General features: G+C 69.7%; 200 protein-coding genes, 4 tRNA genes and 5 pseudogenes (1 of these 209 cut by a window edge). 103 read left to right on the top strand and 106 right to left on the bottom strand.

Annotation, left to right across the window (positions count from 1 at the left end; genetic code table 11):
* Positions 1–541: 541 nt before the first annotated feature.
* The gene (locus AQJ46_RS28550; RefSeq protein ID WP_059208372.1) at positions 542–1,441 is read right to left on the bottom strand and encodes a DMT family transporter; all 900 of its coding nucleotides are present in this window, start codon (positions 1,439–1,441) and stop codon (positions 542–544) included.
* A gap of 117 nt (positions 1,442–1,558) precedes the next feature.
* Here AQJ46_RS28550 and AQJ46_RS28545 point away from each other — a divergent pair, with 117 nt between their 5' ends.
* Positions 1,559–2,095, top strand: a complete 537-nt coding sequence (locus tag AQJ46_RS28545; protein WP_059208283.1) for a TetR/AcrR family transcriptional regulator — start codon at positions 1,559–1,561, stop codon at positions 2,093–2,095.
* Between the two features lie 94 nt (positions 2,096–2,189).
* Positions 2,190–2,966 (top strand): hypothetical protein, encoded by a 777-nt coding sequence (locus tag AQJ46_RS28540; protein ID WP_059208282.1) that lies wholly within the window; start codon positions 2,190–2,192, stop codon positions 2,964–2,966.
* A 4-nt stretch (positions 2,967–2,970) separates the two neighbouring features.
* Here AQJ46_RS28540 and AQJ46_RS58820 read toward each other — a convergent pair whose 3' ends face one another.
* A complete protein-coding gene (locus AQJ46_RS58820) occupies positions 2,971–4,146 on the bottom strand; it encodes a GAF domain-containing protein (protein ID WP_318656725.1) in 1,176 nt (391 codons plus the stop codon).
* Positions 4,147–4,794: 648 nt separating this feature from the next.
* Positions 4,795–6,141, bottom strand: a complete 1,347-nt coding sequence (locus tag AQJ46_RS28530; protein WP_059208281.1) for a helix-turn-helix domain-containing protein — start codon at positions 6,139–6,141, stop codon at positions 4,795–4,797.
* Between the two features lie 90 nt (positions 6,142–6,231).
* On the opposite strand from AQJ46_RS28530, the gene AQJ46_RS55540 reads away from it, so the two are divergent.
* Complete coding sequence (locus AQJ46_RS55540; protein ID WP_159064055.1) at positions 6,232–6,438, top strand: hypothetical protein; 207 nt, start codon at positions 6,232–6,234, stop codon at positions 6,436–6,438.
* A 21-nt stretch (positions 6,439–6,459) separates the two neighbouring features.
* Here the strand turns inward: AQJ46_RS55540 and AQJ46_RS28525 are convergent, their stop codons facing one another.
* Positions 6,460–7,020, bottom strand: coding sequence for a tellurite resistance TerB family protein (locus AQJ46_RS28525; RefSeq protein ID WP_057608959.1), 561 nt, complete (start codon positions 7,018–7,020; stop codon positions 6,460–6,462).
* 109 nt (positions 7,021–7,129) lie between these two features.
* A complete protein-coding gene (locus tag AQJ46_RS28520) occupies positions 7,130–10,843 on the bottom strand; it encodes an nSTAND1 domain-containing NTPase (protein ID WP_059208280.1) in 3,714 nt (1,237 codons plus the stop codon).
* A 273-nt stretch (positions 10,844–11,116) separates the two neighbouring features.
* On the opposite strand from AQJ46_RS28520, the gene AQJ46_RS28515 reads away from it, so the two are divergent.
* Both AQJ46_RS28515 and AQJ46_RS28510 read left to right on the top strand, forming a co-directional pair.
* Positions 11,117–11,893 (top strand): NPP1 family protein, encoded by a 777-nt coding sequence (locus tag AQJ46_RS28515; protein ID WP_059208279.1) that lies wholly within the window; start codon positions 11,117–11,119, stop codon positions 11,891–11,893.
* Between the two features lie 122 nt (positions 11,894–12,015).
* Positions 12,016–13,251, top strand: coding sequence for an amidohydrolase (locus tag AQJ46_RS28510; RefSeq protein WP_059208278.1), 1,236 nt, complete (start codon positions 12,016–12,018; stop codon positions 13,249–13,251).
* Here the strand turns inward: AQJ46_RS28510 and AQJ46_RS28505 are convergent.
* On the bottom strand, positions 13,248–14,441 hold the full coding sequence (locus AQJ46_RS28505; RefSeq protein WP_059208277.1) for a hypothetical protein: 1,194 nt from the start codon (positions 14,439–14,441) through the stop codon (positions 13,248–13,250). The two genes, AQJ46_RS28510 and AQJ46_RS28505, sit on opposite strands and share 4 nt — an antisense overlap.
* Before the next feature lie 209 nt (positions 14,442–14,650).
* Here AQJ46_RS28505 and AQJ46_RS28500 point away from each other — a divergent pair, with 209 nt between their 5' ends.
* Entirely contained in the window at positions 14,651–15,079 is a 429-nt protein-coding gene (locus AQJ46_RS28500; RefSeq protein ID WP_059208276.1) for a hypothetical protein, read from the top strand.
* A gap of 50 nt (positions 15,080–15,129) precedes the next feature.
* Here the strand turns inward: AQJ46_RS28500 and AQJ46_RS28495 are convergent, their stop codons facing one another.
* Positions 15,130–15,522 carry a hypothetical protein gene (locus AQJ46_RS28495; RefSeq protein WP_059208275.1) on the bottom strand — a complete coding sequence of 131 codons (393 nt, stop codon included), beginning with the start codon at positions 15,520–15,522 and terminating at the stop codon, positions 15,130–15,132.
* A gap of 140 nt (positions 15,523–15,662) precedes the next feature.
* Here AQJ46_RS28495 and AQJ46_RS28490 point away from each other — a divergent pair, with 140 nt between their 5' ends.
* Positions 15,663–16,493: a hypothetical protein gene (locus AQJ46_RS28490; RefSeq protein ID WP_059208274.1), complete on the top strand. Its 831-nt coding sequence runs from the start codon at positions 15,663–15,665 to the stop codon at positions 16,491–16,493.
* Here AQJ46_RS28490 and AQJ46_RS28485 read toward each other — a convergent pair.
* On the bottom strand, positions 16,402–17,730 hold the full coding sequence (locus AQJ46_RS28485; protein WP_059208370.1) for an aminotransferase-like domain-containing protein: 1,329 nt from the start codon (positions 17,728–17,730) through the stop codon (positions 16,402–16,404). The two genes, AQJ46_RS28490 and AQJ46_RS28485, sit on opposite strands and share 92 nt — an antisense overlap.
* A gap of 75 nt (positions 17,731–17,805) precedes the next feature.
* Between AQJ46_RS28485 and AQJ46_RS28480 the strand changes: the two genes are divergently transcribed.
* From AQJ46_RS28480 to AQJ46_RS28465, 4 genes are all read left to right on the top strand, one after another.
* Entirely contained in the window at positions 17,806–18,552 is a 747-nt protein-coding gene (locus AQJ46_RS28480; protein ID WP_059208273.1) for an alpha/beta fold hydrolase, read from the top strand.
* 10 nt (positions 18,553–18,562) lie between these two features.
* On the top strand, positions 18,563–19,513 hold the full coding sequence (locus AQJ46_RS28475) for an endonuclease/exonuclease/phosphatase family protein (RefSeq protein WP_059208272.1): 951 nt from the start codon (positions 18,563–18,565) through the stop codon (positions 19,511–19,513).
* Positions 19,514–19,535: 22 nt separating this feature from the next.
* Positions 19,536–21,461, top strand: coding sequence for an FUSC family protein (locus AQJ46_RS28470; RefSeq protein ID WP_059208271.1), 1,926 nt, complete (start codon positions 19,536–19,538; stop codon positions 21,459–21,461).
* A gap of 341 nt (positions 21,462–21,802) precedes the next feature.
* Entirely contained in the window at positions 21,803–22,375 is a 573-nt protein-coding gene (locus tag AQJ46_RS28465; RefSeq protein ID WP_059208270.1) for a dihydrofolate reductase family protein, read from the top strand.
* A gap of 78 nt (positions 22,376–22,453) precedes the next feature.
* Here AQJ46_RS28465 and AQJ46_RS52535 read toward each other — a convergent pair.
* Positions 22,454–23,113, bottom strand: a pseudogene (locus AQJ46_RS52535) (IS5 family transposase); the annotation flags it as partial.
* A 66-nt stretch (positions 23,114–23,179) separates the two neighbouring features.
* Positions 23,180–25,240: a PhoX family protein gene (locus AQJ46_RS28455; RefSeq protein WP_059208269.1), complete on the bottom strand. Its 2,061-nt coding sequence runs from the start codon at positions 25,238–25,240 to the stop codon at positions 23,180–23,182.
* Between the two features lie 272 nt (positions 25,241–25,512).
* Between AQJ46_RS28455 and AQJ46_RS28450 the strand changes: the two genes are divergently transcribed.
* The 3 genes from AQJ46_RS28450 to AQJ46_RS28440 all read left to right on the top strand — a co-directional run bounded on the left by AQJ46_RS28450 (position 25,513) and on the right by AQJ46_RS28440 (position 29,482).
* On the top strand, positions 25,513–27,069 hold the full coding sequence (locus tag AQJ46_RS28450) for a VWA domain-containing protein (protein WP_059208268.1): 1,557 nt from the start codon (positions 25,513–25,515) through the stop codon (positions 27,067–27,069).
* Positions 27,070–27,212: 143 nt separating this feature from the next.
* Positions 27,213–28,928: a methionine--tRNA ligase gene (metG, locus tag AQJ46_RS28445; protein ID WP_059208267.1), complete on the top strand. Its 1,716-nt coding sequence runs from the start codon at positions 27,213–27,215 to the stop codon at positions 28,926–28,928.
* 77 nt (positions 28,929–29,005) lie between these two features.
* Positions 29,006–29,482 carry a hypothetical protein gene (locus AQJ46_RS28440; RefSeq protein ID WP_059208266.1) on the top strand — a complete coding sequence of 159 codons (477 nt, stop codon included), beginning with the start codon at positions 29,006–29,008 and terminating at the stop codon, positions 29,480–29,482.
* Between the two features lies 1 nt (position 29,483).
* Here AQJ46_RS28440 and AQJ46_RS28435 read toward each other — a convergent pair whose 3' ends face one another.
* The gene (locus AQJ46_RS28435; RefSeq protein ID WP_059208265.1) at positions 29,484–30,836 is read right to left on the bottom strand and encodes a pectate lyase family protein; all 1,353 of its coding nucleotides are present in this window, start codon (positions 30,834–30,836) and stop codon (positions 29,484–29,486) included.
* A gap of 135 nt (positions 30,837–30,971) precedes the next feature.
* On the bottom strand, positions 30,972–31,565 hold the full coding sequence (locus AQJ46_RS28430) for a hypothetical protein (protein WP_059208264.1): 594 nt from the start codon (positions 31,563–31,565) through the stop codon (positions 30,972–30,974).
* Positions 31,566–31,739: 174 nt separating this feature from the next.
* On the opposite strand from AQJ46_RS28430, the gene AQJ46_RS28425 reads away from it, so the two are divergent.
* The gene (locus tag AQJ46_RS28425) at positions 31,740–34,949 is read left to right on the top strand and encodes an FG-GAP repeat domain-containing protein (protein ID WP_159064054.1); all 3,210 of its coding nucleotides are present in this window, start codon (positions 31,740–31,742) and stop codon (positions 34,947–34,949) included.
* Positions 34,950–35,035: 86 nt separating this feature from the next.
* Here AQJ46_RS28425 and AQJ46_RS28420 read toward each other — a convergent pair whose 3' ends face one another.
* The 4 genes from AQJ46_RS28420 to aspS all read right to left on the bottom strand — a co-directional run bounded on the left by AQJ46_RS28420 (position 35,036) and on the right by aspS (position 40,115).
* Entirely contained in the window at positions 35,036–35,950 is a 915-nt protein-coding gene (locus tag AQJ46_RS28420) for an intradiol ring-cleavage dioxygenase (RefSeq protein WP_059208262.1), read from the bottom strand.
* A gap of 30 nt (positions 35,951–35,980) precedes the next feature.
* On the bottom strand, positions 35,981–37,309 hold the full coding sequence (locus AQJ46_RS28415; RefSeq protein WP_059208261.1) for an MFS transporter: 1,329 nt from the start codon (positions 37,307–37,309) through the stop codon (positions 35,981–35,983).
* A 129-nt stretch (positions 37,310–37,438) separates the two neighbouring features.
* Positions 37,439–38,275: an intradiol ring-cleavage dioxygenase gene (locus AQJ46_RS28410; protein WP_225887411.1), complete on the bottom strand. Its 837-nt coding sequence runs from the start codon at positions 38,273–38,275 to the stop codon at positions 37,439–37,441.
* 76 nt (positions 38,276–38,351) lie between these two features.
* Complete coding sequence (aspS, locus tag AQJ46_RS28405; protein ID WP_059208259.1) at positions 38,352–40,115, bottom strand: aspartate--tRNA ligase; 1,764 nt, start codon at positions 40,113–40,115, stop codon at positions 38,352–38,354.
* Positions 40,116–40,257: 142 nt separating this feature from the next.
* Here aspS and AQJ46_RS28400 point away from each other — a divergent pair, with 142 nt between their 5' ends.
* Positions 40,258–42,384: a SpoIIE family protein phosphatase gene (locus AQJ46_RS28400; protein WP_059208258.1), complete on the top strand. Its 2,127-nt coding sequence runs from the start codon at positions 40,258–40,260 to the stop codon at positions 42,382–42,384.
* Here the strand turns inward: AQJ46_RS28400 and AQJ46_RS55535 are convergent.
* Positions 42,354–42,467: pseudogene (locus AQJ46_RS55535) on the bottom strand (AI-2E family transporter); the annotation flags it as partial. The gene AQJ46_RS28400 and the pseudogene AQJ46_RS55535 overlap by 31 nt on opposite strands.
* Positions 42,468–42,686: 219 nt before the next feature.
* On the opposite strand from AQJ46_RS55535, the gene AQJ46_RS28390 reads away from it, so the two are divergent.
* Positions 42,687–43,466, top strand: a complete 780-nt coding sequence (locus AQJ46_RS28390; protein WP_079072450.1) for a BRO-N domain-containing protein — start codon at positions 42,687–42,689, stop codon at positions 43,464–43,466.
* 90 nt (positions 43,467–43,556) lie between these two features.
* Here AQJ46_RS28390 and AQJ46_RS28385 read toward each other — a convergent pair whose 3' ends face one another.
* Together AQJ46_RS28385 and AQJ46_RS28380 are read right to left on the bottom strand one after the other, a co-directional pair.
* Positions 43,557–44,528, bottom strand: coding sequence for a pirin family protein (locus AQJ46_RS28385; RefSeq protein ID WP_059208255.1), 972 nt, complete (start codon positions 44,526–44,528; stop codon positions 43,557–43,559).
* Between the two features lie 120 nt (positions 44,529–44,648).
* Positions 44,649–46,142, bottom strand: coding sequence for an MFS transporter (locus tag AQJ46_RS28380; protein WP_059208254.1), 1,494 nt, complete (start codon positions 46,140–46,142; stop codon positions 44,649–44,651).
* A gap of 145 nt (positions 46,143–46,287) precedes the next feature.
* Here AQJ46_RS28380 and AQJ46_RS28375 point away from each other — a divergent pair, with 145 nt between their 5' ends.
* On the top strand, positions 46,288–47,025 hold the full coding sequence (locus AQJ46_RS28375) for a TetR/AcrR family transcriptional regulator C-terminal domain-containing protein (protein WP_059208253.1): 738 nt from the start codon (positions 46,288–46,290) through the stop codon (positions 47,023–47,025).
* 37 nt (positions 47,026–47,062) lie between these two features.
* Here the strand turns inward: AQJ46_RS28375 and AQJ46_RS28370 are convergent, their stop codons facing one another.
* Positions 47,063–47,539, bottom strand: a complete 477-nt coding sequence (locus AQJ46_RS28370; RefSeq protein WP_057608985.1) for an SseB family protein — start codon at positions 47,537–47,539, stop codon at positions 47,063–47,065.
* A gap of 119 nt (positions 47,540–47,658) precedes the next feature.
* On the opposite strand from AQJ46_RS28370, the gene AQJ46_RS28365 reads away from it, so the two are divergent.
* The 13 genes from AQJ46_RS28365 to AQJ46_RS56310 all read left to right on the top strand — a co-directional run bounded on the left by AQJ46_RS28365 (position 47,659) and on the right by AQJ46_RS56310 (position 60,878).
* Positions 47,659–48,516, top strand: coding sequence for an intradiol ring-cleavage dioxygenase (locus AQJ46_RS28365; RefSeq protein WP_059208252.1), 858 nt, complete (start codon positions 47,659–47,661; stop codon positions 48,514–48,516).
* Between the two features lie 132 nt (positions 48,517–48,648).
* On the top strand, positions 48,649–50,475 hold the full coding sequence (locus AQJ46_RS28360; RefSeq protein WP_059208251.1) for an acyl-CoA dehydrogenase: 1,827 nt from the start codon (positions 48,649–48,651) through the stop codon (positions 50,473–50,475).
* A 169-nt stretch (positions 50,476–50,644) separates the two neighbouring features.
* On the top strand, positions 50,645–51,151 hold the full coding sequence (locus AQJ46_RS28355; protein WP_059208250.1) for a SigE family RNA polymerase sigma factor: 507 nt from the start codon (positions 50,645–50,647) through the stop codon (positions 51,149–51,151).
* Positions 51,152–51,218: 67 nt separating this feature from the next.
* A complete protein-coding gene (locus AQJ46_RS28350) occupies positions 51,219–52,085 on the top strand; it encodes a hypothetical protein (protein WP_059208249.1) in 867 nt (288 codons plus the stop codon).
* Between the two features lie 413 nt (positions 52,086–52,498).
* Positions 52,499–52,912, top strand: a complete 414-nt coding sequence (locus tag AQJ46_RS28345; RefSeq protein WP_057608990.1) for a hypothetical protein — start codon at positions 52,499–52,501, stop codon at positions 52,910–52,912.
* Between the two features lie 230 nt (positions 52,913–53,142).
* Positions 53,143–53,976 (top strand): hypothetical protein, encoded by an 834-nt coding sequence (locus tag AQJ46_RS28340; RefSeq protein ID WP_059208248.1) that lies wholly within the window; start codon positions 53,143–53,145, stop codon positions 53,974–53,976.
* Between the two features lie 3 nt (positions 53,977–53,979).
* Positions 53,980–55,491, top strand: coding sequence for an efflux RND transporter periplasmic adaptor subunit (locus tag AQJ46_RS28335; protein ID WP_063803851.1), 1,512 nt, complete (start codon positions 53,980–53,982; stop codon positions 55,489–55,491).
* Positions 55,488–56,270 (top strand): ABC transporter ATP-binding protein, encoded by a 783-nt coding sequence (locus tag AQJ46_RS28330; RefSeq protein ID WP_079072449.1) that lies wholly within the window; start codon positions 55,488–55,490, stop codon positions 56,268–56,270. Before AQJ46_RS28335 ends, AQJ46_RS28330 begins: the two co-directional genes overlap by 4 nt.
* Positions 56,271–56,296: 26 nt before the next feature.
* The gene (locus tag AQJ46_RS28325) at positions 56,297–57,541 is read left to right on the top strand and encodes an ABC transporter permease (protein WP_057609448.1); all 1,245 of its coding nucleotides are present in this window, start codon (positions 56,297–56,299) and stop codon (positions 57,539–57,541) included.
* A 209-nt stretch (positions 57,542–57,750) separates the two neighbouring features.
* Positions 57,751–59,070, top strand: a complete 1,320-nt coding sequence (locus tag AQJ46_RS28320; protein ID WP_057608992.1) for a M18 family aminopeptidase — start codon at positions 57,751–57,753, stop codon at positions 59,068–59,070.
* 66 nt (positions 59,071–59,136) lie between these two features.
* Positions 59,137–59,388 carry a DUF6458 family protein gene (locus tag AQJ46_RS28315; RefSeq protein ID WP_057608993.1) on the top strand — a complete coding sequence of 84 codons (252 nt, stop codon included), beginning with the start codon at positions 59,137–59,139 and terminating at the stop codon, positions 59,386–59,388.
* A gap of 262 nt (positions 59,389–59,650) precedes the next feature.
* Complete coding sequence (locus AQJ46_RS28310; protein WP_059208247.1) at positions 59,651–60,691, top strand: glycosyltransferase; 1,041 nt, start codon at positions 59,651–59,653, stop codon at positions 60,689–60,691.
* A 28-nt stretch (positions 60,692–60,719) separates the two neighbouring features.
* Positions 60,720–60,878 (top strand): hypothetical protein, encoded by a 159-nt coding sequence (locus AQJ46_RS56310; protein ID WP_167368232.1) that lies wholly within the window; start codon positions 60,720–60,722, stop codon positions 60,876–60,878.
* Positions 60,879–60,951: 73 nt separating this feature from the next.
* On the opposite strand, the gene AQJ46_RS28305 is transcribed toward AQJ46_RS56310, so the two are convergent.
* Complete coding sequence (locus tag AQJ46_RS28305; RefSeq protein WP_059208367.1) at positions 60,952–61,785, bottom strand: PIG-L family deacetylase; 834 nt, start codon at positions 61,783–61,785, stop codon at positions 60,952–60,954.
* Positions 61,786–61,946: 161 nt separating this feature from the next.
* Here AQJ46_RS28305 and AQJ46_RS28300 point away from each other — a divergent pair, with 161 nt between their 5' ends.
* From AQJ46_RS28300 to AQJ46_RS28295, 3 genes and pseudogenes are all read left to right on the top strand, one after another.
* Complete coding sequence (locus AQJ46_RS28300; RefSeq protein ID WP_059208246.1) at positions 61,947–62,297, top strand: hypothetical protein; 351 nt, start codon at positions 61,947–61,949, stop codon at positions 62,295–62,297.
* A pseudogene (locus tag AQJ46_RS57350) lies at positions 62,258–62,540 on the top strand (AraC family transcriptional regulator); the annotation flags it as partial. The gene AQJ46_RS28300 and the pseudogene AQJ46_RS57350, both read left to right, overlap by 40 nt.
* Positions 62,537–63,034: an LURP-one-related/scramblase family protein gene (locus AQJ46_RS28295; RefSeq protein ID WP_059208245.1), complete on the top strand. Its 498-nt coding sequence runs from the start codon at positions 62,537–62,539 to the stop codon at positions 63,032–63,034. The pseudogene AQJ46_RS57350 and the gene AQJ46_RS28295, both read left to right, overlap by 4 nt.
* Positions 63,035–63,046: 12 nt before the next feature.
* On the opposite strand, the gene AQJ46_RS28290 is transcribed toward AQJ46_RS28295, so the two are convergent.
* Positions 63,047–63,820 (bottom strand): carbon-nitrogen family hydrolase, encoded by a 774-nt coding sequence (locus AQJ46_RS28290; RefSeq protein WP_059208244.1) that lies wholly within the window; start codon positions 63,818–63,820, stop codon positions 63,047–63,049.
* Positions 63,821–64,002: 182 nt separating this feature from the next.
* Between AQJ46_RS28290 and AQJ46_RS28285 the strand changes: the two genes are divergently transcribed.
* Positions 64,003–64,827 (top strand): maleylpyruvate isomerase family mycothiol-dependent enzyme, encoded by an 825-nt coding sequence (locus AQJ46_RS28285; protein WP_057608998.1) that lies wholly within the window; start codon positions 64,003–64,005, stop codon positions 64,825–64,827.
* A gap of 90 nt (positions 64,828–64,917) precedes the next feature.
* Here the strand turns inward: AQJ46_RS28285 and AQJ46_RS28280 are convergent, their stop codons facing one another.
* Positions 64,918–66,165, bottom strand: coding sequence for an MFS transporter (locus AQJ46_RS28280; RefSeq protein WP_059208243.1), 1,248 nt, complete (start codon positions 66,163–66,165; stop codon positions 64,918–64,920).
* Positions 66,166–66,227: 62 nt separating this feature from the next.
* Positions 66,228–66,878: a GntR family transcriptional regulator gene (locus AQJ46_RS28275; RefSeq protein WP_059208242.1), complete on the bottom strand. Its 651-nt coding sequence runs from the start codon at positions 66,876–66,878 to the stop codon at positions 66,228–66,230.
* Between the two features lie 209 nt (positions 66,879–67,087).
* Here AQJ46_RS28275 and AQJ46_RS28270 point away from each other — a divergent pair, with 209 nt between their 5' ends.
* Positions 67,088–67,987: a D-alanyl-D-alanine carboxypeptidase family protein gene (locus tag AQJ46_RS28270; RefSeq protein ID WP_225887409.1), complete on the top strand. Its 900-nt coding sequence runs from the start codon at positions 67,088–67,090 to the stop codon at positions 67,985–67,987.
* Between the two features lie 76 nt (positions 67,988–68,063).
* Here the strand turns inward: AQJ46_RS28270 and AQJ46_RS28265 are convergent, their stop codons facing one another.
* From AQJ46_RS28265 to pdhA (AQJ46_RS28255), 3 genes are read right to left on the bottom strand one after another with little or no spacing between them, the layout of a single operon-like run.
* Positions 68,064–69,497 carry a dihydrolipoamide acetyltransferase family protein gene (locus tag AQJ46_RS28265; protein ID WP_059208241.1) on the bottom strand — a complete coding sequence of 478 codons (1,434 nt, stop codon included), beginning with the start codon at positions 69,495–69,497 and terminating at the stop codon, positions 68,064–68,066.
* A gap of 10 nt (positions 69,498–69,507) precedes the next feature.
* Complete coding sequence (locus AQJ46_RS28260; RefSeq protein WP_059208240.1) at positions 69,508–70,503, bottom strand: alpha-ketoacid dehydrogenase subunit beta; 996 nt, start codon at positions 70,501–70,503, stop codon at positions 69,508–69,510.
* Positions 70,504–70,505: 2 nt separating this feature from the next.
* Complete coding sequence (pdhA, locus tag AQJ46_RS28255; RefSeq protein ID WP_057609002.1) at positions 70,506–71,654, bottom strand: pyruvate dehydrogenase (acetyl-transferring) E1 component subunit alpha; 1,149 nt, start codon at positions 71,652–71,654, stop codon at positions 70,506–70,508.
* Between the two features lie 495 nt (positions 71,655–72,149).
* Here pdhA (AQJ46_RS28255) and AQJ46_RS28250 point away from each other — a divergent pair, with 495 nt between their 5' ends.
* Complete coding sequence (locus tag AQJ46_RS28250; protein ID WP_208616995.1) at positions 72,150–73,433, top strand: phosphotransferase; 1,284 nt, start codon at positions 72,150–72,152, stop codon at positions 73,431–73,433.
* Positions 73,434–73,509: 76 nt separating this feature from the next.
* Here the strand turns inward: AQJ46_RS28250 and AQJ46_RS28245 are convergent, their stop codons facing one another.
* Both AQJ46_RS28245 and AQJ46_RS28240 read right to left on the bottom strand, forming a co-directional pair.
* The gene (locus AQJ46_RS28245) at positions 73,510–75,078 is read right to left on the bottom strand and encodes a protein kinase domain-containing protein (RefSeq protein WP_059208238.1); all 1,569 of its coding nucleotides are present in this window, start codon (positions 75,076–75,078) and stop codon (positions 73,510–73,512) included.
* A 415-nt stretch (positions 75,079–75,493) separates the two neighbouring features.
* Complete coding sequence (locus AQJ46_RS28240) at positions 75,494–76,036, bottom strand: bacterial proteasome activator family protein (RefSeq protein ID WP_059208237.1); 543 nt, start codon at positions 76,034–76,036, stop codon at positions 75,494–75,496.
* Positions 76,037–76,172: 136 nt separating this feature from the next.
* Between AQJ46_RS28240 and AQJ46_RS28235 the strand changes: the two genes are divergently transcribed.
* Positions 76,173–76,880: a hypothetical protein gene (locus tag AQJ46_RS28235; protein ID WP_059208236.1), complete on the top strand. Its 708-nt coding sequence runs from the start codon at positions 76,173–76,175 to the stop codon at positions 76,878–76,880.
* Positions 76,881–76,894: 14 nt separating this feature from the next.
* Here AQJ46_RS28235 and AQJ46_RS28230 read toward each other — a convergent pair whose 3' ends face one another.
* Positions 76,895–77,875 (bottom strand): NAD(P)H-quinone oxidoreductase, encoded by a 981-nt coding sequence (locus AQJ46_RS28230; RefSeq protein WP_059208235.1) that lies wholly within the window; start codon positions 77,873–77,875, stop codon positions 76,895–76,897.
* Positions 77,876–78,058: 183 nt separating this feature from the next.
* Between AQJ46_RS28230 and AQJ46_RS28225 the strand changes: the two genes are divergently transcribed.
* Together AQJ46_RS28225 and AQJ46_RS28220 are read left to right on the top strand one after the other, a co-directional pair.
* Complete coding sequence (locus AQJ46_RS28225; RefSeq protein ID WP_057609008.1) at positions 78,059–79,072, top strand: ATP-binding cassette domain-containing protein; 1,014 nt, start codon at positions 78,059–78,061, stop codon at positions 79,070–79,072.
* Positions 79,069–79,917: an ABC transporter permease gene (locus tag AQJ46_RS28220; RefSeq protein ID WP_059208234.1), complete on the top strand. Its 849-nt coding sequence runs from the start codon at positions 79,069–79,071 to the stop codon at positions 79,915–79,917. The genes AQJ46_RS28225 and AQJ46_RS28220 overlap by 4 nt, the downstream gene beginning before the upstream one ends.
* Here AQJ46_RS28220 and AQJ46_RS28215 read toward each other — a convergent pair whose 3' ends face one another.
* From AQJ46_RS28215 to pdhA (AQJ46_RS28190), 6 genes are all read right to left on the bottom strand, one after another.
* Entirely contained in the window at positions 79,918–81,033 is a 1,116-nt protein-coding gene (locus AQJ46_RS28215) for a potassium channel family protein (RefSeq protein ID WP_079072448.1), read from the bottom strand. It lies immediately after the preceding gene.
* Entirely contained in the window at positions 81,021–82,385 is a 1,365-nt protein-coding gene (locus AQJ46_RS28210) for a molybdopterin molybdotransferase MoeA (RefSeq protein ID WP_059208232.1), read from the bottom strand. The genes AQJ46_RS28215 and AQJ46_RS28210 overlap by 13 nt, the downstream gene beginning before the upstream one ends.
* Positions 82,382–83,299: an NTP transferase domain-containing protein gene (locus tag AQJ46_RS28205; RefSeq protein WP_059208231.1), complete on the bottom strand. Its 918-nt coding sequence runs from the start codon at positions 83,297–83,299 to the stop codon at positions 82,382–82,384. Before AQJ46_RS28205 ends, AQJ46_RS28210 begins: the two co-directional genes overlap by 4 nt.
* Before the next feature lie 103 nt (positions 83,300–83,402).
* Positions 83,403–84,764 (bottom strand): dihydrolipoamide acetyltransferase family protein, encoded by a 1,362-nt coding sequence (locus AQJ46_RS28200; protein ID WP_059208230.1) that lies wholly within the window; start codon positions 84,762–84,764, stop codon positions 83,403–83,405.
* Positions 84,764–85,768, bottom strand: a complete 1,005-nt coding sequence (locus AQJ46_RS28195) for an alpha-ketoacid dehydrogenase subunit beta (protein ID WP_059208229.1) — start codon at positions 85,766–85,768, stop codon at positions 84,764–84,766. Before AQJ46_RS28195 ends, AQJ46_RS28200 begins: the two co-directional genes overlap by 1 nt.
* On the bottom strand, positions 85,765–86,910 hold the full coding sequence (gene pdhA / locus AQJ46_RS28190) for a pyruvate dehydrogenase (acetyl-transferring) E1 component subunit alpha (RefSeq protein WP_059208228.1): 1,146 nt from the start codon (positions 86,908–86,910) through the stop codon (positions 85,765–85,767). Before pdhA (AQJ46_RS28190) ends, AQJ46_RS28195 begins: the two co-directional genes overlap by 4 nt.
* A gap of 191 nt (positions 86,911–87,101) precedes the next feature.
* On the opposite strand from pdhA (AQJ46_RS28190), the gene AQJ46_RS28185 reads away from it, so the two are divergent.
* Positions 87,102–87,587 carry an Lrp/AsnC family transcriptional regulator gene (locus AQJ46_RS28185; RefSeq protein WP_059208227.1) on the top strand — a complete coding sequence of 162 codons (486 nt, stop codon included), beginning with the start codon at positions 87,102–87,104 and terminating at the stop codon, positions 87,585–87,587.
* Between the two features lie 2 nt (positions 87,588–87,589).
* Here the strand turns inward: AQJ46_RS28185 and AQJ46_RS28180 are convergent, their stop codons facing one another.
* Complete coding sequence (locus AQJ46_RS28180) at positions 87,590–88,180, bottom strand: TetR/AcrR family transcriptional regulator (RefSeq protein WP_059208226.1); 591 nt, start codon at positions 88,178–88,180, stop codon at positions 87,590–87,592.
* The gene (locus AQJ46_RS28175) at positions 88,177–89,694 is read right to left on the bottom strand and encodes a 3-hydroxyacyl-CoA dehydrogenase (RefSeq protein ID WP_059208225.1); all 1,518 of its coding nucleotides are present in this window, start codon (positions 89,692–89,694) and stop codon (positions 88,177–88,179) included. The genes AQJ46_RS28180 and AQJ46_RS28175 overlap by 4 nt, the downstream gene beginning before the upstream one ends.
* A gap of 160 nt (positions 89,695–89,854) precedes the next feature.
* On the opposite strand from AQJ46_RS28175, the gene paaN reads away from it, so the two are divergent.
* Positions 89,855–91,546: a phenylacetic acid degradation protein PaaN gene (gene paaN, locus AQJ46_RS28170; protein ID WP_059208224.1), complete on the top strand. Its 1,692-nt coding sequence runs from the start codon at positions 89,855–89,857 to the stop codon at positions 91,544–91,546.
* On the opposite strand, the gene AQJ46_RS28165 is transcribed toward paaN, so the two are convergent.
* Genes AQJ46_RS28165 through AQJ46_RS28155 form a run of 3 tightly spaced genes read right to left on the bottom strand, consistent with a single transcriptional unit; the run spans position 91,543 to position 94,501 of the window.
* Positions 91,543–92,289 carry a TrmH family RNA methyltransferase gene (locus AQJ46_RS28165; protein WP_059208223.1) on the bottom strand — a complete coding sequence of 249 codons (747 nt, stop codon included), beginning with the start codon at positions 92,287–92,289 and terminating at the stop codon, positions 91,543–91,545. The genes paaN and AQJ46_RS28165 overlap by 4 nt on opposite strands.
* Positions 92,286–93,620: an HTTM domain-containing protein gene (locus AQJ46_RS28160; protein ID WP_059208222.1), complete on the bottom strand. Its 1,335-nt coding sequence runs from the start codon at positions 93,618–93,620 to the stop codon at positions 92,286–92,288. Before AQJ46_RS28160 ends, AQJ46_RS28165 begins: the two co-directional genes overlap by 4 nt.
* Entirely contained in the window at positions 93,617–94,501 is an 885-nt protein-coding gene (locus tag AQJ46_RS28155; protein WP_059208221.1) for a DUF5819 family protein, read from the bottom strand. Before AQJ46_RS28155 ends, AQJ46_RS28160 begins: the two co-directional genes overlap by 4 nt.
* Positions 94,502–94,812: 311 nt before the next feature.
* On the opposite strand from AQJ46_RS28155, the gene paaA reads away from it, so the two are divergent.
* From paaA to AQJ46_RS28120, 7 genes are all read left to right on the top strand, one after another.
* Complete coding sequence (gene paaA, locus AQJ46_RS28150; protein ID WP_059208220.1) at positions 94,813–95,820, top strand: 1,2-phenylacetyl-CoA epoxidase subunit PaaA; 1,008 nt, start codon at positions 94,813–94,815, stop codon at positions 95,818–95,820.
* Positions 95,817–96,104: a 1,2-phenylacetyl-CoA epoxidase subunit PaaB gene (paaB, locus tag AQJ46_RS28145; RefSeq protein WP_059208219.1), complete on the top strand. Its 288-nt coding sequence runs from the start codon at positions 95,817–95,819 to the stop codon at positions 96,102–96,104. The genes paaA and paaB overlap by 4 nt, the downstream gene beginning before the upstream one ends.
* Complete coding sequence (gene paaC / locus AQJ46_RS28140; protein WP_059208218.1) at positions 96,101–96,850, top strand: 1,2-phenylacetyl-CoA epoxidase subunit PaaC; 750 nt, start codon at positions 96,101–96,103, stop codon at positions 96,848–96,850. Before paaB ends, paaC begins: the two co-directional genes overlap by 4 nt.
* On the top strand, positions 96,844–97,371 hold the full coding sequence (gene paaD, locus AQJ46_RS28135) for a 1,2-phenylacetyl-CoA epoxidase subunit PaaD (protein ID WP_059208217.1): 528 nt from the start codon (positions 96,844–96,846) through the stop codon (positions 97,369–97,371). Before paaC ends, paaD begins: the two co-directional genes overlap by 7 nt.
* The gene (locus tag AQJ46_RS28130; protein ID WP_059208216.1) at positions 97,371–98,429 is read left to right on the top strand and encodes a 2Fe-2S iron-sulfur cluster-binding protein; all 1,059 of its coding nucleotides are present in this window, start codon (positions 97,371–97,373) and stop codon (positions 98,427–98,429) included. Before paaD ends, AQJ46_RS28130 begins: the two co-directional genes overlap by 1 nt.
* 100 nt (positions 98,430–98,529) lie before the next feature.
* Entirely contained in the window at positions 98,530–99,672 is a 1,143-nt protein-coding gene (locus AQJ46_RS28125; RefSeq protein WP_059208215.1) for an acyl-CoA dehydrogenase family protein, read from the top strand.
* Positions 99,673–99,742: 70 nt separating this feature from the next.
* The gene (locus AQJ46_RS28120) at positions 99,743–99,925 is read left to right on the top strand and encodes a hypothetical protein (protein WP_059208214.1); all 183 of its coding nucleotides are present in this window, start codon (positions 99,743–99,745) and stop codon (positions 99,923–99,925) included.
* Positions 99,926–99,953: 28 nt separating this feature from the next.
* On the opposite strand, the gene AQJ46_RS28115 is transcribed toward AQJ46_RS28120, so the two are convergent.
* From AQJ46_RS28115 to AQJ46_RS28095, 5 genes are all read right to left on the bottom strand, one after another.
* Positions 99,954–100,283 carry a rhodanese-like domain-containing protein gene (locus AQJ46_RS28115; RefSeq protein ID WP_059208213.1) on the bottom strand — a complete coding sequence of 110 codons (330 nt, stop codon included), beginning with the start codon at positions 100,281–100,283 and terminating at the stop codon, positions 99,954–99,956.
* A 56-nt stretch (positions 100,284–100,339) separates the two neighbouring features.
* On the bottom strand, positions 100,340–101,155 hold the full coding sequence (locus AQJ46_RS28110) for a J domain-containing protein (protein ID WP_059208212.1): 816 nt from the start codon (positions 101,153–101,155) through the stop codon (positions 100,340–100,342).
* A 160-nt stretch (positions 101,156–101,315) separates the two neighbouring features.
* Positions 101,316–102,785 (bottom strand): DUF2252 domain-containing protein, encoded by a 1,470-nt coding sequence (locus AQJ46_RS28105; protein ID WP_225887408.1) that lies wholly within the window; start codon positions 102,783–102,785, stop codon positions 101,316–101,318.
* Positions 102,786–102,974: 189 nt separating this feature from the next.
* Positions 102,975–103,589 carry a LuxR C-terminal-related transcriptional regulator gene (locus tag AQJ46_RS28100; RefSeq protein WP_263972880.1) on the bottom strand — a complete coding sequence of 205 codons (615 nt, stop codon included), beginning with the start codon at positions 103,587–103,589 and terminating at the stop codon, positions 102,975–102,977.
* A gap of 17 nt (positions 103,590–103,606) precedes the next feature.
* Positions 103,607–104,914 (bottom strand): sensor histidine kinase, encoded by a 1,308-nt coding sequence (locus AQJ46_RS28095; RefSeq protein WP_225887407.1) that lies wholly within the window; start codon positions 104,912–104,914, stop codon positions 103,607–103,609.
* Between the two features lie 373 nt (positions 104,915–105,287).
* On the opposite strand from AQJ46_RS28095, the gene AQJ46_RS28090 reads away from it, so the two are divergent.
* From AQJ46_RS28090 to AQJ46_RS28075, 4 genes are all read left to right on the top strand, one after another.
* On the top strand, positions 105,288–106,391 hold the full coding sequence (locus tag AQJ46_RS28090; protein ID WP_059208209.1) for an NB-ARC domain-containing protein: 1,104 nt from the start codon (positions 105,288–105,290) through the stop codon (positions 106,389–106,391).
* On the top strand, positions 106,388–106,795 hold the full coding sequence (locus tag AQJ46_RS28085; RefSeq protein ID WP_059208208.1) for a DedA family protein: 408 nt from the start codon (positions 106,388–106,390) through the stop codon (positions 106,793–106,795). Before AQJ46_RS28090 ends, AQJ46_RS28085 begins: the two co-directional genes overlap by 4 nt.
* Before the next feature lie 179 nt (positions 106,796–106,974).
* Positions 106,975–107,712, top strand: a complete 738-nt coding sequence (locus tag AQJ46_RS28080) for an ABC transporter ATP-binding protein (protein WP_059208207.1) — start codon at positions 106,975–106,977, stop codon at positions 107,710–107,712.
* On the top strand, positions 107,706–110,147 hold the full coding sequence (locus tag AQJ46_RS28075) for an FtsX-like permease family protein (protein ID WP_059208206.1): 2,442 nt from the start codon (positions 107,706–107,708) through the stop codon (positions 110,145–110,147). Before AQJ46_RS28080 ends, AQJ46_RS28075 begins: the two co-directional genes overlap by 7 nt.
* 1,126 nt (positions 110,148–111,273) lie before the next feature.
* Here AQJ46_RS28075 and AQJ46_RS56585 read toward each other — a convergent pair.
* Positions 111,274–111,483 (bottom strand): hypothetical protein, encoded by a 210-nt coding sequence (locus AQJ46_RS56585; RefSeq protein WP_208616994.1) that lies wholly within the window; start codon positions 111,481–111,483, stop codon positions 111,274–111,276.
* A 267-nt stretch (positions 111,484–111,750) separates the two neighbouring features.
* Positions 111,751–111,837, bottom strand: a tRNA-Leu gene (locus tag AQJ46_RS28070).
* 468 nt (positions 111,838–112,305) lie between these two features.
* Here AQJ46_RS28070 and AQJ46_RS28065 point away from each other — a divergent pair.
* The 7 genes from AQJ46_RS28065 to AQJ46_RS57345 all read left to right on the top strand — a co-directional run bounded on the left by AQJ46_RS28065 (position 112,306) and on the right by AQJ46_RS57345 (position 120,915).
* Positions 112,306–113,190 (top strand): FhaA domain-containing protein, encoded by an 885-nt coding sequence (locus AQJ46_RS28065; protein ID WP_057609042.1) that lies wholly within the window; start codon positions 112,306–112,308, stop codon positions 113,188–113,190.
* 10 nt (positions 113,191–113,200) lie between these two features.
* Positions 113,201–113,713: an FHA domain-containing protein FhaB/FipA gene (locus tag AQJ46_RS28060; protein ID WP_037707129.1), complete on the top strand. Its 513-nt coding sequence runs from the start codon at positions 113,201–113,203 to the stop codon at positions 113,711–113,713.
* Between the two features lie 98 nt (positions 113,714–113,811).
* Positions 113,812–115,374 carry a Stp1/IreP family PP2C-type Ser/Thr phosphatase gene (locus tag AQJ46_RS28055; protein ID WP_208616999.1) on the top strand — a complete coding sequence of 521 codons (1,563 nt, stop codon included), beginning with the start codon at positions 113,812–113,814 and terminating at the stop codon, positions 115,372–115,374.
* Between the two features lie 27 nt (positions 115,375–115,401).
* Positions 115,402–116,856 carry an FtsW/RodA/SpoVE family cell cycle protein gene (locus tag AQJ46_RS28050; protein WP_057609046.1) on the top strand — a complete coding sequence of 485 codons (1,455 nt, stop codon included), beginning with the start codon at positions 115,402–115,404 and terminating at the stop codon, positions 116,854–116,856.
* Positions 116,853–118,325: a peptidoglycan D,D-transpeptidase FtsI family protein gene (locus tag AQJ46_RS28045; RefSeq protein WP_059208204.1), complete on the top strand. Its 1,473-nt coding sequence runs from the start codon at positions 116,853–116,855 to the stop codon at positions 118,323–118,325. The genes AQJ46_RS28050 and AQJ46_RS28045 overlap by 4 nt, the downstream gene beginning before the upstream one ends.
* 169 nt (positions 118,326–118,494) lie before the next feature.
* Positions 118,495–120,489, top strand: a complete 1,995-nt coding sequence (gene pknB / locus AQJ46_RS28040; RefSeq protein ID WP_059208203.1) for a Stk1 family PASTA domain-containing Ser/Thr kinase — start codon at positions 118,495–118,497, stop codon at positions 120,487–120,489.
* Between the two features lie 102 nt (positions 120,490–120,591).
* Positions 120,592–120,915: a hypothetical protein gene (locus AQJ46_RS57345; protein WP_059208202.1), complete on the top strand. Its 324-nt coding sequence runs from the start codon at positions 120,592–120,594 to the stop codon at positions 120,913–120,915.
* A gap of 65 nt (positions 120,916–120,980) precedes the next feature.
* Here AQJ46_RS57345 and AQJ46_RS28030 read toward each other — a convergent pair whose 3' ends face one another.
* From AQJ46_RS28030 to AQJ46_RS28010, 6 genes are read right to left on the bottom strand one after another with little or no spacing between them, the layout of a single operon-like run.
* Positions 120,981–121,718 (bottom strand): class E sortase, encoded by a 738-nt coding sequence (locus AQJ46_RS28030; RefSeq protein WP_059208201.1) that lies wholly within the window; start codon positions 121,716–121,718, stop codon positions 120,981–120,983.
* Between the two features lie 13 nt (positions 121,719–121,731).
* Positions 121,732–122,865 carry a class E sortase gene (locus tag AQJ46_RS28025; RefSeq protein ID WP_059208200.1) on the bottom strand — a complete coding sequence of 378 codons (1,134 nt, stop codon included), beginning with the start codon at positions 122,863–122,865 and terminating at the stop codon, positions 121,732–121,734.
* Positions 122,862–123,500: an aminodeoxychorismate/anthranilate synthase component II gene (locus tag AQJ46_RS28020; RefSeq protein ID WP_057609056.1), complete on the bottom strand. Its 639-nt coding sequence runs from the start codon at positions 123,498–123,500 to the stop codon at positions 122,862–122,864. The genes AQJ46_RS28025 and AQJ46_RS28020 overlap by 4 nt, the downstream gene beginning before the upstream one ends.
* Positions 123,497–123,694: a hypothetical protein gene (locus AQJ46_RS52520; protein WP_199873683.1), complete on the bottom strand. Its 198-nt coding sequence runs from the start codon at positions 123,692–123,694 to the stop codon at positions 123,497–123,499. The genes AQJ46_RS28020 and AQJ46_RS52520 overlap by 4 nt, the downstream gene beginning before the upstream one ends.
* Positions 123,695–123,710: 16 nt before the next feature.
* Entirely contained in the window at positions 123,711–124,400 is a 690-nt protein-coding gene (locus tag AQJ46_RS28015) for a class E sortase (RefSeq protein ID WP_059208199.1), read from the bottom strand.
* Positions 124,401–124,427: 27 nt separating this feature from the next.
* Positions 124,428–125,207 carry a DUF881 domain-containing protein gene (locus AQJ46_RS28010; protein WP_079072445.1) on the bottom strand — a complete coding sequence of 260 codons (780 nt, stop codon included), beginning with the start codon at positions 125,205–125,207 and terminating at the stop codon, positions 124,428–124,430.
* A gap of 140 nt (positions 125,208–125,347) precedes the next feature.
* Here AQJ46_RS28010 and crgA point away from each other — a divergent pair, with 140 nt between their 5' ends.
* Positions 125,348–125,602, top strand: a complete 255-nt coding sequence (crgA, locus tag AQJ46_RS28005) for a cell division protein CrgA (protein WP_057609061.1) — start codon at positions 125,348–125,350, stop codon at positions 125,600–125,602.
* Positions 125,603–125,845: 243 nt separating this feature from the next.
* Here the strand turns inward: crgA and AQJ46_RS28000 are convergent, their stop codons facing one another.
* Positions 125,846–126,730 carry a rhomboid family intramembrane serine protease gene (locus AQJ46_RS28000; RefSeq protein WP_059208198.1) on the bottom strand — a complete coding sequence of 295 codons (885 nt, stop codon included), beginning with the start codon at positions 126,728–126,730 and terminating at the stop codon, positions 125,846–125,848.
* 104 nt (positions 126,731–126,834) lie between these two features.
* Positions 126,835–127,368, bottom strand: a complete 534-nt coding sequence (locus tag AQJ46_RS27995; protein WP_059208197.1) for a peptidylprolyl isomerase — start codon at positions 127,366–127,368, stop codon at positions 126,835–126,837.
* A gap of 242 nt (positions 127,369–127,610) precedes the next feature.
* Between AQJ46_RS27995 and AQJ46_RS27990 the strand changes: the two genes are divergently transcribed.
* Positions 127,611–128,312 carry a DUF5324 family protein gene (locus tag AQJ46_RS27990; RefSeq protein WP_059208196.1) on the top strand — a complete coding sequence of 234 codons (702 nt, stop codon included), beginning with the start codon at positions 127,611–127,613 and terminating at the stop codon, positions 128,310–128,312.
* A gap of 160 nt (positions 128,313–128,472) precedes the next feature.
* Positions 128,473–129,423, top strand: coding sequence for a glycoside hydrolase family 26 protein (locus AQJ46_RS27985; protein ID WP_059208195.1), 951 nt, complete (start codon positions 128,473–128,475; stop codon positions 129,421–129,423).
* A 77-nt stretch (positions 129,424–129,500) separates the two neighbouring features.
* Here the strand turns inward: AQJ46_RS27985 and AQJ46_RS27980 are convergent.
* Positions 129,501–129,573: transfer RNA gene (locus AQJ46_RS27980), tRNA-Ala, on the bottom strand.
* Between the two features lie 184 nt (positions 129,574–129,757).
* Between AQJ46_RS27980 and AQJ46_RS27975 the strand changes: the two genes are divergently transcribed.
* Together AQJ46_RS27975 and AQJ46_RS57340 are read left to right on the top strand one after the other, a co-directional pair.
* Positions 129,758–130,306, top strand: a complete 549-nt coding sequence (locus AQJ46_RS27975) for a helix-turn-helix domain-containing protein (protein WP_059208194.1) — start codon at positions 129,758–129,760, stop codon at positions 130,304–130,306.
* Between the two features lie 240 nt (positions 130,307–130,546).
* Positions 130,547–131,446: pseudogene (locus AQJ46_RS57340) on the top strand (serine/threonine-protein kinase); the annotation flags it as partial.
* 1,842 nt (positions 131,447–133,288) lie between these two features.
* On the opposite strand, the gene AQJ46_RS27965 reads toward AQJ46_RS57340, so the two are convergent.
* Both AQJ46_RS27965 and AQJ46_RS56300 read right to left on the bottom strand, forming a co-directional pair.
* Positions 133,289–134,671 (bottom strand): hypothetical protein, encoded by a 1,383-nt coding sequence (locus AQJ46_RS27965; RefSeq protein ID WP_059208192.1) that lies wholly within the window; start codon positions 134,669–134,671, stop codon positions 133,289–133,291.
* A gap of 219 nt (positions 134,672–134,890) precedes the next feature.
* Complete coding sequence (locus AQJ46_RS56300) at positions 134,891–135,019, bottom strand: DLW-39 family protein (RefSeq protein WP_003999697.1); 129 nt, start codon at positions 135,017–135,019, stop codon at positions 134,891–134,893.
* A 340-nt stretch (positions 135,020–135,359) separates the two neighbouring features.
* Between AQJ46_RS56300 and AQJ46_RS27960 the strand changes: the two genes are divergently transcribed.
* On the top strand, positions 135,360–135,686 hold the full coding sequence (locus AQJ46_RS27960) for a DUF6344 domain-containing protein (protein WP_059208191.1): 327 nt from the start codon (positions 135,360–135,362) through the stop codon (positions 135,684–135,686).
* Positions 135,687–135,891: 205 nt separating this feature from the next.
* On the opposite strand, the gene AQJ46_RS27955 is transcribed toward AQJ46_RS27960, so the two are convergent.
* From AQJ46_RS27955 to dnaA, 10 genes are all read right to left on the bottom strand, one after another.
* Positions 135,892–136,245: a VOC family protein gene (locus AQJ46_RS27955; RefSeq protein WP_059208190.1), complete on the bottom strand. Its 354-nt coding sequence runs from the start codon at positions 136,243–136,245 to the stop codon at positions 135,892–135,894.
* A 96-nt stretch (positions 136,246–136,341) separates the two neighbouring features.
* Positions 136,342–136,418, bottom strand: a tRNA-Ile gene (locus AQJ46_RS27950).
* 111 nt (positions 136,419–136,529) lie between these two features.
* The gene (locus AQJ46_RS27945; protein WP_063803850.1) at positions 136,530–137,333 is read right to left on the bottom strand and encodes a DUF3566 domain-containing protein; all 804 of its coding nucleotides are present in this window, start codon (positions 137,331–137,333) and stop codon (positions 136,530–136,532) included.
* A gap of 18 nt (positions 137,334–137,351) precedes the next feature.
* Entirely contained in the window at positions 137,352–139,949 is a 2,598-nt protein-coding gene (gene gyrA, locus AQJ46_RS27940) for a DNA gyrase subunit A (RefSeq protein ID WP_059208188.1), read from the bottom strand.
* Positions 139,950–139,991: 42 nt separating this feature from the next.
* Complete coding sequence (gene gyrB / locus AQJ46_RS27935) at positions 139,992–142,064, bottom strand: DNA topoisomerase (ATP-hydrolyzing) subunit B (RefSeq protein ID WP_059208187.1); 2,073 nt, start codon at positions 142,062–142,064, stop codon at positions 139,992–139,994.
* A 372-nt stretch (positions 142,065–142,436) separates the two neighbouring features.
* Positions 142,437–142,979 carry a DUF721 domain-containing protein gene (locus tag AQJ46_RS27930; protein ID WP_059208186.1) on the bottom strand — a complete coding sequence of 181 codons (543 nt, stop codon included), beginning with the start codon at positions 142,977–142,979 and terminating at the stop codon, positions 142,437–142,439.
* Positions 142,976–144,097, bottom strand: coding sequence for a DNA replication/repair protein RecF (recF, locus tag AQJ46_RS27925; RefSeq protein ID WP_059208185.1), 1,122 nt, complete (start codon positions 144,095–144,097; stop codon positions 142,976–142,978). Before recF ends, AQJ46_RS27930 begins: the two co-directional genes overlap by 4 nt.
* A gap of 65 nt (positions 144,098–144,162) precedes the next feature.
* Entirely contained in the window at positions 144,163–145,038 is an 876-nt protein-coding gene (gene gnd, locus AQJ46_RS27920) for a phosphogluconate dehydrogenase (NAD(+)-dependent, decarboxylating) (RefSeq protein WP_059208184.1), read from the bottom strand.
* 126 nt (positions 145,039–145,164) lie between these two features.
* The gene (gene dnaN, locus AQJ46_RS27915) at positions 145,165–146,295 is read right to left on the bottom strand and encodes a DNA polymerase III subunit beta (protein WP_020119489.1); all 1,131 of its coding nucleotides are present in this window, start codon (positions 146,293–146,295) and stop codon (positions 145,165–145,167) included.
* Between the two features lie 869 nt (positions 146,296–147,164).
* The gene (gene dnaA, locus AQJ46_RS27910) at positions 147,165–149,117 is read right to left on the bottom strand and encodes a chromosomal replication initiator protein DnaA (protein WP_079072443.1); all 1,953 of its coding nucleotides are present in this window, start codon (positions 149,115–149,117) and stop codon (positions 147,165–147,167) included.
* Between the two features lie 383 nt (positions 149,118–149,500).
* Between dnaA and rpmH the strand changes: the two genes are divergently transcribed.
* From rpmH to AQJ46_RS27865, 9 genes are all read left to right on the top strand, one after another.
* Positions 149,501–149,638 carry a 50S ribosomal protein L34 gene (rpmH, locus tag AQJ46_RS27905; RefSeq protein WP_005482975.1) on the top strand — a complete coding sequence of 46 codons (138 nt, stop codon included), beginning with the start codon at positions 149,501–149,503 and terminating at the stop codon, positions 149,636–149,638.
* Between the two features lie 21 nt (positions 149,639–149,659).
* Positions 149,660–150,031 carry a ribonuclease P protein component gene (gene rnpA, locus AQJ46_RS27900; protein WP_059208182.1) on the top strand — a complete coding sequence of 124 codons (372 nt, stop codon included), beginning with the start codon at positions 149,660–149,662 and terminating at the stop codon, positions 150,029–150,031.
* Positions 150,028–150,378: a membrane protein insertion efficiency factor YidD gene (gene yidD, locus AQJ46_RS27895; RefSeq protein WP_057609092.1), complete on the top strand. Its 351-nt coding sequence runs from the start codon at positions 150,028–150,030 to the stop codon at positions 150,376–150,378. Before rnpA ends, yidD begins: the two co-directional genes overlap by 4 nt.
* A 3-nt stretch (positions 150,379–150,381) precedes the next feature.
* Positions 150,382–151,671: a membrane protein insertase YidC gene (yidC, locus tag AQJ46_RS27890; RefSeq protein ID WP_057609094.1), complete on the top strand. Its 1,290-nt coding sequence runs from the start codon at positions 150,382–150,384 to the stop codon at positions 151,669–151,671.
* Between the two features lie 15 nt (positions 151,672–151,686).
* Complete coding sequence (locus tag AQJ46_RS27885) at positions 151,687–152,199, top strand: Jag family protein (RefSeq protein WP_057609096.1); 513 nt, start codon at positions 151,687–151,689, stop codon at positions 152,197–152,199.
* A gap of 121 nt (positions 152,200–152,320) precedes the next feature.
* Positions 152,321–153,037, top strand: coding sequence for a 16S rRNA (guanine(527)-N(7))-methyltransferase RsmG (rsmG, locus tag AQJ46_RS27880; RefSeq protein ID WP_059208181.1), 717 nt, complete (start codon positions 152,321–152,323; stop codon positions 153,035–153,037).
* Positions 153,038–153,302: 265 nt separating this feature from the next.
* The gene (locus AQJ46_RS27875) at positions 153,303–154,376 is read left to right on the top strand and encodes a ParA family protein (RefSeq protein WP_078935937.1); all 1,074 of its coding nucleotides are present in this window, start codon (positions 153,303–153,305) and stop codon (positions 154,374–154,376) included.
* The gene (locus AQJ46_RS27870) at positions 154,373–155,473 is read left to right on the top strand and encodes a ParB/RepB/Spo0J family partition protein (protein ID WP_059208180.1); all 1,101 of its coding nucleotides are present in this window, start codon (positions 154,373–154,375) and stop codon (positions 155,471–155,473) included. The genes AQJ46_RS27875 and AQJ46_RS27870 overlap by 4 nt, the downstream gene beginning before the upstream one ends.
* Before the next feature lie 320 nt (positions 155,474–155,793).
* A complete protein-coding gene (locus AQJ46_RS27865) occupies positions 155,794–156,411 on the top strand; it encodes a GNAT family N-acetyltransferase (protein WP_059208179.1) in 618 nt (205 codons plus the stop codon).
* 52 nt (positions 156,412–156,463) lie between these two features.
* Here the strand turns inward: AQJ46_RS27865 and trxA are convergent, their stop codons facing one another.
* The 7 genes from trxA to AQJ46_RS27830 all read right to left on the bottom strand — a co-directional run bounded on the left by trxA (position 156,464) and on the right by AQJ46_RS27830 (position 166,115).
* Positions 156,464–156,796: a thioredoxin gene (trxA, locus tag AQJ46_RS27860; RefSeq protein WP_007383275.1), complete on the bottom strand. Its 333-nt coding sequence runs from the start codon at positions 156,794–156,796 to the stop codon at positions 156,464–156,466.
* A gap of 44 nt (positions 156,797–156,840) precedes the next feature.
* The gene (gene trxB / locus AQJ46_RS27855) at positions 156,841–157,809 is read right to left on the bottom strand and encodes a thioredoxin-disulfide reductase (RefSeq protein WP_059208178.1); all 969 of its coding nucleotides are present in this window, start codon (positions 157,807–157,809) and stop codon (positions 156,841–156,843) included.
* 167 nt (positions 157,810–157,976) lie between these two features.
* Positions 157,977–158,873: an anti-sigma factor gene (locus tag AQJ46_RS27850; RefSeq protein WP_059208177.1), complete on the bottom strand. Its 897-nt coding sequence runs from the start codon at positions 158,871–158,873 to the stop codon at positions 157,977–157,979.
* On the bottom strand, positions 158,870–159,595 hold the full coding sequence (gene sigM / locus AQJ46_RS27845) for an RNA polymerase sigma factor SigM (protein WP_059208176.1): 726 nt from the start codon (positions 159,593–159,595) through the stop codon (positions 158,870–158,872). Before sigM ends, AQJ46_RS27850 begins: the two co-directional genes overlap by 4 nt.
* 21 nt (positions 159,596–159,616) lie before the next feature.
* Positions 159,617–161,305, bottom strand: a complete 1,689-nt coding sequence (locus AQJ46_RS27840) for a protein kinase family protein (protein WP_059208175.1) — start codon at positions 161,303–161,305, stop codon at positions 159,617–159,619.
* Between the two features lie 119 nt (positions 161,306–161,424).
* Positions 161,425–163,701: a murein biosynthesis integral membrane protein MurJ gene (gene murJ, locus AQJ46_RS27835; protein WP_059208174.1), complete on the bottom strand. Its 2,277-nt coding sequence runs from the start codon at positions 163,699–163,701 to the stop codon at positions 161,425–161,427.
* Between the two features lie 44 nt (positions 163,702–163,745).
* A complete protein-coding gene (locus AQJ46_RS27830) occupies positions 163,746–166,115 on the bottom strand; it encodes a DUF6049 family protein (protein ID WP_059208173.1) in 2,370 nt (789 codons plus the stop codon).
* Positions 166,116–166,372: 257 nt separating this feature from the next.
* On the opposite strand from AQJ46_RS27830, the gene AQJ46_RS27825 reads away from it, so the two are divergent.
* Positions 166,373–167,815 (top strand): CCA tRNA nucleotidyltransferase, encoded by a 1,443-nt coding sequence (locus AQJ46_RS27825; RefSeq protein ID WP_059208172.1) that lies wholly within the window; start codon positions 166,373–166,375, stop codon positions 167,813–167,815.
* 82 nt (positions 167,816–167,897) lie between these two features.
* Here AQJ46_RS27825 and AQJ46_RS27820 read toward each other — a convergent pair whose 3' ends face one another.
* The 3 genes from AQJ46_RS27820 to AQJ46_RS27810 form a co-directional block, all read right to left on the bottom strand.
* A complete protein-coding gene (locus AQJ46_RS27820) occupies positions 167,898–169,172 on the bottom strand; it encodes an MFS transporter (protein WP_059208171.1) in 1,275 nt (424 codons plus the stop codon).
* An 88-nt stretch (positions 169,173–169,260) separates the two neighbouring features.
* Entirely contained in the window at positions 169,261–170,343 is a 1,083-nt protein-coding gene (locus AQJ46_RS27815; protein WP_059208170.1) for an inositol-3-phosphate synthase, read from the bottom strand.
* 44 nt (positions 170,344–170,387) lie between these two features.
* Positions 170,388–171,068 (bottom strand): PadR family transcriptional regulator, encoded by a 681-nt coding sequence (locus tag AQJ46_RS27810; protein ID WP_037707233.1) that lies wholly within the window; start codon positions 171,066–171,068, stop codon positions 170,388–170,390.
* A 351-nt stretch (positions 171,069–171,419) separates the two neighbouring features.
* Between AQJ46_RS27810 and AQJ46_RS27805 the strand changes: the two genes are divergently transcribed.
* Entirely contained in the window at positions 171,420–174,107 is a 2,688-nt protein-coding gene (locus tag AQJ46_RS27805; protein WP_079072442.1) for a transglycosylase domain-containing protein, read from the top strand.
* A gap of 108 nt (positions 174,108–174,215) precedes the next feature.
* A complete protein-coding gene (locus tag AQJ46_RS27800) occupies positions 174,216–175,715 on the top strand; it encodes a glycosyltransferase family 87 protein (protein WP_059208169.1) in 1,500 nt (499 codons plus the stop codon).
* Positions 175,716–175,859: 144 nt separating this feature from the next.
* Here AQJ46_RS27800 and AQJ46_RS27795 read toward each other — a convergent pair whose 3' ends face one another.
* The 3 genes from AQJ46_RS27795 to AQJ46_RS27785 form a co-directional block, all read right to left on the bottom strand.
* Entirely contained in the window at positions 175,860–176,891 is a 1,032-nt protein-coding gene (locus AQJ46_RS27795; protein WP_059208168.1) for an alanine racemase, read from the bottom strand.
* A 74-nt stretch (positions 176,892–176,965) separates the two neighbouring features.
* Complete coding sequence (gene femX / locus AQJ46_RS27790; protein WP_057609122.1) at positions 176,966–178,084, bottom strand: peptidoglycan bridge formation glycyltransferase FemX; 1,119 nt, start codon at positions 178,082–178,084, stop codon at positions 176,966–176,968.
* A 184-nt stretch (positions 178,085–178,268) separates the two neighbouring features.
* Positions 178,269–178,580 carry a hypothetical protein gene (locus AQJ46_RS27785; RefSeq protein ID WP_057609124.1) on the bottom strand — a complete coding sequence of 104 codons (312 nt, stop codon included), beginning with the start codon at positions 178,578–178,580 and terminating at the stop codon, positions 178,269–178,271.
* Positions 178,581–178,843: 263 nt separating this feature from the next.
* Here AQJ46_RS27785 and rpsF point away from each other — a divergent pair, with 263 nt between their 5' ends.
* From rpsF to rplI, 4 genes are all read left to right on the top strand, one after another.
* A complete protein-coding gene (gene rpsF / locus AQJ46_RS27780; protein WP_007383258.1) occupies positions 178,844–179,134 on the top strand; it encodes a 30S ribosomal protein S6 in 291 nt (96 codons plus the stop codon).
* 79 nt (positions 179,135–179,213) lie between these two features.
* On the top strand, positions 179,214–179,816 hold the full coding sequence (locus tag AQJ46_RS27775) for a single-stranded DNA-binding protein (protein WP_057609126.1): 603 nt from the start codon (positions 179,214–179,216) through the stop codon (positions 179,814–179,816).
* 58 nt (positions 179,817–179,874) lie between these two features.
* Positions 179,875–180,111: a 30S ribosomal protein S18 gene (gene rpsR, locus AQJ46_RS27770; RefSeq protein ID WP_003949403.1), complete on the top strand. Its 237-nt coding sequence runs from the start codon at positions 179,875–179,877 to the stop codon at positions 180,109–180,111.
* A gap of 18 nt (positions 180,112–180,129) precedes the next feature.
* Positions 180,130–180,576, top strand: coding sequence for a 50S ribosomal protein L9 (gene rplI / locus AQJ46_RS27765; RefSeq protein ID WP_057609128.1), 447 nt, complete (start codon positions 180,130–180,132; stop codon positions 180,574–180,576).
* 154 nt (positions 180,577–180,730) lie between these two features.
* On the opposite strand, the gene AQJ46_RS27760 is transcribed toward rplI, so the two are convergent.
* Positions 180,731–182,068: an MATE family efflux transporter gene (locus tag AQJ46_RS27760; protein ID WP_059208167.1), complete on the bottom strand. Its 1,338-nt coding sequence runs from the start codon at positions 182,066–182,068 to the stop codon at positions 180,731–180,733.
* 459 nt (positions 182,069–182,527) lie between these two features.
* Here AQJ46_RS27760 and dnaB point away from each other — a divergent pair, with 459 nt between their 5' ends.
* On the top strand, positions 182,528–184,006 hold the full coding sequence (gene dnaB, locus AQJ46_RS27755) for a replicative DNA helicase (protein WP_037707244.1): 1,479 nt from the start codon (positions 182,528–182,530) through the stop codon (positions 184,004–184,006).
* A gap of 155 nt (positions 184,007–184,161) precedes the next feature.
* Entirely contained in the window at positions 184,162–185,547 is a 1,386-nt protein-coding gene (locus tag AQJ46_RS27750; RefSeq protein WP_059208166.1) for a serine hydrolase domain-containing protein, read from the top strand.
* Between the two features lie 93 nt (positions 185,548–185,640).
* On the opposite strand, the gene AQJ46_RS27745 is transcribed toward AQJ46_RS27750, so the two are convergent.
* Positions 185,641–186,093, bottom strand: coding sequence for a GNAT family N-acetyltransferase (locus AQJ46_RS27745; RefSeq protein WP_059208165.1), 453 nt, complete (start codon positions 186,091–186,093; stop codon positions 185,641–185,643).
* Between the two features lie 189 nt (positions 186,094–186,282).
* Between AQJ46_RS27745 and AQJ46_RS27740 the strand changes: the two genes are divergently transcribed.
* Positions 186,283–187,491, top strand: coding sequence for an MFS transporter (locus AQJ46_RS27740; RefSeq protein WP_059208164.1), 1,209 nt, complete (start codon positions 186,283–186,285; stop codon positions 187,489–187,491).
* Between the two features lie 85 nt (positions 187,492–187,576).
* Here the strand turns inward: AQJ46_RS27740 and AQJ46_RS27735 are convergent, their stop codons facing one another.
* Positions 187,577–188,443 (bottom strand): GNAT family N-acetyltransferase, encoded by an 867-nt coding sequence (locus AQJ46_RS27735; RefSeq protein WP_059208163.1) that lies wholly within the window; start codon positions 188,441–188,443, stop codon positions 187,577–187,579.
* A 209-nt stretch (positions 188,444–188,652) separates the two neighbouring features.
* Here AQJ46_RS27735 and AQJ46_RS27730 point away from each other — a divergent pair, with 209 nt between their 5' ends.
* The gene (locus tag AQJ46_RS27730) at positions 188,653–189,285 is read left to right on the top strand and encodes an HAD family hydrolase (RefSeq protein WP_059208162.1); all 633 of its coding nucleotides are present in this window, start codon (positions 188,653–188,655) and stop codon (positions 189,283–189,285) included.
* Between the two features lie 403 nt (positions 189,286–189,688).
* Positions 189,689–191,332, top strand: coding sequence for a globin domain-containing protein (locus AQJ46_RS27725; protein ID WP_079072441.1), 1,644 nt, complete (start codon positions 189,689–189,691; stop codon positions 191,330–191,332).
* A 12-nt stretch (positions 191,333–191,344) separates the two neighbouring features.
* Here AQJ46_RS27725 and AQJ46_RS27720 read toward each other — a convergent pair whose 3' ends face one another.
* From AQJ46_RS27720 to AQJ46_RS27700, 5 genes are all read right to left on the bottom strand, one after another.
* Positions 191,345–191,827 carry an NUDIX domain-containing protein gene (locus tag AQJ46_RS27720; protein WP_057609139.1) on the bottom strand — a complete coding sequence of 161 codons (483 nt, stop codon included), beginning with the start codon at positions 191,825–191,827 and terminating at the stop codon, positions 191,345–191,347.
* An 88-nt stretch (positions 191,828–191,915) separates the two neighbouring features.
* On the bottom strand, positions 191,916–192,836 hold the full coding sequence (locus AQJ46_RS27715) for a LysR family transcriptional regulator (RefSeq protein WP_059208161.1): 921 nt from the start codon (positions 192,834–192,836) through the stop codon (positions 191,916–191,918).
* Between the two features lie 225 nt (positions 192,837–193,061).
* Positions 193,062–194,201 (bottom strand): cystathionine gamma-lyase, encoded by a 1,140-nt coding sequence (locus tag AQJ46_RS27710; RefSeq protein WP_059208160.1) that lies wholly within the window; start codon positions 194,199–194,201, stop codon positions 193,062–193,064.
* Positions 194,198–194,689, bottom strand: a complete 492-nt coding sequence (locus AQJ46_RS27705) for a low molecular weight protein-tyrosine-phosphatase (RefSeq protein ID WP_059208159.1) — start codon at positions 194,687–194,689, stop codon at positions 194,198–194,200. The genes AQJ46_RS27710 and AQJ46_RS27705 overlap by 4 nt, the downstream gene beginning before the upstream one ends.
* Before the next feature lie 6 nt (positions 194,690–194,695).
* A complete protein-coding gene (locus tag AQJ46_RS27700) occupies positions 194,696–195,073 on the bottom strand; it encodes a phage holin family protein (protein ID WP_057609145.1) in 378 nt (125 codons plus the stop codon).
* Between the two features lie 58 nt (positions 195,074–195,131).
* On the opposite strand from AQJ46_RS27700, the gene AQJ46_RS27695 reads away from it, so the two are divergent.
* The 4 genes from AQJ46_RS27695 (at position 195,132) to AQJ46_RS27680 (ending at position 197,587) form a co-directional block, all read left to right on the top strand.
* Positions 195,132–195,449 (top strand): cupin domain-containing protein, encoded by a 318-nt coding sequence (locus tag AQJ46_RS27695; protein WP_057609147.1) that lies wholly within the window; start codon positions 195,132–195,134, stop codon positions 195,447–195,449.
* A gap of 159 nt (positions 195,450–195,608) precedes the next feature.
* On the top strand, positions 195,609–195,821 hold the full coding sequence (locus AQJ46_RS27690; protein ID WP_037711649.1) for a DUF5326 family protein: 213 nt from the start codon (positions 195,609–195,611) through the stop codon (positions 195,819–195,821).
* 495 nt (positions 195,822–196,316) lie between these two features.
* A complete protein-coding gene (locus AQJ46_RS27685; RefSeq protein ID WP_225887414.1) occupies positions 196,317–197,051 on the top strand; it encodes an IclR family transcriptional regulator in 735 nt (244 codons plus the stop codon).
* Positions 197,052–197,149: 98 nt separating this feature from the next.
* Positions 197,150–197,587 carry an SsgA family sporulation/cell division regulator gene (locus AQJ46_RS27680; RefSeq protein WP_057609148.1) on the top strand — a complete coding sequence of 146 codons (438 nt, stop codon included), beginning with the start codon at positions 197,150–197,152 and terminating at the stop codon, positions 197,585–197,587.
* 235 nt (positions 197,588–197,822) lie between these two features.
* Here AQJ46_RS27680 and AQJ46_RS27675 read toward each other — a convergent pair whose 3' ends face one another.
* The gene (locus AQJ46_RS27675) at positions 197,823–199,505 is read right to left on the bottom strand and encodes a YibE/F family protein (protein ID WP_059208157.1); all 1,683 of its coding nucleotides are present in this window, start codon (positions 199,503–199,505) and stop codon (positions 197,823–197,825) included.
* A gap of 253 nt (positions 199,506–199,758) precedes the next feature.
* On the opposite strand from AQJ46_RS27675, the gene thiC reads away from it, so the two are divergent.
* Both thiC and AQJ46_RS27660 read left to right on the top strand, forming a co-directional pair.
* On the top strand, positions 199,759–201,555 hold the full coding sequence (gene thiC / locus AQJ46_RS27670; RefSeq protein WP_059208156.1) for a phosphomethylpyrimidine synthase ThiC: 1,797 nt from the start codon (positions 199,759–199,761) through the stop codon (positions 201,553–201,555).
* A gap of 805 nt (positions 201,556–202,360) precedes the next feature.
* Positions 202,361–202,507 (top strand): annotated as a pseudogene (locus AQJ46_RS27660) (thiamine biosynthesis protein ThiC); the annotation flags it as partial.
* A gap of 108 nt (positions 202,508–202,615) precedes the next feature.
* On the opposite strand, the gene AQJ46_RS27655 reads toward AQJ46_RS27660, so the two are convergent.
* From AQJ46_RS27655 to AQJ46_RS27645, 3 genes are all read right to left on the bottom strand, one after another.
* Entirely contained in the window at positions 202,616–203,479 is an 864-nt protein-coding gene (locus AQJ46_RS27655) for a hypothetical protein (RefSeq protein WP_059208153.1), read from the bottom strand.
* Between the two features lie 193 nt (positions 203,480–203,672).
* Positions 203,673–204,737, bottom strand: coding sequence for a metallophosphoesterase (locus AQJ46_RS27650; RefSeq protein WP_059208152.1), 1,065 nt, complete (start codon positions 204,735–204,737; stop codon positions 203,673–203,675).
* Positions 204,738–204,937: 200 nt separating this feature from the next.
* Positions 204,938–206,050 (bottom strand): LacI family DNA-binding transcriptional regulator, encoded by a 1,113-nt coding sequence (locus tag AQJ46_RS27645; RefSeq protein WP_079072440.1) that lies wholly within the window; start codon positions 206,048–206,050, stop codon positions 204,938–204,940.
* 424 nt (positions 206,051–206,474) lie between these two features.
* Between AQJ46_RS27645 and hisC the strand changes: the two genes are divergently transcribed.
* The 4 genes from hisC (at position 206,475) to cydD (ending at position 213,786) form a co-directional block, all read left to right on the top strand.
* Positions 206,475–207,554: a histidinol-phosphate transaminase gene (gene hisC / locus AQJ46_RS27640; RefSeq protein WP_059208150.1), complete on the top strand. Its 1,080-nt coding sequence runs from the start codon at positions 206,475–206,477 to the stop codon at positions 207,552–207,554.
* 184 nt (positions 207,555–207,738) lie between these two features.
* The gene (locus AQJ46_RS27635) at positions 207,739–209,247 is read left to right on the top strand and encodes a cytochrome ubiquinol oxidase subunit I (protein ID WP_059208149.1); all 1,509 of its coding nucleotides are present in this window, start codon (positions 207,739–207,741) and stop codon (positions 209,245–209,247) included.
* Positions 209,248–209,265: 18 nt separating this feature from the next.
* Complete coding sequence (gene cydB, locus AQJ46_RS27630; RefSeq protein ID WP_059208148.1) at positions 209,266–210,270, top strand: cytochrome d ubiquinol oxidase subunit II; 1,005 nt, start codon at positions 209,266–209,268, stop codon at positions 210,268–210,270.
* Positions 210,271–210,282: 12 nt separating this feature from the next.
* Positions 210,283–213,786, top strand: a complete 3,504-nt coding sequence (cydD, locus tag AQJ46_RS27625; protein WP_059208147.1) for a thiol reductant ABC exporter subunit CydD — start codon at positions 210,283–210,285, stop codon at positions 213,784–213,786.
* A 14-nt stretch (positions 213,787–213,800) separates the two neighbouring features.
* Here cydD and AQJ46_RS27620 read toward each other — a convergent pair whose 3' ends face one another.
* From AQJ46_RS27620 to AQJ46_RS27585, 8 genes are all read right to left on the bottom strand, one after another.
* The gene (locus AQJ46_RS27620) at positions 213,801–214,685 is read right to left on the bottom strand and encodes a Cof-type HAD-IIB family hydrolase (protein WP_208616993.1); all 885 of its coding nucleotides are present in this window, start codon (positions 214,683–214,685) and stop codon (positions 213,801–213,803) included.
* 85 nt (positions 214,686–214,770) lie between these two features.
* Complete coding sequence (locus AQJ46_RS27615) at positions 214,771–215,673, bottom strand: LLM class flavin-dependent oxidoreductase (RefSeq protein WP_059208145.1); 903 nt, start codon at positions 215,671–215,673, stop codon at positions 214,771–214,773.
* 51 nt (positions 215,674–215,724) lie between these two features.
* Complete coding sequence (locus AQJ46_RS27610) at positions 215,725–216,168, bottom strand: hypothetical protein (RefSeq protein ID WP_059208363.1); 444 nt, start codon at positions 216,166–216,168, stop codon at positions 215,725–215,727.
* A gap of 49 nt (positions 216,169–216,217) precedes the next feature.
* On the bottom strand, positions 216,218–216,790 hold the full coding sequence (locus AQJ46_RS27605; RefSeq protein ID WP_059208144.1) for an RNA 2'-phosphotransferase: 573 nt from the start codon (positions 216,788–216,790) through the stop codon (positions 216,218–216,220).
* 122 nt (positions 216,791–216,912) lie between these two features.
* Positions 216,913–217,851 carry a MerR family transcriptional regulator gene (locus tag AQJ46_RS27600; RefSeq protein ID WP_059208143.1) on the bottom strand — a complete coding sequence of 313 codons (939 nt, stop codon included), beginning with the start codon at positions 217,849–217,851 and terminating at the stop codon, positions 216,913–216,915.
* Positions 217,848–218,717, bottom strand: coding sequence for a metal-dependent hydrolase (locus AQJ46_RS27595; protein WP_059208142.1), 870 nt, complete (start codon positions 218,715–218,717; stop codon positions 217,848–217,850). The genes AQJ46_RS27600 and AQJ46_RS27595 overlap by 4 nt, the downstream gene beginning before the upstream one ends.
* Complete coding sequence (locus tag AQJ46_RS27590; protein ID WP_059208141.1) at positions 218,714–220,471, bottom strand: SDR family oxidoreductase; 1,758 nt, start codon at positions 220,469–220,471, stop codon at positions 218,714–218,716. Before AQJ46_RS27590 ends, AQJ46_RS27595 begins: the two co-directional genes overlap by 4 nt.
* A complete protein-coding gene (locus AQJ46_RS27585; RefSeq protein ID WP_059208140.1) occupies positions 220,468–221,310 on the bottom strand; it encodes a M24 family metallopeptidase in 843 nt (280 codons plus the stop codon). Before AQJ46_RS27585 ends, AQJ46_RS27590 begins: the two co-directional genes overlap by 4 nt.
* Positions 221,311–221,558: 248 nt before the next feature.
* On the opposite strand from AQJ46_RS27585, the gene AQJ46_RS27580 reads away from it, so the two are divergent.
* From AQJ46_RS27580 to AQJ46_RS27555, 6 genes are all read left to right on the top strand, one after another.
* Positions 221,559–222,524 (top strand): ABC transporter ATP-binding protein, encoded by a 966-nt coding sequence (locus AQJ46_RS27580; protein ID WP_059208362.1) that lies wholly within the window; start codon positions 221,559–221,561, stop codon positions 222,522–222,524.
* A complete protein-coding gene (locus AQJ46_RS27575; protein ID WP_059208139.1) occupies positions 222,514–223,422 on the top strand; it encodes a hypothetical protein in 909 nt (302 codons plus the stop codon). The genes AQJ46_RS27580 and AQJ46_RS27575 overlap by 11 nt, the downstream gene beginning before the upstream one ends.
* Positions 223,419–224,330, top strand: coding sequence for an ABC transporter ATP-binding protein (locus tag AQJ46_RS27570; protein ID WP_059208138.1), 912 nt, complete (start codon positions 223,419–223,421; stop codon positions 224,328–224,330). Before AQJ46_RS27575 ends, AQJ46_RS27570 begins: the two co-directional genes overlap by 4 nt.
* A 10-nt stretch (positions 224,331–224,340) precedes the next feature.
* A complete protein-coding gene (locus tag AQJ46_RS27565) occupies positions 224,341–225,060 on the top strand; it encodes an ABC transporter permease (protein WP_020119557.1) in 720 nt (239 codons plus the stop codon).
* A gap of 49 nt (positions 225,061–225,109) precedes the next feature.
* Positions 225,110–225,364, top strand: coding sequence for an SGM_3592 family protein (locus AQJ46_RS27560; protein WP_444876091.1), 255 nt, complete (start codon positions 225,110–225,112; stop codon positions 225,362–225,364).
* Positions 225,365–225,632: 268 nt separating this feature from the next.
* Positions 225,633–225,720, top strand: a tRNA-Ser gene (locus AQJ46_RS27555).
* Between the two features lie 295 nt (positions 225,721–226,015).
* On the opposite strand, the gene AQJ46_RS27550 is transcribed toward AQJ46_RS27555, so the two are convergent.
* The 4 genes from AQJ46_RS27550 to efeB form a co-directional block, all read right to left on the bottom strand.
* Complete coding sequence (locus AQJ46_RS27550; protein WP_057609187.1) at positions 226,016–226,819, bottom strand: HAD family hydrolase; 804 nt, start codon at positions 226,817–226,819, stop codon at positions 226,016–226,018.
* Positions 226,816–228,093 carry a serine--tRNA ligase gene (gene serS, locus AQJ46_RS27545; RefSeq protein ID WP_057609188.1) on the bottom strand — a complete coding sequence of 426 codons (1,278 nt, stop codon included), beginning with the start codon at positions 228,091–228,093 and terminating at the stop codon, positions 226,816–226,818. Before serS ends, AQJ46_RS27550 begins: the two co-directional genes overlap by 4 nt.
* A 530-nt stretch (positions 228,094–228,623) precedes the next feature.
* Entirely contained in the window at positions 228,624–229,556 is a 933-nt protein-coding gene (gene pheA / locus AQJ46_RS27540) for a prephenate dehydratase (protein WP_057609190.1), read from the bottom strand.
* Positions 229,557–229,689: 133 nt separating this feature from the next.
* Positions 229,690–230,686, bottom strand: partial view of an iron uptake transporter deferrochelatase/peroxidase subunit gene (efeB, locus tag AQJ46_RS27535; RefSeq protein ID WP_059208137.1) — the 3' portion only. Its footprint extends 281 nt past the window's final position; only the last 997 of its 1,278 coding nucleotides appear in the window; its start codon lies beyond the right edge, outside the window; its stop codon occupies positions 229,690–229,692.

The following is a 230,686-nucleotide window of genomic DNA, read 5'->3' as shown; positions in this document are numbered from 1 at the left end:
TCGGCCGCAGCCAACCGTCGCCCCCCAGGACCCCGGTGAACGCCCCCGCACACACCTCACGGCCCCACCACCACAGTGGGAAAGCATGTTGGAGGTGCAACTCGTCAGGGGACGATCGGCGGCAGCTTCCGGCGCCTTTGGCCGACGCGACCGTTCCGGAGCGTGTTCCGACCACACGCCACCAGGACGGAACCGACCACACTGACTACTGCAAAGCTGGTGGCCAAGATGACGCCGAGCGGCTGACGGTCTCCGGTCAAAGATCCTGCGGTGCGTATCAACAGCCCTATTCCGAGAGCCAGTCCACCCCAGCCCGCCAGGGTGCTGGCGTGCCTGCGGCGTTGCCGCCAGACGCACCACATGCCAACAGACAGCAAGATGGCACCACCAGCGCCGAAAGCCACTGCATCGAACATTCGCGCCTCCGGACGGAAGCGTACCGATGCAGGAGGTGGGGACAGCTCTTCGGTCTTGCGGCGTCGCCAACGACGGCGCCTGCCAAGGTCAGTTCCCGCCGAGCGGCGGTGTTCTCCACGGGCCGTCAGCGGGTCCGGGCGGCCTCCGCCTCCCCCGTCCGGGCGCTCGCCCCCCGCACCACCGCCACCGCCGTCAAGGCGACCGCCAGGCCCAGCGCGGTCTGGGTGGTGAAGGGCTCACCGAACATCAGGGCGCCCCAGACCGCGGTGACGGGGGCCATGAGGAACATGAGGGTGTTGACCTCGGTGACTCCGGAGCGCTGGAGGACGAGCCAGTACAGGCCGTAGCCGCCGAAGGTGGAGAGGGTCACGAGCCAGAGCGTGGCCAGCCAGAAGGAGCCCGTGGTGGGCGGGGTCGCGGTGCCGGTCGTGAGGGCTGCGGTCGTGAAGACGAGGGCGCTGGTGGCGCAGTGGACGGTCAGCGACACGGTAGGGGTCACCGGGGTGCGGGAGCGCCGGTCGAGGAAGGTGGCGGCGACCAGCGAGAGCATCCCGGCGAACGGGACGAGGTAGGTCCACCAGGCCACGCCCGTGGTCGCCGCCGCGTCGGCCGTGGTGACCAGGGCGACTCCGGCCAGGCCCAGGCACAGTCCGAGCCACTGCCGGGCCGAGACGTACTCGCGCAGCAGCGGGCCGGCGAGTGCTCCCGCGACCAGTGGCTGGGTGCCGTCGATCAGGGCCGTCGTACCGCTGGAGACGCCGAGCTGGATGGCGTAGTAGACGGTGAGCAGGTAGCCGCTCTGGGAGAGCAGTCCGATCAGGGCCTGGCGGGCGAGGTCGCGGGGCGCCAGGGTGCGCCATGAGGCCCGGCGCCGGTGGACGGCGAACGCGGTCAGGACGGCCGCCAGCGGCAGGAAGCGCCACATCAGGAGTGTCATCGCACCGGCGTCCTGCGTGCCCAGCTTGGCGCCGACGAATCCCGAGCTCCAGCACACGACGAAGGCGGCGGAGAGCAGGACGTTCATGGGAGTCACCACCCGTGACTAGACAGATCTGTATACCTCCTTGCGCCTGCCACTATACAGATCGGTATAGTCGGGAGGGTGGGAGACAACAGTGCACGGCAGGTACGGCGGATCAGCATGACCCCGGGTGCGCGGCGCGCCCTCGCGGCGGCGTCCCGGCTGTTCTACGAGCGAGGCATCCACGCGGTCGGCGTGGACCTGATCGCCGCCGAGGCCGGGGTGACGAAGAAGACGCTCTACGACCGGTTCGGCTCCAAGGAGCAGATCGTCGTGGAGTACCTCGCCGACCGGGACGAACGCTGGCGGACGTATGTCATGGAGCGGCTGGAGGCTGCGGGGCCGGGCGCAGGCGACCGGGTCCGCGCGGTCTTCGACGCCTCCCGGGAGTGGATGGACGACAACAGCCCCAAGGGGTGCGCCATGGTCAACGCCCACGCCGAGATCAGCGACCCCGCCCATCCGGCGTACGCGATCATCACCGGTCAGAAGCAGTGGATGCTCAGGCTCTTCACCGATCTGGCCCCCGAGCAGGCCCGCACGCTCATGCTGCTGCACGAGGGCGCGCTGGTCGCCCACGGGCTGCGGGTCCTTCCCGACCCGGTCGGCTACGCCCGCGACCGGGCGGCCGAACTCGTGGGCGCGAAGGGTGCATAGACGCGGCTCGGGGCCGGGTACGGCGTCACCCATGGCGTAACCCATACGGCCCGGACCGCTGGTGGCCTCCGCGAACCCGGTGATCACTGGAGGCATGACCCCGCCACGCGCCGCCGCCTGCGCTCTCGCCCTCTCTGGGCTCCTCGCCGCCACCGCCTGTTCCGCTCTGTCCACCCCGCCCACCGCTCCCAGGCCGCCGATCACGCGGCCCACGAGTGCGCCGCCACCGTCCCCGAAAACGTCCGCTGCCCCCTCCTCCGCCCTCACCGAGGCCATGGCGCAGGCCGCGCTCGTCACCGACGCGGACCTCGGTGAGCCCTGGACGCCGACCCAGGGCGTGGCCACCTGGCACGACGGGGTGCTGAAGGCGAAGGCCGACCGGCGGGGGTGTCAGCGGCTGCTCGACGCGCTGTACGCGGACGAGTGGTTCGGGGCCGATGCCCAGCCCCGTGCGGTCGTCGGCATGGACGACGAGTGGAACAAGGCGCAGATGCGGTATCAGGTGCTCGCGCGTCCGCCGGCGGAGATCGACAAGACCTTGGCCTGGCTGAAGGGCCTTCCGCGGGCGTGCGCACAGTTCGGGGCCACCACGGCCACGGGGGCCGTCTTCGGGGTACAGGTCACCGAGGCACCGTTGCCGGAGGCGGGGAACGCCCGGCAGGGGCTGCGGGTGTGGCTGACCGGACAGTCCCCGGACGGTGAACCGATGACGCTCACGCTGGACGTCGCCGCCGTCCGTGTGGGGGAGGACGCGATCAGTGTGACGAACGGCGGCTTCGGCGACGTGCAGACGCAGGCCACGCAGACCGCCGTACAGCTGGGCGCCGAGCGGCTGACGGAGATCAGGAAGCAGGGCCGGGTGGAGATCTGAGCGGTCAGTCCGATTCGAACCGTTTCAGGTGCCAGACCACGTCGTGCGCCACCTCGAGCGCGGTGCGGCTGTCCGCGAAGGCGTCCGCGCGCAGCCGGGCCAGCGCCTCGTCCGAGTCGACGCCCAGCTGCACCATGATCATGCCGACGGCCTGGTACACCTCGTCGTGGGCTTTGGCCAGGCCGCTGAGCCAGAGGTCGTCGCCCTCGGGGCCGTTCTCCTGCTCCCGGGGCAGTGCCGTCAGGGCCAGGGTCATGACGCTGGCCACGAGCTCGGCGATGCGCAGCTCCTGCCGGGTGAGTTCGCCGGGGACGTCCCGGTAGAGGTCGAGGGTGCCCACGCACACGGTGTCGTTGCCGAGCGGCATCGAGTACACCGCCCGTATCCCGGCGGCGGTGGCCTGCTGGGCGAAGACCGGCCAGCGGTCGGCGTCCCGGCCGGACGTCAGATCGGCGGCGAGTACGGTGGCCCCGGTCTTCGCGGCGGACGTGCAGGGCCCGTCCCCCAGGGTGGCCTGGAGTTCCGACAGACGCTCGGCCCGGGGGCCGCTGGCGCTGAGCTGGATGGGCATGCCGTCGCTGCGCAGCGACACGCTCGCGCCGGCCACGGCCAGCAGCCTGACGGCGGCCACGCACAGCTTGCCGGGAATCTCGGCGGGGTCGGCACCCCGCACACCCTCCGCGATGACATCGGAGATCCGCACGTGATCCGGCTCTCCCGCATGGCCGGCTTCGCGGTCGGGGTGGGCCTCGCGGGGTTGGCGGGTCTCGCGGGGGCGGCCGGCTCCACGACCGCGTCCGACTTCACGGTCCCTCTCCATCCCGCGCTCGTGGCCGACGTTCCGTTCCCGCTCGCGTCCGGCTTCGCGGTCGGGGTGGGCCTCGCGGGGTTGGCGGGTCTCGCGGGGGCGGCCGGCTTCACGACCGCGTCCGACCTCGCGCTCGCGCCCGACTTCCCGCTCGTAGCCGGCCTCGCGGTCCCGTTCCCGGTCCCGCTCGTCCTGACGTTTGCGACCACCCCGGCCTTCGCGTTCCGCCGCCCGCCGCGGTTCGTCCTCCGGCGTCCCGAACGAGCCCGAAGAGCTGTCCGGTCCGGTGAACGCTCCGGCTTCGCCGCCCGAACCGGGGAACGGACCCGGCTCGTCGCCATGGGCGTTGCCGCGGTCGTCCGTGGGCCGCACGACCACCGCCTCCTTCGGTCAGCGCGGGCCTTTCCGTCAACGGCCCCCAAGCGGGCTCACCGGGGGCAGGGGGCGCCGCTCGTGGCGCACCCACCCAGGGGCACCGCCCGGCTACCCCTCGTCCACCGGGCGAAACGCCCAGGACGGGCACGGCGGATCGGCACTCCCCGCTGTCCCTACGGCGTACGGAAAGCCCCCGGACAGGCCCTGTTTCGGGCGGAGAGGTCGCAGCGAGGCGTACCCGCGTCGGGCAGACGTCCCCTTCGGCGGTCCGGACCTCTGAGACCCTCATGCGCGCTTCACAGACCGCGCACCCATTCATTACGGTCTTCGGTGACGGTCAGGGAGCGGCCGCACAGCGTCGAACTGTGCCGGAGCCGCCCATGTCCCTGTCCCGCCCTCTCGCGCCGCCCTGAGTGACGCCGTACTTCCGTCCCTGTCCCGCGACACCGACCGGGGCGCCTCCCGCCGTCCCGAGCGGGCCGGGGACCTCCCCGGAGGACCGTGGGAGAAGCCGCGCGTCCTCACCGGGGCGGCCGCCGCCATCCGGACGGCGGCGACCGCCCCGACACCCGTCCAACCTTGTCGTACGGACCGCCGGGCGCCCTCGACGCCGGGCCCAGGGACGTGTGCGCAGGCCCGGAATCCTCACAGAGGGGGCTGTGCCGGTGCCGGGCCGAGGGTGGTGGTGCCGGGGGCCGTACGGTGTCCGAGGCCCGTCCGGTACGCGTCCAGTGCCGCCTCGACTCGTCCCGTACGGCGCAGCAGATCGCCCAGCAGCCGGCACAGGTCGGCCAGGTCACCGGCGGCGCCGGCCCGCTCCAGGAGGCTCAGGGCGCGGACGTAGTGCTCCTCGGCGGCCTCGGTGTCCCGGGCGTCCTCGGCGATGATCCCCAGCAGGCGGTGGGCGGCGGCGGAGTGCAGGGCGCCGCGCTCGGAGCTGAGGTCGCTGAGCACGTCGTGGAGCAGGGCGGCGGCCTCGTCGGACTTGCCGCGCCGGTGCAGCACATCGGCGAGCTCGACGGCGGCCTGACTGGAGTAGAGGGCGGCCCGCTTGGCGGAGAGCATGTCGAGGGCCTGCCTCAACTCGTCCTCGGCGCGCTCCAGTTCGCCGTTCTGTGCGTAGACGTATCCGCGCATCCAGTGGCAGTTGGCGAGCTCGGTACGGATCTGGAGCCGGCGGTAGAGCTCGGCGGCCTTGGCGAGGGAGGCGTCGGCCTCCGCGAGGCGGCCCTCGGCGAGCAGGGTGCGGGCGACGGACCGGTGCATCCGGGCGACGAGGGCGGGGTCGCCGGCCTGCGGGGCGAGCGCCAGGGCGAGTTCGGCGGCCTGGGCGGCGCGGGCGTGGGCGCCCATGTCCATGTAGGGGCCGATGACGCTCGCGTAGAGGAGGAGCAGGGCGTCGGGGTCGTGGAGGCCACCGCGGTTGAGCTCGTCGATGGTGGATTCCAACAGGTAGACGGAGTAGCGGAGTTCACCGGTGAGGTAGTGGGCGAGGGCGCGTCCGCGCAGGGCGGGAACGCGGGCGGGCAGCGGTACGTCGTCGCCGAGGGCTTTTTCGGCCTGCTCGAAGTACTGGCGTGCGGCGCGCAGTTCGCCCGTCTCCACAGCGCACTCCCCGAGCCCGAGCAGGGCGGCGGCCCGCACCTCGGCGAGGTCGAGCGCGTCGGCCTCGGCGAGCAGGCGGCCGTACTGAGCGGCGGACTCCTCGGCCTCCCCGGTGGCGAGGGTGCGCTGGGCCTCGGTGAGGCGCAGGCGCAGATCGGTGACGAGACGGGCCGGACGGCCGGTCGCCAGTTCTTCGAACCCGACGCCGAGGCGGTCGGCGAGATGCCGGAGCGCGTCGTCGGAGGGGCGCACCCGCCCGGACTCCAGAGTGGAGATGTAGGCCGGTGTGTACGCCGGTTCGGCGAGCTGTTTCTGCGTCAGCCCGCGTTCGATCCGCAGCTGCTGCACCCGTCGCCCGATGACGCCCGGGTCGTCCCGCTCCGACATGGCCAACTCCCCAAGCCCCTCTTGCCGTTCGGCTCTCGCAGCCCCTAGGTTAAACGGCGTATTAACCCTGCTTAATACGCCGCCACCGCCATGGGTACTCACCGCCACCGCTGCGAGGTCGCCGTGCTCGAACGCACCAGTACCACCGCGCGCTACGCCAGGGGTTTCGTCGCCGCGGTCGTGGCCGTGGCCACACTGGTCCTGGCTGCCAACGCGGGGCCGGCGAAGGCGTCGGGGGAGCGGCCGGCCGAGCAGGCGGATCAGGTCCAGCAGGTCACCCGGCACTCGTCGGAATGAGACCGGCTGAGGAAGCGGTCCTCAGAGCTGGAACTCCGCGGGCTGCAGGTTCAGGGTCGCGCAGGCCTCCCGCAGGATCGACTGCTCCGCCTGGGAGAAGTGTCCGTCGGCACCGGCGATGACGATGCCGGTCTGGATCACCGCGCGCGCCTCGGTGGGCTTCTTGGCGGCCTTGGCGATCTCCTGGAGCGCCTCCGCCTTGCCCTGCGGGAAGTTGCGGGTGAGCTGGTCCACATGCTTGTGGAAGCGGGTGCGCAGCTGCTCCGGCGGGAAGTTCTGCAGCACGTCGTTACCGAGGATCAGCGACTCCATCTGCTGGATCTCGGCCGCGTCCACGTGGCCGTCCGCCGCCGCGACCAGGGCGCACATCGCCATGCTGGCGTCCCGGTAGGCGCCGCTCTTCAGCTCGGTCTTGAGGGAGCCGAGCTGCGTCTTCAGCACACCGACGAGCTGGGCGCGCGAACCGCCGCGAGCGCCGTGCGAACCGCCGTGCCCGGCCCCACCGGTCGTCGTGCCGCGCCCGCCCTGCGCCTGCTGCTGCAGGTTCTTGGCCTGGTCCTTGAGCCGGTCGAACAGTGCCATTGACGTCACCTCGGTACTCGTCTGAGTGATCTCACCCCGGCAACGGCCGAGCCCGGGTAAAGGTTCCCCCAAGCCGACCGAACCGAACGAGTCGACCGAGCCGAACGGGTCAGCCGCACACGCGCCGGTACGGCACTTCCGGAACGTACGTCCGCCACTGCGCCCGGCTCAGCCCCGCGCCGCCCGCCCGCGCGCACACCTTCTCCAGCACCCGCGCCGGATCGACGGGGTACTTCTGGAGCGGCACGTGCGCGCTTCCCGCGTACAGGGTCGATCCGTCGGCGCCGAAGGCGAGCGTGTCGATCTCCTCGCCCGGCGTGGTCAGCGGGCTTCCCAGCGGCTGCTGGGTGGCGACATCCCACAGCTGGAGGCTGCCCGCGGTGCCCGCGACGGCCAGCGTGCCGCCGTCCGGGCTGAAGGCGAGCGCGCTCACCCCCTCGGGGTCGGCGACGAGCGGGGCGGGGAAGACGTTGCGCAGGACGCCCTCGCGGCGGGTGAGGTGCTGCGCCCACAGGGCGACCCGCCCGGTGCCGTCGCCCGCCGCCAGCAGCGAACCGTCGGCGGTGAAGGCGAGCGCGCCGATCTGGTCGCCTTGGACCAGGTCGAGCCGGGTGACGCGGCCCGCGGGCAGGTCGGCGGTGCGGCCGTCGGCGACCAGGAGTCCGCCGTCGGGGCGGACGGCCAGGTGGGCGGCGGTCACGGCGGTGACCAGCTTCGTACGGTGTCGGCGGGCGACGTCCCACACCTCGTCGGCGACCGTGCCGAGGCCGGTGAAACGGGCGGCGACCAGGGTGCGGCCGCCCGGGCCGAGGGCGAGGCCGATCACCGCCCCGCCCGGCAGGTCCAGCGTGGCCACCGCCCGCCCGTTCCGTACGTCCCGGACGGCGATCGGCTGGGTCACCGCCTCCCTGCCGGGTGCCGAGACGCCGTAGGCGAACCGGGTGCCGTCGGTGCTGAAGGCCGTCACGGGCAGGGTGTCGGCGGGAACGGTGGGCAGGGCCGGGTCGGCGGAGGCGGGGACCCGCACCGGCGGGAAGGTGTGCAGGACGCGCCCGTCGGAGGTCGCGTGGAGCCGGAAGACGTAGTGATCGCCGGTGCGGGTCGCGGTGGCGTAGCCGCGGCCGTCCGGGCTCAGCCGGACCTCGCCCACCGGGCCGCTCCGCCAGCGGTGGGTGACGGACGCGCCGAGGTCGAGGGTGTGGACGGTGCCGCCCTCGACGTAGCGCAGGGTGCGGCCGTCGCGGTCCCAGCGCAGGCCGCCGTAGAGGTGCTGGTTGCTGAGGGTGTGCCGGAGGACGGGCGTGCCAGGGTCGGTGAGCCGCCACACGCGCACCTCCTCGTGGTCGGCGGTGGCCATGAAGGCGCCGTCGGGACTGACGGACATGTACTGCACGCCGGTGTCCTCGAGCTCGGCGATCCGGCGGCCCGTGCCGGTGTCCCAGACGCGCACTCCGCTGCCGGTGACGGCGGCCAGCCGACCGGTGCCGAGGGCCAGGAGGGAGGTGTCCTCGCCGCAGACGTGGTCCTTCTGCCAGGCGCCGGGCAGGGGGCGGCCTGTGAAGGTGTCCCACAGCTGCGGGGTCCCATCCGAGGAGCAGACGGCCATGCGCCCGCCGTCGGCGCTCACCTCGGGTTCCGCGGTCTCCGGGGCCCGGGTCTCGAACAGCACCCGGCCGTCGGTGACCGAGCGCAGCCGCACCGAGGAGCCCTCGGTGGTGAGGACGGCGCGGCCGTCGGCGGTGAAGTCGACGTCGTAGGTGTCCCGCAGCGCGGCGGAGCCGCCGGTCCGGCGCCCGGTGGCGGTGTCCCACAGGCGTACCGCGTCGTCGCTTCCGGTGACGGCGAGCACCCGCGCGTCCGGGCCCGCCTCGGTCACCGTGCCCCGCGGCACCCTTCCGGAGCCGGTGCGCCGGTGGGTGGTCACGTCCCAGGTGCGCCAGTCGCCGCCGTCGGCACTGAACAGGACACGGCCGTCGGCGCTGAGCATGCGCCGGACTCCGTCGCCGGGCGTGGGGTCGGTGAAGGTGTCCGTCTCCGCCTGGGCGAGGGAGCCGAGCAGGGCGCGGCGGGTCTCGGGGAGTTCGGCCACCCGCCAGGCGGCGGCGCCAAGCAGCAGCGCGGTGCGCGGGTCGGTGGTGCGCAGCGCGTCGGCGACATCGGCGACCCGGCGGGCCGCGTTCTGGGTGCGCCCGCGCCGGTTGTCGTCGTACTCGCGGTAGACCGCGAAGGCCGTCAGCAGGGCGACCGCGAGGACGGCGGACAGGGAGACGGTCAGGGCGCGGTGTCTGCGGCTGATCCGGGCGGCGGCCCGGCGCTCGCTCTCGCGGGCCCGGACGGCGGCGGCGAGGAAGGTCCGCTCGGTCACGGTCAGGGCGGGGTCGGCCCCGTGGTCCGGGAAGAGCTCCTCGACGCGGGCCAGCCGGGTGCCCCGGTACAGGTCGCCGGGGTCGTGATCGTGCTCCAGCCAGGTGCGGGCCGCGTCCGCGAGCATCCGGTGGTGGCGCAGGCGTGCGCGGTCCTCCTCCAGCCAGCCATGCAGCCGGGGCCAGCAGGTGATGAGCGCCTCGTGGGCGAGCTGGACACCGTCCTCGTCGGCGGTCAGCAGCCGGGCCGCGGTCAGTCGCTCCACCACCGCCGGCACGTCCGGGTCCGCCCACTCGGCCAGTTCGGCCCGGGTGAGGGGGCGGCGGGTGTCGGGAGTGCCCTGGCCGGGGACAACCATGCGCAGCAGCAGATGGCGGGCGGCGCGGGCCTGGGCCGGGGTCAGGGCGCCGTACGTCTCCTCGGCGGTCGCCGCGATCGCGCCGCGCACCCCGCCGGCGGACTCGTATCCGGCGAGGGTGAGCATGCGGCCCTTGCGGCGGCGCCAGGTCTCCAGGAGGGCGTGCGCGAGCATCGGCAGGCCGCCGGGCTCGCCCTGGAGCTCCTCCACCAGGCGGGCGGTCAGCGTCCGTTCGACCAGAAACCCGGCCGCCCGGGCCGGTCCGACCACCGCCTCGCGCAGTTCCTCGGCGGTCATCGGGCCGAGCAGCAGCCCGGCGCCGCGCAGGGCGTCCGCGAGGTCGCGGTGCTCGGCGCAGCGGGCGTAGAAGTCGGCTCGTACGGCGACCAGGACGCGCAGCCGGCTCTCCGGGTCGCGGGCGGCGAGCAGCAGGTCGATGAAGCGGCTGCGCTCCCTGGGGTCGTGGCAGAGGCTGAAGACCTCCTCGAACTGGTCCACGACCACCCAGCTCTCCGGCTCCCCCCGGGCCGGGGCGAGGAGGTGTCCGTAGCTGGTGGCGGGCGTCGGGCCCGGGGTGAGGATCCGCAGCACCGCCGGATGGTCGCGGTCCGCGATCTCCTGCTGGAGGCGGGGGATCAGGCCGGCCCGCAGCAGGGACGACTTTCCGCTGCCGGAGGGGCCGAACAGCACCGCGAACCGCTGGTCGCGGACCAGTGCGCCGACCTCGGCGACCATCCGGTCCCGGCCGAAGAAGAGGTGCCGGTGGTCCGGTTCGAACCGGGCGAGGCCGCGGTACGGCGCGGGTCCCTCCGGTTCCTCCTCGGGCGGCGACCCAGCGAGTTCCGCCTCCGCCTCCTTCCAGCGCGGCGCCCACTCCCCGGGATCGCCCCCGCAGGCCCGCACATACCCCTCGACGACGGCGAGGGAGGGCAGCCGTTCGCCCGCGGCGGCCTGGGACAGGGTCGTCGCCGAGAAACCCGCGGCCTCGGCCATCGCCCGGTACGACGGACCGCCGGCCGCCCTCCTGAGCTCGCGCAGTTCACACGCGAGCCGCTGGACGGGCCCGGACCCCGCGTCCAGCGGTCTTTCGGGACGCCCCATGGGCTCGCACCTCCGTACACCCGACGAAAGCGACATCAGGCGCGATGACCATACGGGTCACCAGGAAACGGAAAGGTTGCCCATCGGTGGCCGGCGGGTGTCGCCGAATCGGCGGATCGTCTTGCCGCTCACGTTTCCCCAGGTCGGAGACGCCCGATTGATTGACCTGACAAAACAGGGTGCCGATCAACTCCCCGCCGACCACGCTCAGTGCCGCACCGCCCTCACCTCGCCGGATCCCCCGGCAGAGCACGTGACTGGAGAGCACCCCGCATGTTCAAGGCACTCAAGAGCGGCAGAAAGTCCCGCCTCGGCCAGGCCGCCCTCGTCGCCGGCAGCGTCGCCGCCCTCACCGTCGGCCTGGCGGGCAGCGCGAACGCCGGCGTCCTGAACCCGCTGCCGTGGACCGGCAGCACGTTCCAGAACAAGTACATGCCGTACTTCGACTACGACTCGGACAGCTGCTTCCCGGCGGCGGCGGTCGACGCGAACGGCAACGTCAACGGCGGCCTCAACCCGTCCGGCTCGCTCACCGGCAAGTGCCGCTCCGGTCACCTCGGCAAGGCGAACACCTACGCGCAGTCGCTGTGCAAGAACGGCTGGTGCGCGTACGCGTACACGCTGTACTTCGAGAAGGACCAGTGCGACCCCACCGGCATCAGCGAGTGCGGGCACCGCCACGACTGGGAGTCCGTCGTGGTGTTCCAGAAGCAGGGCGAGGAGAAGCCGCGGTACCTGGCCGCCTCGCGGCACGGCGGCTACAGCACCCACCCGATCAACGAGGTGCCGATGAACGGCAACCACGTCGAGATCGTCTACCACAAGGACGGCCCGAGCACCCACGCCTTCCGCTTCGCCAAGTGGGGCGAGCAGCCGGTGGCCTGGGGCAACGGCAACTGGGACACACCCGCCCTGGTCAACTTCTCCGGGCTGAACAGCACCCTCCAGGGCAAGCTGAACGGCGACTGGGGCAACGCCAACTTCCAGATCGGCAAGAACTTCCTCAGCAACGTGAACAAGGCCCGCCCCTCCGCGGTCCCCGCGTTCTGACGCACGGGCCCCTTCGACCGCGGCCGCCGACGCACACTCCCCCCTCGCGTCGGCGGCCGCTTTCCGTCACCCGGGACACCCGGGACATGGTGAGACCTCCACGCGAGTGACACCCTGATCGCATGACCTCTGCCTCGGCCCGCACCGCCCTGGAACTCACCGCGGACCTCCCGGTCGCCGATCTCGAGGACTTCTACCGGGACCTGCACCGCCACCCCGAGCTGTCATTGGAGGAGCACCGCACGGCGGCCCGGCTCGCCGAGCGGCTGAAGGCGGCCGGTTTCGAGACCGCCGAGGGCATCGGCGGCACCGGCGTCGTGGGCCTGTTGCGCAACGGCGACGGGCCCACCGTCCTGCTGCGCGCCGACATGGACGCGCTGCCGGTGGAGGAGCGGACCGGGCTGCCGTACGCCTCGAAGACGCCCGGGGTGATGCACGCCTGCGGGCACGACCTGCACGTGACCTGGCTGGCGGGGGCGGCGAAGGCGCTCGCGGACGGCCGGGACGCCTGGTCCGGGACGCTGCTCCTGGTGGGCCAGCCCGCCGAGGAGGCCGGCGGCGGGGCGGCCGCGATGGTCGCCGACGGGCTCTACGACCGTGTGCCGCGCCCGGACGTCCTGCTCGGCCAGCACGCGGTACCGGGCCCGGCGGGCCTGTACGCGCACGTGCCGGGCCTGATCATGTCGGCGACGACGGACGTGGAGATCGTGGTGCACGGCCGGGGCGGCCACGGCTCGCGCCCCGAGACGACGGTCGACCCGGTCGTCACGGCCGCCTACATCGTCACGCGGCTCCAGACGGTCGTCAGCCGGGAGATCAAGCCGCGCGAGTCGGCCGTGCTGACCGTCGGCCGGATCGAGGCGGGCACGGCCCCGAACATCATCCCCGCCACCGCCCGTATCTCCCTGAACCTGCGCACCCAGTCCGAGGCGGTACGGGACCGGATGATCGCCGCGATCCGCCGCATCGCGGAGGGCGAATGCCATGCGGCGGGCTGCCCGCGCGAACCCGAGGTGACCCTGGGCGGCTCGTTCCCGGCCACGGTCAACGACCCGGAGACCGACCGACGGATCGCCGCCGTGCACCGCGAGGTCTTCGGTACCGACACCGTCTTCGACCCCGGCCCGGCGATGGCCAGCGAGGACTTCTCGAAGCTCGCGCTCGGCGAACTCCCGTACTCCTACTGGTTCGTGACCTGCACGCCGGCCGCCACCTGGGAGGCGGCGCCGGGCGCGGACCTGATGGAGAAGTTCGACGCCGTCCCCAGCAACCACAGCCCGCACTTCGCCCCGGACCTGTCGACGGTGGCGCCGGGGGTGCGGACGCTGGTGTCGGGGGCGCTGGCCTGTCTCGTCTAGAACGGTGTGGCCTGGAGCTCCCGCAACTGCTTCTGTACGTTCTCCAGGGCGCCCGGGCGACGGCCGGGGACGCGGGCGCGCAACTGCGCGAGCAGGGCGCCGAGTTCCTGGGCCTGAGTCTTGTCGCGGACCTGCCCCCACTGGTGGTGGGCGCGGTCCACGGCCTTCTCCACGGTCGGCGCGTCCGGGCTCTGCCCGGCGGTCAGCCGCGTCTCCGCCACGGTCAGCCAGATCCGGCAGCTGCGCGCCGAGTCCCGCGCGAACATCGCCAGGTCCGCCCGCACCTCCGACCAGTGCAGGGCCTGCTCGGACGCCACCCCGTGCGCCCGCGCGGCGGCCTGCTCGTGCGCCAGGGCGAGCGCGTCGGCGTCCTGGTGCCGGCCGGCCTGGACGGCGGCGGTGATCTGTACGTGGGGGTCCTGCGGCTGGGACGGAACGACGGCCGGCGCTTGAGGAGCCTGTCCCGCACCCGCCGGCCCCCCGTCCGGCGTTTGCGGACGAGGAGGCCGTTCAGGCCGATAGGCGGGTCTGGGGGCCAAGCCACCGGGGACGGCCACCGGAGCAGGCGGCACCGTCAACACGACGTCCCCGTAAGCGTCAGGGCCCAGCCGCCCGAACGCCTGCTGATGCAACTGCTCGACCGGCGGACGCCACCCGCTGCGCAGGATCGTCGCGATCGTCTTCATGTACGCCGGCACGGCCACCGTGCGCCTGGAGGGCGGCGGCGCGATCCGTCCGAACACCGCGTTGTTGCGCCCGGAGTCGAGTGCGTGCGTCCGCAGCCATCCCCACGCCTCCGCGTCGGCGTGCAGGTCGACCAGGAGCGTCGTCGAGCCCGGGGAACGCAGCCGGAACTCCTCACGGATCCACTGCCAGGGCAGCGCCGTGTAGCGCACGGTGGCCGGGGTGGTGCGGGCCAGCGCGAGGTGGGGGAGGTGCTGGCGGCGGTCCAGGGCGAGCTGGCCCGCGATGAAGACGGTGAGCGGGCCCGGCGTGGCCGCGACGGCGCGCAGCCGGGTCAGGACGGCCTGCGGTTCCAGGGGGTCGGCGAGCTCCACGACATTGGCCGTGTCGGTGCCGGAGAGCACGGCGGGCGGCACGGCCGCGAGGACGGGAAGCACGGACGCCGCGTCCACCAGACGGCTCTTGCCCACCGGTGAGGCGGCGAGCAGCAGCACGGTTCCGGGCATCGGTCCCTCCCCATCCCCCGTCGATCACTTACGGCAGCACGGTAACCGCTGCGGCTGCGAAGGGGAGTTCCCAGGGCGGCAAACGTCCCTTTCCTGCCCGCTCGTCGGCCCCGCGGATCGCGAACACGGCATTCGACTTGCCAGGGCCCGTTCCCAGGTGTGCTCTGGAAGGCGGGGGTGTATCGGGGGGTGGAGAGAGGAGTGCTCTCATGGCTCATGCGGCACCCGCGGGCGGGTTCGCCCGGACACCCGATGTCTTCGACGCCAAGGTGCACACGGCCGCCAGGTACGGCATCCCGGTCGTGCTCGGGCTGGTCTACGGCTACTGGGCCGCGGCGAACCGCCGTGACGGCGGGCCGATCACCGGCTGGAACCTGCTGTTCGGCTTTGTCACGGCCATCGCGTTCATCGTGCTGTGCATCGCCGTGGCGACGTTCGCCCCCCTGCTGAAGCGGGAGCTCCACTCGGCCGTCAAGTCCGGTTTCGCCGGGGCGGCCGTCGGGTTCCTGTACAGCCAGACGGGAGAGAGCGTGCTGCGCTCGACGGCGCTGGGGATGGCGGTCGCGGCGGGGATCTTCGTCGTGTTCTTCTACCGCTACTACACGCGCGAGGACGGCGCGGGGAACCGGATCCGGTAGCGGACGCGCGTGGACCCCGGCCAGGCAAGGGCCGGGGTCCACGACTTCCCTCATCCCACGTTCTTCCACTGCGGGCACGGATCGGCACAGGCCGGCACGGAACGCCGACCGGTGTCGACGAACGCGGCGCTGACCCAGCCCCGGGCGCCGGTGAGCCAGTACCAGTTCGGGTTGCCGTTGACGCTCTGTCCGCGGACCTTGCACGTCACCCGGTCCCGGCTGCCCGGCGAGAGAAGGTCGACGACGGCGGAGTGCGTGGTGGGCGCGGCCCGCACGTCGATCGGGGTGCGGGAGACGACGGTGCCCCGGATCGGACCGCCGCGATGGCCTTCGGCGTACGTGGGCGGGGCTGCCGTCGCGAAGGTGCCCGCCGCCGTGGCGGAGAGTGTTGCGCCGGTGAGCAGGGCAACGGCCAGGGTCCGCAGGCCCGTCGTGGTGCGCATGGATCGGCCTCCTTCTCCCCTGATCTCCCCGGGTCTCCCCTGATCCAATGAGACACCCGTTCGGGTGAACCCTCCACCGGAGGGCGGAATCCCCAGCTCCACGGCTCGCGCGGCGGCCCGTGGTCGTTTTGGCTTGAAGGGTGACCTCTCGTGTCCGCGGCGCCCTGTCGGCCGCCCTGATCGCCCTGGCCTGTCTGCTCGTGCCCTTCGGCGCGGTGGCGGCCTGGGCGGCGTACGGCCTCGCCGACACGGGCCGGTACGTCACGACGATGGCACCGCTCGCCGCCGACCCCGCCGTGCGGGACAGCGTCGCGGACGCGGTGGAGGACGAAGTCGGCGAACCGGTAAGGCCCTTGGTGCGCTCCTTCACCCGGACCCCGGCCTTCGGCACCGCCTGGGACGAGGGCAACAGAGCGGTCCACCAGGCCGTGTTGAGGGCCGTCCGGGACGGCGGCCACCACGAGGTGACCGTCGACATCGCCCCGATCGCCGCCCGGGTGGAGCACCGGGTCGCCCTGCCCCGCACCGAGATCGCCGTGCTCCCGGCGTCCCAACTCGACCGTCTTCGGAAGGGCTACGACGTGCTCGAAGTCGCCGGTTTCTGGCTGCCCGTCTCGGCCGCCGTCCTCGCCGCCGCCGGGATCGCGGTGGCCGCCTGCCGCCGCCGCGCCCTCACCGCGACCGCCCTCGGCACCGCACTCGGCGGCGCGCTGCTCAGTCTCGCCGTCGCCGTGGGCCGCCGACTCACCCTCACCGATCTGCCCGACCCGGTGCACCGCCCGGCCGTGGGCGCCGTCTACGACGCCCTGACCGCCACCTTGCGCACGGTCTCCTGGCTGCTCGTGGCCGTCGGCCTGGCGGTGGCCCTGACCTGCTGGCTCACCGGTCGGTACGGCCGGCCGCCAGCCCGGCGAGGGCCCGCAGGGCCCGTTCCAGATCCGGCACAGCAGCCGACGCGAGCCCAAGCCTGACCGCGTCCGGGGTGCGGTTCGGGTCGACGGCGAAGGAGGGCCCGGGCGCGAGGGCGATACCGAGCGCCGCGGCGGCGGCCGTGAAGGTGTCCGCCCGCCAGGGGGCCGGGAGGTGCCACCAGGCGTAGTACGCGCGCGGATCGGACCGTACGGCGAACCCGTCCAGGCACTCGGCCAGCACCCGCTGCCTGTGCGCCGCGTCGGCCCGCTTCGCCTCGACCAACCGCGCCACGGTCCCGTCCGCCGTCCACCGCACCCCCGCCTCCAGCGCGAACCGCCCCGCACTCCAGCCACCGGAACGGACGGCGTCCGCCACCGCGTCCACCCGCTTCTCCGGTACGACGAGAAAGCCGACGGTGAGCCCGGGCGCGACCCGCTTGGAGAGTCCGTCGACGACGTGGGTGAGGGCGGGGGCGAGGGCGGCGAGCGGGTCGTCGTTCTCCGCGAGGAACGACCAGATGCGGTCCTCCACGACGGGAAGGTCCAAGTCGCTCACTGCCAGGGCGAGTTGACGCCTGCGCTCGCAACTGGTCGTCACGGAGGTCGGATTGTGCAGGGTCGGCTGCACATAGAGGGCCGACAGTGGTGCCGTGCGATGGGCGGCGGCCACCGACTCGGGGCGCAGGCCCTCCTCGTCCGTGGCCAGGGGTACCAGCGTGATGCCGAGCCGGGCCGCGATCTCCTTGACCACGGGATACGTCAGCTCCTCGACCCCGACCCGGCCGCCCGGCCGCACCAGGGAGGCGAGGGCGGCGGCGACGGACTGGCGGGCGTTGCCCGTGAAGAGGATCCGGGACGGGTCGGGGCGCCAGCCCGGGGTGGTGAGGAGGGCGGCGACGGCCTCGCGGGCGGCCGGTGTGCCGGTGGCGGCGGCCGGGCGGAGGGCCTCGGTCAGCACGTCGGGGCGCAGCAGGGGCGCGAGAGCGTCGGCGAGGAGCTCGGACTGGCCTTCGGCGGACGGGTAGTTGAGCTCCAGGTTGACGGGCGGGCCCGCGTCCTCGATGAGTCCCCGGCCGGGCCGCAGCGGCGCGGTGGCCTTCACGAAGGTGCCCCGGCCCACCTCTCCGACGACCAGTCCGCGCCGTACGAGTTCGCCGTACGCCCGCTCCGCCGTCGACGCGGCGATCCCGTGCCGGCGCGCGAACTTCCGCTGCGGGGGCAGGCGTTCGCCCGGCTGGAGCCGTCCGGTGGTGATGTCGGCGGCTATGCGGTCGGCGATACGGCGGTAGTCGTGCACCAAGGCCCCCTGTGATTGCACCGAGGGCAAAGATTTTATTGCACCGAGAAGTGGCGCCGACCTAGGGTCGGCGTCATGACGGCGATCCCCCTGGTACTGGTCCACGGCCACCCCTTCGACCACACGATGTGGCGCCCGCAGATCGAGGCGTTCTCCGCCTCCCGCCGCGTCATCGCCCCGGACCTGCGCGGCTACGGCGCCGCGGTGCCGCCCGCGCCGGTCGAGCGCTTCGACCGGTTCGCCGAGGACATCGAGGCGCTGCTGGACGAACTGGACGTGACGGCGTGCGTGCTGGCGGGCCTGTCCATGGGCGGCCAGATCGCCATGGGCTGCTACCGGCTCTTCCCCGAGCGGATCCGGGGTCTGGTCCTCGCCGACACCTTCCCGGCGGCGGACACCCCCGAGGGCGCGCGGGTTCGGCACGCGACGGCGGACCGGCTGCTGCGCGAGGGCATGCGCGGGTACGCCGACGAGGTGCTGGAGAAGATGGTCGCGCCGTACGCCTCCCCCGAGGTCAAGGCGCATGTCCACGGCATGATGACGGCCACCCGGCCGGAGTCCGCGGCGGCCGCCCTGCGCGCCCGCGCCGCCCGCCCCGACTACCGCGAGCTGCTGACCCGCGTCACCGTCCCGGCGCTGGTGGCCGTGGGCGCCGACGACACCTACACACCGGTCGCCGACGCGCGGGCCCTGCACGCGGCGCTCCCGGAGTCGGAACTGCACGTCTTCGAGGGGGCGGCGCACCTGCCCAACCTGGAACGGGCAGAGGAGTTCAACGCCGTGCTCGGGGAGTTCCTGGCGAAGGTCGACGCCCGATCGTAGGCTCGGGACGGTGACCCGCCGAAGGCTCGGTATCTGGAGCGCCGCCCTGCTCTTCGCCGCCGTGAGCGTGATCATGGGATGCCGGCTCGCCGACACGGACGGCGTCACTCCCGTCCCCCAGCTCCTCGCCTTCCTCCCCTGGCTGCTCGCGCCCGCCGGAGCGGGCCTGGCCCTCACCCTGCTCACCCGGTGGTGGCCCGGGACGATCTGGGCGGGCGTGCTCCTCGGGCTGCTGGCGTGGTTCATCGCCCCGTACGGGCAGGGCGGCGAGCCGGACGGCCGGGTGCTCGCCTCCTTCCGCGTCCTGACCTCGAACGTCGAGTTCGGACAGGCCACCGACGCCCTCGTCGCCGCCGTCCGCGAGGAGGGACCGGACATCGTGTTCGTGGAGGAGTGCGACTACGGCTGCTCGGCGGCACTGCGGCGGTCCCTGTCCGAGGGCTATCCGTACCGGCAGTCTGTGGAGGGCGCCGGCTCGACGGGGTCCGTCGTCCTCAGCCGCTTCCCCCTGAAGCCCGCCGCCGGGATCCCCGGGAGCACCATGGGCATGCCCGGGGCCGTCGCCGACGTGCGCGGTCACGCCGTACGGCTGCAACTCGCGCACCCGATGCCCCCGCTGCCCGGCCAACTGGACGTGTGGCGGCGGGAGTTGAACAGATTGCGCGACTTCGCCGCCTCCCCGGGCCGCACCCCGACCGTCCTGGCCGGCGACTTCAACGCCTCCCAGGACCATGCGGCCTTCCGCGCGATCCTCGACACCGGGCTGCGCGACGCGGCCCGCCTCGCCGGCTCCGGCCGCACGCCCACCTGGCCGGCCCGCACCGCCCCGGCCATCGGCGCGCAGATCGACCACGTGCTGGTGTCGGACGACTTCTCGGCGAGCGACGCCCACTTCCTGGACCTGGCGGACACCGACCACCGTGCCCTGCTGGTGGACATCGCGCTCCACAGGCCCGGTTGACCTGGGTGTTCATAATGGCCGCATGTCCCGCATCGGCCTCACCCCACCCGACTGGCTGATCCGGAACCTCCAACCGCAACAGGCACCCGTCAACTGGGCCGCCGTGGCCCGCGCGTCGATCGCGATGTCCCTCCCCCTGGCGATCGGCCTCTCGGTCGATCAGCCGGAGTACGGCGCCCTCGCCTCCATGGGCGCCCTGTCCGGGGTCATCGGCGACACCGCCGACGCGTACCGCATGCGGATCCTCAACATCGCGATTCCCCAGCTGTTCGGCGCGGTCGGCATCACGCTCGGTTCGCTGGTGTACGGCCACGGGTGGACCGCGGTCGTCGCGGTCACCTGCGTCGCCCTCGTCTCCGGGATGATCTCGACGATCGGCGCGGTCGCCTCGGTCTCGGGACTGCTGCTCCTGCTGAACTCCGTGGTGGGCGCGGGCCTGCCGATGCCGGGCGACTGGTGGCTGGCCCCGCTGCTGATGACCGGCGGCGGGCTCCTCGTCCTGCTGCTGGCCCTGCTCGCCTGGCCGCTCAGATCCGGGGTCCCGGAACGGACGGCGGTCGCGGCCACGTACCGGACGGTGGCCGACCTGATGGCCGCCTGCGGGCGCGCGGAGTACGACGAGGCACGGCACGCCGTCACCCAGTCCCTGAACCAGTCGTACGACCTCGTCCTGGCCCGGCGCGCCCGCCATCACGGCCGCAGTCCCGAACTGACCCGCCTGCTGGCCCAGTTGAACGCGATCACCCCGGTGGTGGAGGCGGCCCCTGCCGCCCACCTGTCCGGTGAGCCGCTGGCACCGGAGATCCCGGAGACGGTCCGCCATCTCGCCCGGGCGGTGGAGACCGGCTACACGGGCCCGATAGGCCTCGGCCTGCCCGTGCCGCTGTCGGAGACCGCCCGGGCCGTCGACCACGCCCTGCGCCACGCGGCCGAGGTCGTCGCCGTACCGGATGTGGACCCGCGCGGCATCGACGACCGCCTGGGCCGCCCGGCCGCGCTCGGCGTCCGGGCGGCCCGCGCCGCGCGGAACGTCGCCCTGTCGGCGGCGTCATGGCGTTACGGGCTGAGGCTGGCGTTGTGCATCGGGTCGGCCCAGGCGCTGGTCTCGATCGTCCCCGTCCCCCGCTCCTACTGGGTGGCCCTGACGATCACCTTCGTGCTGAAGCCGGACTTCGGCTCGGTGTTCTCGCGGGCGCTGCTGCGGGCGCTGGGCACGGTGGCGGGGCTCGTGGTCGCGGCGGCGGTGCTCTCGCAGGTGCCGCGCGGCGGGTGGGACGTCCTGGTGATGCTCCTGCTGGCCCCGCTGATCCCGGCGCTCACCCCTCGCGGCTACGGCTACCAGACGGCGGCGATCACCCCCGTGATCCTCCTGCTGTCGGACGTCCTCAACCACCAGGGCACGGCCCTGCTGATGCCCCGCCTGCTGGACTCCCTGATGGGCTGCGGAATCGCCCTGGTCGCGGGTTACCTGCTGTGGCCGGAGAGCTGGCACACACGGGTCGGCGACCGGCTCGCCGACGCGGTCGCCGACACGGCCCGCTATGTGGAGTCGGCGTTCGGGTCCGCCCCCGACCCCGCCGCCCGCGCCCGCATGCGCCGCCGCCTCTACCGCGACCTCTCGGTGATCCGCACGGAGTTCCAGCGCGCGCTGACCGAGCCGCCGCCCACCGGACGCCGGGCGGCGGCCTGGTGGCCGCTGGTCGTCGCGGTCGAGCGGATCGTGGACGCGACGACGGCGGCGAGGGTGCGGGTACGGCATGGGGCGGCCCGGCCGTCCGCCGCCGAGGTGGAGCAAGTGGTGCTCCAACTCCGCGAACTGGCGGACGGCTTGCGGAAGGTGGACGTGCTGTACGCGGTCAGGACGGACCTGACCGGACCGGCGGGCAGCGTGTTGGAGCCACTACGGCAGGAGGTGGCGGCAGCCAGGGCCGTCACCCAACCGTCCTAGCCGCGCCCACCCCCGGGCCCACAGCGGCACCGGTACCCCTGGGCAGTTTCGTTTGGATCACCGAGCCCGACTACATCGGGATGCCGTGCCACCGGTTCAGGCGGGTCATGCACCGCCCGTCGCTGTTGCGCTGCTGGTAGGTCCCGCAGTCGGGCACGTGTGTGGCTCCCCGAGGTGATCCGGATGGCCGAGGCCGCCAGGAAGGACGGGCGACGGCCGATGAGGTTTTCCGTGATCCGCAGTCAGAGCTCATGGCTGGTGCGCTGCAGCCGCGAGTGGGGGCGAAGCGTGCACCGACCGAATCTGCTGAGAACCGGACACGAGAAAATGAGGAGCCTTGGATGCGCACCCTGATCAGCACCGCTTTCATCTCGCTCGACGGCGTCGTGGAGGCCCCGGGCCGCGAGCCCGGTTACCGGAACTCCGGGTGGACCGCCAAGGACATCGAGTTCCTCCCCGAGGCATTCGACATCAAGGGCCGGGAGCAGAAGGAGGCCTCCGCGATGCTGATGGGCCGGACCAGCTACGAGGTGTTCAGCCCGGTGTGGCCCGACATGGAGGACTTCCCCGACTACAAGGTGATGCCGAAGTACGTCGTCTCCACCACCCTCACCGAGGACAACCTGGTGTCGAACTGGGGCGAAACGACGATCCTGCGCTCGCTCGACGACGTTGCCGCGCTGAAGGAGACCGAGGGCGGCCCGATCATCGTCCACGGCAGCGCCTCCCTGAACCAGGCCCTTTCGGACGCCGGCCTGATCGACCGTTACCACCTGCTCGTCTTCCCGCTCCTGCTCGGGGCGGGCAAGCGGCTCTTCAGCGCCACGGACAAGGACACCCAGAAGCTCAAGCTCGTCGAGCACGAGGTCTACGCCAACGGCCTGCAGAAGAACGTCTTCGACGTCTTCCGCTGAAAGGGCTCCCGCATTCGCCCTGCCGTCGCGTGCCCGGACGTGGCACTCGTCGGACCGACCTGCCCGGCGGACGTCGGATCAGCGGGCGGACCGGAGGAAGATGCCTGCGACGTGGAGTGCGGTGAGGTGGATGGTCGCGGTCTTTTCGTAGCGGGTGGCGATGCCGCGCCACTGCTTGAGGCGGTTGATGCACCGCTCGACCGTGTTGCGCTGTTTGTGGGCCGCGGTCGAAAGGCGGCGGCCTGCCACCCCGGCCACCCCGTCGCAGCCGGTGGCCACGCTGATCCGCCGGGACCGGGATCACCGCCTGGATGCCGCGCTCGCGCAGGTGGTCGCGGATCGCGCGGGATGAGTAGGCCTTGTCCGCCAGGACCACGTCCGGCCTGGTGCGCGGACGACCACGTCGTCGGGGAGCGCGCAGGCGGGCCATGACGTCGGTGAAGGCGGGCGCATCGCCGGCCTGTCCGGCGGTGAGAACGAACGCCAGGGGCCGGCAGAGGGCATCGGCTGCGAGGTGGATCTTGGTGGTCAGCCCGCCGGGGGACCGGCCGATGGCGTGGTCGGCCGGTTCGCCGGCCGGGGCCCTTCTTGCGGGCCCCGGCCGCGTGCTGGTGAGCTCGCACGAACGTGGAGCCCACCGACACGGCCCACGTCAGGTCCTCATCGGCGTCTGCCTGGGCCATCAAGTGTGGTGAAGACCCGTTCCCAGGTCCCGTCGACAGCCCACATCAGCAACCGGTTGTAGACGCCTCGCCAGTTGCCGTACCTCTCCGCTGGATTGACCCGCTGTGTCAACAAAAATGCCTAAACCCCGATGTCGTCCCCGTCCTTGCGCCACACCGCCACGACCGCCGGCCGCACGATCTTCCCCGGCCCGTCGGGCCACGTGCTCGCCGGCTTCTCCACCGTCGCGCCGCTGATCTCCCCCGGGTGCTGCACCGCCACCAGCACTCGCCGGTCCTGCACCAGCGGGCCGCAGGTCTCGGCTCCCGTCGGCACGGTCAGGAACTGCTTGAGCTCACCCCGCCGCTCCCCCTTCGTGGCGACCCCGAACAGTCCGTCGTGGGACCCCAGCTGGTTCCCGTCCGTGGAGATCCACAGGTTCCCGTGGGGATCGAAGGCCACGTTGTCCGGGCAGGAGATGGGGCTCACGGCGTCCTTCGGGAAGCCCGCGAAGTAGGTGGCGGGGTCCTCCGGGTCCCCGGCGACGAGGAACAGCGTCCAGGCGAACTTCGTGCTGTCGGCCCGGTTCCACCGCTCGGTGAGCTCGAGGATGTGCCCGTGCTTGTTGGCGTTGCGGGGGTTCGCCTCGTCGGCGGGGGCGTTCGTGCCGACACCGCGGTTGGTGTTGTTGGTGAGCGCGACGTACACCTTGCCCGAGTGCGGGTTCGGCTCGATGTCCTCGGGCCGGTCCATCTTGGTCGCCCCGACCTTGTCGCCGGCGAGCCGGGTGAAGACGCACACCTCGTCGGCGGTCATCCCCTCGACGTGTGACACGGCACCCTTCGCCGTGGCGGTGACCAGCGGGATCCACTCCCCGCCGCCGTCGAACTCCCCGTCGGCGGGAAGCTTCCCGGTCCCGTCGATCTCGAGGGCGGGGGAGTCACCGGTGAGGCGGGCGACGTACAGCGTCCCCTCGTCGAGCAGCGAGAGATTGTGCTCCCGCACGGCCCGACCACTACCGTGCTTCATCCGCTTGCTGCCGACGAACTTGTAGAAGTAGTCGAACCGCTCGTCGTCGCCGGAGTACACGACCGGCCGCCCGTCGTGCGTGAGCCGCACGGTCGCGCCCTCGTGCTTGAACCGGCCGAGCGCGGTGTGCTTGCGGGGCGCGGAGGAGGGGTCGTAGGGGTCGAGCTCGACGACGTACCCGAAGCGGTGCACCTCGTTGGGCTCCTGGGCGACGTCGAACCGCCTGTCGAACCGCTCCCACTTGCGCTCGCTGGCGCCCGTCCCGATCCCGTACCGCTTGTCCGTGGCCCGGCCGGCGTTGGCGAAGTACTGGTTGAAGTTCTCCTCGCCGTGGAGGGTGGTGCCCCAGGGGGTCGTGCCGCCGGAGCAGTTGTTGAGCGTGCCGAGAACCTTCCGGCCCGTGGGGTCGGCGGAGGTCCTGAGCAGGTCGGACCCGGCGGCGGGCCCGGTCAGCCGGAACTCGGTGGTGGCGGTGACGCGCCGGTTGAGGTGGTGCCGGGGTACGACGGTGAGCGCGCCGTTCTTCTTGTTCTCCTCCACGACGACGGCGGACAGCCCGTGCGCGGCCCAGGCGACCTCGACCTGCTCACGGGTGGGGGCGGCGGCGTCGTAGCCCCGGAACATCAGCACTTCGTCGGTGTACTCGTGGTTGGCGACGAGTATCTGCCGGCCGCGCTCGCCCGGGAGGGGCAGCAGCGCGAGGAAGTCGTTGTTGTACCCGAACTGGCCGGCCTGGGCGGTGGCCGTCTGCCGGTCCGGGTCGAAGGCGGGGGCGCCGCGCAGGATGGGCTCGCCCCAGCGGACGACGACGTTCTGGGAGTAGCCGGCCGGGACGGTCACGGTGTCGGCGGTGTTGGGCGCGACGGGGGTGAACCGGAGTCCACGGGCGGCCTTGCCCTTCGGCTTGGGCTTGGCCGTGGTCTGCTGGGCGGCGGCTTCGGCCGACGGGGCCGTGACGACGGTGCCCGCGGTGCCGGCGGCAGCGGCGACCGTCACGACGGCGGCGGCGCGCAGCATCGAGCGGCGGCTGAGCGCGGTGGCGATGACGTCGCCGACGTACGGGTTGGAAGAGGTGTTGGGCGCCGGGTGGAAACAGGCGTCACCACACCGGAAACGACAGGTCAGGGCGGACCGTCCATGGACGGTGTTGATCAACGGCAGCTGTACGCGCACTTTTGCTCTCCCCTTGCTTCCCCTTGAAGCTCGCTTGACGGACGGTAGGTGTGCGTCCGTGCGAGAACGGGGCGGGGCGGTGAACGGTGCATGAACCGGGGGTGGACGTAGCGGAGTTGACGCCGCGCGCGGGTGAAGTCCGGAAGTAGGTCTTGACGCCCGGAGCCCTGTGCACCCGCCCCTGCCGAAGATCGCCTTCCGGGGCCGCTAACCTTACGTGTCCGTCCTGGCCAGGGATTGACGGGCTACAACTCATGCGAAGGGTTGCGCACATGGGCATTCTCACTCTCCTGCGGAACGCGTTCGGCGGCCGATCACGCAAGGGGGCTGCCACCGAGGCAGAGGGTGCGGAGACGACTCCTTCGCAGGAGACGGCACCGAAGGTCCCCTCTCCGGCACCCGAGCCGACGCCCGCGAAGGCGGCTACGGTCCCCGAACCTCGTACCTCCACCCTCTCCACGTCCTCCGAGCACGAACTGGTCGCAGCGGCCTTCGACAAGGCGGCGGCCTCCAAGCCGACGCCTTCGGCGGAGACGCCGGCGACCCCGAAGAACGCGGAGATCCCGACCCAGCCGGTCGGGGACGATGCGGCGCCTGAGACGCCGGTGGCCGAGGAATCGACGCCGGAGGAGCCGGTGGCGAAGGACGTGACCGTCCCGGAGACCGCCGCCGAGGAGCCTGCTACCGAGGAACCCGCCGCTGAAGAGCCGGTGGCGACGGACGCGGCCGTACAAGAGCCGGCCCCTGCCGCGGTGGCGGAAGAGAAGCCGCTGGTGGCGGAGGTCGCACCGGAGCCGGAGCCGGTCGTCAAGCTTGAGCCGGAAGCCACCCCGGAACCCGAGACGAAGCCCGAACCGGCGGCAGAGGTCACTCCCGACTCCGCCGTCGAGCCCGAGGCAGAGCCGGTCGCCGAGGCGGAGCCGGATTCCGTCCAGGAGCCCGAGCCCGAGCCCGTCGCCGTCGAAGCGGCGCAGCCGGTCGCCGAGGTCACGCCCGAGCCCGAGCCGGCTTCCGACCCGGAGCCCGAGACCGTCGTAGAACCGGAGCCGCAGCCGGCCGCCGAGGTCACCCCGGAGCCGGAACCGGAACCGGCCGTCGCCCCCGAAACCCCGGCCCCCGCGGCAGCGGACGACGCACTCGCGGCCGCCGAGGGCGAGGACAAGGCCGTCACGGATGGTGCCGGTGGGAACGACCCCGCCGTACCCCCCACCCTCCGCACCGCCTACACCGCCGCCGCCACGGCCCTCACCACCCACGAGCTCACCGGCACCACCGCCACGACCTACCTCGTGCTCGACCGCTCGGCGAGCATGCGCCCGTACTACAAGGACGGCTCCGCCCAGGCGCTCGGCGAGCAGACCCTCGCCCTCGCCGCCCACCTGGACCCCGAGTCCAAGGTCCACGTGGTCTTCTTCTCCACCGAACTCGACGGCACCGGCGAGCTCACCCTCACCGACCACGAGAACAAGATCGACGACCTCCACGCGGGCCTCGGCCGCATGGGCCGTACCAGCTACCACGCGGCCGTCGAGGAAGTCCTCGCGCACCACACCAAGAACTCCCCCGACACCCCCGCCCTGGTCGTCTTCCAGACCGACGGCGCCCCGGACGCGAAGACCCCCGCCACCCAGGCCCTCACGGAGGCGGCGAAGACCCACCCCACGGTCTTCTTCTCCTTCGTCGCCTTCGGTGACCCGGAGAACAAGGCCTTCGACTACCTCCGCAAGCTCAAGCTCCCCAACACGTCCCACTTCCTCGCGGGCGAGACCCCGAAGGAACTCACGGACGCGGAGATCTACGAGGGCATCCTGGCGAACTGGCGCCCGTAACCCCCGAAGATCACCACAGCTCACCACCGGGCCGCCCCCTTCCCCTCGCGTAAAACGGGAAGCGGGCGGCCCACCCATGTCGGATACGATTTCAAGACTCGCGAAACGACTCACCCGCACGACCAACCTGGGAGCAGCCCCCGATGGCTCGACACCTCATCACCAGCGCCCTTCCGTACATCAACGGGATCAAGCACCTGGGCAACATGGTGGGGTCCATGCTCCCGGCGGACGTCTACTCCCGTTACCTGCGCCAGCGCGGCCACGACGTCCTCTACATCTGCGCGACGGACGAGCACGGCACCCCGGCCGAGCTGGCCGCGAAGGAGCAGGGCCTGCCGGTCGACGAGTTCTGCGCGCAGGCGCACGACGCCCAGAAGGCGGTCTATGACGGCTTCGCGCTGGCCTTCGACTACTTCGGCCGCAGCTCCAGCGAGCAGAACGTCGAGATCACCCAGCACTTCGCCCGCCGCCTGAACGAGAACGGCTTCATCGAAGAACGCGCGATCCGTCAGGTCTACTCGCCCACCGACGGCCGTTTCCTCCCGGACCGCTATGTCGAGGGCACCTGCCCGCACTGCGGCTACGACAAGGCCCGCGGCGACCAGTGCGAGAACTGCACGCGCGTCCTGGACCCGACCGACCTGATCAACCCGCGCTCGGCGATCTCCGGCTCCACCGACCTCGAGGTCCGGGAGACCAAGCACCTCTTCCTGCTCCAGTCGAAGCTGCAGCACGAGGTCGAGGAGTGGGTGGCCGCGCACGAGGAGGAGTGGCCGCAGCTCGCCGCCTCCATCGCCCGCAAGTGGCTCAACGAAGGCCTGCACGACCGCGCGATCACCCGTGACCTGGACTGGGGCGTCCCCGTCCCGTCCGACACGTGGCCGGAGCTGGCCGCGGAGGGCAAGGTCTTCTACGTCTGGTTCGACGCCCCGATCGAGTACATCGGCGCGACGAAGGAGTGGGCGGACCTGGACCCGGAGAACCGGGACTGGAAGTCGTGGTGGTACGACGTCGACACCGACGTCCGTTACACGCAGTTCATGGCGAAGGACAACGTCCCCTTCCACACGGTGATGTTCCCGGCGACCGAGCTCGGTGTACGCGAGCCGTGGAAGAAGGTCGACTACGTCAAGGCCTTCAACTGGCTGACGTACTACGGCGGGAAGTTCTCCACCTCCCAGAAGCGGGGTGTCTTCACCGACCAGGCCCTGGACATCCTGCCGGCCGACTACTGGCGGTACTTCCTGATCGCCAACGCCCCGGAGTCGGACGACTCGTCCTTCACCTGGGAGCACTTCACGGCGACGGTGAACAAGGACCTGGCCGACACCCTCGGCAACTTCGTCAACCGCGTCCTGTCCTTCTCGAAGAAGCGCTTCGGCGAGGAGGTCCCGGCGGGCGGCGAGCCGGGCGAGGCCGAGGCGAAGCTGGGCGAGGAGATCGCCCGCCTCCTCGCGGAGTACGAGTCCCAGATGGAGGCGCTCCAGTTCCGCAAGGCCGCGGCGGCGCTGCGCGCCCTGTGGTCGGCGGGCAACTCCTACCTGGAGGAGAAGGCCCCCTGGCTGGAGATCAAGACGGACAAGGACGGCGCGGCACTGACCCTGCGCACGGCGATGAACCTGATCCACCTGTACGCGGTGGTCTCGGAACCGTTCATCCCCGCGACCTCGGCCGCCATGCGCCAGGCCTTCGCCCTCAAGGACGACACGGCCACCTGGATCACCGCCGACGAGGCCCGCACCCTGACCGCCCTCACCCCCGGCATCCCCTTCACGGTCCCCCCGGTCCTCTTCGCCAAGCTGACCGACGAGGACCTGGAGACGTACAAGGAGCGCTTCGGCGGCTCCCCGGAGTAGCCCCGGAGCAGTCCCCGAGCAGTCCGGATACCGACCCGGGCATCGCCGTGTCCGCGCCAAGCCGTATGGTTTGCGCCATGGCAGTGCCCGGGGTCATTCCTGTCGCGTACGAGCCGAAGCACCGCACCGAGACGATCGGGCGGTATGCGGAGGGTCAGTTCCTGGCGTCGATCACATATGCCTTCCCCGAGGGGTTCCACCTCGAGGAGGGCTGGGAAGAGCAGAAGCGCCTCTACGCGGTCCTGCACACCTTCGACACCGAGGGCAATTACCGCGACTCGGACATCTGGTGCGCCGGCACCTGGGCCGAACAACAACGCGACCCGAGCGGTGACGCCTCCCCGCTGACCCGCGCCCAGGTCCACCGGGGAACCCTGCTGCGCAGCCTCCCCCGCCGCTCCTACACGGACATCGCGATCCGTCCCTTCAGCATCACCCATGAGGGCGTCCGCTTCGGTCTGGTGATCCGCGAGGACGAGGGCGAGCAGTGGGCAGAGCTCTACCCGGACCGCCTCGCCTTCGCGGAACCGTGGGACGGGACCTACGACACCTGAGCTAGGAGAGCACCCCGGCGCCCGTCGTCGTGGCCAGCGACATCGGCAGGTTCTTCACCAGGGATGCCGACGACTCCAGGCCGGTCGTCAGGGTCGGGGTCCAGTTCACGCTCGTCTTCAGATCCTTCGAGGACGCGGCGTTGTAGGCCGCGACCAGGTCCGTCGCCGTGCCGTTGACCAGGTTGCCGGAGCCCGCGATCGCGCCCGTGCCGTCGCCGCTGAGGAGCTTCGACACCTTCACCGTGGAGGGGACCTTCCAGTAGTTGTCCGCGGCGACGACCTGGGCCTTGGCGCGGGAGTTGATGCTGTACTGCAGCGCGTAGCCGTTCAGGGTCGTGACGTCGTAGTAGTTGTTGTAGATGTGGATCTGGCCGACACGGGCCAGCGGGGCGCGCTGGACGATGCCCTTCCAGACGTTGTGGTGGATGGAGACGCGCAGCTTGCCCGCGGGCTCGCTGTCGCTGCTGCCGATCAGCATCGTCTTGTCGTGGTTGGTGAACTGGTTGCGGGAGACGGTCACCAGGTCCGAGCTCTTGGTGATGTCCAGCGCCCCGTCGTGGATCTGGTACTCGCGGCCGTAGTGCTTCGGGTTGGCGGAGTCCAGGTGCGGCGCGTCCGTGAACGTGTTGTGGTCCGCCCACACATGGGTCGCACCGCGCAGTGTCACCGAGTCGTAGTTCGAGTTCCAGTTGCCGGAGTCGCCGTCCGTCGGGTCCCACTGCGGGAAGCAGTCCTCGGTGGCGGAGAAGGTGAGGTTGCGGACGATGACGTTGTCCACGTTCTGGATCTGGAGCATGCCGCCGGAGATTCCGGCCTTGGTGCCCGGCTCCCCCACGATCGTGGTGTTCGCGGGCACCTTGAAGACGATGTTCGCGGCCTGCTTCTTCTGCGCGGCCACGCGCGCGGTCTCCTGCGTGCCCGACGGCAGCTTGGAGCGGCCGTAGGTGGCGGGGTCGTACGCCTTCAGGTACGACGTCAGCGCATAACCCGTGCCGGACGCGTAGTCGGCGCAGGTCAGCTTCTTGCCGGCGGCGTCCGTGTTGGCGTCGATCGTGCCCTTGACCTTGATGATCCGCGGGGTGGTCTCGGACGCCGACCCCAGCGCCTTCACCAGCTGTGCCCGGGTGGAGACGGTGAAGGTGTGCGCGGAGTCGGCCTTCGTGCCGCCGGTGGTGCCCGCGCCGGAGGACGCCCAGCCGTCCTTCGCGGCGAGCGTCTGGTGGTACAGGTCCACGGCCTGGGCGTTCGCGTTCATCACGACGGCACCGGCACCGACGCCCGCGGCCACCACGGCGGCGGAGACGACCAGGGTGCGGCGGGTGCGGAGAGAGCGGCGGTGGGAGGCAGAGGGCACGGGGATTCCTTACATGCGGGGGTGGGACATGTGCGTTTCGTGAAGCACCCGTGAAGGGCGCTTCCGTCCTCAAGTAGCCGCCGGAATCAGGGAGGTTGCCGCCACGGAAAGTTTTTCCCGTGCAAGGAGGACGGTTCAGAAAATCCCGTCGCCGCCCGCGCCCGCCGCGTCGGCCACCAGCGCCGTCTTCCACCACGGCCGGCTGTACCAGCCGCCCGGGACACGTCGGCCGCCGACGACACCGCCCGGGTAGTAGTAGGGCGTCGCCCCGCCGGGGCGGTCGGAGACGGCGTACGTGCGGTCGTCGACCGTGACCCGGCCGTCCCGGGCCGTGACGGTGGCCGCACCGAGGTCCGGCAGGGTGGGACCGGGGTCGAGGCCGAGCGCGGTGCGCGCGCCGCGGACGTAGTAGAGACCCTCGACGGCGGTCTGCCTCACCATCGCGTACTGCGCGGGCGAGCCGGCGGCGGCGAGTTGCCCGCGCGCGGCCCGGTACCGCTCGTTCGCGTCGGCCAGCGCCTGCCCCGCGGCCTTGTCGCCGCCGGCGTCCGGCGTGGACAGACTCCCGCCGAGCCGCTCGACCCACCGCTCGGCCTCGGCCCGTGCGTCGAAGTCCGTCGCCGGCACCAGCGGCACCACCCCGGCCCCGCCGGCCGCACGCCGCTGCACGGCCACCGCGGCGGCCGCCCCGGCAATCAGCACCAGTGCGAGCAGCACCATGAAAACCATCGGTTCCTCCAGCGTGTCAGCAGGTCGACGCGACCTCCTGCCCCCTATGACACGCCTCCGCGCTATGCGGAGACACCGAGGAACCTGTGCGCCCCCCATGGGATGTCCATGGCGGTGGCGGAGCGCTTTTTACCTTCCTATAAGGTTTGCCGACTTCCTAGGAGAGGACCAGCGTTGGGCAGACACGCCCCGAGACGAGCGGCACGTACGACCCTCGTCTCCGCCCTGGCCGTAACGGTGGCGGCCGGCTCGATCACCCTGTTCTCCAGCACCGAGGACACCGGCGCGCAGGCTGCCACGACCGCCACGGCCGCCACCACCGAGATCGTCCTGGACGATCCCCGCAGCACCACCCCCCGCGCCGAACGGCTGCTCGCCGCGGGCGCGACCGGCTATCTGCACCGCCAGTCGGGGGTCGCCGGCCTCCTGTGGACGGACTACGAGGACGGCGTCACCGTCCCCGTCGAGGGCCCGTCCGGGGTCTACCAGCCGACCACCGCCACCTGCTACGACATCTCCACGCGCTGCGTCTCGGGCGTGTTCGGCCAAGCCGCGGACACCGTGGCACTGCCCGACCGGACCTACGGCGACCCGGTGTCGCTGTGGAGCCCGGGCGGCGGCGCCCTCAGGACCCTCGACCTGCGCCAGTCGGCCACCCGCGTCGGCACCTACGGCGACACCACCGTCACTGTCGAGTGGAACGGCGTCGTCGACGGCGAGCAGCTGGCCGGCTACCGGCTGCACCTCGTCGACCTCGTCGACGGCAAGCAGCGCGACCGCCTGGTCACCGGCTTCCCGGCCGACGCGTACTGGGAGGTGAACTTCGCGCGCACCGGCGACGAGAACGGCTCCCTGCTGACCTACCCGGACCGCGACGAGAACGGCGACCTCACGTCGTACACCGTCGGCTACCTCGACTTCGCCACCGCCGAGCTGACCCCGGTCTTCACCGGTCTGTCCCGGGAGACGGTGCCGGAAGTCGTGCTCAGCGACGACCGCGTCGGCTGGTACACGGAGGCCTCCGGCCTGCACCTCAAGCCCCGCACCGACCTGACCGCGGCCGAGACGACCCCGGTGGCCGGCGAGGACCTGGCCGGCACCCCGGTCCCCGTCCTGGTCGGCGACTGGCTGGTCCTCGCCACCAACAACGGCGCCGTCCGGGCCGTCTCGCTGACCGACGGCACCAAGAAGACCCTGCTGACCTGGTCGTACGGCACCCCCGTGGCCGCCCCCGACGGCACCGCGCTGGTCACCGGCGGCGCGGATGCCGCCAACTGGTGGATCCAGCGGATCGTCCCGGGCGCGGACGGCACCCCGCAGCTGAAGCAGCTCTCCAAGGTGCCCCCGCTGGAGAACGCCAAGACGGGCCTGGCCCTGAGCCGGGGCAGCCTGCGGGTGGCCGAGGACAGTTCCACGAGTTCCATGGACACGACCTCGGTCCGCACCCTCAGCACCGACGGCAGCACCGAGCTGACCGCCTCCGCGGCCACGGACGGCGACTCGATCTCCGCGAAGTGCCCCTATCCGGGCACCAGCTGCTCCGCCCTGTGGGGCAACAGCGTCGCGGAGCCCGAGGACGTCTTCCTCAACACCTTCGCCGACGTCAACGAGGGCGGCAGCGGCCTGGAGAACGCCGACCAGCTGGTCGCCATCCACGACGGCTGGTCCAACCACACGCTGACGTACGGCACCCAGGGCGGCGCGATCGTCGACGTGTCCGACAACTACGCCGTCTACAACTCGGGCGGTGCGACACCGACGCAGTACGTCGGCGAGTTCGGCTACGGCGACCCGCTCAAGCGCTCGGTCCGCGCCGCCGCCCTCAACGGCTCCACGCTCTGGAGCGCGACCACGACCCCCGGCAGGCTGACCTCGTACAGCCTGACCACGAGGAAGACCCTCTCCACGGTCGACGTCCCGGGCCTCGGCTGTGTGCCGAGCGAGCTCCAGGCGGCGGGCCGCTGGGTGTACTGGTCCTGCGGCGGCACCTCGGCGGGCGTCTACGACAGCAAGGCCGCCAAGTCCGTCGCCGTCACCCCCGGTGACGTCCTGCTCGGCGACGGCTTCACGGTCCGCCACGACCACGAGGGCGACCAGCTGGTCCTGACGGACACGACGACGGGCACCACCCGCGTGGTCGCCTCCGGCCTGCCCGACTCGGGTCTCGCCGTGGACCGCCGCTTCCGGTGGACGGTCGACGAGTACACGGGTCTGGTCGCCTGGTTCGACACGTTCGAGCAGACGCATGTGGCCACCACCGGTGTCACCCCGTCCGCGGTGACGGCGTTCCGCACGGAGGCCGAAGGCTATGTGGAGCCCGGCTCCACGACCGCCTGGACCGGCCGGTGGGAGCTGTCCCGTCCGGTCACCTCCTGGTCCCTGACCTTCACCTCGGTGCAGAGCGGCGCGACCGGCAGGGCCACTCGCACGATCACCGGCGGCGCGGCCTCGGCGGACGTGACGGCGAACTGGAACGGCAAGACGTCGAACGGGATCCCCTTCCCTCACGGCGAGTTCACCTGGACGCTGAAGGCGACCGGCCTGGGCACGGCCGCCCCGGTCACGGTGACGAGCGGCGAGGGCTACCTGTTGCACGGCTCGGCGGTCCGCCACGACTTCGTCAGCCCCGACGGCCCGGACGGGCGCGGCGACCTGCTCACCCTCAACTCCTCCGGCGGCCTGACCTTCCACAGCGGCAGCGGCACGGGCAGGTTCAGCGAGAAGGTCAGCGCCGGCGGCTGGCCCACCACCATCAAGGCGATCCCCTTCGGCGACCTGAGCGGTGACCGCTGCAACGACGTCCTGGTCCGGCTGAGCAGCGGCGCCCTGCGCCTGTACAAGCCCGGTTGCGGAGCGGCGGTCAAGCCGTCGACGTCGTACACCTCACTCGGCACCAGCGGCTGGAACCAGTACGACGTCCTGACCTCGCCCGGTGACCTCAGCGGCGACGGCCGCCCCGACCTGATCGCGCGAGGGGCGTCCACCGGCACGGTCTACCTCTACAAGGGCACCAGCACCGGCAAGCTCTCCGCGCGCGTGAAGCTCTACGACAACTGGAAGGGCTACAAGAAGATCGTCGGCGCCGGCGACCTGAACGGCGACGGCATCGGCGACCTGCTGGCCCAGGACACGTCCAACACCCTGTACCGCTACTACGGCACCGGCCAGGGCACCTTCAAGACCCGCGCGAAGCTGTTCACCAATTGGGGCGGCTCCTACAACGCCATCGTCGGCGTCGGGGACATCACCGACGACGGCAGGGCGGACCTGATCTCCCGCGACACCGGCGGCACCGTGTGGCGCAACAGCGGTGACGGCAAGGGGTCGTTCGGAGCGAGGGTGAAGATCGCGACCGGTTTCAGCAGCTACAAGTTCCTTTCGTAGAGGGGGATTTCACCGGCGGTGAATCAGCCGAAGGCGCCCGGGACCGTGCGGTCCCGGGCGCCTTCGTGCGTGGTCGCGGAGTTACGTCAATTGTTGTCGTTCGTCGCCTCCGGGTCGACGCCCATCGTGAGGGAGCCGATGACGCCCTTGGCGATGTTCTTCTTGTTGTACTTCAGCTTGAGCAGGCCGCCGGTGGTGCCGCTCTGGTCGTAGATCGTGTCCTCGGTGAGCGTGGTGCGCTCGGTGGTGCTGGTGGAGTACGGCTCGACCTCGGCGGAGGCCAGCACGGACTCCTCGTCGAAGAAGAACTGGCCGGTGTGGCAGGTGTTGCCGCCCTCGTAACCGGCGTCCGTCCACTCGCCGTTGACGTGCACCTTGGTGTGGATGTGCACACAACGGCCCCGGTACCAGCCAGGGAAGACCGTCCTGAAGGTGACCTGGCCGTGCTTGTCCGTCTTCCAGGTGCCGCGCAGATAGCGCTCGTCGTCGGTGGGCTCCTGGTGGACGCCGCCACCGGTGCCACCGGTCGGCGCGCCCGACGGCGGCTCACCCGTCGGGGTACCGCTCGGCGTGCCCGAGGGCGCGTCGGTCGGGGCGGTTCCGCCGCCGGTCGACGAGGACTCGTAGCCCGAGTAGATGCCGAGGGCGTCGCAGTGCCAGATGTCGACGGCGGCGTCGGCGATCGGCTTGCAGGTCTCGGAGTCGATCACCTTGAGCCTGAGGGTGAGGGGGATGCCCTCCTTGTCCTCGGTGATGTCCTGGCGGAGCTTGTCGGCGTCGATGTAGTACGGCCCCTCGGTGGTCTCCGAGGTGAGCTGGTAACAGGCCTCCGACGCGGTGGAACTGCTGCTCGCGGCGGCGCTCGTGCTCGTCTCGCCCGCGAACGCACCCGACGCGGCGAGGGTGCCGCCCGCACCCATCGCCACGGCCGCGCCCGCTCCGGCGACGACGACCTTGCGCCGCGTCAGGTCCTTCTTGTGTTTCGGCTGGTTTCCCGTCATGAAGGGCGAAGTTAGGTAAGAAGGCTGTCCTCAGCGTGGGAGCGGACTGTGGCTTGCTGTGGGCTCGCGCAGGTCTGCGCCGGCCCGGGCGCCCCGCAGGTACTTCGCCGCGATCACCGCGAGCAGCGAGGCCGCCGTCAGGGTGTAGAGGCCGCCGTTGGTGCTGCCGGTCGTGTCCTTGAGATAGCCGAAGAGGAACGGGGAGACGAAACCGCCCAGGTTGCCGATGGAGTTGACGAGGGCCAGGCCCGGTGCGGCGATCCTCAGGTCGAGCCCGGACTGGGCCATCGGCCAGAAGAGGGTGGCCGCGCACTTCGAGCCGACGCCGGCGAGGGTGATCGCCGCGAGGCCGAACCAGGGGCTGCCGAGGGTGGCGAGATAGGTGCCGACCGCGGACAGGACCAGGGTGACGGCGAGGTAGGGGCGGCGATCCGGGGCGCGGTCGGTGAAACGGCTCATGGAGTACATGGCGATCATGGAGCAGACCGCGGGGATCGCCGACAGGACGCCGACCTCGAAGGAGGACAGTCCGCCGATCTCCTCGACCAGGCTGGGCAGCCAGAAGGTGATCGCGTAGCCGGTGAGGGTCATGGCGAAGAAGGCACCGGTCAGCAGCAGGACCTGCGGGTGGACCAGCAGCTTGAGCCGGGACACCTTCGGCGCGCGGCTGCGGGCCTGCTGGTCCTGGGTGACCGCGGCCCGCAGCGCCGCCTTCTCATCGGCGTCGAGCCAGCGCGCGTCCTCGATCCGGGAGACCAGGAAGAAGCCGGCGACGATGCCGACGAGCACCGAGAAGGTGCCTTCCAGGCCGAACATCCAGCGCCATCCGGCGATCCCGCCGGCCCCGTGCAGTTCCAGCAGGGCGCCGGTGATCGGGCCGGTCACGATGCCGGCGGCGGCCGAACCCCCCAGGAAGACCGCGGTGGCCCGGCCGCGGCTGGAGTCGGGCAGCCACTGGGTGATGTAGAGCATCGCGCCGGGGAAGAAGCCTGCCTCCGCGACACCGAGCAGGAAGCGCAGGGCGTAGAACATCGTGACGTTGTGGATGAAGCACATGGCCACGATCACCAGACCCCAGGTGATCATGATGCGGGTCAGCCAGACCCGGGCGCCGAATCGTTCCAGCAGCATGTTGCTGGGCACCTCGAACAAGGCGTACCCGATGAAGAACAGCCCCGCCCCGAAGCCGTACGCCGTGGCGCTGACCCCGACGTCCGCCTGGAGGTCCTCCTGGATGAAGCCCACGTTGGTGCGGTCGAGGTTGTTGACCAGCAGCATCAGGACCAGCAGCGGCATCATGCGGCGCAGGAACTTGGCCACGGCACGACTCTCCGCCTCGGGGACGAGCGGTTCTGACATCGTTGTCTCCCTTCTGTTCATATACATGCCCACGCGTCACGTACCTGAGCCCGGAGGACGATACGGAGGACGATCGTCCGGGTCAACGGGCTGACGCGTGGCCATATATGTGAACTTGGTGAAGGAGATCTACACCCCGTCGTTCGTCTCCTCCGGGTCCACGCCGACCGTGATCGACGCGCGGACGCCCTTCCCGATGCCGTCCTTGCGGTACTTCAGCCGGAGCAGACCGCCCGTGACGGCGCCGCCGTCGTAGATCATGTCTTCGTCGAGCGTGGTGCGCTCGGCGGTGTTGGAGGCGTACGGCTCCAGTTCGGCCGAGGCCAGGACCGACTCCTCGTCGAAGAAGAACTGGCCCGTGTGGCAGGTGTTGCCGCCCTCGTCACCGGCGTCCGTCCACTCGCCGTTGACGTGCACCTTGGTGTGGATGTGCACACAACGGCCCCGGTACCAGCCAGGGAAGACCGTCCTGAAGGTGACCTGGCCGTGCTTGTCCGTCTTCCAGGTGCCGCGCAGATAGCGCTCGTCGTCGGTGGGCTCCTGATGGCCGCCGCCCGGGGGAGGGCCGGTGGGAATGCCGGTGGGCGTGCTGGTCGGGGTCCCCATGGCAGCGTCGGTGGGCGCTCCGGTGGGAGCCGGGCCGCCCCCGCCGCCGTTGCCCACCTCCTCGTACCCGGAGTACACGCCCACCGCGTCGCAGTGCCAGATGTCCACGGCAGCGTTCCGGATCGGTCTGCACGTCTCGGAGTCGATCACCCTGATGCCGAGGAGGAGCGGGATCCCCTCCTTGTCCTCGGTGACATCCCGGCGGATCTTGTCGGCGTCGATGTCATAGGGACCCTCGACGGTCTCCGAGGTGATCCTGTAGCAGGCCTCGGCCTCGCTCTCCGCGCCCTTGTGCTCCGCGAAGGCGTTCACCGCACCCGCGGCTCCCAGGACCACCACCCCGACCGTGCCGGCGCCCACCGCGACGACCTTGCGGCGTGAAAAGCGAAGTGGCTCGGAACCGGCGTCGGTTCCGAGCCACTTACGCTGCAAAGCCCTACTTCGGCTGCGGCTTGCGCACCGACAGGTGCAGCTCCCGCAGCCGGGCCTCCTCCAGCTCCGTCGGCGCGCCCATCATCAGGTCCTGGGCGTTGCCGTTGAGCGGGAAGGAGATGGTCTCGCGGATGTTCGGCTCGTCCGCGAGGAGCATCACGATGCGGTCGACACCCGGGGCGATACCGCCGTGCGGCGGGGCGCCGAAGCGGAACGCGCGCAGCATGCCGGCGAACTTCTCCTCGACGGTCTCACGGTCGTAGCCCGCGATCTCGAACGCCTTCAGCATGATCTCGGGCTCGTGGTTCCGGATCGCGCCGGAGGACAGCTCCACGCCGTTGCAGACGATGTCGTACTGCCAGCCCAGGATGTCCAGCGGGTCCTGGGTCTCCAGGGCCTCAAGACCGCCCTGCGGCATGGAGAACGGGTTGTGCGAGAAGTCGATCGCGCCGGTCTCCTCGTCCTTCTCGTACATCGGGAAGTCGACGATCCAGCAGAACCGGAACACGCCCTCCTCGAAGTGCCCGGCGCGCTTGGCGGCCTCGACCCGCACCGCGCCCATGATCTTCGAGACCTCGTCGAACTCGCCCGCACCGAAGAACACCGCGTGACCGGCGGCCAGCGACAGGCGCTTGGTCAGCTCGGCGACGTTCTCCTCGGTGAGGAACTTCGCGATCGGGCCGGTCAGCGAGCCGTCCTCGGTGACGCGGACCCAAGCCAGGCCCCTGGCGCCCTGGGAGACGGCGTAGTCACCGAGCTGGTCGAAGAACTTCCGCGGCTGCGCGGAGACGTCCGGCACCGCCAGCGCCCGCACGTGCTTGCCGGCGAACGCCTTGAACTCCGAGCCCTCGAAGACGTCGGTGATGTCGACAAGCTCCAGTTGGGCCCGCAGGTCCGGCTTGTCGGAGCCGTACTTCAGCATCGCCTCGCGGAACGGGATCCGCGGGAAGGGAGACGTGACGTGACGTCCGTTGCCGAACTCCTCGAACAGCTCGGTCATGAGCTTCTCGATCGGCTGGAAGACGTCCTCCTGCTCGACGAAGCTCATCTCGACGTCGAGCTGGTAGAACTCGCCCGGCGAACGGTCCGCGCGCGCGTCCTCGTCACGGAAACAGGGCGCGATCTGGAAGTAGCGGTCGAAGCCCGAGATCATCAGCAGCTGCTTGAACTGCTGCGGCGCCTGGGGGAGCGCGTAGAACTTGCCCGGGTTCAGCCGGGAGGGGACCACGAAGTCGCGGGCGCCCTCGGGGGAGGTCGCCGACAGGATCGGGGTCGCCATCTCGTTGAAGCCCAGCGCCGTCATCTTGTGACGGATCGCGGAGATCACCGCCGTACGCAGCATGATGTTCTTGTGCATGCGCTCACGGCGCAGGTCGAGGAAGCGGTACTCCAGGCGCCGCTCCTCGTTGACCCCGTCCTCGGTGTTGATCGTGAACGGCAGCGGGGCGGCCGCGCCGAGCAGCTCCACCTCGCCGACCTCGACCTCGATCTCACCCGTGGGCAGATCCGCGTTGACGTTCTCGGTACCGCGGGAGACGACCTTGCCGTCGACGCGGACCGTGGACTCCTTGGTCAGCTTGTCGAGGGCCTCGTACGCGGGGGTGCCCGGCCGGGCGACCAGCTGCGTGATGCCGTAGTGATCGCGCAGATCGATGAAGAGGATGCCGCCCAGGTCGCGCCGATTGTGCAGCCAGCCACTCAGTCGGACGTCGGTGCCGACGTCAGAGGAGCGGAGCTCGCCGCAGGTGTGGGACCTGTACCGATGCATCGTCGTTCATCCAGCCTTCGCGGATCGGGGTTTGTTTCACGTGAAACTCCCCCAAGCCTACCGGGGCCCCCGGGACCGCTTCCCACTATTACAACTCGGCCAACAGTGGCACTCCGGGAACTCCTGTTCTTAAAGTGGGGCAATGCGCACTGGTGAGCCCCTGCCCGCCGTGGGGGACGTCCTCACCGCCCTCGCGACCGGCCTGTGGCACTGGGATACCGCCACCGAGCTGGTCACGGTCGACGCCGAGGCAGCTCGGCTGCTCGGGCTGCCCGCCCAACGGACCACCCTCACCGAGGCCCAGGCCCGGGCCCGTCTCCACCCGGTCGACTGGAACGAGATCACCAGCGTCGTCGGGCTCGCCGTCGCCGAGGACACGCTCGCCGAGGTCCGGATCAGGATCATGGACGAGCGGGGCCGGGTGATCCGTACCGTACGCAGCCGCTCCAAGCCGTCCTACGACACGGAGAAGAAGTCGTTCCAGCTGATCGGCACGCTCCAGGAGGTCACCGAGCCGGTGCCCGGCACCCCCGCCGGACGCACCGCGGTCACCGGCGACTGGCGGCGCTCCCGCGAGGCCTTTCTGCTGGACGCCGGCCGCGCCCTGGCCGAGGCCCGCTCCACCGCCGAGGTGCTGCGGGTCGCCGCGGGCCTGTCCATGCCGGGCTTCAGCCCCGACGGCCTGGCCGTCTTCGGCGTCGAGGGCGACCGCCTGACGATCATCGGCCACCACGGACAGCAGCCCGGAGACGAGAGCCCCTTCTCCCACATGTCCCTGGAGACGGACTACCCGGCCGCCGAGGTCGTGCGCACCGGCCGTGCCGTCTATCTCTCCAGCCCCGAGGCCTACCGCACCCGCTATCCGGTCACCTGGCCGCTCGCCCAGCGCTTCGAGCGCCAGTCCTGGGCGTTCCTCCCGCTGACGGTGGCCGGCCGCACGATGGGCGCGTGGATGGCGGGCTTCGCCTACCCGGTCGCGTTCACACCGGACGAGCGCTCGGTCCTCACCACGGTGGCACGGATGCTGGCCCAGGCCCTGTCCCGCGCGGGCCTCGCCGAGTCGGAGCGCGAGCTGACCGACGGCCTCCAGCGCTCGATGCTCCCCACCCTCGGCCCCGAGATACCGGGCATGACCGTCGCCGCCCGCTATGTCCCCACCGGCGGCGGCCTCCAGGTCGGCGGCGACTGGTACGACATGATCCCGCTTCCCAACGGCAGGTTCGCCCTGGCCATCGGGGACGTCCAGGGCCATGACGTGCGGGCGGCGGGCCTCATGGGCCAGCTCCGGATCGCCCTGCGCGCCTACGCCGCCGAGGGCCACCGCCCCGACGCGGTCCTCTCCCGCGCCTCACGCTTCCTGAACGGCATGACGTACGGCGTCGACGCCCCCTCCGACACGCGCTTCGCGACCTGCCTGTACGTCGAGTGCGATCCGGTGACCGGCGTCCTGGAGGTGGCCCGGGCAGGCCATCCGGACCCGGCGACCCGCAAGGCCGACGGCACGGTCCTGGCCCGCAGCACGGCCGGCGGTCTCCCCCTCGGCATCGACCCGGACGCCGACTACCCCACGACCCGGATCGTCCTGGAGCCCGGCGAGACGCTCATGCTCTGCACCGACGGGCTGATCGAGACCGGCGGCCACGACTTCGAGACCGGCTGGAAGCGCATCCGCACCATCCTGGAGAGCCACGACGGCGGCCTCGAGGAACTCGCCGACGCCCTGGTCCAGGCCGTCCACGGCCCCTCCTCCCACCACACCACCGGCCCCTTCGCCGACCGCCGCGAGGACGACATCGCGGTCCTGCTGCTGTGCCGGCAGTCAGAGGGCTGCGGCTGCGGGGACACGGCCGTCGCGGCGCCGCCGGTCCGCCGCACGATGCTCTCGGTCGCCCAGGCGGAACCGGAACGGGTCGGCGTGGCCCGCCGGCAACTGCGCGAACTGCTGCACGACTGGCCCTCCGCCGACCAGGTCGACTCGGCGGTCCTGCTGCTGTCCGAGATGCTGACCAACGTCCTGGTCCACACCGACGCGGACGCACTGCTGCTCGCCGAGGTCCGCGGTGAGGCGGGCGACCGGCGGATGCGCATCGAGGTCACCGACACCAGCGACGACCTCCCGCACAAACGCCGCCCCGGCGAACTGGCCTCCTCGGGCCGCGGCCTGATGCTGATCGAACTCCTCGCGGACCTGTGGGGGGTGGACCCCCAGGGAGAGGGCAAGAGCATCTGGTTCGAGCTCTACGAGTCCTCGGGGGAGGCCGGCGAGTAGCGCTCCCGCAACTCGTCCACGACACCGGAGGCGGCGGCGGTCAGCGGTACGGCGAGCAGCGTCCCGAGAATCGCGGTTCGGCTGGAGCCGCGGCTCCACGACAGCGACTGAATCGATACTTCTTTCGCCATATCGGGTGAACGACCTTCCTTCGGACATCAGTTGCAAGCGCCGGTGCCTAGTTTCCGGAGCGGAGGTGATGCTCGACGGACGAGCAGAACAAGACGGAACAGCGCCAGGACGCGATCGACATCAACGACTTCGTGTTCGCGGCGACGGGGGCGCGGGTGCGGAGATTGACGATGCCGGACGGGACACACTGGTTCCCGGCGGTGGACGTGTGCAAAGAGCTGGGGTACATCACTACCCGAAAGGCACTGCTGGACCACGTTCCCGAAGAACACCGAGACTTTCTCGAGAGTGTGACTGGAAGGCACACTCTCAGCATTCCCGCAGGTCGGGAGTGGCGACGAGACATGAACCTGGTGGATCTCCAGGGTCTGATCCGGTTGGTCAACGGCTGCACAAAGCCCGCCTCCCGGCACTTCAAGGAGTGGGTCTCGGAGGTCATCGCCACCATCCAGCGCGACGGCTCCTACTCCCTGGAACCGGCCACCGTGCAGCCCGGCCCCACCGGTTGCACGGCCTACGTCATGCCGCAGCAGATCACCGATGCCCTCGTCGCACTCGAACAGCGGAGCATCCGGACGGACGAGCTACTGCGGCAGATCAACAACAGCCAGACCGCGATGGTCGAGGTGCTGCGGGACATCGCCCAGACCCTCCGACGGCCCACCGACCGCGCCCGGCCCGTCCAGGCACCGGAGTTGACGCCCGAGCAACTCCTGATCAACTGGAAGACCAGGAACCTCGTGATCACCGAGGACATCCACAAGGTGGCTGCCCACTTGGCCCCGGCCCTGCTGCACGGCGGAGCCGACTACAGCATGGAGGAGATCGCCGTCTGCACAGGGCTGACACCCGACCGCGTCCGCGATTGCCTGGAGTTGCTGTCCGAGCATGGGTGCGTGCGGCAGGTGGGCCGGGCTCCTGACGGCGCACCGTTCTACGTGCTGCCGTAGCCCCTGAGCGCCCACACAGAACAGGTCCGAAGCCGCAATCCAAGCTTGCGGCTTCGGGCCTTGTCCGTACCGTACTCGTCCTCGCAGCCCTTACAGGCCGCCCTCCGACATTCCATGCACCGCGGGGATCGTCCCCAGCCGTCCCTTCTGGAAGTCGTCGAACGCCTGCTGCAGCTCATCACGGGTGTTCATGACGAACGGACCGTAGTGCACCATCGGTTCGCGGATCGGCTGCCCGCCCAGGAGTACGACCTCCAGGTCCGGCGTGTGGGAGTCCTGCTTCTCGTCCGCGCGGACCGTCAGGGAGCCGCCGGCTCCGAAGACCGCCGTCTGGCCCAGGTGGATCGGTCGGCGCTCCGCACCCACCGAACCGCGGCCCGCCAGCACGTACGCCAGTCCGTTGAAGTCCTCACGCCACGGAAGTGTGAGTTCGGCGCCGGGTGCCACCGTCGCATGGATCATCGTGATCGGGGTGTGGGTGATACCGGGGCCCTGGTGACCGTCCAGCTCACCCGCGATGACACGGAGCAGTGCGCCACCGTCGGGGGTCGACAGGAGTTGCACGTGGCCACCCCGGATGTCCTGGTACCGCGGCGCCATCATCTTGTCCTTGGCCGGCAGGTTCACCCACAGCTGGAGGCCGTGGAAGAGACCGCCGGACATGACGAGCGCCTCCGGCGGAGCCTCGATGTGGAGGAGACCCGAGCCGGCCGTCATCCACTGGGTGTCGCCGTTGGTGATGGTGCCGCCACCACCGTTGGAGTCCTGGTGGTCGAAGATCCCGTCGATGATGTAGGTGACGGTCTCGAAGCCACGGTGCGGGTGCCAGGGGGTCCCCTTCGGCTCGCCGGGCGCATAATCCACCTCGCCCATCTGATCCATCATGATGAACGGGTCGAGGTTCCGGTAATGGATCCCGGCGAACGCCCGTCGCACCGGGAAGCCCTCGCCCTCGAAGCCACTCGGCGCCGTCGTCACGCCGAGGACGGGACGGGCCACCGCGTCCGCCGTCGCGGCCACGCGAGGCAGGGTCAGCGGGTTGTCGACAGTCACTGCAGGCATGTCGGTACCTCCTTGTGGTTCGAGTTTAGTTGAGCGTTGAACTTTCTGCCACCTCTAACGGCAAAAGCCCGGAGGACATTCCCTCCAGGCTTCTCCGAGACCCCGCATCACCTGAAGAGGTCAGGCGGCGAGCTCCGGTTCCCGATCAGCCGTCTTCTCCGGTGTCCGCCGGTCGTCCCGCATCACGAGCGTCGCCAGCAGTGCCGCCGCCAGGACACCGATCGCGCTGACCGTGAAGGTCATGGACATGGAGGCGGTGAAGGCCTCGCGGGCCGACGCCACCAGCCCCGGATCCTTCAGGGCCACCGCCGCTGCTATCGAGTGCCTCGCCTGCTCCGGCGTTCCCTCGGGCATCCGGGCCGCGAAGCCGCTCGACAGGAGCGAACCCAGGATCGCGATGCCCAGTGCGGTACCGGCCTGCTGGACGGTGTCGTTCAGAGCCGAGCCGACGCCCGCTTTGTCCTCGGGGATCGTACCCATCAGGGCCGCCACCGCGGCCGGCATCGCCAGACCCGCACCGAGCCCGAGCAGCCCGAGCGCGACTGCCGGGACGGTGAAGCCGGAGTCCGCCGTGACCGTGGTCAGCAGGGCGAAGCAGGCCACCATCACCAGCATGCCCGCGAGGATCACCCATCGGTTGCCGTACTTCGCGGCGAGCTTCACACCCACGCCGTTGCCCAGCAGGGCCGTGACCGCCAGGGGCAGGAAGGCCAGGCCCGCCTTGACCGGTGAGTAGCCGAGCACGAACTGGAGGTACTGGGTGAGCACGAGCAGCAGGCCGCCGTTGCCTGTCTGGACCAGGGCCAGCGAGAGCGAACCGCCGCTGAAGTCGCGGTGCTTGAAGAGGACCAGCGGGACCATGGGGGACTTCGTGACGTTCTCCCAGATCACGAAGCCGGCCAGGGACACCACGGCGACGGGCAGGGCGGCCGTCCACACCCCGTGCTGCGGGAGTTCGATGATCCACCAGACGAGGGCGGTCATCCCGGCCGCCGACAGCACGGCGCCCAGCGGGTCGGCCTTCTGCCAGGGCGCTTTCGACTCCGGCATCAGCGTCAGACCGGCGACGATCGCCAGGGCCACGACCGGCACGTTCAGGTAGAAGATGGACTGCCAGGAGAAGTGGTCGATCAGAACGCCGCCGAGCACCGGGCTGCCGACGAGACCGAGCATCGCCACCGAGCTCCAGGCCGCCATCGCCTTGCCGCGTTCGTCCTCGTCGAAGACGGTGATGAGGATCGAGAGCGTGGACGGCATGATCAGGGCGCCGCCGATGCCCATCGCGACGCGTACGGCTATCACTTCGCCGGGGGTGGTGCACCAGGTCGCGGCCAGTGAGGCCGCCCCGAAGAGCAGGAGCCCGATCAGCATCACCTTCCGGCGGCCGAATCGGTCGCCCAGACTGCCGGAGGTGAGCAGGAGGCCGGCGAAGACCAGGATGTAGGAGTCCAGGATCCATTGGGTGTCCTGGGTGCTCGCCCCGATCTCCTCGGTCATGACCGGCACCGCCACGGTCAGCGCCATGCTGTCGACGACCAGTACCAGGCTGCTGAGGCAGAGCACGACCAGGATCCACCAGCGGCGTGGGTTGCGGGCTTTCAAGGCGTCGTCCATGACAGTTCCCCTCCGACTTCGTGAACACCGTTCCCTCGTTGCGAACACTGTACGCACACCGGAACGTCGTACGCAAGTATCCACTGCTGTACGCTCAACGCGAACGACGTACGCATCAGGTCGGGCCGCGGAAGAAGGAGTACCGATGACGACGAAGCCGAGCCCCATCCCCTCCGTCTGGGCCCGCCCCCAGCGCGAGTCCGACCAGCCGGCGCTCAGCCGTGCCGCGATCGTGCGCGAGGCGATCGTCATGCTGGACGCGGAGGGCGTCGAGGCGCTGAGCATGCGCAAGCTCGCCACTCGGTTGAACGCCGGTGCGGCCTCCCTCTACCGGCACGTGGCCACGAAGGACGAGCTGATGGAGCTGGCGGTGGACGAGGTCGCCGCGGAGATCCACGTCCCGCCGGCGGACGGTCCCGAGTGGCGCGCGGCCGTCACGGAGGCGGCCCGGTCCTTCCGTACGACGGCTCTGCGGCACCCGTGGCTGCCCCCGGTGCTGGGCCAGGCGGGCCTCGCCTATCTCGGCCCCAACCTCATGTCCTACTCGGAGCGGCTCGCGGCGCTGTTCACGGCCGCCGGATTCCCCGATCCCGGTACGGCGATCGACGCGGTGCTGTCGTACGTGATCGGCATGAGCACCACGGAGGCCGCCTGGCTCACCACGGTCTCCCGCTCGGGTGACTCCGAGTCGGGCCTGATCGCCCGTCTCCTGCCCGCGGTGCAACAGGCGACGGCCCCGCACAGCCATCTGTCCCAGGGCTACGCCGAGACGGAGGAGGCGGCGACCACGGACCCGGCGGCGCTGAGGGACGCGAAATTCGAGGCCGCCCTGGACATCGTCCTGGACGGCCTGTCACTGCGCCTTGACACTCCGGGCTCCTGAACTTCCGGGCACCTGAACCCGCGGGGCGGTGAGCGCGCTACCCGTACATCCTCCGCATGGCGAACTCGACCATCTGCTCCACCGCCTTCGCGTCGAAGACGATCCGGTGCTCACCCTCCATGTCGAGGACGAACCCGTACCCGGTCGGCAGCAGGTCGAGGACCTCGGCGCCGGTGATCACGAAGTACTTGGACTCCTTGCCCGCGTACCGCCGCAGCTCCTTGAGGGTGGTGAACATGGGGATCACCGGCTGCTGGGTGTTGTGCAGAGCGAGGAATCCGGGGTTGTCGCCGCGCGGGCAGTAGACCTTGGAGGTGGCGAAGACCTGCTGGAAGTCCTCGGCCGACATCTGCCCGGTGGTGAAGGCGCGCACCGCGTCCGCGAGGGAGGGCGGGGACGGCTCGGGGTACAGCGGCGGCTGCTGGCCGTACCCGCCCACACCGCCGGCCATGGGCTGCTGTGGCGGGACGCCGTACTGCTGCTGGGCACCAGCGCTCTGGTCGTAGCCGTACATGGGCGTAAGAGTACCGAGGGGGTGGGCGCGGCGGGCGGCTACCGGCGGCCGGAAACCGACAGCGACCCGACAGCCGCCGGCCCTGGGCTTCCGGCGACCCGCGCTCGTAGCGTCGATCCATGCGCCGACATCACGACGACGAGGTCCCTGAGGACGAGATCCACGAGCACGACAGAGGGCTCTCCTACGACCTTCCCGTGCTCGCCCGCCGACGGATGATCCGCCTCATGGCGGGGGTGGGGGCGGGTCTGGTGCCGTTGGTGGGCTGCACCGCCGACGACACCTCTTCTCCTGCGGCCGCCGACTCGCCCTCTTCGCCCTCGGCGAGTTCTGCGGGTTCCGCCGAGTGCGTCACCGTCCCCGAGGAGACCGCCGGGCCCTATCCCGGTGACGGTTCGAACGGCGTGAACGTGCTGAAGGAGAGCGGGGTCGTCCGCGGCGACATCACCAGGAGTTTCGGCGACTCCGCGGGCGGGACCGCCGAGGGAGTCCCCCTGACCTTCACGCTCACGGTCGTGGACGCCGCCTCCGGCTGCGGGACCCCGAAGCGGGGCGCGGCCGTCTATGTGTGGCACTGCGACCGCGAGGGCGGTTATTCGCTGTACACCGAGGGTGTCGCCGACGAGAACTACCTGCGTGGTGTCCAGGAGACCGACGACCGGGGAGAGGTCACCTTCACCAGCGTCTTCCCGGGCTGCTACCCCGGCCGTTGGCCGCACATCCACTTCGAGGTCTACGGCAGCCTCCAGGACGCGACGAGCGCCACCGCGATCACGAGCACCTCGCAGCTCGCGCTCCCGAAGGACGTCTGCGACACGGTGTACGCCACCGAGGGCTACGAGAGCAGCGTGGACAACCTCGGCCGGCTCTCGCTGGAGTCGGACAGCGTCTTCAGGGACGGCCACGACCAACAGCTCGCGGCGGTGAAGGGGAGCGTGGCGGAGGGGTACACCGCCACCCTGACCATCGCGGTGTGAACCGTCACAGATGGCCGGATCGGGGTTGCGACTTATTACCGACGGGTAGCATCATCATCGTAGCTACTTGTTGGTATGTGAACTAGCGCGAGGAACGACGTGCCTCGCCGAACTCTTAACGGAGCCGTCGCCATGGGGCACTACAAGTCGAATCTGCGCGACATCGAGTTCAACCTCTTCGAAGTACTCGGGCGGGACAAGCTGTACGGCACCGGCCCGTTCGCGGAGATGGACGTCGAGACCGCGAAGAGCATCCTGGAGGAGCTGACCCGACTCTCCGAGAACGAGCTGGCGGAGTCCTTCGCGGACGCCGACCGCAACCCGCCGGTCTTCGACCCGGAGACGAACACCGCCCCGGTCCCGGCGTCCTTCAAGAAGAGCTACAAGGCCTTCATGGACTCCGAGTACTGGCGGCTCGGCCTTCCCGAGGAGATCGGCGGCACGACGGCTCCGCCGTCCCTGATCTGGTCGTACGCGGAGCTGATCCTCGGCGCGAACCCGGCCGTGTGGATGTACTCCTCCGGCCCGGCGTTCGCCGGGATCCTCTTCGACGAGGGCAACGAGGTCCAGAAGAAGATCGCCCGGATCGCCGTGGAGCGGACCTGGGGCTCGACCATGGTGCTGACCGAGCCCGACGCGGGCTCCGACGTCGGCGCCGGGCGTACCAAGGCGGTCCAGCAGGAGGACGGCTCCTGGCACATCGAGGGCGTCAAGCGTTTCATCACGTCCGGTGAGCACGACATGGAGGAGAACATCCTTCACTACGTGCTCGCGCGGCCGGAAGGTGCCGGCCCCGGCACCAAGGGGCTGTCCCTCTTCCTCGTCCCGAAGTACCTGTTCGACTTCGAGACCGGCGAGCTGGGCGAGCGCAACGGCGTGTACGCGACGAACGTCGAGCACAAGATGGGCCTCAAGGCGTCCAACACCTGCGAGATGACCTTCGGCGACCGGCACCCCGCCAAGGGCTGGCTGATCGGCGACAAGCACGACGGCATCCGCCAGATGTTCCGGATCATCGAGTTCGCGCGGATGATGGTCGGCACGAAGGCCATCTCCACGCTGTCGACGGGTTACCTGAACGCCCTGGAGTACGCCAAGGAGCGCGCGCAGGGCCCGGACCTCGCGAACTTCATGGACAAGACCGCGCCCAAGGTCACCATCACCCACCACCCCGATGTGCGCCGCTCGCTGATCACGCAGAAGGCGTACGCGGAGGGCATGCGCGCGCTCGTCCTCTACACCGCCTCGATCCAGGACGCGATCGCCGTCAAGGAGGCCACGGGCGAGGACACGAAGACCGAGCACGCGCTGAACGACCTGCTCCTGCCGATCGTCAAGGGCTACGGCTCCGAGAAGGGGTACGAGCAGCTCGCCCAGTCGCTGCAGACCTTCGGCGGCTCCGGGTTCCTCCAGGAGTACCCGATCGAGCAGTACATCCGCGACGCCAAGATCGACACCCTGTACGAGGGCACCACCGCGATCCAGGGCCAGGACTTCTTCTTCCGGAAGATCGTCCGCAACCAGGGCGCGGCCCTCAACTCCCTCGCCGAGGACATCAAGAAGTTCCTGGCGCTGGGCACGGGCGGCGAGGACCTCGCGGGTGCCCGTGAGCACCTGGCCAAGGCGGCCGTCGAGCTGGAGGCGATCGTCGGCCTGATGCTGACCGACCTCGCGGCCACCGAGCAGGACGTCAAGAACATCTACAAGGTGGGCCTCAACACCAGCCGCCTGCTGCTGGCCTCGGGTGACGTCGTGGTCGGCTATCTGCTCCTCAAGGGCGCCGCGATCGCCGCCGAGAAGCTGGAGACCGCCTCCGCCAAGGACAAGGCGTTCTACACCGGCAAGATCGCGGCGGCGAAGTTCTTCGCGGCCAACGTCCTGCCCGGCGTGACGCTGGCCCGCAAGATCGCCGAGGGCGTGGAGCTGGACCTGATGGAGCTGGACGAGGCCGCGTTCTGATCCGACCGGTCTCCGGCCCGCCGTGGCGGCGGCCCGCTCCCCTCGTGGGGAGCGGGCCGCCGCCGTTTTCGTACCCGGAAAAAATCTCCGGGCCGGGTGTGACACAGGCGGTGGGCCGACGCGTCTACCGGGTGTGGAGGAGCTGACGGCGAGGAGAGGGCGGAACCGAGTGTCGACTGCCAACACTCTGGACGAGTTCCAGGGGTTCGCCCGCGCCCTCACACCGCGCCTCTTCCGCACCGCCCTGCTGATGAGCGGCGACTGGCACCTGGCCGAGGACCTGGTGCAGACGGCACTCGGAAAGATCTTCTCGTCCTGGTCCCGGGTACGGCGCGCGGACAGCCCGGAGGCGTACGCCCACACGGTGCTCATGCGCACCTACATCTCGCACCGGCGGCTGCGGCGCTCCTCGGAGCATCCCGTGGCGGCACTGCCCGAGCACGCCTCCTCCGGCCCGGACAGCGCCCTGCGCGTCACCTTGCTCGCCGCACTGGCAGAACTGCCGCCACGCGATCGAGCGGTCGTCGTCCTGCGCTACTGGGAGGACCGCAGTGTGGAGGAGACCGCGTCCGTGCTGGGCATGACCAAGGGTTCGGTGCGCAACCGCAGCAGCAGAGCCCTGGCCAGACTGCGCCGGACGATAGGGGACGGACAGGACTCGATCGCCGTGCACTGACCCCGATTCCGGCCCCGGCGGCCGGACCCGCCCTGGACCCCACGACACCGGAAAGGACGGTGCACCCATGCGGCACGACGAGTCCCCACCCCTCGACGACGACCTGCGGTACGGCCGCGAGTTCTCCCGCGTCCTGGACACCGCGCTGAACGACCTCCCCCTGCGCACCGAGTTCATGGTGGCGGGCGGGGTGGCCCGGGGCACCCGCACCCGGCGCCGCAGGCGGCTGGCGCTGTGGAGCACGTCCGTGTCGGCGGCGGCGGCACTGACGGCCGCGGCGCTGCTCCTCGCCCTGCCCGGACAGCGGGGGGACACGATGCAGACCGTCGCTCTGCCCGACTTCTCCGTCGGCAGCGACTCCGCCCCGCCGGGCAAGGAACCCGTGACCGGTGCCGCCACGGTCGCCCTGCTGACCGAGCTGCTGCCGGGCGGGCCCTCGGTGACGAAGACCGAGTCGCGGGACAGCGACCCGGCGTACACCGCCGTACAGACGTACGGCAAGGTCGCGTTGGCGGACGGGGGCACGGTGGCCGTGTGGCTGCAGGGGGCGTTCGTCCAGGAGCCGAAGAAGAGCGGCCAGGACGGTGGCGCCTGGCCCGGAAGCCGCCAGTCGAGCAAGCCCGAGGTGGTGGGTCCGACCCACATGCCCTCGTCCGACGGCCTGGGCCGGCACTACGCCTGCCGGTCGGGGGACGACGGCTGCCGGATCGCCAAGCTGGGGGACGGGTCGGTACTGCTCTTCCACGAACGCGGCAGCGGCTCCGCCGCCGAACTCACCGCCGACGTACTGCGCCCGGACGGTACGCGCGTGGTCGTGACCGCGACCGGGACCGCGTACCGGGCGGCCCAGGTGCAGGCCCTCGCGACGAGCAAGCGGTGGCAGCAGTGGGTCGAGCCGCGGGTGAACGACGCCGCTGAGGAGGCCGGCGGATGACACACCCGTCCGTCCTCTTCCGCTTCGGCGGTCACAGCGGGCACAAGATTCCCGCCAGAGTCATCCATTCCACATACATGGAATTTCGTATTCCATCAGGGGGTATTTCATGGTCAACCACGACATACCGGGCGGTGGTTTACGTCGCCGCCACCCTCGTAAACACGGATGGTTGATCGCTTTTCGGACGTCCCCAAAAGAAATGGAACGGCCGCCGAGCGAAACGCGACCTAGTCTGGGGAACGCGAATTCGAGGCAGCAGTCCGCGCAGTGGGCAGATCCTCTCGGCCGTTCTCAGCAAGAGTCTCGTCCCGTTCCACCTGTTCCGAATTCGCAGCGGCAGCACAGCGAGAGGCTGCCCTTTCTTGTGAGCGTATCCGGAGTAATCCGAACCGCAACAGAAAGGGATCGGCATGCGAATCAGGAAACTCATCGCGGCGACCGCGGTGGCGGGCGGCGCACTGAGCGCCGGCCTGGTGACGGCGGCACCGGCGTCGGCCGCGATCAACTACGACTGCGCGACGGGCGAGGTCTGCCTGTACTTCAACTCGAGCAGCTATGGCTACGGCGCGGTCTACGTGCAGTACGACAAGGTCCCGGACTACCAGGGCCGCTACTTCAGCAGCGGGAGAAACGGCAGCGCCGGAGCCGGCGTCGAGGTCAAGAACCACGCCGCCGCGGTGGACAGCTGGATCAGCTCGAACTTCCGGGTCTACTACAACAGCGGCTACAGCTGCTCCGTCGCCTGTCAGACCATCCCGTCCTACGCGACCGTCAACCTCAACTCGTCTCTGAAGAACAACAACGCATCGGGCCAGAACATCTGAGTCCCGTCCGAAGGACGCGGGGGTGCGGGCTTCTGCTCGTACCCCCGGCACGGGAATCGAGCCCGGAATCGGAACCCCACTCAGAAGAATCGGAAGAAGCCACCATCGTGTCTCGTGCAATGCGCCGCTTTTCTGCTCTCCTGGTCTGTGTGCCGTTTCTCCTGGCCGGCTGTTCGGACGGCGACAGCTCTTCGGCGGAATCGAAGGGGAATCCCAAGGCACCTCCCGCCGTGGCCGAAACCCCGAAGATCACCAACGCCAATGACAAGTCGATGCCCTTGGACACCTATCTGCTGAACCCGGAGCAGAGCGAGACCATCAACAACGCCTACGCGGGCATCCTGACCGACTGCATGAAGCGCTTCGGATTCGACTACACGCCCCCGGCGGCCGCGACCGCCGCGTCCTCGGGTGACGCCCCGACCACGCGGACCGACGGTCGCTTCGGACGGCAGAACGCCGAGGACGCGGAGAAGTGGGGCTACCACGCCGCGGGCGGTGTGGAGGACGACAGCCCCTGGGGGAACAAGGGCCAGAAGATGACGGCCGCGATGCAGACGGCCGAGCGCGGATCGGACGACCCCAAGCAGAAGTTCGGGCCCGGCGGACAGGTCGTCAACGGCCAGAAGGTACCGGACCACGGGTGTGTCGGAGAGGGGCGCAAGAAGCTCACCGGCTCGGTCAACGGGAACACGGGCGACGCGAAGCTGGCCAACGACCTCAAGTTCGACACGCTCACCAAGGCCCAGCAGGACAAGCGCACCCGCGCGGTGTTCGCCACGTGGTCGACCTGCATGAAGGACAAGGGCTTCGACTACACCGACCCGCTGGCGGCCCTCGGCGACGAGGAATGGGCGAAGACGCCGCAGCCGACCCGGCACGAGATCCAGGTCGCCACGGCCGACCAGGAGTGCCGTGCGAAGCACAACGTGGTGGGCGTCTGGTTCGCGGTCGACTACGCCTACCAGGAGCAGGCCGTGGAGCAGAACGCCGAGGCGCTCGCCGATGTCAGGAAGAACATCGACACCATGCTCAAGGCCGCCGCTGCCGCGCAGGCCGGGTGAGCGATGGATCATCAGACGCGATCCGAGCCGGAGCAGGCGCGCCCGGACCAGCTGCGGCCGGCGCCGGACACCGAGCCGACCGCGAGGGCCCGGATGACCCGCCGCCGGTGGGTGGCCGCCGTCTCCGTGGGGTCGACCCTGCTGGCGGCGGCCGGCTTCGCCGCCTCACAGGTCATCAAGTCACCGGCCCAGGCCGCCGCCGACACGAAGCCACCGGCCGCGGACGTGCTGACCGCGCCGGTGGAGCGGCGGGTGCTGAAGGAGACCGTGGTGCTGCGCGGCACCGTGGCGGCCGGACAGTCCGTGACCGTGGCGCCCGTCGCGTCGGGCGGTGAGGGCGCCGCCGAACCCGTGGTGACGAAGCTCCCGGTCGACGCCGGGGACACGATCCGGGCCGGTCAGCTGCTGCTGGAGGTGTCCGGCCGCCCGGTGTTCGTCCTGAAGGGCGAGCTCCCCGTGTACCGGGACCTCAAGCCCGGGGCCAAGGGCGACGACGTCGCCCAGCTGCAGAACGCGCTGCGGAACCTCGGGCACGGCACCGGGAACGACCCGTCCGGCACCTTCCGGGCCGGTACGAAATCGGCGCTCCAGGCCTTCTACGCCGGGCTCGGCTACGACCCCAGGCCCGCGGTCGACGACGACGGCGAGGCGGTCGAGGCGGCGGAGGAGGGCGTACGGTCCGCCGAACGCGCGCTGGAGCAGGCGCAGTCGGCCGCAGACACGGCCGCGCCGTCTCCCTCGGGAACACCGGCCGACGGCGAGGACGGCACGAACACCGGTGGCGGTGGCGACGCCGAGGCCCGGCGTGCCGTCGAGTGGGCGCGGGAGGACCTGCAGACGGCTCGTCAGAACCTGGCCGATGCCCAGGCCGCCGCCGGTCCCATGCTGCCCGCCGGCGAGGTCGTGTTCCTGCCCGGTTTCCCGGCCCGGGTGGACTCGGTGTCCGGGGCGGTCGGCGCGCGGGTGACCGCCGGCGTGATGACGGTGTCCGCGGGCAGGCTCGTCGTCCGGGGATATCTGCAGGAACGTCAGAAGGGCCTGGTCAGGGCCGGACAGCGGGTCGAGATCCTCGCCGAGCGCTCCGGGACCACCGTCCCGGGGAAGGTGCGGTCCGTGTCGGAGACCCTGGACGAGGGCCAGGAGCAGGACGGCACCTCCGAGGACGGGTCGGACGGCGAACGCGCCCCGGCCGCGAGCCAGGGCTACCCGGTCGTGGTGGAGCCCGACAAGCCCCTGGACCGCGCGCTGGCGCGTCAGGAGGTGCGGCTGACCGTCGAGGCCGGTTCCACGGACGGCAAGGCACTGGTGGTGCCGGTCACCGCCGTGTCCGTGGGCTCGGACGGCAAGAGCGCGGTCACCGTCGTGGCGGCGGACGGCACACAGCGTCGGGTGCAGGTCCGGGCCGGCACCCAGGGCGACGGATACGTGGCCGTGGTTCCCCTGGGCACAGGCCGTCTGGACCCGGGCGCCCTTGTCGTCACCGGTATACGGCAGGCCCCGGGAGGCGGTGCATGAGGCTGCGCGCCCACACCCGCCGCGGCTCGCCGCAGGCGCCCGTGCCCGGGCCGGGGCCCGAGGTCCCGGTCATGGAGTTCCGCGGGGTCGGGCTGACCTACCCCGGCCCGCCGCCCGTCACCGCGCTGCGTCCGTGCGACCTGATCGTGCGGCGGGGCGAGTTCGTCACCGTGATCGGGCCCTCCGGGTCGGGCAAGTCCACGTTTCTCAACGTGGCGGGGCTGCTCGACGCCCCGACCGAAGGCTCGTACCTCCTGGACGGGATCGATGTCGCCGGCGCGGGCGAGGCGGCCCGCGCCGCGCTGCGCGGGCGGCACATCGGGTTCGTGTTCCAGTCGTTCCACCTCATGCCGCACCGCAGCGCGCTCGAGAACGTCACCCTCGCCATGGTCTACAACCGCTCCGGCCGCGCCGACCGCACGGCACGCGCACGTGCCGCCCTGACCCGGGTCGGGCTCGGCCACCGGATCGACGCGGTTCCGACGCGGCTGTCCGGGGGTGAACGGCAACGGGTGGCGATCGCGCGCGCTCTGGTGGCCAGGCCCTCACTGCTGCTGTGCGACGAACCGACGGGCAACCTGGACACGGCGACGGCCGAGAGCGTCCTGGCGCTGCTCGACGAGCTGCACGCCGAGGGCATGACCGTACTCGTCATCACCCACGACCCGGCCGTCGCCGCCCACGGGGAACGCACCGTCGCCATCCGGGACGGCGTCCTCGCGGAGCAGCCCGGCCGAGGCCCCCGGCGGGCCCTGTTGCCGCAGGGAGTCGCCGAGTGACCGACAGGCGAAGACGACTGCCCCGGCTGCGAAGCCGTCGGCACTCCCACGAGCCCTCGCTGTCCGCGTTCTCCTCCTTCTCCCCCCGCGACCTGTTCGGCGAGTCCCTCGCCGGGATGCTGCAACGGCCCGCGCGCTCCGCGCTCACCGGACTGGGCACCGTCCTGGGTGTCGGCACCTTCGTCGCCGTACTCGGTCTGACGGCCACCACCTCCTCGCAGATCGACTCGCGCTTCGACCTGCTCAGCGCGACCGAGGTGACCGTCGAGGACGTGGGCCGTCAGCAGAACGAGTTCGCCGGTTACGCCTTTCCCGACGACGCCGACGACCGGATCGAGGCGTTGAACGGCGTCCAGCACGCGGGTGTCTACTGGCAGGTGCGGCTCACCGGGACCGACACGGTCCGCGCGTCCCCGCTCGGTGACGCCACCGGCGAGCGGGCCCAGATCCTGGCCGCCTCGCCCGGAACGCTCCAGGCCGCGCTGCCCACGCTCGCGCAGGGGCGGCTGTACGACGACTTCCAGCAGGACACCTCGGCCCGGGTGGCACTCCTCGGCTCCGGAACGGCCGCCCGGCTGGGCATCACCACACTGGAGACACGGCCGGCCGTCTTCATCGACGGTGAGCCGTTCGCGGTGATCGGCGTCATCGACGACGTGCAGCGCAAGGCCGACCTCCTCATGAGTGTGGTCGTACCGAGCAGCACGGCGGAGCGGCTGTGGGGTGTGCCCGAGGAGGGTGGCGCCAAGATGCTCGTGGCCACCAGTACGGGGGCGGCCGCCCAGGTGGCCCGCGAGGCACCGACCGCGCTGCGGCCGGACCACCCCGAGTACCTCAAGGCCACCCCGCCGCCCGACCCGAGGTCCCTGCGCTCGTCGGTCACCTCCGACCTGGGCCAGCTCTTCCTGCTGCTGGCCGCGATCTGCCTGGTCATCGGCGCCGTGGGCATCGCCAACACGACTCTGGTGGCCGTGCTGGAGCGCACGGGAGAGATCGGTCTGCGCCGTGCGCTGGGCGCGCGCAGCCGCCACATCACGCTCCAGTTCCTCACGGAGTCGGGCACGCTGGGCGCGCTGGGCGGCCTGGTCGGCACCAGCGTCGGTGTGATCACGGTGGTCGCGGTGGCGGTGGTACGGGACTGGACCCCGGTCGTCCACCCGGTCACCCTCGCCGCCGCCCCGGCCGTCGGCCTGGCCACGGGACTCCTGGCAGGCCTCTACCCGGCCTGGCGCGCCGCCCGCATCCAGCCGGCGGAGGCACTGCGCCGCTGACGCCGCTTCGCCGCCGCGGCCCCGGGACCACCGCGGAAGGTCTCGGGGCGGTGCCGGGTGCCCGGCCGCGCCCGGTCGGGCGGTCCCGTCCGCGAAAACGGCATACACCTCCCGGCCGCCGCTTCCCGATCAAGTCCACCTCCGCGGCACCGCGTTCCTTCACGGAACCGCGGCTCGACAGGGCTGCACGGCACCTTAGGGTGGCTGCCATGAGCGCACCCCACCGCCTCGACCGCGGCCACACCGACGACCTCATGACCTTCCTGGCGGCGAGCCCCACGCCGTACCACGCGGTGGCGAACGCCGCCGAGCGGCTGGAGAAGGCCGGCTTCCGCCAGGTGTCGGAGACGGACGCCTGGGACGCGGAGACCGCGGGGGCCTCCGCCTCGGGGAGCGGCGGCAAGTACGTGCTGCGCGGCGGCGCGATCATCGCCTGGTACGTCCCCGAGGGCGCGGCGCCCCACACGCCGTACCGCATCGTCGGCGCGCACACCGACTCCCCGAACCTGCGGGTCAAGCCGCTTCCCGACACCGGGGCGCACGGCTGGCGCCAGGTCGCCGTGGAGATCTACGGCGGGCCGCTGATGAACTCCTGGCTGGACCGCGACCTGGGGCTGGCCGGCCGGCTGACCCTGCGGGACGGTTCGACGCGGCTGGTGAACGTGGACCGGCCGCTGCTCCGAGTGCCGCAGCTGGCGATCCACCTGGACCGCGCGGTGTCGGCGGAGGGACTCAAGCTCGACAAGCAGCGGCATCTGCAGCCCATCTGGGGCCTCGGCAACGACGTGCGCGACGGTGACCTGATCGCCTTCCTGGAGGAGGAGTCGGGGCTCGGCGCGGGTCAGGTGACCGGCTGGGACCTGATGACGCACTCCGTGGAGGCGCCCGCCTATCTGGGCCGGGACAAGGAGCTGGTGGCGGGCCCGCGCATGGACAACCTGCTGTCCGTGCACGCCGGGGTGGCCGCCCTGACCGCGGTGGCCGGCGGCTCGGAGCTGCCGTACATCCCCGTCCTCGCCGCCTTCGACCACGAGGAGAACGGTTCGCAGTCGGACACGGGCGCCGACGGGCCGCTGCTCGGCGGGATCCTGGAGCGCTCGGTGTTCGCGCGCGGCGGGTCGTACGAGGACCGGGCGCGGGCGTTCGCGGGGACGATCTGTCTGTCCTCCGACACCGGGCACGCCGTGCACCCCAACTACGCGGAGCGGCACGACCCGACGCACCACCCGCGTGTCAACGGCGGCCCGATCCTCAAGGTCAACGTCAACAACCGCTACGCCACGGACGGTTCGGGCCGGGCCGTGTGGGCCGCCGCCTGTGAGAAGGCCGGCGTGCCCTTCCAGTCCTTCGTCTCCAACAACTCCATGCCCTGCGGCACGACCATCGGCCCGATCACCGCGGCCCGGCACGGCATCAAGACCGTGGACATCGGCGTGGCGATCCTGTCGATGCACAGCGTCCGGGAGTTGTGCGGCGCGGACGACCCGCATCTGCTGGCGAACGCTCTGGTGGCGTTCCTGGAGGGGTAGTTCGCGGGAAGTGGGGGTACCCGCAGGTTCGGGCCGGAACGACCGGACCGGACAGGGAGGCGACTCATGGGCCTCGGCGGGTGCATCATTCTCATCGCCGTGGGAGCAATCCTCACGTTCGCCACCGACTGGCACATGCAGGGGGTCAACCTCGACCTGGTCGGTGTGATCCTGATGATCGTGGGACTGATCGGCGTGACGACGTTCAGCAGCATCGCCCGGCGGCGGCGTGTGGTGGTACCGCCCACCGCGCCGACGGTCGTCGAGGAGGAGCGGCATGTACGACGGGACGGATACTCCGACGGATACGGCGTTTAAGTCGGATTCATAGGACAACCTTGAGCAATCTGTGATCTGGGTTGACTTGTGCGTTTGTGTGAAAGTCGTGAAGACTCGGGATCCTTGAGAGCCCGGGGGGTCAGCAGTGCCGGGCGTGAACCACCAGCACACCCGGGGGCTCCCCGTGCTCCACCCCACGACGACAGTCGGGGCGCCTGATCCGAGATCTCCGCGCCCCCACCGGCATGCCGCTCGCCGCGCGCACGCCGCACCCGACGAATTCGACGGCCCGCAGCGCCTGGTGGCGCTGATACCGGCCCACAACGAGCAGGACCGCATCGCCGACGCGATCCAGGGCCTGTGGCGGCAGACCCGGCGTCCCGACCTGATCGTCGTGGTCGCCGACAACTGCACCGACGCCACCGCCGAGATCGCCGTCGCGCACGGCGCCCAGGTCTTCGCCACCCACGGCAACACGCACAAGAAGGCCGGCGCCCTCAACCAGGCCATCGCCTGGGTGCTGCCCCATCTCGAGGACCGCGACCTGCTGTTGGTTCAGGACGCCGACACCGTCCTCGACCCGTCGTTCAGCGAGACCGCCATCGGCACCTTCAACCGCAAGGTCGGTGCCGTCGGCGGGGTCTTCTACGGCGAGGGCGGCGGCGGTCTGCTCGGCCTCCTCCAGCGTATGGAGTTCCACCGCTACGCCTGGGAACTGGAACGCTCCGGCGGCAAGGCCCAGGTGCTCACCGGCACCGGCACCATGTTCCGCGCCCGCGTTCTGCGCGAGGTGCGCGTCGCCCGCCGCGACGGAGTGCTCGGCGGCGGCCACGCCTACTACAGCCTCGCCTCGCTCACCGAGGACGATGAGATGACCAAGGCGGTCAAGACCCTCGGTTACCGGACCATGTCCCCGGCCGGCTGCGCGGTCACCACCGAGGTCATGCCCACCCTGGGCAAGCTGTGGCACCAACGGCTGCGGTGGCAGCGCGGGGCTCTGGAGAACCTGCGCGACTACGGCTGGACACGTGTCACTGCCCGCTACTTCCTGCAGCAGTTCCTCATGGGGTTCGGCGCGCTGTCCTTCCTGGTCTATCTGACCTACATGGTCACGTACAGCGCGCTGTACGGCTGGCCCGGCTTCTCGCCCTTCTGGACCGCGATCGGGCTCGTCTTCGTGGTCGAGAAGACGGTCTCCGTGCGCCGGGCCGGGCCGCGTGCCGTGCTGGTGGCGGCGCTGATGATCCCCGAGATGCTCTACGACCTTTTTCAGCACGCCGTCTACTTCTCCTCGCTGTGGGGCCTGTTGCGCCGCAGCGAGGAGAAGTGGGTGGCCACGTGACCCTCACGCCCCTCGAAGGAGAAACATCATGTACGGAAGAGTGATCGGCGCGGGAACGACCGGGGCCGGCGGTGCCACGCTCGCGGCGACCGGGCTGTGGCTGAACAGCATGGCGATGGTGGTGACCGCCACGACGCTGGTGGCGGCGGGGGTCGCGCTGTTCAAGCTGGTTCCGCGGAGGCGGTGACCGCACGCCTGAAGGCGGAGCGGGAAGGGCGGGCCCGGGAAGCGGGCCCGCCCTTCCTTACGGACGGGGCGGATCAGCGCAGGCCGGCGAAGAGGTCGTTCTCGGGTAGGGCCGCTCCGGTGGCGTCCTGGACACGGACGAAGGTCTCCGTGCCCATCAACTCGCCGAACCTCTCCTTGCCCATCCTGAGGAAGAAGATGTTCTCGCCCTGGCTGGCGTGCGCGGCCAGCGAGTCGAACTTCTGACCGCTGAACGCGGTGGTGTCCACCCACGTGGTGATCTCGTCGTCGGGGAGGCCGATCTCGGCCAGCGCGGCGGTCTCGGCAGGGTCCGGCTCCGGCATGTCCTCCTGGAACTCGCGCATGATCTCGCCGAACCGCTGCATCATCGAGCGGGGCATCGTGGTCCAGTACACCTTCGGCGTCAACGCGGTCATCTCCAGCGCCGCCATCGTGATGCGGTGGGCCTGGATGTGGTCGGGGTGGCCGTAGAAGCCGTTCTCGTCGTAGGTGACGACCACATCAGGTCGGTAGTGCCGCATGAGTTCCGCGAGTCGGGCCGCGCCTTCCTGCACGGGGGTCTGCCAGAAGGATCCGGGGGCGTCGTTGCTGGGCCAGCCCATCATCCCGGAGTCGGCATAGTCCAGCATCTCCAGATCGCTGATCTTCAGGACGTCACAGCTCGCCTCGAGTTCCTGGCGGCGCAGCAGGGCGACCGCCGCCGGATCGTGCCCGGGATCACCTGGCTTGACACCCCCCGGCCCGTCACCGCAACCGCCGTCGGTACAGGTCACGAGCACCGTGCGGATGCCTTCCGCCGCATATCGCGCGAGGACCCCTCCGGTTCCGGTGGCCTCGTCGTCGGGGTGGGCGTGTACTGCCATGAGCGTCAAGGGCCGGTCGGTCATGAAGAAGTCCTCCTGCGGAATCACGTCTTGGTCCGAGTGCGCGGCGGGCGTACCGCGACGGTGGGGACCGGATGCCGCCGGTCCCTCGTCGATGCAACCGCGCCGGCCGGACCGACTGTTCCCGGCGCGGGCCGCTCGCCGGGTACGGGTCGAGGATCGTCGTGCAGATCAGCTCGCGGGACGTGGTGTCCACGGAGGACGTCGAGGACGTGGCCCCGCAGGATCCCGGGGCCCCTCCGCGGGTCATCCCGTCGACCGGGGTTGCGGACACGGTGTCCCGCGGGCTCGTCCTCGCCGCCCACCGCGGAGACGGGCGGTCGGCTGCGGCTCCGGTTCTACGACGGGCTGGGGCTCCGGTTCTACGACGGCTCGGGCGTGACCTCGGCGACCGGCTGGGCCGCCTCGACGGCGACGGGCTCGGGCTCCTGGACGGAACCCGGCGCTGCCTCGGCAGCAGCCGTGCGTGGAGTGACCCGTACCCGACGTACGGGACGAGTCGCTGGGCCCGCTGACCGCGTGGGCTCGGGAACGACCGGGGGAGCCGCTGACCGTCGCCGGCCTCGCGGGCGCGCGGCCGTGGCGCCCGCCCGGATCCTCGAGCGCGCGGACGAGCGCGGCTGGACGTGAGGGCCGCGAGGAGCGGCCCGGGGACGGCCGCGAACCTCCACGCGCGCGTGCCGCGCGCGACGGGACTCAGCCCGTCGGCCTACCGGCGGCGTTGCGGAGCGGGCGCCGGGGAAGCGGTAACGACATGAGATTCCTCGTACGCGACCGGCTCCTCGGCTTCGGTGACGACTACTGGATCGAGGACGACCACGGCAACAAGGTGTTCCTCGTCGACGGCAAGGCGATGCGCCTCAGGGACACCTTCGAGCTGAAGGACACCCACGGGCGGGTTTTGATCGACATCCGCCAGAAGATGTTCGCCCTGCGCGACACCATGCTGATCGAACGGGACGGCGAGCCGCTGGCGACGATCAAGCGGAAACGCCTGTCGCTGCTGCGCAACCACTACCGGGTGGCCCTCGCCGACGGCAGTACCGAACTCGACGTCAGCGGCAAGATCCTCGACCGGGAGTTCGCCGTCGAGTACGACGGTGAGCTGCTCGCGGTGGTCTCACGCAGGTGGCTGCACGTGCGGGAGACCTACGGCGTCGACATCGTGCGGGACGACGCGGACCCGGCGCTGCTCATCGCGGTGGCGGTGTGCGTGATCCACCTCGCCGAGAAGGAGCGGGAGGACGACTGACCCGCTGAGGTCTCAGAGCACCCGGTCCTTCAGGGCCGGGAACTGCTCCCGGGTCACGGACACCTTTCCCGGGTCGAACTCCACCGTGAGGATCTCCTCGTCGGCGCCCGCCTCCGCGAGGACCTCGCCCCACGGATCCACCACGATCGAGTGACCTGCCTGTGGAACTCGCGCGTGCGTCCCGGCCGTTCCACAAGCGAGCACGAACGCCTGGTTCTCGACCGCCCGCGCCCGGGCCAGCAGCGTCCAGTGCGCCCGGCGGCGCTCCGGCCAGCCCGCCGGGATCACCAGGGTCTCGGCGCCCGCGTCGACGAGACCGCGGAAGAGTTCGGGGAAACGGAGGTCGTAACAGGTGGCGACGCCGACGGTCGTCTCCGGCAGACGGACCGTCACCAGGTCCTCGCCCCGGCCCATCAGCACGGCTTCGCCCTTGTCGAAACCGAAGCGGTGGATCTTGCGGTAGGAGGCGGCCAGTTCACCGGAGGGCGAGAAGAGGAGGGAGGTGTTGTAGAGGGTGCCGTCAGGGGCCCGCTCGGGGACCGAGCCCGCGTGCAGCCACACGCCCGCGTCGCTCGCGGCCTTCGCCATGACCTCGTGGGTCGGCCCTTCCAGCGGCTCGGCCTCGCTCCCGAACTCCTCGAAGGCGAACGCCCCGGTGGTCCACAGCTCCGGCAGCACGACGAGGTCGGCACCGGCCTGATCCCGTACCAGCGATGCCACGCGACGCCGACGCGATTCGACCGATTCGTCCTCATCCACGGCGATCTGGATCAGAGAGGCGCGCACACTACCACCGTCCTGGCATTCGAGCCGTCCATTACGGGCCTACGATCGTCACACGAAAGCACTGCCGGGGTGCCTCACAGCAGCGTAACTTAGCGTTCCAAGACACCCGCCGACAGCCACCACCTCCATTGGCAACGCCGCCATCACCAGCCCGTGCTCCGACCGCCGAGGGGTCCCGTTCCGTGAGTCTGCATCCCACCCTCCAGCCCTACGCCGACGCCTGGACCCACTCCATCGATGCGATATCCGAGCTGGTGACGCCCCTCGTGGAGGGAGAGTGGAACCGCCGTACCCCTTGCCCGGGCTGGTCGGTCCGGGACGTGGTGTCCCATGTCATCGGTCTGGACTGCGAGATGCTGGGCGACCCGCGCCCCATCCACACCCTCCCCCGCGACCTGTTCCACGTCACCAACGACCACCAGCGGTACATGGAGATGCAGGTCGACGTCCGCCGCCACCACACGGCACCGGAGATGACCTCCGAGCTGGAGTACGTCGTCATCCGCCGCAACCGCCAGCTGCGGAACGACTCCCGCGACCCCGGCACGAAGGTGCGCGGTCCGCTGGGCACCGAAGTGACGCTCGCGGACTCCATGCGCCAGCACGCCTTCAACGTCTGGGTGCACGAACAGGACCTGCGCACCGCCCTCGGCCGGCCCGGCAACCTCGACTCCCCCGGCGCGCACATCGCCCGGGACGTCCTGCTCGAAGCGCTCCCCGACATAGTGGCCGTCAAGGCCGACGCCCCCCGCAGCTCGGCGATCGTCTTCGACGTCCACGGTCCCATCGAGTTCCTGCGCACCATACGCGTCGACATCCAGGGCCGCGGCACCCTGGAGACCGCCCCCGCCCTCGGCCCCGCCGCCACCCTCACCCTCGACTGGGAGACCTACGTCCGCCTCGCCTGCGGCCGCGTGACCCTGGAGTCGGTGGCGGACCGTGTGAAGGCGGAGGGCGACCCGGAACTGACGTCGGCGATCCTCCGGAACTTCACGGTGACGCCGTAGCGGGTACGGAGTCCGTCCCGGCGGGTGCGGCGGTGGCGAGCCCGATGCGCTGACGTCCGGTCAGCCGGCGTCCGGTCAGGCGGCGTCCGGTCAGGCGGGCACGTGGACCGTCTCCACCCGGCTCGCCACCAGCCGCTCCCGCTCCCGTCGGGCCGCCCGCCCGCGCAGCCGCAGGATCTGACTGACGCCGAGCGCCTGGAGTACGAAGACGGAGGAGAAGGCGACGGTGTAGTTGTCGTCGGTGGCATCCAGGAGCACACCGACGGCGAACAAGGTGGTCATCGACGCGACGAACCCGCCCATGTTGGTGATGCCGGACGCGGTCCCCTGCCGCTCCGGCGGGTTCGCCGGACGCGCGAAGTCGAAACCGAGCATCGAGGCCGGTCCGCACGAGCCGAGCACCACGCACAGGACGATCAGCAGCCACATCGGCGCGCGCTCGCCGGGGTAGGTCAGCGTGGCCGCCCACAGCAGGGCGGTCGCCCCCACGGTGCCGAGCGCGAGCGGCAGCCGCGCCTCGTGGTGCCGGGCGACGACCTGGCCGTAGACCAGACCGACGACCATGTTGGACAGCACGACGAGAGTGAGCAGTTCGCCCGCCGTCGCCCGGGACAGCCCCTGCGCCTCGACGAGGAACGGCAGGCCCCACAGCAGCAGGAACACCATCGCCGGGAACTGGGTCGTGAAGTGCACCCACAGCCCGAGCCGGGTGCCGGGCTCCCGCCAGGACGCGGCGATCTGCCGCCGTACATAGGCCGCCCCCTGGTGCGGGAACGGCTCCGGCTCCTGCCCCTCGGGGTGGTCCTTGAGGAAGAGGAGCAGCAGGACCAGCACCACCACACCCGCGAGCGAGCTGCCCGCGAACGCCGGGGTCCAGCCGATGCCGTGCAGGAGCCGGGCCAGGACCAGTGTGGAGACCAGGTTGCCCGCCATGCCGGCGAGCCCGGCGAGCTGCGCGACCAGCGGTCCGCGCCGGGCCGGGAACCAGCGGGTGCCCAGGCGCAGCACGCTGATGAAGGTCATCGCGTCGCCGCAGCCCAGCAGGGCGCGCGAGGCGAGGGCCGTTCCGTACGACGGGGAGAACGCGAAGCCGAGCTGCCCCGCGGTGAAGAGCACCACGCCGAACGTCAGCACCTTCTTGGTGCCGAGCCGGTCCACGAGCAGGCCGACGGGTATCTGCATGCCCGCGTAGACGAGGAGTTGGAGGATCGAGAAGGTCGACAGGGCGGAGGCGTTCACCTGGAAGCGGTCGGCAGCGTCGAGGCCGGCGACTCCGAGGGACGTACGGAAGATGACCGCGACGAAGTAGACGGAGACGCCGATGCCCCACACGGCCATAGCGCGTCGGCCGCCTGGGGGTGCCCCTTCTGCAGCAGAGCCACCTGGAAGAGTGGACTTGCTCACCGGAGCTCACCCCGGGCGAGGTGGGAGAACCACTCGACGTGCCCGTGAATCAGGCCTACGACCGCCTCCGCGTCACCGGAGCGCAGGGCCTGGAGGATCTGCTCGTGCTCGGTGAGGGTCTTGGTGATGCGGTCCGGGTGGGCGTGCATCACGGCGACGCCCATCCTGAGCTGGCGGTCGCGGAGTTGGTCGTAGAGCCGGTTCAGGATCTCGTTGCCGCCACTGCGGACGATCTCGGCGTGGAAGCAGCGGTCGGTGACGGCGGCGCCGGCCAGATCCCCGGCGGCGGCCTGCTCCTTCTGCCGCGCGAGCAGTTCCTCGAGGCGCGTGAGGAGCTGTGGGGACGCCGGTACGGCCTTGCGGGCGGCGTGTCCCTCGACGAGCTGCCGGGTCTCGACGACGTCGGCGATCTCCTGGGCGGAGACCGGCAGGACCAGCGCCCCCTTTTTCGGGTAAAGCTTGATCAGGCCCTCGACCTCGAGACGCAGCAGCGCCTCTCGTACGGGTGTACGGGAGACCCCGACGGCTTCGCCGAGTTCGCCCTCGGTAAGGAGGGTCCCTCCCTCGTAACGGCGGTCCAGGACGCCCTGCTTGACGTGGGCGTAGACGCGGTCGGCGGCGGGCGGCTGTTTCACGGCCATGCTCATGCCCACATCATAGATACAACACGTACGCATGATGAGTCCCGTTCCAGCATGCGGACCTCGACAGGAACTCCTGTCCGTGAAGGCCACACCCGCCCCAGCCGGGGCACAACCTTGTGTGCTAGTTACGAGTCACACACGTGCGGCATCACTTTCTTCCCCTCCAACTCGGCCGCACTCAGGGGCATTCGACCGTATTCGGGGTATTTCACTTGATTACCGCTACCAAGGGCCTCCGCGTCCGCAGAGCCGCAGCCGTCGCCATCACGACCGGCGCAGTGCTCGCCACCGGAGCTCTCACCGCGGCACCCGCGCAGGCGCTCACGACGCCGACCATCACCGCCAAGGGCGGATTCCTGATGAACAGCGCGACCGGCACGACCCTCTTCAGCAAGTCGGGAAACACGAAGCGGCTCACCGCTTCCACCACGAAGATCATGACCGCCAAGGTCGTGCTCTCGCAGTCGAACCTGAACCTGGACGCCAAGGTCACCATCAAGAAGGCGTACAGCGACTACATCGTCTCCAAGGGCGCTTCGTCCGCTCACCTGATCGTCGGCGACAAGGTCACCGTCCGTCAGCTGCTCTACGGGATGATGCTGCCGTCCGGCTGTGACGCCGCGATGGCCCTCGCCGACAAGTTCGGCTCGGGCTCGACGGTCTCCGCGCGCACCAAGTCCTTCATCGCGAAGATGAACACGACGGCCCGGAGCCTCGGCATGGCGAACACGAAGTTCGACTCGTTCGACGGAATAAGCAATGGTTCGAACGCCTCGACGCCGAAGGACCTCACGCTGCTCGCCCGCAACGTGATGAAGAGCTCGACCTTCAAGTCCGTCGTGAAGACCAAGAAGTACACGGCGAAGACGATCACCAAGACCGGCAGCACCCGCACCATGGGTGCCTGGACGAACACCAACACCCTGCTCGGCTGGAACGGCACGCTCGGCATCAAGACAGGCTCGGGCACCGACTCCAAGTACTGCCTCGTCTTCGCCGCCACGAAGAACGGCGAGTCCGTCATCGGCGCGGTCATGACCGCCTCCTCGGCGGCCAACCGCACGACCGACGTGAAGAAGCTCATCAACTACGGCTACGCGAAGATCAGCTGACGCCGACCGCGAAGGGGCCCGTCGCCGGAAGCGACGGGCCCCTTCAGCGTGGGACGCCGTGTCCACCGCGGGCAGATCACGCCCAGGTGATCAGCTTCTTCGGCTGTTCCAGGACGGCGGCCACGTCGGCCAGGACCTTGGAGCCCAACTCGCCGTCCACCAGACGGTGGTCGAAGCTCAGCGCGAGGGTGGTGACCTGGCGGGGCTTCACCTTGCCCTTGTGGACCCAGGGCTGGAGCTTGATCGCGCCGACGGCGAGGATCGCGGCCTCTCCCGGCGGGAGGATGGGGGTGCCGGTGTCGACGCCGAAGACGCCGACGTTGGTGATGGTGACGGTGCCGCCCTGCATCGCGGCCGGCGAGGTACGGCCCTCCTTGGCCGTCGCCACCAGCTCGCCCAGGGACTCGGCCAGTTGCGGCAGGGTCTTGGTGTGGGCGTCCTTGATGTTCGGGACGATCAGGCCACGGGGGGTGGCCGCGGCGATACCCAGGTTGACGTAGTGCTTGAGGACGATCTCCTGGTTCGCCTCGTCCCACGAGGCGTTGATGTCGGGGTTGCGCTTGATCGCGACCAGCAGGGCCTTGGCGATCAGCAGGAGCGGGTTCACCCGCAGGCCCTGCAGATCCTTGTCCTGCTTGAGCTCCTCGACCAGTTTCAGGGTGCGGGTCACGTCCACCGTCACGAACTCCGTGACGTGCGGGGCCGTGAACGCCGAACCGACCATGGCCGCGGCCGTCGCCTTGCGGACGCCCTTGACCGGGATGCGGGTCTCGCGGGCCGCGTCGTACGACGCGGTGGGTGCCACCGGGGCAGTGACCGGGGCCTGCGCCACCAAAGGCGCGGGCGCCGCGGCCGGGGTCGCCGCCGCGTGGACGTCCTCGCGGGTGATGATGCCGTCCGGGCCGGACGGGGTCACCGTGGTGAGGTCGACGCCGAGGTCCTTGGCCAGCTTGCGGACCGGGGGCTTGGCCAGCGGGCGGGGCTGCACGGTGGCGGCCGGGCTTGTGGCGGCCGGGCTCGTCGAGGCCGGGCCGTGGCCGTTCAGTTCGGTCTGGATCGCGACCGACGCCTGCTGGACCGGGACCTCCGGGCCCTTGCGGGGCCGGCGCTTGGTCGAGGAGGCCGCCACGCCGTAGCCGACCAGGACCGGCTGACGGCCCTCCGGCTTCTTCTCGGGAGCCTCCGAGGCATCGGGAGCCGCGGAGGCTTCCGGCGCCTCGGCCGGCGTCTCCGGGGCCGCGGGGGCACCGCCCGCCACGTCCACCGCGATGATCGCCGTGCCCACGTCCACCGTGGTGCCCTCGGGGAAGCGCAGCTCGCGCACCACCCCGTCGTAGGGGATGGGCAGTTCGACGGCCGCCTTGGCCGTCTCCACTTCGCACACCACCTGGCCGTCGGTGACCGTGTCCCCTGCCTTGACGTACCACTTGAGGATCTCGGCCTCAGTGAGCCCCTCGCCCACGTCGGGCATCTTGAACTCGCGCACGGACGCTTCCGTCATCGTCGTCACGACCCTCTCCTCAGTACGCCAGCGAGCGGTCGACGGCATCCAGTACCCGGTCCAGGCCCGGCAGGTACTCCTCCTCCAGGCGGGCCGGCGGGTACGGGGCGTGGTAGCCGCCGACCCTGAGTACCGGGGCCTCCAGGTGGTAGAAACAGCGCTCCGTGATCCGCGCGGCGATCTCCGCGCCCGAACCGAAGAACACCGGCGCCTCGTGCACCACGACCAGACGGCGGGTCTTCTCCACCGAGGCCTGGATCGAGTCGAAGTCCAGGGGCGAGACCGAGCGCAGGTCCAGGATCTCCAGCGACTTGCCCTCCTCGGCGGCCGCGTCGGCGACCTCCTTGCAGAGCTTCACCATCGGGCCGTACGCGACGAGGGTCAGGTCGGTGCCCTCACGGACCACCTTGGCCTTGTGTAGCGGGTCGGGGATCGCCTCGGTGTTGACCTCGCCCTTGTCCCAGTACCGGCGCTTGGGCTCGAAGAAGATCACCGGGTCGTCGCTCTGGATGGCCTGCTGCATCATCCAGTACGCGTCGGAGGGGTTGGAGGGGCTGACCACCTTCAGGCCCGCCACGTGCGCGAAGAGCGCCTCGGGGGACTCCGAGTGGTGCTCCACGGCGCCGATGCCGCCGCCGTAGGGGATGCGGACGACGACGGGCATCTTGACCTTGCCCAGCGAGCGCGCGTGCATCTTCGCGAGCTGGGTGACGATCTGGTCGTAGGCCGGGAAGACGAAGCCGTCGAACTGGATCTCCACCACCGGGCGGTAGCCGCGCAGGGCGAGGCCGATCGCGGTGCCGACGATCCCGGACTCGGCGAGCGGGGTGTCGATGACCCGGTCCTCGCCGAAGTCCTTCTGGAGGCCGTCGGTGACGCGGAAGACGCCGCCGAGCTTGCCGACGTCCTCGCCCATGACGAGGACCTTGGGGTCGGTGTCCAGGGCGCGCCGGAGCGACTCGTTGATCGCCTTGGCCAGTGCCATGTTCGTGGATGTCACGTGTTCCGCTGCCATGATCAGGCCCCTTCCCCATCCGTGAACGACGCCTGGTAGGCGGCGAACTCGGCCCGCTCCTCGTCGACGAGCGCGTGTCCGTCCGCGTACGCGTGCTCGAAGAGGGCGAAACGATCCGGGTCCGGCATGGCACGGACCGCCTCACGCACTCGCCTGCCCAACGCCTCGGACTCGGTCTCCAGTTCCGCGAAAAATCCCTCGTCCGCGTGGTTTGAGGCCTCCAGGTACCGGCGAAGGCGCAGGATCGGGTCCTTCGCCTCCCAGGCCTCGCGCTCCTCGTCGGCCCGGTACTTGCTCGGGTCGTCGGAGGTGGTGTGGGCGCCCATGCGGTACGTGTAGGCCTCGACGAGCGTCGGTCCCTCGCCGCTGCGAGCCCGCTCCAGGGCCCACTTGGTGACGGCCAGCGACGCGAGCACGTCATTGCCGTCGACCCGTACGCCGGGGAAGCCGAAGCCCTGCGCGCGCTGGTAGAGCGGGACGCGGGTCTGCCGCTCGGTCGGCTCGGAGATGGCCCACTGGTTGTTCTGGCAGAAGAAAACGACCGGGGCGTTGTAGACCGCGGAGAAGGTGAACGATTCGGCCACGTCGCCCTGACTGGAGGCGCCGTCGCCGAAGTAGGCGATGACCGCGGAGTCGGCGCCGTCCTTGGCGACGCCCATCGCGTAGCCCGTGGCGTGCAGCGTCTGGGAGCCGATGACGATCGTATAGAGGTGGAAGTTGTTCCCGTTGGGGTCCCAGCCGCCGTTGTTCACCCCGCGGAACATGCCGAGCAGGTTGGTCGGATCGACCCCGCGGCACCAGGCCACGCCGTGCTCGCGGTAGGTGGGGAAGACGTAGTCGTCGTCGCGCAGCGCCCGTCCCGATCCGATCTGGGCGGCCTCCTGGCCGAGCAGCGAAGCCCACAGGCCCAGCTCGCCCTGGCGCTGCAGGGAGGTGGCCTCGGCGTCGAAGCGGCGGGTGAGCACCATGTCGCGGTAGAGGCCGCGGAGCTCTTCGGGGGTGATGTCGGCGACGTACTTGTCGTACTCGGCGTTCTTGACGCGCTTGCCCTCGGGCGTCAGCAGCTGAACCAGTTCGGGCTTGGTGCTCGGGGACTTCCTCGTCCCGGCGCTGCGTCGCGGCTTGCGCGCGGCAGTGCTCTCCACGGTCACGTGTGCTCCTCCGTCGGTCCGGCCCTCGGGGTTGCCGGGAGCTGGGGGTCCCCCAGCTCGTTCAGAGCCTGGGGAAGCGGCTCACCTGTTTCCGACACCCGGGCACGGGGTGGGTGTCACTTGGCCGGAACAGGCGTGACAGGTGCCCCGGCGAGCGCCCTGCAAGAATCACGTTACCCAGTGCTCCACATTTCTGTGAAACCCCCTTTGACCTGCGATTTTGCTTGGATTTCCAAGTAAATCGGAAAAGGCTGGAAGGGGCGCTGGTCACAGCCTTGCAGGAGGCCGGAGCAACGGCACGTTATCCCGTCGACCCACGTCACCGGAAGAGCATCCGCGTCCGACTTGCCGAGTGTGCGAAGAAGTCCCGTGACCGAAGGAGACCGGTAGCGACTCACTGTGTCGATCTGTGACTGTACGCGACAACGCCCAGCTCACAGTGCTGATTCGTGCCCTAGCATCTGCCGCGTGCCGCGCTCTCTCGTACCACCCCTCATGCCTCACGCGCCCCCGCTGGGTGCCCTCCTCCGCCAGTACGCCGCCGGATCCGCCCTCGCCTGCGAACCCGTCGACCAAGGGCTTCTCAACCGCGGCTACCGGCTCCGCACCACCCGCGGCCGTTACTTCCTCAAGCACCACTTCGACCCCGAGACGGCCGCCCCCGAGGCGATCGCCCGCCAGCACGGCGCCACCCAGCGCCTGGCCGCCCTCGGCGTGCCGGTCGCCCCGCCCCTCCCGGCCCACGACGGGCGCACGGTCGCGGTCGTCGGCGGGCACGCCTACGCCCTCCACCCCTGGATCGAGGGCCGCCATCGCCACGGCGCCCAGCTCACCGCCGAACAGTGCGGCCGGCTAGGGGCGCTGCTGGGGGTGGTGCACGCGAGTCTGGAGCGGGTGATGCCGGTGGAGGGGTGCGAGCAGGGGGAGAAGAGTGCGTCGGCACGCGGAGGCGCACGTACCGCCGAAGGCGCCCCGGACAGCGAGCCGGGCACGCCGTCGGGCGCGGGGACACGGGGTGGCGGGTGCCTCGCATCGCCGGGCGAAGGGGTGCCGGACGACCGGCACCGCGCGCGGGCGGGCCGGAGCGCGCCGGGTGCAGAACGCGCCGCGTCCCTGTGCCCTGCCACCACGGGTGCCGACGGCGCCCGCGCCGACAAGCGGCACGCCGGTCACCCGCACGTCCAGAACGCCGAGACCACGACCCCCGTCGACGCCGGCGCCGACCCCGCCGCGACCTTCGCGCTGATCGACGATCTCCTCGCGCGCGTGGGCCGACACCGGCCGGCCGACTCCTTCGACGAGCTGGCCAGGCACCGGCTCCTGGAGCGGCGGTCACTGCTCGAACAGCACGTGGGACGGCGGCCTCCGCACGGCGGGCCGGTGGGCTGGGTGCACGGGGACTTCCACCCCTTCAACGTGCTGTACCGGGGCGAGGCACCCGCCGCGATCGTCGACTGGGACCGGCTCGGCGTGAAGCCCCGCGCGGAGGAGGCCGTACGCGCCGCCGCGATCTTCTTCGTACTCCCCGTGGGGACGCTCGACCTGCCGAAGGTGCGGGCGTACGCGCGCGCGTACCGGCGTTCGGCGGGAGCCACGCCCTCGGAGCTCGCGGCGGCCGTGCATCGCGTGTGGTGGGAGCGCCTCAACGACTTCTGGATGCTGCGCTGGCACTACGAGCGGGGTGACACCCGCGCGGATTCCCAGTTCCCGGCGGCGTCGGCCCTGGTGGTGTGGTGGACGCGGGAGTACGAGGCGGTGTGCGACGCGTTCGTCGGATGACACTGCGGCCTCGGAAACGGCACGCGCGCGTGGCGCCCGTTCCCGGGGCCACGCGCGCGTGAAGAGTTGCGGGCGGTCAGGAGTCGCCGCCGTCGCCGCCTTGCGTGCCCCCGACCAGGCCGCCGGTCGGGTCTGCCGATTCCGTCGGCTCCGGCGCCGTATCGGTCGGCTCCGCCGTATCCGTCGGCTCCGTCGCCGTCTCGGACGGCTGGGTCGCCGTGGGCGAAGGCGTGTACGAGGGCGTGTACGACGGCGTATAGGACGGCGTGTAGCCGGAGCCTCCGGAGTCGCCGCTGTTGTCCGTGGACGTGTCGGTCTCCTCCTCGGTCGGCTCGTCGCTCGGCGTCTCGCTGGCCGTCTGGTCGTCGGTGGACTGCGAGGTGGACGGCGTCACGGAGCTGCCGGCGCCGCCACCGCCCCCGCCACCGCCGCCGCCGTTGAGCGCCAGGGCGACGCCCGCCGCGACGGCGATCACCGCGAGGACGGCGAGGATCCACAGCTTGCCGCGGCCGCTGCCCCGGTTGCCGTGTCCCTCGAAGCCGCCGTCGTCCCCGCCGCTGTAGCCCGAGGGCAGGATCGGCTGCGGAATCTGGGTGGTGCCGGAGGAGTCGCCGGAGTGCGGCAGCACGCTGGTGCTCGCGAAGCCCGCGGAGGGCGTGCCGCGGCCGTCGTGCGCCGTCACCGGGCCGGTGTTCCAGGTGCCGGTGTGGCCGCCCTGGTCGTACAGCATCTGCAGGCCGTACTGGACGAGCCCGCGCATCTCCTCGGCCGTCTGGAAACGGTCGTCCGGCTCCTTGGCGAGCGAGCGCATGACCAGGCCGTCGAGCTCCGGCGGGACGGCGTCGGAGACCTGCGACGGAGGCGTCGGGATGTCCTGGACGTGCTGGTAGACGACGGAGAGCGGGGTCTCGCCGGTGAACGGCGGCCGCAGCGCGAGGAGTTCGTACAGCAGACAACCCGTGGCGTACAGGTCGGAGCGGTGGTCGACCGCCTTGCCGAGGGCCTGCTCCGGGGAGAGGTACTGCGGGGTGCCCATGACCATGCCGGTCTGCGTCATCGTCGTGGACGCGCCGTGCAGGGCGCGGGCGATGCCGAAGTCCATGACCTTGACGGCGCCGTTGTGCGTGATGATCACGTTCGCCGGCTTGATGTCGCGGTGCACGATGCCGTGCTGGTGGGAGTAGGCGAGCGCCTCCAGGACCCCGGAGACGATGATCAGGGCCTGCTCGGGACCGGGCGCCTCGGCGTTGAGCAGCAGATCCCGGATCGTCCGCCCCTCGACGATCTCCATGACGATGTACGGCACCGACTGGCCGCCGACGAAGTCCTCGCCGGAGTCGTACACGGCGACGATCGCGTGGTGGTTGAGGCCGGCCACGGACTGGGCCTCGCGCGTGAAGCGGGCCTTGGAGGTCGGGTCCTCGGCGAGGTCGGCGCGCAGCAGCTTGACGGCCACGGTGCGGCCGAGCCGTACGTCCTCGGCCGCGAACACCTCGGCCATACCGCCCCGGCCGAGTCTGCGGGTCAGCCGATATCGGCCGTCCCCCACCAGTCCGCCGTTACCCCACAGCTCCGGCGCATCTGACATTCCGCCGCCAGTCGCCTCGGGGTCGGACGGGCCCTGAGCGCGCTGCTGCTGTGCCATCGGTCCTCGCCGTCGTTTCTGCCCGCGGTGCGCGCGGTGTTGTCACGGTCTCCGTCGGCCACGCTACAGCCTTCGCGCAAGCCACCGGTCCGGGATGAGCCCGGGGACCGGCCCGAGACGGACCGGCCATCAAACCTGTACTTCGTCTCGGCGTGCAAATCCTGTGTACCGGCGGTAGGGCACCTGTAACGCCCGCGCGACCTTTCTTTCGCGTACGGTCACGGAACGGGCACCTCGCTTCCGCAGGGGCGGGCGGCCCGGAACGGGACTCCGTGGCCAAGGTCACGTCCGCCGGTCCCCGGCACGCCGACCGGGCCCGGACGTCCCCCGGAAGAAGAACCCGAACGAGCGCTTCCCACCGACGACATGAAGGGCCCAGCAGCGTCGGCTGCCGGGCCCTTCTCAGGTCGGGGGGCTACAGGTACGGTCCGCCCGAGCGGCCGCCGGCGCGCGGGTCGACACCATCCTCATGGCCGCCGACGCCCGGGGGCAGCGCGCGCCGCATCGACTCCAGCTGGGCCCGCGCGGCCATCTGCTGGGCGAACAGCGTGGTCTGGATCCCGTGGAAGAGACCCTCGAGCCAGCCCACCAGCTGGGCCTGGGCGATGCGCAGTTCCGCATCACTGGGGGTCACGTCGTCGTTGAAGGGGAGGGAGAGCCGCTCCAGCTCCTCCACGAGCTCGGGGGCCAGACCGTCCTCCAGCTCCTTCACCGAGCTGGAGTGGATCTCCTTGAGCCGCGCCCGGCTGGCCTCGTCGAGAGGAGCCGCGCGCACCTCTTCGAGCAGCTGCTTGATCATGCTGCCGATCCGCATGACCTTGGCGGGCTGCTCGACCATCTCCGTGACCGGAACCTCGCGGGAATCGTCGTCACCCCCGCCGCCCAGCGCCATCCCGTCCTGGCCCACGACCAGGATCTGGGGACTTTCCGGCGAACCTTCGTTCCTCGGCATCTCCATGCCGCCATTCTCTCGCACCCGTACACCTCACCAGTGAGGTGCCCCCGCTACACGCTGATCCACCGTCCGCGAAGCGGATCGCTCCCCTGGCGTCGCCCGGAATGCCGGTCTCATACCTGGATGCCAGTCTTGTCCCGTGACTCCCTGGCTACGTGCGACGGTACTGGCGATCGTGGTGGGCTCGAGCACCCTCGTCCTGCCGCAGGGCGGCCTGCTGTACGGGACACCTCAGGCCTACGGCGCCGAGTTGCACCCCCTCACCTCAGGCGGCACCGCGAGCGCGTCGCCCTCCTTCACGGACTCGCGGTCGCCGCTACGGAGGACCGACTGGTCCCTCGTCACCGGGACCCCGCCGCGCGCCGCCGGGAGCTCGTCGTCCTCTCCTTCCGACATCCCGTCGAGCGCGGTCGCGGGCCACGGACCGCGGCACCCCGCCACGAGCCCCGCGCCCTCCCGGGCCGCCGACCCCTCGGATTCCCCGCGGGGCCATGGCCCGGAGCGCGCCTCCCCCTCGGCCTCCCTGGCTCCCTCTCCCTCTGCCGCCACACCGTCCCGCGCCGGAAGCCGTGCGGGTGAGGGGCGGGAGCGGCCGGGGCGGCGGGAGGAGCCGGTGGAGGAGGACGCGGACGCCGACGGCACGGACTCCGGGGAGACCGAGGCCGGGGACGGCGACCTCACCGTCGGGTCGGAGCCGCCCCCGCGGACCGCCGTGGCACCGTCACGACCCGCGCAGCGGCCCGCGGCCGCGCCCAAGGTGTTCATCCTGCCGCTGGGCACCGGGCTGGTGCTGGTCGGCCTGGGGCTCGGGCTCGGCCTGTTCGCGCTGCGGATACGGCGCGGGTAGGGCCGCGGGAACGCCTATGGCGTGACCAGCAGGACCTTGCCGATGTGGCCGCTCTCCTCGACGACCCGGTGCGCGGCGGCCGCGTCGCTCATCGGCAGCTCGCGGTCGACGACGGGGCGGATGTGCCCGGCGTCCAGCAGTGGCCACACATGCTCGCGTACGGCCGCCACGATCGCCGTCTTCTCCTCCAGCGGGCGTGCCCTCAGCGAGGTCGCGCTGATAGCGGCGCGCTTGTTCAGCAGCGTGGCGATGTTCAGCTCGCCCTTGATGCCGCCCTGCATGCCGATGATCGCGAGCCGTCCGTTGACGGCGAGTGCGTTGACGTTGCGGTCGAGGTACTTCGCGCCCATGTTGTCCAGGATGACGTCGGCGCCCGCCCCGTCGGTGGCCTTCTTCACCTCGTCGACGAAGTCCTGTTCCCGGTAGTTGATCAGGATGTCCGCGCCGAGCTCGGCACAGCGGTCCAGCTTCTCCGGTGTGCCCGCGGTCACCGCGACCTTGGCGCCCACGGCCTTGGCGAGCTGGATCGCCATCGTGCCGATGCCGCTGGAGCCGCCGTGCACCAGCAGTGTCTCGCCGGGGCGCAGGTGGGCGACCATGAAGACGTTCGACCAGACCGTGCAGACCACCTCGGGCAGCGCGGCCGCCCGCCGCACGTCGAGGCCCTTGGGCACGGGCAGCAGCTGTCCGGCCGGTACGGCGACCTTCTCTGCGTAGCCGCCGCCCGCGAGCAGCGCGCACACCTCGTCGCCGACGGCCCAGCCGGAGACACCGGGGCCGACCTCGGCGATCCGTCCGGAGCATTCCAGGCCGGGGTAGGGGGAGGCGCCGGGCGGGGGGTTGTAGAAGCCCTGCCGTTGCAGGATGTCGGCGCGGTTGACGGCGCCGGCCACCACCTCGACCAGCACCTCGCCCTCGCCGGCCACGGCATCCGGCACCTCGCTCCAGACCAGCGCCTCGGGCCCACCGGGTTCGGGAATCGTGATCGCATGCATGCGCCCGACGCTACTCCTCGGGCTCCGCGCTTCCTCGGCACCCGCCGGTGCTCGGTCCGCGGTCCCATGCGGTCTCCACCCTTGGACCGGTCTCCCCGAAATTCCCTGTGCACCACCGATGAGTTTGCGCGACGGTAAAGGTCTCCCCATGCGTACCCCAAGAGCGCGGAAGGACATCCCACCATGAGCCAGCACACGTCAGCCCTGGCCATCGAAACCGCGGGCCTGGTGAAGACGTTCGGCGAGACCAGGGCCGTCGACGGAGTCGACCTCGCCGTGCCGGCCGGCACGGTGTACGGCGTCCTCGGCCCGAACGGCGCCGGAAAGACCACCACCGTGAAGATGCTCGCCACCCTGCTCAGGCCCGACGGCGGCGAGGCCCACGTCTTCGGCCACGACGTGGTCCGCGAGGCCGACGAGGTCCGCGGCCGGGTCAGCCTCACCGGCCAGTACGCCTCCGTCGACGAGGACCTCACCGGCACCGAGAACCTGGTCCTGCTGGGACGCCTCCTCGGCCACCACAAGAAGGCCGCACGCGAGCGTGCCGGGCAGCTCCTGGAAGCCTTCGGTCTTTCGGACGCGGCCGGGAAGCAGGTCAAGCACTACTCCGGCGGCATGCGGCGCCGTATCGACATCGCCGCGTCCATCCTCAACACACCCGAACTGCTCTTCCTCGACGAGCCGACCACCGGCCTCGATCCGCGCAGCCGCAACCAGGTCTGGGACATCGTGCGCGCGGTCGTCGCCCAGGGCACCACCGTGCTGCTGACCACGCAGTATCTGGACGAGGCCGACCAGCTGGCCTCCCGGATCGCCGTCATCGACCACGGCCGGGTGATCGCCGAGGGCACGAAGGGCGAGCTGAAGGCCTCGGTGGGCGCCGGGACCGTACATCTGCGGCTCAGGGACGGCGGACGGCGGCCCGAGGCGGCGGAGATCCTACGACGGGCCCTGGACGCCCAGGTGCAGCTGGAACCGGACTCGGTCGCACTGACGGCCCGGCTCGGCTCGGCGACCGGTGACACCGCCGCCGAACAGGCCTCGCGCGCCCTCGCCGAACTGGCCCGCACCGGGATCACCGTCGACAACTTCTCGCTGGGCCAGCCCAGCCTGGACGAGGTCTTCCTCGCCCTCACCGGACACGACACGCACGAGGCCCGAGACGCCCGCGACGACAAGGACGAGGTGGCGGCATGAGCACCGCGACACAGACCGAGGCCCAGGACCTGGCCCCCGTCAGCGCGGAGTCGCTGGCCGCGCTGCTGGTCACCGGGGAACGTCCGCCGCGCCCGAGCGCCCTGTCGGCCTCGCTGACCTTCGGCTGGCGGGCGATCCTCAAGATCAAGCATGTGCCGGAGCAGCTCTTCGACGTCACCGCGTTCCCGATCATGATGGTGCTGATGTACACGTACCTGTTCGGGGGCGCCCTGGCCGGGTCCCCGAAGGAGTACATCCAGTTCCTGCTGCCGGGCATCCTGGTGATGTCGGTCGTGATGATCACCATGTACACCGGTGTCTCGGTGAACACCGACATCGAAAAGGGCGTCTTCGACCGGTTCCGCACGCTGCCGATCTGGCGGCCGTCGGTGATGGTCGGCTACCTGCTCGGCGATGCCCTGCGCTACACGATCGCGTCCGTCGTGATGCTCACCGTCGGGGTGATCCTCGGCTACCGCCCGGACGGCGGTGTGGGTGGTGTGCTCGCCGGGATCGCCCTGCTCGTCGTGTTCTCGTTCGCCTTCTCGTGGATCTGGACGATGTTCGGGCTGCTGCTGCGCACCGAGAAGTCGGTGATGGGCGTCAGCATGATGGTGATCTTCCCGCTGACCTTCCTGTCCAACGTCTTCGTCGACCCTCGCACGATGCCGGGCTGGCTCCAGGCCTTCGTCAACAACAGCCCGATCACCCATCTGTCCTCGGCCGTGCGCGGGTTGATGGCGGGCGACTGGCCCGCCGACGAGATCGCCTGGTCGCTGGGGTGGGCGGGCCTGTTCATCGCGGTCTTCGGCCCTGTCACCATGCGGCTCTACAACCGCAAGTGATCACTGCGAGGGCATGGGAGGCAGCGGGCGCGCGTCGGGTGCCACCTGTGTGCCCGGCGTCGCGCGCACGATCGTGATCAGCCGGTCCGTCAGCTCCAGGGTCCCGATGGCCGGATCGTCGTAGCCGAGCACCCGGTGCCCGCGCAGAACGCTCACCACCAGGTCTTCCGTCTCCCTCGGCTTCCTTCCCACCTCGGCCTTTATGACCGGCCGTTCGACGAGGTCGAGCCCGCTGCCCTGCTGGATGAGGTCCTCCATCACCATGCCGGCGGCGGGGCTGAGCACCGAAAGACCGAGGAGCCGGCCGGCCGCACTGGCGCTGGTGATGACCGCGTCGGCGCCGGACTGCTTGAGCAGCGGCGCGTTCTCCTCCTCGCGCACGGCGGCCACGATCTTGGCGCCCTTGTTGAGCTGCCGGGCGGTCAGGGTCACGAGGACGGCCGTGTCGTCGCGCTGGGTGGCGATGATGATCTTCCGTGCCCTGTGCACCTCGGCTCGCATGAGCACTTCACTGCGTGTGGCGTCCCCGACGATCCCCGCGTATCCGTCGGCGGTCGCGGCGTCGATCGCCTTGCCGCTGGGGTCGACCACCACGACCTGCTCCTTCTTCAGACCCGTCGCGCAGACGGTCTGGATCGCCGACCGGCCCTTGGTGCCGAAGCCGACGACGACGGTGTGGTCGCGCAAGGTGGACCTCCAGCGGTTGAGCCGCCACTCCTCCCGGGTGCGTTCGGTGAGGACTTCGAGCGTCGTGCCGACCAGGATGATCAGGAACAGCACACGCAGGGGCGTGATGACGAAGATGTTGGTGAGCCGGGCGGCATCGCTGACCGGGGTGATGTCGCCGTATCCGGTGGTGGAGAGGGTGACGGTCGCGTAGTACCAGGCGTCGAGGAAGTCGACGGACTGGTCGGAGTTGTCGTTGTAGCCGTCACGGTCGGCGTAGACGATCAGGGCGGTCGCCGCCAGGACCAGCAGGGCCATCAGCACCCGCTTGGCGACCTGGCGGAACGGGTGCTCCACCACCTTGCGCGGCAACTTCACCTTGTGGGTCACGAGATGCTCGTCCGCCTGGCGGGCGATCGCGTCATGGCCCGGAAGTTTCACGTGAAACACACCCCGATTCCGGCGGATGCCCAGGGCAGATCAAGCAGTTCGGCCTCCTGCCCCGGCCGGGCACCCCCGGGCGGTACGACGGCCAGGGCATCGGCGGCCGCGATGCCCCGCAGCATGGCCGGGCCGTTGTAGTGCAGCGGAACCGCACTGTCACCACGCAGGACGACCGGGACGAGCCGGGTGTCGTACGGATGACCGTGGGCCTCGTCCCGCAAGGGCAGCGTGTACGGCTCCGGAGCCGGACGGGCAGCCAAGGTGCGCAGCAGCGGCTCGGCGAGCGTGAGCAGGCCGGAGACCGCCGCCAGGGGATTGCCGGGCAGGCCGACGAGGTGCTGGTTCTCCTTGGTGCGGGCCAGCAGCATGGGGTGGCCGGGGCGCACCTTGACGCCGTCGACCAGGAGTTCGGCACCGATACGGCCAAGGACGGGGTGGACGTGGTCGACGGGTCCGGCCGCGGTGCCGCCGGTCGTGACGATCACGTCGGCGTCGGAGCCGGTGACCGCCTTGCGCAGGGCCGCGGCGGAGTCACCGAGCCGGCGTACGGCGGTGACCTCGGCGCCGAGCGCGCGCAGCCAGGGCGGGAGCATCGGCCCGAGCGCGTCCCGGATCAGGCCGTCGCGCGGAGCACCCTCGGTGAGCAACTCGTCGCCGAGGACGAGGACTTCGACGCGGGGGCGGGGGACAGCGGTGAGAGTGTCGTATCCGGCGGCCGCGGCAAGACCGAGGACGGCCGGGGTGACGAGGGCGCCGGGCGGCAGGAGCTGGTCGCCGCTACGGCACTCCTGTCCGCGCGGGCGGATGTCCTGACCGTGGACGACCTCGCGGGTGGCGTGCAGCCTGCCCTTCTCGTCGGTCTGTCCGTGCTCGCTGCGCAGGACGGCGGTGGTGTCCGGGGGGATGCGCGCGCCGGTGGCGATCCGGGCCGCCTCGCCGTCGGTGAGGGGCGCGGGCTCGGCGTGTCCGGCCAGTACGCCCTCGTCCCGTACGGCCCAGGGGCCGGGTCCCGCGACCGCCCAGCCGTCCATGGCCGAGGTGTTGAAGGAGGGGAGGTCGGTGAGGGCGTCGAGGGGAGCGGCCAGGGTGAGGCCGAGGGCGTCCTCGAGCCGCACCGAGACGGGGGCGCGGCGGGCGCCGCGGGTCACGGCACGGGCGGCCCGGGCGGCCGTGGCGCGGGCCTCGGCCCAGGGCGTCGCCTTGTGGTGGGCGTGCGGTTCGGGCGCGCGGCCTGAGGCCTGGGGCGGGGGGGCCGGGGCGCGGTGGGCGGCGCCGTTGTCTTCCTTCACCAGCGCCAGCGCCTCCTCGACGTCGAACTCGTCGGCCTCCTCGCCGCTGCGCAGGGACCGGGCGGTCATCCGGCGTCCGGGCGGGTATCGGGGCCCCCGTCGGGCGTAGCGCTGTCGCCGTCGGTCTCGTCGGCCCAGCGCAGGGCCAGGGCCGCGGCCTTGCGGGAGGCCTCGGCGACCGCCTCGGAACCACCGCCTGCCTGCGCGGCGGCGTAGCCGACGAGGAAGGTGGTCAGCGGCGCCGCGGGCCTGGCCACGCCGTGCGCGGCGTCACGGGCGAGGTCGAGCAGCACGCCGGTGTCGACGTCGAGGTCGATGCCCAGTTCGTCCTTGACTGCGGAAATCCATTCATCCAACACGTGCCCATGCTCCCTGATCCGTGCCCTGGCGGTGGCGATGTCGTCCCAGGTGTCGCAGTCGAAGGACGCGACGGGGTCGGGGACGCGGGTGAGGTCGAGCGCGGCGGTCAGCCGGCGCAGCGGAAGGCCGGTGAGAGCGCCGTGCTCCTTGGTGAGCCCGGCGAGTTCGTGGCGCAAGGAGGTCGCGCGGTACGCGGCCACCAGCGGCTGGTCGCGGCCGTCGGCGTCGGTGAGCAGCACGCCGTCGGCGCCGCCCGTGCGCAGGACGGTCAGCAGCAGACGTGCGGTGCCCTCCTGGAGGAAGGGCAGGTCGGCGGAGAGCACCAGGACGTACCGCGCCGTGGTGTGCCGCAGGCCGGCGTCCAGGGCGGCCAGCGGGCCGCCGCCGGGCGGGTCCTCACGGGCCCAGGTCACCGGCCGGGCGGTGGGGCGGGGGTCGGCGACGACGACGGTGGTGCCGGCGTCGGCGCAGGCGGCGAGGACGCGGTCGAGCAGGGCGCGTCCGCCCACCCGCACACCGGGCTTGTCCGCGCCGCCGAGTCGCCGGGCGGCACCCCCGGCGAGCACGACCACGTCGTACACGGGACCGGCGCCCGGGTCGCGCGAGGGCTCGTACGAAATCACCCTCCGAGTATGCGTGCCGCCACGATCACAGGGAACGCGCGGCAGCGCCGCGATCGCGCGGTGCGGGTGCCGGGGCCGCGACCGGGGTGGGCCGGCGCCGCGGTCACAGGGTGCGCAGCAGGACCGCCGGCTGTTCCACGCAGTCCGCCACATACCGCAGGAAACCGCCCGCGGTGCCGCCGTCGCACACCCGGTGGTCGAAGGTGAGCGAGAGCTGGACGACCTGGCGCACCGCCAGCTCGCCCTCGTGCACCCACGGCTTGGGGACGATACGGCCGACGCCGAGCATGGCCGCCTCGGGGTGGTTGATGATCGGCGTGGAGCCGTCGACGCCGAACACGCCGTAGTTGTTCAGCGTGAAGGTGCCGCCCGTGAGTTCCGCGGGGGTGAGGGTGCCGGTGCGGGCCGCCTCGGTCAGCCGGGCGAACTCCTCGGACAGGGCCTCGGTGTCCCGCGCGTGTGCGTCCTTCACGACCGGCACGACCAGTCCCCGCTCGGTCTGCGCGGCGAACCCCAGATGCACGGCGTCCAGCCGGACGATCTCTCTGGCCGCCATGTCCACGGTGGAGTTGAGCTCGGGGAAGCGGGCGAGGGCGGCGGTGCAGATCCGGGCGAGCAGCGCGAGCAGGGAGATCTTCGGAGCGCCGGTCGCGTTCATCGCGGCACGCGCGCGCATGAGTTCCGTCGCGTCGGCGTCCACCCAGCAGGTGGCGTCGGGGATCTCGGTCCGACTCCGCGAGAGCTTGTCGGCCACGGCGCCCCGGATGCCCTTGAGGGGGACGCGGGTCCCTCCGGGGGTCGTCGCGGGGGCGGTCGCCGGGGTGGCGGACGGTACGGGTGCCGTCCGCGTCTGTACGGCGGCGGCCCGCAGGGCGTACTCGACGTCCGCCCGCAGGATCAGTCCGTCGGGGCCCGAGCCGGTGAGCTCCTTGAGGTCGAGGCCGTTCTCACGCGCGAGCCGGCGCACCAGGGGCGAGATCACCGGAACGGGCCCGTCCACCACGGCGGGGGCACCGGCCTCCGGCTCCTCGACCGGCTCGGCGGGGATGCTCCTGCCGTTCGCGGCCGCGGGTACGGCGGGTGTCGGGCGTACCCTCCGCCGCCGCGCGGGTGCCTCCGAGGTGCCGTACCCGACAAGTACGTTTCCCGAGCCCCCCGCCGCACCGCCGGAGGCCTCCGTCGAACCGCTGGGAGCCTCCGTCGAACCATCGGGGGCCGACGCTCCGACCGCCACCGTGATCAGGGGTGCCCCCACCGGGAGTTCGCTGCCCTCCTCGCCGAAACGGGCCGTGACGACGCCGGCGTAGGGGCACGGGACGTCGACCATCGCCTTGGCCGTCTCGACCTCGACGACCGGCTGGTCGACCGCGACGACGTCGCCGACCTCCACCAGCCAGCGGACGATCTCCGCCCCGGTCAGGCCCTCGCCGAGATCCGGCAGCCTGAACTCCAGCACCTGCGCCATCAGCTCTCCGCCTCCCACTGCAGACGCCCCACGGCGTCCAGGATCCGGTCCACGCCGGGCAGGTGATGACGCTCCAGCATCGGCGGCGGATAGGGGATGTCGAACCCGGCCACGCGCAGCACCGGCGCCTCCAGATGGTGGAAGCAGCGCTCCGTGACCCGGGCCGCGATCTCCCCGCCCGGTCCGCCGAACCCGCCCGACTCGTGCACGACGACCGCCCGCCCGGTCCGCCGTACCGAGGCCGAGACCGTGTCGTCGTCGAACGGCACCAGTGAGCGCAGGTCGACGACTTCGAGGTCCCACCCCTCCTCCCGCGCGGCCTCGGCGGCTTCGAGGCACACGGGGACGGACGGGCCGTACGTGATGAGTGTGGCGCTCCGGCCCGAGCGCCGCACCACCGCGCGGCCTATCGGTTCAACGGTTCGGGGATCGTCCGGGTTCCAGGAGTCCTTCGACCAGTACAGCCGCTTGGGCTCCAGGACGACGACCGGGTCGTCGGAGGCGATGGCGGCGCGCAGCAGGCCGTAGGCGTCGGCGACGGTCGCGGGCGTGACGACGTGGAGCCCCGGCGTCGCCATGTAGTACGCCTCGGAGGAGTCGCTGTGGTGCTCGACCCCACCGATGCCCCCGCCGTAGGGGACCCGGATGGTGATCGGCAGCGGCATCGCCCCGCGCGTGCGGTTGCGCATCTTCGCCACATGGCTGATCAACTGCTCGAACGCCGGGTACGCGAAGGCGTCGAACTGCATCTCCACGACCGGCCGCAGCCCGTACATCGCCATGCCGACGGCCGTGCCGAGGATGCCCGCCTCGGCGAGCGGGGTGTCCGTGCAGCGGTCCTCGCCGAACTCCTTGGCGAGCCCGTCGGTGACCCGGAAGACACCGCCGAGGGTGCCGACGTCCTCGCCCATGACGTGCACGGTGGGGTCGGCCGCCATCGCGTCGCGCAGCGCGCGCGTGAGGGCCTGCGCCATGGTGGCCGGCTTGAGGGCGACGGTGGTCATCGGCGCGTACCCCCGTGAGAGTCGTGCTCGGCTTCGAGCTCGGCACGCAACTGGGCCTGCTGCTCGCGCAGTTGCGGGGTGGGCTCGGCATAGACATGGGCGAACAGGTCCATGGGGTCGAGGACCGGGTCCTGGTTCATGCGCTCGCGCAGCCCGGCGGCGAACTCCTCGGCGTCCTGGCGCACGGCCTCGATGCCGCCCTCGTCGATCAGGCCGCGCTCGGTCAGCTCGTGCTCCAGGAGGGCGATCGGGTCGTGTCCGCGCCAGGTCTCGACCTCGGCGTCGCCGCGGTAGCGGGTCGCGTCGTCGGCGTTGGTGTGGGCGTCCACGCGGTAGGTGATCGCCTCCACCAGGGTGGGCCCGCCGCCCGCGCGCGCGTGGCGTACGGCGGCGCTGAGGACCTCGTGCACGGCGGCCGCGTCGTTGCCGTCGACCAGGCGCCCGGGCATGCCGTAGCCGACGGCCTTGTGGGCCAGCGACGGGGCCGCGGTCTGCTTGGCGAGCGGGACGGAGATGGCGAAGCCGTTGTTCTGGACCAGGAAGACGACCGGGGCCTGCCAGACGGCGGCGAAGTTCAGCGCCTCGTGGAAGTCGCCCTCGCTGGTGCCGCCGTCGCCGACCATGGCGAGCGCGACCACGTCGTCGCCCTTGAGGCGGGCGGCGTGCGCGAGGCCGACGGCGTGCGGGAGCTGGGTGGCGAGCGGGGTGCACAGGGGGGCCACGCGGTGTTCGCGCGGGTCGTAGCCGGTGTGCCAGTCGCCGCGCAGGAGGGTCAGCGCCTGCACGGGGTCCAGGCCGCGGGCGACGGCGGCGAGGGTGTCGCGGTAGCTGGGGAAGAGCCAGTCACGGTCCTGAAGGGCCAGCGCGGCGGCGACCTCGCAGGCCTCCTGTCCGGTGCTGGACGGGTAGACGGCGAGGCGGCCCTGCTTGGTGAGAGCGGTGGCCTGCGTGTTGTAGCGGCGGCCGCGCACCAGCTCGGAGTACAGGCGGCGCAGCAGGGCCGGGTCGGCCTGAGCGGCCGCGTCGGTGCCCAGGACGCGTCGTGGCTCCGCGTCGGGCAGCAGGGGCGCGGGGTCCGTGCGGGGCTGCCATGCGGGCGGCGGCGATGGCCGGTACGCGCCCCGCTGCTCCATGACCGTCATGACGGCACCTCCTCGTGGGAGCGGCTGGTGGCGCACCACGGGTGTGTGAGGCGCCTCACCTACCGATTGTTCGGTCGTCGGCACATTTTGGCTACCGGCCCCCTCAGGCTGTGGACAAACGGTTCTCCACAGCCTCCAATGAACGCAGTACGTCCATGACAGGGAGGCGGGGGGACATGGCATCTGAACAAATGGCCGAAGGCCCGGAGAGCGGCGCCCCCCTCCCGCCCCCGCGTCCGCTCGACGCCATCGATCAGGACATTCTCCAGATGCTCCAGGCGGACGGCCGCGCGTCGATAAGGTCGGTCGCCGAACGGGTCCATGTCTCGCGCGCCAACGCCTACGCGCGGATCAACCGGCTCGTCGAGGACGGCGTCATCCGCGGCTTCGGAGCCCGCGTCAACCACGAGCGCGCGGGCCAGGGCACCTCGGCGTACATCACCCTGAAGATCGTCCAGAACTCCTGGCGAACGGTCCGAGAACAGCTCAGACAACTGCCCGGTGCCTCCCACATCGCCCTGGTCGGCGGGGACTTCGACGTGCTGCTCCTCGTGCACACGCCCGACAACAGATCCCTGCGCGAGCTGGTCCTGACCCGCCTCCAGGCGATCCCGGAGGTCCTCAGCACTCGCACCCTCCTGGTCTTCGAGGAGGAGGACCTGGAACCGCAGGGCTGACGTCAGGACTGTTCGCGCAGCCCGGAGAACACCAACTGCACGACCGCGTCGGCGACTTCGCGCTCGTTCATCCCGCGTCCGTCGGGGCGGTACCACTCCACTATGGAGTTGATCATGCCGAAGACCAGGCGGGTAGCGAGGCGTACCTCCACGTCGCCGCGTACGTCGCCTTCCGCGGCCGCCGCCTTCAGGAGCTCGGCGACCCGGTGGTCGAAATCACGGCGGCGCTCCAGGGCCCAGCGCTCGGTGCCGGTGTTGCCCCGCACGCGCAGCAGCAGGGTGACGTACGGGAGTTCGGCGATCAGCACCTCGACCATGCGCCGCACGACGTACTCCAGGCGGCCGGAGGCACGGCCCACGCGCGCGTGCTCCTCGTCGAGGATCCCGAAGAGGCCGTCCAGGGCCCGGGTGACGGCCCGGCGCAGGAGCTCCTCCTTGCCGGACACATGGTGGTAGATCGACGACTTGGAGATACCGGCCGCCTTGGAGAGGTGCTCCATGGAGGTTCCGTCGTAGCCGCGCTCGATGAAGACCTGGACGGCGACGGACAGCAACGTCTCCGGGGTGTACGTGTCCCGCTTGGCGGTCGTCATGAGGTGCTGCCCTCCCGCTTGTCGGAGGCGTACGCGTGGCGGTACAGCGCGAGCGAGGGCGCGTACCGCCCGGAGGGGTCGCGCAGGTGCAGGTCGTCGAGGAGGGAGTACGCCCAGTTGCGGCCCAGCCTGCGGCTCCACTCGAACGGGCCGAGGGGATAGTTCACCCCGAGCCGCATCGCGGTGTCGATGTCCTCCTTGGTGGCCACGCCCTTGGCGACGGCGTCGTGCGCGAGGTCGACGATGCGGGCGACCGTACGGGCGACGATCATGCCGGGCACGTCACCGATGACGCTGACGTCCTTGCCGAGCGCCTGGAAGAGCCCTACGGCCTCGGCGAGGGTCTGCTGCGAGGTGTCCTGGGAGGCGGACAGCGCGATGCGCGTGGCCCTGCGGTAGTCGAGGGCGAGGTCGAAGTAGACGACGTCCCGGAACTCCACCGAGGTCTGCCCGTCGGCGAGGGCCAGCTGTCCGCCGCTCGGCATGACCAGCCGGGTGCCGTGGTCCTCCTCGTCCTCACGGACCGGAATGCCCGCCTCGCGGATGAGGGCGAGCAGTTCGGACGCGGGCCCCAGGTCGCCCTCGGCGACGACGTACGCGGGCGCCTGGGCCGGCTCCGCGGTGTGCGGCTCGTCGCGCTCGGCACCGTCCGTGTAGTCGTACCAGCCCTGTCCGCTCTTGCGGCCGAGCCGGCCCGACTCGACCAGGCGCTGCTGGGCCAGCGAGGGCGTGAAGCGCACGTCCTGGAAGAAGGCCCGCCACACGGAGTGCGTCACGGACTCGTTGACGTCCTGCCCGATCAGGTCGGTCAGTTCGAACGGGCCCATCTTGAAGCCGCCGCACTCACGCAGGACCGCGTCGATGGTGGCGGGCTCGGCGCCCTGGGCCTCGTAGACCGCGAACGCCTCGGCGTAGAAGGGCCGCGCGATGCGGTTGACGATGAAGCCCGGGGTGTCGGCGCAGGCGACCGGCGTCTTGCCCCACGCGCGTGCCGTCTCGTACGCGCGCGTGGCCGAGGAGACGTCGGTGGCGAACCCGGAGACGACCTCGACCAGCGGCAGCAGCGGGGCGGGGTTGAAGAAGTGCAGGCCCACGAAGCGGCCCGGGTGGCGCAGGGCGCCGGCGATGGCCGTCACCGACAGGGAGGAGGTGTTGGTGGCGAGCAGACAGTCCTCGACGACGATGTCCTCCAGCTCCCGGAAGAGCTGCTGTTTGACGTCCAGCCGCTCCAGGACGGCCTCGATGACCAGGGTGCAGTCCGCGAGGTCGGTGAGGTGCTCCGCGGCTGCGAGACGGGCGCGCGCGGCATCCCGGTCGGCGGCGGTGAGCCGGTCCTTCTCGACGAGCCGGTCAAGGCGGGCACCGATCGCGTCGGCCGCCTCCCGGGCACGGCCGGGGGCTGCGTCGTACAACCGCACGCGATGCCCGGCGACCAGCGCGACCTGGGCGATGCCCTGGCCCATGGTGCCGGTGCCGACAACGGCCACGGGGCTGCTGAGGTCGAGTCCTGTCATGTGCGCGATCCTCCCGCACGGGGTTTTCCACAGATGCGGCGGACCCCCTTGTCCCGACCGATCGTTCGGTTACTCTAACTCTGTCTGGCTGTTCCTGCCCATGTTTCTGCCCAGGTCATGAGCTCGACGAAGAGTTCGAAAGACGAGGAGTTGGTCCCGCATGGCCGCCGAACTGACCGTCCACCAGCTGATCGCCACGCACCGGCCCACCCTCGACCAGGCGCTCGAAGCGATCCGCACCCGCGCGTACTGGTCCCCGCACCCGGAGCATCCCAAGGCCTACGGCGAGCACGGCAGCCTCGACATGGCGGCGGGCAAGGCCGCCTTCGACGCCCTCCTGGGCACCCGACTCGACCTCGGCCAGCCCGGCACGGACGGCTTCGTGGGCGGCGAGGTCTCGCCGTACGGCATCGAGCTGGGCGTCGAGTACCCGCACGCGGACGTGGACGCGCTGCTGCCCGCGATGAAGGCCGGCCAGAAGGCGTGGCGGGACGCGGGCGCGGAGATCCGCGCGGTGGTGTGCCTGGAGATCCTCAAGCGGATCAGCGACCGGACCCACGAGTTCGCGCACGCGGTCATGCACACCAGCGGCCAGGCGTTCATGATGGCGTTCCAGGCCGGCGGCCCGCACGCGCAGGACCGCGGCCTGGAGGCGGTTGCGTACGCGTACGTGGAGCAGGTCCGCACACCCGACACCGCGGAGTGGACCAAGCCGCAGGGCAAGCGCGACCCGCTCGCGCTCACCAAGCAGTTCACCCCGGTCCCGCGCGGGATCGCCCTGGTCATCGGCTGCAACACCTTCCCGACGTGGAACGGCTATCCGGGCCTGTTCGCCTCCCTGGCCACCGGCAACGCGGTCCTGGTGAAGCCCCACCCGCGCGCGGTGCTGCCGCTCGCGCTCACGGTCCAGGTCGCGCGGGACGTCCTGAGCGAGGCCGGCTTCGACCCGAACCTGGTGGCGCTCACCGCCGAGCGCCCCGGCGAGGGCATCGCGAAGACCCTGGCCACGCGCCCGGAGATCCGGATCATCGACTACACCGGCTCGACGGAGTTCGGTGACTGGCTGGAGGCCAACGCCCGTCAGGCGCAGGTCTACACGGAGAAGGCCGGCGTCAACTCGGTGCTCGTGGAGTCGGCCGGCGACTACAAGGGGATGCTCGCCAACCTGGCCTTCTCGTTGTCGCTGTACAGCGGCCAGATGTGCACGACCCCGCAGAACCTGCTGATCCCCCGGGACGGCATCCGCACCGACGAGGGCCCCAAGACCTTCGACGAGGTGGTCGCCGACCTGGCCCGCTCCGTCGACGGCCTCCTCGGCGACGACGCGCGCGCGAACGCCCTGCTGGGCGCGATCGTCAACCCGGACGTGACGGCGCGCCTGGAGACCGCGGCGGGGCTTGGAGAAGTCGCCCTGGCGTCGCGGGAGATCGCCAACCCGGAGTTCCCGGGCGCGGTCGTGCGCACCCCGGTCGTCGTCAAGCTGGACGGAGCCAAGCCGGACGACGAGGCCGCCTACATGAGCGAGTGCTTCGGGCCGGTGTCCTTCGCCGTGGCGGTGGACTCGGCTTCCGACGCGGTCGAGTTGCTGCGCCGGACGATTCGCGAGAAGGGCGCCATGACGGTCGGCGCGTACACCACCGACGAGGAGGTCGAACAGGCCGTCCAGGAGGTCTGCCTGGAGGAGGCGGCCCAGTTGTCGCTGAACCTCGTGGGCGGGGTCTACGTCAACCAGACGGCCGCGTTCTCCGACTTCCACGGATCGGGGGGCAACCCCGCGGCGAACGCCGCGCTGTGCGACGGGGCGTTCGTCGCGAACCGCTTCCGGGTGGTCGAGGTGCGCCGGGAGGCCTAGGACCCGCCGAGGCTCCAGTGGTAGAGCGTCATCGCCACGCTCGTCGCCAGGTTGTAGCTGGAGACCTGGGGGCGCATAGGCAGCGCCACCAGGCGACCGGCACGCGCGCGCAGTTCGGGCGACAGCCCGCTGCGCTCCGAGCCGAACGCGAGGACGGCGTCGTCCGGGAGCTTCACGCCCCGGATGTCGTCGCCCTCCGGGTCCAGGGCGAACACCGGGCCGGCCGGCAGCTCGGCGACGGTCAGGCGCTCCACGGCGGTCGCGAAGTGCAGGCCCGCGCCGGCACGTACGACGGTCGGGTGCCACGGGTCGAGCGTGCCCGTGGTGACCACGCCGGTCGCCCCGAAGCCCGCGGCCAGCCGGATCACGGCCCCGGCGTTGCCGAGGTTGCGTGGATGGTCGAGGACCACGACGGGGGCGGTACGCGGCGTGTGCGCCAGCCTCTCGAGATGGGCGACCCGGGACGGTCGTACGGCCAGAGCCGCCACCGCCGTGGGGTGCGGACGCGGCACGAGGGACGCGTACACCGACTCGGGCACCTGTGTCAGCAGCGCGTCCAGGGTGTCCCGTACGTCCGGCGCCAGCTCCTCGGCCAGGGCGAGCGCGGCGCCCCGGTCGACGGCGACCGCCACCGGGACGTCGGCCCCGAAGCGCACGGCGTGTTTGAGGGCGTGGAAGCCGTCGAGCAGCACGGAGGCGTCGGCGAGCCTGCGCCACAGGCTCACGGGATCGGGACCGGTCATGCGGGGAAGCCTACGTGCGTGTGATCGGGGTTCTCTGGGTCGCCGGGGCCGCCGGTGGGCCCCGGGGTTCGCGCGGACCCCGGCTCCTTCGGTGCGCCCGGCTGCTGGGGACCCGGTTGCCCCTGAAGACCCACTTGCCCCTTCGGACCGGGCTGCCCGGGCAGCCCCGGGCCCGGGCCGCCCCCACCCGCGAAACGCGCCCACAGACGGCCACGCGCGTGTGCGGCCCCGTCGCCGAGTCGGCGCAGGAAGGACGTCGGCAGGAAGACCGAGTCGGCGGCGATCATCGCCAGCGAGAAGAACGGCAGGCCGAGGACGACCGCGATCACGGCGTGCTCGGTGATCATCGCGGCCAGCAGGATGTTCTTCACCCGCCGGTTGAACAGCGTGAAGGGGAACGCGACCTGCACGGCGACCGTGCCGTAGGTCACCAGCATCACCATGACGCCGTGCGCCGACAGCAGGTCGGCGAGGGCGGGCCACGGCGAGAAGGAGTCCAGATGGAGGGGGTAGTAGACGGCGGTGCCGTCCTGCCAACGGGAGCCCTGGATCTTGTACCAGCCCGCCGTCGCGTAGATCAGACAGGCCTCGGCCATGATCACGAGCAGGGCGCCGTTGTGGACGATGTTGGCGACGACGTCGAGCATGATCCGCGGCTGGCCGGACCGGGCGAACCGTCCCACCACCCACCACAGGGCCTGTGCCGACCACAGGACCCACAGAAGCGCCGGGACGAACCAGTCGCCGTTCAGCTTGCCCAGGAAGGCCGCCGACACCAGCACGAGCCCGAGGGCACCCCACAGGGCCGGACCGGCCCGGTCCACGACATGCTCCCCACGCGCGCGTGCCTCCCGCGAGCGCCGGGCCCGCCGCTCGTCCAGCGACCAGACCTGGCCGCAGCGTGTGAAGACGAGATAGATGCACATCAGATGCAGGACGTTGTCGCCGCCGTCGCCCATGAAGATGCTGCGGTTCTGCAGCGAGAGCACGCCGACCATGAAGAGCACGGACATCGCGCGGGTGCGCCAGCCGAGCAGCAGCAGAAGGCTCGACAGGACGGCCATCACGTAGACGGTCTCGAACCAGAACCGGCCGTCCGACCACATCAGGGCCGTGAACGCGCCGTTGATCGAGATCAGCTGCTCGGCGAGGTTCCAGTTCCAGGGACCGTCCGGGCCGTACAGCTCCTGGCGGTGCGGGAACTCGCGCAGCAGGAACAGCAGCCAGGTCGCGCTGAAGCCGATGCGGATCATCGCGGTCTGGTAGGGGCCGAGAGCGGTCTCGGTGACGCGCGCGATGCCGGTCGACACCGCCAGGGCGAAGCGGTTCACCGGACGCTCCCCTCGGTGTCGTCCGCCGTCACGGCCCACCAGGGCAGCTCGCGGTAGACCGGCTGCACAGAGACCTTCTCCTCGCTCCACTTCGGCGGAGGCACGTTCGTGGTCCTGGAGCGGACCTGGACGCTCACGAGGACGTCGCCCGGCGCGGTCGCGTCGTCGCGCTCCAGGCGCAGCACGACGATGCGGCGCAGATAGGTCTCGGAGAGGGTGCCGCGCAGGCCGACCGGGCGGTTGTCGGCGTCGTGCGTGGCGACGAAGAGGTCCCAGGAGCGCCGCAGCTCGTTCTGCTGGGTGTGGCTGGGCAGCAGGTTGCCGTCTATGGCCCGGCCGTCCTGGGCGGACAGGTCGTACCACCCGGTCGTACGGCTGCCGCCGTCGGCGCTGCGTATCCGGGCCCGGACCTGCACCGCGATGTTCACCTGGAGCGGGTTCGGCGCGAAGAGCTTCCAGTTCTGCTCGAACTCGGGGTAGACCCAGTCGTCGACCGCCCTGCCGTGCTGCTTGGTCACCGTGTTCTGCGGCGCGACGTGCAAGAACACCATCCCTATGTGCACACAGACGGCGACGGCCACGACGGCGAGCGCCAGGGCGACGCCGATCTGATAGCGCAGGGAGAGAGCGGCCACGCCGGTAGGGAGGTGGGGGTCGCCGTAGGGGGCGGGGGGTGCTGCAGGCCGGCGTATCTCAGCGGGGTCGGCGGGCTGACGATCCGGTGCGGGGAACTCCTCCTGCGGCTGGGAGAGCGCGGCCGGCTCACCTGGCGCCTGCGTCGTCTCCGGCCCGTCCGGCCCCTCCGGCTCAGGGGCATCGCCCGGCTCGCTCGGGGCGCCCGGTTGTCGCCGGGCGTTCGAGCCTCCGTCGTACGCGTCCATTCCGCCCCGTTCCCGATTCCGGTCCGTTCACCGCCGCCTGGCCGCGGGGGACCGCAGCGGCCGGTGGCCGACGCGCGCACCCGCCGCGCCGCGGCTCGCACCGGCACGGTACTCAGGCCCGACCGCCCCGCACAGCCCCTTCCGACCGGCCCCGCCGTGGCCGTTCTCACTCCCGCCCCGGTTTTCCACAGGGAGCCCGTGGGTTTTCCACAGCGGTTGACACCTTACGGCGCCCGGCACACCATGGAATCGCACGAACCGAACGATCGGTCGGGAGCAGGTTCCGGCGGAGCCCAGGTCGAGGGGGCCTCATGGCGACAGCAGCCGCGCACCAGACGGTGAGCACACAGACGTACGGCGCTCAGGGCGCCGCCGGCGACACAGCCGCGTACGAGAGCGCCTTCGACGCAGCCGTGGCCGCCGACGAGCGCATCGAGCCGCGCGACTGGATGCCCGACGCCTACCGCGCGACCCTCGTCCGTCAGATCGCTCAGCACGCCCACTCCGAGATCATCGGCATGCAGCCGGAGGCGAACTGGATCACCCGCGCGCCCTCCCTGCGCCGCAAGGCCATCCTGATGGCCAAGGTCCAGGACGAGGCGGGGCACGGCCTCTACCTCTACAGCGCGGCGGAAACCCTGGGCACCGGCCGCGACGAGCTCTTGGACAAGCTCCACTCCGGCCGCCAGAAGTACTCCTCGATCTTCAACTACCCGACCCTGACGTGGGCGGACGTCGGCGCGATCGGCTGGCTGGTGGACGGCGCCGCGATCACCAACCAGGTCCCGCTGTGCCGCTGCTCCTACGGCCCCTACGCGCGAGCGATGGTCCGCATCTGCAAGGAGGAGTCCTTCCACCAGCGCCAGGGGTACGAACTGCTGCTGGCCCTGAGCAAGGGCACTGCGGAGCAGCACGCGATGGCCCAGGACGCGGTGGACCGCTGGTGGTGGCCGTCCCTGATGATGTTCGGCCCGCCCGACGACGAGTCCGCGCACTCCGCGCAGTCGATGGCCTGGAAGATCAAGCGCCATTCCAACGACGAGCTGCGCCAGCGCTTCGTCGACATCTGCGTCCCCCAGGCCGAGTCCCTGGGGCTCACGCTCCCCGACCCGGACCTGCGGTGGGACGAGGAGCGCGGGCACCACGACTTCGGCCCGATCGACTGGACGGAGTTCCGGGAGGTCCTGAAGGGCAACGGACCGTGCAACGAACAGCGGATCACCCAGCGCTGGCGGGCGCACGAAGAGGGCGCCTGGGTGCGGGAGGCGGCCGCGGCCTACGCGGCGAAGCACACCGAGACAGGAGCGACGCGCGCATGACGAACACCGACTGGCCCCTGTGGGAGGTTTTCGTGCGCTCACGCCGCGGCCTCTCCCACACCCATGCCGGCAGCCTGCACGCCCCGGACGCGGAGCTCGCCCTGCGCAACGCACGCGATCTGTACACCCGCCGCGGCGAGGGCGTCTCGATCTGGGTGGTCCCCTCGTCCGCGGTCACGGCCTCCTCGCCCGACGAGAAGGACCCGTTCTTCGAGCCGTCCGCCGACAAGCCGTACCGCCACCCGACGTTCTACGAGATCCCGGAAGGGGTGAAGCACCTGTGACCGCACCTGAGACGACGGCTGCTCCCACGCCCTCCCCGGCTCCCACCGCGGCCGCCCTGGCCCTCGGCGACGACGCACTGGTGCTCTCGCACCGCCTGGGCGAGTGGGCGGGCCACGCCCCCGTCCTGGAGGAGGAGGTCGCCCTCGCCAACATCGCCCTGGACCTGCTCGGCCAGGCCCGGCTGCTGCTGTCCATGGCCGGTGACGAGGACGACCTGGCGTATCTGCGCGAGGAGCGCGCCTTCCGCAACCTCCAGCTGGTGGAGCAGGAAAACGGCGACTTCGCCCACACCATCGTCCGCCAGCTCTACTTCTCCACCTATCAGCACCTGCTCTACGCCGAACTGGCCGCGGGCGCCGGCCCCTTCGCCCCGCTCGCCGCGAAGGCCGTCAAGGAGGTCGCCTACCACCGCGACCACGCCGAGCAGTGGGCCCTGCGGCTCGGCGACGGCACCGCGGAGAGTCACGAGCGGACCCGGCGGGCGTCCGAGGCGCTGTGGCGGTTCACCGGTGAGATGTTCCAGCCGGTGGAGGGAGTGGACGTCGACTGGAAGGGCATGGAGGCCGCCTGGCTCGCCTCCGTGGGCGAGGTCCTGCGCAGGGCCACCCTGACCGTCCCCGAAGGGCCGCGCACGGGCGCGTGGGCCGCCGGGGCCGGACGACAGGGCCTGCACACCGAGTCCTTCGGCCGGATGCTCGCCGAGATGCAGCACCTGCACCGCAGCCACCCGGGGGCGTCATGGTGACGCTCACCCCGCTGGAGACCGAGCTGTTCGCGCTCGCCGGTTCGGTGCCCGACCCCGAACTGCCCGTGCTCACCCTGCACGAGCTGGGTGTGCTGCGCGCGGTGCACGTCCGGGACGCGGACTCGGTCGAGGTCGAGCTGACCCCGACGTACACCGGCTGCCCGGCGATCGAGGCGATGTCCCTGGACATAGAGCGGGTGCTGCAGGAACACGGCGTGCGGGAGGTCACCGTCCGCACGGTGCTCGCGCCCGCCTGGTCGACCGACGACATCACGGCCGAAGGGCGCCGCAAGCTGCGGGAGTTCGGCATAGCGCCGCCCCGTCTCGCGGCGGCGGCCGGACCGGTCGCGGTGCGGCTCGGGCCGACGCGGACGCTCGACCCGGCGGCCGAGGCCGTCCTGTGCCCGCACTGCGGTTCCGCCGACACCGAACTGCTCAGCCGGTTCTCCTCCACCGCGTGCAAGGCGCTGCGGCGGTGCCTCGACTGCCGTGAACCGTTCGACCACTTCAAGGAGTTGTGATGGCCCGCTTCCACCCGCTCCCGGTGGCCGCGGTCGACCGGCTCACCGACGACTCCGTGGCCCTGACGCTCACCGTGCCGCCCGAGCTGCGCGAGGAGTACCGGCACGCCGCCGGCCAGCATCTCGCCCTGCGCCGCATGGCCGACGGCCAGGAGATACGGCGCACCTACTCGATCTGCTCCCCGGCACCCGACGCGGAGGGACCTCGCGCACTGCGGGTCGGCGTGCGGCTGGTGGAGGGCGGGGCCTTCTCCACGTACGCGCTCAAGGAGATCAACGTCGGTGACGAGCTGGAGGTGATGACCCCGGCGGGCCGTTTCACCCTCGCCCCGGCGCCCGGTCTGTACGCGGCGATCGTCGGCGGCAGTGGCATCACCCCGGTGCTGTCGATCGCGGCGACGCTGCTGGCGCGCGAGCCCGGGGCCCGGTTCTGCCTGATCCGCAGCGACCGCACCTCGGCGTCCACGATGTTCCTGGAGGAGGTCGCCGACCTGAAGGACCGCCACCCCGAGCGCTTCCAGCTGGTCACGGTGCTCTCCCGGGAGGAGCAGCAGGCAGGGCTGCCGTCCGGGCGGCTCGACCGGGAGCGGCTGACCGGGCTGCTGCCGGCGCTGCTGCCGGTGGACCGGGTGGCGGGGTGGTTCCTGTGCGGACCGTTCGGACTGGTGCAGGGCGCGGAGAAGGCGCTGCGGGAGCTCGGGGTTGCCCGTACCCGTATCCATGAGGAGATCTTCCATGTGGATGCCGGGGCTGCCCCTGCGCAGACGGCCCCCGCGCCCGCGCACAGCACGGTGACCGCCCGGCTCGACGGACGTGGCGGCAGCTGGCCCGTCCAGGACGGTGAGTCGCTTCTGGAGACGGTGCTGCGCAACCGGTCCGACGCGCCCTACGCCTGCAAGGGCGGGGTGTGCGGGACCTGCCGGGCCTTCCTGGTCTCCGGCGAGGTGCGCATGGACCGCAACTTCGCGCTGGAGCCGGAGGAGACACAGGCGGGCTATGTACTGGCGTGCCAGTCGCATCCGGTGACGGAGAAGGTGGAGCTGGACTTCGACAGGTAGGTCGAGGGGAGCCCGTTCCCTTCTTCTAGAACCTGTTCTATCTTGACGGACCGTCAGATCAGCTGACCCGATCTGCCGACCCGTCGGAAGGACAGGGACCGTGGACTTCACCTTCAGCGAGGAGCAGCAGGCGGCGGCCGAGGCGGCGCGGGGGGTGTTCGCCGATGTCGCGCCGGACGCGGTGCCGTCTCCGGCGCTGACCACGGGTGCCGTGGCCGACGAGTTCGACCGCGCGCTGTGGGCCAGGCTCGCCGACGCGGACCTGCTGAGCCTGCTGTCGGCCGAGGAGTACGGCGGGGCGGGCCTGGACGCGGTCGCGCTGTGCCTGGTGCTGCGCGAGTCGGCGAAGGTGCTTGCGCGGGTGCCGCTGTTGGAGAGCAGTGCGGCCATGGCGGCCGTACAGGCGTACGGCGGCCATGAGTTGAGGGCGGAGCTGCTGGAGCGGGCCGGGCGCGGGGAGGTCGTGCTGACCGTCGCCTCGAGCGGCCGCACCGGCCACGACCCGGCCGAACTCGCCGTCACCGCACGGCAGGAGGAGGGGGAGGGAGCCGACTGGATCCTGGACGGCGTGCAGACGGCGGTGCCGTGGGCGTACGACGCGGACTACGTCGTCGTCCCCGCGCACACGGCCGCGGACCGGACGGTCCTCGCGCTGCTGCCCCGGGGCCATGACGGCGTGGCGCTCGGCGAGCAGTTCTCCACCAGCGGGGAGCGGCTGGGCGAGCTGCGGCTGGAGTCGGCGCGGATCGCCGCGCGGGACGTGATCGACGTCGAGGGCGCGTGGGAGTGGCTGCGGGATCTGCTGACCACGGGGACGTGTGCGCTGGCGCTCGGTCTGGGCGAGCGGGTGCTGCGGATGAGCAGTGAATACACCAGCAAGCGGGAGCAGTTCGGGTTCCCGGTCGCCACCTTCCAGGCGGTCGCCGTGCAGGCCGCCGACCGTTACATCGACCTGCGCGCGATGGAGGTCACGCTGTGGCAGGCCGCTTGGCGGATCGCTTCGGGAGCGCGGTGCACGCTGCCGGTCGCGGGGGACGTCGCCGTGGCGAAGATCTGGGCATCCGAGGGGGTACGCCGGGTGGTACAGACGGCACAGCATCTGCACGGCGGGTTCGGCGCCGACGTCGACTACCCGCTGCACCGGTACCACGCCTGGGCCAAGCACCTGGAGCTGTCGCTGGGCCCGGCGGCGGCGCACGAGGAGGCGCTGGGCGACCTGCTGGCGGCCCATTCTCTGGGATAGGCGAAACCGCGAGGCCCTTGATCGGCGACTGAGAGGATGACGGAACCGCACCGACGGAAGGAGGCCGAGCATGATGGTGCTCGTCCTGTCCTGCATCCTCGCACTCACCATCGGGGGGTGCGTCTGCGTCTGGTGGGCGGCCCGGGGCGGACCGCGCTGGACGCGCGCGGTGTCCGCCGCGACCCTCGCGGCGGGCGAGCTGGCCCGCCGCGCGAGCCGTTACGACCGCAACCCGAGCGGCCAAGACGACTGAGGCCCCCGCCGCCCGGGACCGCCGGAGGCTAGAGCACGAAGCCCGGTCGGCCGTCGTCGGTCACCACGGGGCGGCCCGTCTCGGCCCACAGCTGCATGCCGCCGTCGACGTTCGCTGCGTCGATGCCCTGCTGGGCCAGATACATCGTGACCTGGGCCGAGCGGCCGCCGGACCGGCAGATCACGTGGACACGGCCGTCCTGCGGGGCGGCCTCGGTCAGCTCGCCGTAGCGGGCCACGAACTCACTGATGGGGATGTGCAGAGCCCCTTCGGCGTGACCCGCCTGCCATTCGTCGTCCTCGCGGACGTCCAGCAGGAAATCGCCGTCCTTGAGGTCCGTCACCTGGACCGTGGGCACACCAGCACCGAAATTCATGGGGCCGACGCTACCCGACGCCCTCAGGACGCGGCCGGTCACTCCTGTGCGAGCAGCTCCGCGAGCTCCGCCTCGCGTGTGGAGACGTCGGCCAGGAGCTTCTCGGCGATCTCCTCCAGGAGGCGGTCCGGGTCGTCCGGTGCCATCCGGAGCATCGAACCGATCGCGCTCTCCTCCAGCTCACGCGCGACCACGGAGAGCAGTTCCTTGCGCTGGGCGAGCCATTCGAGGCGGGCGTAGAGCTCCTCGCTGGGGGTGGGTCCCTGCTCCGGGGGCTTCGGCCCGGCGGCCCACTCCTCGGACAGTTCCCGCAGGAGTGGCTCGTCCCCACGGGAGTAGGCCGCGTTGACCCGGGTGATGAACTCCTCACGCCGCGCCCGTTCGGTTTCGTCCTGGGCGAGGTCCGGGTGGGCCTTACGGGCGAGCTCGCGGTAGAGCTTGCGGGCCTCGTCGCTGGGGCGCACCCGCTGCGGGGGCCGCACCGGCTGGTCCGTGAGCATCGCCTCGGCCTCGGGGAACAGGCCCTCCCCGTCCATCCAGCCGTGGAACAGCTCTTCGACGCCGGGCATCGGCATCACCCGGGCACGGGCCTCGTCCGCCTTGCGCAGGTCCTCGGGATCACCGGTGCGGGCGGCCCGGACCTCCGCGATCTGTGCTTCCAGCTCGTCGAGGCGGGTGTACATGGGGCCGAGCTTCTGGTGGTGCAGGCGGGAGAAGTTCTCCACCTCGATGCGGAAGGTGTCCACCGCGATCTCGTACTCGATGAGCGCCTGCTCGGCGGCCCGTACGGCACGCTCCAGCCGCGCGGTGCCTGCGGCGGCTGCGCCGTGAGGGTCGGCTTCCGGGGACGTCATCCGAACAGCCTAGCTGCGCCGACGGCGCCGGGCGCCATCGGAGGTACCCGAGCGGGTTGTCGGGCGGGTGCGGGCGAGTGGGGAGTGTGTGGGGGCTTCTCGCGCCGTTCCCCGCGCCCCCGAGTGGGGGACAGCCACGCCCGCCGGTGCGCCCGCCTCCTCACACCCCCGTCTCCGCCGCCACCTTCCCCGACCGGATCCCCGCCACCAGGTCCGAGTGGTCCGCCTCCGTGCGGTCGGCGTAGGTGACGGCGAAGGTGGCGATCGCCTCGTCGAGTTCGTCGTTCTTGCCGCAGTAGCCGGAGATGAGGCGCGGGTCGGCACTGTGGGAGTGGGCGCGGGCCAAGAGGGCGCCGGTCATGCGGCCGTAGTCGTCCACCTGGTCGGCGGAGAGGGCGGCCGGGTCCACGCTGCCCTTGCGGTTGCGGAACTGGCGGACCTGGAAGGGGCGGTCCTCGACGGTCGTCCAGCCCAGCAGGTTGTCGCTGACGACCTGCATCCGCTTCTGGCCCAGGACCACCCGGCGGCCCTCGTGGTCGACCGACGGGGCCTCGAAGCCCGCGGTGACCAGGTGGGGCACGAGCGCCGAGGGCCTGGCCTCCTTGACCTGGAGGACCAGCGGTTCACCGCGGTGGTCCAGCAGCAGGACGACGTAGGAACGCGTGCCCACGCTGCCCGTGCCGACCACCCGGAACGCCACGTCGTGCACCGCGTGGCGGGCCAGCAGGGGGAGGCGGTCCTCGGAGAGGGTCGTCAGGTAGTGCTCCAGGGACGCGGCCACCGCCGCGGCCTCCGCGTCGGGTACCCGACGCAGCACCGGCAGGGCCTCCACGAACCGCCGGCCGCCGTCCTCGGTCGGCTCCGTCGACTTCGCCGCGAAGCGCCCGCTGGTGTTGGCCCGCGCCTTCTCCGAGACCCGCTCCAGCGTGCCCACGAGGTCATGGGCGTCGGTGTGGGAGACGAGCTCCTCGTCCGCGATCGCGTTCCACGCGTCCAGCACCGGCAGCTTGGCGAGCAGCCGCATGGTGCGCCGGTAGGCACCCACCGCGCCGTGCGCCGCCGCGCGGCAGGTGTCCTCGTCGGCGCCGGTCTCCCGGCCCGCGAGGACCAGGGAGGCGGCGAGCCGCTTGAGGTCCCACTCCCAGGGCCCGAACACCGTCTCGTCGAAGTCGTTCAGGTCGATGACCAGGTCGCCGCGGGCGTCGCCGTACAGGCCGAAGTTCGCCGCGTGGGCGTCGCCGCAGATCTGGGCGCGGATCCTGGTCATCGGGGTGCGGGCGAGGTCGTGCGCCATGAGGCCCGCGGAGCCGCGCAGGAAGGCGAACGGTGTGGCCGCCATCCGCCCCACCCGCAGCGGGGTCAGCTCGGGGATGCGGCCCCGGCTCGACTCGTCGACCGCCTCCACCGCGCCGGGACGGGAGATGTCGAGGTCCAGCGCGGCATGGGCGGCACGCGGGACGCTCTCCCGCAGTGCCTTGCCCTCCTTCTTGGGCGAGCCCTCCACGGGCCACTGCGCGAGGCCACGCACCAGGGGCCGCCGGGCCCCGGCCGCAGCGCCGGCCGTCTCACCGGTCCGCGCCCCGGCCGTCGTCTCCACACCGGCCTCGGTCACCGCGACCGCCTCCCCCATGACTCGCAGGAACATCAACTCGTGCCGACCGTACAACCACCAGCCGAAACGCGTCAGACCCTGTGGACAACTCCGCCGCTGTGGAAGAACTCCGTGGAAGCCCCATGCCGCACGCATGCCGCAGCTGTGGAAGGAGGTCCCACCCACCGGCGTCGACCAGGCGCAAGACCAGAGCGCTGCGCGCGGGCGTCACGCCCGCAAATAGGCGAGCACCGCCAGCACCCGTCGATGCGTCTCGTCCGTCGGCGGCAGATCCAGCTTCGTCAGGATTCCCCCGATGTGCTTGCCCACCGCCGCTTCCGACACCACCAGCTCCCGCGCGATGGCCCCGTTGGACTTGCCCTCCGCTATCAGCGCCAGGACCTCCCGCTCGCGCGGGGTGAGCCGCTCCAGCGGATCACGGCGCCGGCGCAGCAACTGCCGTACGACCTCGGGGTCCACGACCGTGCCACCGTCCGCGACCTCGGACAGCGCGTCGACGAACTCCTCGACCTGGCCGACACGGTCCTTGAGCAGATAGCCGACGCCCGTGCCGTCGCCGGAGTCGAGGAGTTCGGAGGCGTACGTCCGCTGCACGTACTGGCTGAGCACCAGCACCGGCAGGGCGGGGCGGCTCTCCCGGAGGCGGACCGCCGCGTGCAGGCCCTCGTCCTGGAAGCCGGGCGGCATGCGGACGTCGGTGACCACGATGTCCGGGCCGTGCTCCTCGACCGCCGCGATCAGCGCCTGCGCGTCGCCGACGGCCGCGACGACTTCGTGACCGCAGCGGCCCAGCAGGCCTATGAGTCCCTCGCGCAGCAGCACACTGTCCTCGGCCAGGACTACGCGAAGCGATCGGCCGCCTCGCTCAACTCGCTCACCTCGCAAGGGAACTCCACACGCAGCAGGGTCGGTCCGCCCGGCGGGCTGGACAGGGAGAGTCTGCCATCCAGCACCGACACCCGGTCCGCGAGTCCGGTCAGTCCACTGCCCGCCGAGGCGTCGGCGCCGCCGCGGCCGTCGTCACGCACCTCGAGGACCAGCCGCCCGCCCGTGTACCCGCCACTCACCTGGGCGCGGCCGGCCCTGCTGTGCCTGGCGATGTTGGCGAGGGCCTCGCAGACCACGAAGTACGCGGCCGCCTCCACCGCCTGCTCGAACCGTCCCGGCAGCGGGAGGTCCACGTCGACGGGGACCACGGACCGGTCGGCGGCGTCGGCCACGGCGGCCCCGAGGCCGTAGTCCGCCAGGACCTTCGGGTGGATGCCGTGGATGAGTTCACGCAGTTCGGCGAGGGCCCTGCCCGCCTCGTCGTGGGCCTTGGCGAGCTGGTCTGAGAGCGGTCCGGGCGGGGCGTCGAGGCGGGCCAGGCCCAGGGTCATCGTCAGCGCGACCAGGCGCTGTTGGGCACCGTCGTGCAGATCGCGTTCAATGCGTCGGCGCTCCGCCTCGAAGGCGTCCACCAGCCGTACCCGCGACCGGTTCAGTTCGACGACCCTGGCGCCCAGGTCGCCGTCCCGATCGGCGATCAGCAGCCGGGTCAGCTCGGCGCGGGCGCCGGCCGCGACGCCCAGGACGTAGGCGCCGAGAGCCAGCAGCAGGACACCGAGCACGGCGACCCCGAACGCCGTCGGCCAGGTGGTGACCGTCCACTGCTTGAGCACCTTCGTCTCGCTGCCCTCGCCGATGGTGGCCATGAGTACCGGGGTGGCGGCCATGGAGACAGGGAAGAGCAGCGCGACCGTGAACACCAGTGCGTCCAGCGGCCACAGCAGGACCGCGAACAGCACGGTGTACGCGAGTTCGCGCCAGGTGACCTGTTCCTTCAACCGTGTCGTCAGCCAGGACATCAGTCCCTCGGCGGCCGGTGCCTGGTGCGGGTCCGGTGCCGGGTCCAGGTCGACCAGGCCGAGCCTGCGCCGCTCCACCCAGGCCACCGGAAGACCGGCGAGGGCCAGCACGACCAGCAGCGGCAGCCCGACGAGCACGATGGCGAGCGCCCCGCCGACGGCCGCCAGCATCACCAGCCCCACCAGGGCGAGGACTCCGGTGACCGCGCCGGTCAGCAGGTAACCGACCGAGCGCCAGGGCCACGCCGACAGCAGGAAGCCCGGCCGGGACAAGGCCTGCCACACGTTCCGAGGGTGCATGGGAATCACCGTAGAAGGGCGGCCGGGCGCCCGGCCATGGGTCCAGGGGGCGGGCCGGGGGTAGGGCCAGCCATACGCCCGGCCATGGGTCCAGGGGGCGGGCCGGGGGTAGGGCCAGCCATACCCCCGGCAGCGGGAGCGACGGGATCCGGCCAGGTCAGCGCCGGGGCGCGAGTCTGCCGTACGGCCGGCCGGGCAGTCGTACGGCGGCCCCGGCCGCCCCGCGACGGGTCACGGCCGTCCGCTCGCAGGCTCTTGCCCCGGCAGGCTGCTGCCAGATTGAAGGCGTCATTCCGCCAACGTGCGGTGCGGACAATGGCCAAGGGACGACGCTTCGGCGTTCCGCGCCGGCCGGGTCGTTCCGTGGGCCAGGGTGGCGCCGGCCGGCCGTACCGCGGGTTTCCGGACGCGGCGCCTGCTGATCACCGGGATGGCCGGGGTCGGCAAGACCGCCCTCGCCCTTCAGGTGGCGCACGCCGTAGCCGGGGAGTTTCCCGACGGGCTGCTGCACGCCCGGCTGCGGAACGAGGACGGCACGGTCAAGGACTCGGCCGAGGTGCTCGTACGGCTGCTGCGGGCGCTCGGTGGGCGGAGCGAGGACATGGCGGCGCCGGACGCCCCGGACCGGCTGGACGACCTGATCCACCGCTATCGCACCCGTGCGGCGGGGCGCCGGCCGCTGATCCTGCTGGACGACGCGGCGGGCGAGCTCCAGCTGGACGCGCTGCTGCCGCCCACGACGGACGCGGCGGTGCTGGTGACCAGCCGCAACCGGCTCACCGCCCTGCCCGGTTCACGCACCGTCGTCCTGGAGCCGATGGGTGCCTCGGAGTCCCTCGCGCTGCTCGCGACGATCGCCGGGAAGAGCCTGATCGTGGTCGAGCCGGAGGCGGCCGACGTGATCGTGCGGGCCTGTGCCGGGCTGCCGCTCGCGCTGCGGGCCGCCGCGATCCGGCTCGCCGCCCGTCCGCACCGGCCTGCGGCGCGGCTGGTCCGGCGGCACCGACCCCGCGCTGCGGCCCGGCTCGGCGAGCTGCGCACCGGCGACCTGGACGTGGGCCGCGTCCTCGGCTCGGCCCTGCGGGCGCGGCCGCACGGCGAACGGCACCTCGCGGGTGTGCCGGCGTCGGCCGCCGGCGGCACGTTCACCGCGGCCGAGGCCGCAGGGGAGGCGGGGCTGTCCGAGGACACGGCCGAGGAACTGCTGGAACGGCTGGTCGAGGGCGCGCTGCGCGAGATGGCGGGCATCCGACGCGGAGGGCGGCCCGCGCTACCGCTTCCACGAACTGGTGCGCCTGGCGACGCTGACCGAGACGGCCGGCAGGACCGCCGACAGGCGGCTCACGGCGGCGGGTTGAGCGCCGGCGGGGGTATGCCCAGCCCTACCCCAAGTCTCGTCCCTGCCGCACTGCGCCGGAGTGTCCTCACGCGGTTTCGTGGAGTCACCGACAGGACGAGAAAGGCGGCACCCGGATGACGGCTTGGCCGGCGGAGCAGTTGGCGGCGCACGACGGCGTCGGCATTCTCGCCGTGGTGCTGCTGCCTGCGGTGGAGGCGGCCCTGGTCGGTGCCGTCCTCGGCAACCTGGCCGGATACGCGGTCGGGCGGCGCTGGAAGCGCCGGGTGCCGGCACCGCTCCAGGCAGGGGCGGGCCGGCGCCGGTACACCGAGCGGGCCCTCGGGCATACCCAACGCCGGGGCGTCGCCGCGGTGTTCGTCGGCACCTTCACCGCCGTCCTGCGCACCCTGCTGCCGACCCTGTGCGGGGCGACCCGGATGCCCTTGCGGCGCCATCTGCTGTGGTCCGTGGTCAGCAGCACGGTGTGGGCCCCGGCGTTCGTGCTGATCGGCCATGGCATCGGGCCCGCAGGACCGGGGTGACACCGCCCTGGCGGCGGCCCACGCAGCCTCCTGCCACGGCAGTCACCTGCCACGCGCTACGTCGGACCCGGCACCCCGGCCCCGCCCACCATGGCCGTGCCGGTGCCGGCTCTCCAAGCCCCGAACCCTCCGTCCCGCCCAGGTGTGCGGGAGGACCGACACGGAACGAGTTGGGACAGATGAACAACGACGCCATCCACATGCGCTCCGTCAGCAGGAGTTACAGGTCGGGCGACAGCGCCGTGACGGCCCTCGACCAGGTCTCCCTCGCCTTCCCGCGCGGCACCTTCACCGCCGTCATGGGCCCCTCCGGCTCCGGCAAGTCGACCCTGCTCCAGTGCGCCGCGGGGCTGGACCGTCCCACCTCGGGTTCGGTCTCGGTGGGCGGCACCGAGCTGACCAAGCTCAGTGAGACCAAGCTGACGCTGCTGCGACGCGAGCGCATCGGGTTCGTCTTCCAGGCGTTCAACCTGCTGCCGGCGCTGACCACCGAGCAGAACGTCGCCCTGCCGCTGCGGCTGGCCGGCCGGCGAGTGCCGAAATCCCGCGTCCGGGAGGTGCTCCAGCAGGTCGGGCTCGGCGACCGCGCCCGGCACCGGCCCACCGAGATGTCAGGCGGCCAGCAGCAGCGCGTCGCGCTGGCCCGCGCGCTGATCACCCGCCCCGAGGTCCTCTTCGGCGACGAGCCGACCGGCGCCCTGGACTCGCAGACCAGCCGTGAGGTGCTGGCACTGCTGCGCTCCATGGTCGACCGCGAGGGACAGACGATCATCATGGTCACCCACGACCCGGTGGCCGCCTCCTACGCCGACCGCGTGGTCTTCCTCGTCGACGGCCGCGTCAACGGTGAGCTGATCGGCGCGAACGCGGACGACATCGCGGCCCGTATGACCAAGCTGGAGGCCGTTTCGTGCTGAGCGTCGCCCTGCGCACCCTGCGCACCCGCTGGGTCACCTTCGTCGGCAGCTTCGTGGCGCTCTCGCTGGGTGTCGCCCTGCTCGCCGTGATGGGCCTGGCGCTCGCCTCCTCCCTGGACGCGCCCGAGCGACAGCCGGAGCGGTTCGCCGCGGCACCGGTCGTCGTCCAGGGGCAGAACACCCTGTCCGTGCCGACCCCGATCGGCGACCGCACCCAGAAGCTCGCCCACCCGCGCCCGGTGCCCGAGGAGACCGTGGCGAAGCTGCGGCGGCTCGGCACGGTCGTCGCGGACCGGTCCTTCGCCGTGCGGGCCGCGAAGGGCCCCGGCGACCTGGTCGGCCACCCGTGGTCCACGGCCGCCTTCGCGCCGTACGAGATCGGCGCGGGCCGTGCTCCCCGCGCGGCCGACGAGGTCGTCGTCAGCGGCGACTGGGCGCGGCCCGGTGAGCACGTCACGACCGACCGCGGCACCGTGGCGGTCGTCGGCACCGTCGCCTCCCGCGGATTCGAGGACGCCGTCTTGTACACCGACGCCCGTGCCGCCGAACTGTCGCCTGAGAGCACTCAGTTGGTGGTCGGGGCGGACGCGGCGGCGGTGCGCGAGGCCGTCGGAGACCAGGATCTCCAGGTCCTCACCGGCACCGACCGCCGTCTCGCCGACGCCGATCCGGACCGCGACAGCGAGGCGCTCACCGCGATGAACGCCATGTTCGGCACCGCCGGCGGGGTCACCGCGTTCGTGTCGGTGTTCGTGGTGGCGTCCACGTTCGCCTTCGCGGTCGCCCAGCGGCGCCGGGAGTTCGGCCTGCTGCGCACCGCGGGGGCCACGCCCGGCCAGATCCGGCGGATGGTGTTCGCGGAGGCCTTGGTGGTCGGCGTGCTCGCGTCGGCGGCCGGCTGTGTGCTGGGCGCGTACGGTGCCCCGAAGCTCGCCGCGTGGGTGGTCGACGGCGGTCTCGCGCCCAGCTGGTTCACCATCGGCGACTTCACCTGGCCGTACCACATGGCCTTCTGGACCGGTCTGCTCGTCGCGCTGCTCGGGGTGATCGCAGCGTCCTGGCGGGCCGGCCGCACCGGGCCCACCCAGGCGCTGCGCGAGGCGTCCGTGGACACCAAGGCGATGACCTGGGGCCGCTGGCTGTTCGGGGCGGGACTGCTGCTGGCCGCGGCGGTGACGCTGGGGCTCGCCCTGGTCACCGACCCGGGCGAGCTGCTGCACCGCAAGACCTATGTGAGCCGTCCGATGCTGCTGATCACCGCGATCGCGCTGCTCGCGCCGATCCTGGTGCGTCCGCTCACCCGGGTGATCGCCTGGCTGCCGGCCCAACTGCCCGGTGCGGGCGGGATGCTGGTGCGGGAGAACGCGGCCGCCGGCATCCGCCGGACGGCGGCGATCGCGGCGCCCGTCCTGGTCACCGTCGCCCTCGCGGGTTCCCTGCTGGGCGCCACGGCCACCCTGAACGAGGCGAAGGCCACCGAGACCCGCGAGCAGACGGCCGCCTCGTTCGTCGCCACCCCGGCCGGGGACGCCGGGTTCGACGCGGCGACCGTGAAGAAGCTCAAAGCGGTCAAGGGTGCCGTGGTCTCGACGACCTCGTCGAGTGCCGTGTACGTCCTGGAGGAGGGTGTCGCGCTCATCAAGTCCGAGGCCCGCGCGGCCGAGGCGGGCCCCCTCGCGAAGACCGTGCATCTGCCGCTGACCGCCGGGAAGGTGAGCGATCTCGACGACGACTCGATCATCGTCAACGAGGAGTGGGAGAAGCACACCGTCGGGCAGAGCGTGGACGTGTGGCTCGGGGACGGCACGAAGAAGTCGCTGCGGATCGCCGCGGTGATGACGACCGGCACCGGCAACAACGGCGCCTACGTGACCCCCGCCAACGCCCCCGGCGCGAGCGTCGACCGGGTGGACGTGGCCCTCGCCGACGGTGCCGACCCGGCCGCGGTGACCGCCGCGCTCACCAAGGCGGGCGGACATGTCCTGACCAAGGACCAGTGGGTGCGGGCCAGTTACCCCGAGACCAACCGGACCACCCGGTACGGCTTCATGCTGGTCCTCGGTATCGCCCTCCTCTACACCGGGATCTCGCTGGCCAACACGATGGTCATGGCGACCTCCGACCGGGTGCGCGACCTGGCCGTCCTGCGGCTGGCCGGGGCCACTCAGTGGCAGGTGCTGCGGCTGGTCGCCGGTGAGGCACTGATGGTCGTCGCGGTCGGCGGAGTGCTCGGAATCCTGGTCGCCGGGCTCAACCTGGCGGGCATGTGGAGCGCGCTCGGTCTGCTGTCGGTGTGGAGCCCGGTGGAGATGCCGTGGGCGGAACTCGGGGCGACCGTGGGTGCCTGTGCCGTGCTCACGGTGGTGTTCTCCGTCGCCCCCGCCTGGCTGGCCATGCGGCGCCGGGCGGTGGAACTGGCCGGTATGCGGGAGTGACCCCCTCACCGGCGCCGATCGGTACCTCCCCCGTCCCGGCCGTCGTACAGCTACTACGGCACATGTTTCACGTGAAACAACGGGCACCGCGATCTTGCGTGGACCGGTGAACGGCTCACGGCCGTGGGCGGTCTTGTCGGGGATACGGCCGCCGGCGCCGTAGTGGGTGTTGGCGGGAAGGTCCTCGTCGTCGAGGCGAGACCGGCGTTGGTGGCGAGTAGCAGCCCCCGCCGGTCGGCGGGCACCGCATCGGCCCAGGCCCCGCCGGCGACCGCGGCCGCGCTTGGGCGAGCACGGACTGGGCGGCGGGAAGGTACTCGTACCCCGCGCCCGTGGGCCGCCGCGACCCCGGGCTCATCGCCCCAGGCAGGAACGACTCCCACCACGGTGACAGCGATCTCACCTATCGGAACCCCCCACGGACGGCAAACCGTCGGCCGCCGCCAACACCACCGACGCGTTGTTCCCGCCGAACCCGTACGCGTTCACCAGCACCCGCCGCGCCCCACACCGCAACGCGGGCGTGACCCCGTGCCGCCCCGTCCGCACCGAGACCCCGAGCTTGCGCGCCACGACCTCGTCCGTGAGCCCTTCCCGAGCAGCCGCAGCACCGCCTGCTCCTGCGAGGTCAGCTCCCTGTCCCCGCGTTCCCGGTGCTGCGGCCGCCCCCGGGTGAAGGGCAGCGCGTTCTCCCACACCCGCTCGAACAGCTCGCCCAGCGCGACCAGCACCAGCGCCCCCAGCCACCCCGCGTCCCGCGAGGTCCTCGCAGAGCGTCCGGCTCGTCTGCGGGCTCTCCGCGGTCTGGGGTCCTCCAGCCGCGAACGTCGACAGCTCGGCCTCGCATTTCTGCGTGATCCTGGTGCGCGGCGTTGTGGTCGTCGATGAATCGCGCGAATTCCGTCCGCGCCTCGGCCAATTCCTTCTGCCTTTCCAGGAGTTCGCTTTCCCGACGCGCCACCAGGGCCTGGAGCGCCACCTCCGGACTCACCGCACGCAGGTTTTCCGGCGCGCCCCAGGAAGTCCTCCACGGACCCCCGCTGTCTGAGTAGCGACCGGTAGATCTCGGACACATGGGACGGCAGCCAGAGCGGCTCCGGCAACTGTGCCCTTCCTCCCCCAGTGATCACAGAGTGCCGCCGATCTGCGGGCCGGCTCTTCCCCAGAGGGGGTCCTCGTCCGGGCTGTCCGTCGACACCCCGGCCACCTGGGCGGAACAGGAGGCGGCGGCAGAAACGCTCGCGCCTCGGAAATCAAGAATCAAAATTTCTTTGCGATTCCGTCGACCGGATTTCCCCGACTCGCCGACAACCGAATCTTCACCGAGGAACTCCACACACCCCAGAGAAAAGCAATGCAGGGAGCTGCGCCGGAAAGGTGCTGACAGCGGAATACACCCCGTCGGTTTCCGCCCCCGAAAATCCCGCTCCGCGGCCGGAGCCGACTGACCTGTCGCTACGGCCGCCACCACCCCCGGACCCCGGCCCGGGGTGCAGATTGATGCCAGTGAGAGAGACCTCACAGCGTGAGCCCCGCCACCACCCGGCCCCCCGCACCGGAACAACAAGAAGCCCCTCAGGTCCAGGACCTGAGGGGCTTCCAGTGGTGCGCGAGGGGGGAGTTGAACCCCCACGCCCTTTCGGGCACTGGAACCTGAATCCAGCGCGTCTGCCTATTCCGCCACCCGCGCATTGGGTGTGTCCTCGGGCTCCCCGCCTTGCGGTGCGGCGCCCTCCGACACGCAGAACATTAGCACGCGGGAGGGGGTGGGTTCACATCCCATATCCCGGGGCAGCCGCCCACCAGCGGGTTCGGATGCGGTCCACCGAACCCGGGTGCCGTCGGCCACGTATCAACCTGTGCTTGTTCACGTATCAACCTCGTACCGGTAGCGCCCGTCTGCCCAGGAGCCGGTCGGGCTCCACAGTCAGGTGCGGGACACTGGTCTCCGGCCGCCTCTACGATCCTTGACAGAGGAGTTCGACCGCGGAGTTCGAAGTGGAGCTCCAGAGGGAACTTCGGAGGCGTCGACACCCGTCGACAGTGCCGACAGGGGGAACCAGCCGATTCACCGGCGCGTGGATACGATCAGTAAGCAGTACCAGGTAAGCAGCACACAGCGCAGTACCCAGGACGGCAAGGACGGAGGAGGTGCCTCATGGGAGTCCTGAAGAAGTTCGAGCAGCGTCTCGAAGGTCTGGTCAACGGCACCTTCGCCAAGGTGTTCAAGTCCGAGGTGCAGCCCGTGGAGATCGCGGGCGCGCTCCAGCGGGAGTGCGACAACAACGCCACCATCTGGAACCGCGACCGCACGGTCGTGCCCAATGACTTCATCGTGGAGCTGAGCACGCCGGACTTCGAGCGGCTCAGCCCCTACTCGGGCCAGCTCGGCGACGAGCTCGCCGGCATGGTGCGCGACTACGCCAAGCAGCAGCGCTACACCTTCATGGGCCCGATCAAGGTCAACCTGGAGAAGGCGGACGACCTCGACACCGGTCTGTACCGGGTGCGCAGCCGTACGCTCGCCGGCTCCACCGACCAGCAGGCCCCCGGCACCGCGGCCCCGGCCGCCCGGCCCGCCGCGCCGGGCGCGGGAGCTGGCGGCTACGGCTACCCGCCGGCCGCTCCGGCAGGCGCTCCGCCCATGCCGTCCGCCCCGCCTCCCGGCCGTGGCGCCCCCGGCGGCTACGGCTATCCGCAGCCCGCCCAGGCCCAGCGCCCCGGCGCCGGCGGCCCGGTCGGCGCGCCCGCGCCCGGCTCCCGTACCCGCCACTGGATCGAGATCAACGGCACCCGCCATCAGATCTCCCGCGCAACGCTGGTGCTGGGTCGCAGCACCGAAGCCGACGTGCGGATCGACGACCCCGGCGTCTCGCGCCGGCACTGTGAGATCCGGACCGGAACGCCCTCGACGATCCAGGATCTCGGGTCCACCAACGGCATCGTGGTGGACGGGCAGCACACCACCCGCGCTACGCTCCGCGACGGCTCGCGGATCGTCGTGGGCAGTACCACCATCATTTACCGGCAAGCCGAAGGGTGAAGCGGGGGCAATGTCAGAGCTGACCCTCACGGTCATGCGGCTGGGTTTCCTGGCCGTACTGTGGCTGTTCGTGATCGTGGCCGTGCAGGTCATCCGCAGCGACCTGTTCGGTACGCGTGTCACCCAGCGCGGCTCGCGCCGGGAAGCCGGCCGGGCCCAGCAGGCCCAGCGGCAGGCGCCTCCGCAGCAGCGCCAGCAGCCGGCGGCCGGCGGCCGCCAGCGCCGTAACGCCCCCACCAAGCTCGTCGTGTCCGAGGGCACCCTCACCGGCACCACGGTCGCCCTTCAGGGCCAGACCATCACGCTGGGCCGGGCGCACGACAGCACCATCGTGCTGGACGACGACTACGCCTCCAGCCGCCATGCCAGGATCTACCCGGACCGCGACGGCCAGTGGATCGTCGAGGACCTGGGCTCCACCAACGGCACGTATCTCGACCGAACGCGGCTGACGACCCCGACGCCGATTCCGCTGGGCGCGGCGATCCGCATCGGCAAGACCGTCATCGAGCTGCGGAAGTAGTGCTACATCATGAATAGGCGCGAGCGGAGCGAGCACGCGGTGTGGGCCCCCACCCCGGGCCCCGGCGCGCTCCCGACCGGAGGGTGGGCACCGTGCGGATGTACCCGGAGCCGACGGGCGAGGTGCGCATGAGTCTGTCACTGCGCTTCGCCGCCGGATCGCACAAAGGCATGATCCGGGAGGGCAACGAGGACTCCGGATACGCCGGGCCCCGCCTGCTCGCCATCGCCGACGGCATGGGCGGCGCCGCCGCCGGCGAGGTCGCCTCCTCCGAGGCCATCTCCACCATCGTCGCCCTCGACGACGACGTGCCCGGCTCCGACGTCCTCACCTCGCTCGGCGTGGCCGTCCAGCGCGCCAACGACCAGCTGCGCTCCATGGTCGAGGAGGACCCCCAGCTCGAAGGCATGGGGACCACACTGACCGCGCTGCTGTGGACGGGCCAGCGACTCGGCCTCGTGCACGTCGGCGACTCGCGCGCGTACCTGCTGCGCGACGGCGTCCTCACGCAGATCACCCAGGACCACACCTGGGTGCAGCGCCTGGTCGACGAGGGCCGCATCACCGAGGAAGAGGCCACCACCCACCCCCAACGCTCCCTGCTGATGCGGGCGTTGGGCAGCGGCGAACACGTCGAGCCCGACCTCTCCATCCGTGAGGTCCGCGCCGGCGACCGCTACCTGATCTGCTCCGACGGACTGTCCGGCGTCGTCTCCCACCAGACGCTCGAGGACACCCTCGCCAGCTACCAGGGCCCCCAGGAGACCGTGCAGGAGCTCATCCAGCTCGCACTGCGCGGCGGCGGCCCCGACAACATCACGGTCATCGTCGCGGACGTCCTCGACCTGGACACCGGGGACACCCTCGCCGGGCAGCTCTCCGACACCCCCGTCGTGGTCGGCGCGGTCGCCGAGAACCAGCACCAGCTGCACGACAACGGCATCATGCAGACCCCCGCGGGCCGCGCCTCCGGGCTCGGCCGCCAGGGCCACGGACAGGGCGGCGGCGACTACGGACAGCCCGGGTCCGGTGACACCACCGGCTACATCCCCGCGGGCAGCTTCGGCGACTACTCCGACGACGACTTCGTCAAGCCCCGCAAGGGCCGCAAGTGGCTGAAGAGATCGTTCTACTCGGTCCTCGCGCTCGCCGTCATCGGCGGTGGCCTCTACGGCGGCTGGCGCTGGACGCAGACCCAGTACTACGTCGGCGTCAACGACGAGCACGTGGCGCTGTACCGCGGCATCAGCCAGGACCTGGCGTGGGTCTCGCTCTCGAAGGTGTCCAAGGACCACCCCGAGATCGAACTCAAGTACCTGCCGCCGTACCAGCAGAAGTCGGTCGAGGGCACCATCGCCGAAGGCGGCCTGAAGACGGCCCAGAAGAAGATCGACGAACTGGGCGTCCAGGCCTCCGCCTGCAGGAAGCAGGCGGAGGCGCAGGCCAAGGAGAGCGAGAAGAACTCCAAGACGGGCGAGGGCGAGGCCGGCGGCACCACGGGAACCACCCAGTCCTCTCTCGCGTCAAAGGCCACACCGACCCCGACGAGCACGACCTCCCCGTCCCCGAGCGCTTCCGCATCCCCGAAGCCCACTCCCACCCCCGGCCCCACCCTCTCGGACGAGGAGAAGCAGGTCGTCGGGAACTGCGGAACGCAGTAGGCAAGCCGTGAGAGGCCCTGGCACACGATGAGCAGCAGTACTTCGAACACGTCGACGCACCACACGTCCACGATCGGCGCGATCGGCGCTCCCAGTCGCCGCAACACCGAGCTGGCGCTGCTGGTGTTCGCCGTCCTCATCCCGGTCTTCGCCTACGCCAACGTGGGCCTGGCCATCGACGACCAGGTCCCGACCGGGCTGCTGAGCTACGGCCTGGGCCTCGGTCTGCTGGCCGGCGTCGCCCACCTCGTCGTCCGCAAGTTCGCCCCGTACGCGGACCCGCTGATGCTGCCGCTGGCCACCCTGCTCAACGGCCTCGGGCTCGTCGCGATCTGGCGCCTCGACCAGTCCAAACTGCTCCAGCAGATCCATGTCGCCGGCGGCAAGGCCACCAACCAGCTGATCTACACGGCGATGGGCATCGCCCTGTTCGCCGTCGTCCTGGTCTTCCTTAAGGACCACCGGGTCCTGCAGCGCTACACCTACATCTCCATGGTCGGCGCGCTGGTCCTGCTGCTCCTCCCGCTGGTCCCGGGTCTGGGCGCCAACATCACCTACGGCGCCAAGATCTGGATCCAGGTCGGCAGCTTCACCATCCAGCCCGGCGAGTTCGCCAAGATCGTCCTCGCGGTGTTCTTCGCCGGCTACCTCATGGTCAAGCGGGACGCGCTCGCCCTCGCCAGCCGCCGCTTCATGGGCCTGTACCTGCCGCGCGGCCGCGACCTCGGCCCGATCATCGTCGTCTGGATGATGTCGATCCTCATCCTGGTGTTCGAGACCGACCTCGGTACCTCGCTGCTGTTCTTCGGAATGTTCATCATCATGCTGTACGTCGCCACCGAGCGGACCAGCTGGATCGTCTTCGGTCTGCTGATGTCCGCGGCCGGCGCCGTCGGCGTGGCCAGCTTCGAGCCCCACGTCCAGACCCGTGTCCAGGCCTGGCTCAACCCGATGCACGAGTACCTGCTCAGCCGCAACGGCAGCAACGACGGCCTCGTCCACTCCGAGCAGGCCATGCAGGCCCTGTGGGCCTTCGGCTCCGGCGGCACCCTCGGCACCGGCTGGGGACAGGGCCACTCCGAGCTGATCCGCTTCGCCGCCAACTCCGACTTCATCCTCGCCACCTTCGGCGAGGAGCTGGGCCTGGCGGGCCTCATGGCGATCCTGCTGATCTACGGGCTGATCGTGGAGCGCGGCGTACGCACCGCCCTCGCCGCCCGCGACCCCTTCGGCAAGCTCCTCGCCATCGGCCTCTCGGGCGCCTTCGCGCTCCAGGTCTTCGTGGTGGCCGGCGGTGTGATGGGCCTGATCCCGCTGACCGGTATGACCATGCCCTTCCTGGCGTACGGCGGTTCCTCCGTCATCGCCAACTGGGCCCTGATCGGCATCCTGATCAGAATCAGCGACACCGCACGCCGCCCGGCGCCCGCCCCCGCCCCCAGCCCCGACGCCGAGATGACCCAGGTGGTCCGCCCGTCATGAACAAGCCCCTGCGCCGGATCGCGATCTTCTGCGGCCTCCTGGTCCTGGCCCTGCTCATCCGCGACAACTGGCTCCAGTACGTCAAGGCCGACAGCCTCAGGGAGGACCCGGACAACCGCCGTGTGCTCATCGCGCGGTACGCCACTCCCCGCGGCGACATCATCGTCGACGGCAAGGCCATCACCGGGCACGCGGAGACCACCTCCGGCGACTTCAAGTACAAGCGCACCTACAAGGACGGCGCGATGTGGGCGCCCGTCACCGGCTTCGTCTCCCAGTCCTACGGCGCCACCCAACTGGAGTCCATCGAGGACGGCATCCTCACCGGCACCGACGACCGGCTCTTCTTCCGCAACACCCTCGACATGCTCACCGGCAAGCCGAAGGAGGGCGGCAACGTCGTCACCACCCTCAACGCCGCCGCGCAGAAGGCCGCCTACGACGGTCTGAAGAAGCAGGGCGGCAAGGGCGCGGTCGCCGCCATCGAGCCCTCCACCGGCAAGATCCTGGCGCTGGCCTCCTACCCGTCGTACGACCCCTCGACGATCGCCGGCGGCAGTGACTCCGACGCGGAGGCCTGGAAGAAGCTCGACAAGAAGAACAACCCCGACGACCCCTCACTCAACCGGGCGCTGCGCGAGGTCTACCCGCCCGGCTCCACCTTCAAGGTCGTCACCGCGGCCGCCGCGCTGGAGAACGGCCTGTACAAGTCGGCCGACGAAAAGACCGACTCCCCGCTGCCCTGGACCATGCCCGGCACCACGACCCCGCTGAAGAACGAGGGCAACATCCCCTGCAAGAACGCCACCCTGCGGGTCGCCCTCCAGTACTCCTGCAACACCGTCTTCGGCAAGGTCGGCTCCGACCTCGGCAACGAGAAGATGCTCGAAGAGGCAAAGAAGTTCGGCTTCACCGAGGAACAGTTCACGCCGGTGCGCTCCAGCTCGTCGGTCTTCTCCGACGACATGAACCCCTCGCAGACCGCGCTGTCCTCCATCGGCCAGTACAACACCGCCGCGACCCCGCTCCAGATGGCCATGGTCGCCTCCGCCGTCGCCAACAACGGCACCCTGATGAAGCCGTACATGGTCGACTCCCTCCAGGCCCCGAACGTGGACACCCTGGAGAAGACCGAACCGGAGAAGATGAGCGAGCCGCTGTCCGCGGAGAACGCCCAGATCCTCCAGTCGATGATGGAGACGGTCGTCCAGAAGGGCACCGGCACCACGGCCCAGATCCAGGGCGTCACCGTCGGCGGCAAGACCGGTACCGCCCAGCACGGCGAGAACAACAGCAAGAACCCCTACGCCTGGTTCATCTCCTACGCCAAGGTCGGTGACAGCGCGCCGGTCGCCGTGGCCGTGGTCGTCCAGGACGACAACGCGGTCCGCGAGAACATCTCCGGCAGCGGCCTCGCCGCACCGATCGCCAAGAGCGTCATGGAGGCGGTCATCGACTCCAAGAAGTGACCCCGCTCACGTCGCCTTCACATCGGTGCACGTTGCGATACCGGTCCTGTATCGGGTGACGCACTTGGCCAGGTCACACAAAGCTAGCCGGGTACGGTAGGCCCGGAGTGCAGCCTCCGACGGCACACACGTGTTCGTCGGGACCGACGGAGAGGGCTGGTAGGAAGCTATGGAAGAGCCGCGTCGCCTCGGCGGCCGGTACGAGCTGGGCCAGGTGCTCGGCCGTGGTGGCATGGCGGAGGTCTACCTCGCCATGGACACGCGCCTCGGCCGCACGGTGGCGGTGAAGACGCTGCGCGCGGACCTCGCGCGTGATCCGTCCTTCCAGGCCCGGTTCCGCCGGGAGGCCCAGTCGGCCGCCTCGCTCAACCATCCCGCGATCGTGGCGGTCTACGACACGGGCGAGGACTACATCGACGGGGTCTCGATCCCGTACATCGTCATGGAGTACGTCGACGGCTCCACGCTCCGTGAGCTGCTGCACTCCGGCCGCAAGCTGCTGCCGGAGCGCTCCCTGGAGATGACCATCGGGATCCTCCAGGCGCTGGAGTACTCGCACCGCAGCGGGATCGTCCACCGGGACATCAAGCCGGCCAACGTCATGCTCACGCGCAACGGCCAGGTCAAGGTGATGGACTTCGGCATCGCCCGCGCCATGGGCGACTCCGGCATGACGATGACCCAGACGTCCGCCGTGATCGGCACCGCCCAGTACCTCTCACCGGAGCAGGCCAAGGGCGAACAGGTCGACGCAAGGTCGGACCTCTACTCCACCGGCTGTCTCCTCTACGAGCTGCTGACGGTCCGGCCGCCCTTCGTGGGCGACTCCCCGGTGGCCGTCGCGTACCAGCACGTACGCGAGGAGGCACAGCCTCCGTCGGTCTTCGACCCGGAGATCACGCCCGAGATGGACGCCATCGTCCTCAGGGCCCTGGTCAAGGACCCGAACTACCGCTACCAGTCGGCCGACGAGATGCGCGCCGACATCGAGGCCTGCCTCGACGGCCAGCCGGTCGCGGCCACCGCCGCGATGGGCTCGGTGGGCTACGGCGGCTACCCGGACGACCAGCCGACCACCGCCCTGCGCGCCGACGCGGGCGCCACGACCATGCTGCCGCCCATGAGCCCGGACGACGGCGGCTTCGGCTACGACGACCGCCCCGACCGGCGCCGCCAGAAGAAGTCGAACACCTCGACGATCCTGCTGGTGGTGGCGGGTGTCCTGGTGCTCGTCGGCGCGATCCTGATCGGCAAATGGATCTTCAGCGGCGGCGGTGCGGGCAACGACACCGTGAAGGTGCCGAACCTCGTCAACCAGTCGCAGGCCGACGCGGAGAAACTGCTGACCAACAGCGACCTCAAGCTCGGTCAGATCACCCCGAAGCCCTGCGAGAACACGGCCAAGGGCAATGTCTGTTCGCAGGACCCGGCGAGCGGCCAGACGGTCGACAAGCAGTCCGCCGTCAGCATCGTGGTGTCCACCGGGGCACCCAAGGTGGCCGTCCCCAGTGTCCTCGGCCAGGACATCGACCAGGCCACGGAGACGCTGCAGGACGACAAGTACCAGTTCGTCGTCAAGACCAAGCAGGAGGTGTCCACCGAGAAGGAGGGCACCGTCCTGAACCAGGACCCGGAGCTCGGCGAAGAGGTGGAGAAGGGTTCCACCATCACCCTCACCATCGCCAAGCCCGAGGAGAAGTCCACAGTCCCGGACGTCATCGGCCAATCCTGTGACGACGCCAGGGCACAGATGCAGGCGAACAACCTCGTCGGCAACTGCACCGAGGTGGAGACCAACGACACCAGCAAGATCGGCAAGGTCATCGCGACCTCGCCGCAGGCCGGCACCCAGGCCGACAAGAACTCGTCGGTCAACATCCAGATCGGCAAGCCGGCCGACAAGACCGAGGTCCCGAACGTCGTCGGCCAGACGGTCGCCCAGGCCCGGCAGATACTCAACAACGCCGGCTTCACGAACATCCAGTTCGCGAACGGCAGCGACCAGAGCGACACCGCGCTCGTGGCCCAGCAGAACCCGAACGCGGGCGACGAGGCCGACGACCCGGGCAACACCCAGATCACCCTGGCCACGGTGAGCGTCGGCGGTGGCAACAACAACGGCGGCAACAACGGCGGAGGCTTCTTCGGAGGCGGAAACGGCTGACCATCCGCCCGAACGAAAGAGGTGGGCCGGTTCACCCGGCCCACCTCTTTCACGCTCCGGTGGTCTCACATCTGGCAGAACGTGATCAACGAATAGGCACTGGTGGAGTCGAAGAGCCTGCGCCACGGCGTGCTCGGACGCACGGACGTACTCGACAAGGTCACAGCACTGTCGCTGCTGCCGGACGGGATGCATGTGACCACGGCGATGGTGGCGGCCTATTTCGAGGTCGCAGTCAGCCCCGACATGCAGAGGTTCGTCGGGGCGGCCAAGGTTCTCCACAGCGCGGAGGTGGCGCTCTTCGTGGCCACGTGCCCGTTCACCTCGGAAGCCCTGAGCATCGCCACCGAGACCGGGATCACCGTCGTACACCGTGGCCTGCTGGAGCAGTGGAACGCCGGGGAACCACTGGAAGTCCTGCAGTAGGCACGGCCTGACGCAAAGAGGCCCGAAGCCGCAAGAGAAAGTTGCGGCTTCGGGCCTCCCTCATGCTAGGTCAGTTCCTTCGGCAGCGTCCGCTCGCTGTCCACCTTCTCGGTACGCACCAGCTCACCCCAGACCACATACCGGTACCGCGAGGTGTACACCGGCGTGCACGTCGTCAACGTGATGTAGTGGCCCGCCTTCTTCTTGCCGGACTCCTTGGGGATCTGCCCGAGGACCTTGACGTTGTACTTCGAGGTCTCGGCGAGGACGGCGTAGACCTTGTAGACGTACCACTCGTCCTTGGTCTCGAAGACGATCGGGTCGCCCTTCTTGACCTTGTCGATGTTGTGGAACTTCGCGCCGTGGCCGTCGCGGTGGGCGGCAAGGGAGAAGTTGCCCGTCTTGCCGCCGGTGGGCAGCGTGGCCTTGACCGGGTCGGTGTAGTAGCCGGCCACACCGTCGTTGAGGATCTTCGTCGAGGTGCCCTTCTCGACCAGGACCTCGCCGTTCTTCATCGCGGGGACGTGCAGGAAGCCGATGCCGTTCTTGGTGTCCAGCGCACCGGGACCGCCGGTGGTCCGCTCGGTCCAGCTGTCGCGCACCTTGTCGGCCTGTTTGTCCGCCGCGCGGTCCGCGACGACATTCGTCCACCACAGCGAGTAGACGACGAACAGGCCGAGCACCAGGCCCGCGGTGATGAGGAGTTCACCGAAGACGCCGACCGCCATGGCGATCCGGCCTGGGCCGCGGCGACGCGGCGCTGGAGTGCCGGTGTTCTGCTCTTGCTCGGTGGTCGCTGCCACTAGTCATCTGCCCTTACTGGACGAGCGCATCCGGCTTGCCCTTGCTGCGCGGCCGTTCCTCGACCATCTTGCCCCAGACGATCAACCGGTACTTGCTGGTGAACTCCGGCGTGCAGGTGGTGAGAGTGATGTAGCGGCCGGCCGTGCTGAAACCGGATCCCTTGGGGATGGGGTCGATCACACTCGTGTTGCTCGGAGCCGTCACCGGCAGCGTCGACGTCATCTTGTAGACGAAGTAGTCGTCCTGCGTCTCGACGACGATCGCGTCGCCCGGGGAGAGCTTGTTGATGTAACGGAAGGGCTCGCCGTGGGTGTTGCGGTGCCCGGCGAGGGCGAAGTTGCCGGTCTTGGCGTCGGGCATCGCCGTCTTCAGCGCACCCTCGCTGTAGTGGCCCACCATGCCCTTGTCGAGGACCTTCTTGTTGCTGACGCCCTCGGCTATCGGCACCACAACGTCCAGCTTGGGAATGTGCAGCAGGGCGAAGCCCTGACCCGGCTCGAAGGTGCCCGGCGCCCCCTTGCCGCTCGCCCAGTCGTTCTGGAGGCTGCTGGCCTCCTTGTCCGCCTGCGCGTGCGCCCGCACATTCGTCCACCACAGCTGGTAGCTGACGAACAGCAGCATCAAGACGCCGGTGGTGATGAACACCTCACCGAGCGCGCGGCTCACGACGACGGCCGCGCCGGGTTTGCGTGCCTTTGCCTGCCGACGGGCCTCGATCCGGGAGAGCGGCTTCCCGTCCGGCGACTCCTGTTCGGACAACGACTCGGCGGCGGCTCCGCCACCATGACGTCCATGACGGCCCTTGGCGGCCTTTCTGCGGGCCGCGCGGCCGCCGCGTGGGGATCCAGTGGCGGATGTGACGGAAGAGGCCGCAGAGGCGGATATGGAGGGCGGCGGCGGATCAGGGATACGCAGCGCCACCGTCTCGTCATCGGCCGGTGGCACGTACGGCGCCGACCCGCCACCCGAAGGCGCCCCACCGAAAGACCCCTCGGCGTACGGCTCCTCGACGCGCGGCTCCTCGGCGTAGGGCTTCTCGGCGTAGGAACCACCGCCGAAGGACTCCCCGCCGTAGGCATCGCCACCGTAGGACTCGTACGACGCGTCGCCGTACAAGTCCTCGCGCTCGGGGCGCAGGGCCGTCACGCCGTGGCCCTGCCCACCACCGGGGCGAGCCCCACCGACCTCGCCACCGCGCCCTGGTCCCCGCACTCCACCAGCCAGTTGGCCAGCATCAGGTGCCCGTGCTCCGTCAGCACCGACTCCGGGTGGAACTGCACGCCCTCGACCGGCAGTTCACGGTGCCTCAGCCCCATGACGATCCCGTCGTGCGTCCGCGCGGTGACCTCCAGCTCGGCCGGGACCGTCGCTGGCTCGGCGGCCAGGGAGTGGTACCGGGTCGCCGTGAACGGCGTCGGCAGCCCGGCGAAGACGCCCCGGCCCTCGTGCTCGACCAGGGAGGTCTTGCCGTGCAGCAGCTCGGGAGCACGGTCCACGACACCGCCGTACGCCACCTGCATCGACTGCATGCCCAGGCAGACGCCGAAGACGGGCACCCCGGTCGCGGCACAGTGACGCACCATCTCGACGCAGACCCCGGCCTCCTCCGGTGTACCGGGGCCGGGCGAGAGCAGGACGCCGTCGAAGCCGTCCTGGGCGTGCGCCGTCGACACCTCGTCGTTGCGCAGCACCTCGCACTCCGCGCCCAGCTGATAGAGGTACTGGACCAGGTTGAAGACGAAGCTGTCGTAGTTGTCGACGACGAGAATGCGCGCGCTCACTGGTTGTCCACCGTCACATCGTTGAAGGGCAGCAGCGGTTCGGCCCACGGGAACACGTACTGGAACAGGACGTAGACCACAGCAACGACCAGCACGAGTGAGAGGAACGCCTTCACCCATGCGTTCCCCGGCAGATGCCGCCAGATCCAGCCGTACATGCCGTCCCTTCCGTCGCACCACGGCACCAGACTCACGCCGTACCGCACCAGACTAACGGCGTAGAGCCACAGGCTTGCCGTCCTCCACAGGCTGTGTGGCGTCCAGGTGTGCCCAGACGATCAGCCGGTGACTGTGTCCCCACTCCGGATCGCACGTGGTCAGCGTGAGATAGCGGCCAGGCCGCGTGTACCCGGATTTACGTGGCACAGGATCGATCACCTCAATGTCGGTGGGCACTGTTTTGTAAGGCCCTTTGTCGATCCGATACGTGAACCAAGTGGTCCCGTCGGTCAGGACGACCGCGTCACCGCGCCGAAGCTTCGGAAAGTCCTTGAACGGATCCCCGTAGGTGCGCCGGTGCCCGGCGACCGAGAAGTTGCCCTGCTGACCGAGCTGCGCGGTGTTCGCGTAGTGGCCGAGCCCCTTCTTCAGGGTGCCGACCCCGGTGCCTTCGAGCACGGGCTTGTTCCACGTGAAACCAAGCCACGGGATGTACATGATCGCGAAGGGCTCCCCGCTCCGGTACGGCGCCGGCTCCGCCGGAATCGCCGTCGCACCGGCCGTCACCTTCGGCTGCTGCACGCTCCCCTTGGACCACTGGTTCTGTAACTGGTCGATCTGGTCGTCCATGACGGTGTCGGCCTTCACACCGGTCCAGAACAGCACATAGGCGACGAACAGCACGATCAGGGCGCCGACGGTGATACACAGCTCGCTGACGGTCCTGACGACGACACGCACCGGCGGCTCCAGGGACTCACCCCGTGCTCACTCCACGGGCTTGGCGTACTGCAGATCCACTGTGCCCGAGTAGCCGGGAAGAGTCACCGTGCCGTCGTCGGCGACATTCCAGCCAAGGCCGTAGACATTGACGTAGACCATGTAGTTCTGGATCGCCTTGGAGTCCGCGAGCGCCTGCTTCAGCTTCCCGGGGTCACCGACCGCCTGGATCTTGTACGGCGGCGAGTAGACGCGGCCCTGGAGGATCAGGGTGTTGCCGACACAGCGCACGGCGCTGGTGGAGATCAGCCGCTGGTCCATCACCTTGATCCCCCGCGCGCCGCCCTTCCACAGGGCGTTGACCACGGCCTGGAGATCCTGCTGGTGGATGACCAGGTAGTCGGGCTGCGGCTCGGGGTAGCCGGGGAGCTTGGCGGTGGCGTTCGGCGGGGCGTCGTCGAGCGTGACCGTGACCGCCTTCCCCTTGATCTTCTGGGTGCCCGCCCTGTCCTCCAGGGCGGCGAGCTTGTCGTCCTCGGCCTTGGTGCTGCCGTCGTCGCGCTCGGCGAGTGCCTCGACGTCCCGGCGCAGCGAGCCGTTCGACTCGTCGAGCTCACCGTTGTTGTGGCTGCGCTCCTGGATGAGGTCCGAGAGCTTGAGCAGGGACGCGTCCGTGCGGATGTTGGTGCCCTTGGCCGTATTGAAACTCGTGAAGAAAATGAGTCCCGCGAGAGCGAAGACGGCCACCGTGAGCACCCTCACCGGCCGGAAACCCCGCCTGCGGACAGGACTGGATCCGGACTGGGGTGAGTGGGCAGAATTGCTCAACGTACCCTTATCTCCTTCAGCGCTACGGAAGCACTACGCTAACGGACGCCCGGGGGAGCACTCAGTGTCCCCTTGTACGCTGCCCCGAGCCCGACCAGTTACCTGCGCGGCCACGCAGCGCATCGACAGGAGAGACCCTCGTGCCGAAGTCACGTATCCGCAAGAAGGCCGACTACACGCCGCCACCGGCGAAGCAGGCGACCGCCATCAAGCTGACCAGTCGCACGTGGGTGGCCCCCGTGATGCTGGCCATGTTCCTCATCGGGCTCGCCTGGATCGTCGTCTTCTATGTGACGGACGGCTCGCTCCCCATCGACGCTCTGGACAACTGGAACATCGTGGTGGGCTTCGGCTTCATCGCCGCCGGATTCGGCGTCTCCACCCAGTGGAAGTAGCTCTCCCCAGGGGTATCCGCTGAGTTATCCACAGCCTGGAGCAATTTCCACAGGACCTGGGGAAAAGACGACGATCTGTGGATAACCCATCGGACGTTGACGCCGGTACGACCATCGCACCAGCCCCCGCAAGCCTGTTCGCCCCCTGCCTGACCTGCTCAAACATGGGTCAGCGGCAGGGGGCACAGCTGTTCCCGCACTGTATGCACAAGATCCGGCACTCACTGTGGACAACGGGCCGACTCAGGTCAGCTGGGCGGTCCTGAACAGCGTCATGCCCACGATGACCAGCAGGACCAGCGCGCAGGTGCCGTACTGCACCAGCGACCGCCGCTCGCGTGGGGCGTGGACCATCGCGTACCCCGTGACGACACCGGCAACCAGACCGCCGATGTGGGCCTGCCAGGAGATGCTGCTCCAGCCGAAGGTGAAGATCAGGTTGATCACGAGGAGCGCCATGATCGGCCGCAGATCGTAGTTGAGCCGGCGCATCAGGACCGCGGTCGCGCCGAAGAGGCCGAAGATGGCACCGGAGGCGCCGAGCGTCTGGGTACCCGGATCGGCCAGCAGATAGGCCAGAGCGCTGCCCGCGAGACCGGAGACGAAATAGACCGCGAGATAGCGCGCGCGGCCCAGGGCCGCTTCGAGCGGGCCGCCGAGCCACCACAGGCTCAGCATGTTGAAGCCGATGTGCCAGTACTGCTCGTGGGCGAACATCGAGGTCACCAGGCGGTAGTACTGCCCGTCCGCGACACCCTCGGTGGGCTGGAACGGCGCCGGCGGCCAGGCACCGATGAGGCTGAGGTCCGCCGCCAGGGACGCGTTGGCCTGGATGGCGATGAACACCGCGACATTGATCCCGATAAGGATCTTCGTGAACAGCCTGGGATCGGCCGTCACCGTCCCGCCCGCGAGGGTGCGGGGCCTCGCCGCGGCCGGAGCGGGTCCGCCGCCGCCCCCGTCGCGCACGCACTCGGGGCAATGGAAGCCGACGGAGGCGCTGACCATGCATTCGGGGCAGATCGGGCGCTCGCAGCGGGTGCAGCGGATGCCGGTCTCACGGTCCGGGTGCCGGTAGCAGCCAGGCAGGTTCTGGGCCTCCGGCGTGCTGCCCGCCTCCTGATTCATGCCATCCCCTAAGTCGCCCTGAGTCGCCGTGCCCACGTGCACCGCCCCGCTCATCCTTACGGTTGAGCGGGGCGTTTGGTTCCCTTCGCGGTGTCGCCCGGGGCTCAGCCCTGGCGGGTCTCCACGACGACCTGCTCGATGACGACGTCGTTCACCGGCCGGTCGTTGGGGCGGGTGGTCTTGACGCCGGCGATGACGTCCACGACCTTCTGGCTGGCCGCGTCCGTGACCTCGCCGAAGATGGTGTGCTTGCGGTTCAGCCAGGCCGTCGGGGAGACGGTGATGAAGAACTGCGAGCCGTTGGTGCCGGGGCCCGCGTTGGCCATGGCGAGCAGGTAGGGCTTGTTGAAGCCGAGGTCCGGGTGGAACTCGTCCTCGAACTCGTAGCCCGGACCGCCGATGCCGGTGCCCAGCGGGTCGCCGCCCTGGATCATGAAGCCGCTGATGACGCGGTGGAAGATCGTGCCGTCGTAGAGCCTCTTGGTGGACTTCTCCCCGGTGCCCGGGTGCGTCCACTCGCGCTCGCCCTGGGCGAGTTCGACGAAGTTCCTGACCGTCTTCGGGGCGTGGTTCGGCAGGAGCCGGACTTCGATGTCGCCGTGGTTGGTCTTCAGGGTGGCGTAAAGCTGCTCGGCCACGATCTGCCTTCCGTTGTCTTCTTGTGCCCGACCGATCCTCGCACGGATCCGACCGAGGAGGGTCCGGGCAGGGGCGCGGAGCAGCGATCCGTGGCATTGTCGTCGACAAGCTCCTGTTGCCACGTATTCATCCGTTATTGATCCGGATGCCCGCCCTCAGGTGCCGGGCTGCACTCCGGCAGGCATGATCCGTAAAAGGGTGGAAAGTCGAAATACCATACGCCACCGAGGAGGAGGATCCCGTGACCCGCATCGACAGCGTGCGCGCCGCGACCGGCTCGGCGAAGGACAGCGTGCTGCACGCCGCGGAAGTGGTGGCGCCCTACGCCGACACGGCCAAGGACAAGGCCTCGCACTACGCGACGGAGGCACGCGTACGGCTCGCGCCGAAGGTCTCGCAGGCGGCCGAGCAGGCGCGTGTCCAGTACGGCGCCCATGTCGCGCCGCGCCTGGAGCAGGCTCGTACGCATGTTCCGCCGAAGGTCGACCAGGCCGCCCATGAGGCTGCCGTACGCACGCGCAAGGCGGCCCGTCAGGCCGCCGACTACTCCCGTCCGAGGGTCGAGCAGGCCGTCGCCGCGGCCGGTCCGGTCCGTGATGAGGCCACGGCCCGGAGCGTGGCCGCACTGGCCGCACTGCGCGGCCAGATCACGCCCAAGGAGGTCCAGAAGCTGGTCCGCAAGCACGAGCGGCGTGCCCGTGCAGGACGCCTTGCCAAGGCGCTGGCGGTCGCGGGTCTCGTGGCGGGTGGTGCCTTCGCCGCCTGGAAGTGGTGGGACAAGCAGGCCAATCCCGACTGGCTGGTCGAGCCGCCAGCCGCGACCGAGGTGCCTGAGACGGGCCGTCTGACGTCCGTGGACGGCAGCGGTCAGTCCGTCCTGGATCCGGAGGTCCAGGCGAAGGAGGCCGAGGAGGACGCCGCGCGGCACGACGAAGGGCGCTGACGCCGACATCGGCGTGTACCAGTGGTGGGGCGGATGTTTTTCCGCCCCACCGTCGTGTTCACCCGACGGTGTGACGCGACCGGTGCGGTAGGGCTCGCAGGGCTCCCTTGCGCCACAGTTCGCAGGGACACGTCTCCGCACCGGATGGACCGCCGCCCTGATGAAGCCCTCGCGCCGTGGGCCGGCCGCCCTGGCCGCCGTACTGCTGCTCCTGGCTTCGGCCTGCACTGCTCGCGCCCCCAAGCCCTCGGCGGCTTCCGCGTACGGCGCGTACGTCGGCTACGGGCCCGCCGACGTGGGCCGTCTCGGCGAGCTCGGTGCCTGGCTCGGCGGGCCCGCGCCCCGGGTGGGGCATGTGTATCTGCCCGGCGACCGCTGGAGCAACATCGAGGGTGCGCCGGGCTTTCTGGAGTCCTGGGCGTCATGGCGGCGGGCCGACCCGCGGCGGATGTTCGTCCTCGACGTGCCGATGCTGGAACGCACCGAGGCCGGTCTCCCCGACAGCACGGTCCGTACCGAGCTGCGGCGCGGGGCGGCCGGTGACTACGACGGCCATTTCCGCACCCTGGCGCGCCGGCTGACGGCTCTCGGCGTCCCGGACACGATCGTGGTGCTCGGCTGGGAGATGAACGGCACCACCTACACCCACCGCTGTGGCCCGGACCCGGCCGCGTGGAAGGCGTACTGGAGGAGGATCGTGCGCGCGATGCGCTCGGTACCCGGTCAGCGCTTCCGCTTCGAGTTCACGCCCAACCGCGGCCGTGACGCGATCCCGTGGCCGCGCTGCTATCCGGGCGACGAGGTGGTCGACATCGTCGGCATGGACGCCTACGACGCCCCGCGCGGCCTGCGCTTCACCGACCAGGTGAACGAGCCGTACGGCCTGCGCGCCCACGTCCGTTTCGCCCGCGCCCATGGCAAACCGTTCTCGTACCAGGAGTGGGGTCTGTACGAGAACGGCGACAACCCGGTGTACATGTACGGCATGCTCACCTGGTTCGCCCGGCAGCGCCCCCTCTACCAGGCCATCACCGACTACTGCCCGCACGGCGTGTGGGTCTGCCGGGCCCATCCGAGGTCGTCGGCGGTCTACCGCTCGCTGATGAAGTAGGCCGGGGCGGCCCGGTGGCCCTGGGCACGAGAAACCCCTCCGCCCGCATATGCGCAGGTCGGAGGGGTTTTCTGAAGTGGAGCCTAGGGGAGTCGAACCCCTGACATCTGCCATGCAAAGACAGCGCTCTACCAACTGAGCTAAGGCCCCGGGAAGAGAAACGTCCGCCGGAAGAACCACGTACCGGTGGGCGCCGCAGACCAGAGTACCGGGTCACCCCCAGTATTCCGCAAAAGGATTGGGGGTCCCCGCGAACGACCACTCTCCGTAAGATGCTCGGCGTGGTTCGCTGTCGCGAACCACGGATTTTTGGGGAAGCGATGGGGAGACGCACATGGACGCCGCACAGCAGGAAGCGACCGCAAGAGCGCGGGAACTGCAGCGGAACTGGTATGGGGAGCCGCTGGGGGCGCTCTTCCGTAAGCTCATAGACGACCTTGGTCTCAACCAGGCTCGTCTCGCGGCGGTGCTGGGGCTGTCGGCTCCGATGCTGTCTCAGCTGATGAGCGGTCAGCGGGCGAAGATCGGCAATCCCGCCGTGGTCCAGCGGGTGCAGCTGCTGCAGGACCTGGCGGGGCAGGTCGCGGACGGCAGCGTGAGCGCGGCCGAGGCGACCGAGCGCATGGACGAGATCAAGAAATCGCAGGGGGGCTCGGTGCTCAGCAACACCACGACCACGACGAGCAGTTCGGGAGCGCCGACGGTCAAGCGGGTCGTCCGTGAGATCCAGTCGCTGCTGCGCTCGGTAGCTGCCGCCGGAGACATCATCGACGCGGCGGACACCCTCGCTCCGACCCATCCGGAACTGGCAGAGTTCCTCCGGGTCTACGGCGCCGGCCGCACTTCCGACGCGGTCACGCATTACCAGTCCCACCAGAACTGAGCCGTCCGCCCGGTGGCCGAAGGGGGTTCGGCAGCCGGGCCGGGGGCTGCGCAGGCGGCACGGAGGAGCGCGGGGGGTCGCGCTTCTCACCGGGGGGGCTGACACACGGGGGTGTGTCAGCCTCCGAGGAGACGAGGAACACGGGGCCGTATCTCTCATCCGGGAGGCCACGAGGGGTCGTACCGCTCATCGAGGGGGAAGCAAGGGGGGTAACCGCAGGGGGAGGAGCGACGCGCAGTCATGGGTGAGGTGTTCGCCGGCCGGTACGAACTGGCCGATCCGATCGGACGCGGAGGCGTCGGCGCCGTCTGGCGTGCCTGGGACCACCGGCGCCGCCGCTATGTGGCCGCCAAGGTGCTGCTGCAGAGCGACGCGCACTCTCTGCTGCGCTTCGTCCGCGAACAGGCCCTGCGGATCGATCACCCCCATGTCCTCGCGCCCGCCAGCTGGGCCGCCGACGACGACAAGGTCCTGTTCACCATGGACCTGGTCGCCGGCGGCTCGCTGGTCCATCTGGTCGGGGACTACGGCCCCCTGCCACCGGTCTTCGTCTGCACTCTGCTCGACCAACTCCTCGCGGGGCTGGCCGCGGTGCACGCGGAAGGCGTCGTGCACCGGGACATCAAGCCCGCCAACATCCTGCTCGAGGCCACCGGCACCGCCCGCCCGCGACTGCGGTTGTCCGACTTCGGTATCGCCATGCGGCTGGGTGAACCGCGCCTGACGGAGACCAACCTCGTCGTGGGCACGCCCGGTTATCTCGCCCCCGAGCAGATGATGGGCGCGGAACCGGACTTCCCCGCCGACCTGTTCGCCGTCGGCCTGGTCGCGCTGTACCTCCTGGAGGGCGCCAAGCCCGACGCCAAGGCACTCATCGAGTACTTCGCCGCCCACGGCACCCCCGGAGCGCCCCAGAGCGTCCCCGAACCGCTCTGGCAGGTCGTGGCCTCGCTCCTCCAGCCGGACCCCCAGGCCCGCTTCCGCACGGCCACGGGGGCCCGCAAAGCCCTCGCCGCGGCCAGAGAACTCCTCCCGGAGCCCGGCCCCGACGACGAGTCCATCGAAATCTTCGACCAACTCGGCCCCGTGCCTCCGGGGTTCGGCCCGGAAGGCCCCCTCAAGCGAGCCCCGGGCGTGGACCCCAACCGGACACGGAGCGGGGTCTCCGGGGCGGGGGGAGATCCGCGCTTCGGGACCAGTGACGGCCTGGGGTCTTTTGGGGGCGGAGCAGGCGGGGAGCCTTCCGGCGTCGGCGGAGGGAGCGGGACGCCTTCCGGGGGCGGAGGAAGCACGGGGGGTTTTGCCGTCCGCGGAGGAGACGGGGCGGCTGACTGGCGTGGGGTCGGTACTGGACCGGGTGCCGGCGTCGCCTCCGGTGCTTCTACCGGACCCAGCGCTGGTGGTGGGTCGGGAGCCGGCTCGGGCGCCGGTGTCGGGTTCGGTGCTGGCCCCGATGTTGCTTCCGGTGCCGGCGAGGCGGACGTGTCGTCTTCCTGGCCCGGCCAGGGCTGCAACGAGACGTCTCGGCCCGGTGCGGGCAATGGGGGCGGTGGGGCGTCCTCCTGGTTCGGTGAGGGAAACGGGGTGAGTTCTGGGGCAGGCTCCCAGCCTCGTGAAGCGGAGGGATCCCCCTTCCGGCCCGGCGAAGGGGATGGGCCGGCCTCCTCCCAACCGGGTGAAGCGGACGGAGCCCCCTACTGGCCCGGCGAAGGGAATGGACCAGTCTCCTCCCAGCCCGGTGAAGCGGACGGAGCCCCCTACTGGCCCGGCGAAGGGAATGGACCAGTCTCCTCCCAGCCCGGTGAAGCAAGCGGGACCCCCTCCTGGCACGGCGAAGGCGTGGGGTGGTCCTCCCAGCCAGGGGTGCCAGGCAGGGTGCCCTGGCACGGCGAAGAGAGTGGAATCCCTCACCGCCCTCGTGAGGCAAGCGACGCGGCCAACCAGCGAGGTGGGACGAAGGGCGCTCCCTACCCGCACGGCGAAGCGAACGACACTGTGCACGAGCTCGGTGGGACGAACGGGCCTGTGTCCCGGCCCGGTGAGGACAACGAGTCGCCCTGGCTCGGTCAAAGAAGCGCCGCGCCCTGGCCCAGCGAAGGCAACGACCCGGCCCGACCCGGCGAGTACAGGGAATCGCCCCGCCCCAGCGAGAGGAGCGAATCTCCCCCGCCCGGCGAAAGAAGCGCCATGCCCTGGCCCACGCATCACACCCCACCCGCACCCACCCAGCCACCCTCGGTGTCGGACACCGGCAGCTTCCATCTGCCACCGCCCCGGCCCGCGGACTCGCGCTCCCAGCCCTCCACCCCACCGGAGCACCAGGCACAGCCGCATCACCACCACCCGCAGGCCCAGGGACAGCCATACCGGCCTGCCCCGTCCCACTCCGCCTACGTCTCCCCCCACGACCCCACACCCCCGACTCATGTCCTGCCCTCCCCTCAGCCCCACGCCCCACGCTTCCCCACGCAGGCCCCCACACCAGTCCCGTACCAGCCCAACGCTGATGCCTCTACTGCTTCGTACACCGCTCAGAGCCCGCAGGTTCCACCCCGCGCCCCGTCACTTTCGCGAGCACGCCGGACCGGCCCACCCGCAAAGGTGGCGATCCCCCTCCTGCTCCTGGCCCTGGCCTGCTACGCCGTGGGGTTCTGGGCACTCACCCAGATCTGAGGACCCTGCACCCCGGACAGACCACAATCCCAAGCCGCCTGCGCCGTGTGCAGCCCCGCGGTCCTGACGCACCGCCGCCCCGAAATCTCACGCGGGCACCGCTCGGCGGCAAGGCAGCCACACGCCTCCGGAGAACCCCGCGATGCCCCGCCCCGGTATCCCCAAGGCCCCAGCACCCCACGAGCCCTGCATCCCAGGCCCACAGCCCGCGTGCCTCACATGCCCTCCAGGCCCCAGGCCCCCAGGTACAGCCCTCAGGCCCAGCCCACAGCCAAACGCCCAGGCAGGCCCGACGCCCTGACCCCGCCCCTACACCCCGGCAGCCCTACGCCGCCCCACCACAACCCACACCCCGAGCACCACCAACACCACGGTCCCAGCCCCGATCCCCCCGGCGGCCACCAGCTTCATTCCGGCATCACCGCCGCTCCCACCACCGTCACCGCCGCTCGAGTCCGCCTGGCCCGCCGCCCCGGAACTCTGCCCGAGTAGCCCCACCTGGAAGATTCCCGACGGCTCGGACTGTCCCGCATAACCGGGCCCGGCCGTCGCCTCCCCCTTCACCCGCACCCGCAGCACCAGTCCGAACGGCCCGTCGCCGAATTCCTCGCCCACCCGCGCGGCGAGATGCACGACGAGGTAGTAGGCCCCGGCGAACCGCATCCCGTTCACCCGGTCGGAAACGGCGTACCGGTTGTCGTACCCGACCGGCGGCAGGGCAGCGAGCGCGCCCGACTTCTGGCTGCCGTTGTAACTGATGCTCGTGGCGTCGACGAGTCCGCGCACGGGGTTGTACAGCGCCAGATTCACGCCCCCCGGCACGAAACCCCCACCCGCCCCGCCGCCGCTCGCACTGCTCAGATCGGCGGTGGCGTACACCTGCTGTCCCCAGTCGACCGGCACTTCGTAGAACAGCGTCTGCCCGGGCCTCACGTCGTCGCGCCAGACCCCCTGCTCCAGCGCGGTCGACGAGCCGAATCCCCCGCCGCCCCGCACCCGCACGGCAGTCCCGGCGGGAGGCGAGGGCGTGGCCGAGTCCCAGGCCTCGGGCGCACTGGTCGAACCGGCCTTCCGCAACCGCGGTTCCAGCACGGGCGCGAGCTCCAGGTCCCAGTCGCCCGGCGTGGACTCGGTGCGCAGTACGCGCTCGACGACGACGTAGTACGTCCCGGCGCCCTGGCACAGCGACCGGCTCGGCGAGAGCTGACGAGCGCCCCACACGGTGAGGGGACGCGGGCTGCGGCCGGCGCCGATGCTGGCGGTGTCCGCCGCGGAGCAGGAACGTCCGTCGGCGTCCTGCACGGACACCCTGACGCCTTCGGTGGGAGTGACCGCCACGTCGGTCGGGGGTACGGCCGTCGCGGCGACGTACACGGTCGACGTGCCGTCGAGTCGGAGGCGGTAGTAGACCTTGCCGTCACTCGGCAGCGAACTCCGGTACGTCCTGCCGGGTTCGAGGATCTCGGCGTCCGCGGTGTCCGCCGCTCCGGTGACCGACGGGGCGTCTTCGGCGAAGGCGTACGAGGAGGCCGTAGCGGAGGAAGACGGAGAGGCGGAGGTAGGAGGAGGGGCGGGGGGAGACGTGGAGGGCGAGGCGGAGGCGGCGAAGCCAGGAGACCCCGGCGCACCAGCCACCGCTCCCAGCACGATCCCCACGACGGCCACCCGCCACCACGCCGTACGCCGCCCCATCCCGCGCCACCCCTCCGTGCCCGTGCCCGCGCTCCCACTACCGTCATCGATGCGACACGACCACCTGTACGGCCGGCCGTGGCCCATCCTGCCCCGCCGGATCGCCGCCCACCCTCGCAATCCGTACGCCCGTCCTAAACCTCCGGCCGCCGGTCCCGGGCAACACAAAACCCCGACCGCAACAACGGCCGGGGTCTGTTCAGAATCGGATCTCGGTACTCACGAACCCGTGGGCACGGAGTCAGTCGCCTCCGTCCACAGATCCTGCTCGGCGCGATCCGCCTGGATCTGGCGGTACACGAGGAGCCCGCCGATGGCGGCCAGTGCGACCAGAAGAAGCTTCTTCACCGTGCGACCTCGTCTTTCCTTGACGTAGGGGACCTCTGGCGCCCGACTATACACACCGACCGATACCGATCGGTGACCTGCGTCCGAGCCCTCAACTCCCGTCGCGAGCGGCCCAGTAGAAGCGGAACAGGGACCTCCGATCAGAGGGTGATCACATCTCCACGGACGGTCACTTAACCCCGTATCGCCCAGGTTCTCCCATTTTTCTCCTTCTATGCACCCATTCGTGTGCTGTTCATCTGAAGATCGACGCGCCACGACCTCGGGTCCGTGCTTTCGCGACGCCCATACACATCATGAGGAAAGTACGCAAATCGACCGACCCCGAAAGTGAGGGACCATGGCCATGAACAAGGTCATGAAGCTGTGGACCGTCGTCGTCACCGCCTTTGTCGCGCTGTTCACGGCGCTCGGACTCGTCACGACGACCGCCGCCGCTGCCGTACCGCAGACCCAGCCGGCCCGCAACAGCGCGGTCGCACACCCGGAGCCCCTGGCGATGCACGGCCTGTGGTCCTACGTCAGATCCCTGCCTCCCACGATGAAGCAGCGCATCCGGGCCGAGGCCCACGGCAAGACCCCCAGCTGCCGCTCCCGCTCCCTCGCCGACACGGCCACAGCCACGGAAGCGGACACAGCCCAGCCCGCTGCAGCGGACTGTGCCTGACGCCACTGCAGCATCTGAGAAACGCCTAAACGTATTGATTACGCAGCAAAGACGCACCGAAGACGCATCAAAGAAGCGCCGAAGAAATGACGACGTCGCGCACAGCACCGCACGAAAACACCCGCCCGTACGCCGAAGACCCCCAACCGGAACCGGCTGAAGGTCTTCGTGTCCGGTGGAGCCAAGAGGATGGGCTCAGGCGTTCTCACTGACGCCGTTGGCCCAGAACACAGAACTCGTTGCCTTCAGGGTCTGCCATGACGACCCACGACTGGTCCCCCTGACCGATGTCGACACGCTTGGCACCATGAGCTTCAAGGCGAGCCACCTCGGCGGCCTGGTCATCGGGCCGGAAGTCGAGATGCAGCCGACTTTTGACTTTCTTGCTCTCTGTGATCCTGACGAAGTCCAACCCTGGCAGGCGATCCGGCTCCGGGCGGATCTCGAACTCCTCATCGGAGGAGTGGACGACCACCCAGCCAAGAGCCTCGGCCCACCACTGACCCAGGGCGACCGGATCCACCGAGTGAACGATTACCTGTTCCCATTCCAAGGTCATCTGCGGAGTCTAGGCACGCGTGACGCGGCCCCCGCAACTGATATCCGTCGGACATGACAAAAACCCCCAACCAAGATCGGCTGGGGGCCTTCGTGCTGGTGGGGCTAACAGGATTTGAACCTGTGGCCTCATCCTTATCAGGGATGCGCTCTAACCAACTGAGCTATAGCCCCGCCGCGCTCTGCGGAGTGTGTCCCGCGCGCTGACTCCTGAAGATTAGCGCACGACGTGGGCAGTCCCAAAATCGGTTCCCCGAGGACCGCCTCCGCAGGTTTGAGGCAGCGCTACTCGTCCTCCGCCAGCGTCAGCTCGACGCCGCCGACGAAGCCCGCGGAGAGGTTGTAGATGAACGCGCCGAGGGTCGCGAGAGCCGTCGCGAGGACGACGTCGATGACCGCGATGATCGACGTGAACATCAGGACGTTCGGCAGGGAGAGGAACGCCTGGAGGTCGAAGCCGTTCGACTCGTTCGAGCCGGTCGCCTCGGAGATCGTCCCGCCGACCGTCGAGAAGACGCCCATCGCGTCCATGACCATCCACAGCACGGCGGCCGCGACGATCGTGCAGATGCCCAGCGCGATGGAGAGCAGGAAGCTGACCTTCATGACGGACCACGGGTCGGCCTTGGCCACCCGCAGACGTGCCTTGCGGGTACGGGGCGTGGTGCGCGCGCCGGTGCGCGGGCGCCGTACGGCACCGGCCGGCGTGGCCTGCGTCGGGTAGGCCTGCGGTGGGTGGTACGGACCGGCCTGCTGCTGCGGCCGGCGTTCCCCCGGCAGCGGAGAGGGCGAAGGCTGGGGCTGCACCGCGGGCTGCGGCTGAGCCGCCGCCTTCGGCGGTGCGGCGGGCGCCGTCGGCTGGGCCGGCGGCTGGGTGTCCGTCACAGGTCCCCCCTGGGATCCATGAGTCTCGGGCGAGCGCGAGTCCGTCGCGGGCGGCTTGATCGCCTTGAGTTGAGTCGTGTGCGTATCTGTTGGCTGCGTTTCTGCCGCACGCGCGGCAGAGCCACGGCCGCCGCCGTCCGCCCCCGAGCCGGGGGAAGAACCCGTAGAGGTTCCGGTCGATCCGGCGCCCGTGGCTCCGCTCACGATGACTCACTCCTCGTGCTACTCGGCCGAGGGTGCCTCACCCTCGTCCGTGCCGATGGTCGTGGCGGCACCCTCGGCGGTCTCGTCGTCGGCCACATCGCCGTCGACCTCCTCCGCCTCACGTCCCGCCTCGGCGTTACGTGCGATGCCGACCACGGCATCGCGCTTGCCCAGGTTGATCAGTTGGACGCCCATGGTGTCACGGCCCGTCTCCCTGACCCCGCTGACTCGCGTACGAATCACACCGCCGGACAGCGTGATGGCGAGGATCTCGTCGGTCTCCTCGACCACCAGCGCTCCGACGAGCGATCCACGGTCCTCCACGATCTTGGCAGCCTTGATACCGAGGCCGCCGCGACCCTGGACGCGGTACTCGTCGACAGGGGTCCGCTTCGCGTACCCGCCGTCCGTAGCAGTGAACACGAACGTACCGGGTCGAACAACATTCATCGAGAGCAGCTCGTCTCCCTCACGGAAACTCATGCCCTTGACACCCGAGGTGGCGCGGCCCATGGGACGCAGGGTGTCGTCCGAGGCGGTGAACCTGATCGACTGCGCCTTCTTGCTGATCAGAAGCAGATCACTGTCGGCCGAGACGAGTTCGGCACCGATCAGTTCGTCGTCCGAACCGTCCTCGCGCTCACGGAGATTGATGGCGATGACGCCACCGGAACGCGGAGAGTCGTAATCCTTCAGTGACGTCTTCTTGACCAGACCCGCCTTCGTGGCGAGCACCAGGTACGGCGCCGCGTCGTAGTCGCGGATCGCGAGGATCTCGGCGATCGCCTCGTCCGGCTGGAAGGCCAGCAGGTTGGCGACGTGCTGTCCACGCGCGTCACGGCCGGCGTCCGGCAGTTCGTACGCCTTGGCCCGGTAGACGCGGCCCTTGTTGGTGAAGAACAGCAGCCAGTGGTGCGTCGTGGAGACGAAGAAGTGGTCGACGATGTCGTCTTCCTTGAGCTTCGTGCCGCGTACGCCCTTGCCGCCGCGCTTCTGGGCGCGGTAGTCGACGGTCTTGGTGCGCTTGACGTAACCGCCGCGCGACACCGTGACGACGATGTCCTCCTCGGCGATGAGGTCCTCGATGGACATGTCGCCGTCGTAGGGCACCAGCATGGTCTTGCGGTCGTCGCCGTACTTGTCGACGATCGCGGTGAGCTCGGCGCTGACGATGCCGCGCTGGCGGACCGGCGAGGCAAGGATCTCGTTGTACTCCGTGATCTTCGCCTGGAGTTCGTCGTGCTCCTGGACGATCTTCTGGCGCTCCAGGGCGGCGAGGCGGCGCAACTGCATCTCGAGGATGGCGTTGGCCTGGATCTCGTCGATCTCCAGGAGCTCCATCAGGCCCGTGCGCGCGATGTCGACGGTGTCGCTGCGCCGGATCAGCGCGATGACCTCGTCGATGGCGTCCAGGGCCTTGAGGAGGCCGCGCAGGATGTGCGCCCGCTCCTCGGCCTTGCGCAGCCGGAACTTCGTACGACGGACGATGACCTCGATCTGGTGCGCCACCCAGTGCCGGATGAACGCGTCGAGCGAGAGGGTGCGGGGGACACCGTCGACGAGCGCCAGCATGTTGGCGCCGAAGTTCGACTGCAGGTCCGTGTGCTTGTACAGGTTGTTCAGTACGACCTTGGCGACCGCGTCACGCTTCAGAACGATCACGAGCCGCTGGCCCGTACGCGACGACGTCTCGTCCCGGACGTCCGCGATGCCGCCGACCTTGCCGTCCTTCACCAGGTCGGCGATCTTCTGCGCGAGGTTGTCGGGGTTGGTCTGGTACGGCAGTTCCGTGACCACCAGGCACTGGCGGTTCTGGATCTCCTCGACCTCGACGACCGCGCGCATGGTGATCGAGCCGCGACCGGTGCGGTACGCCTCCTCGATGCCCTTGCGGCCCACGACGAGCGCGCCGGTCGGGAAGTCGGGGCCCTTGATGCGCTCGATGAGGGCGTCCAGGAGCTCCTCGTGCGAGGCCTCCGGGTTCTCCAGGTACCACTGGGCGCCGGAAGCGACCTCGCGCAGGTTGTGCGGCGGGATGTTGGTCGCCATGCCGACCGCGATGCCGGCCGAGCCGTTGATCAGCAGGTTCGGGAAGCGGGCCGGCAGGACGGTCGGCTCCTGGGAGCGGCCGTCGTAGTTGTCCGTGAAGTCGACGGTCTCCTCGTCGATGTCACGGACCATCTCCATCGACAGCGGCGCGAGCTTGCACTCGGTGTAGCGCATCGCCGCCGCCGGGTCATTGCCCGGGGAGCCGAAGTTGCCGTTGGAGTCCACCAGCGGCATCCGCATCGACCACGGCTGGGCGAGGCGCACCAGGGCGTCGTAGATCGAGGAGTCGCCGTGGGGGTGGTAGTTGCCCATGACGTCGCCGACCACGCGCGCGCACTTGTAGAAGCCGCGCTCGGGGCGGTAGCCGCCGTCGTACATGGCGTACAGGACGCGGCGGTGGACGGGCTTGAGACCGTCCCGGACGTCCGGCAGCGCACGGGACACGATGACGGACATCGCGTAGTCCAGGTACGAACGCTGCATCTCCGTCTCGAGCCCGACGGGCTCGACACGCTGGGCGATGACGCCGCCCTCTTCAGAGGTGACGGGCGTGTTCTCGTCGGCCATTGCGGGTGAAGATCCTTCCTGGTGCGGTCAGCTGAGACCGACTCAGATGTCGAGGAAGCGGACGTCCTTGGCGTTGCGCTGGATGAACTGGCGGCGGGCCTCCACGTCCTCGCCCATCAGCACGGAGAACAGGTCGTCCGCCTGGGCGGCGTCGTCGAGGGTGACCTGGCCCAGGACGCGGTGCTCCTGGTCCATGGTGGTCACCCGCAGCTCCTCGGCGTTCATCTCGCCGAGACCCTTGAAGCGCTGGATGGAGTCCTCGCGGATGCGCTTGCCGCGCTGGCGGCCCATCTCGATCAGTGCGTCGCGCTCGCGGTCCGAGTAGGCGTACTCGACGTCGTCCCGGCCCCACTTGATCTTGTACAGAGGGGGACGGGAGAGGTACACGTGCCCGGCCTCGACCAGCGGCCGCATGAAGCGGAACAGGAAGGTCAGCAGCAGCGTGGAGATGTGCTGGCCGTCGACGTCGGCGTCCGCCATCAGGATGATCTTGTGATAGCGCAGCTTCTCGATGTCGAAGTCCTCGTGGACCCCGGTACCGAAGGCCGAGATCAGCGCCTGGATCTCCTGGTTCTGCAGGATCTTGTCGATCCGGGCCTTCTCGACGTTCAGGATCTTGCCGCGGATCGGGAGGATCGCCTGGTACTCGGGGTTTCGGCCGGACTTGGCCGAACCGCCGGCGGAGTCACCCTCGACGATGAAGATCTCGCACTTGGTGGGGTCGTTCGACTGGCAGTCGGAGAGCTTGCCCGGCAGGGACGCGGTCTCCAGGAGGCCCTTGCGACGCGTCAGGTCACGGGCCTTGCGGGCCGCCACGCGCGCGGTGGCCGCCTGGATGCCCTTGCGGATGATGTCCGCGGCCTCGACGGGGTTGCGGTCCAGCCAGTCGGTGAGGTGCTCGTAGACGACCTTCTGAACGAAGGTCTTCACCTCGGTGTTGCCCAGCTTGGTCTTGGTCTGGCCCTCGAACTGCGGCTCGCTCAGCTTCACCGAGATGATCGCGGTCAGACCCTCGCGGATGTCGTCACCCGTGAGGTTGTCGTCCTTCTCACGCAGCAGCTTCTTGTCGCGCGCGTACTTGTTGACGAGGTTCGTCAGCGCCGCGCGGAAGCCTTCCTCGTGCGTGCCGCCCTCGTGCGTGTGGATGATGTTCGCGAAGGAGTAGACGCCCTCGGTGTAGCTGCTGTTCCACTGCATCGCGACCTCGAGGGACAGGAGCTTGTCCTTGTCCTCGGCCTCCAGGTCGATCACGGTGGGGTGCACCACGTCTCCCTTGCGGGAGTTGAGGTACTTCACGAAGTCGACGATGCCGCCCTCGTAGTGGTACTCGACGACCTTGACTTCGTCCTTCTCGTCGGCGCCCGCCTCGTCCGCCCCGGCGGTGGCCTTCGCCGACTCGCGCTCGTCGGTGAGTTTGATCCTCAAACCCTTGTTGAGGAACGCCATCTCCTGGAAGCGGCGGGAGAGCGTCTCGAAGGAGTACTCGGTGGTCTCGAAGATGTCGGCGTCGGCCCAGAACGTGACCGACGTGCCGTGCTCGTCCGTCGCCTCGTGCTTGGCCAGCGGAGCCGTCGGGACGCCCAGCTTGTAGTCCTGGGTCCAGCGGTAGCCGTCGGTCTTGACCTCGACGGCGACCTTGCTGGACAGGGCGTTCACCACGGAGACACCCACGCCGTGCAGACCGCCGGAGACCGCGTAGCCGCCACCGCCGAACTTGCCGCCCGCGTGCAGCACCGTCAGCACGACCTCGACGGCCGGCTTGCCCTCGGAGGGGACGATGCCCACCGGGATGCCTCGGCCGTTGTCGACGACACGCACGCCGCCGTCGGCCAGGATCGTCACGTCGATGGTGTCCGCGTGGCCGGCCAGCGCCTCGTCCACGGAGTTGTCGACGACCTCCTGCACCAGGTGGTGCAGGCCGCGCTCGCCGGTCGAGCCGATGTACATACCGGGTCGCTTGCGGACCGCGTCCAGACCCTCGAGGACGGTGATGGCGCTGGCGTCGTACGAGGCGGTTACCTCGCCGTTCGACGAGGTCGCCTCGGCGTCGGTGGACGGGATGTTCTCGTTGGGGTTGCCGGAATCGGCCACGAAGCGCCCTTTCTGGCACAGCACGAGCCAGGCTCGTCGGCGGGTTGCCGGAGCGGCTGCGGCATGTTGCGTTGGTAAGCCTTGATCAGCGTTGCTCAGCGTTTCCCGGGCGGTCCCCACGTTTGGGGCGGGATTAGCTTCCAGTCTACCGGTAGCGCCGACAGTGATGGGGGTTTGCCGGTACCTGAGTCCTCATGTGCCGCCCTCAACCGGCGTCTTCCGGGTCCCCATATACGGAGCGGGGCTCCAAGAGGCTCACGGAGGCACTCAGCGCTTCGGGCTGTCAACCCATGGCTACTTGGGAGTCAGGTCGGAATTCGCCACCGCGTACGGAGCTACGACAAAGGCGTCGCCGATGCCCCGAAGGCACCGCCGACGCCCTTGATGTGATGTCCATCACCCGTAGGTGTCACCGGGTCCTGTGCTGCCCGGGGCGCGCAGCGGACCGTAGCGGCGGGCGGGGCCGCCGGGGCCGTTCACCTTGATCAACTTAACGGCGCCGTGCCCGAGATCCTCGTTCAGACGGGCCACCAGCTGCGGCGCGAGCAGCCGCAGATTCGTCGCCCACGCGGTCGAGTCACAGCGCACCACCAGGACCCGCTCGTCCTCGTCGTACTTCTCCGGCTCACAGTGCTTGGCCAGGTCCTCGCCCACGATCTGCGGCCAGCGCCCCATCACCCCGCCCACCGCGGCGGGCGTCTCCCAACCGCGCTCGGTGATCAGGCGGTTGATGGCGGCCCCGAACGCCATGGGGTCGCGTCCGTCGGCGCGCGCGCCGGAGCGCAGCCCGCCACCGCGCCGGGCCTGGCGCTTCTGCTGCGCCGCGTCCCCACGCGCGCGTGCCTGTTCCTTCGCGGCCCTGAGCGCCACGCGCGCGAGGTCGACGCCGGACGGCTCGGCGGGCTTGGGGATCTCCGCGGGCGGTTGTTCGTCGGTCATACGCGCTCCACTGTCCCCTCGGACACGGTGTACCGCGTCCCCATCAGCACGTGCGGCACGTCGTCGTCGACCGCCGCCGTCACCAGGACCTGCTCACCGGGCGCCACGAGCTCGGCCAGGCGCTCACGGCGACGGGTGTCCAGCTCGGCGAACACGTCGTCGAGGATCAGCACGGGTTCGTTGCCCTCGGCCCTGAGCAGGTCGTACGACGCGAGGCGCAGCGACAGCGCGTACGACCAGGACTCGCCGTGCGAGGCGTATCCCTTGGCGGGCAGCTGACCGAGTTTGAGAAGCAGATCGTCCCGATGCGGTCCTACGAGGGTCACACCCCGCTCGATCTCCGGCTTGCGCGACTCCGCGAGAGCGGCCATCAACTGCTCGTAGAGATCCTCACGCGTGTGTGCCTCGCCCGGCGCGGACGGCTTGTACTCCAGAGCGACCGGGCCGCCGCCGGGTGCCAGTTGCTCGTACGCCTTGTCGGCCAGCGGCTGGAGCGCGGCGATCAGATCGAGCCGCTGAGCGAGCAACTCGGCGCCCACGCGCGCCAGATGCTGATCCCACACGTCGAGGGTGGACAGGTCCATCGAGCGACCGCCGTGCCTCCTCGCGAGCGCGGCCGACTTCAGCAGGGTGTTGCGCTGCTTGAGGACGCGCTCGTAGTCCGAGCGGACGCCGGCCATGCGCGGGGAGCGGGCGGTGATCAGCTCGTCCAGGAAGCGGCGCCGCTCGCCCGGGTCGCCCTTCACCAGCGCGAGATCCTCCGGCGCGAACAGCACGGTCCGCACGATCCCGAGCACATCACGTGGCCTGACCTGTGAGGACCTGTTGATCCGGGCGCGGTTCGCCTTGCCGGGATTGAGCTCGAGCTCGACCAGCTGCTGCCGCTCGCCCTGTCTGACCTGCGCCCGGACGATCGCACGGTCGGCGCCCATCCTGACCAGGGGGGCGTCGGAGGCAACCCGGTGGCTGCCGAGGGTGGCAAGGTAGCCGATCGCCTCGACCAGGTTCGTCTTGCCCTGCCCGTTGGGGCCCACGAACGCGGTGACGCCCGGGTCGAGCGGAACTTCGACCCGGGCGTACGAGCGGAAGTCGGCCAGCGACAGATGCGTGACGTGCATGGTCGGTCGCCGACCTCCCCCAGGTTGTGGACTGCGGCTTGTGGATTGCTCCGCAGCCCTGTGGATTACTTCGTCTCGACCGCGTGGCCGCCGAACTGGTTCCGCAGCGCCGCGATCATCTTCATCTGCGGCGCGTCGTCCTGGCGGGACGCGAACCGCGCGAACAGCGACGCGGTGATCGCCGGCAGCGGTACCGCGTGGTCTATGGCGGCTTCCACGGTCCACCGGCCCTCGCCGGAGTCCTGTGCGAAACCGCGCAGCTTGTCCAGGTGCTCGTCCTCGTCGAGGGCGTTGACCGCGAGGTCGAGAAGCCAGGAACGGATGACCGTGCCCTCCTGCCAGGAGCGGAAGACCTCCCGGACGTCGGTCACGGAGTCGACCTTCTCAAGGAGCTCCCAGCCCTCGGCGTAGGCCTGCATCATCGCGTACTCGATGCCGTTGTGGACCATCTTCGCGAAGTGGCCGGCGCCGACCTTGCCGGCGTGCACCGCACCGGCGTCGCCCTTGGGCTTGAGGGCGTCGAAGACGGGCTGCGCCTTGGCGACGTTCTCCGCGTCGCCGCCGTACATCAGCGCGTAGCCGTTCTCCAGGCCCCACACACCACCGGAGACGCCGCAGTCGACGAAGCCGATGCCCTTGGCGGCCAGCTCCTCGGCGTGCTTCTCGTCGTCCGTCCAGCGGGAGTTCCCGCCGTCCACCACGACGTCACCGGGCTCCAGGAGCTCGGCCAGCTCGTCGATCGTCGCCTGGGTCGGCGCACCGGCCGGGACCATCACCCACACGACCCGCGGGCCCTGCAACGCGTCCACAAGCTCCTTCAGGCTGTGGACATCGGCGAGGTCCGGGTTGCGGTCGTATCCGATCACGGTGTGGCCTGCGCGGCGGATCCGCTCGCGCATGTTGCCGCCCATCTTGCCGAGGCCGATGAGACCGAGCTCCATCAATGGTTCCTTAGGTTGCTGTGGCGTGAGAGCACTTTCGTACCCACGTACGAGCCTAAACCCGGACGCTCACGCACACCTGTGGGCATACGCGCTCAAACGTATGCCCTCACCTGGGGCTTTGACTCAGCCGCTCAGCCGCACCGGCATGATCAGGTACTTGTAGGCCTCGTCCGCCTCGGCGTCCAGGGCCGGCTTGCCACTCAGCAGCGCCGGCTTGGTGGACGTCGTGAAGGACAGCTGGGCCACCGGGGAGTCGATGGCGCTCAGGCCGTCCAGCAGGAAGGTCGGGTTGAAGGCGATCGAGACGTCGTCGCCCTCCAGCTGGGCGTCCACCCTTTCCACAGCCTGTGCGTCGTCGCTGGAACCGGCCTCCAGGATCAGCACGCCCTGCTCGAAGCTCAGCCGCACCGGGGTGTTGCGCTCGGCGACCAGGGCCACACGCTTGACGGCCTCCACGAAGGGGGCGGTCTCGATCACGGCGACGGAGTTGAACTCCGTCGGGAACAGCGAGCGGTACTTCGGCAGGTCGCCTTCGAGCAGACGCGTGGTCGTACGGCGGCCCGCGCCCTCGAAGCCGATCAGGCCCTCGCCCGCACCCGAACCGGACAGCGCCAGGATGACGCTGTCGCCGCTCGTAAGCGCCTTGGCGGTGTCCAGGAGCGTCTTGGCGGGCACCAGGGCGACCGCGGACGCCTCCGGGTTCTCCGGCTTCCACAGGAACTCGCGGACGGCGAAGCGGTAGCGGTCGGTGGACGCCAGCGTGACGGTGTCGCCCTCGATCTCGATGCGCACACCGGTCAGGACGGGGAGCGTGTCGTCACGGCCCGCGGCGATGGCCACCTGGGCGGCGGCGGAGGCGAAGACCTCACCGGGGACGGTGCCCGTGGCGCTCGGCATCTGCGGCAGCGCCGGGTACTCCTCCACAGGCAGGGTGTGGAGTGTGAACCGCGAGGAGCCGCAGACCACCGTGGCCCGTACACCGTCTGTGGAAATCTCCACCGGACGGTTGGGGAGGGCGCGGCAGATGTCGGCGAGCAGGCGGCCGGAGACCAGCACCGTGCCCTCCTCCTCGACCTCGGCCTCCACGGACACCCGCGCGGAGACCTCGTAGTCGAAGCTGGACAGGCTCAGCTGGCCTTCCTCGGCCTTCAGGAGAAGGCCGGCGAGGACAGGCGCCGGCGGACGGGCCGGGAGGCTGCGCGCCGCCCAGGCCACTGCCTCCGCGAGTACGTCGCGTTCCACCCGGATCTTCACTGTTGCCGCCTCCTGCTGTTGCCGGCGCTGCTCGGCCTGCCTGGCTTCGTCGTCTGTCTCGGTGTCGTCGGTCCCTGTGCCGGGAAGGACACCGGGGAACAGTCTGACGCACCCCACTGACAGTAGGTGCCTCTCGGGGTCAAGTCGTGACGAGGGGCAGTCGGGAGCCGGACAGCGAGTTGTGCACAGGCCCCACTTCGAAACGGATTCCCAGCTCTCTCTAGTTGGGAGTAGTAGTAGGGGCTGTGGATACCGTGGATAACCCCGTTTTCCCAGCTCAGAGGGGAAATTTTGTCCACTGGCCCTGTGGGCGGAGGCGGTGGACAACCGGGCGTATCTGTGGAGAACAGAAAGTTCTGCACACTCCGTGCACAGCCTGAGGCGACTTCTCCCCAGCGCCGTCCCCAGCTTTACCCACGTTTCCCACAGCCCAACCCGGCACCTTCGTGTGACGCCTTTCACTCGACCCGGTGATCAGGCGCGTCGCGTTGCCGAACAGTGGACAGGCATGTGGAGAACCCGGTGATCGCTGGGGACAACCGGCCCCGGCCTGTGGGTTGCCGGTGGACAACTCGGTGCACAGCCTGTGGATCTTCTCGCTGTCCACAGTCTGTGGAGATCGTTCGTCCACGAATCCACAACCACCTGACCTGGCCTGATGGTCTTTCAACAGGGAGCCTGTGGACCGTGATCTGGACAACTTCGCGGTCCCCAGGATGTGGACGGGAAAAAGTCACCGGATCTGTGGAGAGAGGCCGTAACCCGGCCGGGAATCGAACAGCCGGCTACGGCGGCATGAAGAAGGGCGCCTCCGGGATCTCGTCCCCAGGGCGCCCTTCAGCGTCGAAACCGACGTAACTCCGCCTCTGTCAGCCGTTCTTGATGCGGTTCGTCAGCTCGGTGACCTGGTTGTAGATGGAGCGCCGCTCGGCCATCAGATTGCGGATCTTGCGGTCGGCGTGCATGACCGTGGTGTGGTCGCGGCCGCCGAACAGCGCGCCGATCTTAGGCAGCGACAGATCCGTCAGCTCCCGGCACAGGTACATGGCGATCTGGCGGGCCGTGACGAGCGCCCGCCCGCGCGAGGTGCCGCACAGGTCCTCGACGGTCAGGCCGAAGTAGTCCGCCGTGGCGCTCATGATGGCCGTGGAGGTGATCTCCGGGGCCGAGTCCTCGCCGCCTGGGATCAGGTCCTTGAGGACGATCTCCGTCAGGCCCAGGTCGACCGGCTGCCGGTTGAGCGACGCGAACGCCGTCACCCGGATCAGCGCGCCCTCCAGCTCGCGGATGTTGCGCGAGATCCGGGAGGCGATGAACTCCAGGACCTCCGGCGGCGCGTTGAGCTGCTCCTGTACCGCCTTCTTGCGCAGGATCGCGATCCGTGTCTCCAGCTCGGGCGGCTGGACGTCGGTGATCAGACCCCACTCGAAACGGTTCCGCAGCCGGTCCTCCAGCGTCACCAGCTGCTTGGGCGGCCGGTCGCTGGACAGGACGATCTGCTTGTTCGCGTTGTGGAGCGTGTTGAAGGTGTGGAAGAACTCCTCCTGCGTCGACTCCTTGTCCGCGAGGAACTGGATGTCGTCGACGAGCAGGATGTCCATCTCGCGGTAGCGCTTGCGGAAGCTGTCGCCCTTGCCGTCGCGGATGGAGTTGATGAATTCGTTGGTGAACTCCTCCGAGCTCACGTACCGCACGCGCGTGCCGGGATACAGGCTGCGCGCGTAGTGCCCGATCGCGTGCAGCAGGTGGGTCTTGCCGAGCCCCGACTCCCCGTAGATGAAGAGGGGGTTGTAGGCCTTGGCCGGCGCCTCGGCGACCGCCACCGCGGCCGCGTGGGCGAAGCGGTTGGAGGCGCCGATGACGAACGTGTCGAAGAGGTACTTCGGGTTCAGCCGCGCGGTGGGCTCACCGGGGCCGGTTGCCGGCGCGGGCTGCGCGGCGAGCGGACCGGGAGCGCCGGTGGTGGGCAGGCTGGAGCCGACCGGGCCGCCGCGATGCACATGTCCGGAGCCGGGCGGGGGGTCGGGGAGGTCCCGGCGGGCGTCGCGCTGGTCGTAGTCGGACCGGGGCTGGTCGTAGTCGGGACGCGGCTTGTCGTAGTCCGGGCGCTCGTCGTAGTCGCGGCGCGGACTGTCGTAGGAGGAGCGGTCCATCGGCTGCGGGCGGTAGTCCTGCGACGGGGGGCCGTACGACTCCTGCGGATACGGCTCCTGCGACGGCGAGGCGTACGGGTCGCGCTCCGGGAAGCCGAGTCGCTGCTGCTGCCAGCTGTACTCGTCCTGCTGCGGCCGCGGCCAGGCGCCGGGCTCGGGGCGCTGGTACTCCGAGGGGTAGGCGGGGCGGGCGGTCGGGAGCTGGTCCGGGCGGGGGGCGTGGTCGCCCTGGTGCCCGGGACGCTGGTCGCCGCGGTTCGGACGGGAGTCGTCGGCGCGGTGACGGCCGTAGCCCTCGTACTGGTTGTCGTACTGGCCGGAGGGGAGTTCCGGTTCCTCGTAGCGCGACTGGGGCCGGGGGGCCGGAGGCGCGGGCGGTGCCGGGGGCTCGCCCGCGGAGTCGTCGACCGTGATCGCGATACGGATCGGGCGGCCGCACTCACGGCTCAGGGTCTCGCTGACGGCTGGGGCCAGCCGGCCCTCCAGTACGCCTTTCGCAAATTCGTTCGGTACGGCGAGCAGGGCGGTGTCGGCGACCAGCGCGAGCGGCTGGCAGCGCCGGATCCAGTGCTCGTCTTTCGCCTCCACACCCTGGACGCGGCCCTCGCCGAGAAGTTGCTCGAGTACGCGTGGCCACACTGCGGCAAGATCGGCAGGTACGTCAGCCACAGGGCACGCTCTCTCACGGGTCCCACGAACGTGTGGTTGTGGGACGAGTCGGGATTCAAATGGGGTGGAGCCGAAACAGAGGGGTCAAGGGAACGAATCGGAGTTCAGCCACGGTAGTCAGGGCGACGGGTGCGGTTCAAGTTGTTGTCCCCAGCCTGTGGATAGTGTCTCCTGGTGACCACTGGTTTGACCGGATGGCGCAGCCGCGCGTACCGTAACCAGGTCGAGTTGTCGATGGCTGCTGCCGCCTGCCTCCGATGGGCACAGATCGCTTCGGGTGATCGGGAAGCGGTGCACTCGGGCGTTACTGCGAGCTACTCGTGGGCGCACGGTGACAGCCAGGACGGCACCCGCCACCACCGATTTATTTCTGGAGCCCCCGAGTGAGCAAGCGCACCTTCCAGCCGAACAACCGTCGTCGCGCGAAGACCCACGGCTTCCGCCTGCGGATGCGTACCCGTGCCGGCCGCGCGATTCTGGCGAACCGCCGCAGCAAGGGTCGCGCCAGCCTGTCCGCCTGATCCCGGTCAGGTCATGCCGTCGTGCTGCCCACCGAGAACCGGCTGAGGCGGCGCGAGGACTTCGCGACCGCAGTACGACGAGGGCGCCGGGCCGGACGCCCGTCCCTCGTCGTCCATTTTCGTAGCGGTGCCACGGACCCGCACGCGCCTGGGGAGAGCGCTCCCCCGACGCGTGCGGGTTTCGTCGTGAGCAAGGCCGTGGGCGGCGCGGTCGTGCGCAACAAGGTGAAGCGCAGACTGCGTCATCTGATGCGCGACAGGGTCGCTCTGTTTCCCCCCGGTAGCCTGGTAGTCGTACGAGCGCTGCCCGAGGCGGGCGACGCCGATCACGAACAGCTGGCCCGAGACCTGGACGCCGCCGTTCAGCGGCTGCTGGGAGGGGGCGCACGATGAAGTATCCGCTGCTGGCGCTGATCAAGCTGTACCAGTGGACCATCAGTCCGCTGCTGGGGCCGGTGTGCAAGTACTACCCGTCGTGCTCCCACTACGGCTTCCAGGCCATCGACCGGCATGGTGCGATCAAGGGAACGGCACTCACCGCCTGGCGCATCCTGCGGTGCAATCCGTGGTCGCTGGGCGGTGTGGACCATGTCCCGCCGCGCAAGCGTCCGCGGTGGCACGAAATGCTGCGTAACGCCTGGCGTGCACGTAGGGGCGGGCCCTCCGCCGCCTCGGCCACCGAGGGACAGACTCCTTCGAGCCCGGCCGCAGAGACTCCGTCCCATGCCCAAGGAGCATGATTAGTGGACACGATTGCCAGTCTTTTCAGCTTCATCACGACACCCGTCTCCTGGGTCATCGTCCAGTTCCACACGGTGTACGGCAAGATCTTCGGCCCTGACACCGGATGGGCCTGGGGCCTGTCGATCGTGTCCCTCGTGATCCTGATCCGTATCTGCCTGATCCCGCTCTTCGTGAAGCAGATCAAGTCGACGCGGGCCATGCAGACGCTCCAGCCCGAGATGAAGAAGATCCAGGAGCGCTACAAGAACGACAAACAGCGTCAGTCCGAAGAGATGATGAAGCTGTACAAGGAGACGGGCACCAACCCGCTCTCCTCGTGCCTTCCCATCCTGGCGCAGTCCCCGTTCTTCTTCGCCCTGTATCACGTGCTCAACGGCATCGCGACCGGCTCGACGATCGGCGTCATCAACGATTCGCTGCTGGCCAGTGCCCGTAAGGCGCACATTTTCGGTGCCCCGCTGGCCGCGAAGTTCACGGACGGTTCGAGCAAGGTCGAGGCACTCGGCGCCTCGCTGACCGACGTCCGGGTCGTCACCGCGGTCATGATCGTCCTGATGTCGGCGTCGCAGTTCTATACGCAGCGCCAGCTGATGACGAAGAACGTCGACACCACGGTCAAGACGCCGTTCATGCAGCAGCAGAAGATGCTGATGTACGTCTTCCCGGTCATGTTCGCCGTCTTCGGCATCAACTTCCCGGTCGGTGTCCTCGTCTACTGGCTGACCACCAACGTGTGGACCATGGGCCAGCAGATGTACGTCATCCGCAACAACCCGACGCCGGGTTCCAAGGCCCAGGCCGCCTACCTGGAGCGCCTCACCCATCACGTCACGAACCACGGCAAGGCCCGCAAGCGCAGCGAGCGCACCATCATCAAGGCGATCGTCGCCAAGGGCCGCGACCGCAACGAGTTCGAGCGCAAGTTCATCAACGGTCTGAACAAGGCGGGCCTGGCGGCCCAGGCCGACGGCTCCGTCGTCCAGAGCGAGTCCCAGGCCGCGGTCCAGACCGAGGACGGCGCGTCGACCAGCGCGGCAGCCCCCAAGCGTCAGCAGCCCAAGCGGCAGAGCAAGTCCCAGCGGCAGTCGGGCGGCGCGGCGGCCTCGGGTGGTAAGGCGGCCGGTGATGCCCCGTCGCCGGAGCCGACCTCACTGACCAAGTCCGATGAGCCAGAGGACGCCAAGCCCGCCGAACCCGCCAAGAAGCAGTCCGGCGGCGGTACCCGCAGCAAGGCCCAGTCCGGACAGCGCAAGGGTCCGCAGCGGCCCAAGTCCCCGTCCAAGAAGTAAGAAGGAGTCCATCCCGTGACGGAAGGCACCACCTCCGCCGCTGCCGAGGGCGCAGACACCCTGACCCGCCTGGAGCAGGAGGGTGAGATCGCGGCGGACTACCTCGAGGGTCTGCTCGACATCGCCGATCTCGACGGCGACATCGACATGGACGTCGAGGCCGACCGCGCCGCTGTCTCGATCATCAGCGACGCGGGCGGCCGCGACCTGCAGAAGCTGGTCGGCCGGGACGGCGAGGTGCTGGAAGCCCTGCAGGAGCTCACGCGCCTGGCTGTGCACCGGGAGACCGGGGACCGCAGCCGGCTGATGCTGGACATCGGTGGTTACCGGGCCAAGAAGCGCGCCGAGCTCTCCGAGCTGGGCGCCAAGGCAGCTGCCGAAGTCAAGAGCACCGGCGAGTCCGTGAAGCTCGATCCGATGACGCCGTTCGAGCGCAAGGTCGTGCACGACGCGGTCAAGGCCGCCGGCTTGCGCAGTGAGTCCGAGGGCGAGGAGCCGCAGCGCTTCGTCGTCGTGCTTCCCGCCTGATCGGTCCGTACGTTCCTCCGGCCCCGTCTGTCTGTAGAGCAGGCGGGGCCGAACTTTGTCAGCCTGATAGTTCTGGTTGTCGGCGCCCGTGCGCTGATGCGGTACGGAAGGACGGTTCCCCGTGACGGAGGCAGCGGAGCTCCCCCCTGCGCCCGAGCAGGCGCGTGAGGTGTTCGGCGATCGCTTCGACGATGCGGTTCGCTACGCGGAGCTGCTCGCCGAGGCGGGGGTGCAGCGCGGTCTCATCGGCCCGCGTGAAGTGCCCCGCCTCTGGGAGCGGCACCTGCTGAACTGCGCGGTGCTCTCGGAGGTGGTTCCCGAGGGCGTGACGGTGTGCGACGTCGGCTCCGGCGCAGGGCTGCCCGGCATCCCCCTGGCGCTTGTACGCGAGGATCTGAAGATCACGCTGCTGGAGCCGCTGCTGCGGCGCACCACCTTCCTCACCGAGGTCGTGGAGCTGCTGGGCCTGGACCATGTGACAGTCGTGCGCGGCCGTGCCGAGGAGGTCATGGGCAAACTGACTCCCGTGCATGTGGTGACAGCGCGGGCCGTGGCCCCGCTCGACCGACTGGCGGCGTGGGGCGTCCCGCTGCTGCGGCCCTATGGCGAGATGCTCGCGCTCAAGGGCGACACCGCGGAGGAGGAGCTCAAGGCGGCAGGTACGGCCCTGAGCAAGCTCGGCGCCGTGGAGACCTCCATCCTGCATGTGGGTGAGGGCGTGGTCGACCCGTTGTCCACGGTGGTGAGGGTCGAGGTCGGGGAGAGTCCCGGTGGTGTCCGTTTCGCGGCCAAGCGCGCCAAGGCGGCCCGTACCGGCCGCACTCGTCGACGTCGCTGAACCGTCCTGACGACGAGACGTACTCCACACAAGCTGCCAAACCTCTGCATGCCGGAGTGTCGCGGCAGAACGGGCACGGTCGCCCTGCATCGTGTTTCACGTGAAACGTCGCTCACTGCTGCACGGCATCATCAGCCGGGGCCGCGCCGCGGCCGAACCCCGCGACCGAAAGCCTCTCGGGTCACTCGGAGAGGTAACGGAGTTGTCCACAGAGGTGGATTTCTCCACAGAACAACAGGCCTCACTGGTTCACGACCCCGAAGACATGGGAGGCTCTGTTCATTGCGAGCCTGAAGTCGAGGAGAGTGAATCCTTGCGGTCCGACGCCAACATCGCGGGACCGATGACCGATCCGGTCCCCGGTCCCCGTACCGAGTCGATGGGGGAGGATGTTTCACGTGAAACACCGCCCCCGATGGACGACACGCCGATCGGTCGTGCTGCCCAACTGGCAGTAGAGGCTTTGGGCCGTGCCGGCGAGGGCCTGCCACGGCCCGAGCAGACCCGGATCATGGTCGTAGCCAACCAGAAGGGCGGGGTGGGCAAGACGACGACGACCGTCAATCTTGCCGCTTCGCTTGCTCTGCACGGCGGCCGTGTCCTGGTCATCGACCTCGACCCCCAGGGCAACGCGTCCACAGCGCTGGGTATAGACCATCATGCGGAAGTGCCGTCCATCTACGACGTCCTGGTCGAAAGCAGGCCGCTGGCCGAGGTCGTCCAGCCGGTCCCCGATGTCGAAGGCCTCTTCTGCGCCCCCGCCACCATCGATCTCGCCGGTGCGGAGATCGAGCTGGTGTCCCTGGTGGCCCGGGAGAGCCGACTGCAACGAGCGATCCAGGCGTACGAGCAGCCCCTGGACTACATCCTCATCGACTGCCCGCCCTCGCTTGGCCTGTTGACGGTCAACGCGTTGGTGGCTGGTGCGGAGGTACTCATCCCGATCCAGTGCGAGTACTACGCGCTGGAGGGCCTGGGTCAGCTGCTGCGCAACGTCGACCTGGTGCGGGGTCACCTCAACCCCACCTTGCACGTATCGACCATCCTGCTCACCATGTACGACGGCCGGACGCGGCTTGCGTCCCAGGTCGCAGACGAGGTGCGCACCCACTTCGGTGACGAGGTGCTACGGACGAGCATTCCTCGCTCGGTCCGTATCTCCGAGGCGCCGAGCTATGGACAGACGGTGTTGACGTACGATCCGGGATCGAGCGGTGCCCTGTCCTACCTTGAGGCGGCGCGAGAGATCGCGTTGAAGGGAGTCGGCGTCAGCTACGACCCGACTCAGGCGCACATCGGCGCACAGAGTAACCCGAGCATGGTGGAGGGGATCCAGTGAGCGAGCGACGGAGGGGTTTGGGCCGTGGGCTCGGCGCATTGATCCCCGCTGCCCCGACAGAGAAGACGCCGACCCCGGCGGCGATGGGGGGCGCTGGCTCTGCCTCCCCGACGTCCGTTCCGGTGCTGACGACCGACCGTGGGGTGGCCGCGGCGAAGGTGGCCACGCTGCCGCCTGTTTCACATGAAACCGAGGAGCCGTCAGTCAACGGCTACGTGGAGTCGCCCGCGCCTCCCCTGGGCGCCCACTTCGCGGAGCTCCCTCTCGACTCCATCACGCCGAACCCGCGCCAGCCGCGTGAGGTCTTCGACGAGGACGCTCTTCAGGAGCTGGTCACCTCCATCCAGGAGGTCGGCCTCCTCCAGCCGGTCGTCGTGCGGCAGTTGGGTCCCGCCCGCTACGAGCTCATCATGGGCGAGCGGCGTTGGCGGGCCTGCCGTGAGGCGGGCCTGGAGGCGATCCCGGCGATCGTGCGGGCCACGGACGACGACAAGCTTCTCCTGGACGCGCTCCTGGAGAACCTGCACCGTGCTCAGCTGAACCCGCTGGAAGAGGCAGCCGCCTACGACCAGTTGCTGAAGGACTTCAACTGCACGCACGACCAGTTGGCGGACCGTATCGGCCGATCCCGGCCCCAGGTCTCCAACACACTGCGTCTGCTGAAGCTCTCACCTGCTGTCCAGCGCCGGGTGGCCGCCGGAGTTCTCTCCGCGGGACATGCCCGGGCGCTGCTCTCCGTAGATGATTCGGAGGAGCAGGACCGGCTGGCCCACCGGATCGTGGCCGAGGGACTTTCGGTGCGTGCCGTCGAGGAGATCGTGACCCTCATGGGGTCGCGGCCGCAGACCGCCCAGCGCTCTAAGGGGCCGCGTGCCGGCGCCCTCGTTTCCCCGGCGCTGACCGACCTCGCGACCCGTCTCTCGGACCGCTTCGAGACACGGGTGAAGGTCGACCTGGGACAGAAGAAGGGCAAGATCACGGTCGAGTTCGCCTCGATGGAGGACCTTGAGCGCATCCTCAGCTCTCTCGCCCCGGGTGAAGGACCGGTTCTGCAGAAGAGCCTGCTGGACGATGAGGCCGACGAGACGGAAGCCTGATCCAGGCCCCGCGGCACCGCCTGAGCCAGGCGCAAAGAGCGGGCCGTGTCCGGTGTGTACCGGACACGGCCCGCTCTTTGCTCTCAGGCGGTATCGATGGAATCGCTGTGTGGATACGATGCGAAGGGGTGCGGCACATCCTCCCGGCAGTACCTCTGAGGAGAGGCAGGGGCCATGCGAACGATGAGCCGAAGCGGACTGGTGAGCGCGGGCCTGGGACTGGGGGCGGTCGGCGGATTCGTCGGTAGCCTGCTCAGGGAACGGAGCGCTCTGACGGCCGCCCGCGACGCGGCGGGCGAAGGAAGCGAGGATCAGCCTTCATGGGGCGTCGGCTCGTACCGCTCACGCTGGACAACCTTCCGGACCTCCCCCGGCGTTGCCGCTCGTGTGTCTTCTGGGAGTTGGACCCCGTCAGCGGAGAAGCCGCGGTAAAGGCGGGAACACCCGCGCTGGAGAAGGAAGCCTGGATCTCTGCCGTCCTCCTCGACTGGGGATCGTGCGGTCGAGTCGTGTACGTCGATGACGTACCGGTCGGCTTCGTCCTCTACGCCCCTCCCGCGTACGTTCCTCGTTCGACGGCGTTTCCCACGAGCCCTGTCTCTCCGGACGCGGTCCAGTTGATGACGTCGTTCATCATGCCGGGCTATCAGGGACAGGGCCTGGGCCGGGTGATGGTGCAGACGGTCGCCAAGGATCTGCTGCGACGGGGCTTCAAGGCCGTCGAGGCCTTCGGTGACGCTCGCTGGAAGGAGCCGGCGTGCCTGCTCCCCGCGGACCATCTCCTTGCCGTGGGCTTCAAGACGGTCAGGCACCACCCCGCGTATCCGAGGCTGAGGCTGGAGCTGCGCACCACGCTCTCGTGGAAGGAAGACGTGGAGATGGCACTGGACCGGCTTCTGGGGGCGGTACAGAAGGAGCCAGCGCTGCGCCCCCTGTAATGCGATGGGGCCGGCCCTTTCGGGCCGGCCCCATCGTGTTTCACGTGAAACGTCACTCGGCGATGAAGTCCTCAAGGTCGCGGACGATCGCAGCCTTCGGCTTGGCACCCACGATGGTCTTGGCGACCTCGCCACCCTGGTACACGTTCAGCGTCGGGATGGACATGACGCCGTACTTGGCGGCCGTACCCGGGTTCTCGTCGATGTTCAGCTTGACGATTTCGATCTTGTCGCCGTACTCGGCGGCGATCGCCTCGAGGGACGGCGCGATCTGACGGCAAGGACCGCACCAGGCGGCCCAGAAGTCCACCAGGACGGGCTTGTCGCTCTTCAGGACGTCCTGCTCGAAGGAATCGTCGGTCACATTCTTCAGGGTGCCGGCCACGGCGGGCTCCTTAACTGGGTTGGTGCGGTGGGGCGGGATGGGGGTCAGACAGCGGTCTTCTCGGGCTCGGCCTTCTCCTCGTCCGCGAGGGCGGCGAGGAAACGCTCGGCGTCGAGAGCGGCGGAGCAGCCGGTGCCGGCCGCGGTGATCGCCTGGCGGTAGGTGTGATCGACCACGTCACCGGCGCCGAAGACACCGGTCAGGTTGGTGCGAGTAGAAGGTGCTTCCACCTTCACGTAGCCCTCACCGTCCAGTTCGAGCTGGCCCTTGAACAGCTCGGTGCGCGGGTCGTGGCCGATCGCGATGAACAGGCCGGTGACCGCCAGGTCCGAGAGTTCGCCGGTCTTGAGGTTGCGCAGCTTCAGGCCCGAGAGCTTCGGGTCGCCCTGGATCTCGGCGACCTCGCTGTCCCACACAAACTTGATCTTCGGGTCGGCGAAGGCGCGCTCCTGCATCGCCTTGGAGGCGCGCAGGGTGTCACGGCGGTGGACGATCGTCACGGACCTGGCGAAGCGGGAGAGGAAGGTCGCCTCCTCCATCGCGGTGTCACCACCGCCGATCACGGCGATGTCCTGGTCCTTGAAGAAGAAGCCGTCACAAGTGGCGCACCACGAGACACCCCGCCCGGAGAGAGCGTCCTCGTTCGGGAGGCCGAGCTTGCGGTGCTGCGAGCCGGTGGTGACGATCACGGCCTTCGCCTGGTGCACTGTGCCCGAGGTGTCGGTGACGGTCTTGATCTCACCGGTCAGGTCGACACTGACGATGTCGTCCGGGACGAGTTCGGCACCGAAGCGCTCGGCCTGGGCGCGCATGTTGTCCATGAGCTCGGGGCCCATGATGCCGTCCTGGAAGCCGGGGAAGTTCTCCACCTCGGTGGTGTTCATCAGCGCGCCGCCGGCGGTGACGGCGCCCTCGAACACCAGCGGCTTCAGCGACGCGCGCGCGGTGTAGAGCGCCGCCGTGTAGCCGGCGGGCCCGGAGCCGATGATGATCACGTTACGGACGTCGCTCACGGCTTGGTTCCTCGTCTCTGGACTGCGTCGTCGGACCGGTGGAGCCCACTCAGAACTCTCACCCCACCCAACGGATCCTAAGGGGCGCGCATTCCCGGTGTGTCCGGGCACACGGAGAGCTCACACCGTACGGATTACCACGCAGGACGGAGACGAGGCGTGAGTGGTCAGGAGCGCGCGTAGGTCTGATTCAGCAGAATCTTCGCGGTGCCCGTCGGTGCGTTCTTCACGCACGACGCATCCATGATGTAGGCGGTGACCCGGGTGCTGTCAGAGGGGTCACGCAGTACGACGAGAAGTGCGTCCGTGCCCTTGTAGACGCCGTCCTCGGTCGCGAGCGGCGCGTCAGTAGTGTGGATGCCGTTCTGGATGCACTGAGGAACCTCAGGCGTCACGAGGATGCGGGGATCTCCGGAGTCCGGGACGTTATTCGCGCCCATGCTGGTGTGCGGAGCCCGAGACCCGCCACTGCTCGCACTCTTCTCGCTGAGAAGATCCGAGACCTGCCTCTCCAGCCCGCTGGCGGAGAAGGTGTCGGCGGAGGTGGTCGCACGGTCGTGTGCCGCGCCGGTCGGCTTGCCGTCGTCCAACGCCGACAGCAGAACGGAGCCGAATCCCAGTGCGGCGACCGTGAAGACGGCGCCGAGGACGGCAATCTTGCGGCGTCCGTTCCTCTTGCGGTCCTTGCGGCCGGGGCCGGTGGTGGCAGAACGGGCATGTCCCGTGGGGCGGGCGGTGGTGGACGATGTTTCACGTGAAACATGCGGCGTCTCGACCGGCGCCGGTGCGTTCACCACCTCGGGAGCAGTTGCCTGCAGGAGAGCTTCCGCGGCGAGGGCGGCGTCGATCCTGCCGGCGACGTCGGAGGGCATCTGTGGTGGACCCGGCAGTGTGCCGAGCAGTCCGCGGATCTCCTCCAGCGACGCGTGCACGTCCGCGCAGAGTTCGCACTCGCCCAGATGCCGACGTACATCTGTGGTCCTGGAGGCGGGGAGGAGGCCTTCGGTGAGGTCGGAGATCTCCGCGACGTCCGGGTGCCCGGCTGTGTCTGTCGTGGAAGTCACGCTCGCCCACCTCCGCCCTTCACTGCAGCTGAATCGCTTGATCCCGAATCCGGCGGGCCTTCTGACGGAGGTCCCGCTGCGGGTGGGACGGATGTCCCCTGCGTCCGGTTCCGTCCAGCGCCCGTTTCTCTTCCGTCTCCGGCTCTTTCCGGCCGTAGATGAGTGAGAAGGGGGAGCAGTCTGGCTCTGCCTCGGGCGCAGCGGCTCTTCACTGTCCCTGTCGGCACGTCGAGCATGCGGGCGGCTTCGGCGACCGGGTAGCCCTGCATGTCCACTAGAACGAGGGCGGCCCGCTGGTCGGGCGGGAGCGTGCCTAGGGCCTCCAGGAGCTGGCGGTGGAGGTCGTTGCGCTCTGCGGGCGCCGAAGCGGACTCGTGCGGCTCCAGGAGCTGCTCCAGGCGCTCGGTGTCGTCCACCGGAGACGTCTTACGGGAGGCCACCTTTCTGGCCCGGTCCAGGCAGGCGTTGACCGTGATCCGGTGCAGCCAGGTGGTGACCGCGGACTGGCCCCGGAACGTGTGTGCGGCGCGGTAGGCGGACACAAGGGCGTCCTGAACGGCGTCAGCGGCTTCCTCACGGTCTCCCAGCGTGCGGAGGGCGACGGCCCAGAGCCGATCCCGGTGCCGCCGCACGAGCTCGCCGAAGGCGTCGGGGTCGCCGTCTACATGAAGGGCCAGGAGGTCCTGATCGCTGGTGTCGCCGTACGCGGTGTCATCTGCCATCGGACCCCCCTCCTCTCCCCGTTAACTGGCGATCTTGATGTCTGCCACCCGACCGCGGTAATTGCCTTCATCCGTCAGCGGCAGCTTGGTCAGCCAGATCAGAAGGTAGCGGGACTTCACGGCCTTGTCCGGCTTGAGCGGGACTCCGGTACCGGAGCCCTCCGCGACCTTCGTGTAGGCGTCGAAGCTCGTGGGCCTGGAGCTCGCGTCGCTTGAGGCGGCGCGCAGTTCCACAGACGTGTCGCCCATGAACGTGACGGTGACCTTCCCGATGTCCTGGACCTTGCCGAGGTCGAGGATTATCCCGAGGCCAGGCTTGAGGTTCCCGAAGTCGGCGCCCTTGTAGAAGTCCGTCTGCCAGTACGACGAGGTGTCGTTGTCGTAGGCCTTCTTTATGTCGTTCGGCTTCTCGGATCCGTCACCGAACGGGTCGAAGTCGTACCCCTTGGCGATGGTGATCGGAGCGCTGGCCGCCTTCGTCGGGTTCTTGTCGCCGTCGTCGGTCGTCTGGGTCTGGTTCTCGTCCGACTTGCCGCCCTGGTCCATCAGCGCGTCCGCCAGCTGCCAACTGCCCAGGCCCAGCGCGGCGATGAGGAGGGCGGAGACCGCCCACTTCAGCGCTCGGCCGGTACGGCTCTGGAGGGGTGGAGGCGGGGTCGGGACCGGCTGAGTGACGCCGGGGTGCGGCGCCGGGCGGCCGTACGTGCCCTGTTGGTACGTCGTGCGCTGGTACTCGGGCGGGGCCGTGAACGTCGGCTCCGGCGGGCGGATGCGGGGCATCTCACCGATCGCCTTGACCAGTTCCTCGGGTGTGGTGCACGCCGACTCGTGGCGCGAGGCGGTGGCACCGTCGTTGGCGAGCGCCCGCATGGACAGCTCGGACAGCCCGCGGTGGACACCCGCCCGCACCTGGTCGGGCGCGATGAGACCGACGTCCTTGGGCAGACCGGCCAGACCGTAGGCGTCGTTCTCGTACGGCCACCGCTGGGTGAGCGCCGCGTACAGGAGCGCGCCGATCGCCTCCGTGTCGGTGCGCTGCGGAGTCTCCGAACTCGCGCCCCGCAGCGCGGCGTTCACGGCGAGACCGCGGATGCGCCACTGCCCGCTCGACGTACGCAGGACCGCGTTCGGGTTCAGCCGCAGATGTGCGAGCCCTTCGCGGTGGGCCGCGGCCATGGCAGACGCCACCTGACTGACCATCTGGTAGGCGTCAAACACCTCCAGCGGACCCGGAGCGAGGAGCGCGGTCAGCTCGGTCGCGTCGGGCAGCCACTCGTGGACGACATAGACGAGGTCGTTCTCCTCGACGGCGTCGAGGACCTGGACGAAGCGCGGGTCGCCCAGCAACGCGGACGAACGGGCCGCGGCCAGGACGGAACGCGCCCGCGCATGGTCGGCCGGCAGGATGTGCACGCCGACGGCCCGACGGAGTTTCTCGTCGACGGCCCGCCAGCTGCTGAAGCCGTCCAGACGGGTGACGCACTCCTCGAGACGGTAGCGTCTGGCGAGTTTGTGGCCGCTGTGCAGCTCCGGCGGTGACGCCTTGCCAGGACTCTCGGTCCCGCCACTCCCCTGTGCCTCGACGTCTTCCGTGTCCAGCTCCCGGTTCTTGGCCACGCCGTCGGCCGTGGACTGGTCCGCCTGGGCGGTCAGCGGTTCGTCACCGCTGTTGTCTGCCACGTCGACGGCAGCCGTGCTCCGTTCCGCCACCGTCGTTCCCTGCCTCCCCATACGTTGCGCGCCGTGCGACGCAGAATCCAATTGTGCCCACAGTCCGACGCTATGCACGACACACAGTGCCGGACGATGGTTGTGCGCGTACCCATGCCTCAGCGCCCCAGACGCCCCCGGACCATGCCGACCAGCGAGTTCAGCTCCTCGATCCGCATCTTGCGAGCGGCGACGAAGAAGATCCCGAGCAGAATCGCTCCACCCGCGATCAGAGCGGCGAACGAACCGACCACTCCCTGGCCGAGCGAGTGACCGATGGCGTAGCAGGCCGCACCGCTCAGCAACGCCGCCGGTACCGAGGCGATGCAGAGCCTGGCGTAGGTCCGCAGGACACGGTTGCCGTCCAGGTCGCCGCCGAGGCGCTTGCGCAGCCGGTTCCAGGCGACGCCGACACCGATCGCGTAGGCCAGACCATACGAGGCAGCCATGCCCGCCACGGCCCAGCGCGGTGACAGCACCACGTAACACAGCGCCGAGGCGCCCGCGTTGACCGCTGCCACGATGACCGTGTTGTAGAAGGGGGTGCGGGTGTCCTCGTAGGCGTAGAAGGCGCGCAGGACGACGTACTGCACGGAGTAGGGGATCAAGCCGAGGGCGAAGGCCATCAGCATGAAGCCCATGTTCGTGGCCTCGCTGGTACCGGACGAGCCGAAGATCAACGTGCACATCGGGATGCCGAGGGCGACGAACCCGAAGGCGATCGGCACGATCGCGACGGCAGTGGTGCGCAGGCCCTGGGAGATGTCGTCACGGACCGCGCCGCCGTCCTCCTCGGCCGCGGAGCGGGCCAGCCGCGGCAGCAGAGCCGCCATCAGGGAGACGGTGATGATGGCCTGCGGCAGACCCCAGATGAGTTGGGCGTTGGCGTAGGCGGAGAAGCCGGTGCCGTCGACCGGGGAGGCCTTGCCCGCCGCAGTCGACAGCTGCGAGACGACGATCGCGCCGGCCTGGTTGGCCAGGACGAACAGGACGGTCCATTTGGCGAGCGTCACGGCCTTGCCGAGGCCGTGGCCCCGCCAGTCGAAGCGCAGCCTCATCCGGAAGCCGGTCTCGCGGAGGTACGGGATCATCGCCAGCGCCTGGACCGTGAGGCCGAGCAGGACGCCGATGCCGAGGAGACGCTGCCCCTCCGGCGGAATGTTGGTGACCTTCATGCCAGAGTCGGCCGCGGTGCCGTAGACCCACATGAACATGCCGAGCGTCACGATGATGACGATGTTGTTCAGAACCGGGGTCCACATCATCGCGCCGAACTTCCCGCGCGCGTTGAGGATCTGCCCCATCACCACATGGATGCCCATGAAGAAGATCGAGGGCAGGAAGTAGCGGACGAAGGTGATGCCGACCTCGTTGGCCGCCGGGTCGCCGGCCACTGAGTCGGACAGCAGCCGGATCAGGAACGGGGCACCGAGGACCGCGAGCCCGGTGAGTACACCGAGCGCCACCATGACCAGGGTCAGCAGACGGTTGGCGTACGCCTCGCCGCCGTCCTCGTCCTCCTTCATGGCCCGCACGAGCTGCGGCACGAACACGGAGTTGAGGCCGCCACCGACGGTCAGGATGTAGATCATCGTCGGCAACTGATAGGCGACCTGGAAGGTGTCACCGAGCAGACCGACACCCAGCGCCGACACGATCAACGCCGAGCGAACGAAGCCGGTGAGACGCGAGACCATCGTGCCCGCGGCCATCACGGCGCTCGACTTCAGCAGGCCCCCGGCCTTTCCGTCCTTCTTCCCGGGAACAGGGGACGCATGGGCCGCCACAGCCGGCGCGGTACCGAGGTTCATGGTCTCGTCGGCCGACGGAGCTGGGGCCGCGGGAGCCTGGAACTGCGGTGCGGACGACGACGGCCCGCCCGGGGCCGGCGCCGGCCCCGGCACCGACGGGGGATCCGTCGGACGGCCGCCACCCTGCTGCTGGTCGCGGAAGAGATGGGCGAACGCGTCCGGCTCGTGGCGTGCGTCGCCGGCCTGGCTCATCAGGTCGTCAACCCCCACGAACTGGGTGGTGCGAGGGTTGTCGCCGTACGGCAGATACTGCGTCGGTCCTTCCGGCTCGGGCGCCGGGGTCTGTGCCCACACGTGCGGGTCGGGGGCGTAGGGGGACTGGGGCGGCTGGGAGTACAGCGGCTGCTGCGGCTGATAGGTGCCGGGGGGCGGTGGGGGATGCGCGGCACGGTCGTAGAGAGCCTCGGCGACCGGGTCCTGGGCAGAGAGGTCCTGCGCACGGTAGGGGTCCTGGTCGTACGCGTCCTGGAGATACATGTCCGCGGGAGCCTGCGGCGGCACCTGGCCATGCTCGGGCGGCGGCCCCTCGGGGCTACCCGAGTTGTCCGCGCCCTGACCGCGATCACCGTCGTACGGCGCGTTCATGGTTACCCCACCTCATCGTCCCGGGCCCACCGGCCACGACATCCTCAACGGTCCACTCTCTCACCCGTGCCGGACGGGCCGGTGCTTTCCGTTGCGGTGTCCGCTGTCAGGTCACTCGGCTGCTCGGGGGCGCCTGCCCCGGTGTCGGTGCCCGACTCCTCCTTGAGACGGTCCTCGGGGCCCCCGGGGTTCTCCGGACCGTTCATGGCTTCGGTTGCCTCGTCGTCGGGGCCGTTCTGCTCGGCCGCCCGTGCGGCCGCGCGCTTGCGCTGGGTGTACATCCGGAAGCCTGCCAGAACCAGCAGCAGGACACCGCCGCCGATGACCAGCATCACCGTCGCCGTGAACTCGGTGACCTTCACGTCGAACTTGACGGGGTCGCCGTACGGCTGGCCGTCCTCCGTGTACAGCTGGGCGACCACCGAGGCCTTGCCGTTGGCGTTGGCCGTCGTGGTGAACTTCACCGTCTGGCTGTGGCCGCCCGAGACCTCTACCGGCTGCTCGTAGTAGGAGGAGCCACCGATCTCGAGCCGGTTCGGGCTCAGTGAGGTCAGCCGCAGCCTCAGGTGGTCCACACCCTGCACCAGGTTGTTCTGGACCGTCACGGGGATCGTGGCACTGCGGCCGGAGAGCTTGGTCTCCGACTTGTCGATCAGGCTGACCTGGGAGATCAGTTCGTCGAGGTAGGCCTCGACGTCGCTGCGGAAACCGATCGCCTCGCTGGCGCGGCCCCGCCACGACGTGGACATCTCGCGGTTCACGGCCCGTCCGAAGGGGGTCACGACGCGGGACTGGTCGGAGAGGATCACCTTGAAGTTGTCGAGCTTGTTCTGTGTGCTGGCGATCTGCTGGAAGGCCGACTTCGGCAGCTCCTGCTTGCGCAGCGAGGAGGGGTAAGCGGACGCCGAGGGCACTTTGGTGGTGGCCTCCGGGTCAGGCTTGGCCGCGGCCGCCGCCGTCAGCTTCTGCGTCTGGGACCAGTTACCGCCCTCCAGAGCGGTGATCGCTTCGGCCATGGCGTCGGCCTGGCTCGACGTGGGCATGCGCTGTGGGGCGACGACGATGCTGCGCTGATTGTCCGTCTGCAGGTCGAGAGCGAGGCTCTGAGCGAGGAACCGCTGGACGGCGAGTGTGGCGGAGGATGCCCTCGTGAGATCACCCTGGAACGCCGTCGACAGCCGTGCGTCCGCGACGACCGCTGTGGTGCCGCCGCCGATGGGGCGGGCCGCGGAGGGCGTGTACGACAGCCCGGCGGTCTCCTGGAGGCTGTCGCTGCGGGCGATTACCTTGTCGGCGCCGGCGGAGGTGGCGACCTTGACGATCGAGGGGTCCACCGCGCCGTTCACCGGCCAGGCGAAGTCGGTGCTCGGCGTCACATGCAGCACGGTCCTCACCGTGGTGGCCGCGACGTCGGTGGCCTCGTCGAGATGGCTGAGTGAGCCGGTGACGCTCGTGCCGTTGTGGGCCAGCGAGGCGAGGTCGGGGTCGGCGAAGGGCAGTGCGACTACCTCTTTGTCCTCCACCGCCTTCTGCAGCCGGGCCAGCCACTGCTTGGCGAGTGCCTGGTGGGTGCCCGCCGTGGTGGTGTCGCCCGCGCCCTGGATCCGGTAGCTGCGGGTCATCGCGTCGACGGACGCCAGCAGGTCAGGGTCGATCACCCAGGTGACGTCCAGGTTCTCGCCGAGTGACAGCATCTGGTCCAGTCGGCCGCCCGCCGAGATCTCCTCGGCGAGGTCGTCGTTGAGGAAGACCGGTGTCTGCTGCGCGTTCGAGCCGGTCTCCGCCGTCATGTGCACCGTGGAGATCAGTGGCCACAGGAAGGTGGTCTTCGTCTTCGTGTCCACTTCGTCGGACTGCCAGGGCAGGAAGGTCCGCTGGATGCCCAGCGTCCGGTCCCACGGCTGCGCGGAGGTCTTACCTGAGATGGAGACGGCGAACTGGTAGACGCCGGCGTCGCCGAGGTCCAACTCGTCGACCGGGACGGAGATGGAGAAGGGCTCGGCCACCCCGGGGGTCAGCTTCGCGAACTTCGCCACATACTTGCCGCCGACCTCGGATCCCATGGCGGCCTGGAGCGAGTCCTTGTTCTCGATGACGGTGTCGATCGAGGAGCGGGTGTTCAGCTCGGGTCCCACCTGGAGTCCCACATGGGCGGCCGTGACGGCTTGCTTGCCGTTGTTGGTCACCGTGCCCGACACGGTGAGAGTGTCACCTTCCGTAGGCGCGCTGGGGCTGAGTGTGTCGACCGCGACGGACACCGATCCGGAGTCGTCGGCGGCCTGAGCGGGCGCCGCGGCGGTCAGCTGGCACAGTCCGGCCAGCAGAGGAGCCCCTGCGAGCAGGGCCCCGGTACGCCGCAGCCAGCGGCGGGCAGGTGAGGGACTCGTCCCCTGGAAGTCTGCCGCCTCGGCCACGCGCTCGCCCGTCCCTCGTCGTCGTCAGTGGTCGTTGGAATGTGCGTCCACGCATGGTAACGATGCGCGCTGAGGGGAAGTGCCGCGGACTGCTCCACAAGATCGGAGGACACTACCGCACTGTCCTGAATGTGCACGTATAAAGGGGAGCGCGCCCGTGAGTCTCCGGAGCAGACCTTGTGCAGGTCCGGATGGCGAGTCTGTGCACGTTTAATGGAGGCGCTCGGGGCGACCCGAGCCACGTACCCTCTTCTGTTGTGCCGAACGCCAACAATGACAACCTCAGTGCCCCGAGCCAGGTGCAGGACCGCGCGGTGTACGAACCGCTTGAGGTCGCACCTGTCGCCGACGACCTCGCTCGCCGTTTCCAGGAGGCCGGGTTCTCAGTCGCCCTGGTCGGTGGGTCGGTCCGGGACGCACTGCTCGGGCGGCTCGGCAACGACCTGGACTTCACGACCGACGCCCGCCCCCAGGACGTTCTGAAGATTGTTCGGCCTTGGGCGGACGCCGTGTGGGAGGTCGGGATCGCCTTCGGCACTGTGGGAGCGCAAAAGGATGGCTACCAGATCGAGGTGACCACCTACCGGTCCGAGGCGTACGACCGGACCTCACGCAAGCCCGAGGTGTCGTACGGCGACTCCATCGAGGAGGACCTCGTCCGGCGCGACTTCACCGTGAACGCGATGGCCGTCGCTCTCCCGGAGAAGAAGTTCATCGACCCCCACGGCGGCCTCGACGACCTCGGGGCGCGTGTGCTGCGGACGCCCGGCACGCCGGAGGCGTCCTTCTCGGACGACCCGCTGCGGATGATGCGTGCCGCGCGCTTCGCGGCTCAGCTCGACTTCGAAGTGGCGCCCGAGGTGGTCACCGCGATGACGGAGATGTCGGGGCGTCTGGAGATCGTCTCCGCCGAGCGGGTGCGGGATGAGTTGAATAAGCTCGTCCTGTCCGCCCATCCCCGCAAGGGCCTGACGCTGTTGGTCGACACGGGGCTTGCCGAGTACGTGCTGCCCGAGCTTCCGGCCCTGCGCCTGGAGAGCGACGAGCATCACCGGCACAAGGACGTCTACGAGCACACGCTGATCGTCCTGGAGCAGGCCATCGAGCTGGAGAAGGAAGGGCCCGACCTGGCCCTCCGCCTGTCCGCACTGCTCCACGACATCGGCAAGCCGCGCACCCGCCGCTTCGAGAAGGACGGCCGGGTCTCGTTCCACCACCATGAAGTGGTCGGGGCGAAGATGACCAAGAAGCGGATGACAGCGCTCAAGTACTCCAACGAACTGGTGAAGGACGTCTCGAGGCTCGTTGAACTCCATCTGCGTTTCCACGGGTACGGCACCGGGGAGTGGACGGACTCCGCGGTTCGCCGCTATGTGAGGGACGCGGGTCCGCTGCTCGACCGGCTCCACAAGCTGACCCGCTCGGACTGCACCACCCGGAACAAGCGCAAAGCGGCCGCGTTGTCGCGTGCGTACGACGGTCTGGAGGAGCGGATCTCCCAGCTTCAGGAGCAGGAGGAGCTGGACTCGATCAGGCCCGACCTCGACGGTAACCAGATCATGGAGATCCTCGGCGTGAGGCCAGGCCCTGCGGTGGGCCGTGCTTACAAGCACATGCTGGAGCTTCGACTGGAGAACGGGCCGATGGGACACGACGAAGCGGTGACCGCGCTCAAGGAGTGGTGGGACGCGCAGGACTGAGGCCGGAAACGGGGTCATGTTTCACGTGAAACATGACCCCTGGAGCATTGAGGGGCGGTGTTTCACGTGAAACATCGCCCCTTCATCGTTCCGTCGCCATCCGTCGTTCTTTCGTCATCGCCACGGCGACCGCTGCGTAGAGGGCGGCGACAGTGACCACCAGGGTCGCCGAGCGGCCATCCGGCGGCAGGATCAGGGCGGCTACGGCTGCGGCGCCCACGAAGGCGATGTTGAACAGGACGTCGTAGACGGAGAAGATCCGGCCCCGGAATCCGTCATCGACGGAGGACTGCACGATCGTGTCCGTGGCGATTTTCGCGCCCTGGGTGATCAGGCCCAGGACGAACGCCGCGATGAGTATCGGGGCGGTGGTGAAGGGGAGTCCGAGAGCGGGTTCCAGCGCAGCGGCGGCTGCGGCACACACGGCGATCCAGCGCTCCGGTCCGAGTTTTCCTGCGGTCCAAGGGGTGATGACCGCGGCGACGAAGAAGCCGGCACCGGAGATTCCCAGTGCCAGCCCCAGCAGGGCGAGTCCGTCGTCCGGATCGGACGTCAGGGCGTACCGGCAGAGCATCAGGACCATGACGAGCAGCGCGCCGTAGCAGAACCGCATGAGTGACATCGCACCGAGCGCCCAGGCGGCCGACCGACGTGAGGGTGCGGCCAGGTGCCGTATACCGGCGACCAGGTCGCGGGCCGTTCCGGCGAGAGCCGTACCGAGACGCGGCTTGATCAACTCACGGTCGGGGCCCAGCAGTTCCGGGGGCATGCGCAGTGCGGCGAACGCACCACACAGGTACAGGCCGGCTCCCAGCAGCACCACGACTGCGTCGGAGTCGGCGACCAGCAGTCGTACGACGAAGGCGAGGCCGCCGCCCGCGGTCGCGGCGAGAGTTCCGGCCGTCGGGGAGAGGGAGTTGGCGATCACCAGACGCTCCTCGTCCACGACACGGGGCAGTGCGGCGGACAGGCCGGACAGAACGAAGCGATTGACGGCGGTGACGCACAGGGCGGAGACGTAGAAGAGCCAGTCCGGGACGTGGCTGAGCATCAGGACGGCCGTCACCGAAGCCAGCAGGGCGCGCAAGAGATTGCCGTAGAGGAAGACCTCGCGACGGCGCCAGCGGTCCAGGAGGACGCCGGCGAAGGGGCCCACCAAGGAGTAAGGGAGCAACAGGACCGCCATCGCAGAGGCGATCGCCGTGGCCGAGGTCTGCTTCTCCGGGGAGAAGACGACGTATGCGGCGAGCGCGATCTGGTAGACGCCGTCCGCACCCTGGGAGAGCAGGCGCACGGAGAGCAGGCGCCGGAAGTCCCGGAAACGCAGCAGGACCCGCAGATCACGCACGACGGACATGGGGCACAGCCTCACATACGGCGAGGGTCCCCGGGCAATACAACCCGGAGACCCTCTGTAGCCCTGGCAGGAGCGTTTTGAGTGAGCCTTAGTGCTCGACTTCACCCTTGATGAACTTCTCGACGTTCTCGCGGGCCTCGTCGTCGAAGTACTGGACCGGCGGGGACTTCATGAAGTAGCTGGAGGCCGACAGGATCGGGCCGCCGATGCCCCGGTCCTTGGCGATCTTCGCGGCGCGCACGGCGTCGATGATGACACCGGCGGAGTTCGGGGAGTCCCAGACCTCGAGCTTGTACTCCAGGTTCAGCGGGACGTCACCGAAGGCACGGCCCTCGAGGCGGACGTAGGCCCACTTGCGGTCGTCGAGCCACGCGACGTAGTCGGACGGGCCGATGTGGACGTTCTTCGCGCCCATGTCCCGGTCGGGGATCTGGGAGGTGACGGCCTGCGTCTTGGAGATCTTCTTGGACTCCAGGCGCTCGCGCTCGAGCATGTTCTTGAAGTCCATGTTGCCGCCGACGTTCAGCTGCATCGTGCGGTCCAGGACGACGCCGCGGTCCTCGAACAGCTTCGCCATGACGCGGTGCGTGATAGTGGCGCCGACCTGCGACTTGATGTCGTCGCCGACGATCGGGACGCCCGCCTCGGTGAACTTGTCCGCCCACTCCTTGGTGCCGGCGATGAAGACCGGGAGGGCGTTGACGAAGGCGACCTTGGCGTCGATCGCGCACTGGGCGTAGAACTTCGCCGCGTCCTCGGAGCCGACGGGCAGGTAGCAGACCAGAACGTCGATCTGCTTGTCCTTGAGGACCTGGACGACGTCGACCGGGGCCTCGGCGGACTCCTCGATCGTCTCGCGGTAGTACTTGCCGAGGCCGTCGAGGGTGTGGCCGCGCTGGACGGTCACGCCGGTGTTCGGCACGTCGCAGATCTTGATGGTGTTGTTCTCGGAGGCGCCGATGGCGTCCGCGAGGTCGAGGCCGACCTTCTTTGCGTCGACGTCGAACGCCGCGACGAACTCGACGTCACGCACGTGGTAGTCGCCGAACTGGACGTGCATCAGCCCGGGGACCTTGGCCGCCGGATCGGCGTCCTTGTAGTACTCGACTCCCTGAACCAGCGACGCGGCGCAGTTGCCCACGCCGACTACGGCTACGCGAACCGAACCCATTCCGGTTGCTCCCTGTGTGTACGAGTGAGGCCCTGGCAGGGACCTCACGTGGCGGTGTCGCCGGGCGTATCCGGCCCGGGGGTGTCCCCGGGCCGGGGCAGGACGCCCGGCGCTCCCTCTGTGGTGTCGCGAGCGGGCTCTCCATGGCCGGGACCCTTCAGGTCCCGGCCCGCCCGCTCGCTTTCGATGAGCTCGTTCAACCAGCGCACTTCGCGCTCCACGGACTCCATCCCGTGGCGCTGGAGCTCAAGCGTGTAGTCGTCGAGGCGCTCCCGGGTGCGTGCCAGCGAGGCACTCATCTTCTCCAGGCGCTCCTCGAGCCGGCTTCGGCGGCCTTCGAGGACTCGCATACGGACGTCGCGCGAGGTCTGCCCGAAGAAGGCGAAACGAGCAGCGAAGTGCTCGTCCTCGTACGCGTCGGGACCCGTCTGTGAGAGCAGCTCCTCGAAGTGCTCCTTACCTTCCGCCGTCAACCGGTAGACGATCTTGGCACGACGCCCTGCGAGTGGTGCGGCGAGGGCGTCCTCGGTGGTGTGCCCCGGTTCCTCGATCAACCAGCCGTTGGCGACCAGCGTCTTGAGGCAGGGGTAGAGCGTGCCGTAGCTGAATGCACGGAACACGCCTAGTGAGGTATTGAGGCGTTTGCGCAGCTCATAGCCGTGCATCGGGGACTCACGGAGCAGGCCGAGGACGGCGAATTCGAGGATCCCGGAACGCCGGCTCATCGTCGCCTCCTCGTCTCTATCTCGCACCGATGTATCGACTCGATACATCAAGACGATAGAACGCTCTTCCGGAAGCGACAAGTGGGGGGACGGTGAACGGGATCACATCAATGATTCATGCGAACCAAGTTGCCTGATTTGGGGTGAACTTCGGGGCTCGGCTGGTTTTGACGGTGCGTAGTCTGTGCGGCATGCACACCACCGGGAACCGAGTGACGCCTGGGGGGCGTCGCTGTCCCGGTGCGGTACGGATGAATGCGGGACCGACCACATCCGTACTTCGGGGGGACCGGAAACCAGCCGCCGTTTCCAGGCGCGCAAAGGTGCGCCTGCCCGAGGAGTAGTCGTTCGATGAGCGAGCACCGTCGCAAACCGCCGCAGCCGCAGGGAGGCGGACGTGCCGCGGCCCGACGCGGCCAGTCCGGCTCGTCCTCCGGCCGCCGCGCGGCTCCGCGAGGCGCCACCGGGTCTCTTGCCGACTCCTATGGGACGAGTTCCCAAGAGTCGGATTCCTACGGTCCGGGAGGCGAGGAGCGTCCGCACGGCGGCCGTGCCGAGGCCCGACGTGCGGCCCAGAGAAGCACTGGCGGTGGTCGCCGCAGAGTGGCAGAGCCGGCCCGCGGAGGCCGGCGCGGGGCGCCGGCCGGCCGGGGCCGCGCGTCCGATCCCGGCAGGAAGCGGTTCATCGACTACCCGCGCGCGGGTAAGTACGGCGTGGCGCGCTGGGTGCCGTCCTGGAAGCTGGTGACGGGGCTGTTCATCGGCTTCATCGGAGGCCTGGTGGCGATCGCCGGCGTCGGTTACGCGCTCGTGAGCGTTCCCAACGTCGCCGAGACCGCGACGTCGCAGAACAACGTCTACTACTGGTCCGACAAGACCGAGATGGTCTCCACCGGCGGTGAGACGAACCGTCAGATCGTCAACCTCGCGCAGATCCCGAAGGCGATGCAGTACGCCGTCGTCTCGCAGGAGAACAAGACCTTCTACACCGACAGCGGCATCGACCCCAAGGGCATCGCCCGCGCCGTGTTCAACATGGCCAGGGGCGGCAACACGCAGGGTGGCTCCACCATCACCCAGCAGTACGTCAAGAACGCGCGTCTGGACGATCAGTCCCAGACCGTCACCCGTAAGTTCAAGGAGATCTTCATCTCCATCAAGGTGGGTGCCACGGTCCAGAAGGACGAGATCATGGCGGGCTACCTGAACTCCGCGTACTACGGTCGCAACGCCTACGGGATCCAGGCGGCCGCACGCGCGTACTTCAACAAGGACGCCAAGGACCTTGACCCGGGCGAGTGCGCCTTCCTGGCCGCCATGCTGAAGGGCGCCACCTACTACGACCCGGCGGGCGCGCGATCCATCGACCCGGCGAACGCCACGCCGGACGCCAACGCCAAGCGTGCTCTGCGGCAGATGCAGGACACCCTCGACAAGATGGTCGAGTACGGCCACCTCAGCGCGACGGAGCGGGCCAAGTACACCGCGCTTCCCAAGTGGCAGAACCCTCGGTCCAACACCCAGCTCAAGGGACAGACCGGCTATCTGGTCGACCTCGCCAAGGCCTACCTGATCAACAACAAGATCATCAGTGCCGACAAGCTCCAGCAGGGCGGCTTCTCGATCTACACGACCTTCGACAAGAGGAAGGTCAGCGAGCTCGAGGCAGCGGTCAAGAAGGTCCGCAAGGAGAACATCGATCCGAAGAAGCGCCCGACGAAGGACACCTATGTCCAATTCGGCGGGGCGTCCGTGGAGCCGTCCACCGGGGCGATCCGGGCCTGCTACGGAGGCGAGGACGCGACCACCCACTTCACCAACAACTGCGACTCGACCGGTGCCCAGGTCGGTTCGACCTTCAAGACGTTCGTGCTCGCCGCGGCGATGAAGTGGGGCGTGCGCAATCCGGATCTCGGCGAGAGCCAAGCGCAGGACGAGCGTACGGTCGTCAACGCGAAGAGCCTGTTCAGCGGCAAGAACGACCTCAAGATCGAGAACTACGACGGTTCGATCTGGAAGAACGAGGAGGGCAAGGAGTGGCTCCAGGAGAACGACGGCAAGCAGTCCTACGGCTCTCCGCCCAAGTACCAGATCGACCTTCGTGAGGCGATGCGGGAGTCGGTGAACTCCGCCTTCGTGCAGCTCGGCATGGACGTCGGCCTGGACAAGGTGAAGGAGTCGGCCAGGGACGCGGGCCTCAAGGAGAACAGCCTGGCCGGCACCAACTTCCCGTCCTTCTCCATCGGTATCTCCGACCCCAGCGCGATCCGGATGGCGGGCGCGTACGCCACCTTCGCGGCCAGCGGCAAGCAGAACGAGCCGTACTCCGTCGAGAAGGTCACCAGCAAGGACGGCGACGTCTTCACACACGAGGCGAAGCCCAAGCAGGCCTTCGAGAAGAAGGTCGCCGACAACGTCACCGACGTCCTCAAGACCGTGGTCGAGGACGGTACGGGTACCAACGCCCAGCTGACCGGCCGTGAGGTGGCGGGGAAGACCGGTACCACCGACAAGAACAAGTCTGCCTTGTTCGTGGGGTACACCCCGCAGCTCTCCACGTCGATCATCATGTTCCGGCTGGACGACGACGAGACCAAGAAGAACCGCACCTTCCTGGAGATGTACGGAACGGGTGGCCAGGAGAAGATCCACGGTGCGTCGTTCCCGTCCGAGATCTGGCACGACTACATGGAGCAGGCACTGAAGGGCGAGAAGTCGATCGACTTCCCGACGCCGGAGCCCATTGGCGAGATCCTCAACGCCGAGCCCAGCCCGACGCCCACTCCGACGCCCAGTGAGTCGGAATCGGCCACCCCGACTCCGACTCCGACGCCCAGCCAGACGCTCGTCACACCGACGCCCACTGCGTCCGAGAGCTGCCGGTTCGACTGGCAGTGCAGCGACGCGGGCGGTACGGACAACGGTGGCACCGACGGAGGTGTGACCTCGACACCGACGGCCACATCGACGGACACCAACGGCGGCAACAGCAACGGCAATGGCAATGGAGGCCTCTTCAGCGGCGGCTCAAGCGGTTAGTCGCCACATGCGCCGTCGAGGCTGTTTCACGTGAAACATGGGCCGTCGCACCCACGAGGTGCGGCGGCCCTCGGCGTACTCCTAGCCTCGTACGGCAGGATGGGCCGCATGCCCAGTGCTGAATCGACGCCAACGAGCGTGCACGAGTCGGACCCAGTGCATCCGACCAAGGACGACGAGGTCTCCAGGAGCGGCAGCGAGTTCATCGGCGGCCCTCTCGGGCGACGTGCCCTGCTGGGGACGTCCTGGTGGACTCCTGTCCGGGTCATCGCGCTCGTAGCCATCGGCGTGTTCGCGCTGGGCCTGGTCCAGAAGGCGCCCTGCTACAACGGTGGCTGGTTCTTCGGCGCCAGCTCCCAGTACACCCACGCGTGCTACTCGGACATCCCGCACCTCTATCAGGGACGCGGCTTCGCCGACGGACTCGTCCCGTACTTCGACAAGCTCCCCGGCGACATGCAGTACCTCGAATACCCGGTGCTGACTGGTGTGTTCATGGAGGTCGCCGCCTGGCTGACGCCCGGCAGCGGCAGCATCCAGCACCAGGAGAAGTGGTACTGGATGGTCAACGCCGGGATGCTGATGGTGTGTGCGGCCATCATCGTCGTCTGCGTGAGTCGTACGCACGCCCGTCGGCCCTGGGACGGTCTGCTGGTCGCTCTGGCGCCCGCCTTCGCGTTGACGGCCACCATCAACTGGGACCTGCTGGCGGTCGCTCTGACGGCCTCCGCGATGCTGATGTGGGCGCGGGGACGCTCGCTCGCCTTCGGCGTCCTCCTGGGGCTCGCCACGGCCGCCAAGCTCTACCCGATCTTCCTGCTCGGGCCGCTGTTCGTGCTGTGCTGGCGGGCGGGCAAGTGGCGGGACTTCGGCAAGGCCCTGGGCGGCGCGGCGGTCTCCTGGCTCGTGGTGAACCTGCCGGTGATGTTCTTCGCCTTCGACGGCTGGTCGAAGTTCTACACGTTCAGCCAGGAGCGGGGCGTGGACTTCGGATCCTTCTGGCTGATCCTGGCCCAGAACTCGACCGACCCGTTGAGTACCGACACCGTCAACACGCTTGCCACGCTGCTGATGCTGCTGTCCTGCGCCGGTATTGCGGCGCTCACCCTGACCGCTCCGCGCCGACCGCGTTTCGCCCAGCTCGCGTTCCTGATCGTCGCCGCGTTCATCCTCACCAACAAGGTCTACTCGCCGCAGTACGTCCTGTGGTTGGTGCCACTGGCCGTGCTGGCGCGGCCCAAATGGCGGGACTTCCTCATCTGGCAGGCGTGCGAGGTGGCGTACTTCCTGGGGATCTGGCTGTATCTCGCGTACACCACCAGCGGCAACGCCCACAAGGGCCTGCCGACCGACGGCTATCACTGGGCCATCGGACTGCACCTCCTGGGTACGGCCTATCTGTGCGCGATGGTCCTGCGCGACATCCTCATGCCGGAACGGGACGTAGTACGGCGGGCCGGCGACGACGATCCCTCGGGCGGTGTACTCGACGGAGCGGAGGACGTCTTCGTGTTCGGCCCCGCCGCCCATCCACCACGACACGCGGCCCACTTCGACGGACCGCAGGTGGAGTGGGGCGACCAGGGGGCCGCCGACCGTTCGCTCTGAGCGAACAGAGCCTGCGTGGCGTACGCCGATTGGGGCATGTACGCGAAGGGCGGTACTCGGAAGCTTCCGAGTACCGCCCTTCGTCCTGTCCGGGGACCGCTCAGCGACCCGTTCTCACGGCGCTCAACGGTCGTCTCGCGTCGCTCAGCGTTCGACGATCCGGTCGAACTGCGTGGTGGTGTGCCGCAGATGGGCCACCAGCTCCTCGCCGACCTTCGGTTCCGGGGCGTCCGAGGGCACGAACAGGATGGACACCTGCATGTGCGGCGGTTCGGCGAACCAACGCTGCTTGCCGCCCCAGACGAACGGAGAAAGGTTCCGGTTGACGGTGGCCAGGCCGGCGCGGGCGACCCCCTTGGCGCGCGGCATGACGCCGTGCAGGGCCTTCGGAGCCTCCAGGCCCACGCCGTGCGACGTACCGCCGGCCACGACGACCAGGAAGCCGTCGGAGGCCGCCTTCTGCTGCCGGTAGCCGAAGCGGTCCCCCTTGGAGACGCGGGTGACGTCCAGGACGGCGCCGCGGTACTCGGTGGAGTCGTGGTCCCCGAGCCACAACCGTGTCCCGATGCGGGCGCGGAAGCGGGTCTGCGGGAACTGCTGCTGCAGCCGGGCGAGGTCTTCGGCCTTGAGATGGCTGACGAACATGGTGTGCAGCGGCAGCCGGGCCGCGCGCAGCCGGTCCATCCAGCCGATGACCTCCTCGACGGCGTCCGAGCCGTCGGTGCGGTCCAGCGGCAGGTGGATCGCGAAGCCCTCGAGGCGGACATTCTCTATGGCGGCGTGCAGCTGCGGCAGATCCTGCTCGCTGATGCCGTGCCGTTTCATCGAGGACATCACCTCGATGACCACGCGGGCGCCCACGAGGCCGTAGACCCCGTCGATCGACGACACCGAGCGGATCACCCGGTCGGGCAGGGGTACGGGCTCCTCGCCTCGCCGGTACGGCGTCAGCACCAGCAGGTCACCGCCGAACCAGTCCTTGATCCGCGCGGCCTCGTAGGTCGTGCCGACGGCGAGGACGTCCGAGCCCAGCCGGGTGGCCTCCTCCGCAAGCCGCTCGTGCCCGAAGCCATAGCCGTTGCCCTTGCAGACCGGGACGAGCCCCGGGAACTGCTCCTGCACGTGCTTGTGGTGCGCCCGCCAGCGCGCGGTGTCGACGTAGAGCGTGAGCGCCATGGCCGGACCCGGAACCTTTCTAGTGGCTGCGGTGTATCAGAGGTATGGGAGCTATTGAAGCGAAGATCGCGACGTCAGCGGCGCGACATGTAGATGTCGAGCGCCTTGTGGAGCAGCTTGTTGAGCGGGAAGTCCCACTCGCCGAGGTACTCGGCGGCCTGGCCGCCCGTGCCCACCTTGAACTGGATCAGACCGAAGAGGTGATCGGTCTCGTCCAGCGAGTCGGAGATGCCCCGCAGGTCGTAGACGGTCGCGCCGAGTGCGTAGGCGTCACGCAGCATCCGCCACTGCATCGCGTTCGAGGGCCGGACCTCGCGGCCGATGTTGTCGGAGGCGCCGTAGGAGTACCAGACGTGCCCGCCGACGATCAGCATGGTCGCGGCCGAGAGGTTCACGCCCTCGTGACGGGCGAAGTACAGCCGCATCCGGTTGGGGTCCTCGGTGTTGAGGGCCGTCCACATACGCTGGAAGTACGACAGCGGACGGGGCCGGAAGTGGTCGCGCACCGCGGTGATCTCGTACAGACGCTGCCATTCCTCGAGGTCCTGGTAACCGCCCTGGACGACCTCGACGCCGGCCTTCTCGGCCTTCTTGATGTTGCGGCGCCACAGCTGGTTGAAGTTCTTGTGCACCTCTTCGAGGGAGCGGTTGGCGAGTGGCACCTGGTACACGTAGCGGGGCTGCACGTCACCGAAGCCGGCTCCCCCGTCCTCGCCCTGCTGCCAGCCCATGCGACGCAGCTTGTCGGCGACCTCGAAGGCGCGCGGTTCGATGAAGTCGGCCTCGATGTCGCGAAGGCGCTTCACGTCCGGGTTCTGGATGCCCGCCTTGATGGAGGTGGCCTCCCAGCGCCGGATGATCACCGGCGGACCCATCTTCACGGAGAAGGCGCCCTGGTGCTTGAGGTGCGCGAGCATCGGTTCCAGCCACTCGGTCAGATTCGGCGCGAACCAGTTGATGACCGGGCCCTCGGGCAGATAGGCGAGGTAGCGCTTGATCTTGGGCAGCTGCCGATAGAGGACGAGACCCGCGCCGACGAGTTCGCCGGTCTTGTCGAACCAGCCGAGGCTCTCGGAGCGCCACTCCGCCTTGACGTCTGCCCAGGCCGGAACCTGCATGTGGCTCGCCGACGGCAGGCTCTGGATGTATGCCAGATGCTGCTCGCGACTGATCGTCCTCAGGGTCAGGCTCATTGTGGGGCGCTCCTCGGGCTGGTGTGTCCCCATGGGTACAGGGGCTCCGGCTCTCGCGCCGAAGCCTACTGCGCCTGGAGAGCGCCCCGACTGGGCATACGGAACCTGCGCCCCGGCTCATGGGCCGCCGAGGCGTAACGCGGTGCTTTGGGTGGTGTCAGGGGGACTGTGCCTGTGGCGTCAGCTAGAAGAGTCCACCGAAGAGGCCGCCGTGCGCCATGCCGAGGAAGAAGCCGATCGCGGACGCGCCGAGACCGAGAATCAGTCCGAAGCGCTCGCGGGTCGTCTCCGAGATCCACTGGCCGTATGCGCCGGTGAGGATGCCCACCAGGCCCGTCCAGGAGCTGAGCAGGTGCAGGTTGTGGAACATCGCCGTGACGAACGCCGTGATGCCCAGCACCAGGGTCACCGCGAGCAGCGTGTCCTGGAGGGGGTGGGGCTTTCCGTCCGTGGCGAAAAGGCCGCCGGCGGTGTTGGGTCGCATTGCCTGTGCCATAGGGCACCTCCTGCGGAAGACGGCGCACGGTAGCGCCATACACACCCGATGTGTACAGAGTGACCGCCTCCCGGGCCGGATTTCAACCGGAAGCCGGTGTGCGGGTAGTCTGTACCGTCTGCACGGTGTCTGCCCATGTCACGACCGGGACTACCGCAAGGAAGCCCCGATTGTCAGTGGCGGCCGATACCGTTGCGTACGCATCACAACCCTCCTGCCACGGAACGACCGTGGCCGTTGAGTCCAAAGGAGGTGGGTTCCACATGCGTCACTACGAGGTGATGGTCATCCTCGACCCCGATCTGGAGGAGCGCGCTGTCGCCCCCCTGATCGAGAACTTCCTCTCCGTCGTCCGTGAGGGCAACGGCAAGGTGGAGAAGGTCGACACCTGGGGCCGTCGTCGGCTCTCGTACGAGATCAAGAAGAAGCCCGAGGGCATCTACTCGGTCATCGACCTGCAGGCCGAGCCTGCGGTCGTCAAGGAGCTCGACCGCCAGCTGAACCTGAACGAGTCGGTCCTCCGGACCAAGGTCCTCCGCCCCGAGACCCACTGAGCTTCCCGCTCAGCTGATCTCGGGATTCGAGTAGCAGCAACCAAGCAGCCAGAGCAGCAAACCCGCCGAGAGGTTCCCCATGGCAGGCGAGACCGTCATCACGGTCGTCGGCAATCTTGTCGATGACCCCGAGCTGCGCTTCACCCCTTCCGGTGCGGCGGTCGCGAAGTTCCGTGTCGCGTCCACCCCCCGCACCTTCGACCGTCAGACGAATGAGTGGAAGGACGGCGAAAGCCTGTTCCTGACCTGCTCGGTCTGGCGTCAGGCGGCGGAGAACGTCGCCGAGTCGCTCCAGCGAGGCATGCGCGTCATCGTGCAGGGCCGGCTGAAGCAGCGGTCCTACGAGGACCGTGAGGGCGTCAAGCGCACGGTCTACGAGCTGGACGTCGAGGAAGTCGGCGCCAGCCTGCGCAGTGCCACGGCCAAGGTCACCAAGACCGCAGGCGGTGCAGGGCGCGGTGGCCAGGGTGGTTACAGCGGCGGTGGTGGCGGCCAGGGTGGCGGCGGCTGGGGTGGAAACTCCGGCGGCGGCCAGCAGGGCGGCGCTGCTCCCGCGGACGACCCGTGGGCCACCGGCACTCCTGCCGGTGGCAGCCAGGGCGGCCAGGGTGGCGGCGGCTGGGGTGGAAACTCCGGCGGCGGCCAGCAGGGCGGCGGCTACTCGGACGAACCCCCCTTCTAGGCCCTCGGGCCGGAGGGTGGGTCGTACCCACACTTCTTGATCACACAGGAGAAACACCATGGCGAAGCCGCCTGTGCGCAAGCCTAAGAAGAAGGTCTGCGCTTTTTGCAAGGACAAGGTCACGTACGTGGACTACAAGGACACGAACATGCTGCGGAAGTTCATTTCCGACCGCGGCAAGATCCGTGCCCGCCGCGTGACCGGCAACTGCACGCAGCACCAGCGTGACGTCGCCACGGCCGTCAAGAACAGCCGTGAGATGGCGCTGCTGCCCTACACGTCCACCGCGCGATAAGGGAAGGGTGACCGACTAATGAAGATCATCCTCACCCACGAGGTCTCCGGCCTCGGTGCCGCGGGCGACGTCGTCGACGTCAAGGACGGTTACGCTCGCAACTACCTGATCCCGCGGAACTTCGCGATCCGTTGGACCAAGGGTGGCGAGAAGGACGTCGAGCAGATCCGTCGTGCTCGCAAGATCCACGAGATCCAGACCATCGAGCAGGCCAACGCCGTGAAGGCCCAGCTCGAGGGTGTCAAGGTCCGTCTGGCCGTCCGCTCCGGCGACGCCGGTCGTCTCTTCGGTTCCGTCACCCCCGCCGACGTCGCTTCCGCGATCAAGGCTTCCGGTGGCCCCGAGGTCGACAAGCGCCGCATCGAGCTGGGCTCGCCGATCAAGACCCTGGGCGCTCACGAGACGTCCGTGCGTCTGCACCCCGAGGTTGCCGCCAAGGTCAGCATCGAGGTCGTCGCGGCCTGATCGCTGCGTCTGGCTGGAGCAGCTTCGGCTGATCAGCTGAGAAGGGGCCGCACCCGCTGGGGTGCGGCCCCTTCTATCTGCTCCCAACCGGGGCGCGCCATGTTTCACGTGAAACGGTCAGTGCGGCCGCCTGGGCATGTTTCACGTGAAACGGTCAACGTGTAGCACCTGTCACCAACCAGCGCCCCGAGCGGGACCGCAGCCACAGCGTCAGCATCCGTACCGTCATCATCAGGGTCATGGCGGCCCAGAGAGCGGTCAGTCCACCGCCCAGCGCGGGGACGAGCAGGGCGACAGGGGCGAAGACCACCAGAGTCAGGATCATTGCCTTGGCCAGGTAGGGGCCGTCTCCGGCACCCATGAGTACGCCGTCCAGAACGAAGACGACACCGGAGATCGGCTGGGAGAGAGCCACGATCACTAGAGCGGGCAGCGCGGCGTCCTTGACCGTGGAGTCACCGGTGAACAAGGGAAGGAACAGCGGTCGGGAGAGCACGACCAGTACGCCGAGAGCGACTCCGACCGCGATCCCCCACTCCACCATCCGACGGCATGCCTGACGGGCACCGTCGGTGTCATCAGCGCCCAGATAGCGTCCGATGATGGCCTGCCCGGCGATGGCGATGGCGTCGAGTGCGAAGGCGAGCAGGCTCCACAGGGACAGGATGATCTGGTGGGCGGCGATGTCGGCATCACCCAGGCGAGCTGCGACAGCCGTGGCGATCATGAGGATCGCCCTTAGGGAGAGCGTGCGGACCAGCAGAGGCACGCCGGCTTGGGCGGAGGCTCTGATCCCCAAGGCATCGGGGCGCAGGGAGGCACCGTGCCTGCGCGCACCGCGAACGACGACCACGAGATAGGCGGCGGCCATGCCGCACTGCGCGATGACCGTGCCCCAGGCGGAGCCGGCTATGCCGAGGCCGGCGCCATAGACGAGGCCTACGTTGAGGACGGCGTTGGCTGCGAAGCCGGCGATGGCCACGTAGAGCGGGGTCTTGGTGTTCTGCAGGCCGCGGAGTACTCCGGTCGAAGCGAGCACGACCAGCATGGCCGGGATGCCGAGGGCGGAGATCCGCAGGTACGTGGTCGCGTAGGGGGCTGCTGTGTCGGAGGCACCGAAGAGCTCCACGATCGACGGAGCGGCGGGCAGGACGACGGCGATGACGGCGGCACCGAGCAGCAGTGCCAGCCAGATGCCGTCCATGCCCTGGCGGATGGCGGCCTGGAGGTCTCCGGCTCCCACGCGGCGGGCGACGGCGGCCGTGGTGGCGTAGGCGAGGAAGACGAAGATGCTGACGGCCGTCGTGAGAAGGGCTGAGGCGATGCCGAGACCGGCAAGTTGGGCGGTGCCGAGATGGCCGACGATCGCGCTGTCGGCCATGACGAAGAGAGGCTCGGCGACGAGCGCGCCGAAGGCCGGAACGGCGAGTGCGACGATCTCGCGGTCGTGCTGTCGCCGAGTGGCTTTGGGGGTCGCGGACGCCTGTGTCATGTGCACCAATCTAATCGTCCACAGGTAATGGATGCAATGAAGATTAGACCCTTACCTGTGTTCGGGGGGTGTGCACTGCTGTGTACAGTTCGAACTGATCTTGAGCCGACCGGGAAAGTTTTTCTTCTGCACAGCCGGTGGACGGCGAAGGTGCAGGTCAAGTGGCCTCTTTGAGGTTGAGGCCCAGCTTGTTCACAGGCCTGTCCACCGAGTCGTGCACAGGTTTTGCGGAGTTCTCCACAGCATCCGGGCCGTCGTCCACATGGCCTGTGGATAACCAGATTGGCTGACGGTGCCGACGGGCCTACCGTGGTCCGGCGCCCGCTCCGTTCGTCGGCCTGGAAATCAGCACAAAACCGACGCGCCAGAACCGGAGTTGGGCGTCTCATTTGTCAGTGCCGTGCCGTAGAACTGAGAAGCACGGCGAGGTCCGCTCGGCGGACGGGAGGAGGTGGCTCGGTGAGCATTTCCGAGCCCTTGGACGACCCCTGGGCCGACAGCGGTCCCAGTGATCGTCTGCCTTCCTCGCGTCGCCGCGGCGACGGAGGCCGGGGCCGAGACGAACAGCACGACCGCGGCAGGGACACCGGAGAGTGGGACGGCGGAGGCACGGCCTTCGAGAGGGTCCCGCCCCAGGACCTGGATGCCGAGCAGTCCGTCCTCGGCGGCATGCTCCTGTCCAAGGACGCCATCGCGGACGTCGTCGAGGTCATCAAGGGCCACGACTTCTACAAGCCCGCCCACGAGACGATCTTCCAGGCGATCCTGGACGTCTATGCCAAGGGTGAGCCGGCCGACCCCATCACGATCGCCGCCGAGCTCACCAAGCGCGGTGAGATCAACAAGGTCGGCGGCGCATCGTATCTGCACACCCTCGTCCAGACCGTGCCGACGGCGGCGAACGCCGAGTACTACGCGGAAATCGTCCACGAGCGCGCTGTCCTGCGGCGCCTGGTCGAGGCGGGGACGCGCATCACCCAGATGGGATACGCGGCCGACGACGACGTCGACGAGATCGTCAACCGTGCCCAGGCCGAGATCTACGCGGTCACCGAGCAGCGCACGAGCGAGGATTATCTGCCGCTCGGCGACATCATGGAGGGCGCGCTCGACGAGATCGAGGCGATCGGCTCGCGCAGCGGCGAGATGACCGGTGTGCCCACCGGTTTCACGGACCTCGACTCGCTCACCAACGGCCTGCACCCGGGCCAGATGATCGTCATCGCCGCCCGTCCCGCCATGGGCAAGTCCACCCTCGCGCTGGACTTCGCCCGCGCGGCCTCCATCAAGCACAACCTGGCCAGTGTCATCTTCTCCCTCGAAATGGGGCGCAACGAGATCGCGATGCGACTCCTGTCGGCGGAAGCGCGTGTGGCCCTGCACCACATGCGTTCGGGCACCATGACGGACGAGGACTGGACCCGGCTGGCGCGCCGAATGCCCGAGGTGTCCTCCGCGCCCCTCTACATCGACGACTCCCCGAACCTGTCGATGATGGAGATCCGGGCGAAGTGCCGGCGGCTGAAGCAGCGCAACGACATCAAGCTCGTGATCATCGACTATCTGCAGCTGATGCAGGCCGGTGGTTCCAAGCGCTCCGAGAGCCGTCAGCAGGAGGTCTCGGACATGTCCCGTAACCTCAAGCTCCTGGCCAAGGAGCTCGAGGTCCCGGTGATCGCGCTCTCCCAGCTCAACCGTGGTCCCGAGCAGCGTACGGACAAGAAGCCGATGGTGTCCGACCTGCGTGAGTCCGGCTCCATCGAGCAGGACGCCGACATGGTGATTCTGCTGCACCGCGAGGACGCCTACGAGAAGGAGTCACCGCGCGCCGGCGAGGCCGACATCATCGTGGGCAAGCACCGAAACGGCCCGACGGCGACGATCACTGTCGCCTTCCAGGGCCACTACTCGCGCTTCGTGGACATGGCGCAGACCTGATGTCCGGGACCCACCGGTCATTGCCGCCCAGGTCCGCCGAGCGTTCGACGCGGTGTTGACCCGGGCGTGATCCGGGCATCGGCCCTCGATTCCCTGCAAGGCCCACGGGGCTAAAGAAGTCGACGTCCGCATCCCCGGCGGGATGGACTGGGGGCATGACGACATCTCAGGGAGAGCTGCTTCCCGGTACGCGCAGGGCGTTGCTGCACCGGATCGCCGTGGCCCAGGCCGAAGGGCGGGCACCGTCGCTGGTAGCGGCGGTCGTGCGGGGCGGACGGACGGTGTGGCACGGTTCGCGTACCTCGGTGGACGGGCACGGCCCGGACGAGAACGTGCAGTACCGCATCGGGTCGATCACCAAGACCTTCACCGCCGTTCTCGTCATGCGACTGCGGGACGAGGGACTGCTCGACCTCGGTGACCCCCTGGAGAAGCATGTGTCCGGCACGGGAGCGGGGGAGGCCACCGTGGCCGAACTGCTCGCCCACACCAGTGGATTGGCGGCCGAATCTCCCGCACCGTGGTGGGAACGCACCTCCGGGGGACTGCGCCCGGAAATCGCCGACGTACTGGGCGAGCAGCCCTTTATGCACCCCGTCGGACGCCGCTTCCACTACTCGAACCCCGGGTACACCCTGCTGGGCGCACTCGTCGAGAAGCTGCGCGGGGCTCCGTGGGAGGAGGTGCTCCGACGTGAAGTGCTCGAGCCTCTGAGCCTCGACCGCACGAGCGTCCACCCGGAAGCGCCGCATGCGGGCGGCTGGGCAGTACATCCGTGGGCCGATGTGATGCTGCCCGAACCCTCGGAGGACCTCGGACGGATGGCTCCCGCGGGGCAACTTTGGTCCACCACTGCTGACTTGGCCCGATTCGCGGTCTTCCTCACCAACGGCGACGATCGAGTACTGAGTGCGGAGACCGTGAGGGAAATGCGTATGCCCGCGGCTCCGGCCGGGATGGGGGATCTCGCTGACGGCGCTTCTTACGGGCTCGGATTGCAGGTCCAGCACCGCGACGGGCGACTGCTCGTGGGCCATTCGGGCTCGCTGCCCGGCTTCCTGGCGAATCTCACGATCGGTGTGGCGGACGACGTGGCCGCAGTGGTGCTGGCCAACTGCACCTCCGGCCCGCTGCTGTCCGTCGTAGGGGCCGATCTCGTACGGATCGTCGCCGAGGCCGAACCCAGAATCCCCGAGCCCTGGAGCCCGATGCGCGAAGCCGATTCGCCCTCATTGGAGTTGGCGGGTCAGTGGTACTGGGGAACGAACGGATTCGCCCTACGGCTGACTGCGGACGGACTCGCCTCGCTGGAGCCGTTGTCGGGCACAGGTCGGCGCTCGCGATTCCGGGCCAACGGCGACGGCACCTGGACCGGGCTGGAGGGCTACTTCCATGGGGAGCTCTTGAAGGCCGTACGGCGGCCTGACGGGTCCGTGGACCATCTCGACCTCGGCTCGTTCGTCTTCACTCGGCAGCCGTACGACGAGGGGTCTTCCGTGCCGGGTGGAGTCGATGCGGAGGGGTGGCGAGGCATCGGCTAGACGCCCCTGCCCGAGCCGCATGGCAAGGCGCCCTGTTTCACGTGAAACAGGGCGCCTTGCCATGCGGCGAACGAGTAGGCCATGGGGGGAGGATTACAGGGCCAGCTTGAAGCCCACGTGTGAGGCCGTGAAACCTAGCCGCTCGTAGAAGCGGTGGGCGTCCGCGCGTGTGGTGTCAGACGTCAGCTGCACCAACTGGCAGTTCTGATGCCGGGATTCCTCGATCGCCCACTCGATGAGCCGGGTCCCGAGTCCACTGCCACGCTCGTCGGCGTGGATGCGTACCCCTTCGATGATCGATCTGGTGGCACCGCGCCGCGACAGTCCCGGAACGACCGTGAGCTGAAGCGTGCCGACCACACGACCCTCCCGCGTGGCGACGACCAGATGCTGGTTCGGGTCGGAGGAGAGGCGCTCCAGCGCGTTCATATACGGCGCCAGGTCGTCCGGCGACTCGCGCTGGGCGCCCAGGGGGTCGTCGGCAAGCATGCCGACGATCGCGGAGAGGTCCTGCAGCGCGGCGGGCCGAATTTCAAGATCTCCCATGGCTGCACCCTATGTCGGGTGCTCATGTGCGGGCACTGCAGGGTGCGCGGAGGGACTCGAGGGTGTGGGGCGGGCTTGTTCGGCCCACAAGCATGCCAGGATAGTCATCGCTTGTAGATATAGAGCGCCTGCAATTATTGTTTCCGTGCGCAACACGCTCCTGCAATCGTCTGGGAAGGTGTCACCCCCATGCCGCTCGCGCTTCTGGCTCTCGCGATCGGGGCCTTCGGAATCGGAACGACCGAGTTTGTGATCATGGGGCTGCTGCCCGAGGTCGCGGATGACTTCGGGGTCTCCATCCCCACCGCGGGCTTCCTGGTCACCGGCTATGCGCTCGGCGTCATGCTCGGCGCTCCTCTGATGACCGCCCTCGGCACCAAGGTCTCCCGCAAGCGGATGCTGATGCTGCTGATGGGGCTGTTCATCGTCGGCAATCTGCTCTCCGCCCTCGCCCCGGCCTTCACCGTCATGCTGATCGGACGGGTGGTCGCCTCCCTCGCCCATGGAGCCTTCTTCGGCATCGGCTCGGTCGTCGCCGCCGACCTCGTGGCCCCGGACAAGAAGGCCGGAGCCATCGCGATGATGTTCACCGGTCTGACCGTCGCCAATGTCGTCGGCGTCCCGCTCGGCACGCTGATCGGCCAGACCGCCGGCTGGCGTCTGACTTTCACCATCGTCGCGGCCCTCGGTGTCATCGGTCTGATCGGCGTCGCCAGGCTCGTCCCCGAGATGCCCCGGCCGCAGGGCGTGCGTCTGCGCCACGAACTGGCCGCCTTCAAGAATGCCCAGGTGCTGCTCGCCATGGCGATGACTGTCCTCGGCTTCGGAGGCGTCTTCGCCGCCATCACCTACATCGCGCCGATGATGACCCACGTGACGGGCTTCGCCGACAGTTCGGTGACCTGGCTGCTTGTCCTCTTCGGGCTGGGCATGGTCGGCGGCAACCTCGTGGGCGGCAAGTACGCCGACCGCGCTCTGATGCCCATGCTGTACGTCTCCCTGGGCGCCCTGGCCGTCGTGCTCGCGCTCTTCACGCTCACCGCGCACCACAAGGTCCTGGCCGGCGTCACGATCGCCCTCATCGGTGCTCTGGGCTTCGCCGCCGTGCCGCCGCTCCAGAAGCGGGTTCTCGACCAGGCGCACGACGCCCCCACGCTGGCCTCAGCCGTGAACATCGGTGCCTTCAACCTCGGCAACGCCCTCTCGGCCTGGCTCGGTGGCCTGGTCATCTCTGCCGGCTTCGGCTACACCGCCCCCAACTGGGTGGGCGCCGCCCTCGCCGCAGGGGCTCTCCTCCTCGCGTTCCTCTCGGCTGCACTGGAGCGTCGGGACAACGTTCCCAGCGCCGTGGTCACAGGGGCGACGCCCGCCGGGCAGAGGGCCGCAGTGCACCGCTGAGCCGACCTGGCCGGCAGCCAGGCACTACGACGGAGCCGTCGGCTTCCCGGACTCCGGGGAGCCGACGGCGCCGTACAGAGGTGCCTCAGAGCGCCGCCACGGTCAGTGGAGCGAACCGCCGACTCCAGTCGCCCGGCAGCTCCGGGATTCCGTACGTCATGACCGAGTTGAGGCCGACCGGCGCCAGACCGCGTTCTCCGGCCCACTTCCGCAGCTCTTCGTGTCGTACGTCGATGTCGGTGCGCAGTGGACGCTCGGTGCCTGCGGCGAGCGAGGTGAGGAGTGCCTGAGCGGTATCGGTGTCACGGGCGATCAGCGGGCCCACGACATGGGTGTTCATGTTCGGCCAGGCGGCCGCGTATCCGATGATCCGGCCGCCCTCCTCGGCCACGCGCAACTGGTCGGCGAAGGCGGGCAGCCGGGTGATGAGGTGCGTGCGATCCGTGCCGAGAACCTCCTCGTCGAGCCGGAGGATCGCGGCGAGGTCCTCAGCGGTGGCCGCACGCGTGCTCACCGTCGACGCCGGGCCGCCCGGAGTGAAGTGCCCCTGGAGCATCTCCGCCCGGCCGGTCAGCTTGAAGCCCAGTTCCTCGTAGAGCGGACGGCCATAGGGCGTCGCGTGGAGAGTCAGCGGGGTGGTGCCCATCGCGGAGAGAACGTGACGCATGAGCCGACGACCGATGCCCTGCCGGGCGTGCCGTTCGGCGACCAGCACCATCCCGATGGCTCCCAGGTCGGGCTCGCTGTAGGGGCCGTACTCCGTGACCACGCAGGCGGTGACGAGCCCTCCGTGGGGGTCGTCGATGCCGTAGCCCTTTCCGGCCGCGAGCAGGAGGCCCCACTTGTGCTCCTCGCGTGGCCACCCCCGGTCCTCGGACAAGTCCGCGCAGGCGGTGAGATCGCGAAGCGTCAGACGACGGATGGGAAGAGCGGCGAGGGAAGGAATCGGCACGCAGGTCAGGCTGTCCGATGGGTGCCCTCGGCGTCCACCTGTTTCCCAGGGTGCGTACGAGCTTTTGGCCATGTCGTAGCCATGCGCACAACAGGCGATCAGCTGCCGGGTGTTTCACGTGAAACATCGGAGAACGGCGACCGTCCGACGATCGGCCGGAACCGGCTCCTGACGCTTCGTCGGGTTCATGGACCACTAGCCTCAAGAACATGGCGAGACTGCATCTCTTCGACCTCGACGGCACTTTGCTGCATGGGACCAGCGCGCCCGTGCAGATTTCCCGGCAGCTCGGTCTTGAGGCCGAGACGGTGGCACTCGACCAGGCGATCGGGGCCGGACTGATAGGACCGCCCGAATACGCGCAGCAGGTGTACGCGCTGTGGGCGTCCCTGACCGAGGCACACGTCGTCGCGGCCTTCGAAGGTGCCCCGTGGCTGACCCGCATTCGTGAGGTCTGGGCGGAGATCAGGGGGCAGGGTGACTACTGCGCGGTCGTGTCGCTCTCACCGTCCTTCTTCGTGGAACGGCTCACCAGTTGGGGAGCTCATGCCGCCTACGGGTCCCGCTTTCCAGCCGTCCCCTTCACTGAGCCCGTGGATCCTGCCGGAGTGCTCACTGCCGCCGCCAAGGTACTGATCGCGGACCGGCTGTGTGAGCAATTCGGAGTGACACGGGCGGACTGCATTGCCTACGGAGACTCGTCCTCCGACAAGGATCTGTTCGCCGCAGTGCCGATCTCCGTGGCGGTCAATGCGGACCATCATCTGTCCGATATCTCGACCCACTCCTACAAGGGCATGGATCTGTGGGAAGCCTATGAATTGGTGCGCCACGTCCGGTAATTGAGTCAATTCACGGGTTCGCCCCGCGAACACCCCACGAGCAATTCGTGGAGGAGGAGGGGGGACTTGTGTGCGGAGCGGTGACCGGTAGGGTCGACTCCGGTTCCTGTCCGTCCTGGGGTGCGACGACCCCTGCGCGGCCGAGAGCGGGGCAATGCAGCCTAACGGGACAGAGAGATCGAAGACCCGCATTTGTGGTTACACGGCCAGGGCATCCGTACGCGGTGGGACGCTGCGGTGAGGGTGATGCGGCCAATGTCACACTCTCGCCTACTTGTCCGTACGGACGGCGAATATGGGTTGAATGAGGCCGTGTTGGCCGTGACGCCGAGCGGGGAAAGCAAGCCGTCTGCGGGGGAAGCAGGCATCTTCCGACCGAGGAAGTGCGCAGACCGACCGAAAGATGTTCGAGGCGAGGCACACCATGGACGCTCCGACCACCATGTCGGCCGACAACGGCATATCCGGGGGCGGGGGCGGCTGGTTCACGTCACGCAATCAGCCGACGGCGGCGCCCGGCGCCGAACAACAGCAGACGGCGGAGGGAAGCAGGCTGGCCGCGCTGCGCCCGGTCCGCAGGCCGGGGACGGGTAACTCGCCAGGGCCCTCGACAGCCACTGAAGCGGACCCGTCGGACGAGGCCGCAGCGCCGCCCGGCTCGCAGACCGACGGCGAGGCAGCGACACCCGCCGAGGAGATAGCGGCGCCGGCCGACGAGACACAGCTCCCGGCGCGGCCGGAGGAGATACCCCCAGCGGAGCAGACTTCGCCGACCCCGAGTTCCGCCCCCGCTCAGCCTCCGAACGTGCCGGACGTCACGCCCTCCGCGGGCCTCCGAGTGCCCGTCCAGCGCTCCTCCCCGCCCCAGGGCGCCACCACCACGCCCGGCACCGACCCGCCGCAGTTCCCGGGCCTGTCCCCGAGGGACCAACCGCCCTCCCCGGACGCCGTCCGCATCCGCCGGACCATGGCCGAGGTCGCCCCTGTCGCCGAGAAGGTCACGTCGTACTTCTACGCGCTGCTCTTCGTACGCCACCCCGATCTGCGTCCGCTGTTCCCCGCCGCCATGGACGCCCAGCGGGACCGCCTGCTCAGGGCACTGCTGACGGCGGCCGAGCACATCGACAACACACCGGTCCTGGTCGACTACCTGCAGAACCTGGGCCGGGGCCATCGCAAGTACGGCACCCGCGCCGAGCACTATCCGGCGGTCGGGGAGTGCCTCATCGGCGCGCTGAGCAAGTACGCCTCCGGTATCTGGGACACGGAGACGGAAGCGGCCTGGGTCCGGACGTACACGACGATCTCGCAGGTGATGATCGACGCGGCGGCCGCGGACGAGCTGCGCGCCCCTGCCTGGTGGTATGCGGAGGTCGTGTCACACGACCTGAGGACGCCGGACGTCGCCGTCGTCACTGTCCGGCCCGACCAGCCCTACCCGTTCCTCGCCGGCCAGTACACAAGCCTGGAGACGCCGTGGTGGCCGCGCATATGGCGGCACTACTCCTTCGCCTCGGCGCCACGCTCGGACGGTCTGCTGTCGTTCCACGTGAAGGCAGTCCCCGCGGGCTGGGTCTCCAACGCCCTGGTGCACCGGGCCCACCCTGGCGACATCATCCGGCTCGGCCCGCCCACCGGGTCGATGACCGTGGACCACACCACCGACAGCGGACTGCTCTGCCTGGGCGGCGGCACCGGCATAGCCCCGATCAAGGCACTGGTCGAGGACGTGGCCGAACACGGCGCACGACGGGCGGTCGAGGTGTTCTACGGAGCCCGCACCGACAACGACCTGTACGACATCGACACGATGCTCAGGCTCCAGCAGTCCCATCCCTGGCTGTCCGTCCGTGCCTTCGTCGATCAGCAGGCTCATCTGCAGCTTCCGGACGCCGTACGCGAGTACGGCCCCTGGCACGAGTACGACGCCTACCTCTCGGGCCCGCCCGGCATGATCCGCAGCGGTGTGGACACCCTCAGGTCCATCGGAATTCCGTCGGAACGCATACGCCACGATTCCGTGGAGGAAATCGTCCTCGCGCAGTGACCCGGTGAGAGGTCAGCCCAGATCCGGGGCGTGCATGGCCCGTACGCCTTCGATGTTGCCATCCAGATAGTGCCGCAGGGACAGCGGGACGAGGTGGACCGAGGCGATCCCGACGCGGGTGAACGGCACCCGGACGATCTCGTACTCTCCGATGGGCTCGTCCACTTCTGGCCCGTGCCGCAGGGACGGGTCCATGGACTCGAGGTGGCAGACGAAGAAGTGCTGCACCTTCACTCCGGTCGCGCCGCCGTCGTCGCCGATGTGCTCGACGGTGTCCACGAAGCAGGGCACCACGTCGGTGACCTTGGCGCCGAGCTCCTCGTACACCTCGCGGTGCAGGGCGTCGACGACGGTCGTGTCCGTCGGCTCGACTCCACCGCCGGGAGTCAGCCAGTAAGGATCCATGCCGGGCTTGGTGCGCTTGATCAGGATCAGGTCGTCACCGTCCAGCAGGACGGCACGGGCGGTGCGCTTGACCACGGGTCGGACGGTCATGGGGGGAATGTGGCCCGGATGGTTCCACGTGAAACATCGCATGTGGTCATCGGTCGGACTCACTGCGTGAAATCCGCAAAGCACCAGCTCAGCACCAGTCGGCAGCCGCCCGCAGTAACCACTCGTGCGCCCGTGCGATGTGCGGCATGGCCAGCGTTCCGGTGCGCACCACCAGGAAGTACGTCCGAAGCGGCGGCACGGTGGGCTCGTAAAGGGCGACGACGTCGCCACGTTCCAGGGCTGCGGCGCACAGATAGCGCGGCAGCACCGCGAGTCCGGCGCCCCTGGCCGCGCATGCGAGCACCGCACGCAGATCGGGGACGACAACGGTGCCCGGTGCAGCCGGGCGGGAGTCGAAGACGGAGGCCCAGTAGCGCGAAACGAAGGGGAGAGACTCGTGCACCTCGATCACGGGGACGTTCTCGAACGCGGGGGCTCGTTTGACCGACCGAACAGTCTTGAGCGCCTCCCCTGAGCCGATCTGACCGGCCCACTTCGGGGCGGCGACCAGGACGTGCTCCTCGTCGCAGAGCGTGCTCGCCGTGAGCAGCGCACCTCGCGGACGGGCCGTGCTGATGGCCAGATCGTGATGCCCGGCAGCCAGACCCTCCAGTGCTTCCTCGGCGTTTCCGAAGGACGCCCGCAGAGCGTAGCCCTGGCCGTCCTCGCCGGTCAGCTCGGTGAGGGCGGGCAGCGCCCGCTCGGCGGTGAACTCGGGTGGCCCCGCGAGATGCAGCGTCCTCAGGGACGACTCGTCGTCGAGGCCGGTCTCGGTGATCTCCACCAGGGCGTCGAGATGGGGGGCGGCCTTGTGGGCGAGTTCGTCGCCCATGGTCGTCGGGGTCACTCCGCGGGCCTGTCGCAGGAAGAGAGGGCGTCCCAACTGCCGCTCGAGGGTGCGGATCTGCGAGGTGACGGCCGGCTGTGAGAGGCCCAGCAGCGCGGCGGCACGGGTGAAGGAACCGGCCCGGTGCACCGTCACAAAGGTGCGCAGCAAAGCCAGATCCATGGCGATGCCCCCTTCCCTGCCCTTCTCCCGGCCTTGAGGCAGGGCCCAACTATAAATATGTCGATAGGTCTCTGTCGCTACTGTGATTGGACACTGACAGAGAGTCAACTAGCCTTGTTCGCGCGGTTCTTCGCGCGCAGAACCGGGGCGGTCCGAGCCACGAGGGGGGAGGCTCGGACCGTCCGTTGTACGTAGCAGGACACCTGCGGAGCCCTGAGGAATCGGTCAGTCCCTGGCCTCGTCCAGAGCACGCATCACATCCGCCACCAGATCCTCGGGGTCCTCCGCCCCGACCGAGAAGCGGATGAAGCCCTCGGGCACGTCGTCCCCGCCCCAGCGCCGACGCCTCTCGGCCGTGGAGCGCACCCCGCCGAAGCTCGTCGCGTCGTCCACGAGCCGCAGAGCGTCGAGGAAACGGTCGGCACGCGCGCGCGTGGGGAGCGTGAAGGAGACCACGCATCCATAGCGGCGCATCTGCTGCGATGCGATCTTGTGCGAGGGGTCGTCGGCCAGTCCCGGATAGCGCAGCCCGGTCACCTCCGGCCGCTCGCGCAACGCCTCGGCGAGCACGAGCGCGGTCGCGTTCTGCCGGTCGACCCGCATGTGGAGCGTGGCGATCGAGCGATGCGCGAGCCAGGCCTCCATCGGTCCCGCGATCGCACCGACGATCTTCCGCCAACGGCGTACGGCGTCCATGGCCCCGCCCTCGCGGCCGGCTACGTACCCCAGGAGGACGTCCCCGTGCCCTGTGAGCTGCTTGGTGCCGCTGGCCACGGAGAAGTCCGCGCCGAGCTCCAGCGGGCGCTGGCCGAGCGGAGTGGCGAGCGTGTTGTCGACGGCTACGAGCGCCCCACGCGCGTGTGCCGCCTCGACGAGCCGTCGGATGTCGCACACGTCGAGGCCGGGGTTCGACGGCGTCTCGATCCACAACAGCTGTGCGCCGACCAAGACGTCGAGCTGGGCGTCACCGGCGGTCGGAGCGGTGCGCACCTCGATGCCGTACGCCTCCAGTTGTGCCTGCACCAGGGGCATTGCCTGGTAGCAGTCGTCGGGCAGGACCACGGTGTCGCCCGCGCGCAGTTGGGAGAAGAGCACAGCGGAAATGGCCGCCATGCCCGAGGCGAAGACCAGTGTCTCCACCCCGTCCTGCCCCGGCGCCTCCAGCTCCCCAATGGCGCTTTCCAGCAGGTTCCAGGTCGGGTTCGTGTCGCGGCCGTAGGTGTACGGGCCGTCGACCTCCCCGGGCAGATGGAAGTGGGCGGCGAAGGCCGGACCGGGCAGGGTCGGTTCGTTCTTCGCCGCCTCGGGCAGTCCGGCCCGCACCGCGCGCGTGCCCTCTCCCTTGTCCGCAGCCCTGTCGCTCATGCAACCCGTCCTTCCGTCTGCTCGCGCACCTCGGCGAGCAGACCCTCGCTCGCCGCCTCCACCATCTCAAGACACTCCTCGAAGCCGTCCAGGCCCCCGTAGTACGGGTCAGGAACGTCGAGCTCGTCGCCCGCGGCGGGATCGTACGAACGCAGCAGACGTACCTTCCCGGCGTCCTTTGGGGTGGGTGCGAGGTGTCGCAGGGCCTTGAGGTGGCCGGTGTCGAGAGCGATGACGAGGTCGAGGCGGGAGAACCAGGACGGCTGGAACTGCCGGGCCGTGTGGCCGCCGTCGTAGCCGTGCGCCTCCAGGACGGACACGGTGCGGGGGTCGGCGCCGTCGCCCTCGTGCCAGCCACCCGTTCCGGCGCTGTCGACCTCGACCAGACCGTCCAGGCCGGCCTCCGCCACGCGGGCGCGGAAGACCGACTCGGCCATCGGGGAACGGCAGATGTTGCCCGTGCAGACGAAACAGACGCGGTAGGTCATTCCTCCTCAGTCCTCGTCGGGAAGGACGACGTGCAGGGCCCAGGCCACTATGGAGATGATCAGGCCGCCCAGGACGGCGGTCCAGAACCCCTCGACGTGGAAGCTCAGGTCGAGCTTGTCGGCGAGCCACGAGGTGAGCAGCAGCATCAGCGCGTTGACGATCAGTGTGAACAGGCCGAGCGTCAGGATGAACAACGGGAAGGTCAGCACCTTCACGACCGGCTTGATCAGGAAGTTCACCAGGCCGAAGACCAGGGCGACGAGGATCAGCGTCCAGACCTTCTTGCCGGTGCTGTCACCGGTCAGGGTGATCTTGTCGAGCAGCCACACCGCGACCGCCAGGGCACCCGCGTTGGCGATCGTCTTGACTACGAAATTCTTCATGTGTCTGATCGTGACAGAAGAGATCGGTTACGGGCACTGACGAGGGCGGACTAAGTCGATGAAGGCATTCCGGTTGGATGAACTGGAGGCGGAGCGCGCCGCCAACGACGGTGCCTACCTGCAGTTCCTGCGTGAGCGGAACATGTCCGTCGGTCTGTACGCACTCGACGCGGGCGCCCAGGATCCGCAGCAGCCGCACGGCCAGGACGAGGTCTACTTCGTGGTCAGCGGCCGCGCGGCGATCACCGTGGGCATGGAGACCACTCAAGTGTCGCGCGGCAGCGTGGTGTACGTGCCGGCCGGTGTCGCCCACAAGTTCCACCACATCAGCGAGGACCTCAGGGTCATGGTGGTGTTCTCTCCCCCGGAGAGCTGACCTGCGGTCTCGGGGTTCCCTAGGGGATCAGTCAGGGGAGGACAAGGGGTGCGAGGCCCCCGCAGAGGCACCTGCCGGCCCTAGCATCGAGTGCAGGACATTGTTGGATCCGGTACCAGAAGGGCCGGACCGTGCAGGACTTGAGAGAGGTTAAGTGCGATGGGAGAGATCTTCGCGGGGCTGCCGTGGTGGGTGAAGTGGATCGCTGTGCCGGTCATTGCCCTGGTCGTGTTCGGCGGGCTGATAGCCACGGTCGTCGGCTTCGTCATCGGCCTGCTCTTCAAGCTGCTGGTCTTCGTGGCCCTGGTCGGCGGACTCGTCTACGTCGTGCGGAAGTTCATGTCGAGCTCTTCGTCGCGCAGCGACTGGTGAGCGTCCGGAGCGGGCGGGGCGACCGGTAACAGGAATCCCCCGTTCCCTCGGGGGAGGGAAGTTTCCCGGACGGACCGTATGCGTGCGGTGGCGGACCGTTAAAGTCCGGACTCGACGCGGGGACGACCCCGCGAGCGGCGTACACCCCCTCCCGTGTTTCCCGCACGGGCTGCCCCCCTCGCGCTCCGGGAGTGACCCTTGGCCACGGTTGACACCGCACCCGCACAGATCGACACCCGTTCGACGACGGCCCCCACACAGCCGACAGCGCCGGTACAACCGACAACTCCCGTACGGCCGTCTGCTCCGGTACGGCCGTCTGCTCCGGTACGGCCGCCTGCTCCGGTACGGCCGCCTGCTTCGGTACGACCGGCAGTCCCCGCACGGCCGTCAGCTCCCGTACAGACATCCGCTCCCGTACGGCCGTCAGCCCCCGTCCAGCGTCACGCGACGCCCTCCTCCGTAGCGCCCGAACAGACCCACTCCGCCACGCTCATCGGGTCCGTCCAGCGTGCGATGCGTCTGCTTGAGTCCGTTGCGGAGCACGAGCACGGAGCCCCCGCCAAACAACTCGCCCGCGAGACCGGGCTGGCGCTTCCCACGGCGTACCACCTGCTGCGTACCCTCGTGCACGAGGGCTATCTGCGCCGCGACAAAGGCCTGTTCTTCCTCGGCGAAGCGGCCGAGCGGCTGAGTAGCAGCGGAGCCGAGCAGAAACGTCGCAGCACCGTCGTCGAAGCACTCGCGCACTGGCGCGACCTGATCGGCGTGCCGGTGTACTACGCGCAGTACCGGAACGGCGAGATCGAGGTCCTCTGTGTCTCCGACAGCCCCGGCAACCCGGCGGTCGAGGAGTGGGCCGACTTCCGCGAGACCGGACACGCGCACGCCATCGGACAGTGTCTTCTCGCCCAGCTCGACGACGAGGCTCGGCGCGACCACCTCGACCGGTACCCCGTGCAGTCCATCACCCCGTACACCGTGCGCGACGGGCACAGTCTGCTCCGGCGTCTCGAACGGACCGCGCGGATGGAGCCGGTGACCGAACGCCAGGAGTACGCACTGGGGACGGTGTGCGCGGCCATTCCCATCACATTGGGTAACGCTGCGGCAACGATGGCCATCTCCCTGCCTGCCCATCAGGCGGACCGGTTGCTGGCCGCGACCCAGCAACTGCAGGAGGAAATCGGGCGGCTGATGGGCACGCTGGCGATCTCTATCAGTATCTGAAAACTCACTCCTTGTGATCTGTCGTGCACGTTCAGCAAGATGCCACCAGTGTCAGAGGGATCATTCCCGGCCAACGAAGGCAGATGACGGGGTAGGCGATGCGCGAGTCCGTACAGGCAGAGGTCATGATGAGCTTTCTCGTCTCGGAGGAGCTCTCCTTCCGCATCCCGGTGGAGCTGCGCTACGAGGCCTGCGATCCCTACGCAGTCCGGCTGACCTTCCATCTCCCGGGCGACGACCCGGTGACCTGGGCTTTCGGCCGTGAGTTGTTGATCGACGGGGTGGGCCGGCCATGTGGTGAGGGCGATGTGCGGGTCTCGCCCGCCGGTTCCGACCTGCTCGGCGATGTCCTGATCAGGCTTCAGGTCGGCGCTGATCAGGCACTGTTCCGCTCGTCGACGGCGCCGGTCATCGCGTTCCTCGACCGCACCGACAAGCTGGTGCCGCTGGGGCAGGAGACTGCGCTGGCCGATTTCGACACCCATCTCGACCAGGCGCTGGACCGGATCCTGGCGGAGGAACAGAGCGCGGGCTGACGCCTTGGGGCCGTGAGGTGACGGCCCGCTTCCTCGTGAGGTGGGAGGACGCAGGAACGCTTCTGCCGATGCGGCGTGATCCAGCGGGCGTGCCCGCTCACGTTCTACGGTGAACGGGTCTCATCGTTGACGCAGGGAGCCGGGAGCCCCCCAGGACGCTTCTGACGAGACTTGAAGTCGCCCTCGCGCTGGAGTGGGTGGGCCCCAGACCCGGCTTGGCCCCCTGGGGCTCATCTCAGCGCTTGCGTCGCCGCCCCTTGCCACCCCGTGCCGCTGCCGGCCGGCTGTCGGCCGTGCCCGCGCTCACGCTTGTCGCCGGCACGGGTACAGGAGCCCCTGCTCCCGTACCCACCGCCTCCGCTTCCGGCCGGTCGGCCGAGACCACCAGGGCCGCGAGGACCGTGGTGACCGGTACCGAGGCGACGAGACCGATCGAGCCGACCAGCGTGCGCACGATCTCCTCCGCCACCAGCTCACTGTTGGCGACGGTCCCCACGCTGGACTGCGCGATGGAGAAGAGCAGCAGCAGCGGCAGCGCAGCACCCGCGTAGGCGAGGACGAGCGTGTTGACGACGGAAGCGATGTGGTCGCGCCCGATCCGGATACCCGCGCGGTAGAGCCCGCGCCAGCCCATCGTCGGGTTGGCCTCGTGCAGCTCCCAGACCGCCGAGGTTTGCGTGACCGTCACGTCGTCGAGGACACCGAGTGAGCCGATGATGACGCCGGCGAGCAGCAGGCCGCTCATGTCGATCGACGGATACAGCCCATGGATGAGCCCGGTGTTGTCGTCCGTGTTGCCCGTGAGCGCGGCCCAACCGATGAACTGCGATCCGAGGATGCCGATCAGAATCAGGGAGATCAGTGTGCCCAGCACCGCCACGGAGGTTCTGGCCGAAAGACCGTGGCACATGTAGAGGGCGATCAGCATGATGGCGCTCGACCCGACCACCGCCACGAGGAGCGGGTTCGAGCCCTGCAGGATCGCGGGCAGGACGAAGAAGTTCAGCAGCATGAAGCTGACGGCCAGCGCGACCAACGCCATGACACCGCGCAGTCGCCCGACGATCACCACGGCGAGCGCGAAGATGCCGGCGAGCAGCCCCATGGGGAGCCTGCGGTTCACGTCGGCGACCGAGTACTGCAGATCCCTGGGCGCCGAGGGCTCGTAGGCGACCACGACCTTCTGGCCCTCGTGCAACTGCCGGGACTGGTCCGGCTGGACGATCTCCGTGAAGGTGCGGCCCTTGTCGTTGCCGGTGTCGACCCGGATCGTCGCCTTCTTGCAGGTGCCGTTCGCCTGCTGCTCGGCGGAGGAGCCCTCGGCCGTGGAGGTGTCCCCGGTCGGGGCCTCCCCCGACGCGTTCACCGACTTGCAGCTGACGCTCACGACTTTGCTGACGGTGGCCTGCTGGGTCTGCCGGTCGAAGCCCACCCCGGTGCGTTCGTGTGCCGGGGCGCCACCGGGCCACAGCACCGCGAGCCCCACCACCACGGCTACGCCGAACGGGATGAGGATCGCCGCGATGACCTTGCGCAGGTGCTTGGAGACGGGAGTCGCCGGTCCGTGGCTGTGACTGTGACCGTGCCCGCCACCGTTGCCGGACCCTGAACCGCCCCTCTGCCCATGCCCGTGTCCGTCGCCGGGTCCATGCCCATGGCCGTCACCACCACCCTGACCGCCACCACCCCGGCCGCCGCCCAGGTCACTGCCACCGTCCTGGCCTTCGCCACCAGTTCTGGGTCCGTACCCGTAGCCCTGGCCGCCGTGCCCGCCCTGACGGTCGTGCTCATGCTCGTGCCAGCCGTCGGCGCCGCCGTTTCCGAAGCTCTCGCGGGAGCCGTTGCCGGGGCCGTTTCCGGAGCCCGGCCGGCGCGGAGGCTCGGGAGGCGGGTACGGGGGCTGATGCGTCGTGGTCACCGACCGATCATCGCAAGAACGACAGGGGCCCTCTGTTCACCGCGCCCGAATTGACGCTAGCGTGGAGCCACCTTTGTACACGCGGGAGCTCGGAGCACCGGGCTGAGAGGGCGCTGACCTCCGTCCCAGCGATGTTTCACGTGGAACGTCATCTCAAGCGAGTGACGTTCCCCACGAAACGTCGGCAGACGGAAACCGCTGCGTCGACCGCCGAACCTGTTACCGGGTAATGCCGGCGTAGGGAGTAGGTCTCATGACCATCAAGGACGCGCGCACGCCTGCCTCCGACCAGCTCGACGGGGAGGCCGGGAAGTCCATCGGCTGGCACAAGGCGTACATCGAGGGCTCGCGCCCCGATCTGCGGGTGCCGGTCCGTCAGGTGCACCTCACCAACGGGCAGTCGGTCACGCTGTACGACACGTCCGGCCCGTACACCGATCCGCTCACCGAGACGGATGTCCGACGGGGCCTCGCGCCCCTGCGGGACAACTGGATCATCGCCCGCGGTGACACCGAGGAGTACGCGGGACGTCCCGTGCGCCCGGAGGACGACGGGATCAAGCACACCTCACCGCGGGGTGGCCTCCGTAACCTCGACGCGGTCTTTCCGGGGCGGCCACGCCAGCCGCGCCGTAGCCGTGACGGCGACGCGGTCACGCAACTCGCCTACGCCCGTCGCGGTGAGATCACACCCGAGATGGAGTACGTGGCCATCCGGGAGAACGTCGCTCCGGAGGTCGTCCGCGAGGAGATCGCTGCGGGGCGCGCGGTGCTGCCGGCGAACGTCAACCACCCGGAGATCGAGCCGATGATCATCGGCAAGCGGTTCCTGGTGAAGGTCAACGCCAACATCGGCAACTCCGCGGTGACTTCCTCCATCGAGGAGGAGGTGGAGAAGATGACCTGGGCGACCCGCTGGGGCGCTGACACGGTCATGGACTTGTCCACCGGCCGCAACATCCACACCACTCGCGAGTGGGTGCTGCGCAACTCCCCCGTTCCCATCGGCACGGTGCCGCTCTACCAGGCGCTGGAGAAGGTCGACGGCCGCGCCGAGGAGCTGACCTGGGAGATCTACAAGGACACCGTCATCGAACAGGCCGAGCAGGGCGTGGACTACATGACGGTCCACGCGGGAGTGCGCCTGCCGTACGTCCCACTGACGGCCAACCGCAAGACCGGCATCGTCTCGCGCGGCGGCTCGATCATGGCGGCCTGGTGCCTCGCGCACCACAAGGAGTCGTTCCTGTACGAGAACTTCGAGGAGCTGTGCGAGATCCTCGCCGCCTACGACGTCACGTACTCGCTGGGAGACGGCCTCCGGCCCGGTTCGATCGCGGACGCCAACGACGAGGCACAGTTCGCGGAGTTGCGCACGCTCGGGGAACTCAACCGGATCGCGAAGCGTTTCAACGTACAGACCATGATCGAGGGCCCGGGGCACGTCCCGATGCACAAGATCAAGGAGAACATCGACCTTCAGCAGGAGATCTGCGATGAAGCTCCGTTCTATACGCTCGGCCCGCTGACCACCGACGTCGCGCCGGCCTACGACCACATCACTTCCGGCATCGGCGCGGCCATGATTGCCTGGTGGGGCACCGCGATGCTCTGCTACGTCACGCCCAAGGAGCACCTGGGCCTGCCCAACCGGGACGACGTCAAGACGGGTGTCATCACCTACAAGATCGCCGCCCATGCGGCCGACCTCGCCAAGGGACACCCCGGCGCCCAGGAGTGGGACGACGCCCTCTCCGACGCCCGCTTCGAGTTCCGCTGGGAGGACCAGTTCAACCTGGCCCTCGACCCCGACACGGCCCGGGAGTTCCACGACGAGACTCTCCCGGCCGAACCGGCGAAGACGGCTCACTTCTGCTCCATGTGCGGGCCGAAGTTCTGCTCGATGAAGATTAGCCAAAGCATCACAGAGCGGTTCGGTGGCACGGCGGCTGCGGGGGCCTCCCCCGAGGAGGTCGCTGAGGGCATGCTGCAGAAGTCGAAGGAGTTCGCGGCCAGCGGGAACAGGGTGTACCTACCGTTGGCGGACTAACCCGGACCTCTACGGAACGGCCCGCGGCTCATACGACACTCGCGGGTCGTCCTGTTCCGCTCCAGCTCTGCAACTGTCCGAAGGCCGACCGCTCGGCTTCCAGGAGTAGGCGGATAGACAAGCTGCCCCGGGCCCGCGATGCTGCCTTGGCGATCACGCGCTGGGTCGTGGCCGCATTTTGTGAGGGGTGGGGTTGGTGGAGCGATCGCAGGTCCGGTCTGTACCGGAGCGTGTCCGTTACCGATTGACGCGTCTGCAACGCGTGCTACCTGTTCTGCCTCTCCTTGTCGTCTTCACGGGCGCGCACGTCTGGGGGTGGCTGGATGGGGCGCCATTGGGGACTGAGGTGGCCGAGACGTTTGGTATGTGGGCCGTCATGCCGATCGTGCTGCTGATCGCCGGTCGGTACTTCGGTGTCACACTCACGCAGTCGACTGCCGTTGTGCACAGCCTTCGCCGCCGGACCATCCAGTGGGCCGAGATACAAGCCATCCACATGGAGCCTTACCAGGGGACCCGGACTGTCGTGATCTACGAAGCCGGCGGCCGCCGAACCCGCTTGCGGGCACCCCTCTCCGGTTTCCTTGCGTGGGACAGTGGATTCGACGAGAAGTTCCACACCATTGGCATGTGGTGGCTCGAGCACCGTGGGCCGGACTGGGCTGCTGTTCCGCCGCCGAGCGCATTCGGGAAGGGTGCATCGGCGCCGCCTCGTGATCCTTTCGCTCCGCCCGCGTAGTCGGCGGCTGGTCCACGTGCTCTGCCGGGAGGGGAGCGCTGTGGGACGAAGCTGGGTTCGGACTCAGGCCTGAAGCTGCTTTCGATGAAGATCTCCCAGGACATCCGCCGTCGCCACGGCGACAGCCAGGGGGAGATCGAGGAGGGCATGGCCCAGAAGTCGAAGGAGTTCGCGGCAGCGGGCAACCGGGTGTATCTGCCGATCACGGACTGACGTAGGCGCATCGCCGACCGGCGTGGCGCATCGGCGGCCGGCCCGCGGCCGGGTCTTCGGCTTGCGCTCCCCGTGGTGGGGGCGCAAGCCGAGGGGCTGTGCCGGGCGCTACTCCGGCTGGTGTTCCGGCCCCCCGAAGTCCGGGCTGGTGTAGTCCGGGCTGCTGAAGCTCGGGCGGGCACCGGACGCTCCGTCGTCCGGGCTGCTGAAGCCCGGGCGGTCGTAGCCGAGGCTGGGCATCCGACTGGTCGGTGCGGGTGGAGCCGTGTGGTGCAGTGCGGCGGTTCCGGGGTCGGCCAGGGCCTCCCTGAGGAAGGGGAGGATGCCGCGTTCCAGCAGAGCTTCGCGCCAGGCGTCCCGGGCCCGTGCCACCTCCTCGCTCAGCTCGCCGTACCCCGCGTCCGGCGAGGGCCGGTTGCGCAGGGCGGTGAGCAGCAGCCCGACAGCGGCGACGAGGATCGCGGCCGCGGTCAGGGCGCCGAACACCCATCCGATGGTGATCATGGCGTGGGCGAACGCCGGTGGTGGGCTGAGCATCTGGAGGATGTAACCCACGAGTAGGAAGATCGCCGCGGCGATTCCGGCAAGGACGGGCGTCAGGACCGCGGCGACGGCGACGGCGCCCGCACCCGCGGTCTCGGCGACCTCCCCCATGGTGGTGGCGAGCCCCATCGCACTCGTGCCCGACTCGGCGGGACCGGGTTCATGCACGGACGACAGGGTGGACGGCGCCGCCGGTCGGCGCTGTTCCTCGCGGACCTTCACGTAGTGCTGGTACTCGGTCGCCGCGGCCGCCGTGACGAGTGCGGTGGCGTTGAGCGCCATGGTGCGCAGCTGTTCGGGATTCAGCCGCTGTCCGACAGCGGCCAGTTCGGGACGGTGTGGTGCGGAGCGCAGCGCCTCATCGAGGATCCGCTCGTACTCCTGGCGGTCCTCGCTGTGCAGGTGCTGCGGAACGCTGTTCATGTGCATCCCCCGATGCTCCGTAGGGCTTGGGGCTCGCATGCCAACGAGCCGTCGGGCAGAAACGGAGGGGAGCCTGCTACGGATAAGCAGATGGTAGAGCGGTCACGGCACAGGGTGACAGGGGGTTTCCAGAAATTGGCCTCTGGCCTGCGTGGTCGCTGGTCGGTCCGTCCTGCGGGAACGACTGCCCCGCGAACGTTCAGATATCCAGGGGCAATTGCTGGACCAGCAGTTTTCCGGCCATGGTCACCCCGCCGTCCATCGCGATGGCCAGTCCGTCGGCGTAGACGTGCGGTCCTTCGACCACCGGACCGGATTCGTCCTCATCGTCCTCGGAACCCACTTCGCCGAGCAGATAGGGGATCGGGCTGTGGCCGTGGACGATGCGGGTGCCGCCGTACGTATCGAGCAGTGAACGCACATGGTCGGCGCCGCCCTCGTCGCGGAAGGAGAAGCGCTTGGTCAACTTGCGGAACAGATCCCACACCTCGTCCGCGTCGTTGCGTGTGAGGGTCTCGCGGATGGTGTCGTTGACCGCCTCGATCGAGTCGCCGTAGTCGAGATAGGCGGTGGTGTCGGAGTGGACGAGCAGATGTCCGTCGACCTCCTCGACGGCGTCCAGCCGTGCCATCCACTGCAGATGGTGGTCCTGGAGGCGGTCCATGTCGGTCTTCTGTCCGCCGTTGAGCAGCCAGGCCGCCTGGAAGGTGGCGGTGCCCGCGCCGGAGTTGACGGGGGTGTCGCCGAACCGTTTGGCGCCGAGCAGCAGCAGTTCGTGGTTGCCCATGAGGGCCTTGCAGTAGCCGCCGGCCGCGGCGGCCTCCGCGGACAGCCGCATCACGAGGTCGATGACGCCGATGCCGTCGGGCCCGCGGTCGGTGAAGTCGCCGAGGAACCAGAGCCGGGCGGTGCCCGCGCACCAGTTGCCGGCCGCGTCGACGAGGCCCTTGGCCTGGAGCGCGGACGTCAGTTCGTCGAGGTATCCGTGGACGTCACCGACGACGAACAGCGGACCGGGACCGTCCACCGCCTGAGCCGCCGGGTCGGCGGCCGCCTGGAGATCGTCACCCTGATGGATGACGGGCAGGTCCTGTTCGGTGGGGGTGTAACCCTCCGGGTAGGCCTCCTCGTCGGCCGGAACGACGTCGCCGGGGTGCGTGCTGTGGCCGTACGGACCGGTCTCGTTGACGTACGCGGGCACCCGGAAGTCGCGCAGCACCGCCGTGCGCTCCACCTCGGGTCCCTGACCGGCCCCCTGAGTCATCAGACCCCTCCACCATCGCGCCGCATCTGCACCGCTTCGGACTGCCTGGTCGCAGCGGCCCGCGGTGTCGTGGGCCCATCATAGGAATGCGGATCGCGCCGTGTGATGACCCAGGGGTAGTGAATCGGAGCAAGACTCCTGTTCACCGCGGCATTCGCCCCGATTGGGCCGGGCTTGGCCCCTCGCCCGGCCGCTTCCTGCTACTTCTCCTCGGGCGACCGCGGCGAGCTGACCGTCGTGCGCGGGGCACGCCGCTGGGAGGAGGTGCGCACCATCAGCTCGGTCGGTATCACCTGCTCGACCGGTTGGTCCGTTTCGACCCCCTCGATGGCGTCGATGAGGAGCTGGACCACGGCCGTGCCGATGCGGCGCGGCTTGAGGGAGAGCGTGGTGACGGGCGGCTCGGTGCTGGCGTACACGGTGGACTCGCTGCAGCAGACGATCAGCAGGTCGTCGGGGACGCGCAGTCCGTAGCGGCGGGCGGCGGCCAGCAGGTCGGTGCCGTTCGGGTCGAAGAGGCCGTAGACGGCGTCCGGCCGGTCCGGGCGGGCGAGCAGCCGGTCGGCGGCGACGGCGCCCGCGCACGGATCGTGGGCGGGATAGGCCTCGTACACCGGGTCCTGCCCGACCCGCTCGCACCACCGCAGGTACGCGCTGGTCGACAGATGGGTGTACGTGTCTGTCGTCGTCCCCGTCAGCAGGCCGATGCGGCGGGCGCCGGCGTCGGCCAGATGGTCGAGGATGCCGAGGACGGCGGCCTCGTGGTCGTTGTCGACCCAGGCGGTGACCGGGAGGGCACCGGCCGGGCGGCCGTCTGACACCACCGGTAAACCCTGCCGGACCAGCTCGCTGACGACCGGGTCCTGGTCGGACGGGTCGATGACCACGGTGCCGTCCAGGGCGACGTTCGACCACACGTCGTGGCGCGACGTCGCGGGCAGGATGACGAGCGCGTAGCCGCGGGCGAGCGCGGCGGAGGTGGCGGCCCGCGCCATCTCGGCGAAGTACGCGAACTCGGTGAAGGTGAAAGGTTCATCCCCGTACGTCGTCACAGTCAGGCCGATGAGTCCCGACTTGCCGGTACGGAGGGTTCTGGCTGCGGCCGAGGGTCGGTAGCCCAGCCGGTCGGCGACCTCCCTGACGTGGCGGCGGGTGGCGTCCGGGAGCCTCCCCTTGCCGTTCAGGGCGTCGGAGACGGTTGTGATGGAGACTCCGGCGGCGGCGGCCACGTCTCTGATGCCCGCCCGGCCCGGCCGGCTGCCTCGACGGGAGGTTTCCGCGCGGCTCACCTGGTGCTTCCCTGCTGCTGTCATGGCGAGCCGATAGTAGGGCTCATGCGGTGGGGTAGGGCGGACGCATATGCACGCGTTGACAGGCACGTTTCTGCAAGGTCATATGGCGTCAACTACCTTTGAAACAGAGCCAGTTAAACGATCCAATGGCATTACGTAACTTGTCGGCACGCATGGGCCTGCCGAGTCCCCGATGTTTCGAAGAGGTCTCAACTCACCTTCACGGGTGACGCGCGCCACGGCGCGAGCCACCGGCGCATAGATATATGTGACCGCGCCCCCTGTTTCGCCTGCCTTCGTACGGTGATGCCCCTGATGCCCGTGGGGCAGACGAGGTTCGCTCTGACCTGTACGCAGCGGCACCCAATCCTCATAAGGTGAGCAGTATTGGATGCCGGCTGCCGGAGTCGGACGCCATGAGTCGGTGGTCATGAGGAGGACTGCGGTGAGCGAGACGAGCCCCAAGCTGCGCGCCGAGCTGGAGGGTATCCCCACGTACAAGCCGGGCAAGCCCGCCGCTGCCGGCGGTCCGGTGGCCTACAAACTGTCCTCCAACGAGAACCCCTATCCGCCGCTGCCGGGGGTGCTGGAGACCGTGACGGCCGCTGTCTCCTCCTTCAACCGCTACCCGGACATGGCCTGCACAGGTCTGATGAACGAGCTGTCCGAGCGCTTCGGTGTTCCGCTCTCCCATCTGGCCACCGGCACCGGCTCCGTGGGCGTCGCCCAGCAGCTGATCCAGGCGACCTCGGGACCGGGCGACGAGGTGATCTACGCCTGGCGGTCCTTCGAGGCGTACCCGATCATCACGCAGATCAGCGGCGCCACCTCGGTGAAGGTGCCACTGACGGCGGGTGACGTGCACGACCTGGACGCGATGGCCGACGCGATCACCGAGCGGACCCGGCTGATCTTCGTCTGCAACCCGAACAACCCGACGGGCACGGTCGTGAAGCGGGCCGAGCTGGAACGGTTCCTCGACCGGGTGCCCAGTGACGTGCTGGTGGTGCTCGACGAGGCCTACCGCGAGTTCATCCGTGACCCCGAGGTGCCGGACGGCGTGGAGCTGTACCGCACGCGCCCCAACGTCTGTGTGCTGCGCACCTTCTCCAAGGCGTACGGCCTCGCGGGTCTCAGGGTCGGCTTCGCCATTGCCCACGAGCCGGTGGCCGCGGCGCTGCGCAAGACCGCCGTGCCCTTCGGAGTGAGCCAGGTCGCCCAGGAGGCGGCGATCGCCTCGCTGCGGGCCGAGGACGCACTCCTGGGCCGGGTCGGCTCGCTGGTCTGCGAGCGCAACCGTGTGGTGGAGGGACTGCGAGCCCAGGGCTGGACGGTGCCCGAGACCCAGGCCAACTTCGTGTGGCTGCGACTGGGGGAGCGCACGGTGGACTTCGCGGCGACGTGCGAGCAGCACGGCGTGGTCGTACGGCCGTTCCCGGGCGAGGGCGTGCGGGTGACGATCGGGGAGACCGAGGCGAACGACATCTTCCTGAAGGTGGCGGAGGGGTTCCGCAAAGAGCTCTAGCTCACACCGGCCACGCGTCCGCGCAGATCAGGGCGGGTTGGCAGAGGGGGTTCCGGAGGTAATCGGGACCCCCCTTCATCTATCGAAAGCAGGTGCGGCATACTGGCTTGTGAATGTGAACGCTTTCACAAGCGGTCGCTTCGCAGCATTTGTTCCACAAGCCTGTGAGGTAAGGAGCGGCGACGTGGACCTGGCTCTGGCGCCGGAGACCCTGGCGCGCTGGCAGTTCGGCATCACCACCGTCTACCACTTCCTGTTCGTCCCCCTGACGATCTCTCTGGCCGCCCTCACGGCCGGTCTCCAGACCGCGTGGGTGCGCACGGAGAACGAGAAGTACCTCAGGGCCACCAAGTTCTGGGGAAAGCTCTTCCTGATCAACATCGCGATGGGTGTGGTCACCGGCATCGTGCAGGAGTTCCAGTTCGGCATGAACTGGTCCGACTACTCGCGCTTCGTCGGCGATGTCTTCGGCGCCCCGCTCGCCTTCGAGGCCCTGATCGCCTTCTTCTTCGAGTCCACCTTCATCGGGCTGTGGATCTTCGGCTGGGACAAGTTGCCCAAGAAGATCCACCTGGCCTGCATCTGGATGGTCTCCATCGGAACGATCCTGTCGGCGTACTTCATCCTCGCGGCCAACTCGTGGATGCAGCACCCCGTCGGCTACCGGATCAACAAGGAGAAGGGCCGCGCCGAACTCACCGACTTCTGGGCGGTGCTGACCCAGAACACCGCGCTCACCCAGGTCTTCCACACGATGTCGGCCACCTTCCTGACCGGTGGCGCCTTCATGGTGGGCATCGCGGCCTTCCATCTGTTCCGCAAGAAGCACATCGCCGTGATGAAGACCTCGCTGCGCCTCGGCCTGGTCACGGTGGTCATCGCCGGCATGCTCACCGCGATCAGTGGTGACACCCTCGGCAAGGTCATGTTCAAGCAGCAGCCGATGAAGATGGCGGCCGCCGAGGCCCTGTGGGACGGCCAGGACTCGGCACCCTTCTCGATCTTCGCCTACGGCGACGTGGAGAAGGGCCACAACACCGTGGCCATCGAGATCCCCGGCCTGCTGTCCTTCCTCGCCGACGACGACTTCACCTCGTTCGTCCCCGGCATCAACGACGTCAACAAGGCCGAGCAGGAGAAGTACGGACCGGGCGACTACCGCCCCAACATCCCCGTCACCTTCTGGGCCTTCCGCTGGATGATCGGCTTCGGCATGGCGTCCTTCGCCATCGGCCTCGCCGGACTCTGGCTGACCCGCAAGAAGTTCATGCTCCCGCAGCACCTGCGCGTCGGCGAGGACGAGGTACCGCATCTGGTCCTCTTCAAGAACAAGGCCCTCAACCCCAAGCTCGGCAGGCTCTACTGGCTCGTGTCGATCTGGACCCTGGGCTTCCCCCTGATCGCCAACTCCTGGGGCTGGATCTTCACCGAGATGGGCCGCCAGCCCTGGGTCGTCTACGGCGTCCTGCAGACCCGGCACGCGGTCTCCCCCGGCGTCTCCCAGGCCGAGGTCCTCATCTCGATGATCACCTTCACCGCCCTGTACGCCGTCCTCGCCGTCGTCGAGGTCAAGCTGCTCGTGAAGTACGTCAAGGCAGGCCCGCCCGAGCTCACGGAGGCCGACCTCAACCCGCCCACGAAGATCGGCGGCGACACCCGTGACGCCGACAAGCCGATGGCCTTCTCGTACTAGGCCGAGGGAGAGCGAGTCATGGAACTTCACGACGTCTGGTTCGTGCTCATCGCCGTCCTGTGGACCGGCTACTTCTTCCTGGAGGGCTTCGACTTCGGGGTCGGTGTCCTCACCAAGCTGCTCGCCCGCGACCGGCTCGAGAAGCGCGTCCTGATCAACACCATCGGTCCCGTCTGGGACGGCAACGAGGTGTGGCTGCTGACGGCGGGCGGTGCCACCTTCGCCGCCTTCCCTGACTGGTACGCCACCCTCTTCTCCGGCTTCTATCTGCCGCTGTTGGTCATCCTGGTCTGCCTGATCGTCCGCGGGGTCGCCTTCGAGTACCGGGCCAAGCGGCCCGAGGAGAACTGGCAGCGCAACTGGGAGGCCGCGATCTTCTGGACCTCACTCCTCCCGGCGTTCCTGTGGGGCGTGGCCTTCGGCAACATCGTGCACGGGGTGAAGATCGATCAGCACTTCGAGTATGTCGGCACCCTCTGGGACCTGCTCAACCCGTACGCCCTGCTCGGCGGACTGGTGACGCTGACACTGTTCACCTTCCACGGGACGGTCTTCACGGCCCTGAAGACCGTCGGGGAGATCCGGGAGCGGGCGCGGAAGCTGGCGACGCGGGTCGGCCTCGTCTCGGCCGCGCTGGCGCTGATCTTCCTGCTCTGGACGCAGGTCGACAGCGGCGACGCCAAGAGCCTGGTCGCGCTGGTGGTCGCGGTGGTCGCACTGGTCGCAGCTCTGGTGGCCAACCAGGCCGGGCGTGAGGGCTGGTCGTTCGCCCTGTCGGGCGTCACCATCGTGGCCGCCGTGGCGATGCTCTTCCTGACGCTGTTCCCGAACGTCATGCCGTCCTCGCTCAACGCGGACTGGAGCCTGACGGTCACCAACGCCTCGTCGAGCCCGTACACCCTGAAGATCATGACGTGGCTGGCGGCCATCGCCACTCCCCTCGTGATGCTCTACCAGGGCTGGACCTACTGGGTGTTCCGCAAGCGCATCGGCACCCAGCACATCGCTGAGACCGCGCACTGAGGTGTGTTTCACGTGAAACCAATCGATCCGCGTCTGCTGCGGTACGCCCGGGCCACCCGTCTCTTCCTGGTGGCCGTGGTCGGCCTGGGCGGCCTCGGTGCCCTGCTGGTCATCGCCCAGGCGATGCTCGTTGCAGAGGTCGTGGTCGGCGCGTTCCAGCATGGTCTGGCGGTCGCAGAACTCCGCACTCCCCTCCTGCTGTTGGTCGCCGTCGCTGCCGGTCGCGGGTTCGTCTCCTGGCTCACTGAGCTCGCGGCACACCGCGCGAGTGCCGCGGTGAAGTCGGAACTACGGGGGCGTCTGCTGGAGCGGGCGACGGCGCTGGGGCCCGGGTGGCTGAGCGGGCAGCGGACCGGATCGCTGGTCGCCCTCGCCACCAGGGGGGTCGACGCCCTCGACGACTACTTCTCGCGCTATCTCCCGCAGTTGGGACTGGCGGTGGTCGTGCCGGTGGCGGTGCTCGCGCGGATCGTGACCGAGGACTGGGTCTCGGCGGCCATCATCGTCGGGACCCTGCCACTCATCCCCGTGTTCATGGTGCTGATCGGCTGGGCCACTCAGTCCCGGATGGACCGTCAGTGGCGGCTGCTGTCCCGATTGTCGGGGCACTTCCTGGACGTCGTCGCGGGACTGCCGACGCTGAAGGTGTTCGGCCGGGCCAAGGCGCAGGCCGAGTCCATTGGACGCATCACCGGTGAGTACCGCCAGGCGACCATGCGGACGCTGCGGATCGCCTTCATCTCCTCTTTCGCCCTGGAGTTGCTGTCGACACTCTCGGTGGCGCTGGTCGCCGTGACGATCGGGATGCGGCTCGTCCATGGCGAGATGCACCTGTACGACGGCTTGGTCATCCTCATCCTGGCCCCCGAGGCGTATCTGCCCCTGCGGCAGGTCGGCGCGCAGTATCACGCGGCAGCGGAGGGTCTGGCCGCCGCCGAGGAGATCTTCTCGGTGCTGGAGACGCCGGTGCCGCGGGCGGGTACCGCCGCGGTGCCCGAGGGTGCGCTGGCCTTCGAACGGGTCACGGTCATGTACCCGGGGCGCTCGGATGACGCCGTCGCGGACGTGTCCTTCGAGGTCGCGCCCGGGGAGACGGTCGCGCTGGTCGGTCCCAGCGGCGCGGGCAAGTCGACGCTGCTGAACGTGCTGCTGGGATTCGTGCCGCCGGCCGAGGGACGGGTGCGGATCGGGGGAGCCGATCTCGCAGAACTCGACCTGGAGGAGTGGCGGTCACGTATCGCGTGGGTGCCGCAGAGGCCGCAGTTGTTCGCCGGGACGATCGCCGAGAACGTACGGCTGGCCCGGCCCGACGCCGACGAGGCCGCCGTGCGAAGGGCATTGGGGGACGCGGAGGCGCTGGAGTTCATCGACGCGTTGCCTCTGGGGGTCGACACCGTGCTCGGCGAGGATGGGGCCGGGCTGTCCGCCGGGCAGCGCCAGCGGCTCGCGCTGGCCCGGGCGTTCCTCGCGGATCGGCCTGTGCTGCTCCTCGACGAGCCGACGGCGGCGCTCGACGGAGCCACCGAGGCGGAGGTCGTGGCGGCGGTACGGCGACTCGCGGCCGGGCGGACGGTGCTGCTGGTGGTGCACCGACCGGCGCTGCTGGGGGTGGCGGACCGGGTGGTGCGGCTGGCGGAGCCGGCGGTACAGGCTCCCGTGGAGGCCCTGGCCGGGGCGTCCGCAGCACATGCGGTCGAGGACAACAGCCCTGCTTCGGCCGAGCCCGAAACGACCGAGCCGCCAGCACGGGCGCGCAGCGTTCTCTCCCGCGTCCGTGCCATGTCCGGCCCCCGACGAGGCCGACTCGCGCTCGCGCTGCTGCTCGGGAGCCTCGCGCTCGGCAGTGCGGTGGGCCTGATGGCCACCTCCGGGTGGCTGATCTCGCGGGCCTCGCAGCAGCCACCCGTGCTCTATCTGATGGTGGCCGTGACAGCGACCAGGGCCTTCGGGATCGGCCGGGCCGTGTTCCGGTACGCGGAGCGCCTGGTGTCGCACGACGCCGTGCTGCGGATGCTCGCCGACACCCGGGTCGCCGTGTACCGGCGCCTGGAGCGACTGGCGCCGGCCGGTCTGCGGACGGCCCGCCGGGGTGATCTGCTCTCACGGCTCGTCTCCGACGTGGACGCCCTCCAGGACTACTGGCTGCGCTGGCTGTTGCCCGCCGGCGCCGCGCTCGTCGTGTCCACGGCCTCCGTGGGCTTCACGGCCTGGTTGCTGCCCGAGGCAGGTGCCGCGCTCGCCGTGGGCCTGCTGGCCGCCGGTGCCGGTGTCCCGCTCATCACCGCAGCCGTGGCTCGCCGCGCCGAACGCCGTCTCGCCCCCGCCCGCGGGGAGCTGGCAACGCGGGTGACCGATCTCCTCACCGGGACCGCGGAGTTGACCGTCGCCGGTGCTCTGCCCGCCCGTACCGCCGAGGCACGGCGGGCGGACGGCGTCCTCACCCGGATCGCCTCCCGTGCCGCCACCGCCACCGCCCTCGGTGACGGCCTCACCGCCCTGATCTGCGGCCTGACCGTCACCACCACCGCCCTCGTCGGCGCCCAGGCGGTCGCCTCCGGGCGGCTCGGCGGGGTCGCCATGGCCGTCGTGGTGCTCACTCCACTGGCAGCCTTCGAGGCCGTGCTCGGGCTGCCGCTCGCCGTGCAGTACCGGCAGCGGGTGCGCAGGAGCGCGGAGCGCGTCCACGAGGTGCTGGACGCGCCCGAGCCGGTACGGGAACCGGATACCGCCGGGCAGGCGCCCGCCTCCCCGTTCCCGGTCGTCCTCAAGGGGCTGACCACTCGGTACGAGGGTCAGGACCGGGACGCGCTCACGTGCCTCGACCTGAGCCTGGCGGAGGGCCGGAGGATCGCCGTTGTGGGCGCATCCGGCTCCGGCAAGACCACGCTCGCGCAGGTGCTGCTGCGCTTCCTGGACGCGGACGCCGGCACCTACACGCTGGGCGGCGTGGACGCCTACGGGCTGCACAGCGACGACGTACGGCGGCTGGTGGGGTTGTGCGCGCAGGACGCCCATCTCTTCGACAGCTCGGTGCGCGAGAACCTGCTCCTCGCCAAGAAGGACGCGACCGAGGACGAGCTGCGGGAAGCGCTGAACCGCGCCCGTCTGCTCGACTGGGCCGAGAGCCTGCCCGACGGATTCGACACCCTGATCGGGGAGCACGGGGCGTGGCTGTCCGGTGGTCAGCGGCAGCGGCTCGCGCTGGCCCGGGCGCTGCTCGCCGACTTCCCGGTCCTCGTCCTGGACGAGCCCGCCGAGCACCTCGACCTGCCCACCGCCGACGCGCTCACCGCCGATCTGCTGGCCGCCACCGAAGGCCGTACGACACTCCTCATCACGCACCGGCTGGCAGGACTCGAGTCGGTGGACGAGGTGGTCGTCCTCGATGAGGGACGGGTCGCGCAGCGCGGTTCCTACGCGGAGCTGGCGGGCGTGGAGGGGCCTTTGCGCGCGATGGCCGAGCGGGAGGCGGAGTCGGAGCTGCTGGTGGCGGCACACGGGGCTCCGGTCGGCTGAACCGCAGCGGCCCCCTACCGCCGTTCCAGCATCCTCTCGATCACGACGGCCACCCCGTCGTCGTTGTTGGCGACGGTCCGGCCCGAGGCCGCGGCGATCACGTCCGGGTGGGCGTTGCCCATCGCGTACGACTGTCCGGCCCAGGTGAGCATCTCGACGTCGTTGGGCATGTCCCCGAACGCGACGACCTCCTCGTGCGAGATTCCGCGTTCGGCGCAGCACAGGGCGAGCGTGCTGGCCTTGGAGACGCCGGGTCCGCTGATCTCCAGCAGTGCGCTGGGGCTGGACCGGGTGACGTTGGCGCGGTCGCCGATGGCGAGGCGCGAGAGGGTGAGGAAGGCGTCCGGGTCGATCGAGGGGTGGTAGGCGAGAATCTTCAGCACCGGCTCGGCGGCACCGGGACCGTCCTCGGCCAGCAGCTCCTCGGCCGGTGCGAGGTTGTCGGGGATCTCCATGTGCAGCTTGGGATAGTCCGGCTCCTGGTAGAAGCCGTACGTCTGCTCCACCGCGTACACCGTGCCGGGCGCCGCCTCCCTCAGCAGCCCTACGGCCTCCAGCGCGTTCTCCCGTGCCAGCTCGCGCACCTTCACGAACCGGTGGGCGCCGGGGCCGCCGTGCAGGTCGACCACCGCTGCGCCGTTGCCGCAGATGGCGAGGCCGTGGCCGTGGACGTGGTCGCTGACGACGTCCATCCAGCGGGCCGGGCGGCCGGTGACGAAGAAGACCTCGATGCCCGCCTCCTCGGCGGCGGCGAGAGCAGCGACCGTGCGGGGGGACACCGACTTGTCGTCGCGCAGCAGAGTGCCGTCGAGGTCGGTGGCAATCAGGCGCGGAGGTATGTCGGCGGCCGGGGTCTCGGGCTGTCGAGTAGCTGAGGTCACCCGCTCATTCTCCCGCATACGCCTGTACGACCGGACGGGTGCCCGTACAGGTGAGACAGAGATGACGGCAGGAGCGGACCTCACTCGCCCCGGTGCTGCCGCCTCAGCCCAGCTGTGCCGGTGCCTCCATGGCGATCTGCTCGAAGACCTTCTCGTCGGCGGCGAAGTCCGAGTCGGGGATCGGCCAGTGGATCACGAGCTCCGTGAAGCCGAGCTCCCGGTGGCGGCCCGCGAAGTCGACGAAGGCGTCGAGGGACTCCAGCGGGCGCCCGCGGTCCGGGGTGAAGCCGGTGAGCAGGATCTTGCCGAGCGAGTTCACGTCCCGGCCGAGCGACACGCAGGCATCGGTGAGCTTCTCGACCTGGCCGCGGAGGGCCTGGAGGGACTGCTCGGGCGTGCCGTTCTCGTAGAGCTTCGGGTCTCCGGTGGTCACCCACGCCTGCCCGTGGCGTGCGGCGAGCCGCAGGCCACGGGGCCCGGTGGCGGCCACGGCGAAGGGCAGCCTGGGCCGCTGGACACAGCCGGGGATGTTGCGGGCCTCGTGCGCCGAGTAGAAGTCGCCGTCGTAGGACACCGAGTCCTCGCGGAGCAGGCGGTCGAGCAGCGGGACGAACTCGGCGAGCCGGTCGGCACGCTCGCGCGGGCTCCACGGATCCTGGCCGAGCGCGGTGGCGTCGAAGCCGGTGCCGCCCGCGCCGATACCGAGGGTGACGCGGCCGCCGGAGATGTCGTCGAGGGTGATCAGTTCCTTGGCGAGGTTCACCGGGTGCCGGAAGTTCGGCGAGGTCACCAGGGTGCCCAGGCGCAGCCGGTCGGTCACGCCTGCGGCGCCGGTCAGCGTGGGCAGGGCACCGAACCAGGGGCCGTCGCGGAAGGTGCGCCAGGACAGGTGGTCGTAGGTGTATCCGGTGTGGAAGCCGAGCTGGTCCGCGCGCTGCCATGCCTCGCGGCTCCCCTCTTTCCAGCGGCGGTAGGGGAGGATCACGGTGCTCAGACGCAGACTCATGGGTCCGAGCGTATGCGTCGGCCGTGTTTCACGTGAAACCGTGACTCACGGTCACTGTGTGCGGCCGTTGAGCCAGGGGCCGAGTCCGACCGGGATGAACTCCTTGTGCACGCGGTCGCCCGGGAGCGGCACCATGAGGAAATGGCTGGGCGGGAAGCGGCGTGTCTTCACCCAGGCATGGCCTTCGTAGAGTGCGCGGAGAAAGGCGGGGACGTCGTCGCGGGCGATGTCCGGGCACTCGACTCCGTCGACGGTGATCAGGGCGTCGTCTTCCGGGAACAGCCGCACATCCACCAGGGGCCGGCCGCCGAGCTCGACGTAGGCCTCGTGGGGCAGGGTGCCGTCCGGGTCGGTGGTGACGCCGACGCCCGCGGAGCTGCGGCGGGAGGTCTGGTCGGCGCCGATGTCGTGGGTCACCTCGATCGCGAGCCCGTAAGCGGCGGCGAGGGCGCGGAGCGCGGTGACGGCGGCTTCGGTGGTGGGGAGGTGGTCCATGCGATGGTCCATGTCGTGGTCCATGGCGTCGATCATCTCCCGCCGATGCTCAGTGCTGCTCCGGAAACCGCAGATAGCGCGGTGGGACGGACTGGGTCAACCAGACGCCGTTCGCGCTGACGTGGAAGACATGGCTGTCGCGGTGCATGGCTTCCGCGTGCACGGAGAGCACGACGGGGCGGCCGCGGCGGGCGCCGACCCGGGTCGCGGTCTCGCGGTCGGGCGAGAGGTGTACGTCGTGCCGGTTCATGGGGCGCAGTCCCTCGGCGCGGATCGCGTCCAGGTAGCGCGCCACCGTGCCGTGGTAGAGGTACGGCGGCGGGGTCGCCGGTGGCAGGCCGAGGTCGACGTCGATGCTGTGGCCCTGGCTGGCGCGGATGCGTGTGCCGTCGACGGCGAAGCGTTGTTTGTCGTTCGCGGCGACGACCTGGTCCAGTTCTTCCCGGCTGATGCGGAAGTTGTGCGCGGCGGTCGCGGCGAGCAGGGCGTCGATCTCGACCCAGCCGGCCTCGTCGAGCGTGAGCCCGATGCGCTCGGGCTGGTGGCGCAGATGCTTGGAGAGGTACTTCGAGACCTTCACGGTGCGTCTCTCGTCCCTCTCGCGTGGCTTGTTCTCGTTCATCCCGCCAGGGTGCCGGGAGAGACGTGAATCACGCGAATGATTTTGGGCCGGATGTTTGATCCACAACCAACTGTAGTTATCCACAGGCTACTTGGCGTTTCTGTGGACAACTCCCTGGCAAGTCAGTCCTCTTCGTCAAGATCGACTGGGGGTCGACCATTTGACGTGAGCGCATCCAACGCCCTTGCCCGGACCTCCCGTTCAGCCGCCAGCACAAAGAACTCCGCCGCCCGCTCCGCCCCAACCAGCCCTTCCACCGCCCGCATCGTCTCCTCGGGCACGGACACGGAACGTGACGTCCGACGTCCATCCGGCGTCTCGCCGGAGGCGAGGTGCTGCCGCAGGTGTCGAACCGCCAATGTCCGCATCGCGCGGGCGAGTTCGGCGTCCACGGTCTGCTGTGCGAGCGGCCGCAGCCGTCGGACGAGAGAGGCCGCTTCGGCGGCGTCCGTGTCGGTCGGCTGGTGCGGTCCTTCCAGGTAGCGCGCGAAGACGTGCTCGGTGGTGAACTCCAGGAAACGGGCGGCGATGTGCTCGACCTGTCCCCTCAACTCCCGCAGGTGGCCGGAGATCGCGGAGAGCGGGACCCCGGCCGCGTACAACTCGGCGGCCACGGCGAGTTCTTGGGGGCTCGGCACAAGGAAGAAACCGTCGTCGCCGGGTACCGGCTCCAGTACGCCGAGCTCCACCGCCTCGGCGACCGCGGCCTCGTCGGGGGTGCCGCCGAAGCGGGCGTCCAGCTCGGCGCGGGAGATCCGGACGGCCTCCTCGTCGGTCCACGGGCCGTCGACCTCGGCGACAAGCCCGAGGATGCCGCCGAGGCCACGGCCGGAGTCGTAGGCCTCCAGGAGCTCCTTGATGGAGGCCAGGCCGTAGCCGCGGTCGAGGAGATCGGCGATCTGGCGCAGCCGGACGAGGTGGGTGTCGGTGTAGATGTTGGCCCGGCCGCGGCGCTCGGGGCGGGGGAGCAGTCCGCGGTCCTGGTAGGCGCGGATGGTGCGGACGGTGGCGCCGCTGAGGTGGGCGAGGTCCTCGATCCGGTGGGCGGGGGCGTCGCTCACGCGGCGCCCCTCGCCGCCGGTGACCGCTTCAGGTACTCCACCGCACGGCTCAACGACCCCTCCTGCGAGGGGTGGTAGGACCGCCGGAGGTACCGCGGTACGGCCGCGCCGAGCTCTCGCCAGGCCGGTAGCAGTCCTTTTCGTACGGCCCTCTCGTGCTCCTTGAGGGAGTAGCGCAGACGTCCCGCGAGCTGTGGGTCGTGACGGATCAGGTAGGCCGTCCCCCACAGCCACAGGTGGAGCATCACCGGGGCGGTGACCGCCATGCCCGCGATCCGGCGCGCGTATCGGGGCGTTCCGGTGCCGCCGCAGTGTAGGTACATGTCGAAGGCGACCGCGCGGTGTTCGACTTCTTCGGCGCCGTGCCAGCGCAGCAGGTCGAGCATGATCTCGTCGGCGCCGGCCCGGTCGAGTCCGTCGGCGGCCAATACCCAGTCGCCGAGCACGGCCGTGAACTGTTCGATGGCGGCGACGATCGACAGCCGGAAGCGCAGCCACTCGCGCGCGGGAATGGGCGCGTTGAGGGGCGGGCGCTCGCCGAGCAGCCGCTCGAAGAGGAAGTCGACGTACTTGGTGAAGCCGGCGGTGTCGAGCCGCTGCGCGGCCAGATGGTCCAGTACGTGCGTGTGCTGGACGCTGTGCGTGGCCTCCTGGCCCATGAACCCCTTGACGTCGGCGCGGAGTTCGGGGTCACTGACCAGCGGCAGGCCTTCTTTGAGGACTTTCACGAACCAGCGCTCCCCCGCCGGCAGCAGCAGGTGCAGCACATTGATGACGTGGGTCGCGGTGGGCTCGCCGGGGATCCAGTGCAGGGGCGTGCGGGACCAGTCGAAGGACACCCGGCGCGGGGCGATCTCGGGGCTCACAGCGGCGGCTCCAGCCGTGCGATCGCCCGGAGTGCCTTCGGCGCCCACCGGGCCATGACGCGCGCGCCGCGGGCCTCGGGCGTGACCGGTACGACGGCCTGGTTGCGCACGACCGCTCGCAGGATCGCGTCGGCGACCTTCTCGGGCGGGTAGTTCCGCAGCCCGTAGAGGCGGGCCGTGCGTTTCTGGCGGCGTTTCTCCTCGTCGGCGTCGACACCCGCGAAGCGCGCGGTGGAGGTGATGTTGGTGTTGACGAAGCCGGGGCAGATCGCGCTCACCCCGATGCCCCGGCCCGCGAGTTCGGCGCGCAGGCTCTCGCTGAGCATGAGGACGGCCGCCTTGGAGGTGCCGTAGGCGGACAGTGCCTTGGAGGGCTGATAGGCGGCCGCCGAGGCGGTGTTGACGATGTGGCCGCCCTGTCCGCGCTCCACCATCTGCTTGCCGAAGAGCCGGCAGCCGTGGATGACGCCCCACAGGTTGACGTCGAGGACCCTCTTCCAGTCCTCGGTGGTGGTGTCGAGGAAGGAGCCGCCGAGGCCGATTCCGGCGTTGTTGACCAGGACGTCCACCACGCCGTACTCGGAGGCGACCTTGTCGGCCAGTTTCTCCATGGCCTGTTCGTCGGAGACGTCGACGGTCTCCGCCCAGGCCTCGGGGGCGCCGACCAGCCGGGACAGTTCCGCGGTGCGGGCGGCGGACTCGGTGTCCCGGTCGACGGCGACCACGCGCGCGCCGGCCTCCGCGAAGGCGAACGCCGTGGCGCGGCCGATGCCGCTGCCCGCGCCGGTGACCAGCACGAGCTGTCCGCCGAACCGGTCGGCGTACTTCCCGCTCGCCCGCACGGCGGTCCGGCCGCCTTCGACGGACGTGACGAACTCCGTGATCCACGCGGACAGCTGGTCCGGGCGTGAGCGCGGGACCCAGTGCTTGGCGGGGAGGGTGCGCCGGGTCAGCTGGGGTGCCCACTGCTCCAGGCCGTCGCAGAGCTTCTCCGAGAGGAACGCGTCCCCCAGGGGCGTGATGAGCTGCACGGGCGCGTGTGCGTACGCGTCGGTGCGCGGGCGGCGCAGCCGGGCCCGGACGTTGTCCCGGTACAGCCACGCGCCGTGGGCCGCGTCGGTGCGCAGCGAGGACGTCGGGTAGCCGTCGGCGGGGACCTTCTCGGCGCGCTCGAGGAGGCGGGGCCACACCTTGCCGAGCGGACCGCGCCAGGCCAGTTCGGGCAGGCCAGGGGTGTGCAGCAGGTAGACGTACCAGGATTTGGCGCTCTGCCCGAGGAGCTGGCCGGCCCGGCGCGGGGTGGGGCGCCTGAGGCGTCCGGCGATCCAGTGGCCGAGGTGGTCGAGGGACGGTCCGGACATCGAGGTGAAGGACGCGATGCGCCCCTCGGTGCGCGGGACGGTGACGAACTCCCAGGCCTGCACCGAGCCCCAGTCGTGTCCGACCAGGTGCACGGGCCGGTCCGGGCTGACGGCGTCCGCGACGGCCAGGAAGTCGTCCGTCAGCTTCTCCAGTGTGAACCCGCCGCGCAGCGGCTTCGGTGCCGTCGACCGGCCGTGGCCCCGGACGTCGTAGAGCACGACGTGGAAGCGGTCGGCGAGACGGGCCGCGACCTGGGCCCAGACCTCCTTGCTGTCCGGGTAGCCGTGCACCAGGACCACGGTCGGCTGCCCCGGGTCGCCCAGTTCGGCCACGCACAGTTCGACGCCACCGGTCCGCACCCGGCGTTCCCGCGCACCCTCCAGCAAGCTCACTTCGCCTCCACCCAGCGCCGCACGTGCGGCAGATCGTCGTCCAGCCAGAAGGCGCTCTGCTCGGGGTCCCTGGAGTCGGTGACGACCAGGATCTCCTCGAACTTCGCGCCCGTGCCCCGGAATCCGAGGTGGGGTTCGACCGCCCACAGGCCCGGCTGCGGCGGGTGGTCGGAGAAGCGGTACGGCGACCACAGGGGTGACCAGCCCTCGCGGTGGCCGTGCAGCGCGTCGGCGGCCAGGCCCTTCAGGGACTGGGTGCCGAACCCGAAGACATGCGGCGACCAGCGGCGCTGCTTGACCTGGTCGACCTTGTGGGCGATCACGCCGAAGGGGTACGCGCGGTGCCGGTTGGCGTAGCCCTGGCGGACCATGAGGCGGTCCACGTCCTCGTAGATCTCGCGCAGCGACCGCCGCTCTCGGACCTCGCGCAGGATCAGCTCGCGGTGCGCTTCCAGGTCGGCCATCAGTCGGTCCTGGACGGGGTTGCTTCCCAGCGAGCCGGAGTAGCCGATGTCGGCGGTGAAGCCCTGGTACACCGGAGCCATGTCCAGGATGAACGGCATGCCGGGCGTCAGGCGGCGGTCGGTCGGGAAGAACTGCAGCGGAACGCGGAAGCCCGTGAACGCCGTACGGTCCCCGAACCAGGCGAACGGCAGATGGAACCAGTCGCGTACGCCCCGCTCACGCAACCACTCGCGCTGCATCCGGGCGGCCTGCCGCTCGCTCACGCCGGGCTCCAGACGGGCCGCGACCGCCTCGGCGCACTCGTACGCGAGCCGCTGGACCTGCCGGAATCCCCGCAATCGGGTGGAGAGTCCGCTGTTCGCTGCCGTCGTCATGCCGCCTCGTCCCCGTCGACTGCGGTACGTGCCCGTAACGTGACACTGGCGAATGTGACAGTTGTTAGAGGCTGCGTCAATAGGGCTGGGTCGGCCTGTGGAAAAACCCGCCGATGTGGAAAACGGAGGCCGCGTTGTTCTACTTCAGGGTGACCCCTAGGTGCCCGTACCTCTGGAGTCTGATGCCGATGCAGCTCTGCGGGGTGACGACCTGAGTGGTCCGCGTCACTACTGTCGACGACGTGACTGTGATCGCGACCGAAAGCCTGAGCAAGCGGTTCCCCCGGGTGACCGCTCTTGACCGGCTCTCCTTGGACGTCGGAGCCGGCGTGACCGGACTCGTCGGCGCCAACGGAGCCGGCAAGTCCACCATGATCAAGATCCTGTTGGGTCTGTCCCCCGCCTCCGAGGGCCGTGCCGAAGTGCTCGGGCTCGACGTCGCGACCAAGGGCGCCGCCATCCGCGAGCGCGTCGGCTACATGCCGGAACACGACTGCCTGCCGCCGGACGTCTCGGCCACCGAGTTCGTCGTGCACATGGCCCGCATGTCCGGTCTGCCGCCCACCGCCGCGCGCGAACGCACCGCGGACACCCTGCGCCATGTCGGCCTGTACGAGGAGCGCTACCGGCCCATCGGCGGTTACTCCACCGGCATGAAGCAGCGCGTGAAGCTCGCGCAGGCCCTGGTGCACGACCCGCAGCTGGTCTTCCTCGACGAGCCGACCAACGGCCTCGACCCTGTCGGCCGCGACGACATGCTGGGCCTGATCCGCCGTATCTACACCGACTTCGGCATCTCGGTCCTGGTGACCTCGCACCTCCTGGGTGAACTCGAGCGCACCTGCGACCACGTCGTCGTCATCGACGGCGGCAAGCTCCTGCGCTCCAGCTCCACCACCGACTTCACCCAGACCACGACGACCCTCGCGGTCGAGGTCACCGACAGCGACGAGCACCCGGACGGCACCCGCGCGGTGCGCGAGGCGCTCCACGCGCGCGGGGTGGAGGCCCTGGACTCCCAGAGCGGTCTGCCGGGCGCCGGCCACATCCTGCTGCTGACCGCCCAGGGCGAGGAGACCTACGACCTCGTCCGGGACGTCGTCGCCGACCTCGGTCTCGGCCTGGTGCGCATGGAGCAGCGCAGGCACCACATCTCGGAAGTCTTCACGAACGAGGACGAGCAGCGGAAGGAGGCCGTCGGCCATGGCAGTTGAGAACCCGGTCACCGCCCCCTCGGGCGACCAGACCCGCATCCACAACATCGGCTACCGCACCTACGACGGTCCTCGCCTCGGCCGCTCCTACGCCACCCGCTCGCTCTACTCGCAGTCCCTGCGCGGCGCCTACGGCCTCGGCCGTTCGGTGAAGTCCAAGGTGCTGCCGATGCTGCTGTTCGTCGTGATGTGCGTGCCCGCGGCCATCATGGTGGCCGTCGCGGTCGCCACGAAGGCGAACGACCTGCCCGTCGACTACACGCGCTACGCGATCATCATGCAGGCCGTCATCAGCCTGTACGTCGCCTCGCAGGCCCCTCAGTCCGTCTCGCGCGACCTGCGCTTCAAGACCGTGCCGCTCTACTTCTCGCGGCCCATCGAGACCGCGGACTACGTGCGCGCGAAGTACGCGGCGCTGGCCTCGGCGATGTTCATCCTGACCGCCGCCCCGCTGATCGTGCTCTACGTGGGCGCGCTGCTGGCCAAGCTGGACTTCGCCGACCAGACCAAGGGGTTCGGCCAGGGACTCGTCTCCGTGGCGCTGCTCTCGCTGCTCTTCGCCGGTATCGGCCTGGTCATCGCGGCGGTCACCCCTCGTCGCGGCTTCGGTATCGCGGCGGTGATCGCCGTGCTGACCATCTCCTACGGCGCGGTCTCCACCGTCCAGGCGATCGCCGACGCCCAGGGCAGCTCCGGTGCCATTCCGTGGATCGGCCTGTTCTCGCCGGTCACGCTCATCGACGGACTGCAGTCCGCGTTCCTCGGCGCGAGCTCGGCGTTCCCGGGAGCGGTCGGCCCGTCGAGCGGTGAGGGCGTGGTCTACGTCCTGGCCGTTCTCGGCCTGATCGCCGCCTGTTACGGCCTCCTGATGCGTCGCTACAAGAAGGTGGGACTGTGACCACGCTCCAGATCGACCATGTCTCCCGCTGGTTCGGCAACGTGGTCGCCGTCAACGACATCACCATGACGATCGGCCCCGGCGTCACCGGCCTCCTCGGCCCCAACGGCGCCGGAAAGTCCACCCTCATCAACATGATGGGCGGCTTCCTCGCCCCCTCCACCGGCACCGTCACCCTCGACGGCCAGCAGGTGTGGCGCAACGAGGCGATCTACCGGCACATCGGCATCGTCCCCGAGCGCGAGGCGATGTACGACTTCCTCACCGGCCGCGAATTTGTCGTCGCCAACGCCGAGTTGCACGGCCTGGGCGCCAAGGCCGCCCAGAAGGCGCTGGCCACGGTCGAGATGGAGTACGCGCAGGACCGCAAGATCTCGACGTACTCCAAGGGCATGCGCCAGCGCGTGAAGATGGCGTCCGCGCTGGTCCACGACCCCTCGCTGCTCCTGCTCGACGAACCGTTCAACGGCATGGACCCGCGCCAGCGCATGCAGCTCATGGACCTGCTGCGGCGCATGGGCGACGAGGGCCGTACCGTGCTGTTCTCCTCGCACATCCTCGAAGAGGTCGAGCAGCTCGCCTGGCACATCGAGGTCGTCGTCGCGGGCCGGCACGCGGCCAGCGGTGACTTCCGCAGGATCCGCCGCCTGATGACGGACCGTCCGCACCGCTACCTGGTGCGTTCCAGCGACGACCGCGCCCTCGCGGCCGCGCTGATCGCCGACCCGTCGACGTCCGGCATCGAAGTCGACCTGGCGGAGGGCGCGTTGCGCATCCAGGCGGTCGACTTCGGCCGGTTCACCGCGCTGTTGCCCAAGGTCGCGCGCGACCACGGCATCCGGCTGCTCACGGTCTCGCCGTCCGACGAGTCCCTCGAGTCCGTCTTCTCGTATCTTGTCGCGGCGTAGGAGGCCGAAGATGTACGACCCCACAGTCGCCCGACTCACCTATCGGGCCCTGCTCGGCCGCCGCCGGGCCCTCATCCTGGGCGCCCTGCCCTTGTTGCTGATCGTGATCTCCGTGATCGTGCGCGCCCTCGTCGGCGCCGACGACCAGACCGCCTCCGACCTGCTGGGCGGGCTCGCGCTCGCCACCATGGTGCCGATCATCGGTGTCATCGCGGGAACCGGCGCGATCGGCCCGGAGATCGACGACGGCTCGGTGGTGTACCTGCTGTCCAAGCCGCTCAAGCGGCCCACGATCATCTTCACCAAGCTGATCGTGGCGATCGCCGTGACGATGGTGTTCTCGGCCCTGCCGACGCTGATCGCGGGATTCATCCTCAACGGCAACGGCCAGCAGATCGCCGTCGCCTACACGGTGGCCGCGCTGGTCTCCTCGATCGCCTACGCGGCGCTCTTCCTGCTGCTCGGCACGGTGTCCCGGCACGCGGTGGTCTTCGGGCTCGTCTACGCGCTGGTCTGGGAGGCCCTGTTCGGCTCCCTGGTCGCCGGGGCGAGGACCCTGAGCGTTCAGCAGTGGTCGCTGGCCGTCGCCCACAAGGTCGCGGGCGGGGACCTGGTCACCTCGGACGTCGGCCTGCCGACGGCCACGGTGCTGCTGGTCGTGGTGACCGTGCTCGCCACCTGGTACGCGGGACAGAAGCTGCGGTCGCTGACGCTGGCGGGCGAGGAGTAGGCGCCCCGACGTGTCACTGATGTCCCGCTTACTGACAGGGACTTCATCCTTGTCCGGGCAGACTGGACAAAGGGGAACGTTCGGCTGGGAGTCGAAGGGAACGGGCATGGCAGACGACTGGGACGAGCTGGTCCTGGACGAGGACTTCATACGGTCCGCAGGCACGACCGAGCCGTCTGCCCGCGCCCGCATGCTGGCGGCGCGCTGGCGTGACGAGGAGCCCGAACCGCAGCCCTGGCGCTCCGACGAGCCGCCCGCGGGGTGGTTCTTCAGCAAGCGCCGTCGGCGCTGGCGGCGCCGGTAGGCTCGAACACACGGCCGCATTTAATCGGTGGCGCCCAACTCGTCGTACAGGCAGAGTGGTTGTTGTCCACACCGCCGGACGTCGGTCCGGTGCCACGTTCTGGGGAGGAGCCGGGCGATGTCCATGCACGACAGTACGTCCAGCTCCCGCCAGGGCAGACTGCGGAGGACTCCGGTGTAGTTACGCCACCGTCGAGTCCACCCGCAGGAACTGCCCGGGGCGGCCGCTTCGAGCACGCGATGTCGCTCTCGCGTGAGGCCGCCCACCCGGAGGATTGGCCGAGTGGTAAGGCACCGGCTTGCTAAGCCGTGGTCGGGCCTGGAAAGCCCGCGCACGTTCGATCCGTGCATCCTCCGCGAGACGTTGTCACTGGGACTTGGCCGGGCTTCTCGGCCGGAGTGCGCCAAGAAGGGCCGACGGTTTCCGAACCTGCCGGTGCAGGCGGCCGCCGTCGGCGAAGAGTGCGGCGGTGGGCGGGCCGGTTGCAGCGGGATCGTCGACCAGCCCGGTCGGCGGCGAAGCGGCCGTGCGGCCGGTGCACTCGCTGCTGGCCCTCACAAAGCCCCCGGGCCCTCGATAAGCCCCGCGCCCTCGACATGCCCCCGAGCCAGCGACAAGCCCCCGGCCCAGCCGGGCAGCGCGTAGCCGCCGTCAGCCGAGCAACCGCTCCAGCACCACCGCGATGCCGTCCTCCTCGTTGGAGGACGTCACCTCGTCGGCGACCGCCTTCAGCTCCTCGTGCGCGTCCGCCATCGCCACGCCGTACGACGCCCAGGCGAACATCGGGAGGTCGTTGGGCATGTCACCGAAGGCGATCGTGTCCGCGGCCTTCACTCCCAGGCGGCGAGCGGCCAACGACAGGCCCGTGGCCTTCGACAGGCCCAGCGGGAGCAGTTCGACGATGCCCTGGCCCGCCATCGCGACCGAGACGAAACCGCCCGCGGCCCGAACGGCGGCCTGCGCCAACTCGTCGTCCGACAGCTCCGGATGCTGGATGTAGATCTTGTTCAGCGGGGCGGCCCACAGATCCGACGCGTCCGTGAACGGCGTCGACGGCAGGGCGCCCGTCACCGCGTACCCCGGCCCGACCATCACGTCGCCGTCGAGGCCGTCGCGGCTCGCCGCCAGGTACAGCGGGCCGATCTCCGCCTCGATCTTCGCGAGGGCCACGCCGGCCAGCTGCCGGTCCAACGTCACCGACGTCAGCAGACGGTGCTCGCCGGCGTCGTACACCTGCGCGCCCTGGGCGCAGACCGCGAGGCCGTCGTAGCCGAGGTCGTCGAGGACGTGCCTGGTCCAGCGGGCCCCGCGTCCCGTCACGACGATGTGGACGGCGCCCGCCGCGGTGGCCGCGGCGAGCGCGTCACGGGTGCGCTGCGAGACCGACTCGTCGGAGCGCAGGAGCGTTCCGTCGAGGTCGGTCGCGATCAGCCGGTACGGAAAGCCACTGCTCACTTGGCGACCGGTTCCAGCAGCTCCCGGCCGCCCAGGTACGGACGCAGCACCTCGGGCACCCGCACCGAGCCGTCGGCCAGCTGGTGGTTCTCCAGGATCGCCACGATGGTGCGCGGAACGGCGCACAGCGTGCCGTTGAGCGTCGCCAGCGGCTGGACCTTCTTGCCGTCGCGCATGCGGACGGACAGGCGGCGCGCCTGGAAGCCGTCGCAGTTGGAGGCCGAGGTCAGCTCGCGGTACTTGCCCTGGGTCGGGATCCACGCCTCGCAGTCGTACTTGCGGGACGCCGAGGCGCCGAGGTCGCCCGAGGCCACGTCGATGACCTGGAACGGCAGCTCCAGGCCGGTAAGCCACTGCTTCTCCCAGTCCAGGAGCCGCTTGTGCTCGTTCTCCGCGTCCTCGGGGGCGACGTACGAGAACATCTCGACCTTGTCGAACTGGTGCACGCGGAAGATGCCCCGGGTGTCCTTGCCGTAGGTGCCGGCCTCGCGGCGGAAGCACGGCGAGAAGCCGGCGTAGCGCAGCGGCAGCTTGTCGGCGTCGAGGATCTCGTCCATGTGGTACGCGGCGAGCGGGACCTCGGAGGTGCCGACCAGGTAGTAGTCGTCCTTCTCCAGGTGGTAGACGTTCTCCGCGGCCTGGCCGAGGAAGCCGGTGCCCTCCATGGCGCGCGGGCGGACCAGCGCGGGGGTGAGCATCGGGGTGAAGCCCGCCTCGGTGGCCTGCGCGATCGCCGCGTTGACGAGGGCGAGCTCCAGCAGGGCGCCGACGCCCGTCAGGTAGTAGAAGCGGGAGCCGGACACCTTGGCGCCGCGCTCGACGTCGATGGCGCCCAGCGCCTCGCCGAGTTCCAGGTGGTCCTTGGGCTCGAACCCCTCGGCGCCGAAGTCGCGGATGGTGCCGTGCGTCTCCAGGACGACGAAGTCCTCCTCGCCGCCCACGGGGACGTCGGGGTGGACGAGGTTGCCGAGCTGCGACGCGAGGCGCTTGGTCTCCTCGTCGGCGTCGTTCTGCGCGGCCTCGGCTTCCTTGACGTCCGCCTTGAGCTGCTCCGCCTTCTTCAGGAGCTCGGCGCGCTCCTCCGGAGTGGCCTTGGGGATGAGCTTGCCGAGCGACTTCTGCTCGGAACGCAGCTCGTCGAAGCGGACGCCGGACGACCTGCGCCGCTCGTCGGCAGACAGGAGGGCGTCGACGAGGGCGACGTCCTCTCCACGGGCGCGCTGGGACGCGCGCACTCGGTCGGGGTCCTCACGGAGCAGGCGAAGGTCAATCACGCGGTCAAGGCTACCGGTGCGGGGATACGGCCCACGACTCACTATTCCCAGCCGTACCGAATCGTGGCTTACGTTGCGTTATGGGTGAATTGCGGTGTGTGTCAATGAAAAGCACCCCGGATCCCCGGACGAAGCATGCGTGGGGAGTGGGGTTGACTGGACTCCCTTGTGGAGCGCGGTACTTGGCGCACGGTTGTCCACAGGAATCCCCACCTCTCAAAAAGTTATCCACAGGCTGTGCGGAGGATCTGTGGATTTCGGAATTGATCACTTCGAAACTTGGGGATCACGCCAAGGATTCCCGACGTAAACCCACATCTACCCCTACTTTCGAGTGGAAAGCGGTCACTCCAAAGGGTTACCTAAGGGAAAAGAATGGACGAAGGGTGATGTGCGCGCCTGTGAACGCCGGAGGGGTCCGTAGGCCGATTTGTCGACAGGGTCGCGCTTCGGTGTCGACTTGTCCCCAGGTCGAGACGCAAGCCTGTGGATAACTTCTGTGGATAACTAAAATCTGCAGGTAAGACAGGTCAGAAGCGCCCGTCCTGGCACCGGGCCACCCAGTCCGAGGCGGCCATGAACTCCTCGTCCGAGGTACCGGCCAGCGGCGCCCGGAGGTCTGTCGGTTCCTTGCCCGCACGTGGGTACGAACCGAGGAACCGCACCTCTCGGCAGATCCGCTTCAGCCCCATCAGCGCCTCCGCCACCCGGCGGTCGGTGATGTGGCCCTCGGCGTCGATGCAGAAGCAGTAGTTGCCGATGCCCGCACCCGTGGGCCGGGACTGCAGCAGCATCAGGTTGATACCGCGGGTGGCGAACTCGCCCAGCAGGTCACGCAGCCCGCCGGGGTGGTCGTCACGCTGCCACAGCACGACGGAGGTCTTGTCGGCGCCGGTCGGTGCGGCGGGCCGGGCCGGGCGGCCGACCAGCACGAACCGCGTCTGCGCGTTCTCGGCGTCGTGGATCCCGGTCTCCAGCGCCTGCAGGCCGTACCGGGCGGCCGCGAACTCGCCGGCGAAGGCCGCGTCGTACTGGCCCTCCTGGACCAGCCGGGCCGCGTCCGCGTTCGAGGCGGCCGACTCCCAGTGGGCGTCCGGAAGGTGCGTCTTCAGCCAGTTGCGCACCTGCGGCTGGGCGGCCGGGTGCGCCGAGACCGTCTTGATGTCGGTGAGCTTCGTGCCCGGCCTGACCAGCAGCGCGAAGGTGATGGACAGCAGCACCTCGCGGTAGATCATCAGCGGGGCGCCCGCGACCAGTTCGTCGAGGGTGGTGGTGATGCCGCCCTCGACGGAGTTCTCGATCGGCACGAACGCGGCCTCGGCCTCACCCACGCGCACCGCGTCCAGCGCGGACTGCACCGACACGTAGGGGATCAGCTCCCGGGTCGCCGCCTCGGGAAGCGTCCGCAGAGCGACTTCGGTGAAGGTGCCCTCAGGGCCGAGATAGGCATAGCTCGCTGGCATGACCTCACCCTAATGGCCCTTGCGGAACAGGGCGCGGATGTCTCACGACTGCCCCTCCGCTGAGTGAAACGGCGTGACCAAGGGCCACCCCCGGACGTTCGCGTCGTGACCCCGCCCCGCCCCGCCCGAACCCTCACCCCTCCAGCAGCCCCTGCCCCACGTACTCCCCCTCCGCCGCCCCGCCCGGCACCGCGAACAGGCCGCTCGACTCGTGGCGGATGTACTGGGAGAGTGCGTCGCCGCGGTCGAGCTTGCGCTGGAGCGGGACGAAGCCGCGCAAGGGGTCGGTCTGCCAGCAGACGAACAGGAGCCCGGCGTCCGGCACCCCGTCCGCGTCGATGCCGTCGTGGTACGAGAACGGGCGGCGCAGGATGGCCGCGCCCCCGTTCTGGTCGGGCCGGGTGATCCGGGCGTGCGCATTGATCGGCACCGCCAGATTCCCCTTCGCGTCCGTCTTCTCCAGGTCCATGGCCGTCGTCTCGGTGCCCCCGGACAGCGCCGCGCCGTTCGCCTTCCGGCGCCCGATGACGGCCTCCTGGGACCCCAGGGACAGCTTCTCCCAGTCGTCCAACAGCATCCGGATCCGTCGTACGACGGCGTAGGAGCCGTTCGCCATCCATGCGGGGGTGCCGGATTCCGGGACGAAGATGCGCTGGTCGAAGTCGGGCTCGCCCGGCTTGGGATTGCGCGTGCCGTCCAGCTGGCCCATGAGGTTGCGGGCCGTCATGGGGTGGGCCGTGGCCCCGGGCGTGCGGTTGAAGCCGTTCATCTGCCAGCGGACCTTCGCCGCGCTGCCCGCGTCCTTCTGGATCGCGCGCAGGGCGTGGAAGGCGACCAGGGCGTCGTCGGCGCCGATCTGCACCCACAGATCGCCGTTGCTGCGGGCCTTGTCGAGCTGGTCGGAGGAGAAGTCGGGCAGGGGGTCGAGGGCGACCGGCCGCTGCTTCTCCAGCCCGGTGCGGGCGAAGAAGCTGTGCCCGAAGCCGAAAGTCACGGTCAGTGAGGAGGGTCCGGCGTCCCGGGCGACATCCGTGTCGTCGGACCCGGAAGTCTCCCCCGCCATCAGCCGTCGAGCCGTCTGTGACCAGCGGCGCAGCAGCGCGGCGGCCTCCTTGCGGCCCGCGCCCGCC

It is taken from the genome of Streptomyces canus (genome assembly GCF_001514145.1).
GTDB classification, from domain to species: Bacteria; Actinomycetota; Actinomycetes; order Streptomycetales; family Streptomycetaceae; genus Streptomyces; species Streptomyces canus.
The sequence above is the reverse complement of the archived record's forward strand: the minus strand, read 5'-3'. Positions and strand labels throughout refer to the sequence as shown.

Bases quoted from the DNA above. Each gene is read 5' to 3' on its own strand.
- AQJ46_RS28335 (WP_063803851.1), top strand. From the start codon at position 53,980: ATGGATCATCAGACGCGATCCGAGCCGGAGCAGGCGCGCCCGGACCAG.
- AQJ46_RS27960 (WP_059208191.1), top strand. From the start codon at position 135,360: ATGGCCATGAACAAGGTCATGAAGCTGTGGACCGTCGTCGTCACCGCC.
- AQJ46_RS27740 (WP_059208164.1), top strand. From the start codon at position 186,283: ATGCCGCTCGCGCTTCTGGCTCTCGCGATCGGGGCCTTCGGAATCGGA.
- AQJ46_RS28420 (WP_059208262.1), bottom strand. From the start codon at position 35,950: ATGACGGGAAACCAGCCGAAACACAAGAAGGACCTGACGCGGCGCAAG.
- rplI (WP_057609128.1), top strand. From the start codon at position 180,130: ATGAAGATCATCCTCACCCACGAGGTCTCCGGCCTCGGTGCCGCGGGC.
- AQJ46_RS28505 (WP_059208277.1), bottom strand. From the start codon at position 14,441: ATGCCCGGAACCGTGCTGCTGCTCGCCGCCTCACCGGTGGGCAAGAGC.
- paaA (WP_059208220.1), top strand. From the start codon at position 94,813: ATGGCGACAGCAGCCGCGCACCAGACGGTGAGCACACAGACGTACGGC.
- AQJ46_RS28295 (WP_059208245.1), top strand. From the start codon at position 62,537: ATGAGATTCCTCGTACGCGACCGGCTCCTCGGCTTCGGTGACGACTAC.
- AQJ46_RS28305 (WP_059208367.1), bottom strand. From the start codon at position 61,785: ATGACCGACCGGCCCTTGACGCTCATGGCAGTACACGCCCACCCCGAC.
- AQJ46_RS28520 (WP_059208280.1), bottom strand. From the start codon at position 10,843: ATGGGGCGTCCCGAAAGACCGCTGGACGCGGGGTCCGGGCCCGTCCAG.
- aspS (WP_059208259.1), bottom strand. From the start codon at position 40,115: ATGCATCGGTACAGGTCCCACACCTGCGGCGAGCTCCGCTCCTCTGAC.
- AQJ46_RS28155 (WP_059208221.1), bottom strand. From the start codon at position 94,501: ATGGACGCGTACGACGGAGGCTCGAACGCCCGGCGACAACCGGGCGCC.
- AQJ46_RS28080 (WP_059208207.1), top strand. From the start codon at position 106,975: ATGAACAACGACGCCATCCACATGCGCTCCGTCAGCAGGAGTTACAGG.
- gnd (WP_059208184.1), bottom strand. From the start codon at position 145,038: ATGGAGCTCGGTCTCATCGGCCTCGGCAAGATGGGCGGCAACATGCGC.
- AQJ46_RS27815 (WP_059208170.1), bottom strand. From the start codon at position 170,343: ATGGGTTCGGTTCGCGTAGCCGTAGTCGGCGTGGGCAACTGCGCCGCG.
- AQJ46_RS27645 (WP_079072440.1), bottom strand. From the start codon at position 206,050: ATGACAGCAGCAGGGAAGCACCAGGTGAGCCGCGCGGAAACCTCCCGT.
- pheA (WP_057609190.1), bottom strand. From the start codon at position 229,556: ATGCCAGCGAGCTATGCCTATCTCGGCCCTGAGGGCACCTTCACCGAA.
- AQJ46_RS28515 (WP_059208279.1), top strand. From the start codon at position 11,117: ATGTTCAAGGCACTCAAGAGCGGCAGAAAGTCCCGCCTCGGCCAGGCC.
- metG (WP_059208267.1), top strand. From the start codon at position 27,213: ATGGCTCGACACCTCATCACCAGCGCCCTTCCGTACATCAACGGGATC.
- AQJ46_RS27620 (WP_208616993.1), bottom strand. From the start codon at position 214,685: ATGCGGGAGAATGAGCGGGTGACCTCAGCTACTCGACAGCCCGAGACC.
- AQJ46_RS28050 (WP_057609046.1), top strand. From the start codon at position 115,402: ATGAGCAGCAGTACTTCGAACACGTCGACGCACCACACGTCCACGATC.
- AQJ46_RS27750 (WP_059208166.1), top strand. From the start codon at position 184,162: ATGACGACATCTCAGGGAGAGCTGCTTCCCGGTACGCGCAGGGCGTTG.
- AQJ46_RS28540 (WP_059208282.1), top strand. From the start codon at position 2,190: ATGACCCCGCCACGCGCCGCCGCCTGCGCTCTCGCCCTCTCTGGGCTC.
- AQJ46_RS28380 (WP_059208254.1), bottom strand. From the start codon at position 46,142: ATGGACGACGCCTTGAAAGCCCGCAACCCACGCCGCTGGTGGATCCTG.
- AQJ46_RS28200 (WP_059208230.1), bottom strand. From the start codon at position 84,764: ATGGCGCAGGTGCTGGAGTTCAGGCTGCCGGATCTCGGCGAGGGCCTG.
- AQJ46_RS27690 (WP_037711649.1), top strand. From the start codon at position 195,609: ATGGGAGAGATCTTCGCGGGGCTGCCGTGGTGGGTGAAGTGGATCGCT.
- recF (WP_059208185.1), bottom strand. From the start codon at position 144,097: ATGCACGTCACGCATCTGTCGCTGGCCGACTTCCGCTCGTACGCCCGG.
- AQJ46_RS28430 (WP_059208264.1), bottom strand. From the start codon at position 31,565: ATGGTTTTCATGGTGCTGCTCGCACTGGTGCTGATTGCCGGGGCGGCC.
- AQJ46_RS28345 (WP_057608990.1), top strand. From the start codon at position 52,499: ATGCGAATCAGGAAACTCATCGCGGCGACCGCGGTGGCGGGCGGCGCA.
- AQJ46_RS28545 (WP_059208283.1), top strand. From the start codon at position 1,559: ATGACCCCGGGTGCGCGGCGCGCCCTCGCGGCGGCGTCCCGGCTGTTC.
- AQJ46_RS27725 (WP_079072441.1), top strand. From the start codon at position 189,689: ATGTTCGAGGCGAGGCACACCATGGACGCTCCGACCACCATGTCGGCC.
- AQJ46_RS28275 (WP_059208242.1), bottom strand. From the start codon at position 66,878: ATGAGCATGGCCGTGAAACAGCCGCCCGCCGCCGACCGCGTCTACGCC.
- AQJ46_RS27715 (WP_059208161.1), bottom strand. From the start codon at position 192,836: ATGGATCTGGCTTTGCTGCGCACCTTTGTGACGGTGCACCGGGCCGGT.
- AQJ46_RS28280 (WP_059208243.1), bottom strand. From the start codon at position 66,165: ATGGCCGTGTGGGGCATCGGCGTCTCCGTCTACTTCGTCGCGGTCATC.
- AQJ46_RS28195 (WP_059208229.1), bottom strand. From the start codon at position 85,768: ATGACCACCGTCGCCCTCAAGCCGGCCACCATGGCGCAGGCCCTCACG.
- AQJ46_RS28525 (WP_057608959.1), bottom strand. From the start codon at position 7,020: ATGGCACTGTTCGACCGGCTCAAGGACCAGGCCAAGAACCTGCAGCAG.
- AQJ46_RS28320 (WP_057608992.1), top strand. From the start codon at position 57,751: ATGAGCGCACCCCACCGCCTCGACCGCGGCCACACCGACGACCTCATG.
- paaD (WP_059208217.1), top strand. From the start codon at position 96,844: ATGGTGACGCTCACCCCGCTGGAGACCGAGCTGTTCGCGCTCGCCGGT.
- AQJ46_RS28225 (WP_057609008.1), top strand. From the start codon at position 78,059: ATGAGCCAGCACACGTCAGCCCTGGCCATCGAAACCGCGGGCCTGGTG.
- AQJ46_RS28165 (WP_059208223.1), bottom strand. From the start codon at position 92,289: ATGACCGGTCCCGATCCCGTGAGCCTGTGGCGCAGGCTCGCCGACGCC.
- sigM (WP_059208176.1), bottom strand. From the start codon at position 159,595: ATGGCAGATGACACCGCGTACGGCGACACCAGCGATCAGGACCTCCTG.
- AQJ46_RS27655 (WP_059208153.1), bottom strand. From the start codon at position 203,479: ATGCACATGAACAGCGTTCCGCAGCACCTGCACAGCGAGGACCGCCAG.
- thiC (WP_059208156.1), top strand. From the start codon at position 199,759: ATGACCATCAAGGACGCGCGCACGCCTGCCTCCGACCAGCTCGACGGG.
- AQJ46_RS27695 (WP_057609147.1), top strand. From the start codon at position 195,132: ATGAAGGCATTCCGGTTGGATGAACTGGAGGCGGAGCGCGCCGCCAAC.
- AQJ46_RS27585 (WP_059208140.1), bottom strand. From the start codon at position 221,310: ATGACGACGGCAGCGAACAGCGGACTCTCCACCCGATTGCGGGGATTC.
- AQJ46_RS27700 (WP_057609145.1), bottom strand. From the start codon at position 195,073: ATGAAGAATTTCGTAGTCAAGACGATCGCCAACGCGGGTGCCCTGGCG.
- AQJ46_RS28480 (WP_059208273.1), top strand. From the start codon at position 17,806: ATGACGGCGATCCCCCTGGTACTGGTCCACGGCCACCCCTTCGACCAC.
- AQJ46_RS27710 (WP_059208160.1), bottom strand. From the start codon at position 194,201: ATGAGCGACAGGGCTGCGGACAAGGGAGAGGGCACGCGCGCGGTGCGG.
- murJ (WP_059208174.1), bottom strand. From the start codon at position 163,701: ATGAACGCGCCGTACGACGGTGATCGCGGTCAGGGCGCGGACAACTCG.
- AQJ46_RS27805 (WP_079072442.1), top strand. From the start codon at position 171,420: ATGAGCGAGCACCGTCGCAAACCGCCGCAGCCGCAGGGAGGCGGACGT.
- AQJ46_RS27975 (WP_059208194.1), top strand. From the start codon at position 129,758: ATGGACGCCGCACAGCAGGAAGCGACCGCAAGAGCGCGGGAACTGCAG.
- AQJ46_RS28550 (WP_059208372.1), bottom strand. From the start codon at position 1,441: ATGAACGTCCTGCTCTCCGCCGCCTTCGTCGTGTGCTGGAGCTCGGGA.
- AQJ46_RS28530 (WP_059208281.1), bottom strand. From the start codon at position 6,141: ATGTCGGAGCGGGACGACCCGGGCGTCATCGGGCGACGGGTGCAGCAG.
- rpsF (WP_007383258.1), top strand. From the start codon at position 178,844: ATGCGTCACTACGAGGTGATGGTCATCCTCGACCCCGATCTGGAGGAG.
- AQJ46_RS28315 (WP_057608993.1), top strand. From the start codon at position 59,137: ATGGGCCTCGGCGGGTGCATCATTCTCATCGCCGTGGGAGCAATCCTC.
- pdhA (WP_059208228.1), bottom strand. From the start codon at position 86,910: ATGACGGTCATGGAGCAGCGGGGCGCGTACCGGCCATCGCCGCCGCCC.
- AQJ46_RS28375 (WP_059208253.1), top strand. From the start codon at position 46,288: ATGACGACGAAGCCGAGCCCCATCCCCTCCGTCTGGGCCCGCCCCCAG.
- AQJ46_RS27605 (WP_059208144.1), bottom strand. From the start codon at position 216,790: ATGAACGAGAACAAGCCACGCGAGAGGGACGAGAGACGCACCGTGAAG.
- paaN (WP_059208224.1), top strand. From the start codon at position 89,855: ATGGCCGCCGAACTGACCGTCCACCAGCTGATCGCCACGCACCGGCCC.
- AQJ46_RS28390 (WP_079072450.1), top strand. From the start codon at position 42,687: ATGCCGGACGGGACACACTGGTTCCCGGCGGTGGACGTGTGCAAAGAG.
- AQJ46_RS28185 (WP_059208227.1), top strand. From the start codon at position 87,102: ATGGCCGAAGGCCCGGAGAGCGGCGCCCCCCTCCCGCCCCCGCGTCCG.
- AQJ46_RS28440 (WP_059208266.1), top strand. From the start codon at position 29,006: ATGGCAGTGCCCGGGGTCATTCCTGTCGCGTACGAGCCGAAGCACCGC.
- AQJ46_RS28130 (WP_059208216.1), top strand. From the start codon at position 97,371: ATGGCCCGCTTCCACCCGCTCCCGGTGGCCGCGGTCGACCGGCTCACC.
- AQJ46_RS27615 (WP_059208145.1), bottom strand. From the start codon at position 215,673: ATGAGTCTGCGTCTGAGCACCGTGATCCTCCCCTACCGCCGCTGGAAA.
- AQJ46_RS28095 (WP_225887407.1), bottom strand. From the start codon at position 104,914: ATGCACCCTCGGAACGTGTGGCAGGCCTTGTCCCGGCCGGGCTTCCTG.
- AQJ46_RS28045 (WP_059208204.1), top strand. From the start codon at position 116,853: ATGAACAAGCCCCTGCGCCGGATCGCGATCTTCTGCGGCCTCCTGGTC.
- AQJ46_RS28230 (WP_059208235.1), bottom strand. From the start codon at position 77,875: ATGCATGCGATCACGATTCCCGAACCCGGTGGGCCCGAGGCGCTGGTC.
- AQJ46_RS28000 (WP_059208198.1), bottom strand. From the start codon at position 126,730: ATGAATCAGGAGGCGGGCAGCACGCCGGAGGCCCAGAACCTGCCTGGC.
- AQJ46_RS28415 (WP_059208261.1), bottom strand. From the start codon at position 37,309: ATGTCAGAACCGCTCGTCCCCGAGGCGGAGAGTCGTGCCGTGGCCAAG.
- AQJ46_RS55540 (WP_159064055.1), top strand. From the start codon at position 6,232: ATGGGTACTCACCGCCACCGCTGCGAGGTCGCCGTGCTCGAACGCACC.
- AQJ46_RS27965 (WP_059208192.1), bottom strand. From the start codon at position 134,671: ATGGGGCGGCGTACGGCGTGGTGGCGGGTGGCCGTCGTGGGGATCGTG.
- pknB (WP_059208203.1), top strand. From the start codon at position 118,495: ATGGAAGAGCCGCGTCGCCTCGGCGGCCGGTACGAGCTGGGCCAGGTG.
- AQJ46_RS27865 (WP_059208179.1), top strand. From the start codon at position 155,794: ATGGGGCGTCGGCTCGTACCGCTCACGCTGGACAACCTTCCGGACCTC.
- AQJ46_RS28260 (WP_059208240.1), bottom strand. From the start codon at position 70,503: ATGGCAGCGGAACACGTGACATCCACGAACATGGCACTGGCCAAGGCG.
- AQJ46_RS27785 (WP_057609124.1), bottom strand. From the start codon at position 178,580: ATGGCACAGGCAATGCGACCCAACACCGCCGGCGGCCTTTTCGCCACG.
- AQJ46_RS28060 (WP_037707129.1), top strand. From the start codon at position 113,201: ATGTCAGAGCTGACCCTCACGGTCATGCGGCTGGGTTTCCTGGCCGTA.
- AQJ46_RS28370 (WP_057608985.1), bottom strand. From the start codon at position 47,539: ATGTACGGCTACGACCAGAGCGCTGGTGCCCAGCAGCAGTACGGCGTC.
- rpsR (WP_003949403.1), top strand. From the start codon at position 179,875: ATGGCGAAGCCGCCTGTGCGCAAGCCTAAGAAGAAGGTCTGCGCTTTT.
- AQJ46_RS27720 (WP_057609139.1), bottom strand. From the start codon at position 191,827: ATGACCGTCCGACCCGTGGTCAAGCGCACCGCCCGTGCCGTCCTGCTG.
- AQJ46_RS27730 (WP_059208162.1), top strand. From the start codon at position 188,653: ATGGCGAGACTGCATCTCTTCGACCTCGACGGCACTTTGCTGCATGGG.
- AQJ46_RS28220 (WP_059208234.1), top strand. From the start codon at position 79,069: ATGAGCACCGCGACACAGACCGAGGCCCAGGACCTGGCCCCCGTCAGC.
- AQJ46_RS27575 (WP_059208139.1), top strand. From the start codon at position 222,514: ATGGCAGTTGAGAACCCGGTCACCGCCCCCTCGGGCGACCAGACCCGC.
- AQJ46_RS28085 (WP_059208208.1), top strand. From the start codon at position 106,388: ATGACGGCTTGGCCGGCGGAGCAGTTGGCGGCGCACGACGGCGTCGGC.
- AQJ46_RS28240 (WP_059208237.1), bottom strand. From the start codon at position 76,036: ATGGAGATGCCGAGGAACGAAGGTTCGCCGGAAAGTCCCCAGATCCTG.
- AQJ46_RS27875 (WP_078935937.1), top strand. From the start codon at position 153,303: ATGGGAGGCTCTGTTCATTGCGAGCCTGAAGTCGAGGAGAGTGAATCC.
- AQJ46_RS28400 (WP_059208258.1), top strand. From the start codon at position 40,258: ATGCGCACTGGTGAGCCCCTGCCCGCCGTGGGGGACGTCCTCACCGCC.
- AQJ46_RS27955 (WP_059208190.1), bottom strand. From the start codon at position 136,245: ATGACCTTGGAATGGGAACAGGTAATCGTTCACTCGGTGGATCCGGTC.
- AQJ46_RS27745 (WP_059208165.1), bottom strand. From the start codon at position 186,093: ATGGGAGATCTTGAAATTCGGCCCGCCGCGCTGCAGGACCTCTCCGCG.
- AQJ46_RS27985 (WP_059208195.1), top strand. From the start codon at position 128,473: ATGAAGCCCTCGCGCCGTGGGCCGGCCGCCCTGGCCGCCGTACTGCTG.
- AQJ46_RS27820 (WP_059208171.1), bottom strand. From the start codon at position 169,172: ATGTCCGTCGTGCGTGATCTGCGGGTCCTGCTGCGTTTCCGGGACTTC.
- AQJ46_RS28510 (WP_059208278.1), top strand. From the start codon at position 12,016: ATGACCTCTGCCTCGGCCCGCACCGCCCTGGAACTCACCGCGGACCTC.
- AQJ46_RS28065 (WP_057609042.1), top strand. From the start codon at position 112,306: ATGGGAGTCCTGAAGAAGTTCGAGCAGCGTCTCGAAGGTCTGGTCAAC.
- paaB (WP_059208219.1), top strand. From the start codon at position 95,817: ATGACGAACACCGACTGGCCCCTGTGGGAGGTTTTCGTGCGCTCACGC.
- AQJ46_RS28245 (WP_059208238.1), bottom strand. From the start codon at position 75,078: ATGGCACAGCAGCAGCGCGCTCAGGGCCCGTCCGACCCCGAGGCGACT.
- AQJ46_RS28470 (WP_059208271.1), top strand. From the start codon at position 19,536: ATGTCCCGCATCGGCCTCACCCCACCCGACTGGCTGATCCGGAACCTC.
- AQJ46_RS27810 (WP_037707233.1), bottom strand. From the start codon at position 171,068: ATGAGCCGGCGTTCCGGGATCCTCGAATTCGCCGTCCTCGGCCTGCTC.
- AQJ46_RS28495 (WP_059208275.1), bottom strand. From the start codon at position 15,522: ATGCGCACCACGACGGGCCTGCGGACCCTGGCCGTTGCCCTGCTCACC.
- AQJ46_RS28365 (WP_059208252.1), top strand. From the start codon at position 47,659: ATGCGCCGACATCACGACGACGAGGTCCCTGAGGACGAGATCCACGAG.
- AQJ46_RS28360 (WP_059208251.1), top strand. From the start codon at position 48,649: ATGGGGCACTACAAGTCGAATCTGCGCGACATCGAGTTCAACCTCTTC.
- AQJ46_RS28450 (WP_059208268.1), top strand. From the start codon at position 25,513: ATGGGCATTCTCACTCTCCTGCGGAACGCGTTCGGCGGCCGATCACGC.
- AQJ46_RS28175 (WP_059208225.1), bottom strand. From the start codon at position 89,694: ATGACAGGACTCGACCTCAGCAGCCCCGTGGCCGTTGTCGGCACCGGC.
- AQJ46_RS27650 (WP_059208152.1), bottom strand. From the start codon at position 204,737: ATGACTCAGGGGGCCGGTCAGGGACCCGAGGTGGAGCGCACGGCGGTG.
- AQJ46_RS28330 (WP_079072449.1), top strand. From the start codon at position 55,488: ATGAGGCTGCGCGCCCACACCCGCCGCGGCTCGCCGCAGGCGCCCGTG.
- AQJ46_RS28055 (WP_208616999.1), top strand. From the start codon at position 113,812: ATGTACCCGGAGCCGACGGGCGAGGTGCGCATGAGTCTGTCACTGCGC.
- AQJ46_RS28105 (WP_225887408.1), bottom strand. From the start codon at position 102,785: ATGGGGGAGGCGGTCGCGGTGACCGAGGCCGGTGTGGAGACGACGGCC.
- AQJ46_RS28350 (WP_059208249.1), top strand. From the start codon at position 51,219: ATGCGGCACGACGAGTCCCCACCCCTCGACGACGACCTGCGGTACGGC.
- AQJ46_RS28500 (WP_059208276.1), top strand. From the start codon at position 14,651: ATGGCTCATGCGGCACCCGCGGGCGGGTTCGCCCGGACACCCGATGTC.
- gyrA (WP_059208188.1), bottom strand. From the start codon at position 139,949: ATGGCCGACGAGAACACGCCCGTCACCTCTGAAGAGGGCGGCGTCATC.
- AQJ46_RS27610 (WP_059208363.1), bottom strand. From the start codon at position 216,168: ATGGACCACCTCCCCACCACCGAAGCCGCCGTCACCGCGCTCCGCGCC.
- AQJ46_RS27930 (WP_059208186.1), bottom strand. From the start codon at position 142,979: ATGACCGACGAACAACCGCCCGCGGAGATCCCCAAGCCCGCCGAGCCG.
- AQJ46_RS28385 (WP_059208255.1), bottom strand. From the start codon at position 44,528: ATGCCTGCAGTGACTGTCGACAACCCGCTGACCCTGCCTCGCGTGGCC.
- AQJ46_RS28180 (WP_059208226.1), bottom strand. From the start codon at position 88,180: ATGACGACCGCCAAGCGGGACACGTACACCCCGGAGACGTTGCTGTCC.
- AQJ46_RS28110 (WP_059208212.1), bottom strand. From the start codon at position 101,155: ATGACGTCCCCGGAAGCCGACCCTCACGGCGCAGCCGCCGCAGGCACC.
- AQJ46_RS28120 (WP_059208214.1), top strand. From the start codon at position 99,743: ATGATGGTGCTCGTCCTGTCCTGCATCCTCGCACTCACCATCGGGGGG.
- AQJ46_RS27760 (WP_059208167.1), bottom strand. From the start codon at position 182,068: ATGACACAGGCGTCCGCGACCCCCAAAGCCACTCGGCGACAGCACGAC.
- AQJ46_RS27800 (WP_059208169.1), top strand. From the start codon at position 174,216: ATGCCCAGTGCTGAATCGACGCCAACGAGCGTGCACGAGTCGGACCCA.
- AQJ46_RS27775 (WP_057609126.1), top strand. From the start codon at position 179,214: ATGGCAGGCGAGACCGTCATCACGGTCGTCGGCAATCTTGTCGATGAC.
- AQJ46_RS27795 (WP_059208168.1), bottom strand. From the start codon at position 176,891: ATGGCGCTCACGCTCTACGTCGACACCGCGCGCTGGCGGGCGCACCAC.
- yidD (WP_057609092.1), top strand. From the start codon at position 150,028: ATGAAGTATCCGCTGCTGGCGCTGATCAAGCTGTACCAGTGGACCATC.
- AQJ46_RS27680 (WP_057609148.1), top strand. From the start codon at position 197,150: ATGCGCGAGTCCGTACAGGCAGAGGTCATGATGAGCTTTCTCGTCTCG.
- AQJ46_RS27565 (WP_020119557.1), top strand. From the start codon at position 224,341: ATGTACGACCCCACAGTCGCCCGACTCACCTATCGGGCCCTGCTCGGC.
- femX (WP_057609122.1), bottom strand. From the start codon at position 178,084: ATGAGCCTGACCCTGAGGACGATCAGTCGCGAGCAGCATCTGGCATAC.
- AQJ46_RS56310 (WP_167368232.1), top strand. From the start codon at position 60,720: ATGTACGGAAGAGTGATCGGCGCGGGAACGACCGGGGCCGGCGGTGCC.
- AQJ46_RS28465 (WP_059208270.1), top strand. From the start codon at position 21,803: ATGCGCACCCTGATCAGCACCGCTTTCATCTCGCTCGACGGCGTCGTG.
- AQJ46_RS28250 (WP_208616995.1), top strand. From the start codon at position 72,150: ATGCCTCACGCGCCCCCGCTGGGTGCCCTCCTCCGCCAGTACGCCGCC.
- AQJ46_RS28210 (WP_059208232.1), bottom strand. From the start codon at position 82,385: ATGACCGCCCGGTCCCTGCGCAGCGGCGAGGAGGCCGACGAGTTCGAC.
- AQJ46_RS27705 (WP_059208159.1), bottom strand. From the start codon at position 194,689: ATGACCTACCGCGTCTGTTTCGTCTGCACGGGCAACATCTGCCGTTCC.
- cydB (WP_059208148.1), top strand. From the start codon at position 209,266: ATGGAACTTCACGACGTCTGGTTCGTGCTCATCGCCGTCCTGTGGACC.